Below are 230,686 nucleotides of genomic sequence, written 5' to 3' on the forward strand. Positions count from 1 at the left end.
GCAATTGCTTGGCCGGCTGATGGATCACGTTCTGCGCGAACGCGGGCAGCGCGCCACCATTGTCGGCGCCACCTCGGGCGATACAGGCGGGGCGGCCATCGATGCCTTTGCCGGTCTTGATAATATCGACATGTTCATTCTGTTTCCCAAGGGCAAGGTCTCACCCGTGCAGCAGCGGCAGATGACCACATCCAAGGCCGGGAATGTCCGGGCGGTGGCCATCGAGGGCAATTTCGACGATTGCCAGGATCTGGTCAAAGCCATGTTCAACCATGTCGCTTTTCGCGACAAGGTGCAGCTATCCGGCGTCAATTCTATCAACTGGGCGCGAATCATGGCCCAGGTGGTCTATTATTTTACCGCCGCCCTTTCGCTGGGGGGACCGGACCGGAAGATTTCCTTCACCGTGCCGACCGGCAATTTCGGCGATATTTTCGCGGGCTATGTGGCGCGCGAAATGGGCCTACCCATCGACAAGCTGGTGATTGCCACCAATGATAACGACATTCTGGCCCGCACGCTGAAAACCGGACGCTACGAGATGCGCGGCGTCATGGCCACCACCTCACCATCGATGGATATCCAGATCTCCTCGAATTTCGAGCGCCTGCTGTTTGAAGCCAGCGGCCGCAATGCCGGTGAGATCCGTTCGCAGATGGCGTCCCTCAAGCAATCCGGCGCTTTCGAGATCAAGCCGGATGCGCTCAAAACCATCCGCAAACTCTTCCGGGCCGGGCGCGCCACCCAACAGGACGTGGCCAAAACCATCGCCACCACTTTGGCTGAAACCGGCTATCTGCTTGATCCCCATACGGCTTGCGGCGTGGTGGTCGCATCGAAATTCGAAAAGCCGCAAAGCCCGATGGTGACGCTGGCCACAGCCCATCCCGCCAAATTTCCGGCGGCGGTAAAATCGGCATCGGGTATTGACCCCGCGCTTCCGACGTGGCTTGCTGATCTCATGGATAGGGAGGAGCGTTTCGACGTCCTTGCCGGCGAGCTCGACGTGGTGGAGGCATTCATCTCCGCTCACTCGCGCGCCGGTGCTTAAGAAACGCGGAAAGATAGACCATGAATGTTGAGTGCACCCGCCTGCCTTCGGGGCTGACGGTCGTTACCGAAAAAATGCCGCATCTGGAAAGCGTCGCGCTGGGCGTCTGGGTTAAATCCGGTTCGCGCGATGAAACCGCCGAGGAACATGGCATTGCCCATCTTCTCGAACACATGGCTTTCAAAGGCACGAAACGGCGCAGCGCTCGCCAGATTGCCGAGGAAATCGAGAATGTCGGCGGCGAGCTGAATGCCGCGACATCGACCGAGACCACCTCTTATTACGCCCGGGTTCTGAAGGACGATGTGCCGCTGGCCGTCGATATTCTTGCTGACATCCTCACTGATTCGGCCTTCGATGACGAAGAATTGATCCGTGAAAAGCATGTGATCCTGCAGGAAATCGGCGCTGCCTTCGATACACCTGATGACGTTGTCTTCGACCGTTTCGCCGAAACCGCCTTTCGCGACCAGACGGTCGGACGCGGCATTCTTGGCACGCCACAAACGGTGGATGGTTTCACCAGCGACCAGATTCGCGCCTATCTTGCCCGCAACTATACCACCGACCGGATGTTCGTGGTGGCGGCTGGCGCCGTCGACCACGAAAGCTTCGTGCGCCAGGTTGAAGACCGCTTCAGCACGCTGCGCACCAAGCCCGCCGTCTCGCCGATTATCACCCCTGCCCGCTATACCGGCGGCGAGGTGCGTGAAAGCCGTGACCTGATGGACACCCAGCTTTTGCTCGGTTTCGAAGGCCGCGCCTATCATGCGCGCGATTTCTATGCCTCGCAGATTCTGGCCAATATCCTCGGCGGCGGCATGTCCTCCCGTCTGTTTCAGGAAGTACGCGAGTTTCGCGGTCTCTGTTATTCGGTCTATGCCTTTCATTGGGGCTTTTCCGATACCGGCATTTTCGGCATTCATGCCGCGACCGGCGGCGAAAACCTGCCGGAACTGGTGCCTGTGATCATCGACGAACTGCGCAAATCGGCTGAACAGATCGAGCAGCAGGAAATCGACCGGTCCCGCACCCAGATCCGGGCGCAATTGCTGATGGGGCAGGAAAGCCCTGCGGCGCGCGCCGGACAGATCGCCCGGCAGATGATGCTGTATGGTCGGCCGATTTCCAATCCGGAACTGATGGAGCGGCTGGAAAGCATTACCGTTGACCGGCTGAAGGACCTTGCTGGGCGGCTGTTCTTCGATGGTAGCCCACCAACATTGTCGGCCATCGGCCCGCTCGAACAACTCGCGCCCATGGAAGACATTCTTTCTGCCCTGTCGGGATCGCGCGACACGGTACTGAAGGCGGCGCGCGGCTGAGGGGATTGCTCAATCTGCTGCATAAGTCTTTAAACCGGAATCGGTTTAATGAGAAAATTATGCAGCAGATATAATAAGCGACAGCGACCCTTCGTGCGCCCTATAGGGTGAGAGGCGCTGTAGCTGATGGCTGGCAGATGGGCTGGCCTTAGGGATTGAGCGATATCTTTCAGCAGGGTAGCGTAATCCCTCCTGCATTCGATGCAATGGGGCCGGAACTGTTTGGGTGGGGGTATGACAAATGACGCGGTCTGTGTTCGGGTTTCTGTCCCGCCAACCGGAACGGCCTGAACTGCGTGACGGGACACGTCTGCTGCGGCTGCCGCGCAATGGCGATTATAACCAATGGTACAGGCTGCGGTCTGAAAGCCGGGGCTTTCTCCAGCCCTGGGAACCGCTTTGGCGCCCGGACGAGCTGACCGAAAGCGCCTTTCGGTCCCGCGTCATACGCAATACCCAGGAACATGCCAGTGGACTGGCCGTGCCGTTTTTTCTGTTTCGCGAAAGCGACACTGTGCTGATGGGCGGGCTGACCATCGGCCTGATCCGGCGCGGCGTATCACAGGCCTGCATGATCGGATATTGGATGGGCGAACGTTTCGCTGGCCAAGGCCATATGTTTGCCGCACTTCAATTGGCAAAACCGTATATCTTCAAGGAACTTGAGTTGCATCGTATCGAAGCCGCCTGTATTCCTGACAATGATAAAAGCATACGGCTGCTGGAGCGGGCCGGTTTTGAACGGGAAGGTCTGTTGCGCGGATATTTGAACATCAACGGACAGTGGAGAGATCATGCGATCTACTCGCTTCTGGCGGAACCCGGCGCCGCTTCCGGCAAAAAATTCTATTCATGAATATAGTCAGAAACTCATCCGAGGCCAATTCCCTGCGGTTTTTTGAGCCGAAAAAGGGCTTATCCAATTCGGGCCTGTTGCGGTTTGCCGCTGGCCTTCTGGTGCTGGTCATGGCGCTAACCGGGTTTGGCGCGGGCATGGGCCATGCCGCCGAACCGGTGAAGATCTCGCGTGATGACACCGCGCTCGACCTGACCGCGACCACGGAAATCCATCTCAATCAGGGCGAGGCGTTTCAGGTCTCCACCGCCGCTGGTTCGGATGGCATCCGCCGCCGTATCGAAGTGCGCGCCTCGTCAGCGCAGCACCAGGGCGATTGGGCGGTGTTTGCGCTCGCCAATGTGTCCGACGAGCAGCTGGAGCGGGTGATCGTCGCGCCACATTATCGTCTCGTCAATTCCAAGGTGTTCTGGCCGGATCTCGGCTCGCAGCGGATCATTTCCATCACCCCCAGCGAGGGATTTTCGCTGGACCGGGTGCCGAGCGACGATGCCGACGTGTTTCGCATCACCCTCAATCCGGGCGCGGTGGTGACGTTCGTGGCCGAACTGGCAACGCCGAACCTGCCGCAGATTTACCTGTGGGAGCCGGATGCCTATAAGGATACGATCAACTCGTTCACGCTCTATCGCGGCATCGTGCTGGGCATTTCCGGCCTGCTGGCGGTGTTCCTAACCATTCTGTTCGTGGTGCGCGGCACCTCCATGCTGCCCGCCGCCGCCTCGCTGGCCTGGGCAGTGCTCGCCTATATCTGCGTCGATTTCGGTTTCCTCGGCAAGCTGATCAGCATCACCACCCATAGCGAGCAGATCTGGCGAGCCGGGGCCGAAGTGGGTCTGGCCTCCGGCTTCGTGATCTTTCTCTTTACCTATCTCAACCTCAATCGTTGGCATGTGAACCTCGGCTACGCAACCTTTGCCTGGATCTTGGGCCTGGTGCTGCTGTTTGGCGTGGCAATCTACGATCCGTCGATTGCCGCAGGTATTGCCCGACTGTCCTTTGCGCTGACAGCCACGGCGGGGATCGCGCTGATCGTCTATCTCGGCTTGAACCGTTATGACCGCGCCATCCTGCTGGTGCCGACCTGGACGCTGATCATCGTCTGGCTGATTGCCGGCTGGATGACGGTGACGGGACGGTTGTCGAACGACATCATCCAGCCTGCTCATGGCGGCGCGCTGGTGCTGATCGTGCTGCTGATCGGCTTCACCGTCATGCAGCACGCCTTTGCTGGCGGTGGCTATAACCAGGGCCTGTTTTCCGATCTGGAGCGGCAATCCCTGGCGCTGACCGGGGCTGGCGATATCGTCTGGGACTGGGATGTGGCCCGCGACCGGGTGGTGACCATTCCCGACATTTCCACCCGGCTCGGCCTGAGCCACGGCGCGCTGCACGGGGCTGCCCGCAACTGGATTCCCAGCCTGCATCCCGATGACCGCGACCGGTTTCGCGCCACACTGGACGTGCTGCTGGAACACAAGCGCGGGCGGCTGAACCACGAATTCCGCATCCGCGCCGATGACGGGCATTTCCACTGGCTGCATATCCGTGCCCGGCCCGTATTGGGAGCCAACGGCGAAATCATCCGCTGCATCGGTACGATTGCCGATGTCACCGAACAGAAAAACACCGTCGACCGGCTGTTGCAGGATGCGATCAACGACAATCTCACCGGCTTGCCGAACCGAGAAGTGTTTCTGGACCGTTTGCAGACGCTTTTGACCGTGACCGCCACCGCCGATACGGTGCGCCCGACGGTCATGATTGTCGATATCGACAATTTCGGTCGGGTCAACGACATGCTCGGGATTTCCGCCGGAGACAATATCCTGATCGCGCTGACCCGGCGGTTGCGGCGGCTATTGAAGCCGCAGGATACGCTGGCCCGGCTTTCGGGAGACCAATTCGGCCTGATCCTGATTTCGGAGCGCGATCCGGCCAAGGTCGCCGATTTTGCCGATGCGATGAGCAAGGCGATCATGGTGCCGATCAATTTCGCCAATCGGGAGATCAATCTGACCGCCTCCATCGGCCTGGTCTCCTGGGTGGACCAGCAGGAAAGCGCTGCCGGACTGTTGTCGGATGCCGAGCTTGCCATGTACCGCGCCAAGCGCGGTGGCGGCAACAAGGTGGAGCCGTTCCGCCCGGCCTTCCGGGGCACCGTCTCGGAAAAGCTTCAGCTGGAAACCGAACTTGCCCGCGCCGTCGAGCGCGGCGAATTGACCATGGTCTATCAGCCGATCGTCCGGCTGGATGACGAGGAGCTGGCCGGTTTCGAAGCGCTGATGCGCTGGGAACACCCCAAGCGCGGCACCATCTCCCCCTCCGAATTCATACCCCTGGCGGAAAGCTGCGACCTGATCATGCCGCTCGGCATGTTCGCGCTGGAGCGGGCGGCAACGGATCTGGTGGAATGGGAAAAACAGACGGGCGAAATGCCGATTTTCGTCTCCGTCAACCTGTCCAGCGCCCAGCTGATCAACAACACGCTCTATACCGACATCCGCAGTCTGCTCAGCCGAGTCAATTGCAATCCGGCCCGGCTGAAACTGGAGCTGACCGAATCCGTCGTCGTCGAAAATCCGGAACAGGCAAGGCTGGTGCTGGAGAAGCTGAAGGATATCGGGCTCAGTCTCGCTTTGGATGATTTCGGCACCGGCTATTCCTCGCTGTCCTATCTGACCCGCTTTCCCTTCGATACGCTGAAACTCGACCGGGAACTGGTGACCGACACCAGCGAGCGGCGCAATATCCTGCTGCGCTCAGTCATCGGCATGGCCAAGGACATGGGCATGGATGTCGTGGCGGAAGGCGTTGCCAGCGAGGACGATGGGGACGAACTGGCCCAGATGGGCTGCCACTATGGCCAGAGCTTCCTCTACGGCGCTCCGGTCGGCCCGGAAGCGGTCATGCGTCTTTTGAAAGACCAGCAACAGCGAGCAAAGCGGGCTTGATCATACCGGAGGGTGGGGCTGCTCAGGCCCTGGTTTTCTTCACGCCATCCAGTCTTCCGTAACCCCGAATTGCGCCCGAAAGCCCTGCTGTCCGGCCTGCGTGATCCGCAGCGCCCTGCCCTGCGGCTGGCGCGCCACCCAGCCCAGTTCCAGCATTCTGTCCAGCAAGGCCGCGCCCAGCCGTCCGGCCAGATGCGGACGACGCTCGCTCCAGTCGAGACAGGTGCGGCAGAACGGTCGTCCGCGGGGTGTGGTCGGGGAAAGGTTGATGCCGAAATCGCAGAAAAACTGCTGCCCGGGTGGTGTCAGCGTAACCGCCTCCTCCCCCAGCTCGATATAGGCCTTGGTCTGCAAGCCGTCAGCCAGCGCCACGCCAAGACGACCGGCGATGTGATCGTAACAGCTGCGCGCCGAGCGTAGCGCCAAGTCCTTCGGGCCGACCGGATGCAGGCGCCGTGGCCCATCGGCAGCAAGCGACATCAGCGTCTCCATGGTCGCAGCGACAGCGCGTCCCGCCAAACGGTAATAGCGGTGACGGCCCTGTTTTTCGACCGATAGCAGACGGCCCTCCACCATTCTGGCCAGATGGCCACTGGCGGTCGGGGCGCTGACGCCACCATGCAGCGCCAACTCGCCCGCAGTCAACGCCTGCCCGCCCATCAAGGCGATCAGCATATTGGCGCGGGCCGGGTCCCCCATCAGGGAGGCAATTTCAGCCAGCATGTTTCCAGACGCGATGTTCGACATGGCCTCACTATAGGCCGCTGAAGACGGACTGTCATCATGCAACACTTCGGTTATGGCCGAAGCATTGTCGCCAGCGACTGGGCTACCAAGGCGCATCAAACCATCCCGACAGAAAGTGATAATCCATGGAAAAACCGGTCCTTTTGAAAGAACTTGCCCTGCTTTTGGCTTTGGCAACAGTTTGGGGCGCTGCCTATAGTTTCATCCGCATCGGGGTGGAGACCATTCCACCGATCACGCTGATTGCCGCCCGCACCCTGCTGGCCGGCGGGTTGTTGCTTGCCATTCTGTGGATGCGCGGCATGACACTGCCCCGCGACAGCGCCACCTGGCGGCGGTTCTTCATCCAGTCCTGCCTCAACAGCGCCCTGCCCTTCACCCTGATTGCCTGGGCGGAACTGCATGTCGAGGCAGGGCTAGCGGTGATCCTCAATGCCCTGACGCCAATCTTCACCTTCCTGATCACTGTCGCCTTCACCCGGCATGAACACGTCGGCCTGCGCAAACTGCTTGGCGTCTTGCTGGGGATTTCCGGCACCTGCCTGATCGTCGGCTTCAACGCCTTTCATTCCGCCGGAACCGATCTCCTCGCGCAATGCGCCGTCATCCTGGCATCGGTCTGCTATGCGATGGCCGCGATTTTCGGACGGAATTTTAAGGGACTAGATCCAATGATGCCTGCCACCGGCTCGCTTTTGTGTGGGGCGGCCATGCTCATTCCGCTCAGCCTGATCGTGGACAAGCCCTGGACGCTGGCGGTCTCCGCCTCTTCACTGGCAGCATTGCTGGCACTCGCGGTGTTTTCCACCGCGCTGGCTTTTGTGATCTATTTCCGGCTTGTCCACACGCTGGGCTCGGTCGCCACCACATCCCAGGCCTATCTGCGGGTGCCGATCGGGGTCGGCATCGGCGCGATTTTTCTTGGGGAGCGCTATAGCCCGACCGTGCTCGCCGGTCTCGTCCTTGTCGTGGCCGGTGTCATCGTCATGACCTTGCCCGCTTCGCTCAAGCTACCCCGCATCCTTCGTCCGTTGCGCCGAAAACCTCAACAGCCCTGATCAGGCGTGGCCAGCCTCTGCCGACAGGGTCGCGGGGCTGATGCCGATCAGAGCCAGCGCCCGGTCATATTTGTTGTCGAGGACCGGATCGAAGATCAGGTCTTCGGAGGCCGGGCAGTTCAGCCAGCCATTGTTGGCGATTTCCGCCTCCAACTGGCCCGGCCCCCAGCCTGCATAGCCAAGCAGCATCGTGGCGCGCGCCGGGCCGCGTCCGTCGGAAATGGCGCGGACGATGTCGAGCGTCGCGGTCAGGGAAATATCGTCGCTGACCGGAATGCTGCTGTCGCTCAGGTAATCGTCGGAATGCAGCACAAAGCCACGGCCAGTTTCCACCGGGCCGCCGCATTGAATGGGGAAGTTGCGGGCATGGTCAGGCAGCATGATCGCATCGTTCTGGTCGATCAGGTCGAGATGCAGCAGGATATCGGCGAATTTGACCGGCTGGGTGCGGTTGATGATGAAGCCCATGGCGCCAGCCGTCGTATGGGCGCAGACATAGACGACACTGCGGGTAAAATTACCGTCCACCATGCCGGGCATGGCGATCAGGAAATGGCCGTCGAGAAACCCACGTTCACGATCGGACTTCAAAGTGGAAAAAGCCATGCTGCCTCCGGTTTGTTCGGAACGCCGATCTATCGGAAAAGAACATCATACGCCGTCGTGCCGGGCATTCCCCTCGCATCTGCCAAGCGCCGCCCGGCATTTCATATCTGCTTCTGGCGCAAGTCATATCCTTAAGCCATGGTCTTCAAGATGGGGCATAGTTGCGCATCAATCAACCGAAAATGATAAAACCGTAAAAAGCGTGATTGGCAGCGGTGATCGGGCTGGTCTAAATAGCCGCATGATCCTTCCTTTGTTTTCCAACGGTCCGGTTTTTCCTGCGCTAGCCGGCCTGCTCTTTGCGGGTCTCCTGGCGCTGACACCTCTTGGCGATGCCTGCGCCGCCACCTCCGACTGGGCAACCAGCGATGGGGGCCGGATGCGGGTGATCGTGCTGCCACCGGCTCCGGATGGAACCCGGCAGGCAGGCCTGCAGATCGAGCCGAATGACGGCTGGTTTACCTATTGGCGCGAGCCCGGCGACAGCGGAATCCCTCCGCAGCTGACCGCCGCGCCGGAGGCGAAGGTCACGCCCTCGCCGCTGAGCTTTCCGGTGCCCAAGCGCATGGATATCGGCAGCGTGCGCGATGTCGGCTATGACCACGCTGTGGTGTTTCCCTTCACCTTGAAAAGCAGTGGCGAGGATTGGCAGAGCCCCCTCAAGCTAACGGCCTTCATCGGCATGTGCCGCAATATCTGCATTCCGTTTCAGGCGGAGTTGAGCATCGATCTCAGCCACGAGGAAACCACCGATGTCGGCGAGGTTAAGCTGATCGACAAGGCCAAATCCAAACTGCCTGCGGCGGCTGCGGAGGATTTTTACGTCTCGGACTTCGAGATGGCCCACGATCTCTCCAGCCTTGACGTGTCGCTGGTCCTGCCCGATGGCTCCAAGGAAGAGCCGCGCATTCTGGTGACCGGACCGGAAGGCTATCTGTTTACCGAATACAAGGCAGTGCAAAGCAAAGGCAATAGCCGCACCCTGCGCATCGCCCTGCCGAAGCTTCCGCGCAATTATTCGGTGAGCGGCAAGACCTGGCACATTCTGGTGGCAGCCGGCAACAAACGGACCATGGAAGCCCCGCTTGCCTTCGCAACAGCCCGCCCTATAGTGCAGCCCTGACAGTCAATGGCCGCTGGCGGGCTGCGCTTTTGGAACAGACTGAGACATCAAGCACAATGAGGAGAGATTTCATGACGATTGCAATTGGCGATACGGTTCCAGCGGCAACATTCAAGGAAAAAACCGCCGACGGCCCGGTCGAGATCAGCACCGAAGACCTGTTCAAGGACAAGAAGGTCGTGCTGTTTGCCGTGCCTGGCGCCTTTACCCCGACCTGCACGCTGAACCATCTGCCCGGCTATCTGGAGCACCGCGATGCGCTTCTGGCCAAGGGCGTCGATGAGATCGCCGTCCTCTCCGTCAATGACTGGCATGTCATGGGCGCCTGGGCGCAGCATAGCGGCGGCATGGGCAAGATCCATTTCCTCGCCGATTGGGATGCAAGCTTCTCCAAGGCGCTCGGTCTCGACATGGACCTTTCGGCGGGCGCACTCGGGGTGCGTTCCAAGCGCTACTCCATGCTGGTGGAAAATGGCGTGGTGAAAAGCCTCGATATCGAGGAAAATCCCGGCCAGGCCACGGTTTCCTCGGCTGAAGCCATGCTGGAACGGCTGTAAGCTTTCTCTTATTCCCCGGTTTTCTGGAAAGCTGTCTTTTAGCGTTCCACCAAGACAAAGACCCCGGAGGCTCATGCTTCCGGGGTTTTTTATGAAGCTTAGAGTCTGTCAGGTTCAGATTGATACAGTAAACGACGCAACGGTTTTGCTCCTGGTCTACCCCCCTCTGTCCTGCCGGACATCTCCCCCTCAAGGGTGGAGATCGATACGCGGAAGCTACTTAACCTAAAGAAACCTCTTTATTTCCAGCATATTAAATCGCTAAAAAAGTATGCGGTCTGTGCTCATTGCCGATCTCCCCCCTTGAGGGGGAGATGCCTGGCAAGGCAGAGGGGGGTAAGCGGCACATAAAAACGTTTGCGTCGTGTACTATGTCAGATTGACCAGACGGACTCTAGATGGCCTGGGATAAGGCTTCCACATCCGCGAAGAACACTTGCCATCGATTTGCCATTATTGTTATATCGTTACACGTAACGTTATTACATATAATCCACGATCGGAGTGCAGGCCTTGCAGGACGAAGATCCCATCTTTCCCAGTTTGCTGGCACGGTCCGCCGTTATGCGGCTGGGTTTTGCTTTGGCACTGATTGGCCTGACCTGGCTTGCCATCCAATGGGCGGTGGCCCTGCCATGAGCAATCCTGTGATCCGGCTCACCAATCTGACCGTCGCCTATGACCGGCATCCGGCTGTACATCACGTCAACGGCGTGATCGAGACCGGCAGCCTGACGGCGATTGCCGGGCCGAATGGGGCAGGAAAATCCACCCTGCTGAAGGCGATCATCGGCGAATTGCGCCCCGCCGAAGGCACGGTGGAGCATAAACTGAAACGCACAGATTTCGGCTATCTGCCGCAGGCCGCCGATATCAATCGCCGGTTTCCGATCAGCGTATTGGACACCGTGTTGCTCGGTGCCTGGAGCAATAGCGGCGCTTTTGGCCGCATCGCCCGATCCGACATGGACAAAGCAGGCCAGGCCCTGGCGATGGTCGGGCTGGAAGGATTTGAGAAGCGCCATATCGGCGCGCTCTCCGCCGGCCAGTTCCAGCGGGTGCTGTTTGCCCGGCTGTTATTGCAGGATGCCAAGGTGATCCTGCTGGACGAGCCTTTCACCGCTATCGATGCCCGCACCACCCGCGACCTGATTGACATTATCCACGGCTGGCACGGCGATGGCCGCACGGTGGTTGCGGTCCTGCATGATTTCGACCAGGTGCGCAGCCATTTCCCCGAGACTTTGCTTCTCGCCCGCGAACTGGTCAGCTGGGGTCCGACCCAGGACGCCCTGTCGTCTGCCAATCTGCTCAAGGCCCGCGCCATGGCTGAGCGCTGGGACGAGGATGCCGAGGTTTGCCGCCCGGCAGATCAGAAAACATCAAGGCCTGCCGCATGACCGCTTACGATCTGCTGATCGCGCCATTTGCCGATTACGGCTTCATGCGCCGGGCGCTGGTGGCCTCGCTTTGCCTCGGTCTCGGCTCCGGCCCGATCGGCGTGTTTCTGATGCTGCGGCGCATGAGCCTGGTTGGTGATGCCATGAGCCATGCGGTGCTGCCGGGGGCTGCGATCGGCTACCTGATCGCCGGATCCCTGTCGCTAACCGCCATGGGGCTGGGCGGGCTGGTGGCCGGTCTCTCCGTGGCGCTACTATCAGGCTTTGTCACCCGGTCGACCGTGTTGCAGGAGGATGCCAGCTTTGCCAGTTTTTACCTGACATCCCTGGCACTGGGCGTGCTGATCGTGTCGCTGCGCGGTTCCAACATCGATCTTTTGCATGTGCTGTTCGGGACGATCCTGGCCATCGACAATGATGCGCTGGTGCAGATCGGCGCCATTGCCTCTTTCTCCCTACTGGCACTGGCCGTCATCTACCGGCCACTGGTGACCGAATGCCTCGACCCCGGCTTCCTGCGGGCCGTCGGCGGTCGTGGACCGGTCTATCATTTCCTGTTCCTGTTTCTCGTCGTGCTCAATCTGGTCGCCAGTTTCCAGGCGCTCGGCACGTTGATGGCCGTGGGGTTGATGATGCTGCCCGCCGCCATCGCCCAGCTCTGGTGCCGCAGCCTGCCCGGCATGATGGTGGTGGCAGCGGCAAGCGGCATCGTCGCCAGCTATCTCGGCCTGATTGCCTCCTACCATCTGGAACTCGCCTCCGGGCCGACGATCATCCTGGTCGCGGCGCTGTTTTACGGCCTGTCCATTCTGTTTGCTCCCTCCGGTGTTTTCCGGCGGTTTCTTCCAAGTTCCCATCTGAAAGCCTGATCACAGGAGATCATTATGAACCGTAAACTGTTATTGTCCGCAGCCCTGCCACTGTTGATGGCGCTGTCTACCGCACCAGCCTTTGCCGACACACTGAAGGTTGTCGCGTCCTTCACTGTGTTGGCCGATGTCGTCAAACAGGTTGGCGGCGATCATGTCACCGTCTCCAGCCTAGTTGGCCCCGATGGCGACCCCCATGAATTCGAGCCGTCGCCAGCCAATGCCAAGGCTCTGAAGGCCGCCGATGTGACATTCGTGTCCGGTGAAGGCCTGGAAGGCTGGATGGACCGGCTGATCACCGCCTCCGGCTACAAGGGCAAGCCAGTCGTCGCCTCCGAGGGCATCAACACCCGCACCATGGAAGAGGATGGCAAGACCGTGACCGATCCGCATGTGTGGAACAGCCCGGTCAATGTGAAGGTCTGGGTCGCCAATATCGAAAAGGCGCTGACCGCCGCCGATCCGGCCGATGCCGAAGCCTTCAAGACCAATGCCAGCGCCTATACGAAAAAGCTTGAAGACATGAACGCCTATGCTCATGCCAAGTTTAACACTATCCCTGAATCCGAACGCAAGATCCTGACCAGCCACGACGCCTTCGGGTATCTCGGCCGCGAATACAAGATCAGCTTCCTGTCGCCGCTCGGTCTTTCCACCGAAAGCGAGGCCTCAGCCGCCGATGTCGCCAAGTTGATCGAGCAGATCAAGACCGAGCATGTGAAGAGCTATTTCTTCGAAAACTCCAACGATCCCCGTCTCGTCAAGCAGATCGCCAAGGCAACCGGCGCCACATCCGGCGGCGAGCTTTACGTAGAAGCCCTGTCCAAGCCCAAGGGCCCGGCTTCGACCTATGAGAAAATGTTCCGCTACAATGTCGACAAGCTGGCCGATGCCATGCGCAAATCAAGCTGATCCCTCACAATCAGCCTGATAGGGCCGCCCCGATCAAACCCTACACCTGCCGGGACGGCCACTTTTTATGCCTCGAGGTCGAAGACCAGGATGCCAGACAACCCGCCATCCGTCGCGGCGACGATACGGTCGCCAACCGCGATATGATCCGGGTGCTTCAGGTAATAATCGCGCACCGTGGCATCTTCGAAACTCACGATAAACCCATCGACGAATCCGCCATTCAACCCTTCAGGCGACACATTCGGGCCGCAGCGCACTTCCAGCATACCCGGCACAACCTCCTTCAACGCACTGATGGCATCATAGATCGACTGTTTCTCAGCGTCAGAGACCGCCGACTTGAACCGCAGAAAAACGCAGTGATAGATCATCGGTAACTCCTTGTGGGATTGTGCGATTATAAGATTGGCTTCGAGCCTGCACCGCCCTTTTTGAAGGGTTCCATGCCCTTGCGGGCCAGTTCATCGGCCCGTTCGTTTTCGGGATGACCGGCATGGCCCTTGACCCAGTGCCAGGTCACCTTGTGGCGCTGGTTGGCAGCATCGAGCTGCTGCCAAAGCTCGCCGTTTTTCACCGGCTTCTTGTCAGCGGTCTTCCAGCCGTTCTTCTTCCAGCCGAAGATCCACTTGGAAATACCGTCCATCACATATTTGCTGTCGGTGTGCAGATCGACCTCGCATGGGGTCTTCAGCGTGTTCAGCGCGGTGATCGCCGCCAGCAGTTCCATACGGTTATTGGTGGTATCCGCCTCACCGCCGCAGAGGTCTTTTTCTACCTCGCCGTAGCGCAGCACCGCGCCCCAGCCACCGGGTCCAGGATTACCGGAGCAGGCGCCATCGGTGAAGATGTCGACATGTTTCATTGCGGCCACCCGTATTCGGCAGCGGTCTCGACCGCTTGGTGGAAGCGCAGCTTGCGCAGATATTCCAGCGGCTCCTTCTTCACCACCATGGCGCCTTCCGGCGTCGTCAGCCAGTCGTAAAGCCGAGTTAGCAGAAAGCGCAGCGCCGAGCCGCGACACAGAACCGGTATGGCCGCAACCTCCGCTGGCGACAGGGAACGAACCGACAGATAACCGTCAATCATCGCCTTGCCCTTGGTGATATTATAGCTGCCGTCCTTTTCGAAGCACCAGGCATTCAGGCAGATCGACAGGTCATAGGCCAGAAAGTCGTTGCAGGCGAAATAGAAGTCGATCAGCCCCGACAATTGGTCGCCAAGGAAAAACACATTATCGGGAAATAGATCGGCATGGATAACGCCTGAGGGAAGATCCTTCGGCCATCGCCCGGCCAGATGCGCCAGCTCGGCATCGATTTCCGCCTTAAGGCCGGGAGAGACCTCATCGGCGCGGGCGCGCGCCTTTGGCCACAGCGCCTGCCAGCCAGCAAGATCGAGCGCATTGTCGCGTTTCAGCGCAAATCCCTCTGCCGCAAGATGCATGGTCGCCAAGGCCTCTCCCACAGCCCGGCAATGCTGGGTTTCCGGCTTGCGAAGCCACATGCCTTCCAGAAAGGAAATCAGCGCCGCAGGGCGTCCGGACAATTCGCCCAGCAAAGCGCCATCCTTGCGCGGCAGTGGCAGCGGGCAGTTGAGGCCCTTGGCCGAGAGGTGATGCATCAACCCCAGGAAAAACGGCAGGTCATCTTTCTCAACGCGCTTTTCATAGAGCGTAAGGATCAACGCACCTTTGGTCGTATGCAGCAGGAAATTGGAATTTTCCACGCCCTCGGCGATGCCCTTGAAGGAAAGGAGTTCGCCGGTTTCATAGTGTGCGATGAAGGCCTTCAGATCGACCTCGTTGATATCGGTATAAACTGCCACAGGGATGATCCGCAATTCGGGTTTTGTGTTCGGCAGGGATACTGCATAATTGCCAAAATCCAAACCAAATTCAGGGGGCGATCATGCCGCGCCAAATAGGTGCTACAGCGCGATGGCATGGCATGCCAGCCCCTGACCGAATAGGCCACAAGAAATTGGAACCCAGCGAACAATGTCCGTTTCCCTCCCACAATAAAGGCAGAATTTTAGCGTTGCCTGACCGTCCACCGCCCCTGGTGGATAATCGGGCTACCGCAAACCTTTATGCACAGTAGTCGAGAAAGAGCAGGCCCATGAAAACATCGCATGCCGCATTCAAGATGATTTCAGCCGTGATGATGACCGTCGGGTTTCTGGCATCGACGGCGCAGGCTGGAACGATTTGCACGGTCATTGCCGATAGCAACACCGGGAAGACCCTGGTCCAGGACGGCAATTGTGCGGAGCGGGTAACGCCGGCTTCCACCTTCAAGGTCGCCCTCAGCGTCATGGGCTATGATGCCGATGTCCTGAAAGACGAGCATAATCCGACCCTGCCGTTTAAACAGGGGTATGTGGATTGGGGCGGCGACAATTGGAAACAGCCGACCGATCCGGTGCGCTGGATGAAATACTCCGTCGTCTGGTATTCCCAGCAGATCACCAGGACGCTTGGGCAAGAAAAGCTTCATGATTACGCGACGAAATTTGCCTATGGCAATGCCGATTTTTCCGGCGATCCTGGCAAAAACAATGGTCTGGAGCGGGCATGGATTGCCTCCTCCTTGAAGATTTCACCGCTGGAGCAGGTCGCTTTCCTAAGAAAGCTGGTCCAGCATCAACTGCCCGTTCGCCCCGAAGCCATGGACAAGACAATGGCCATCGTTGAGCAACGCCAGATCGCCGATGGCTGGACCGTGCACGGCAAAACTGGCGCGGCCTTCCCTCGTCTTTCGGACACCGCGTTCGATTATAGCCGTGGATGGGGTTGGTATGTCGGCTGGGCCAGCAAAGGCAAACAGACCTATGTGTTTGCCCGTCTCATTCAGGATGAGAAAAAAGACCAGATCACCCCTGGGATTCGGGCGCGCGACGCTTTGCTGGAAGAACTGCCAGAGTTGCTGGCCAGCAAGTGAACAGGGCCTTTCCGACTTGGCCTTGCGTCACCCGTTGACGAAGGCCATGTCGTCCTGGGTCAGTTCGATGGAGCGCAATTCGCGGTTTACCAGGAAGTTTTCGTTCTCAATCGAAAATTCAGCCAGCTCGATTGTCGCGTCGAAGCGGGCCTTGAAGGCCTCGATGATTTCGTTGACCACCACTTCCGGTGCCGATGCGCCCGCCGACAGGCCAAGGCTGCGGATCTCACCGATGGCGTCCCAGTCCAACTCGCTGGCGCGCTGCACCAGGATGGAGCGCTTGGCACCAGCCTTCAGCGCCACTTCCACCAGCCGCTTGGAATTGGAGGAATTGGGAGCGCCGACGGTGACGAACAGGTCGCAGCCGGGCGCTGCCTGTTTCACCGCTTCCTGCCTGTTGGTGGTGGCATAGCAAATACTGTCGGCAGCAGGCGCCTTCAGCTCTGGAAAGCGCTCCTGCAATTTGGCAATCACGCCTGCGGTATCATCCACCGACAGCGTGGTCTGGGTGACGAAGCCGAGGTTTTCGGGATCGATTGGCTGATAGACGGCGGCATCCTCAACGGTTTCCACCAGGGAAACGGTGCCTTCGGGCAATTGCCCCATGGTGCCGATTACTTCCGGGTGGCCTGCGTGACCAATCAGGATGACATGGCGGCCAAGCCGTTGATGGCGCATGGCCTGTTTATGGACTTTCGAGACCAGCGGACAGGTGGCATCGAGGTAGAAGAGATTGCGCTTCTGCGCATCTTCCGGCACGGATTTCGGCACGCCATGGGCGGAAAACACCACAGGCTGCTGGCGATGCTCGACCGGGATTTCATCCAGTTCCTCGACGAAGACAGCCCCCTTGGCCTCCAGCCCCTCAACCACATAGCGGTTGTGGACGATTTCATGACGGACATAGACCGGCGCGCCATAGCCCTTCAGCGCCAGCACGACGATCTGGATCGCCCGGTCGACACCAGCGCAAAAACCGCGCGGACCGCACAGCCGGATCGTCAATGGCGACCGGGTTACCGAGCCGGTTTCCAAAAGCGTTTTGTCCATCGCAGTCGTCATTGTTATCCAGCCAGTAAAACCAAAAACAGGGCAATCGCTGCCGGCGCGGCCTGGACGAAGAAGATCCGCCGCGACACGGTCCTCCCCCCATATAGGCCAGCAACCACCACAGCGCCAAGAAAAAATACCTTGAGCTGGAGCCCCATGGCCGGCAGCGGATGCAGAAGCGCCCAGAACAGGCCCGCAGCCAGAAATCCATTGTAAAGACCTTGATTGGCCGCCATCACCCGAGTGGTTTCAGCGCCCTGCAGGCTTTTACGGAAGATCTTCCGGGCGCGCGGTGTCGTCCAGAGAAACATTTCCAGCACCATGATGTAGATGTGTTCCAGCATGACAAGAACGACCAAAACTGTCGCAATTAAGAATATCGTCATATCTCTCACCCCCGTTCGAGATTGTTGAAAGCAGTAAAATTCCAGCAATCCATATCGAAGAAAACAAAGTAAAAATGCAGATGGATTGCGCATCTATGCTTGAACCGATTGGGTTCAAGCATTTTGACAATATCCACATTATTGTTGATTCTGGAAATGACGTCAGGTTTTCTTTCTGAAAACCGAAATAACTGCGATCACCGCCAGAGCAAGCGCCAGACCGTACCAGGTCAAGGCATATTGCAGGTGACTATTGGGCAGGTCGATCATCGTGACACCGCCGATCGGCAGGCCGCCGGGCACCGGTGACGGCCCTGCATCCAGAAAGAACGGCAGAACCTTAGCCGCATCGATCCCGGTGCTGTCGGCCATGGCATCAAGATCTTTCCAATAAAACACATTCTTGGCGATATCGTTGTCAGGCACCAACCGGGAGGGCTTTTCCGCCAGTTTCGCCCGCGCCAGGCCGGTGACGCGCTGGAGGCCCAGCAATTGTCCACCCATGCGTGTCGAAGGCTCCTTCTTCTGCTCCGGCACAAAACCGCGATTGACGAAGAGAATACGTCCATCGGCAAGCTGAAGCGGCGTGTAGATGTAAAACCCGGCATCGCCATCATAGGTCGCCAGGAAACGGCGTTCCTTGTCGTTGAGATAGGTGCCGGAGGCGGTCATGGCCCGGTAATCGACATCCCCGCCACCCCGCGCCAGCGTATCCATCTCCTCGACGCTGGCAGGGGGCTGGTGGCGGCGCGACTCGATATCGGCAATCAGGCCTTCCTTCCAGGCCAGACGATGCATTTGCCATGTGCCAAGCGAGACCAGCAGCGCCAGGGCGACCAGCACCAGAAAGCCGCTTGCGGCAAGCCTTACACGCGTCATCGCGGCCATCCTACTCCCGGTCGATCTGCCCCGGATGGGCATTGTGCTTGTATTGCAGGGCAATCAGCAGCGCCTTGATGGTGCGCAACAGCCAGAGCGACAATCCGATCGCCAAAGGTCCAAACACCAGAAAATGCACCCACAATCCCGGCGAATACGTGACCTCCGTATAAAGCGCCAGGCCAACCACCAGAAAATCGGCGATCAGAATAACGAAAATCGACGCCCCGTCGCCGGGATCGATACTGCTGTAATCGAAGCCGCATGCGCTACAGGCGGGCTTCAGCTTGGTCAGTCCCTGAAAAAGCTTGCCACGTCCGCAACGCGGGCAGGAAACCGAAAGGGCGGCCTGGACCGGTTCGACCGGCGGGAAATCGCTATTGCTGGCCATGGCGTCGAGATCCTCTTTTCACTCCTGAGTTTATGAGGTTCAGATTAAACCACACAAACTCTCGCGTTTCGTGTTTCGTCTGTCTTTTCGGGAACACCCGATTCCGCGTTCGGTACAATCCTTAAGCCCAACTGCAAAGAAGAGGGCGGCGCTCTTGACGCCGCCCTCGTTAAATCCAACTCGCTGGCGGTTAGAGCATTTCCAGACGCAAAACCGCACCGCACGTTTGCTGGAATGCTCTAGCCATGCGCCAGCGGCGCACCCCATCCGCCCCAGATATAGATAGAGAAGAACAGGAACAGCCAGACCACGTCGACGAAGTGCCAGTACCAGGCCGCCGCCTCAAAGCCAAAATGCTGTTTCGGGGTGAAATCGCCTTTCAGCGCCCGAAACAGGCAGACCAACAGGAAGATCGTACCGACCAAAACGTGGAAACCGTGGAAGCCAGTGGCCATGAAGAAGGTCGCACCGTAAATCGAGCTTTTGAACGCGAAGGGCGCATGCATATATTCATAGAACTGCACAAAGGAGAACAGCGCACCGAGCACCACCGTCAGCGTCAGGCCGCTGATCATGCCCTTACGGTCATTGTGCAGCATGGCATGATGCGCCCAGGTAACGCAGGTACCCGATAGCAGCAGGATGACGGTGTTATAAAGCGGCAGGTGCCAGGGATCGAGCACTTCGACACCCTTTGGCGGCCATTGCCCGCCGGTAAACTCGACCCGCGAGGCCTGGATGGCTTCATGGGGAAACAGGCTGGCATCGAAAAACGCCCAGAACCACGCGACGAAGAACATCACTTCAGACGCGATGAACATGATCATGCCATAGCGCAAATGCAGCGACACGACCCGCGTATGGTGGCCCTCATGGGCTTCCTTGATCGTATCCGCCCACCAGCCGAACATGGTGAACAGGATGATGGCAAGACCAATGTAGAACAGCCATGGATGCGCCAGTTCCATGCCGAACAGCTTGAACGAGCCACCATGCAGGTAGCGCATATAGCCGACCCCGCCGAAGGTCAGGATGAAGGCCCCGAGCGAGGCCAGGATCGGCCATGGGCTCGGATCGATGATGTGATAGTCATGATGTTTCTGATGGGCGTCGGCCATGTCAGCAATCCCCGCTTGAAAACTCTCCTCAAATGATCAGCCGCCTCTCGCCGCCGATCACTCCATCCCTTACAGTTTATCCCATAATCGCCGCTGGCCGTCTGCAAATGGCAATTCTTGAACAGACTGTTAATTTCCTACCCTTGCTCCTGGTCCGCGCCCGCCGCTTTGATACAGCGGGACCCGCCCGTTAAAGCTTAGGTTGAACGGTGGCCTTGTCCTGCGCAATCCCCGCCACCGGCTTTTCGCCGCCATGCGGATAGAATGTATAGGACAAGGTTACCGTTCCGATATTCTTGGTTTCCGGCTGCGCCATGATGTCAGGGTCGATGTAGAAGACCACCGGCATGTCCAGCGTCTGGCCGGGCTGTAGCACCGTCTCGGTAAAGCAGAAGCACTCGATCTTGTTGAAATAGACCGCCGCTTCCATTGGTGTCACGTTGAACACCGCCTGCCCTTTGGTCGGATAGGGCGAGCGATTGGTGACAGAATAATTGGCCTGAATGGTCTCGCCGATCCTTGGGGCAACAGAGGCCTGCATCGGCTTGAAATCCCAGTTCAGACCGGGCGAGACATTGGCATCGAAAGTCACCGTCATCTTGCGGTCGAGAATGACCGATGACGGTTGCTCGGCCCGCTGAGTGGTGCCGTTATAGCCGGTCAGCTGGCAATACATCCGGTAAAAAGGGGCCGCGGCAAAGCTCATGGCGGTGACGCCGCCGACAAACGCCAGGCAAGCGAAAAACACGGTCAGGTCCTTGCCCTTGCCGCGCCGTTCTCCCGCTTGCGTGCCTCCCGGTTCTGCCATGGCTCGTTCCTCCCGTGCCGCTGCTTCAATGGTATGCGTATGTCAACAGTCTGTGCTTCAAAAACCCTGCTAAACGCTTCTCTCACATCGAGCATTTCCAATCTGCGCGTCGTCAAATGACGAGCCATGCGCAATCAGATCCTGCTCATTGTCCCATGCCGCTGATCTTCACCAGCGTCACGAGGTAAAACAACACGACAAGCCCGGCCAAGACCAGGCCCAGCGCTATATTGCGGCCGCGTCTCGATTTTCTCTGGGCTTCCGTCAGCTTGACCGTTTCCATCACAGCGCTCCCGAAGCATGAGCGATAAGGTTCGCCGCGTAGTGATCGACCAGCAGGGCTGAAAACACCGCAAACAGGTAGAAGATCGAATAGGCGAACATTTTGCGGGCCGGTGCCATGCGTTCATCGCCCTCTGGCATCCGCCAAACGGCAACGGAGCAGGCAACAAAGACGGCACTCAGCACACCAGCCACCAGCCCGTACCAGAGCGAAGCAAGCCCGGTAAAAGCCGGTGCCACGGCAAAGACCCCGGTCAGCACGGCATATACGAACATCTGCCGCTTGGTGGAGGTTTCGCCTGCCACATTCGGCATCATCGGCACGCCGACCGAGCCGTAATCGCGCATCTTGTAGAGCGCCAGGGCCCAGAAATGTGCTGGCGTCCACAGGAAGATCACCATGAACAGAATGACGCTATCCAGCGACACGCCACCAGTCACGCAGGCCCAGCCGATCATCGGCGGAAAGGCACCCGATGCGCCGCCAATGACTATATTCTGCGGGGTCGAGCGCTTCAGCCACATCGTATAGACGACAGCGTAAAACAGGATGGTGAAGGCCAGAAAGGCGGCGGCGAACCAATTGACCGCGAGGCCAAGAATCGAGACCGAAAAGACCGACAGCGTGATGCCGAAGGCCAGCGCCTCCTGCGGACGGATACGGCCTGCCGGGATGGGGCGGCGCGCCGTGCGGGTCATCACCGCATCGATATCGGCATCATACCACATATTGAGAGCGCCGGAGGCGCCAGCCCCAACCGCAATGCACAGGATGGCAATGACACCCAGAATGGGGTTGATCGTGCCTGGTGCCAGCACCAGACCTGCGAAGGCCGTGAACACCACAAGCGACATCACCCGCGGCTTTAAAAGCGCGAAGAAATCCTTCGCGCCCGCTTCGGACAGACAGATCTCACTGTCCAGACCGATGATGTTGCTGTTGTCTATGGCTGCCATTATGCTGTCCTGACCTGTCATGTTCTCAACGCCGCAGCGGCTTCATCCACGGCGTTGATGGCTTTTTTTATGTCTATTTTATGCGGGGCAACTGTTCCCACTGGTGGTATGGCGGCGGCGAAGACAGCTGCCATTCCAGTGTGGTCGCACCTTCACCCCATGGATTGTCGCCTGCGACCCGCTTCCTGGCAAAAGCCTCGAACACGCCGAACAGGAAGATCAGCACCGCGACGCCAGAAAGATAGGAGCCATAGGATGAAATCCGGTTCCAGTCGGCAAAGGCATCCGGGTAATCGATATAGCGGCGCGGCATGCCAGCCAACCCGAGGAAGTGCTGCGGGAAGAACACCATGTTGACGCCGATGAACATCACCCAGAAATGCAGCTTGCCGATGAACTCGCTATACATATAGCCCGACATTTTCGGGAACCAATAATACCAGCCAGCGAAAATTGCAAATACGGCACCCAGCGACAGAACATAGTGGAAATGGGCCACCACGTAATAGGTGTCATGCAGCGAACGGTCGAGACCGGCATTGGCCAGCTGCACGCCCGTTACACCGCCAACGGTGAACAGGAAGATGAAGCCGATAGCCCAGACCATAGGAGTGCGGAAGGACAGCGAGCCGCCCCACATGGTGGCGATCCACGAGAAGATCTTGATACCGGTCGGCACTGCGATCACCATGGTTGCGAAGACGAAGTAGCGTTGGGCGGCCAGGGACAGGCCGACCGTATACATGTGATGCGCCCAGACCACGAACCCGACGGCGCCGATGGCGACCATGGCATAGGCCATGCCGAGATAGCCGAAAACCGGCTTTTTCGAGAAGGTCGAGATGATGTGGCTGACGATGCCGAAACCGGGCAGGATCAGGATATAGACTTCCGGATGGCCGAAGAACCAGAACAGGTGCTGGTAGAGGATCGGGTCACCACCGCCTTCGGGGGCAAAGAATGTCGTGCCGAAATTGCGGTCGGTCAGCAGCATGGTGATGCCACCGGCCAGAACCGGCAGGGACAGAAGCAGCAGGAAAGCCGTGACCAGAACCGACCAGGCAAACAGCGGCATCTTGTGCAGGGTCATGCCCGGCGCGCGCATGTTGAGGATGGTGGTGATGAAGTTGATGGCACCAAGGATAGACGAGGCACCCGACACATGCAGTGCGAAGATCGCCAGATCCACCGCCGGGCCAGGCTGGCCGGAGGTCGACAAGGGCGGATACATCGTCCAGCCGCCACCGACACCGTAAGCGCCAGCCGGGCCTTCGACAAACATCGACAGCAGGAGCAGCACGAAGGCCGGAACGATCAGCCAGAAGGAGATGTTGTTGAGACGTGGAAACGCCATATCCGGCGCGCCGATCATGATCGGGATCATCCAATTGGCAAAACCGCCGATCAACGCTGGCATGACCATGAAGAAGATCATGATCAGCGCATGTGCGGTGGTGAACACGTTATACATGTGCTTGCCGCCATCGATGGCGGCATCGCCTTCAAAGCCGTAAACCATGGCAGCCAATCCGTGGAAGATCTGGATGCCAGGCTCCTGCAATTCCATGCGCATGGCAACCGACAGCGCCCCGCCGATCACGCCCGCGATAATGGCGAAGATCAGGTAGAGCGTGCCGATGTCCTTATGATTGGTCGAAAACAGCCAGCGGGCGGCAAAGCCCGGTTTGTGATCATGTGAATGTTCGGGTGCATGAGCGCCCTCGCCGGTATGTCCAGCCATTGTCCTCACTCCCCTCAGTTCGAAACGGTCATTGTGGAAACGTTCTGCGCCAGCTGATTGACGGCCTTCGGGCCATCCGTCGCTGCCATCAGAGCCTTGTTAGCCGCACCAATGTCGCTTGCGGCCGCCGTCATCCACGCATTGTATTTGTCAGCCGAAACGACGCGGATGGCGATCGGCATGTAAGCATGATCCTTGCCGCAGAGTTCCGAGCACTGGCCGTAGAACAGGCCTTCGCGGTCGACGCGGAACCAGGTCTCATTCAACCGGCCCGGCACGGCGTCGATCTTGACGCCGAAAGACGGCATGGCGAAAGAATGGATCACGTCGGAAGGCGCTGCCGTCACCAGCATGCGAACCGTCTTGCCAACCGGCAAGACCATTTCATTGTCAACAGCCAGAAGACGCGGATAGATCTTGTGATCTTCCTTGCCAGCGCTGGCGCGGTCCTGATCCTTCAGCAGGTAGCTGTCGAAAGCCAATTGCTTTTCACCCTGATATTCATAGTTCCACTGCCACTGGGTGGCCGTCGCCTTGATGGTCAGGTCGGGCTTTTCCGGAATCGTCAATTCATAGGTGAGCAAATTGAAGGACGGGATGGCGAGAAAGAAAAGAATAAGAACCGGCCCGAGCGTCCAGACGATCTCGATCACGGTATTGTGGCTGGTGCGGGACGGCACCGGATTGGCGCTGGCCCTGAACCGCACGACCACGATGATCAACAGAGCGAGAACCAGCAGCGTCACCGGAACGATGAACCACAAGGTGTAATGGTTGAACCAGCGGATCTGCTCCATCACCGGGCTGGCATGGGGTTGCAGGTCGAGCTGCCAATCAACCGGCTGGTCCGCCATCGCACCGACGGCACTCATCAGACAGAGAACCATGGCCCCCGCCAGACCTGCCATCAGCCTTGCCGTCCCCGTGACCAGACCCGTGACCAAACTGGCCATCACTTTTAAAAGAGTTTTTATCACGGTTGCCTCTCCCTCCCGCGTTTGACCCAAATCAATGGCAAACGCACAATCCCTGATATGATACTAATTTAAAATCACAATTTTGCCAATTTCGCAACAACCGTACGTCCATGCCGCTGCGGCATTTTTGCTCATCCCACAGAGATCGCCATCAAGATCCAGGCCGAACTGGCGCAATTCTCGGGCCTGCGCTGCAAATGTCAGTACGCGCTTTGCGGGAAATGCCAGAGAAGATTCTCCTGAAACCTCGCCATCGCATGGACCTGAACTGGATCTGTCCCTGATCGCAACACAGGCAAACACCCCAATTATGCCGCACTCGGCTGGAAAGGAGACTGTCAATAGTCAGCCCATCTCCGGTTTTCGTCTTGTCCAGTCTTGGGCCAGGCCTTTTATCGGTCGGGCCAATAATCGCAGATTGGATTTGTTTCGACGATCATCGCAGGTTACAGGAAGATACAGCGCGCAAAGCGCAAGGATGTCGAAGGCCTTGGCCCTTGATCCTTTGTGCGGCGCAGGCGAGAATGACAAGATTGAACAGAATTCCAGAGGTATCCATGGGTTTCCAGAGAATGTTGCGGGCTAGACTTGTCGCGGCGGGGCTCGTTGCGGCAGGGTTTGCAACAGCAATGCAAGCGGGCGCGGCGCTGGCACAGCAGCCGCAGGCAGGCACAGTGCGCTCCAATCACGGTGCCTGGTCGATCATTTGCGATACGCCCGCCGGTACCTCGCAGGAGCAATGCGCCCTGATGCAGAATGTGATCGCCGAGGACCGCCCCGAAGTGGGACTGTCCGTGGTGGTGCTGAAGACCGCCGACCGCAAGGCCCGCATCCTGCGCATTCTGGCGCCGCTTGGCGTGCTGTTGAAGGACGGCATGGAGCTTTACGTCGACAATAACAATGTCGGTCGCGCCTTCTTCACCCGCTGTTTTGCCGAGGGCTGCTACGTGGAAGTGGAAATCGACGATCAACTGATGAAAGTGCTGCGCTCTGGCAAAAGCGCCGTGTTTGCCGTGCGCGAATCCTCTGATCAGGACCGGGTCGGCATTCCCGTCGAGCTGAACGGCTTTGGCGAAGGCTACGACGCCCTACCCTGAGCACGGAGCGGTCTGGCATCGGCCCTTGCCCCATCGGTCAGGTGCAATTACATGGGGCCGATGAAATGGGAACCACAAGCCAAGGAGATCCCGATGACCACCGACCTCATCAGCCTGTTCGATTGTGACGAGCGCAGCCTGTCAAAAGCCGTCGCCTCGGCGCTGGAGGGATCGGATGACGGCGAATTGTATATTGAACATGCCCAGGCCGAATCACTTTCCTTCGACAATGGCCGCCTGAAGGGCGGCAGTTTCAACACCGACCAGGGATTTGGCCTGCGCTCGGTGGCAGGCGAAGCGGTGGGCTACGCCCATTCCGGTGAATTGTCGCTATCGGCACTCAATCGCGCCGCCGATGCGGTCAAGGCCGTTACCCATGGCTATAGCGGCTCCTATGCCAGCGCTCCGCAGCGCACCAATGTCCGGCTTTACGGTGACGAAAACCCGATCGGTAGCCCGACATTCGAGGAAAAAGTAGCGCTTCTCTCCGAAATCGACGCCTATCTGCGCGCCAAGGACCCGAAAGTGCGCCAGGTCTCCGCCTCGATTGCCGCCAGCTGGCAGGTGGTGGAAATCCTGCGCGCCGATGGCCACCGGGTCCGCGACGTGCGTCCGATGACCCGCATGAATATTTCCGTGGTGACCGGCCAGGGCGAGCGGCAGGAATCCGGCTCCTTCGGCACGGGCGGGCGAATGTCCTTTGCCGATTTCCTGAATGATGAAAGCTGGAAGGCAGGCGCTGATGATGCGCTGCGCCAGGCGCTGGTCAATCTGGAGGCCATCGAGGCTCCGGCTGGCAGCATGGACGTCGTGCTCGGCAATGGCTGGCCGGGCGTGATGCTGCATGAAGCCGTCGGCCATGGGCTGGAAGGCGATTTCAACCGCAAGAAAACCTCGGCCTTCGCCGGACTGCTGGGCGAAATGGTTGCCGCGCCCGGCGTCACCGTGGTCGATGATGGCACAATCAACAACCGGCGCGGCTCGATCACTGTCGATGACGAAGGCACGCCGTCTGCCTATAACGTGTTGATCGAAAACGGTCGGCTGGTCGGCTATATGCAAGACCGCCAGAATGCCCGGCTGATGGGCATGACACCAACCGGCAATGGCCGCCGCCAGGGCTATGCCCACCAGCCGATGCCGCGCATGACCAATACCTACATGCTGTCAGGCGACAAGAGCCCGGAAGAAATCATCGCATCGGTCAAGAAGGGCATCTATGCCGTATCCTTCGGCGGCGGTCAGGTGGATATCACCTCGGGCAAATTCGTGTTCGGCTGCACAGAGGCCTATATGATCGAGGATGGCAAGATTGGCGCGCCGGTCAAGGGCGCCATGCTGATCGGCAACGGACCGGAAGCGATGAAACGGGTGTCGATGATCGGCAACGACATGAAACTCGACACCGGCATCGGCAATTGCGGCAAGGCTGGCCAATGGGTTCCGGTCGGCGTCGGCCAGCCGCATCTGCGGATGGACCAGATCACGGTCGGCGGCACGCGGGCGTAATGGGGAATGCCCTGGTTCCGGAATTTGCAGTAACGGACTGGCATAGGAGCCGGGATTTTTACACTCGGCTGCTTGGCTTTTCCGTGCGTTACGAGCGGCCGGAAGAAGGGTTCAGCTTCCTTGAACTCGGTGACGCGCAGTTGATGATCGATCAGATCGGGCTTGGCAGGACCTTCGAGATTGATGACGCGCCGTTGGAGCGACCGTTCGGACGCGGCCTGAACGTGCAGATCTGCGTCGAGGATGTGCACGCCATCCTCGACCGGCTTGAAGCCGCAGCCATTGCCCTTTATCTGCCACTGGAAGACAAATGGTATCGCAAAGACACCATCGAGGTCGGCAACCGGCAATTCGTAGTCGCTGATCCAGACGGTTATCTGCGGCGCTTTTGCCAGGATCTCGGCGAGCGCGAACTCTCATTGGACCTATAGCGACACATGCTGCCCCGCACTCCCAAAGCCGTTATCTTCGACATGGATGGCCTCATCCTCGACAGCGAAATCCTCTACCGGAAATCGGTGATTTCGGCAGGTGAGCAAGAGGGGCTGCTTGTCGGGCCATCGGTCTATGAAGGCATGCTGGGCCGACCCTGGGACGGGATCGTGCATTTGCTTAAGGACCATTATGGGCCGGATTTCGACGCCGAAGCCTTTCGGGCAGTCTGGGTGGACCATTTTGATCGGTTGACCGCCCTGGAACTGAAGCTAAAGGCCGGTGTGGTGGCCCTGCTCGATACGTTGGATACCAAGGCCATTCCACGGGCCATTTGCACATCTTCCGCCCATTCCCAAGTGCAGCATCATCTGGCCGGCTTTGGCATTCGAGAGCGGTTCGATCACGTCATTGCTTTAGGCGACTACGCCAGAGGCAAGCCCGCGCCGGACCCTTATCTCACTGCTGCCGAGCGGCTTGGCATTGCACCCGGCGATTGTCTGGCATTGGAAGATTCCCATAACGGCATCCGCTCGGCAGCCTCGGCGGGCATGATGGCGGTGATGGTACCCGATCTCCTGGCACCGACCGATGAAATTCGGGCGCTGGCAACATTGGTCATCGATGATCTGCACCAATGCTGCGGCTTTTTTGCATAACGCGCTTTTGGAACGCCAAATACTATAACTTTGGTAGCACTCCGCACTTCAGATACTCCTTATAGCAAGTCTCTGACATGCTTACGCATCCTCGACTTGAAAAATTGGAATACGAAGGGCCATTTTCAATGAATCTTGGTATTATAATCTTCAAGCCACAGACAAGCTTCTGGCCTTAGACCTACGGCATGCCATCGGGTTATCGCGCGGTACAAACTGCGTCCGTATCTTGCCAGGAGTTCACAGGTGCACACACTCGTCATTGCCCGTTACGCGGAAGAGTTGGAATGGATCGCGCAGGTCCCCAGCAATTTCGAGATTTTCATCTATAACAAGGGCGAGGAGATCACATCGCCGCAGGTTCTTGAGCGTGCCAATCATATCATTGCACGTCCCAATGTTGGGCGGGAATCTGAGACCTACCTCCATCACATGATGGGTCAGCGCCAGCGCAATCACGATTTTACGGTCTTTGCTCAGGGTGACCCCTTCACGCACAGCCCTGACTTCCTGCAATTGCTGAACAATTGGACCGACTGGGAGAAAATCCAGACGCTCTCCTGGGCATGGGTTGAGGAAAAAAATGTACCTCCGCAGAAATTTCTGGATGCTTATCGCCCGAAGCTGCGGGGCGGTCCGCGGGTCCGAGAGGAATATTTCTCGCTTTACACCTGGGGTCCGGTCGACTTTATCGACAATGGCGCGTTGGGCATGGGTACGGTCTATCGCCTGCTGAACGGCGGGATGGAAGCTTACATCAATATCGCCGCGCATATGTTGCGTCGCTGCCGCATGGACCACATTGCCGACGAAGCCGAAAAGCATCTGCTGGGGACATTTTCCTATGGTGCAATTTTCGCGGTTCGCAACGATCTGGTCACAGCCGTTTCACCCGACAGCTATGCAAGGCTCTATGATTTCGCCACGGCGCCCGTGGTGGCGCATGGTTATATCCTGGAGCGCATGTGGCTACATTTCTTCGGTGCGCCCTTTACGCTGCGCAGGCTCTGATACCAAGGCTAAGGTCTCAAATACATTGAACCTTTGAGATCTTCGCAACTGGCAAGGTCAGGCGCGGGGCGGATTTTCATTCCGCTGCCGCAACCTTGGGATCAAACCGCCACTTCCGCCGGATCGCGCTTTCCAGATCGAGCCGGTGATGACGGGCAAAAAGCAGAACATGCCCGAAAAGATCAGCAGTTTCATCGGCAAGCAGTTGGCGCAATTCGTCTTCGCTCATGCCCTTCTGGCGACCGCGACCGCTGACGCGGTTTGCCGCTTGAACCAGTTCCCCCGCTTCCTCCAGTAATTTCAGCAGGAACCAGGTCTCGTCCCGCTCGACACCATTGGCCGCTGCATAGGTAGCCGACGCCTTTTCAAAACGCTCCATCAGATCAGCCAGCATATTGTTCTCCATTTGTTCTTGACTTTATCGCGCGATTCCGCAAGATTGTCGAGACTGAAAACCAACGCGGCAAGAAAGATTGAACAGCCCAGGATGTGCACCGAAATCCGACGGAAACCTGAGCGCCCTTCATCTTATGGCGAGGCATAGAAAATGCTGATGGAAGACGAAACGAAAACTATCCATTGGCTGCAAAATGAGAATGCCGCCTATCGATAAGATAGACGGCACGAAGGAGACGGCTAGGAGTTCAAGGTAGGGTCGCCGGAAAGGCTTAGCCCCGGGCTGGCATCAGCACGCAATCATAGCTGCTTTTCACCAGCCGCTCACAGGCGCTTTGAGCATCGTCCTTGTTGGGAAAGCCGGTGAAGCGGGCGCGGTACACGGTGGCGCCATTGCGGGTGACGGCTTCGGTATAGATATCGCGGTCGGCCAGCGGCCCACCGATCTTGTCGCGGACCATTTGCAGCAGGCTCATGGCTTCCTCGGCGCTGGCGGCAGCCGCGATCTGGATCTGCCAGGTTCCGTCGCGATGCAGCGGAATGGGCTTCAGGGGACGCGGATGGGCGCCCGCAATCAGGGCTTCCGTGGCTGCAGCGGCATTGTTGGCGCCACCACCGGCATAAGCATTGCCAAAGCGGGAGCCGAGAATCGGCGCATCGGCCTGCGCGCTGACGGAGGCGACCTGAGAAGCAACCTCTCTGCGGTCGATTGGGGTGCTGCGGTCGAGCGGCAGTGGAATGCTGCCAGTGGTCTGGGCAATGACAATCGGAGCGGTGGGAGCAGCGCTGGCGATCAGCGAATTGCCGTCAGACGCCTTGCCGATATTCTTGGTGATCAGCTGGGCCATCAGATTGTCACGGCTGGCGCCGCTACGGCCGCCCATGATCACGCCGATCACCCGGCGCTTGCCATCGGCCACGGCGCTGACCAGGTTATAGCCGGATGCGTTGGTGTAACCGGTCTTGATGCCGTCCATGCCCTTGTAGCGGTACATGAGATTGTTATGGCCATTGATGGTGCGGCCACGAAAGGCAAAGCTGCGGGTGGAAAACAGCGCGTAATCGCGGGGAAAGTCGCGCAGCAGTGCTACGCCGAGGGTGGACATGTCGCGGGCGGTGGTGATCTGCTGATCGTCTGGAAGGCCGGAGGCATTGACGAATGTGGTATTGGGCATACCGAGCTGGCGGGCCTTGGCGGTCATCATCGCCGCGAAATTCTCTTCCGTTCCGCCAAGCTTTTCGGCCATTGCGGCGGCGGCATCATTAGCCGACAGGGTCACCATGCCCATCACCGCCTCGCGTACGGTAATTTCTTCACCCGGCTTGAGGCGAAGCTTGGTGGGCGGACGTGATGAGGCGTATTTGGAAAACGGCACGGGGCTATCCCAGCTCAACGTGCCACGGCGAATCGCATCGAAAACCATATAGATGGTCATCATTTTGGTCAGCGATGCCGGATGGTTGGGCATATCCGCATTTTCCGAGGCGATCACCCGACCGGTGCGCGCATCCAGCAGAAGCTGGGCGCTGCCTGCAAGAACCGGGCTGGCCATCATGCTGATCGACACAAACAACGATAGCGCGATCAGGGTCCTGCTCATTCGGCCTCCAGACTGGTTACACTGCAAATACTTGGGCAAATTCATCGGCAAATTCACGAAAACGACCTCGAACACTTCACGGAACCGGCACGAGGACGTGCTGGCATTAGACCCAAAATGGGGCAGGAAATTGTGCAACGCCTTCATCTTGCCCAATATTGTTAATGAAGAGTTGCCCAATTATGGCAACTCTGTGGAATCTGCAGGGTTTCCCCCTTCGTTCCTATCAGAATCGAGAAGAAATACAGCCCCCTCGCCGCGCTCGCCCGCCATATCCTGGGGATTGAAGATATTGCAATGCGTCATCGACAGGCAACCGCAGCCGATACAGCCGTCGAGATCGTTGCGCAATTTGCCGAGCATGGCGATGCGCCGGTCCAAACTGTCCGCCCAACGTGTCGCAATCCGGCGCCAGTCCTCCCGGCCCGGCGTCTGGCCTTGCGGCAGATCCGCCATGATCGCCGCGACCTCCTTCAAGGGAATGCCTAGCGCTAGCGCCGCCCGGATAATCGCCACGCGGCGCAGCACGTCCCGGTCGTAGCGCCGCTGGTTGCCGCTGGTGCGCCGGGCGCGGATCAGGCCCTTGCGCTCGTAAAAATGCAAAGCCGAAACCGCAACGCCACTGCGCTCCGCCAATTCACCGACGCTCAAACCCTGCATCCGCATTTTTCCTCTTTACCTCAACTTAGGTTGAGGTTGTAGCGTGGCGATCATCAATTGACCAGAGCAGATGGCAAGGACTGAAAAAATATGGGAATTCAGGAGATTAACCCCGAATCCGCAGAGGCTGATGCGACGATGCCGGAGAATGGGCATTGGCGCGATCTGTTCGCCCCGGGCCTCGGAGCAGCAACCGTCATGGTCAGCCTTGGTGTTGGACTGCATGCTTTCAACGCCTTCCTTGTTTCAACCGCCCTGCCCTCGGCCATTGCCGAGCTTGGTGGCGCGCAGTGGTTGCCCTGGACCAGCACGCTTTATCTGGCCGCATCGATTGTGGCAGGCGCAAGTTGCGCCAGCCTCAAGGCCCGGGTCGGCACCCGAGGCGCGCTCGCTATCGTCACGTTGGTATTCCTCGTGGGAACACTAACCGCCGGTCTGGCGGGATCGATGGCGGGCATCATCATCGGGCGTGTCTTGCAGGGGCTTGGGGAAGGCGCTGTCCTGGCTCTGTGCTATATGCTGATCTCGACGCTGTTCCCGCGCAGGTTGATTGCCCGCATTTTCGGTATCGAAGCCGCCGTCTGGGCGGTGTCGGCCTTTGGGGGGCCAGTACTGGCCGGGCTGTTGACTGAGGCGATTTCGTGGCGCGCAGCCTTCCTCGTCAACGTTCCCGCCGGCATCGTCTTTCTGATTTTGGCCAGGATCGCCGTTCCAAAAGGGGAGAAAAATGGCAAAAAACCGGCCAATCCGGGTGGCTTGCCGATAGGCCGACTGAGCCTGCTGCTGGTCGGGCTGGTGCTGCTGCTGGCGGCAAATCTGACGGCGCTGGACATCTCCCGTAACACCATGATCGGCATGGCGCTTGCCGCTTGTCTGCTGTTTGTCGCGCTCGACAGAAACAGTCTTCAGCCGATCCTGCCCGCCGGCGCCTTTGTGGCGTCAACACCCGTCGGGCTGGGCCTGTGGATCGTGTTGCTCATGCCACTTTCCGAAGCGGCTCTCGGTGTCTATCTCGTCTATACGCTGCAACATCTCTGGTCGATGGGACCAATGGCAGCGGGTGCGTTGAGCGCGCTGATGGCGGTCAGCTGGAGCCTAACGGCTGTGATCACCGCCAATATCTCCACCCAAAAAGCCAGAGAAAGACTGATCCTGCTGGGGATCTTCACCGAGGCTGGCGGCCTTGCCGGCACCACGCTTGCCATTGCAACCGGTCACCTACCGGGACTGATCCTGTCGCTTATCGCCGTGGGCATGGCCTTTGGCATGGCGTGGGCGGCGCTCAGCCAGACAATGATGGAGGCGAGCCCAGCTGGCGACCGCGACCGGACCTCAGCACTTTTGCCCACATTGCAAACCGCCGGTTATGCCATAGGGGCCGCACTGGCCGGTCTCATTGCCAATCGCTCCGGCTTTTCCGGCACGGCATCGCCGGAGGTGCTGCGCCATGCGGTCGGCAATAGCGTCCTGTTTGGCCTGGCCTGCCTTGCTCCGGCAATCCTGCTGGCGCCCTGGATGGTGAGAAGCCTGAGGAAAACCGGGTGATGTCCAGGCTCTTCTGATAGATTTTATCCCCAGAACAACAGTTTCATCGCCGGAGTCGGGCTTAAAACCGGAGCCGATGCACAATTCCTTAAATCCGTACCATTAATCTGGCAGGTATTGAGACGATAACCCTTTGGGCCGGATGGGATCGCCCATTCGATTAAACCTATCCGGTGCATTCCGGACACCTGTTAAAGAGCATCTTTTTTCAAAGACAGTGCAGCTGCGGCTGCCGGAACATCACGTATGAATGCTACTCTCTTCAAGCATGGGCTGATCGCGGGTGGACTGGTCGCGGCTGGGATGGTGCGCAGGTTCGGTGCATGGAAGGAAGCGCGCGGGCTCGGCGCGATCTTTACCCTGCATCAGGTGCGCCCCTATCTTCCTCTGGTGCCCGATCCCAACCGGCACCTGGAAATCACCCCGCAATTCCTGGATACCGCCCTTCGCGCCCTGTGGCGGGAAAATTACGAATTCATCCGCTTGGAGGAGGTCCCCGCACGGCTTGCTAGAGGGCCAGGTCAAAGGCCGTTTGCAGTCTTTACCCTTGATGATGCCTATTACAGCAGTCGTGACTTCGCCCTGCCGATCTTCGAGCGGTTCGATGCGCCCTTCACGGTTTTTTGTCTGCCAGGGCCTCAGCGAGCGCAGCCATGGCCTCTGGTGGGAAACCCTTGCTGCCCTGACCCGCAAGGCTGAGCAGCTGAAATGGGACTTCGACGGCAGGAGGCGCATCCTGTCCACCGACACGCCATTGCGCAAAGCCGCCGCGTTCCGGCAGATCGCCAGCCAGATTACGGCGATGAACGAGGCAGACATGATCGGCAGGCTAAACGGGATGGCGGCAGAGGTCGGGATAGACAGCCGCGACATCGTTGCCAAAGCCATCCTGCCCTCGGAGGCGCTGGCCGATTTTGCCGCCCATCCGCTGGTCAGCCTGGGCGCTCATACGGTCAGCCATCGCGGCTTGACCGGGCTTGATGATGAAACGGTGCAGCAGGAGTTGAAACTCTGCGCCGATTATCTCGAAACCCTGACCGGAACGCGACCGGTCAGTTTCGCCTATCCCTATGGCGATGGCCGTAGTGTCGATCGCCGTACCATCGATTTGGTGCGCGAGGCCGGTTTCCGTCTGGCAGTCACCACCCGGCCCGCGACACTGTTTGCAAACGACGGACAGCGCCTGCACGCCCTGCCGCGCATTTCACTCAATGGTCATTTCCAAACGCCAGCCACGGTCCGGACGCTGGCATCGGGCATTCCCTTTCGCCTGATGTCACGCAAACCGGCTGCGTGACACAGGAAAAAGTACAGCCCTTAGGAGATCACGGATACATCCGCACCTTGCTCCAGGGGCGGTCCAGCGCCTCGCGGCGAAACTCGATCCGGTCATGCAGGCGGAATTTACCGTCACGCCAGAATTCGATGGTTAACGGCTTGATCCGGAAACCCGACCAGTGGGCTGGACGCGGAATAGACCCCAGGGCGTAACGCGCCGTATATTCGGCAACCGCTTTTTCCAACGCAAACCGGCTTTCCAGCGGCCGCGACTGTTTCGAGGCCCAGGCGCCGATCCGGCTGCCGATCGGTCTTGTCTGGTAATAGGCATCGGCCTCGGCGTCGGACACGACCTCCACTTCGCCGCGCAACCGCACCTGACGTCGCAGGGATTTCCAGTGAAAGCACATCGCGGCTTTCTTTTGGGAGAGAATCTCCGTACCCTTCTGGCTCTCGAAATTAGTATAGAAGACGAATCCGTTTTGATCGAAATCTTTCAGCAGCACCATGCGCACATTTGGCAGGCCGCTTTCATCGACTGTCGCCAATGCGACAGCGTTGGGATCGTTTATCTCGGAGGCCTTTGCCTCCGTGAGCCACGTTTCGAACAAGCCAAAAGGTTCATGCTCCTCGGTAAAGTCACCGGTTGTTAACTCATTTTGCGACATATTATGTTAAATGCTCCGCATATGCCCGCGCCGCCAACGACGCATGAAGGACAGGACAGGTCTTGAGAGACATAGCAAAGCCGGATCGATGCAGAAAGGGACGCTGGGCCACCAGCGGTCGTTTTATGGCCATGGCGGCGCTTTGCCTCATGTTGGGCGGCTGTGTCGGTGGCGTCATGGACTTCGGAGGCGATACGCCTAAGGTTGATCGGTCGATTTCGACCGGCACCATTCCAAACGAACCGGAAAAGCGGTCCGACCAGGATACGGTTCGCAATGCGGTTTCTTCCGCCGATCTTGAAAAACTGGGTCTGAGCCCGGTTCCCTGGGCCAATACCACAACGGGAAGCGCCGGTGTGATCGACTCGATTTCCGAGGACCGCAGCAATGGCGTGATCTGCCGGGTGTTCGTCACCAGCCGCCATGCCTATGACGGCATTGCCAAATTCTATGGCCGCACCTGCCTGGCCGGCGATGGCCAGTGGCAATTGGTGAATTTCGACAAGCAGTCCTGAGATCGGCAATTCCGTGCTGTAAAAACGCCGATTGCACCGACTTTCCATGACTTACTAACGGTCATAGCCGCTGACGGCAGCACCCATTGCGTAAATTCCATTGGCATCAAAGCCTGATTCAAGGAATTATTCCCCAAGCGTAACCACTGGTTAGCATCTGCTTCCTAATATAATCATGTCCCGTGGCGAGACATATAAAGACAATGCTTGCCGCGTATGAGCGTGAATGATTCACCTTTCTGCGAAATTGCTGGGCAAAAATCTTTTGTTCTGAAATTTCCGCAACAGATTGAAAGTGTTACGGTACATCATATTTCCCCTTACGGGTGCGATGTCGTGACCCGGACAGATCTCAATTGAACCGCTCTTGTATTTGGTTGGTGGTAAAATGCGTGATCCCTACTCCATTCTCGGCGTGCAGCGCGATGCTGGTACTGACGAGATCAAGGCTGCCTGGCGCTCGAAAGCCAAGACCTCTCATCCCGATCAGAACCGGGAGGACCCAACAGCAACCCAACGGTTTGCGGAAATCGGGCAGGCCTATGATGTGCTCAAGGACCCCGCAAAACGAAGCCGCTACGACCAGCAACGCTCGAAAATGGACGCCATGAAACGCGAACAGACGATCATGCAACAACGCGAGGAAGCCCGTGCGGCCGCCGAGCGCGCCCGTCAGGCCAAGGCCAATGCGGAGCGCGTCATGGCCGATCTGGCGCGCATCGAGGCGGAAAAGGCCAAGGCTGAAAAAGCCGCCGAAATGCTGAATGTCAAGGTTGAGGCCGCCCGCGCCCGCGCGCAATCGGCCGAAGCCCAGGCCGCCAATGCGTCGGCCGACGCAACGGCAAGCGCCAACGCCTCGGCCAAAGCCCAGGCTCAAACGCAGGCTCAAGCCCAGCCCCAGGCCGCAGCAAAGCCGGAAACCGCGAAAGCGGCTCCCGACACCGCCGAAACGGCAGCCCCCAGCCGCCCCGCCAGCCCGGATGCGGCAGACGATGCCGTCTCGAAGATTTTCGGCGCTGCCCAGACCGATCAGCGGCGAGGTGAAGACGAGGCGAGCGAAGACGGTAACCGGTCACGCGGCTTTGCACTTCCGGTTCTTGGCCTGATTTCATCGCTGGTGCGACGCATTCGCAAACCGGCGCCGCCGGTTCTCGAAAAGGCCCCCGACATCATGGTCGAGGCCACCATCGCCATTGACGACCTGTTGCAACACAACACCATTTCCGTCCAGCTCAGCGATGGACGCGAGGTGAGGCTGCCGCTGGAAGCAGGGTATACCGATGGCAGCATTGCCCGGCTGTCCGGCAAGGGGCTGAAAGTGCCGAGCATGTTAACCGGCGATGTGCTGGTCACGCTGCGGGTGTTGAAAAGCCCTGCCTTCAGCGTCGATGGCTATGACATTCACTGCGTCGTGCCGATCAAGCTTGAGGATGCCGTGCTGGGATGCGACACGGTGATCGAAGGGCCGCAAGGACCGCTCGACATTACCGTACCGGCCTGGACCGGCTCGGACCAGAGCATTCGCATCGAAGGCGAAGGCCTGCCCAGCGGCCCGGACGAACGGGGCGCACTGGTGGTGGAAATCAGGGTCGTGCTCTGGGAAAAACCGGACGAAAAAGTCACGGATCTGATGAAAGTGATGAAGCACGGGCTTTTCCTATAGTTTCCGCCCCCCGGAAAAATGACGGGTTAAACCGAATTTCGCTGTAATCACACAGTGATAGCCACACCCTTTGTTACGGCTCCTTACAGTATTTGTTGCCTCTCTCCCATGAAGACAGGTGTAGCACAGCTTGAACCAAGGATCGGCCTATGCGATAGGCAGGTTCGATAGAAGTCTTAGGGAGCAACGAATGGCTCAAATTTCGGGCCTCATGGCAGGCAAACGTGGCATCATCATGGGTGTTGCCAATAATCGTTCCATCGCATGGGGCATAGCGAAGGCCTGCCGGGATGCCGGCGCGGAGATTGCGCTGACATGGCAGGGCGATGCGTTGAAAAAGCGTGTCGAGCCGCTGGCCCAGGAGCTTGAGGGCTTCATGGCAGGCGATTGCGACGTGACCGATCTGGAAAGCGTCGATGCCGTGTTCAAGAATGTCGAGGACAAGTGGGGCAAGATCGACTTCGTCGTGCATGCCATCGCCTTTTCCGACAAGGACGAGTTAACCGGCCGCTATCTGGATACCAGCCGCGAAAACTTCGCCCGCACCATGGATATTTCTGTTTATTCCTTTACCGCTGTCGCCAAGCGGGCAGAAGCCATTCTCAAGGATGGCGGCGCATTGCTGACGCTGACCTATTACGGTGCGGAAAAAGTCATGCCGCATTATAATGTGATGGGCGTGGCCAAGGCAGCGCTGGAAGCCAGTGTCCGCTATCTCGCCGTCGACATGGGCAAGCGCGGCATTCGGGTCAATGCCATTTCGGCTGGTCCGATCAAGACTTTGGCAGCCTCCGGCATCGGCGATTTCCGCTATATCCTGAAGTGGAACGAATATAATTCGCCGCTGAAGCGCAATGTCACGACCGACGAAGTCGGCACATCCGGCCTCTATCTGTTGTCGGACCTGTCCAGCGGTGTGACCGGCGAAGTCCATCACGTCGACTGCGGTTACCACACCGTCGGCATGAAGGCCGTGGACGCGCCGGATATGTCGGTCGTCAAGGATTAAGACCCGGACACAAGGCCGGGAACAAGACCAAGAACAGGGCTTGAAAGGTTCGTCTGCCGTGCTGCTTTACGTCATTCGCCACGGACAGACGGACTGGAACGCCGAAGGTCGGTTTCAGGGCCAGACGGATATTCCGCTGAACGCCACGGGCCGTGGCCAGGCGATGCGCAATGGCGAAACCCTGCGCCATGTGCTGGGCGATACAGTCGATACATTCGACTTCGTCGCCTCCCCTCTTGGCCGCACCCGCGAGACCATGCAGCGGGTCCGCACCGAAATGGGTCTTGAACCCGAGCGTTACCGGCTCGACGACCGGTTGAAGGAAATCTGTTTTGGCGACTGGGAAGGTCATACAACCCGCGAATTGAAAGAGCTGTACCCAGAGCGGGTCAAACAGCGATCCCAGGGCAAATGGGACTTCATTGCTCCTGGCCAACGGGCTGAAAGCTATGAGATCCTGTCCTGGCGCACCGGTGCCTGGCTTGCCTCAGTCCGCCAGCCAACCGTGGCCGTGACCCATGGCGGCGTTATCCGCAGCCTGTTCCGGCTGATTGGCAATGTCGATGCCAACGAGGCCTGCGCCATGCCAATCCCCCAGGACAAAATTCTTCTGATCGACCTTGAAAACAATAGCCTGAATTGGCTTTGACAGATCGGCGTCAGTTCACGACCTGCAAATCGTCCACAACGCGCTTGCCATCGACCATGGTGTAATAAACCACAACCTTGACGCCGGTCGTCAGGCCGTCGAAATTGAATTCCGCTGGCACCGAATAGGTTTTGCCATCCTCCAGCGTCAGGGTCAGCTTTTCGGTGCTGATCGACTTGATGGTCGATTCCACGTCATCGCTTTGCGCAAGCGCACCCATTGGCGAAAACAGGCTGCCGGCCAGCAACAGCATAGCTATAAGGAAGCGCATGGTTTTTGCCCCTGCTTTCGGTCTAGAATCGTCACGTACTTGCAAATAAGCCTCCGAATGTGGCAGAATTTTCCCCTCGCCAGCACTTATCCCCTGCACTCATCAGGAGAGTCATTGAGGTGGCAGCTCGGATTCCGTTTTCGAATATCTCAAGACGTTGCCGCATTTGAGATATTCGAAAATCTTGTCAAGTGAGGACGCACGAGCATCTTCGATAACTTGGTATTAAAGCGTGGTGCGATATTCCAGGATAGCATCTCACGCCCAGATTTTTTATTTTACCGCAAAGCTCTACAGCATCGCGCAGAAAACTGGAATCCACTTTTCTTAAGGAAAATTCTACTGCATATTTTTTCCGAAAAGACAAACGGCAAACAACAGATCAAAAGCCATCCACAAAGGCGGATGCAAGCATTCCCACCACTGAACACAGCAGACTGTCCTGCACCAATGTTTCAGTCATGAACAGCACCATCCCCTCCCTCACGTTTTATTGACGATACCTTTTAAATCCCACTGATTTCAACTAATATAAATGCTAAATTAACAACCGTTACAATATCATATTACCTAAGATCAAAGCATAGCATCAGATGTTTCAGGCAGAATAAATGGCCGAGCACAACGTCTCTGCTGCATGTGAGATATCAGAAATTCTTATCAGCCGAAGATGTGTGAGCATCTTCGATGACTCGGTATAATGTGTATGGCAGGATAATGACAGAATTCGCAAATCCCGCCGATCTCCAAACACGCCGTTCCAGCAATGTGGCGATGGCGTTATTGGCCCTGGCGTTTGTCCTGCTGACAAGCCTGCTTGCCTATATCGGTTATCTCAATATCACCGACTACCGCAGCCAATTGCGCAGGCAAGTCCAAGCGGACCTGCAGCGGGTCAGCGGGATGATGACCCAAAGAACCGAGGAGAATTTCTTCGCGCTTCGGCATCTTGTCCATGCATTGTCACCGCTTGAAGGCGCATTGGCCTCGCCGCAAACGGAGGGGCTTGTTCGCGGTATTCTAAGGGAACGTCCGGAATTTCGAGCTTTGGTGCTGGCCCGCGGCACTGTCATAGAACAGGTGTGGACGCAGCAAGGGCTCTCCCCCAACAGCAATATGACGATCGGCCTGGATCCGGGCACGGATATGCAATTGCTGGATGACGGGCAATTGCAACTGGATCTCACCGCCGCCGATGTGACGCCCTCCCCTATCCATGTCCGTGCCATTCTGGATACCGCCAAATTCATCCAGTCCGCCATCGCCGATGGCGCCACCGCTCCGGTCGGCAACGGACCGGCCGTCGAGATTGCCGTCATGGTGCAGACCGCATCCGGTCCGCGCACTGTTTTTGGTAGCCCGTCGCTCGCGGCACAGGATTTGACCAGGCCGGATTTGGCCAAGCAGAACATGACCGGGGAAAACCCGGAAATACTGACCATGGCGCTTCAAGGCGGGACGCTGCAAGTGTATGGCCGCCCCCGGGCAGGCTGGCAGCAGAAACCGCAGGATCACAGTAATTTCGTCATGACGCTGGTTGCCGTGGATCTGGCTTTTGCAGCACCGCTCTGCGGCATAGCAATACTTTTCATCTCCCGCGCCAAACGCCGGCGCGCGCTCCAGCAGATGGAAGACAAGTACCGGGCCTTGACCCGGCGTTTCGAACTGGCAATGGACAGTTCCAATATCGGTATGTGGGAACTTGCAACCGGCAATCCGACCCTCCATCAAGACAGCCGTGCCGCACAATTGCATGGAGCAGGCAGCGGCGGCGATCTCGATCAGGACATGACCCGCTGGTTGGAAACCGTGCATCCGGAAGACCGCGCCAAGGCGCAAGCCCATGTTATGGCCTGCCAGCAAGGCGAAAACAGCCAGGATTACCGGGTCGTGCTGGAGAGCGGCGCGATCCGCACCTTGCGCTCCGTCGGCAGCCATGCGGATGCCTCCGGGCATAACCGTGTGACGGGTCTCGTCTGGGACATTACTGCCGATGTCGCCATGCAAAACGATCTACGGGCTGCCAAGGAGAGTTCCGACATCAAGAATGCGGAACTGGAACTGGCCCTGGACGAATTGTCCATCCGAGAGCAGCAGTTGGAAAGCCTGTCCTATCGGTTTGAACTGGCTCTGGATTCCTATGGCTGCGGCGTCTGGGAACATGATTTTTCCACAGGCCACACCGTCTGGGACGAACGCATGTGCCATCTCTACAATATTCCGGTCACCACCGGCCACATCTCCGACGCCCTGTGGTTGAGCAAGGTTCACAAAGACGATCATGAGATGTTGATGGAAGCCGCGCGCAACGCAGTAGAGCAACATACGCGCCTCAACACCAGCCAAAGGGTGCCGCTGGAAAAGGGCGGGACGCGCTGGGTGCGTTCCGTTGGCCAGGTGCATATTGACCGCAACGGACGCAAAAAGCTGATCGGCATCAGCTTCGATGTGACAGCTGATGTGCTGCTGACGGAAGAATTGCGCACGGCGAAGGCCGAGGCGGAAGCGCGCAATATCGAGCTTGAACTGACCAAGAACCGGATCGAATTCAATGCCTTGCATGATCCGCTGACCGGCCTTGCCAATCGTCGCAAGCTGGATATCGCCCTGGATAGCCTGACGCGGCAGTCCCAGGCAAACAGAAGCCGCTTCACCATTCTGCATCTCGATCTGGATCGGTTCAAGGAAATCAACGACACGCTGGGCCACGCCGCAGGCGATGCCATGCTGGTCAATGCGGCACGGGTTCTATCGCGCCACATGAACAGCGGCGATCTGGTGGCGCGGATTGGCGGGGACGAATTCGTGGTTTTGCTGCATGGACCAATCGATGCCAAGGCCGCCGCCGAGCTTGCCGAACGCATCATCCAGGACATCAACATACCCGTGGATTTCGAGGGCTTCATCTGTCGCTGCGGCGTTTCCATCGGCATTGCCGAGGCCAAGGGACTGCGAACCGATGCCCGAAAGATCCTGATCAATGCCGACCTGGCGCTCTATGAAGCCAAGCGGCAGGGTCGCAACTGTTTCCAATTCTTCACCGAAAATCTCCAGGCCAATATTGTCAGCTCGAAGCGTATCGCCGATGAATTGCTGCACGCTCTGGAAAATGACGAGATCACCGCCTGGTATCAGCCGCAATTCTGCGCCAACAGCATGGAACTGGTCGGCGCCGAGGCGCTGGTCCGCTGGCAGCATCCGACCCGCGGCATCCTGCCCAGCAATAGCTTCCTGAAAGTAGCGGAAGACCTGAATGTCATGGCACGTATCGACCAGATCGTGCTGGAACTGGCGCTGAAGGACAAGATGCGCTGGGCCGCCATGGGTGTGAAACTCCCCAAGATTTCCGTTAATGTCTCGTCCCGTCGGCTGCATGATGCCGGGCTGATCGAGACGCTGGAAGGCCTCAGCATTTCGCCCGGTGAAATTTCCTTCGAACTGGTCGAATCGATCTTTCTCGATGAAAGCGAGGATATTGCCACCACCAATATCGAGCGGATCAAAGCGCTGGGCATCGACATCGAAATCGACGATTTCGGCACTGGCCACACGTCGATCATCAGCCTTTTGAAACTGCAACCCAAGCGGCTGAAAATCGACCGGCAACTGGTGATGCCCCTGCTCAATTCCAGCCGGGAACGGGCCATGGTACGCTCGATCATCGACATTGCCCGTTCTCTGGGGGTGGCAACCGTGGCCGAAGGCGTCGAAAGCACCGCCCACGCACAGATCCTGCGCGAACTGGGTTGCGACCTTCTGCAAGGCTACGCTTTTGCAAAACCGCTGCCCTTCGAGGAGTTCGGCCGTTTCGCCTTGCAGACAGACCGTCAGATGGCATCATAAGCTCCAACTCACGCAAAGCTTTTCCGGTTTTTGCACCATTGCCGCAAAGAAAGCCTTTTCACGCTTGCGGCTTTTCTACTAAGAGTGGGGCCTTGTAAAAGGCAGGGCTTATCCCCTGGCAAAGCGGACCCGGTTTCAGCATATGTCGCATAATAGTTTCGGTCACCTTTTCCGTGTCACCACCTGGGGCGAAAGCCATGGTCCAGCCCTTGGCGCGGTGGTGGATGGTTGTCCCCCCGGCCTGAGGTTCACGCTCGAAGACCTGCAGGTCTGGCTCGACAAGCGCAAACCCGGCCAGTCGCGGTTCGTCACCCAGCGGCGCGAAGACGATCTGGTCAAAGTGCTCTCCGGCGTCATGCCGCAGGACGACGGCTCGATGATCACCACCGGCACACCGATTTCGTTGATGATCGACAATACTGACCAGCGATCCAAGGATTACGGCGAAATCGCTCAGCAATATCGCCCCGGCCATGCCGATTATACCTACGACCTGAAATATGGCATTCGAGATTATCGCGGTGGCGGACGCTCCTCGGCGCGCGAAACGGCAGCGCGGGTGGCAGCGGGCGGCATTGCCCGCCTGGTTCTGCCCGGCGTCACCATTCGCGGCGCGCTGGTACAGATCGGCACCCACAAGATCGATCGTGCCAATTGGGATTGGGCCGAGGTCGGCAATAATCCGTTCTTTGCACCGGACCCGAAGATCGTCCCCGTCTGGGAAGACTATCTCGATCAGATCCGCAAGCAGGGTTCCTCAGTGGGAGCCGTGGTGGAGGTGGTGGCCGAAGGCGTGCCGGCCGGGCTGGGCGCCCCGATCTATGCCAAGCTGGACCAGGATATTACCGCGCTGCTGATGTCGATCAATGCCGTCAAGGGTGTTGAAATCGGCAATGGCTTTGGTGCCGCCGAAATCACCGGCGAGGGAAATGCCGATCAGATGCGGATGGGCAATGACGGGCAGCCTATTTTCCTGTCCAACCATGCTGGCGGCATTCTCGGCGGAATTTCCACTGGCGAACCCATTGTGGCGCGGTTTGCCATCAAGCCGACCTCGTCCATCCTCACCGAGCGCCAGTCCATCGATTCGCAGGGCCGGAATGTCGATATTCGCACCAAGGGCCGCCACGACCCCTGCGTCGGCATCCGGGCCGTGCCGGTTGGCGAGGCGATGGTGGCGTGTGCGCTGGCGGATCATTATCTGCGCGACCGTGGCCAAACCGGTCGTTTGAAGTAAGGAAATCATCATGACCTATGAGCAGACCCGTGTCGTTGACGCTATCCGGGCTTTTGAAGCCGGTGAAATCGTCATTGTCACCGATGACGACGACCGCGAGAACGAAGGTGACCTGATCGTTGCCGCCGTACATTGCACGTCGGAGAAAATGGCCTTCATCATCCGCCATACGTCAGGCATCGTCTGCACCCCAATGCCGAAGGAGGAAGCCAAGCGGCTGAACCTGTCGGCCATGGTCGCCGAAAACGACAGCGCCCATACGACAGCCTTTACGGTCAGCGTCGATTTCAAGCATGGCACCACGACCGGCATATCCTCTGATGACCGGACGCTCACAGTTCGCAATCTCGCCAATCCCAATGTCGGTCCCGCCGATTTCGTCCGCCCCGGCCATATTTTCCCGCTGGTGGCGCGCGAAGGTGGCGTGTTGATGCGGTCAGGCCATACGGAAGCAGCTGTCGATCTCTGCCGGCTGGCCAACCTGCCGCCGATCGGCGTGATCTCGGAAATGGTCAATGACGACGGCACGGTGATGCGCGGCCCGCAGGTCTCGGCCTTTGCCGAAAAGCACAAGCTGAAACAGATCTCGGTCGCCGACCTGATTGCCTATCGCCAGCGCAAGGAAACCCTGATCCAGCTGATGTCGACCTTCGAGATCCAGACGGCTTATGGCCCGGCCAAGGCCCATGCCTATTCCCTACCCTGGGATCCGATGCAGCATCTGGCGGTGGTGTTCGGTGACATCCGCGACGGCGTCGATATTCCGGTACGCCTGCATCTGGAAAATGTCGGTGCCGATGTGTTCGGCGGTGCCCGCCAGATCGATAGCATGCTGAAACGGATCGCAGAAAAAGGCCGCGGCATTATCGTTTATCTGCGCGAAGGCTCCGTCGGCGTCGGCGCCTCCACGACGGCCAGGGGAGGCATGCATGACCGCGAGGCCCATCAGGAAGCCCAGACGCGCGAAAGCGAATGGCTGGAAATCGGCCTCGGCGCCCAGATCCTGAAAGATCTCGGCGTCACCTCGATCCGGCTGATGGCCTCGCGTGAACGCCATTACGTCGGCCTGGAGGGCTTTGGCATCAAGATTTCGGAAACCGAGATCGCCTGAAGCCTGGCCATACCCATGATTATACGCGCATCATAAGGTCTCGCAGGGCAAGGTTGCGCGGAGAAATGAGTTTTTCAGGAACCCAATCCATGTCACTGAAGCTTTATCTCGCCGGTCCCGAAGTGTTTCTCGCTGATGCCCGCGAGGTGCTCGATGCCAAGGCGACGATGACACGGGTCTATGGGTTCGAGCCGATCTGCCCCGGTGATATTTCCATTGAGCCGGCCCCGACCTTGCATGCGTTCGGGTTGAAAATCAGTGCCGTCGATGAGGATATGATGAACCGGGCCGATGGGGTGATCGCCAATCTCACTCCGTTTCGTGGCATTGCCGCCGATCCCGGCACGGCTTTCGAGCTGGGCTATATGTGCGCGCAGGGCAAGCTCGTCGCTGCCTATACCAATATCATCGACAATCACTATGCCCGCACCGCCGGATTTTATCAGGGCAAGGTGACGCTCGGTCCTGATCAGCGCAAGCGCGGGCCGGATGGTCTGTCATTGGAGGATTTCGATATGATCGAAAATCTTATGCTGCATGGCGGGATCGAACGTCGTGGCGGGCCGATTTTTACCCATCAGGCGCAAGCCGATCAGCTCTATAGCGACCTGACGGCTTTCGAGCTTTGCCTGAAGGCATTGTCGGCGAAGCTTCCCACCGTAGTATAGTTCAAGTCTTGCAGGTCTCGAGCGCCTAATAGTTGTATAATTCGAATTGATCTTTACAAATTCTAACAAAACTGTCGGGAAATTCGTATTTTCTTCAGTAGAAAATGTTGATAAAACTAGATCTAGTGCAAATGCCTACCGGCTCCACAATTTCTCGAAAAAACCGGATCTGACGCAAGCCTCGCGCAAGCTTCGTTCGTTAATAAAGGGTTAACGAAGCGAACAGAAAGGGCCTGCGATGAGGATCGACAGCAGCCTTGGCAATTCACAGTATCAGAGCCGCTACATTCATGGCGCGTCCAGCGTCGAAGATGTTGCCGTAGAGTCTGCGACCACGCCCCGCTCGCGCTCTGCCGGTGGAAATTCCACCAGCACGCTATTGTCTGCCTCCCTGGCCAACGCGCTCTGGAGCCTGGATTCGACCAAGAAAACAGCTGGTGTGAAAACCGGCGCCTCGGCGGCCATCGACGAGGCAAAAGCAGCATCTCCGATCCAGCAGATCGAAGCGCATTATCTGGAATATATGGATACGGACGAGGAGTAGCCACGGCTTTGCCATGGCTATGCGAAAGAAGGGTGTGTGGCGGCACACCCTTTTTTGCGTTATCTCTCGGTATGGAACAACTGATAAACGGTTGAGGAAACCATGCCTGTTATCAAAGCTGAAAACGCCGCCTTGGATATTGGCACCGCCGAGGGCATCAACGCTGAACTTGGCCCCTACAGTGCACGGCGCTTAAGCGATGCGGGCGGCCTGACACAATTCGGCGCGCTCCTTGAAACATTGCCGCCCGGCTCCCGTTCGTCTCACAAACACTGGCATGAGCAGGAAGATGAGTTCATCTATATGCTCACGGGGACTGCCACCTTGCTGGAAGGTGACACAATTACAGAGATGACGCCGGGCGATGCCGCAACCTTCAAGGCGGGCGTTCCCCTCAGCCACTGCCTGGAAAACCGCTCCAATACGGATTGCGTCTATCTGGTGGTCGGCACCCGCTCTCCCGATGAGATTGTCCATTATGCCGATAAGGACATGATGATGACCAAGGTGAATTTTGTGAAGATCCTCACGGATCGCGCCGGCAAGCCGCTCAAGGACTGAGCCAACCCTCCCCGTAGCTCACCGTCTCCACCCCGGTAAAGCGGGCAAGCCGGGTCAATTCCTGGTCAAGCTTTTCCAACCGTCCGGTCGAGGGCCTGATGCCCGGCTCCAGCCATAACCGCTTCACGTCCAGTGTACCGGCCTTGCGGTTGGCTTTCATATCGATCCGGCCAATCAGCCGGTCACTTTCCAGCAGCGGAAAGACATAATAGCCATATTGCCGTTTCGGCTCCGGCACGAACACCTCGATCCGGTAGAAGAAGCCGAACAGGCGCTCGGTACGGGCGCGGTCGCGGATCAGCGGATCGAAGGGACTGAGCACCCGGATGCGGGCGCGCGGCTCTGGCGGAGTGGTCAGTGTTTCCAGCCGATCCGCCAGCGCGAAGGAAGGGCGCGGCTTTCCACCATCGGCAGGGGCAATCTCGATCTCCTCAAGCTCAGCGCGATGGGTTTCCAGCCAGAGTTTTGCCTCCTGCGGGCTGACCAGATTCCAGAAGGCGGCGATTTCACCTGACGTGGCAAAGCCCAGCCGGATCAGCGCTTCGCGGCAGGCCCAATCAATGAACGCGTCATGCGTCACCTCGGCCTGCAAATGGTCGGGAAGAATGCAGCGCTCCGTCAGATCGTAGATCTTCTGAAAATTGTCCCGGCCGGAAATCGATAGCTTGCCGGTGCGCCACAGAAATTCCAGCGCGGTTTTCGACGGATGCCAGTTCCACCAGCCGCCGGATTTATGGTCGCCTTCCTTCATGTCCCGCGACAAGGCCGGGCCGCCCTCGGTAATCCGCCGGTGGGTTTCCTCGAAAGCCGCCTCGAAGCCCGGCTCGCGCCAACTGCGCCAACGCTCCAGAATCCGGCTTTCCTCGCGCCGGAACCGGTGTTTCCAATAGGGGAAAAAAGCGGAAGGCAGGATTGAGGCATCATGGGTCCAATGCTCGAACAGCAGCCGGTCCTGCTCCAGCAATGCCGTCAGATCTTCGCGCCGGTAGGTCTGATTGCGCGAAAACAGGATCTGGTGATGCGCCCGCTCCACCGTGCCGATACTATCCACCTGCACGAAACCGAGATCGGTAATCAGTGCCAGCAGGCCCTGGCGGTTCAACGCTCGCCCCGGTGGCCGGGAAAGCCCCTGCCGCTCCAAAAAAATCCGCCGTGCTGTCCTGTTGTCTATCCCTATCGCCATGGGGTGACGATAGGGCATGTTCTCTTTTTGTTCAAGATGGTTTTCTCTTGAAAAGTGCTTTCAACGCCGATCCGCCACCACTTTCGCCATGATGCAGAGCAGTTCAAACATCATGGTAGCACCGGCCAGCGCCGTCATACCGCCGACATCGAAGGGTGGCGCGACTTCCACCACATCGGCACCGACAATATTGACGCCCTCCAGCAGCCGCACCATGGCCTGCACTTCGCGGGTCAGGAAGCCGCCGATTTCCGGCGTGCCGGTTCCAGGCGCCATCGATGGGTCAATGCAGTCGATATCGAAGCTGACATAGGTCGGGCCATCACCGGCAATGGCGCGGGCTTCCGCCATCACGTCTGCCACGCTGCGGGCGACGAATTCCTCCATATAAATAATACGGATGCCCTGGTCCTTGGCCCATTGATGCTCGTCAACTTCGTAATTGGAGCTGCGAATGCCGATCTGCACCATGCGTTTCGGATCGAGCAGGCCCTCCTCAATGGCACGGCGAAAGGGCGTGCCGTGGGTAAAGCGCTGGCCGCCGAAATAGCTGTCATTGGTATCGGAATGGGCATCGAAATGAATGAGCCCGACTGGCTGAGATTTCGCCACCGCCCGTAGCACCGGCAGTGTCGTCAAATGATCGCCCCCGGCGCAGAGCGGCAGCGCACCGGCAGCGACAACTGCCGCCACGCCGTCTTCTATCTGTTGAAGCGCCAGCATCAGGTCTATGGGGTTGACGGTCACATCCCCCACATCGGCAATATTGGCAAGGCTGAACGGCTCGATTTTTGAGACATGATGCACCCGGCGCATCAGGCTGGATTGGTTGCGCACCTCGCGCGGCCCATGGCGGGCACCGGCCCGGTTGGTGGTGCCGCCATCCCAGGGAATGCCGATCAGCGCGATATCAAGCCCTTCAGCCGAGGTCACGGCAGGCAGCCGCATGAAGGTGGCATGTCCGGCAAAACGCGGCACTTCAGCGGCATCGACAGGCTGATGAAAGGATGAGGTCACGGGCGGGTCCTTCGGGAATGGGTCGGATAACCCATCCGATCAAATCGCAAGGCGGCTGTAAATGGGAAAAACCCGGATTTGCCTTTGCCGTTCTGCGGGCTATAGAACAGGGCAGCAATGATAGGGTATCGACATCGTGCAGATCCATTTCGATCAGGCCAGCGCCAGTTTCGACGGCCATGTGGCGCTCGAACCGCTGACCATCACCGTCGGCGAACAGCGGATCGGGGTCATCGGCCTGAATGGATCAGGCAAATCCACCTTTGCCCGGCTGATCAATGGGTTGGTCAAGCCGAGTGCTGGCCATGTGACACTGGATGGGCTGGACACGGTAAAAGACGCCAAGGCCGTGCAGGCACGCACCGGCTTCATCTTCCAGAACCCGGCCAATCAGATCATCCTGCCGCTGATCGGTGAGGATATTGCCATGGGGCCAAAGGCACGTGGGCTGAAAGGCAAGGCACTGGACGAGGCCGTGGACAGCGTTGCGGCAAGGCTCGGCATAACCCATCTGCTGCGCCGCCGCCCGCATGAACTCTCCGGCGGTGAGCTGCAATTGGCAGCGCTGGCCGCCGTTCTGGTCACCCGGCCCGGTCTGGTGATTTTCGATGAACCGACCAACCAGCTCGATTTGAAAAACCGGGCGCTGGTGGCTGGCACCATCGAGGCGCTGGAGGAACAGGCGCTGGTGATCAGCCACGACCTCGACCTGATCGCCGGGTTTTCGCGGGTGCTGGTGTTTCACCGCGCCAAGCTTGCCTTTGATGGTCCGGCCAGCGACGCCATTGCCCGCTACCGCGAGATCGCCGCATGTTGAACAGCCTGCATGTCGAGGGCGATAGCTGGCTGCACCGGATGCCGGTCGGGGCGAAACTGGCCATCCTGCTGGTGTTCGGCCTTGGCCTTGCCTTCAGCCTGTCCATGCCGCTCCAGGCCACAGCAGCCTGTGCCACCGGCGCGCTTTATTTCAGCCTGGGGCTTGACGTGCGGGCGGCCTTGCGGCGCATCCGCCCGATGCTGATCAGCATTGCCGCGCTTGGCCTGTTCAACATCTATGCGCTGGATCTTATCACCTCGGCAACGCTGACGCTGCGGCTGCTCGCCATCCTGTTTCTCGCCTCAGCTATTACAGCAACAACCTCGCTTGGTGCCTTCATGGAGACGCTTGACCGGCTGCTGGCCCCGCTCGACCGGCTGGGATTGGTCCGGGCCGCCGATATCAGCCTGGCGCTGGGGCTGACCCTGCGCTTCGTGCCTGACATCGCAGATCGATATGAGGCGCTGAAGGCCGCGCATCAGGCCCGCGGCATTCCCGTGCGGCTGCACCGGATGCTGGGGCCGCTGTTTATTCTGGCACTGAAAGAGGCCGATTCTATCGCCGAGGCCATTGACGCCCGCGGCATTCGCCGTCACGAAAAGAGAACTGACTGATGAGGAGATCACCATGACCACGCGAGACCTGGTTCTGATTGCGCTGTTTGCCGCCATCGTTGTTGTCCTCGGGCTTATTCCGCCCGTGCCGCTCGGCTTCATTCCGGTGCCGATCACCGCCCAGTCGATGGGCGTGATGCTGGCCGGCTGCATTCTCGGCGCCAAGCGCGGGGCCTTGGCCTATGCGCTGGTCGTGCTGCTGGTCGCCATGGGCCTGCCGGTGCTGTCGGGCGGTCACGGCGGCCTGAACGCGCTGTTTGGTGCCACCGGCGGCTATATTTTCGGTTGGGTTCTCGGCGCTTTCGTCACCGGCCTTGCCGCTGAACGCTTTGCCCGCGCCTCCTCCACCGCCAGCGGCCAGACAATCGGCTTCTTTGCCGCCAGCATCCTCGGCGGCATCGGCGTGGTCTATGCCTGCGGCATGCCCTGGTGGAGCTTTGTGGCCGGCACCCCGATCGACAAGGTGTTGATCGGCTCGCTGGCCTTCCTGCCCGGCGACCTGATCAAGGCCGCCATCGCAGCACTCGCCGCCCGCGCCGTGATGGTCGGCTATCCGCTATTGCCGAAGCGGGTGTAAACGTCTGTCATCATTCCCGCGTATCGCATTCGCAAAGCAAAACAGCGGCCCGGGTTATGGATGACAGACTGATGATTATGGCAGCCACTGATACAGCCAATCCCGCAGCGCTTCCGATAGCGCCACCGGTTCGGCACTGTCTTTGTTCACAGCCGTCCAGGTGATCTCGACGTCGGCAGCGCGGGTTTTGCCGCTTTCGACCGCAATGGCGAAGCCGACGGATTTGCCGCCGATCTTGTCCACCTGCACGGTGAAGCGCAGCGCGTCGCCCGGTCCCAGGGCTTCATAAAGACGCGCCTCGAATTTGGTGGCGCGAAAGTCCGGCTCCTGCTCTTCTGCGGGCCGGGCCTGCCAGAAGCGGTGGAGCGCTTCTTCGCACAGCGCCAGCAGCGCGCTATTGTTCAGCCGTCCGCTGATCCCGACATCGCGCAGGCCGATCAGCGTTTCGGTTACATCAAGCCGTTCTCTTTTCGCCATTGCCCTTGCCCTCCATGCCGTGATCGCTCATGTAAAGGAAAAGAGATTGGTCGCGCAAGTTTGGCGCGGCAGGAGGATGCGTCATGACAACCCGGCTCTATGAAAACCCGATCTTTCTGGAACACAACACGCCGGAAGGCCATCCTGAACGGGCCGACCGGCTGCGCTCGCTGAATATCGCCCTGGAGCATCCGAATTTTTCAGCGCTGGAAAGGCATCAGGCGCAGCAGGCCAATGAGGATGCTGTCATGCTGGCCCATCCCGAAGAGCATTTCATCGCTGTCATGCGGCAGGTGCCGGAGGAGGACGACCGGATCAACCAGCTGGAGGCCGATACCTATGCCTCGCAGAAAAGCCTGCAATGCGCCCTGACCGCCATCGGCGGGGCGATGGCCGCCGTGGACGACGTGATGACCGGTGCTGCCGACAATGTGTTCGTGGCGGGCCGTCCGCCCGGCCATCATGCGGAAAAAACCAAGGCGATGGGCTTCTGTCTGTTCAATACCATCGCCATCGCTGCCCGCCATGCCCAGCAGGTCTATGGCGTCGAGCGGGTCGCCATCGTCGATTGGGATGTGCATCACGGCAACGGCACCCAGGATATTTTCTGGGACGATCCATCCGTGCTGTTCTGTTCCACCCACCAGATGCCGCTTTATCCCTGGACGGGCAAGAAGGATGAGGTTGGGCCACACAATACCATCGTCAACGCACCGCTGTCTGCCAATAGTGGCTCGGACCATTTCCGCGAGGCGTTCAAATCGCGGGTGCTGACGGCGCTCAATGATTTTTCCCCGGATCTCATCCTGATTTCCGCCGGGTTTGATGCCCATCACCGCGACCCGCTGGCACAGATCAATCTGGTCGGTGAGGATTTTGACTGGGCAACCGGGCGGCTGATGGAAGTGGCCGACCGCTTTGCCAAAAACCGGGTCGTCAGCCTGCTGGAAGGCGGCTATGATCTGGAAGGTCTGGCCGAGTCGGCTGGCATGCATATTTCGAGATTGATGAAGGGTTGAGTATGACCGACGTTGCCGCCGCCGATATTGCCGCTTATTCCTTTGAAAAGGCCGTGGCCGAGCTGGAAAGCATTGTGGCCCGGCTGGAGCGCGGTGATGTGGCGCTCGACGAATCCATCTCGATCTACGAGCGCGGTGAGTTGCTGAAGAAACATTGCGAGGCGCTGCTGTCGGCAGCCGAAAACCGCATCGAGAAAATCAGGCTGGACCGGGCCGGCAAGCCTGTTGGTGCCGAGCCGCTGGACAAGGACTAGGCCTGATCCTGGCACGCCCACAGCAAGGAAGATGCGTTTGTCCCTTTGCCGAGGGGCATTTAAGTCCTATATGCATCAACAGGGCAGTTTTACTGGATCTGCCCTATCATTGACCTGAACGTCCTGATTGACAGCGGCGCACTGCGCCTGGGAAACAAACAGGGGTCGCGGGCAAATGACATTGAATACTGTATGATTTTCCCCATTCATGGACCATTCAGGCCGTGCAATGCATTCGGGAGGAAACTTGTGCAGCCGATAGACCGAGTGATGAGAAAAAGAGGCTGGAGCCTGTGACATCGAAGCCAAACACGCCGTTGCTGGATCAGGTCGTGTTTCCGTCCGACCTTCGCAAGATCGAAGATAAGGACATGCCCCAAGTGGCGCGTGAACTGCGCGACGAGATGATCGATGCCGTGTCGGTGACGGGCGGACATCTGGGCGCCGGGCTTGGCGTGGTGGAACTGACGCTCGCCATCCACAAGGTTTTCAACACCCCGGAAGACCGGCTGATCTATGATGTCGGACACCAATGCTATCCGCACAAGATCCTGACCGGGCGGCGAGAGCGCATCCGCACGCTGCGCCAGGAACATGGGCTTTCGGGCTTCACCAAACGGGCTGAGAGCGAATACGATCCGTTCGGCGCAGCCCATTCCTCCACGTCCATTTCGGCAGGCCTTGGCATGGCCGTGGCAGCCGAGCTTGGCCAGACCGACCGCAAGGTCATCGCTGTGATCGGCGACGGGGCGATGTCGGCGGGCATGGCCTTTGAGGCGCTGAACAATGCTGGCGCGCTGGATGCGCGGCTGATCGTCATTCTCAACGACAATGACATGTCGATTGCCCCACCAACTGGCGCGATGAGCGCCTATCTGGCGCGGCTTGCCTCCGGGCGCACCTATATGGGCATGCGCGAGATCGGCAAAAAACTGACCGCCTATCTCGGCAAGAATATCGACCGAGCCATTACCCGCGCCGTCGAGCATGCGCGCGGCTATGTAACCGGCGGCACGATGTTCGAGGAAATGGGCTTTTACCATATCGGCCCGATTGACGGCCATTCCTTTGATCATCTCCTGCCGGTGTTGCGCAATGTGCGCGACAATGCCAAGGGGCCGGTGCTGATCCATGTGGTGACCCAGAAGGGCAAGGGCTATGCGCCTGCCGAGGCAGCCGCCGACAAATATCACGGCGTCAACACTTTCGATGTCATCACCGGTACCCAGGCCAAGGCCAAGCCGAATGCGCCGAGCTATACCGCCGTGTTTGCCGACGCGCTGGTGGAAGAAGCCCGCCTTGACGACAAGATCGTCGGCATTACCGCCGCCATGCCATCAGGCACCGGGCTTGATAAGCTACAAAACCTGTTCCCGGAACGGACCTTCGATGTCGGCATTGCCGAACAACATGCCGTGACCTTTGCCGCAGGCCTTGCCGCCGAGGGCTACAAGCCGTTCTGCGCGCTCTACTCGACTTTCCTGCAACGCGGCTATGATCAGGTCGTGCATGACGTCGCCATCCAAGGCTTGCCAGTGCGTTTTCCCATCGACCGCGCCGGTTTCGTCGGTGCCGATGGGCCAACCCATGCCGGATCGTTCGATACCGGCTTTCTCGCCAGCCTGCCCGGTTTCGTGGTGATGGCGGCAGCGGATGAGGCGGAGCTGAAGCATATGGTGCGCACCGCCGCCGCCTATGATGAGGGTCCGATTTCCTTCCGCTATCCACGCGGCGAAGGCGTTGGCGTGCAGATGCCGGAGCGCGGCGAGATTTTGCCAATTGGCAAGGGCCGGATCATCAAGGAAGGCTCGAAAGTGGCGCTGCTGTCCTTCGGCACGCGGCTGGCCGAATGTCTTGTCGCGGCAGAAGATCTCGATGCCGCCGGCCTGCCGACCACGGTTGCCGATGCCCGGTTTGCCAAGCCGCTCGATCTCGACCTGATCCGCCAGCTTGCCCGCCACCATGCCGTTCTGATCACGGTCGAGGAAGGTGCAGTTGGCGGGTTCGGATCTCAGGTCCTGCATATGCTGGCCAATGAGGGTCTGCTTGACCACGGCCTCAAAGTCCGCAGCCTGGTTCTGCCGGATCTGTGGATGGATCAGGCCAAGCCTGACGTCATGTATGAAAAGGCCGGACTAGACGCCAAGGGCATTGTTTCAACGGTGTTCACAGCGCTGTCGCGCGATGCCTTGGCCCAGGATAGTTTGGCATAGCCGAAGGTCGCCTTTCAGCAGGCGATAATCCACACCGCCTTAAACACCAAAACCCCGCTGGCTATGAAGCAAGCGGAGTTTTGTTGACGTACAGTCACCGATGATGGTGGATAGTTCGATCAGAATTCCGCCCATTCCTGTTTCACGGCGGCGGACGATGCGCCTCCGCCGAAAGCCTTGCCGATCTTGGAGGCAAGAGCACGGGCGGGTGAGGCAATTGGACGCTGCGATGCGCTGGCAACTGCCGGATGTCCGGCAAATGATGACCTCCGACCCGCAAGTTGGAACTGACTGACAAGCGTCTTCAGACGGTTGGCTTCGGTGGCAAGAGCTGCAGCAGCGGCGGTCGATTGCTCGACCATGGCCGCATTCTGCTGCGTCGTCTGGTCCATCTGGTTGACCGCCGAATTGACTTCGGCAAGACCGGTGGACTGTTCCCGTGCCGATGTGGCGATTGCCTCCATCAACTGGTTGATCTGGACCACGTGATCGCCGATCGACTTCAGGGCAACACCGGTTTCCCGCACCAGCTTGACGCCGCTATCGACTTCCGAAGAGGAGTTCTGGATCAGACCCTTGATTTCCTTGGCAGCCTGGGCAGACCGTTGCGCCAGTTCACGCACTTCCTGGGCGACAACCGCAAAGCCCTTACCGGCTTCACCGGCGCGCGCTGCTTCGACACCGGCATTCAGTGCCAGAAGATTGGTCTGGAAGGCGATTTCATCGATCACGCCGATGATGTTGGAAATCTGCTGCGAGCTTTCCTCGATCCGCTTCATGGCGTTTTCGGCCTGATTGACGACTTCCGACGACCGCACGGCGTTCTGGCTGGCGGTAATCGCCACAGAGCGGGCTTCTTCCGTGCGCTGCGAGGAATTGGTCACATTGACGGTGATCTGGTCGAGCGCCGCCGCTGTTTCTTCCAAGGCTGCTGCCTGCTGCTCGGTCCGCTTGGACAAATCATTCGTGCCATCGGCAATTTCACGGGTGCCGTTTTCCATGCCTTCGACGGTCTGGAGGACGGAGCCGAGCGTTGTTCCAAGCTGTTCCAGCGAGGCGTTGAAATCCTGGCGCAGCGATTCATATTCAGCGGCGAAAGCATCGTTGAGCTGGAAGGACACATCGCCCTGCGCCAGGCGCTTCAAGCCCTCGCCAAGGGTCTGCGTTGCAAATCGCAAATTGGCCGCTTCCTGCTCCGCGCGCTGTTGATGGGCAGCCTGGGTCTGTGCCGTTTGCTGGCGGTTGACCGTTGCCTGCTCTTCCAACTCGCGATTGGCAATGGCATTCTTGCGGAACACTTCAACCGCATCGGCCATATGACCGACTTCGTCGCGGCGGCCAATGCCGGGGATGTCGATTGCCGTTTCACCAGTTGCAAGGCTGCGCATTGACGCCGTGATCCGGGTCAGCGGCGCAATCATGCCCTTGTTGAGGAGAAGAAGCGACAAACCGATCAGCAAGACAAGCGTACCGCTGCCCAGCAGAATATTGCGGCGGGCATCATAGGCGGCGGCGTCAGCAGCTTTCTGGCGCACGCTGAGAAGCGCGCTTTCCTCATCGGCAATTTCCTTGGCCTTGGCGCGAATGCCATCCATATAGGTCTTGCCCGCACCGGAAATCTCCAACTGGCGGCCCTGATCGCGGGTCGCCGGGTCTTTCGCCAGGGCAAGCTCCTTGGCAACGACTTTCGTCTGCCAATCCTGAACCATGGCATCGAGATCGGCGAGACGCTTCTGCTGGACCTGATTGTCAGATGTCAGGCTGCGAACAGCTGCATAGGCATCAGTATAATTCTTTAAGCCAGCCTTTTGCGGATCGAGAAATTTCTCATCAGCTTCCGACAGAAGATAAGCGCGAATGCCGGTTTCCTGATTGACCATGGCGGCAACGATGGCATCCATCTTTTGCAGCACTTGATAGGTATGTACAGTCCAATCAGACGATTGCTCCTGGTTGGAGAGCGAACGCCAGCTGACCGCATTCACAACAAGACTAACAGCAAGCAAGATTGCAAATGTCAGTCCAATTTTTGCTACGATCCGTATATTATCCAGAATTTTCATCGTCCAGTTCCCTCATTCGCGAACTTGAAGAGATGAATTCTTTCAAGAGGCGAGCCGTTGCTATCTCAAAACATGATTAATTCGGCGACAGTCCAGCATCATGCCGGGATAAACACAATCTTGGGAATCCCTCTCCCCTGATTGCAACTCGTCACTCGGTTTTTTGTTTTATTGTATATGCATTAAAAAATCTATAATAATATAAATACATTCGCCTCCTCACGAAGCACAACCTTTAAACATTGAAGAAAATACATGTGAAAAGACCTAGTATAAAATCTACCTAGGCGCGAATAATGGTTTTTGTTTTAATTTTTAGATATGTCGTATTTCTTATACATGAAACATATTTTCAACATCTCCAAGTTGAAACATAGAATATTATTCCTGCCTGAATATTTCTTTATGCTCATTTAGTTGCTTTCGCTTTATGCTGAATTTTTGACAAAAATCAATTTTATGATGTGCGTGTCGATGTATATTAAGCCACTTATAATTTGCATTTTTGACCAGTAAATTATTGGAATCATTTTAAAAACACTCTGGCAAATAAGAGAGTGATCCTATCTCTGCGAAATTGACGCCTCTCAAAAGATGCGTGTTACAAGTATCGATGTGAAAAATGCTTACACTCCTGGACGACAGGCAAAGGCTTTTCATCGTCGAAGCCAAGGAAAAGCGCTTTCCCCTTCGCCCTCAACTCCCGACTGTAAAATGATAGCGAAGATTTCAAACCTTTAATTCTGGTGATTTTCTCGGTGGCAATTGCGGTGGCTCGACCGCATTGGCTGCGCCGCTCAACGCTGCGTTGAACCGAGCTGAAAGGAGAAAGACCCGCAGCGTTTCGGACTTCCCCTCCACCTTCTCATATCAAGGCGCTGACATGCTGACGCATCCTCGCCTTGAAGGCATTGCAAACATCTCAAATGCTTGCACCGCTTGAGATATTTGCAAAAGGAATACGAAGAGTCATCTTCAATGACTCTTCGTATAAGAGTAGCGAGGAGGTTGAACTCGTCATCCTCTATCTTTTGGGTTCAGTTTGTCTCTTCGGGAAACGTAGGCCCCATTTTTCCTAACAGTCTGTTCAAGAATTGCTGTTGGCGTGGCGAAAATGGTGATTTCGAGAACCGGAGCGGAGCGTACTTAACGTACGTGAGTACAAGCATTCCAGGAAAAGTGCGAAGCGGTTTTCCGTTTGGAAATGCGAATCAAGCAGGCAAGCGCAGAAATTGCCTTTTGCAGCCCGTCAGCGGCGATTGTTGGATAGACTGTAAGACAAATTCTAGAATTCCGACCATTCCTGTTTGACGGCGGCTGCCGCTGTGCCGCCCCCAAAGGCCTTGCCGAGCTTGGAAACAAGCGAGCGAGCCGGAGAGGAAACCGGACGCTGCGATGCAGCGCTGGAGACAGGATGAGCCGGACCCGCCGAGGCGGTATATTGGGCCATGCCCGGGCCATCCTCCAGCTTGAACTGGCGCAACAGATCCATCAGCGCATCGGCCTCCGTGGCGAGCGTATGGCTGGCTGCGGTCTGTTCTTCCACCATGGCGGCGTTTTGCTGTGTGCCCTTGTCCATGTCGGTGACAGCCACGTTGATCTCCGAGAGACCCGTCGATTGCTCCCGCGAGGCGGTGACGATGGCCGCGACATTTTCGCTGATGTGCTGAACAGCCGTAACGATCTGCTCCAGTTCGCGGCCGGTCTCTCCGACCAGCGACACGCCTGCCCCAACCTGGGCGGAGGATGCGCCAATCAAAACCTTGATTTCCTTGGCGGCCTTGGCAGAGCGCTCGGCCAAGGCCCGCACTTCCTGTGCTACCACGGCAAATCCCTTGCCTGCCTCGCCAGCACGGGCCGCTTCCACGCCAGCATTGAGTGCCAGCAGATTGGTCTGGAAGGCAATATCCTCGATGACGCCGATGATATTGCCGATTTCGCCGGAGGATTTCTCGATCTCGGTCATCGCGGCCACGGCGTTTCTCACCACTTGGCCGGAGCGTTCAGCACCGGTGCGGGTGGTGGCCACCAGCTGGCCGACATCTTCGGCGCGCCGTGCGCTGTCTTTCACCGTGCGCGTAACCTGTTCAAGGGCGGCTGCGGTCTCTTCCACCGAGGCCGCCTGCTGCTCGGTCCGCTTGGCCAGATCGTCCGCCGAGGCGCGAATTTCCGCCGCCCCGGCATTGATCGCCTGGGCATTGGCACCCACCGTCTTCAACGCCGCCTGGAGCTTGGAAAGGGATTCGTTGAAATTCACCCGCAACCCATCCAGTCGCTCGACAAAGGGCGTTGTAAGGCGATGGGCGACATTACCATTGGCGAGCGCCGCAAGCCCTTCCGCCAATTGCACGACAACGAACGAGATCTCGTCGGACTCCTGCTGTTTCTGCGCCTGGGCCGCCTGCTGCTCCTCCTCGGAGCGGCGGCGCAAGGTATCGGTTTCCTGGGTCAGGCGCAGTTTTTCAATCGCCGCATCCTTGAAGACCAGCACGGCCTTTGCCATCCGGCCCACTTCATCGCCCCTGTTGATAGCGGGGACATCGACGCCGTGGTCGCCGGACGCCAGTTTGCTCATCGCCACGGTCATACCTGTGATCGGGTTGACGATAGAACGCGCCAGAAGCCAGATCAGCAAGACAGCCAAGCCACCGGCCAGCGCGCAACCGGCCAGCAGCGCCAATTCAAGACGCGACTGCGCATCGCGCTGGATTCCCCTTTGCTCGTTGCCCATTGCCACCACCACGGTCTTTGCCTTGGCGGCAGCATCGCGGAACGCATCCAGTTCGCCCTTCGACGCATAGACACGCGTAATCTCTTCCACCGTCTTCCCACTCTTGCGGGCTTCCAGCTGCGGCAAGACCAATTGCGTGTGAAATCTGTCGGCCGCCGTCTTGATATCGTCCAGCATGGACTGAACGGCCTGATGACCGGCAGCGGCAGTGCGGGCATCGTCCAGGGATTTCAACATTTTGTCGCGGCTGTCGAAGACGGCCTTATAGGTGCTATCGGACCCCAATAGCAGATAGCCCCGTTGATTGACCGCCTCTTCCAGCATCGCCTGGAGCGTCAAATCCAAGGCATAGCCGACCTGTTCGATCTGAGCATGTTCCTCAAGCGCCGCCTTGACCTGCCGACCCTGGAGAAAAACGACAGCAGAAGCAATGAAGCACCCCGCCATGATCGCGACGAAGGTCAGGTAGAGTTTTTTGCTGAGGGACAAATCCTGAAAAGACATGGGGCCTGCTTCCTATTCTCACTGCATTTGGGCGGCAGCGATTGCCACGCGCCATATGAAAGCCCGATACTCAGGTAGGAAACGTCACGAAGCCGCGAAAAAGCGATCCAAACCCATCGGGCGTGGATGTCACGATCCGGCTATTCGACGTCATCCTTGCCAAGACCTTTTCAGGCCCGGAGACCATCCCTGGCTTTCATTCGAGGCGAGTATTGCCGCAGTGGGTCTAAAAAAGTGTTACATCTGTACCGTGAATAAGCACATGTACACATTTGACCGCCAATTCCGAACCGAGGGCCTGTGTAGATTTGACGAGTGTCAAAACCACCTGTCCGAAAGTATGAGAGCAAGCCTCCTGCCCCTGTCCGAGCCTTGTCCAATTGCCGCAGTTTTCCTCTTATGGGACGCGGAAAGCGATGGCGGCGATCCTACGACCTAGCCTGACAAGGGCAAGAGACTTGCAAGTCGCAGCGGAAACCGTCATTGACGGGGGTATGACCCAATCGCCAAGCCCCCAATCGTTGGAACCCCAACGTCTCGACCAGTTGCTGGTTGCTCTCAATCTGTTCGCCAGCCGCTCGCGCGCCCGCGACGCCGTGCAACGCGGCGGCGTCAAGGTGAACGGCCGCACTGTGACCAAGCCGAGCCTGACCTTCTCCCCTGATGTGACGATCGAAATCGACGATCCGGCCCAGGATTACGTGTCGCGCGCCGCGCTGAAGCTAGTGGCTGGTCTCGATCACTTCAAGCTCGACCCTTCCGGCCATATCTGTCTCGATGTCGGTGCGTCCACCGGCGGCTTTACCGAAGTGCTTCTGCATCGCGGCGCAGCGCATGTGATTGCCATTGATGTCGGCCACGAACAGTTTCATCCCCGGCTGGAAAACGATCCCCGCACCACCAATATCGAAGGGCTGAATGCCCGCTATCTGGAGCCGGAGGATATCGGCAATCAGGAGTTTACCTTCCTGGTCTCCGACGTGTCGTTCATTTCGTTGAAACTGGCCCTGGTGCCTGCTCTCGAAATGGCCGAGCCCGGCAGCCATTGCCTGCTGCTGGTCAAGCCGCAATTTGAGGCGGGCCGCGAGGCCATCAGCAAGGCGGGCCTCCTCAAGGAGCCGGAAACCGCGCCGCTGGTGGCCGCCGAGCTGGAACGCTGGTTAAGCGAAGACATGGGCTGGACAAGCCTTGGCCTGATGCCCTCGCCGATTGCCGGTGGCGATGGCAATGTGGAATTCCTGCTGGCAGGGCGAAAGCCGGAAGAACAGCCTGAGGATGCAGAATGAGCACCGAGACACTGACGATCAACAGCCTCGGCGCCCAGGGCGATGGCATCGCCAATGGCGCGGACGGCCCGGTCTATGTGCCGTTTTCCCTGCCCGGCGAGCGGGTGGCGGTCGCCCGCGTCAAGGACCAGGGCACGATCATGTCGATTGCCTCGGCCTCGCCGGAGCGGATTGAACCGGTCTGTCGGCATTTCGGCCCTGACGGGGTCGGTGGCACCTGCGGCGGCTGTTCGCTTCAGCATATGGAAAAATCCGCTTATAATGAATTCAAGCGCTCGACGCTGATTGCGGCGCTGAAATCCAAGGGCATCGAGACCGAAGTAAACCCTTTGGTCGAGGCCTTTCCCGGCGAACGGCGGCGGCTGGTGTTCACGGCCCGCAAGCGCGAAAAGGGCCTGTTGATCGGCTTTAACCAAGCCGCGTCCCGCCATATCGTCGAGTTGGAGGAATGTCCCGTCACATCCGCGGGCATTCTCGCCCGGCTGGATGACCTGCGTGCCATCGGAGCGGCGATTGCCACCGGATCGGATCATTTCCGCATGACGGTGACGGAAACCACCACCGGGCTGGACGTGTCGCTTGACGGCGTGCGGGGCGGCCTGCCGGACCGCGAGCGCCGGGCGATTACCGAAGTTGTGCTGAAAATGCGCGGCGTGGCCCGCGTTTCCGTCAATGGCGAAATCGTCATCGAGCCGCATAAGCCGATGCTGGATTTCGGCGGAGCGCTGGTCGCCATGCCGCCCGGCACCTTTACCCAGGCGACCCGCCAAGCCGAAGACGCCATGACCGCCTTGGTCCTTGACCATGTCGGCAAGGCCAAGCGGGTGGCGGATCTGTTTTGCGGGATCGGCACGTTTGCCCTGAGACTGGCCCGCCAGGCCCAGGTTCTTGCGGTCGAATCCGACGAAAAAGCGGTGAAGGCGCTGGATCTGGCCGCCCGTAACACCAAGGGCTTAAAACCGATCAAGGCCGAAAAGCGCGACCTGTTCCGCCGCCCGCTGATGGTTTCCGAACTGAAGGGACTGGACGCCGTGGTCTTCGACCCGCCACGGGCCGGAGCTGAGGAACAATGCGCGGAACTCGCCCGCTCGCAGGTGAAAACCATCGTTGCCGTCAGCTGCAATGCTTTGACGCTGGCCCGCGACCTATCGATCCTGATTGCCGGCGGCTACCGCATAACCGCCGTCACACCCATCGACCAATTCCTCTGGTCGCCGCATGTCGAGGTGGTGGTGGCCCTGACGAAGGCCTGAGGCGAAGGGATGAGATCAATACTGCCGCAGCTTGCCGCTACCAACCGCGTTGGCGCAGCGGCAGCTCTCCCCGACCCGGCCCGCACTGGCCGGGCAGGAATACCGCCCGGCACCCGCGTCGCTGGCCGGTGGCTTGATAATGCAGACATAGCGCGGCGGACGGACATTGCTACCCTGCTGCGGAATATTGCGGTTGATCGTATCCGGCTGCGCCTGGGCAAGCTGGAGGAGAGGTGCCGTGGTGGAAGGCGCCGGGCCGGGCCAATCTGCGGCATGAGCCGCTGGCGCCGCCGCGATCATCGCCATGGCAATCAATAAGCTTCGCATCTTTCCCTCCCGAGCAGATAGCCGCAAAACAGTGAAATTCTCTAGAGTCTGTCAGGGAAAAGTGGTTACCGGTTTTCCCGAAAAGACAAACGAAAACAAGAAAACTTAGAGTCTGTCTGGTTCAATCTGAACCTGACAGACTCAAGAGAACTGCTGCATCAGCCATTAACAGAAACCTATGAATATCCACTGAACGACCCGCAAGCCTGCGGCCACACTGGCACAAATAAGGTCAATCGTTCTTAAAAATATGGAAATAACGCTATATTAAAAAATTTCAGTAATACTTAAAATTACTTAACATAGAATTTTATGAATATTTCACAGCCATCGAAGATGGACAGCAAATAGACATCTTCAAAGTGCCGTCGCCTAAATCTTCATTGGACTGTCATGTTGTATTAAGAGAATTTTAGATCCTTCGAGACAGTTTCGAGACCAGTTGTACCTCGTGTCATTACCAATCTATTCAGGGCTTATGATGATGTGGGGTTATGTCGTGCCGGACCGCATAGTGGAAACCGGTTTTTGAACAAACGATGCAGAAACAAACGCGATAGCAACGTGCCGATCCGGCTTTGTGCACATTGCTATAAACTCAATTTAAACTGCCGACCGCGTGGGGCTATGGGGTGTCTTCACATGCGCAATTTCGGTGTCAGGATATATTTCGGATGGCTAGAAATTTGAATCTGATGTCCAAGATTCTGATCGCCGCATGTGCGGCTGTTGTCTTGGTGCTGTGTGGATTTTCGTTCTATATTGATAATCTTCAGCGCTCGACCATTGGTAAGACTGTGGTGGACGAAATCAATTCTTCCGGCCTGCAAGCCTCTGAAAGCATTGCCAATTGGCTGAACGCCCGCGTGATGCTGACGGAATTCGCAGGTCAGGCTGCCGGCAAGATCGGCACGCCAGAGGGAATTTTGACCGAGTTTGACAATCCGGTGCTGCTGCGCGAATTCATGTCCACCTATGTCGGCCATCAGGCGGATGGCAAGTTTACCTCGGTTCCGTTCCAGCCTCTGCCGGAAGGCTATGATCCCCGCATTCGTCCCTGGTATCAAGGCGCGGTCAAGGCAAATAAGGTCGTGCTGACAGAGCCATATACCGACGCATCAACAGGGCAGTTGATCCTAAGTGCGGCGGTGCCGGTGAAAAGAGAGGGCCAATTATATGGCGTCGCTGCCAGCGATTTCTCCTTGAAAACGCTGGTGGGTCTGATCAAGGCCGTTGATATTGGCGGCAAGGGTTCGGCTTTTCTGGTCAACGGCAATGGCACGATTCTGGTTCATCCAGATCAGGCATTGGTGACAAAGACGCTTTCGGATGTCTTTCCGGCTGAAACACCGAAAATCGGTGGTGGCTTGGTGGAAAGCCAGTTCGCCGGTAAGCCGGTGCTGGTCAACTTCATGCCGATTAAGGGCCTGCCGGTCGATGGCTGGTATCTGGCGCTGGTGGTGGATGAGGCAAAGGCCTATGCCGCAATAGGCGAGTTCCGTCTTGCTGCCGTGATTGCCACGATGATTGGCGTGATCGCCATGATCGGTATTCTCGCTCTGGTGCTCTCGACCCTGGTGGTGCGTCCTGTGGTGCAGATGACCACGGCGATGAGCAAGCTGGCCGGTGGCGATGTGTCCGCCGCCATTCCCGGCGTGCAGCGCGGCGATGAGATCGGCCAGATGGGTGCGGCGGTCGCTGTATTCCGTGATAACGCTATCGAGCGGGTTCGTCTCGAACGCGAGGCTGACTCGACCCGCACGATGAGTGAACAGGAACGCCGCGAGCGAGAAGCCGCAAAAGCACGTGAAGCAGAACAGGTGTCCTTTGCGGTACATGCGCTGGCTGATGGACTTGGCAGGCTTGCCGATGGTGATCTGGCCCATAGTATCGAGACACCTTTTGCCGGTGATCTTGAGCGGCTGCGCTTCGACTTCAATGCAGCAGTGGCAAAGCTGCACGATGCCATGGCTGCCGTAGGCCAAAACGCCAGACAGATTGATGGCGGCGCCATGGAAATCCGCGCCTCGGCTGATAATCTTGCACGCCGCACAGAACAGCAGGCCGCCTCGGTTGAGCAGACCGCAGCGGCGCTGGAAGAAGTAACAACCACCGTCAGAGATAGTGCCCACCGCGCCGAAGAAGTGGGCCAGATCGTGACCCGTGCACGCGGCGGGGCGGAAAAATCCGGCAAGATTGTCCAGAATGCTGTTAATGCCATGGAAGCCATCGAGACATCCGCCAACCAGATTTCCAACATTATCGGGGTGATTGACGAAATCGCCTTCCAGACCAATCTTCTCGCTCTCAACGCGGGCGTGGAAGCAGCCCGCGCCGGTGAGGCGGGCAAGGGATTTGCCGTTGTCGCCCAGGAAGTGCGCGAACTAGCCCAACGTTCGGCAACGGCCGCCAAGGAAATCAAGCAATTGATCCAGGTCTCGGGAGAGCAGGTGGCAAATGGCGTATCGCTGGTAAGCCAGACCGGTGAAGCACTGGACGGCATTATCAATGAGGTTCAGGAAATCAACAAGCATATCAATGCTATCGTTGTCGCCTCCCGTGAACAGTCACAGGGATTGCAGGAAATCAACGCCGCTGTGAATGTGATGGATCAGGGCACGCAACAAAATGCCGCCATGGTCGAAGAGCAAACAGCGGCAAGCCATGGACTGGCGCAAGAAGCGGCTGCCCTGACCGAATTGCTGGCGCAATTCAGACTGGCCCGGGAGCCTGCAAACCTTACGCAACGGCGCGCCGCCTGACGGGACTTGTTACCAAGGCGAGGATGCATAAGCATCTTCGACCCCTTTGTATAAGGTGTTATGCGATAGGCTAAACCGGGTGCCGTTTCCGCAATCAATATCAGGCAATCACTTTCTGGCCAGAAATGCCTCGAACGCCGCCCGTGCCTCGGCACTTTTCAGCCGGGCGGCAAAATGCGCCAGCTCTTCGTCCAGGCGGGCCAGAACCAGGCTGCGGTCGCCGCGCAGAAGGTCGCGGGAGATTTTCAGGGCCTGGGGCGGCTTTTTGGCAAGGTTTGCGGCGAGCGCCAGGGTTTCGCGCTCGACTGCATCCGGCTCGACCACTTTCCAGATCAACCCGGCGTCGCGCGCTTGCTCGGCTGAAAACCCTTCCCCCAGCGCCAGAAGCGCGAAAGCGCGCTGGTGGCCCATGGCAAGTGGCGCAAGCAGGCTGGAAGCCGCTTCCGGCACCAGCGCCAGATCGACGAACGGCGTCTTGAACAGGCTGCGGCTGGAGGCAATCGTCAGGTCGCAATGCATGTTGAGGGTCGTGCCGATGCCGATGGCGAGACCATCAACGCCTGATACCAACGGCTTTTCCGCCGCCACCAAAGCCCGCAGCACCAGGGCCGCCGCCGGAAGTTTGCTGCCGTCAGACAGGGCATAGGCGAGAAAATCCCCCATATCATTGCCTGCGGTAAAACAGCCTTCGGTGCCAAGGAACGCCACGGCACGCACCGTGTCATCGCCCTGCGCCTCATTCAGGGCGGCGGTGATGCGGTGGTACATCGCCTCGGTAATCGCATTCTTCTTATCCGGCCGGTTGAAGCGGATGACCAACACGCCGGGATGGGTTTCGGGCCGCTCGACAAGGATATGCTCGCTCATGATTTAGGCCTCCAGCACCGCGCGGGCAGCAGCAAGACTAGCCCCACCGCCGACCACCGCCTGTTTCAGGCCGGAACTTTCGCCCAAGAGGTTTTCGGCCACGAACCGGCAAAGCGCCACGCGCTTGTCGTCTTCCCCCTGCGCCAAAGCCCCCTTGGCCAGATAGGCGCCGGTCAGGGTCAGGCCAAACAGCCGCTGATAGGGCGTTGCACCAGCCAAGGCGTCAACCTGCGCACCCTCGCCTAGCCGGACCAACAGATATTCCGTCGCATCTTCGAGATCGCGGATCGCGGCAAGCAGCCGGGTCGCCGTTTCGCCGAAGCCGGGCCGATTACTGGCATCGACAGCCACGGCAAGGGCTTTCAACTCGCTGAGGAAGCCACGCACATGCGCGCCCTCGGCCAGCGACAGCTTGCGCACCACGAGATCGATGGCCTGGATACCGTTCGTGCCTTCATAGATCGGCGCGATGCGGGCGTCGCGCAACAGACGGGCAGCGCCCGTCTCCTCGATAAAGCCCATGCCGCCATGCACCTGAATGCCCATGGAGGCGACATCGAAGCCGATATCGGTGGCAAAGCTCTTGGCAATCGGCGTCAAAAACGCGGCGCGCGCCTGCCAATGGCGGGCCTCCTCGCCTTCGCTATGGTGGCTCATGTCGATGGCATGGGCGCAGGAATAGCAGATGGCCCGCGCCCCTTGGGTCAGCGCCTTCATGGTCAAAAGCGTGCGGGCCACATCCGGGTGCTCAATGATCGGGCTCATGCCCGCACCGGTCCAGCCCGGTGCCTTGCCCTGGGTGCGCTCTCGTGCATAGGCGGTGGCAAGCTGGGTGGCGGCTTCAGCAATCGCCACACCCTGCATGCCGACGGCCAGCCGCGCATTGTTCATCATCGTGAACATGCAGGCCAGACCCTTGTTTTCCTCACCGATCACATAGCCAATCGCCCCCGGATCATCGCCAAACCGGCCATCGCCAAAAATCATCGTGCAGGTGGGAGAGCCGTGAATACCCAGCTTATGCTCCAGCGAATGGCAAAACAGGTCATTGCGCGCGCCAAGCGAGCCATCGTCATTCACCAGAAATTTCGGCACCAGAAACAGTGAGATGCCGCGTGTACCCGCAGGCGCATCGGGAAGCCGCGCCAGAACCAGATGGATGATATTGTCTGTGGCGTCGTGTTCGCCCCAGGTGATGTAAATCTTCTGGCCGAAAATCCGATAGGTGCCATCGTTTTGGCGCTCGGCGCGGGTTTTCATCACACCCAGATCAGAGCCTGCATGGGGTTCGGTGAGATTCATGCTGGCCATCCATTCACCGGAGACCATTCTGTGCAGGAATTTTTCCTTCAAGGCCTCGCTGCCATGGGCCGTTAATGCCTCTGAAGCGCCCATGGTCAAGACTGGCCCCAGTGCAAAGCCCATGGAGCCGGAATTCCACATTTCCAGTGCAGCGACATTGAGCAGATGTGGCAGGCCCTGGCCGCCATAGCGCTCCTCGGCAACCAGCCCGTTCCAGCCGCCTTCAGCCCAGCGACGATAGAGATCCGCCCAGCCATCCGGCAATTGCACCTTGCCATCCACAAGTTTCGCGCCCTGCCGGTCGCCATTTGCGGCCAGCGGTGCGATCTCATTGGCAGCAAACCGACCAGCCTCCTCCAGAATGGCATCGGTCAAATCCTCGGAAAGGTCGCCGAACCGGCCCTCTTCCAAAGCCTGCGCCATGCCGGCAACCTGTTTCAGGGTAAAGGCAATCTCCTCCACGGGGGCCTTGTACATCGCGTTCTCCTCCGTCAAATCCCGGCTTGCAGCGGGCCACTCCCGACCCGGATAGTTCCTGATACTTCAGCTAATTGATTTTTACGTAAACGTCAATAAATCGCAAGCTCATTCGGGCCATGCGCGCTGTTGATCCGGGCGTCACAATCGGCGCATATAGCGTAGGCACAGCCGGTGGCCAAAAGTGTATGAGACGCGATGCGAGGAAGTTCGGTACCATGCTGACAGCGACGACCCCTATTCCCGGTCTGGTTTGGGCCTATCATATCGACGCCCGCCACCAGAGCGCCACCCGCCTGCCGATGGATGCGACACTGACGGGTCTGATGCCGGAACAAGGGTTTCTCTGGCTGCACCTCAATCTTGCCGACGTGCGGGTGCCGGGCTTTATCGAGCAGTTTCCGGGCCTGAGCGAAGCGGCCCGCGCCGCCCTGATCAATCACGAACATCACGCAGCGCTCTCGGTGGACGAGCAGCTGATCTATGGGACGCTGGTGGATTTTCAGCGCGAATTTGCCGCCGCCACCCGGGACATCGGCTGGCTACATTTTGCCCTTTCGGACCGGTTCATCATCACCACACGGCTGCAACCGATCCGCTCGGTGGATATTCTGCGCGGTGCCATTGAGAAAAACCCGGCGAAATTCGCCTCCCCCATGCAGGTCTATGAAGTGCTGGTGGCGGAGTTTCAGCGCGGCATCATGGCGCTGGTGCTGGAACTGATGGAAGAGATCAACCGCATCGAAGACGTCGTCTATGATGAAGACATGCGCGACGAGCGCACCCAGCTTGCGCCGCTGCGCAGGGTGATCGTGCGGCTGCATCGGCATTTGCGGGGCATGCTGAGCATGATGCGGCGCGCCAATGCCGTAGACGAGGATGAAATGCCCGCCGGTTTCGAAGATGTGGCGAGCCGCCTGACCAACCGGCTGGAAGCCGCTGACCACGATGTCTACGCCCTGCATGAGCGCGCCCGGCTATTGCATGAAGAAATCGACAGCAAGCTCTCCTCCGAGACCAACCGTCATCTCTATATCCTGTCGCTGATGACGGCCTTTCTGCTGCCGCCCTCGCTGGTCACAGGCTTTTTCGGGATGAACACCTCGCATTTGCCTTTTACCAGCGGGCCGGAAGGATCGGCCTATGCGATTGCCTTTATCCTCGGGTCGATTTTTCTCGCCTGGTTTATCCTGAAGCGCGCCAGAATTCTCTGAAAACGCAAGAGGCCCGGCGCAATCAGCACCGGGCGCTTCATCAATGAACAATAACGCTTAATAGTAAGGCGAATAGCACTGCTGACGCGCACCGCTATAAGTCACGAACGTATTGCTATAGGAATCATAGCTGCGGTAGCGACCAGCGCACCAATCATAATGGCGCGGATTGATGCCATTGCTATAGGCGGGCGCAGCGGGTGCCGGGCGTGGCTGCGAGGCGATGGCCCCACCGATCAGCGCACCGGCGGCAAAGGCTGCCAGCGGATACCAATGACCGTCATGATGACGGCGATAGCCGGGGCGCGGGCCATCATAACCCCGGTAGCCACGGTAATAGCCACCGCCTCGTCCGTAACCATCGTCATAGCCGCGCCACTGAACCTGTTCCACCGGAACAGCAGATTGCGCAACTGGCTGCAAAGTGTTCAGAGGCATGGCATCAGCGGATATAAAAGAGGTTGCCAGAACTGCCAATGCCGTACCGGCCACTGCAATGCGCTTGGTAAGGGTCATGATCGTCGTCTCCATATGATCAATAGAGATAGGGAGGGGAAGCTCGCCTGTCCAGATCACGTCTCATCACACTTGTTGGACACATGATACGGAACGGCAATACTTGCCCTTATTGCCCTCACCCTAGCCAGGTGCGGATGAACCGGCGATTAATACATCTGCCACTCGCCTGTCCGCTGCCAGACAAGCCTCGCGAAACGCAGCCGGCCTAAAGCTTGGGAAAGTTTCTTTTAACAAGCATCCGGTAATTTACTTGTATCCGGTCATTCACTTGGGCGACAGCCAATGCGGCAGCTCGTCATCCTTTGTGTGGAGAGTGCGTTCGATGTCCAAACTGAGATATTATGCCGCCCCCAAAACGACGGCTCTCGAAAACAAGCCTCCCAAGGCCGTCCACAGCGAATTCCTGCGGACCGGCAAGATCATCCGCGACGAGGATGACTGGCTGGCCGACGAAAAGCGCTATCTGACCCACGAGGAAGTGGCAGTGCGCACCGCACGGCGGCTGGAAGTGGCGGCAGAGACCACCCATCAGCGCATCAACGGCTTTCACAAGTCCATCCGCTTTCCCAAACTGCTGTTTCATCAGACACTTCAGGATATTCCGCATCTGGGTTACTGTCATGTCACGGCATCGCGGTCGAATTTCGCCCAATATGCCGATGTGAAATGGGCTTTCTACTTCGCCAATTTCAATGCCGAGGTCGGCGGCGAGGATAGTTTCTTCCGCAAAATCACCCCGCAATATGGCCGGATGTATTTTGCCGTAGCGCTGAAGCCCGACAGGGCCAAACGCGCAATGACCGTGGATCGCTCGATCCGCGAAGACGGCCTGCTGTTTCGCACCAGCGATCCGAAAGTGGCGCTGAAAAACGTGCTGCTCTTGGGCGCTCGCACCTCGGCACTGCGCAAGATCATCGCCAGTATGTGACAGTCTATCCAATAATCGCCGCTGGCCGTCTGCAAATGGCAATTTCTCCGCTTGCCTGCTTCATTCGCATTTCCAAACGGAAAACCGCTTCGCACTTTTCCTGGAATGCTTGTACTCACGTACCTTAAGTAAGCTGCGTTCGGGTTCTCGAAATCACCATTTTCGCCAGGCCAGCAGCAATTCTTGAACAGACTGTAAGACAAGCGAGGACTGATCCTTCGGATCAGACCTCGATTTCGACGTCGCCTGTCGGGCGTGAACAGCAGGCAAGGATGTAACCTTCCTCTATTTCGTCATCGAGAATGCCGCCATTGTGGTTCATTTCCACGTCGCCCGACAGCTTCATCACCCGGCAGGTGCCGCAGAGGCCGGATTCGCAGGCGGCACCGATGCGCACGCCGATGGAGCGGGCAGCTTGCAGCACGGTAAAGCCCGGCTCGCACAGCGCTTCCTTGCCCGCCAGCGTGAAGGCGACCTTATGCGGCTTCACCTCGCCTGTGGGATCGGCCACCACCACCATCGGCTCGGGCGCCACCGGCTGGAAGGTTTCCTCGTGGTAGCGGCTCATGTCGAATCCGGCACCGGCCAGCGATTCCCGGACTGTTGCCATGAACGGTTCCGGCCCACAGCAGAACACCGTGCGATCGAGAAAATCCGGTGCCAACAGGCCGATTTTCGCCTTGTCGATAAAGCCACGCAGACCCGACCAGAGCTGCGAGCGCTGCAATTGCTCGACGATGAAGCCAAGCTGGAAGAAAGGTAGATAACGGGCCTTATATTCCAGTTCCCAGCGGAAAATGATATCATCCGGCGAGCGGGCGCAGTGGATGAAGGCGATGTCGCTATCGGGCTGGCGGTCGGCCATGTCGCGGGTCATCGACATCATCGGGGTAATGCCGGAGCCTGCCGAGATGAACAGATATTTCTCGCCCGGATGCTTCACATAGGAAAAATCACCGAGCGGCCCGAAGGCCTTGATCTTCATGCCCGGCTTGAGGTTTTCAAACATCCAGCGGGTGCCGATACTGTCCTTCTGCGCCTTGACCGTCACCGCCACCGTATAGGGCCGCGACGGGCTGGAGGACAGCGTATAGGTGCGCATCACAGGCTCCGGTCCAACCGGCAGTTCCAGCGTCACGAACTGGCCGGGCAGATAGCGGAACCAATGGCCCGGCCTGTCCGACTTGAAGGTGAAGGTCATCACGTCAGGCGCTTCCGGCGTCCAGGCCACGCATTCCAGCAGATGTTCCCGGTCCGACCAGGGCCGCATCTCATCGACATGCCGATAGATCTTGTCCACCGCCATGATCAGGCCACGACCGACAAGGGGGATTTCTGCGCGGATTTATCGCCTCCCAGACGGTCCACCATGAAATTGGCATACCATTCGACGAACTGCATCACGCCGCCTTCATGATCGGGCGAATAGGGGCCGGGCTCATAAGCGGGCGAACGAATGCCAAAGGCATTTTCCTCGACAATCGACCGGTCCTGGTCGTTGGTCATGTTCCAGACATGGGTGAGGTCGTGGAGATTGTAATCCACCCCTTCCACCGCATCCTTATGCACCAGCCAGGTGGTGGTGACGGCGGTTTCCTCGGCACTCAAGGGCAGGACGCGGAAGGTGATAGCGTGGTCGCCAAGCAGATGATTCCAGGTGGTCGGATAGTGGAACATCAGCATCGTGCCGATATGGGAAATGGTGACATCATCGGACAGCGGGCGCTTGACGGCCCGCTTGCCATCCATCGTATAGCTTTCAGCATCCTGCACCAGCGGCATGCGGGCGACACGGAACTGGCCGCTCTGATGCATGGTGAAGGCGCTGGGCAGGTTTGCCGCCTCGCAGCGCTGCCAATGCTCGGTAATCACAGGATCGTCACCCGCGCCCTGCACGCCGGTGGCGCTTGGCGCTTCCGGATAGGTGCGGCACAATTCCGGGTGATTGCCAGCGCAATGGTAGCATTCCCGGTTGTTTTCCCAGACCAGCTTCCAATTGCCCTTTTCGACAATGGTGTTGCGATGGGCAATCTTGGCTTCGCTGAGCCGGTGCGGCTGAAGATAAGGCAAGGCTGTAGCGCGGTAGCTGGCGAAATCCTCCGGCACCTCTGCCAGACAGATGAAGATATAGCCGCCAAAGCTTTCGCAAGCGACCGGCTTCATTCCATGCTGGCTCTTGTCGAAATCCTCGCCCATCTGACGGGCAAACACCAGCGATCCATCCAGATCATAGGTCCACTGGTGATAGGGACAGACCAGCTTTGCCGACGCGCCGCGTTCCTGTGTGCAGACCCGGTGGCCGCGATGGCGACAGGTATTATGGAACGCACGGATCACCCCATCGCGCCCGCGCACAACGACGACAGGATAATCGCCAATCTGCACGGTAAAATAATTGCCAGCTCTCGGAATTTCGCAATCATGCCCCATGAACAGCCAGTCGCGGTACCAGATCAGCTCCATATCGAGCTTGAAGTAATCCCTGTCGATATAGAAGGGCTGTTCCAGACTATAGCCTTCGCGGCGATTTTTCAGCTGGCGCAGAACGGTGCTGTGAATATCCATGATACCCTCGTTTTCCAACCGGCGCGGGAGCATCGAAAGAAAGGGGACATACCCGCCTACCTGCGACAGCACAGCGCGACCTATGCCTCATAACCCGCCCATACCTTCAAACCTCGATTCTAACCCATCAATCAGATCAGAACCATTGTTTTTCAGAGGATTTGAGCTTTTTCCCATCTAGCCACAAGCGCGCCACCCACGCCGCCTTGGCCTACGACATCGCAGATATGGATTGCGACATGGGGTGATTTGGGTGGGGAGTGTATTGGGGGGATAGGATTGCGGCCGCCGTAACATCCGCAGGATAGACATCACGAGACCGGCAAATATCGGCAGGCTACCCGCAACGACAAGACCCGCCAATCCGATAGCATCGGATAGCGAGTCAATTGTTGCCATTTTTGGGAACGTCATCAGCGCGTTATAGCCGCATCAAAAAACGCCCCGACGTTTCCGCCCTTCACACGACCTTCACGCCGCATAGGACATACCGGAATTCCCCGCACTGCGGCCAATCTGGAACTGCCCCAGCAATTGGCGAAGCTTATTCACCTCGCCTGCCAGCGAGGCGCTGGCGGCGGTGGTTTCTTCGACCATGGCGGCGTTTTGTTGGGTCATCTGGTCCATGTGGTTGACGGCGCTGTTGACCTGGGTAAGGCCCACGGATTGCTCCTGCGCCGAGGTGGCGATGGCATCCATATGGCCGTTTGCGGTGGAGACGTAATCTTCGATGGTTTTGAGCACGCTGCCGGTGTCGCGCACGAGGTTGACGCCATTGCCCACTTCCTCGGAAGAATTGCGGATCAGTTCCTTGATTTCCTTGGCGGCCTGCGCCGAGCGTTGGGCCAGTTCGCGCACTTCCTGTGCCACCACCGCAAAGCCCTTGCCCGCTTCGCCTGCACGGGCGGCTTCAACGCCGGCGTTCAGGGCCAGAAGGTTGGTCTGGAAGGCAATTTCGTCGATCACCCCGATGATGTTGGAGATCTGGCTGGAGGATGCCTCGATGCGCTGCATGGCATCGACGGCACTGGCCACCACCTGGCCGGATTGGCGGGCTGCCTTGTTGGCCTCAATCACCACGGCGCGGGCTTCCTGGGTGCGCTTGGCCGAGTTGGAGACATTCACGGTGATTTCATCCAGCGCGGCAGAGGTTTCTTCAAGGGCTGCCGCCTGCTGTTCCGTGCGTTTAGAGAGATCACCTGCGCCAGACGCAATCTCAGTAGAACCGTTATTGATGTTGCTGACAGAGTCGAGGATAGCGCCCATGGTTTCACCCAGCGTGCGCACCGATTGATTAAAGTCCTGCCGCAGGCTTTCAAACTCTTCTGAAAAGGCTTCGCGCAGCTCAACCGTCAGATCGCCGCTGGCCAAGCGCCGCAGACCTGCGGCCAGACCGGAGGTTGCAATTATCAAGCGTTCGCGGGCATCTTCCTCGGCCTTCAGCTGCGTCTGGATACGCTCCTGTTCGGCACGGCGGCGGTTGGTTTCCGCCTCTGCCTCCAGCTGGCGCTTGGCAACGGCATCTTCGCGGAAAACCTCAACGGCATCGCACATCAGGCCAATTTCATCGCCCCGTGGGCCAAAATCAGCCCTACGGCTTGTATCGCCCGAGGAGAGCCTGTTCATGGCTTCAACCAGCAATTTGATCGGTATCACCACGGTGCTGCGTAACACAAAGGCCGTTGCAATCAGCACCAGCACAATCAGGATCTGGATCGTGCCATTGATGGTCTCGGAGCGTGCTTCCGTCGCCTGAAGAGAGCTGCGGGCATCCGTCGTTACCTTGCGGGACGCCGCAACCGCGCTTTGAATGGACTCGTTGAGTTTCGAGGTGATTGGTCTGGTATATTGGTCACGGCGGGCGGTCAGCGCGACAAGGTCCTGACTTTGCTGCGCCCGCTGCTCTTTGACGAAATCCTTGATCTTGATGGAAGCCGTTGCGTAGTCGCCGAGACCTGTCGAAATGGCCTGCAACGCGCTCGGATTTTCAGCAACGCGCATCGCCTCTTTCAGACTGTTTTGACCGTTGAGGGCTGATTTATTGACCGCGGCCAGCTCGTCATCCACCTCCTTGACGGTGGGTGCGAGCATGATGTTGCGTACACCGCTCTTCATCTCCACAAATGCTTTCTCGCTGGCACTAATACCATCGAGAACCGTCTGTTCACGCGCGACAATGTCCTGCGCTGCCTTGATCGTGCTGTTCGTCCACTGCTGGTTGGCAACCATGCCCACAACCATGGCCACGCCAAGCCCCGAGGCAATGTAGATCTTCTTTGCGATGGTGATATTTGATAAAAACGACATTGTCTTTCCCCGTATAGGGCTTTCCGCCCCCACCCATGATGACAAAAGCTAGCCCCGCGACTGCGACCACAGACGAACGGTGCGATGTGTGAAAGACCCGCAAAATCAGAAAATCACAGCATAGAGATATCCGCTGGGCCCCAGCCAAACGGATCATCAAACGCACATGATGGTTCAAGGCCGATAGAGCCTCTTTGCCGATTTGCCGTTGCGGGCTGGCTATCATTCCATCCGGACAACAGGGTGCCTGCATTGTCATAAAGCAGGCCACTCAATTTCATGAAACGCTCAAAACGTGCAGATGCATCTGCAACAACCCAATATTGGAAACATTAACTTAAGCATCTCTTAATTTAATGCACTCAAAACAGGAGATGCTAAATTATTTTGCACTTATAACGTTATTTGCTGCGGGAGCGGTGCGCAGCAAATTGAATGCCCCCTGAAAGGGACGTATCGCGATACAGAAGAAGCGAGCCGCGAATAGGCGGGAGAAAAGAGTTTGTCAGGACAAATTGGAAACCGGCCTTCTCAAGAATACAACCGAAAACAAAGAAACCTACAGCGCGCTGCGCCTTATATGGCGCAGGGCGCTGTCGATCATGTCCTGGGTCGCGCGTTCACCTGTCGCACCGCGAAACTGGACAGCGAGGAGCGCCACGGCCTTGATGTGAGTTCACGCTGAAGCGCGAATTTCGGCGCTCGACTGAAATGCCCCCTCTGGAATGGCGCCGCAACCGAACAAATGCGAGCGCCCTCCGCGAGTAGGTCCTATTTCAGGATTGAGTACGTTCTGGATCGTGTTTTGGGTCGCGCCGTTTAACAGCTCCCCCATACTAGCGTTATGAACATGATACCAGAAAATGATCGAAAACTCCTTGAGACGCTTAAGTCGCTTTCACTTGAGCCCTCGCTTCAAACGCAAGAGTCGCCGGACAAAAGGTCGCGGCGCCTTTTATATGGTGCTGGTTTTATCGCACTGCTGATCAGCGCCGTAGGCGCTGGAACCTTCATTTGGCCCGATGACATCAATCGCGTCAAAGAAGGATTGTCGCAACGATGGCTGAGCCAAAAGGCAGAGCCAATTTTAGCCGTGGAAACGGCTGGGGAAAATGATGCTTCCTCATCCATACCGCGAAAGCCTGGTCCGGTTGCGGCCAGAGAAATAACCGGTTCCGGATATGTCGTGGCTTCAAACGCTGTCTCGGTCTATTCAAAATACGAAGGCCAGATCCGCTCTGTCAGCGTAGAAATAGGCCAGCGTGTAGAGGCTGGTCAGACGCTTATCGTTCTTGATGACTCGACCAGCCACCTCGAACTCGAGCAGGCACAATCAGACAAAATTTCTGCTCGCCTGACACTCGAAGCCAAGAGAATTGAACTCGACCAAGCAGAGGCCAATTTTCTTCGTTCTGAGACACTTGCCGATAAACAGGCTGTTTCCAAGGAGGACCTGTTACAGGCCAGAACCACTTATAACAGCGCAAATAATGCACTTGCTCAAGCGCAGCAAAGTCTGGCCAAGGCCGATCTTGACGTTAAAATTGCGCAAGATAAAGTTGACGATTTCGTGTTGAGAGCGCCAATTTCCGGGACGGTTACGGAACTGAATGCTCATACAGGCGATATGGTTCTCTCCCGCTCGGATAGTGTGCGTGAAAATCAAAAGCTTCTGGCGATTACCGACACCACGACGCTGGTGATCGATGCGGATGTGGCAGAAACCAATATAGGGGCGATTGCCATTGGTCTCGCTGGTGAAGCTGTGCTTGACGGACTTCCCGATCGGCCATTCGCTGTGCAAATACAGCGGATAGCGCCTGTTGCCTCCCTTGAAAAAGGCACTGTTACCTTGCGCCTCAAACTCCAGGATCCGCCAGGCGGCATCCGACCAAACATGGCGGCGCGCATTCGCTTAGCTCAGAGCGCTGGAGAAAAATCCCAATGAGTCATCAAGAAGCCTACATTTCGCTCAGTGACGTCAAAAAAGGGTATAAAATCAGTGGAGAGATCATCCCGATATTCTCCAACCTCAACCTTGATATTCCCGGCGGAGATTTTGTTGCGATCATGGGGCCGTCAGGCTCTGGTAAATCCACCCTCCTCAACATGTTGGCGGGCATAGAACGACCTGACTTCGGCTCTTTGCGAATAGGCACAAGCCGCCTCGATCAAATGGGGGAGGCAGCGCGCGCGTCTTGGCGCGCCAATGGTATGGGTATCGTATTTCAATTTTACAATTTGTTACCCATGCTGAATGTTGCAGAAAACATCGAACTGCCGTTGCTACTCAAGCCTTTGTCGGCAAAAGACCGGCGGAGCCGAGTGCAAAAAGTGCTCGAACTCCTCGGCCTTGGAGACCGTGCTAAGCAATATCCCACGCTGATGTCAGGTGGTCAGCAACAACGGGTCGGCATCGCTCGAGCTATTGTTGCCGATCCAGCGTTACTGCTGTGCGACGAACCGACCGGCGATCTGGACCGAAAGTCTGCCGATGAGGTTCTCGAAATATTGCGTTTTCTGAACCGCGAGTTCGGGAAAACGATTGTCATGGTAACCCACGATCCTCAAGCGGCACTCTACGCTAAACGGACTCTCCATCTGGACAAGGGTTCGTTCATGGAAGAGCAGAGGGCTACTCAATGACCTTCTTTGATCTGACCCGGAAAAATGCCTTACGCAAGCCTTTTCGAACGATATTGCTCATTATCTGTGTCACGGTCGCTTTCCTTATTTACGGCCTTACGGCAAGTTTCGTAAACGGCAGCCAAGGCGCATCGGGAGCAAGCGACGACATCCTGGGGGTTATGAGTGCCGCTGGCCGTACCCAGCCGCTTCCGATGTCTTACATGAACCGCCTCATCGCAGATCCGGACGTCTCAGCGTTAAACTTTATGATCCGCCTGCGAGGATTTGTTGTCACCGAAAAAAACGTGACGAGCGTTAGTGCGGTCGATCCACAGCGTCTCATGGAGACAAGTGGTAAAGAGCTCGCGCTGACGAAGGAACTCGTTAACGGGTTCAGCCAGCAGCGCAACAGAGTTCTTGTTGGCCGGGCGCTTGCCGAAGCTCAGGGATGGCAGATCGGGCAGACCATTACGGTCACAAGTTTCGACACCGCCAAACAAGATGGGAGCCGCGACTGGTCCTTCACGATTGCAGGCATTTTCGATGGCGAGACCGCCGCCACAGATACATATTTTATACTTGCTCAATATGACTATTTAAACGCATTGCGTGCGCATAATAAAGATACGATCGATGTTTTCGTTGTTCGTCCCAAAGCAAATGCTTCGGCCAGTGAACTTGCGGTGCGTATAGACGAGATGTTTTCGAACTCCGCCGCACCCACCCGCACACAATCGGAGAAGCAGTTTCTCGAGGCGTTCCTGCGCCAATATGCCGATGTCGGTCTCATCGTCAACCTTGTCGTTAGCGCTGCTTTTGTCACCCTGTTGATGATCACCGTTAATACGATGGTGTTTTCAGTACGTGAGCGAACGTTTGAAATCGGTGTGTTGAAAACGTTGGGCTTCTCCGGCATGCAGGTCATGCTGCTGATCCTCGGGGAAACATTGTTCATTTTCGCGGTCGGCGGAAGTATCGGCCTTTTATTTGCGAAGCTGGCCGTGACTATGAGCGATCCGGCACTCGGCCTGGTATTTTCCACGGCAATCCTTGCAAAGTCTGTGGTGATGATCGCAGCCCTCGGACTCGCAACCGGCGCACTTCCGGGCTTTAACGCACTCAGAATCCCCGTTATCGCAGCCTTCAGAGAAAGATAAGTTATGACTTTCAACCTTAGGCAGTCACTGGTGATGGTGCGGGCGAATCTCTATAGTTTGCCGCGACGCCTGCCGATTTCCTTATCGATGATCCTTTCTGTCGCACTGGTCGTTTGCGTCCTCGCTGGCTTTCTATCCATGGCAAGGGGTTTCGAAAAAACTCTGCGGAGTACAGGATCGCCTTCTGTTGCGGTTGTCCTCGGCGGTGGTACCAATCAGGAGACAGGTTCCGATATCCCACCATCCGTTATCCGCACGCTGGAAGCTAAAATAAGCGATATAGGTGTCGCACGCAGCAGCGACGGTGCGCTCATGCTCTCTCGTGAGATTGTGGTGACCGTGGATGTCAAGCCTGGCAAAGCTGCGGCCGGACGAACAATCGCATTGCGTGGCATGGACGCGGCTGGAATGTCGATCCGCGATAATATTTCGCTGTCTACAGGGCGGCCTTTCAAATCCGGCGCGCGCGAGATTGTCGTTGGTGATCGCTTTGCCCGTGAGTTGGGATTACATACGGGTGATACGGTTCGGCTCGGGACGGTCAACTGGACCGTTGTCGGGCAATTCTCCGCGCAAGGCAGTGCCTTCGAATCCGAAATATGGGCCGACCTCGATGCAATTCGTTCAGCGTTTGATCGTCAGGGACAGGTCCAAAGCCTACGACTACGCTTGTTTAACCCAACCTCTCTTCCCGCGCTTCAAAACGAACTCGCAACGATAACCACAACGCCGCTGATCGCTGTTTCGGAAGCTGATCTTTATGCAGCGCAATCGGGCCGAACAGCCAGCCTGATACGGCTGTTCGGCTGGCCTCTTGCAATATTGATGGCAATCGGCGCCACAGCAGGTGCGTTAAATACCATGATGAATTCTGTCTCTGATCGTAAAGTGGAAATCGCAACCTTTAGAGCTTTGGGTTTTACGCGTTTCTCGACATTCATCGGAACTTGGACTGAGGCCGTCCTACTTGCTGCAATCGGTGCGATAAGCGGACTGGCAATTTCATGGCTGGTCTTCAATGGATGGCAAGCCAGCACAATCGGCGCGAATGACGCTGGGATGGCATTTCAGTTAGCGGTTACTAGCGACGTCATGCTCGTCGCGGGAGCACTAGGGCTTACAATCGGCGTCATAGGTGGGGCATTACCAGCGATCACTGCCACAAGGCTTCCTATAGCAACGGCTCTAAGGTCGAACAGATAGTTTTTTACTGGTGGCTCGAACGCTGGGTCTACTGCATAATTCTTTAAACCGAAATCGGTTTAAAGAGAAAAATATGCAGTAGATATAAAGCGCTACAACGAACCTTTGTGCGCGATATAGGGCGCACAGCGCTGTAGGCGAAGAGCACGTTTGGCATCTTTCTGCCGACTGCTCTTCAACATTCAGAACCGCGAGGCTTTCTATGGAAGAGCACCGACGCGCAAATTCGCCTGGTTGATCAGCAACACCGCGCTGTTTATGCTCTTGTCCACGGCTCTTTGCGGCCAATCTTAGAGCACAGGACCGAAAAGTTGGAACCGGTTTTCGGATAAATCCGATGCGTAAACAAAACCTTAGAGCATAGTTCCGATTCCTATTTTCGGTCCGATGCTCTAGCCGCCTATCTTGGCTGTGACGACGTCAAGACTACACTTCAACCTAAGCCATTCAGGGGAACGTGCCGTTATTGTCGCCACGGACGCGGACCAAATTGGAGTTGATATCGAGCGGCTGCGGGCAAACCGGTTCCCACTTTTCAGTCCGAAATCGATACCGTTCACGTTCAGGCGTCAGCGACCTTCCTCACACCACATGCGGCTTGTAGATCAGCCAATCCTTCGGCACGTAGCTGTTTTCCGTCACGCCGTAGAGGGTCACGGTATCGCCGCCCGCTGATTTTGAGGCCGTGAGGGCGCGTTCGGAATAGCTCATCAGATCGAAGGCGTTGGGAGCCTGTTCGGAAAGGCAGATGCCAAAGGACATGGTGAGTGCGGCGAGCGAACCATTGGAGCCAGCATTGACCACGGCAGTGGCCTTCAGCTTGACGCGCACGGCGTTGACGATGCGGCTGATTTCGTCCTGGTCTGACGTGTAGAACAGCAGGCCGAAGCGGCTGCCGTCGAAGCGGCAGGCGAGGTCGTCCTTGCCAGCCACAGCCTTCACCACCTTGGCGATCTGCTTGATAAAGCGTTCGGTGACGGTCGGGCCAAGATGATCGGCGAGCTTGGCGAAATCGTCGATTTCACCGACCGCCAGGCCGCAGAGCGTCGGCAGGGCCGGATTGGCATAGACTTTTGCGAGCGCCTTGTTAAACGCGCGGCGGCTGCCCATGCCGGTCAGCGGATCGACGAATTTCGCCTGTTCCACCTGATCGGCCTCGCGCTGCACATCGGCGAGCTGCTCGGTCTTTTCCACCACGGTTTTGACGACATTGCTGTTTTCGGCAACGCGCTGGTCGGTGGCAGCCTTCAGCGCCTGAATGGAGCGGCTCAGTTCCGGGTTGCCGAGGTCGGTGTCGGTCAGGATGCCCTTGGTGGCATCGCCGATCAGGCGACCATAATCGGTCAGCGACAGTTTTTCCTGGTTGAGCAGGCTGATAAAGCTGCTCATTTCGGCGCGCACCTTGTTGTTGTGGCGGGCCAAAAGACCGTCTTCATGGTGATGGGGCAGATATTTGCGGCCCAATGCGTCCAGTGCATCCTGGGTCTTGACCTTGCCGAGCGCAATGAATTCGCGCACCAGATCCGGGTTGCTGCCGGAATAGGCTTCATAGACCAGTTCATAATTGCGCGGCAGGCCCTCGATCCCCATCTGATGCATGGCTGTCGCTACACGCAGCGCAATGCTGGAGGCCGGATTTTTCATAGGCTGCATCGGATGCTTCCCCACATCGAATCATTGATTGCACGCAGAGTAGCGCGACACTTCTTTCTTTCGGTTACAGCTGTATTTAAAATTTTACGGATTGGTGAAGAGACCGTAAAAAGCCATGGATGAAGACGGTGGCGCATTGGTAAAAGTCATTTGCGCCAAGGGCAGCGTCAGGCTATTTCACCGGGGAAACAGCGGTAATCAGGCAGGCATGGCACAGCGTCTCTCAGTCATCACATCCCCGGAACCGGCCATCCGCGCCGCGCTGCCTTTGCTTGAGGCTGGCGAGGTGATCGCCATGCCGACAGAAACCGTCTATGGCCTGGCGGCGGATGCCACCAATCCGCAGGCCATCACCCGGATTTACGAGACCAAGGGCCGCCCGCAGTTCAACCCGCTGATTTGCCATGTCGCCGATCTCGCCATGGCCGAGCGCTACGGCCTCTTCGATCCCTTGTCGCGGCAATTGGCGGATCGGTTCTGGCCGGGGCCGCTAACGCTGATCGTGCCGCTCGCCCCAGGCTGCGCCATTCATCCGCTTGCAACGGCCGGGCTGGACACGGTTGGTCTGCGCATGCCCCTGGGCTTTGCCGCCACGCTGATTGCCGCCTTCGGCAAGCCGCTGGCTGCCCCCAGCGCCAATACCTCGGGCAAGATCAGCCCGACCACGGCTGCCCATGTCGAGGAAGATCTGGGGGCAAAAATCCCGCTGATCCTCGATGCCGAAGCGGCGGGCGTCGGGGTTGAATCCACCATCCTGAAGGTGGAAGACGGCCAGATCCGGCTGCTGCGGCCCGGCGGGCTTTCGGTGGAGGCCGTGGAAGAGGCGACAGGATTGCGGGTAATCCGTCCACAAAAGGCGGGTGCGATCATCGAGGCGCCGGGCATGTTGGCCTCTCATTATGCCCCGGAGGCGGCGGTGCGGCTGAATGCGACCTCGGTTTTTGCCGATGAGGCCGTGATCACTTTTGGCTCTACCATCCCGCAAGGGCTTGAAAAGGCTGCCCTCGTGCTCAATTTGAGTGCGGATGGCGACCTCACTGAAGCCGCCGCCAATCTGTTTAGCTTCATGAAGCGGGCCGATGCCAGCGGTGCTGCCCGCATCGCCTTCACCGCCATTCCCACCCATGGGCTGGGAGATGCAATCAATGACCGGCTGGAGCGGGCCGCTGCACCAAGATGATGGTGTGCGACGATAGAATAACAAGGACGAGACGCCATGACTGATATGCCCCTTTCCGCCGCCCTGCTCGACCGTTTCATCGCCATTGTCGGCCCCACTAACGCCTTGACCGATCAGGCTGATATCACCCCCTATCTCACCGAGAACCGTGGCCTTTACCACGGTGCCTCGCCGCTGGTGCTGAAGCCCGGTTCGACGGAAGAGGTCTCGAAAATCCTGGCGCTGGCCAGCGAGACGAAAAGCCCGATCGTGCCAGTCAGCGGCGGCACCGGTCTGGTCGGCGGACAGGTGCCGCGCGATAATTCCAGTGATATCCTTCTGTCGCTGGAGCGGATGAACAAGGTGCGCGAGGTCGATCCGGTTGGCAATGTGATCGTCGCCGATGCGGGTTGCATTCTTGCCGACATCCAGAAGGCGGCGGCTGATGTCCACCGGCTGTTTCCGCTGTCGCTCGGTTCGGAAGGCTCCTGCCGGATCGGCGGCAATCTCGCCACCAATGCCGGCGGCACCGCCGTGCTGGTCTATGGCAATATGCGCCAACTGTGCCTGGGCCTCGAAGTGGTGCTGCCGACCGGCGAGATCTGGAACGGCTTGCGGCGGTTGAAAAAGGACAATAGCGGCTACGACCTGCGCGACCTGTTCATCGGCGCGGAAGGCACGCTCGGGGTCATTACCGGCGCCGTGCTGAAGCTTTATCCGCAGCCGCTTGGCCATGAAGTCGCCTTTGTCGGGCTGAAATCACCGGTGGAAGCCTTGGCGCTGTTTGAAAAGGCCAGCGCGCTCTGCGGCCCGGCCCTGACCGGCTTCGAGCTGATGCCGCGCATCGGCGTCGATTTCACCAGCCGCCATATTCCAAATGTGCGTGATCCGCTGGCCTCCGTTCATGACTGGTATGTGCTGGTCGATATTGCCACATCCGATGCCGTTGAAACGGCAAGAACCATGATGCATGACGTGCTGGAACAGGGCGTGGAGGCCGGGCTGATCGAGGATGCCGTGGTCGCCGGTTCGGTGGCTCAGCAAAAGGCGCTCTGGCACATGCGCGAAAGCATGTCGGATGCGCAAAAGCCGGAAGGCGGCTCGATCAAGCATGATGTTTCGGTACCAATTGCTCAGGTTCCGGCCTTCATGCGGGAAGCGGAAGAGGCGGTGCTCGCCGCCATGCCTGGCGCGCGGGTCTGCGCGTTCGGCCATCTGGGCGATGGCAATATCCATTACAACATCAGCCAGCCCGTCGGCGCCGACAAGGCGCAGTTCATCGGTCGCTGGCGTGAAATCAATAAGGTCGTACATGATATCGTCCGCGCCCATGGCGGCTCGATTTCGGCTGAACATGGCGTCGGCCAGCTGAAACGTACGGAACTGGCGCAGACAAGGCCGGACATCGAAACCGTGCTGATGACCCGCATCAAACGGGCCTTCGACCCCTCCGGCATCATGAACCCCGGCAAGGTGGTGCCCGGCTGATGGCAGACACAGTGCCTTCCCACGACAATTCGCATCCCGCACCGGACAAGGTGCTGTTCCGGATCGACCTGGAGAATGGCGCGCGGTTAGGACCGGGCAAGGTACAATTGCTGCGGCTGATCGGCCAGCATGGCTCGATCCGCGCGGCGGGTGCGCCATGGGCATGTCCTACCGACGCGCCTGGCTGCTGGCTGACGAAATCAACCGGATGTTCAGGGAGCCATCGATTACCACCCGCCATGGCGGCAAAAGCGGCGGCGGCGCTATCCTGACACCCTTCGGGGCGGCTCTGCTGGCGCGGGCGCAAACGATGGACGTAAAGATCCGTTCAACGCTGGCCGAGGATCTTGCCTGGCTGGAGGCCATGGCGTCCGACGGGATCATGCCACCTGAGTGATACAGCAGGCCCGCATACGAAGCCCGTAGTTCACCGCAAAGGCTCCGCACGCAACCGATAAACACCTGCCGCGGCTACCGAGACCGCCTTGAACAGCACCGAAACCGGCTTGCCGGGTGCCAGATCCAGGGCGCTCAGTGAGCGACGAGTAATTTCGGCGTCAATGACCTGGCCGGAGCAGTCGACCCTGACGACGATGCCGGGGCCTGACTCGAAAATAGCCGTCACCTTGCCTGACAAGCGATTGAGGGTGGAAAGCTGACCTGTCTCGCCGGTCGCCAACACCAGATCGCTTGCAGCGATGAACAGGCGGATCGGGGTACCGACCGGTAGATCGGCATATTTCAGGAAGAGCGGACCCGCAGGGCTTGTTGCCAGCGTCAGGCCTTCCTCGCGGGCGTGGCCGTTAACATTGGCATGCAGGAAGCTACCGGGGCGGCTATCGCCGAGCCTAGGGAGATGAAGCAAAGCTCCCTCGCCCGCGTCCACCCTTACGGCGTTGCCTTTGCTCATCGTGACCACCCGGCTGGCCAGCCGGGTGACTTCCTCGACCGCATGGCTGACATAGAGGATCGGCACGCCCGCTTCATCGCGAATCCGCTCGATATAAGGTAGGATCTGCGCCTTCAGCGCAGCGTCCAGCGCCGAGAGTGGTTCGTCCATCAGCAGAAGTTTCGGGCTGGCCATCAGGGCGCGGGCAATGGCCACCCGCTGCTTTTCGCCACCCGACAGCCCATTAGGCGCACGGTCCAGCAAATCGGTGATCCCGAGCAGATCGCAGATCCGGGACAAGTCTTCGCGCCGTTCGGCTTTCGGGGTAAAATACCGGCCATAGGTAAGATTGGCCCGCACGGTCAGATGCGGAAAAAGCCGCGCCTCCTGGAAGACATAGCCGATCCGGCGCCGATGCGGCGGCAGGAAAGTGCCGTTCTGCGCATCGCTCCAGACCCGACCCTCGAAGGTGATCCTTCCCTGGTCGGGGCGGATCAACCCGGCGACGGCATTGATCATCGTGGTCTTGCCCGATCCGGATGGGCCAAACAGTGCCGTCAATCCTGGCCCCAGTTGAAGATCAGCTTCAAGGTCAAACGTTCCCTGGCGGTGGCGGATATCGATGTCCAGCATCAGCCCGCCATCCGCACGGTCAGGCGCCGGGTTAGCAGCTCGGAGGCAAGCAGCGCCAGCAGTGACAGGACGACAGAGACCAGCGTCAGCCGCAAAGCCCCGGCATCGCCGCCCGGCACCTGGGTATAGGTATAGATGGCGGCGGACAGGGTCTGGGTTTCGCCGGGAATATTCGACACGAAGGTAATCGTCGCGCCAAACTCACCCATTGCCTTGGCAAAGGCCAACACGGCACCGGCAGCGATACCAGGCAGGATCAACGGAAGGGTGACAGTGAAGAACACCATGATCGGCGATGCGCCGAGCGTGGCTGCTGCCGTTTCCAGCTTGCGGTCCACCCCGTCCAATGACAGGCGGATGGCGCGCACCATCAAGGGAAAACCCATAATGCCGGAGGCGAGCGCCGCCCCTGTCCAGCGAAAGGAAAACACCAGGCCGAACCATTGATCCAGAAAGGCGCCGACCGCGCCGCGCCGCCCGAAGGTGATCAGCAGCAGATAGCCGGTGACAACAGGCGGCAGGATCAACGGTAGATGCACCAGCCCGTCCAGCAGGCTGCGGCCTAGGAAAGAGGTGCGCGACAACAACCAGGCCATGACGATACCAAGCGGCAGCGAGACGGCAACAGCCGTCAGCGCCACTTTCAGGCTGAGCAGGATCGCGGTGATTTCATCAGCGGAGAGCGCGTCAATCATGGCTCAACGGGCCACAGGTCGACAGGATTTGTCAATTGATCTTCGCCAACACCGTAAACCCAGCAGTCCGGAACACATTCGAAGCTGTGACCGATTGCAGATAGGCGAGAAACGCCTTGGCATCGGGATTGGTGGAGGCCTTCAGCACCGCGGCTGGATAGACAATGGCCGGATGGGAATTTTCCGGGAAACGGTCGAGGATCTTCACGCCTGGATCAACCCTGGCATCTGTTTCATAGACAATGCCGAGCGGCGCTTCCTGACGCGACACCAGCAGCAATGCGGCGCGTACATTATCGGCCTGTGCAACCTTGTCCTTGACGCTTTCCCAAACGCCGAGATTTTCCAGCGCCGCTTTGCCGTAGACCCCGGCTGGCACGGAGGAAACATTGCCCATGGCCAGCCGCTCATCCCCCAAAAGCCCGGCCAGATCGAAACCAGGGGCAATTTTTGTCGTGACCGTGGAAGAAGACGCCCCCACCAGCACGATCCGGTTGCCCAGCAGGTTGACACGACTGCCCGGCACAAGTTCACCGCCCTTGTCGAGATGGTCCATCCAGTTGAGGTCGGCGGAGATGAACAGGTCGGCGGGGGCGCCTTCATCAATCTGTTTTGCCAGCGCCGAGGAGGCGGCGAAGGACAGCTTGACCTCCCGGCCGGTCTCAGCCTTCCAGTCATCGGCAATCTTGCTCATCGTTTCTTTCAGGCTGGCGGCGGCGAATACCGTCAGGCTACGGTCGGCGGCAAACGCCTGGGGAGCGACAAAGAGCATCAAAGCCGTCAAGATTGCTGGCAGCCGATCCATGATTGTTGTTCTGGCTTTGGCCATCATTTCCCAACCCACTTTCATCTCATGCTCCCTTTTGCTCGATATATCTGATGGGATATATCGAGTGCGACAGACGAGAGCAAGCGGGAACCACTGTATAAATCCCCTAAATCGGAAGGATCTAGGGGATTTACATAACAGATAGCGTAGTCTTTACAGGCTGTTGACAGATTCCAGCAGGCTGGCGCTGATACCGCTGGTCGAAGAGCTGCCGCCGAGAATGGTCAGCGCGGCATTGGCCGAGGAGCCGGTATTGTTCTCCAGATCGTACATGGCCGTAAAGCGTTGCAGGAATTTCTTCTGCTTTTCAGGATCACTCAGATCCTTCAGGTCCATTTTCTTCTCGATGACCTTTTTCTGCTGCTCGATATCCATATTGCTCATATCGCTGGGCAGACTATAGGCGGTGCGGAACACTTCCAGCAGCGCTGTATCGCCGAGAATGTCATAGGCCGAGGTAATGGTCGACGACATGCGATCCCAGTAAAGGGCAAGGCGCACACCCTGGTCGCTTTCGCCCTGTTCGTTTTCAAGGGTCTGGTGCAGATAGAGATTTTCGGTGTTAAAGGTCTCACTGCGGTTCTGCACACCATCGGCATTTTCCTGGGAAATCTTGCCGCTACTGTCAAAATTATAGGAGGCGACGAATTTCGCATAGCCCTCGTCGGCCTGGGTGTTGGCAAAGCTCTTCGGATCGGTGAGATCAGATGAAAACAACTGCTTGAGCATGTCGTCACTGACATCTTCCGGGTCGAGCCCCTGCGCTGTCAGGGCAAAATCCACCAGTTTGCGATCCTTGAGCAAATCCGTGACGGATGACACCTTGACGATGTTTTCCTGGTAATATTTGGAATCCTCCTCCGCCGCGGTCTTGGCGTCGGTCTGCTCCTTGCCTTCGAGAAAGCGGGTCTTCTGGACGATATAATCCTTGGCCACTTCGGTAATGGTGCGCTCCGATTGGGCCAGAAGCGGCACGTCAGCGGTCCCATCCTCCTTGAAATTGAAGGCGGACGCCAGGCTGATCAGCCGCTCATCCCGGGTCTTGTTGGCATAGCTCTTGGGATCATTCATATCGCTGGTCAGAACCTTTTTCAGGTCCGCCTTGGAAAACTCGTCCGTTTCGATACCATAGGCCTTCATCACCATATCGTAGATTTTCTCATTGCCGAGCAGGTCATCAACCTTGGTAATGGATTTCATCTGCGTGGAATAATAGGTGGTTAGGCTGCTGAGATCCGCTTGGTCCTGATCATCGTAATTGGTCATATAGCCGCTGGCGGTCTGGGCCAGCTGGGTCTCGCTCTGGGCATTTCCAGCCGTGGCATTGCCGCTGGTGTCGAAGTTGAACATGGCAGCGATCTTCGCATACTCTCCCTTCACCTTGCCCTGGGTATTGGCATAGCTGTTGGCGTCGTTGAGATCGCTGGTGACGATATTCTCAAAGGTGGATTTCAGCGTGTTCTTGTCCATGCCCAGCGCTGTCTTCACATAGCTGAACAGCCGCGAATCCCCTGTTATATCCGAGGCCTTGGTGACAGTGGCGATCTTTTCCTTGTAGTAAGCGGCTTCGCGCTCGGCCCGGTAGGCGGTCTCGGTGCTGGGAACCTCCTCCAGATAGAGATCTTCCATCTCCGTTTTCTGCTCGGAGGTCTGGGCCGTCGCGTTTTTCAGCGAACCGTCGGTATTGAAGGAAAAGGCTTTGGCGATATTCAGGTAATCCGACTTGTTGGTGGTCAGCGTATTGACGTAACTTGTACTGTCGTTGACATCGCTGGTCAGGACCTTTTTCAAATGGTCGGTGGAATAATATTTGGTGTCGAGCCCATAGGATTCGAGCACGAATTTGGTCAGACGACTGTTTTTCAAGAGGTCATCGACATTGGTGACCTTGTCGATAGCGGAATCGTAATATTGAACCTCTTCCTTGGCATCGTCGCCTTCGGTGACAAGCGATTGCTTGTAAAGGCCAATCACATCCTCTTCCTGCTTGTCGGTCTGGATGTCAGCGGTCTCGGCAGAAAAATTGAAGGACCTGGCAAAATCGCGATAACGGTCGTCGGCCAGTTTGTTGGCATAGCTGTTTTCGTCGGACAGATCGCTTTCCAGCACCTTTTTCATGAAGGCCTTGGCATAGGTCATGTCTTCAAGGCCGTTGGCCTTCATCGTATATTGGTAGAGCCGGTCGTCGTTCATGAAGTCGTCGACGGTTTTGACCTTGCCGATATTCTCCTGGTAATATTTCTGCTCGCGGGCCACCTCAGGCTCCTGAGACACGCGCTTCAGGCTCGCTTTCATATCGCGATTGACAAGATCATAACCGACATAAGTAGACACCATGGCACTGCGTTCCTCGATAAGCTCCAAAAGCGCCGCCCGCCACGTCCCTGGCTGCAACGCCCTCAATCACCGCATGACCCTGCCCCTGACCACCCCTGGCCGGTTGCGTCATGCGGATGTCGGGTAACCCATCATGGCCTACCTGCCTTGCTCCTGGCTTTTGCCGCAAGGCAGAATGGCGTCAAGCCAGAGATACTCACATGCCTGGCGCCCGCCGTATTCCATTTGCGGCATTCACACTACAACCTGCCAAACACAACCCGAAAGCAATTTTACGGCAGTTCTACACGTATTGTGAAATTCACCGATCATACCAATAAAGGTTGGTGACCGACGCAGGTTGTCGTAGCATTATCATTCAAACATAGTAGAATACTCTTAACTAATCCTTCACAATTTTACAAAAGCCGTTCACCAAATCGAAACCGTTAGCGCTGGCAATTCGATAACCATCTGGAACGGCAAAGTTTTCTTAACCGCGATTTTTAAGCGGTCCGGAACCCGGCAAGGCTATCTTTGGCCTCAGAGGACGAAAAGTCCCAGTGAAAAGAGCAGATGCAATAACGGCTCTCAGGTAAAACAAGGGTAGTAAGATGACGAACACGGTTATGAAGCCCGTCTGGGCCGGAGCAACGTTTCGACTGGAACCATCACGGTTTCCGCAACATGTGACTTATACGTTGCGCGATGCTTCCGGCCCTGGTGCTTCCGGAAATGTCTCCGTTACACTCGACGAGCGCGGTGCCGTGCTGCGCAAGATCCTGCCGGCCAGCGGCTTGCCGATGTCCTTTGCCCTTCCAGCCCGGGCTTTCAAAGGGATTGCCGCCCGCGCCATCGACCATGGCAATGGCGAAGTGACCGTGACGCTGGAACTGCATCATGCTGATCCGGACCTGTGCATTCCGCTGCTGGTTGCCCATGATCTCTGTGACATTGCCGCCGACTGGCGCAGCTGGGCCGAAACCTTCCGCATTCCGATGCTGATGGTCGAGGCGGACGGCGTTGCCCGGCCGCTGGAAGAGCATCTGGGCGAATTGCGCGCCGAACCGCCGCGCAGCCGCCGCCGCCATTCCTATTTCGCAGAGCGCCGTCCGCGCTTCCTGGTCCGCCGCACAACCGGTTCGCTGGGTGTTGCGATGAAAATTTCCGGCAAGGAAATCATCGCCCGCCGTTAACAGAGCGGTTGTCGATACGCGAATATTTTAACATGGCTCACCGGAAAAGGCGGGCCATGTTTCGTTTTGAGGCGACGCACCCCGGAAAATGTCCTCCGCCATGTCTGAACGTTGGCGGCAATTATGCCGCCTCGGCGCGCTCAACCTCGACAGTCACATGGGATAGAGCGGCAATCTGGGACAGTTTTTCGCGGTACCAAGCAGGAGATTGCGGCTCGCGTGCCACCAGCGAAACGATGGCACCGTGATGACCGGGGCCTAATTGCCAGACGTGGAGGTCGGCAATATCGACCCCTTCCGCCTCGATCACCCGGCGGATAGTGCCGGAGAGGTCTTCGCCATCCGAGACATGATCAAGCAAAACCATGCCGCTATCGCGCATCAGGCCGAAGGCCCAACTGCCGATGACCAGCGCACCGACCACACCGATCAGCGGATCGAGCCAGAGCCAGCCGAAAAGACTGCCAAGCAGCAATGCCGCTATCGCCATCACCGATGTCAACGCATCCGCCAGCACATGAATATAGGCCGCGCGCAAGTTGCGGTCGCCGCCAGCATGGCTGCCGATGGCTTCGGAATGAGCGTGATGGCCGTGCTCGTGATGCCCATGGTCATGTTTATGCCCATGTCCATGCCCGTGATGATGGTCTTCCTGAAGCAGCAGCGCGCAGACCAGATTAACGGCCAGACCGATAATCGCGATGACGATGGCTTCGCTAAAGTCGATGGCGACCGGCTGAAACACCCGCCAGAGGCTTTCCCAGGCAATGATAACAGCCACGAGGCCGAGAAAGATCGCGCTGGAAAAGGCGGCCAGATCACCAAATTTGCCGGTCCCAAAGGTAAAGTCACTGTTATCAGCATGGCGCCGCGCCAGGCTATAGGCGAGCGCCGAAACAAAAATCGCCCCGGCATGGGTAGCCATATGCCAGCCATCCGCCGTCAGCGCCATGGAGCCGAACAGATTGCCCGCGACGATTTCCACCACCATCATCACCGTGGTGACGCCAATCACCGCCCAGGTACGACGCTCGTTGCGCCGATGGTTCCGGCCAAGGAAGACATGGCTGTGGCGATTGCCCGGCTGGTGCTGGTGCGGATGATCATGATCGCCTTGCCCGGGAGGATGGTGGTCATGCGTATGATGATCGTGAGACGTCGGGTCCGGGGTCATTTCAGGTAGCTCCTGATCACGTCAATGAGTTCGTCGGCACCGTGATGGCGCTCGGATGCATTGAGATTTTCGGCAACGATATGCTCGCGGATATGCTCCTCAACCAGTTCGGTCATCAGCCCGGTCAGGGCTCCCCGCACCGAGGCCGTCAGGTTCATGATATCGCCGCACGGCTTTTCCGCCAGAAGCGCGGTTTCGATGGCCTCCATCTGTCCCTTCATCCGGCGGATGCGGGCGAGAAGCTTGACCTGGTGTTTGATTGTGTGGCTCATAGTATAGGGGGGTACCCTATTTTGAAGCGAAATACAAGAACGTTCTTATATTCCGCAGCCGTCGGGCCGAGTGATCAGGCGAAGGGAATAGCAGCAACCAGACCGATGAACAGGATCAGCCCGACCTTGCCATTCAGCTTGAACAGCGCCAGACACTGAACCGGATTATGGATATCCAGCACCTTGATCTGGTAGCCGAGCAGAACCAGCGCCACCAGCAGTCCGAGATAGGCGGGGAAACCGGCACCGGCCAGCACGAAGGACAAGGCCAGCAACAGACCCATCGCACCGTAAAATCCGGTCAGCCAGATCTTGGTGTCCTCGGCAAACAGCCTTGCGGTGGAGCGCACGCCGATCAGGGCGTCGTCCTCCTTGTCCTGATGGGCATAGATCGTGTCATAGCCAATGGTCCAGACCACGGCAGCGACATAGAGCAGCATGGCGGCGATAGACATTGACCCCGTCAACCCGGCCCAACCCATCAACCCACCCCAGGAAAAGGCCAGGCCAAGGAAAAACTGCGGCCAATCGGTAAACCGCTTGGCGAAGGGATAGATCACCACGATGGCCAGCGACGCCAGGCCAAGCAGGATGGAAAAGCCGTTGAAGCAGAATAGCACGGCAGCGCCCACCACCAACTGCGCGACGATGAACAGCTTAGCTTGGCCCCGCGTCACCCGCCCCGAAGGCAAGGGGCGCGAGCGGGTGCGGGCAACCTCCATATCGATCTTCTCATCGACCAGATCATTATAGGTGCAACCGGCACCGCGCATGGCGACGGAGCCGACAAAAAACAGAAGAAGATGGGCGATGAAGGTAAGGACCGGCAAGGCTCCGCTGGATGCCAGAAAATTGGCCGCCAGCGCCGATGACCAGAAGCACGGCCACATCAGCAATTCCCAGCCGATCGGCCGGTCCCAGCGGGCCAGCTGCGCATAGGGCCAGACCGCCCGTGGCAACAGGCGGTAGACCCAATTATCAGAAAGCGCGTCCTGGACGCGGGCGGTGGTGTCGCTGGCGGTGCTCATGCTGACGTGATAGCCCAAATCCGCGCCTAAGAAAACTGTCCTTAAGCCTTGGCCAACAGGCACCGGCTCATTCAGAACAACACCTTTTCCAAGGGTGTGCGCAACGCTTCCGCCGCCTTCAGCGCCTCTTCACGCCCAGCGATATAGTCGCGATTGTCGGGCACGCTCATCCGCTTCTTGGTGACTTGCAGTTGGAAAATGAAGAAATCCTCGTGGGTGAAGGCCATTTCTGAGCCTGCGAGATAAAACTCCCACATCCGCACGAAGCGTTCGTCATAAAGCCGCGCCGCCTCTTCGCGCCGCGCCAGGAATCGCTCTCGCCAATGGCGCAGCGTATGAGCGTAATGCATCGGCAGAATTTCGCAATCGGCCACCAGCAGGCCGGATTTTTCGATGGCCGGCAGGACTTCGGCGAGCGAAGGAATATAGCCGCCGGGGAAGATATACTTCTCGAAAAACGGATTGTTGTAGAGCGCCGGATAAGGCTGGCCGATGGAATGCAGGATCATCACCCCATCATCCTGCATCAGTTCGTGGACCTTGCGGAAATAATGCCGGTAATGGGTTGGGCCGACATGCTCGAACATGCCGACCGACACCAGCCGATCAAAAGGCTGGGACTTCAGGGTCCGGTAATCCTGCAAGTCGAAACGCAATTTGTCGCCAAGACCGCGCTTGCGCGCCCGTTCGCGCGACACCTTCAGCTGTTCTTCGCTGAGCGTGATACCGCTGACATCGACCCCGCAGGTTTCCGCCAGATAGATCGCCATGCCACCCCAGCCGGAGCCGATTTCCAGCACCCGCTGGCCCGGCTCGGCCATCAGCTTTGCGGCAATATGGCGCTTCTTCACCAATTGCGCCTCTTCCAGCGAAATGCCGGGCGGATTGAAATAGGCGCAGGAATATTGCCAGTCTTCATCGAGAAACAGGTCGAACAGCTTGGCGCTGAGATCGTAATGATGGGCAACATTGCGCTGGTTGCGGTTAACAGGCAAAGCCCCCCGCACTTTCGCCGCCACCACCCGCAGCAGCCCGCGCCAGACCATCGGAAAGGTCAGGTCGGACACCAGCGTATTGGTTTTCACCAGTGCCAGCAGGTCGTAAATATCGCCTTTTTCGAAGGCCATCCGGCCCTGCATGTAGATCTCACCCAGCTTCAGCTGCGCATCGCGATAGATCTCGTCTTCTGCCTGGTCATCGAAGAAATGGATCGCAATCGGCGGTCCTGAACCATCTCCGAAACGCTGCATCTGGCCATCGGCCCCGATGACCTCCAGCGTGCCTTTTCGGATGATCCGCATCAACATACCACGAAGAGACGATGCCATTGACACCTCCTGAAAGGAAAGAGATTGCCTGTCCGCTAACGGCAACCCTATCCTCTCCAATGGCGCTGACAAGTATGCTTTTGTCACATAATCTTCAAAAACCCAGGGAATGGTCGTAAAAACAAAGCATCCGCTCACCTCAAGGTGAGCGGATGCTTTTCTTTCCCGGAAATGTTATAATTGCGCTATTTCTTGCGCATCGCCTCAGCCAGCGCCGCCCCAAGGCCACCCATCACGGGCTTTTCATCACGGGCCGGTTTCGGGTTGGCATTGCGCATCACCGCCGGGCCGCGATTGTCGCGGGCGGATGGCGGCGGGGCTTCGCCACCATCCTTGCGCATGGTGAGCGCAATGCGCTTGCGCTTCACATCCACTTCCACCACGCGGACCTTGACCACATCACCGGCTTTTACCACCTCATGCGGGTCCTTGACGAACTTGTCGGCCAGTTGCGAGACATGCACCAAGCCATCCTGATGCACGCCGATATCGACAAAGGCCCCGAAGGCCGCGACATTGGTGACTGTGCCTTCCAGCAACATGCCGGGTTTCAGGTCGGTGATTTCCTCCACCCCATCGGCAAAGGTGGCAGTCTTGAAGCTCGGGCGTGGGTCACGGCCCGGCTTTTCCAACTCGGCCAGAATGTCCTTGACGGTCGGCAGACCGAATTGCTCATCGACGAACTGGCGCGGGTCCAACCCTTTCAACAGGCTGCTGTCGCCCATCAGGGTGCGCAGATCCCGCCCGCAGGCCGCAACGATTTTCTTGGCAACGCCATAGGCTTCCGGGTGAACAGACGAAGCATCCAGCGGTTCCTTGCCATCGGGAATGCGCAGAAATCCGGCGCATTGCTCAAACGTGCGCGCACCCAGCCGGGCCACTTTCAGCAATTCCTTGCGACTGGAAAACGGACCAGTCTGGTCACGATGCGCGACGATTGCCTCAGCAATCGACCCGCCCAGCCCCGATACTCGCGCCAGGAGCGGAGCCGATGCCGTATTGAGATCAACGCCAACAGCATTCACCGCATCTTCCACCACGGCATCCAGCGAACGGCCTAAACGGCCCTGATCGACATCATGCTGATACTGGCCAACGCCGATGGATTTTGGGTCGATCTTCACCAGTTCCGCCAGCGGGTCTTGCAGACGCCGCGCAATCGACACCGCACCGCGCAAGGATACATCGAGATTGGGAAATTCCTTGGCGGCCAGTTCCGACGCCGAATAAACCGAGGCGCCAGCTTCCGAGACGATCACCTTGGTGGGCTTCTTGCCGGTCGCAGGCAATTGCGCCAGCATATCGGCCACCAGCTTTTCCGTCTCGCGGCTGCCGGTGCCATTGCCGATCGAAATCAGATCAACGCCATGTTTGCGGATCAGGCTGGCCAGCTCGGCCTGCGTGCCGCGAATGTCGTTTTTCGGCGGAAAAGGATAGACCGTCGTGGTTTCCAGCACCTTGCCGGTGCCATCCACCACCGCCACTTTCACGCCGGTGCGGATACCCGGATCAAGCCCCATGGTGGGGCGCGAACCGGCAGGGGCCGCCAGCAGCAAATCCTTGAGATTGCGGGCAAAAACGTGAATGGCCTCTTCCTCGGCCCGCTCACGCAAGTCGCGCATCAAATCCAGCGACAGCGACATGGAGAGCTTCACCCGCCAGGTCCAGCCCGCCACCTCCATCAGCCATTGGTCGGCGGGGCCTTTTTGGCCGATCTGATAGGCTGACGCAATCATCCGATGGGTTGGCTTGATCAGTGAAGTATCGTCCTTGTCCGCCTCGATGGTCAGCGTCAAAATCTCTTCGTTCCAGCCACGCAGCATGGCCAAGGCCCGGTGGCCCGGCACCGTCGCCCAACGCTCGAAATGGTCGAAATAATCGGCGAATTTCTCGCCAGACGCCTGTTTGCCATCGACCACCTTGGCATAGAGAATGGCCTTGTCTTTCAAATAATTGCGCAGGCTCTTCAACAGGTCGGCATTTTCCGCCATGGCTTCGGCCACGATATCGCGGGCGCCTTCCAGTGCCGCTTTGACGTCGGCCACGTCGCCCTTCACATAGGCCTCTGCCAGCTTGGCCGGATCGCCGGTGCGGTCTTCCCAAATCGCATTGGCCAGCGGCTCCAAACCCTTTTCACGGGCAATTTCGGCACGGGTGCGGCGCTTGGGCTTATAGGGCAGATAGATGTCTTCCAGCTCGGCCTTGGTGGTGGTGCGGGCAATCTTGATGGCCAATTCATCGGTCATCTTGTCTTGTGATGTGATGCTATCGACAATCGCCTTGCGGCGCGCGCCAAGCTCACGCAGATAGGTCAGGCGCTCGGCCAGATTGCGCAATTGCGTATCATCCAGCCCGCCGGTCACTTCCTTGCGGTAGCGGGCGATGAAGGGAACCGTCGCGCCACCATCCAGCAAATCCACCGCAGAGATCACCTGATCGGCTCGGGCATTGATCTCGCTCGCAATCAGTGCGGCAATGGATTTGATATCGTCGGCCATGAAACTTCCTTCTTGATCGTGCGGCGCGCACTGTAGCCAGCCAATCGGGCAACACAACAGCCAAGCAGCGCGCCTCCACAAGAAAGCCGCCAGAAGATCAACCGGCAGGTTAACCATTCCGTCAGGAAATCGCCAACCGAACAAGGTTAACCATTTATGACCGTTCACTTTTTCTCCGCTGCCCCTATAGTTCAAAATGGAGCAGGCAAACCCTGCCAGGAACAGGTCAGCGATGAATAAAAGCCAATATATCCAGAGTCTTGACGGGTTGCGCGGCCTTGCCGCCTTTGCCGTGGTGCTCTCGCATATGCCCTTGCTGCTTGGCATCAGCCTTCCGGCCCTGCTGGTCGGCGATCCCTCGGTGGCACTGTTCTTCTCGCTCAGCGGCTTTCTGATGGCCCATCTTTACGGCACAAAGCCCTTCACCCGCGCCAGTGTGGCCGATTATCTCGTGCATCGCTTCGTGCGGATCTATCCGGTCTATCTGGTCGCGGTGCTGCTGGTCATCCTGTTGTCGGCCATTCCGCCGCTGCACTATATCCAGCCGGTCACCGGTCTGGTGGAGATCTTCCGCCATATCGCCATGCTCGGCTCCAGCGGCGTCTTCTGGTCGGTGCCTCCGGAAATCCAGTTCTATCTGTTTTTCCTGCTGCTGTGGCTGTGTTTCGAAAATCCGGCCGAGCGCCCCGGCCTTTGCGCGGCCATCACTGGCGGATTCGCCATCGCCATGTATCTCGGCTTTCCCGGTCCTGGCATCGTGCTGCTGTCGAAAATTCCCTATTTCCTGTTCGGCGCTCTGGCAGGCCGGGTGTTTTCCGCTGGCTATTGCCGACCCGCAACGGCGCTGTCCGGTCTCCTGGTCCTTGCCTTGATCGCCCTGTTCTTTCTCGGCCAAAGCTTTTATGCCGCCGCCAATGCCTTCTGGGGCACGTCAACGGCGCTGATTGCCACCATCATCGTCTATCTGGCCGCCTGCGAAGCGCCGATCTCCAAGGTGGTGCTGGCCTCGGCTCCGCTACGCTTTGCGGGACGGATCAGCTTTTCACTCTATCTCTTCCACATGCCGGTCAGCTTCCTGACACTCACGGTGCTGCGCAATGCATTTGGCGCTGCCCTTCCCGGCTGGCTTGCCGCCCTTATCATGATTGTCGCCAGCCTCGGGATGGCAACGCTCAGCTATAGCGTGATTGAAAAACCGTCCCGCCGCTTCTTTCTCGGCCTGTGGAAGGCACGTTTCCCGGCCTTGTCTTCCGCAACGGGTAAACCGGACATTCCCGCTGCCGCGCACCTTTCCTCTTGACCTTTTCGGCTGCCCGCCTTAACCGCCGGGCAGGTTTTTCAGAGGGCTATGCCATGAATATTCTGCTGATTGGTTCGGGTGGACGTGAACATGCGCTGGCCTGGAAGCTTGCCCAATCGCCGCTGATCGGTACGTTTTACGCTGCGCCCGGCAATCCGGGCATTGCCGAACATGCCGAACTGGTCGACATCAATATCGACGACCACAGCGCCGTCATCACCTTCTGCAAGGCAAAAGCGGTGGATTTCGTCGTGGTCGGGCCGGAAGCGCCGCTGGTTGCCGGGCTTGCCGATGCGCTGCATGCCGCAGGCCTCACCGTTTTCGGTCCATCGGCGGCAGCCGCGCAACTGGAAGGCTCCAAGGGCTTTACCAAGGATGTCTGCGCCCGCTTCAACATCCCGACCGGCGCTTACCAGCGCTTCAACAATGCGCCCAAAGCCAAGGCCTATGTGCGCCAGCAAGGTGCGCCGATCGTCATCAAGGCCGATGGTCTGGCGGCCGGCAAGGGCGTGACCGTAGCAATGACCCTGGACGAGGCGCTGTCGGCCATTGATGATTGTTTCGAAGGCGCGTTTGGGGCCGCAGGCGCCGAGGTGGTGGTAGAAACGTTTCTGGATGGCGAGGAAGCCAGCTTCTTCTGCCTTTGCGATGGCAAGACGCTGCTGCCGCTGGCCACCGCCCAGGACCATAAGCGGGTCGGCGATGGCGATACCGGCCCCAATACCGGCGGCATGGGCGCCTATTCGCCTGCCCCCGTCATGACGCCTGATATGGTGGAGCGCACCTTGCGCGAGATCATCGAGCCGACCATGCGCGGCATGGCGGAACTGGGTATGCCGTTTTCCGGCGTGTTTTTCGCAGGGCTGATGATCACCGAAAAAGGCCCCGAATTGATCGAATACAATGTTCGCTTTGGCGATCCGGAATGCCAGGTGCTGATGATGCGGCTGAAAAGCGATCTCCTGCCGCTGCTGCATGCCTGCGCGTCAGGCACGCTGGATAAGGTTTCAGCCGAGTGGCACGACGACCCGGCGCTGACTGTGGTTCTGGCCTCGAAAGGCTATCCGGGCAGTTTCACCAAGAACACCCCGATTGCCGCCGTCCCTGCCGCAAGCGACAAGGCCAAGGTTTTTCATGCCGGCACCGCCGTGAAGGATGGCCAATTGATTGCCACTGGCGGACGGGTTCTGAACGCCACGGCCCGCGGCAAGACGGTGGCTGAAGCCCAGGCCAAGGCCTATGCGCTGGCCCATCAGGTAGAATGGGACAATGGTTTCAGCCGCAGCGATATCGGCTGGCAGGCGATTGCCCGCGAAAAGCAATCGGAATCCTGATCCAAAACGAGCAATCGATAAAATTTGAACATTCCAGATTACGGCGCGACAACATCCTTTGGCTAATCTCTCCCCATAAATTTGAGGAGCCAGCCGTTGAGGAGCCTGTCAATGCGTGCCGTAATCGCCACTCTTGCCACCCTGTTGCTGTCACAGACGGCGCACGCCTCGTCCATCGAAATAATCGGTGGTGGCGACGTGGCGACACCCAGTATTTCGGCTATGGCCTGCACAACCTGCCCGCCCAGCGTCCCGATAAAAGCGCCGGAACAGGCCCAGGAAATCCTAGCGGAAGGCACCCAGCGGATCGAGCTTCGCGATAGCAACGGCCATAAACAGCTTGTACGCACCGAAGCCTGGCTGGGCGGCTCGCCCGTCACTTACGTCCAGAAGGCGGATGGCTGGCTGGACCATGACAATCAATTGGTGGGGCTGGCCGGAGACGGGCTCGACACGGCAACGACCACCGCCGCCGTCGGCGATGATCATCACCCTCTCGATGCAGATAGAATGCAACTGCGCCTGAAATAATCCCTCCGCTACCGGCCCCTTGGTGTTGATGAGGCGACAATCTGAGACTGTGACGTTGCGTTTGCCATTTGCGACATAACGCAGACCCACAACCCAATCGTCAGCCATTGATAAAATACAACCAAAAAACTGCCAAGGGACTGTCTTTAGGCTTTTTTTAGCAAATGCCACTATACTCCTTGAAAATTGATCGGGGCTGGAAGACACCTATGAAAAATCTCAGGATTTCGCTGCAACTGTTCCTGTTGGTTGGCGGATTGATGGCGGCTTTCGCAATCGCGACATTCTTCCAGATCCGCTCCTCAGAGCAAACCATCTATACCCAACGCTATGAAATGCTGCGCACCGAGGTGGAAACCGCTATTTCGGTGATGAAGCTTTACAATGCCAAGGAAGTGGCGGGAACCCTGTCGCGGGCCGATGCGCAAAAGCAGGCCTATGAGACGATCAATGCGCTGAAATTCGACCCGGACGGCTATTTCTTCGGCTACGACTATGATGTGAACATGCTGTTTCATCCCGATCCGAAGCGGGTCGGGCAAAATTTCAAGGGCAAGGCTGACAGCAAGGGTTTTGCCTATCGTGACGAACTGGTCAAGCTTGGCAAGGCTGGCGGTGGCCGCACCGATTTCTATGGTCCGAAGCCGGGCCAGGAAGGCAATGATTTCCGCAAGAGCTCCTACGCCAAAGCCTTTGAGCCCTGGGGTGTTGTCGTCGTGACAGGCCTTTACATGGATGATCTCGATGCGGAAGTGAATGCGGCAATTTTCAAAGCCATTTCCATGGGCCTGATCGTCTTCGTCATCGGCCTTGCCGCCGCTTATGTGGTGATCCGTGGCATTTCGCGGCCGCTGACGGCCATTCACGATGCGCTGCGGGCCGTGGCCGATGAAAATGTCACGCTGGCCATTCCCCATACCAATATGAGCAATGAAGTCGGCATGATGGCCAAGGCCACCAAGTCCTTGCAGGAAAAGGTGCGCGAACGCCATGCCATGGTGGCTCGCCAGGAGGAACAGCAGCGCGAACTGGACAGCGAGCGCCAGCAGAATGCCGACCGGCAGGCTGAAGAGGCCCGCGCCCAGGCGCATGTGGTTACCACCATCGGCGCCTCGCTGGAAAAACTGGCAACCGGCGATCTGACCGTGCGCTGCGCCGATCTCGGCGCCAAATATGAAGATTTACGCCATAATTTCAACGATGCCTTGACCCGGTTGGAGCAGGCCATGGCCCGCGTCAACTTGAAGGGCAACGATATCAGCATCAGCAAGGAAGAAATCCGCCGCGCCTCCGGCGAGCTTGCGACCCGCACCGAGCGCCAGGCCGCCAATCTGGAGGAAACCTCGGCAGCGCTGGACGAACTGACCGTGGCGATCCGCCAGACCGCCGATGGTGCACGCGAAGCGGCAAGCCGGGTGAAATCGGTTAGCCAGGAAGCCCAGCAGAGCGACGGCATCGTCGGCCACGCCATCGAAGCGATGAGCGGCATCGAAAAATCCTCCGAGGAAATCACCAAGATCATCGGGGTGATCGACGAGATTGCCTTCCAGACCAACCTTCTGGCGCTGAACGCCGGTGTGGAAGCGGCGCGTGCTGGCGAAAGCGGCAAGGGATTTGCGGTCGTTGCCCAGGAAGTGCGCGAACTGGCGCAACGCTCGGCGGCAGCCGCCAAGGAAATCAAGGCGCAGATCGCCCGCTCCTCGGCCCAGGTCACAGAAGGTGTGCAGCTGGTGGGCCGCACCGGTGAAGCCCTGAAGCGGATCTCCAACCAGATCACCGAGGCCAACGACGTGGTGGCGCGGATTGCCGCCAGCGCCCAGGAACAGGATACGACCCTGCGCTCGATCTCGTCCGCGCTCAACGTGCTCGACACCACCACTCAGCAGAATGCCGCCATGGCCGAGGAAACCACGGCCTCAGCCGAGGTTCTCGCCAATGACACCGGCGACCTTCTCAACCTGATCCAGGGTTTTCGCGTCAACCAGCAGGCTGATGGTGCGGCTCTTGGTGGCATGGCCCAACAGATGCGCCGGGCAGGCTGAAACAGATAATTCCCAAGACGAAAGCCGTCGGAGCAATCCGGCGGCTTTGTCTATTAAGAGCCGCTTGAAAGCACTCCCTCAAGCGCTTCGATAGTCCTATCTGAAAACACTGCAACACCCGCTTGTGTCAACAGTGCCGCTGTCACGCCGAAGCCCGGATGGCGTTTTCCCGAAAACGAGCCGTCATAGATAAAGCCGGAGCCGCAGGACGGGCTGCCATCAATCAACAACGCATAGCGGCAGCCCTGTTCCAGCGCCACATCCACCGCCTTACGGCCACCGGCGATGAACTCTGCGGTGACGTCGCCGCCGGTCACTTCCAGCACCCGGGCGCGGCCATGCAGCACATCTGCGCCGGTGCCACCCCGCTCGATTTCCGCTGGTGGACGCGGGGTTGGAAGACCACCGGCCTGTTCCGGGCAAAACACCACCAGCCGCCCCTCGTCTTCCCAACGGGCAATAGCGGGATGATGCAGGGGCTTGCCCTTACCATCATAGCGGACTGGACGGCCCATGAGGCAGGCGCTGATCAGGATTTTATCGATCATGAGAGCATCGGACCGAAAAGTGGGAACCGGTTTTCGGATAAATCCGATGCGTAAACAAAAACTGAGAGCATCGTGCTGATTCCGGTTTTCTGCACGATGCTTTAATCAAGCTGGCGTTCCACATCCATGCGTTCATGAAGAACACGGATGATATCGATAATGGCAAGGTCCAGTTTTCGATAGAAAATCATATGAACACCCACTCTACGCCGACGATAATCCCTTTTGATCCATGATACATCCTCACCGGAATCGGGGAATGCCGCGATTTCCTCAAACTTGTCGAAGAGGAGGTTGAGATAGCGCTCAGCCTGTTCATGTGACCAGCGTTGAGTTCCATAGGCCCAAATTTCACGAAGATCCTGCTCTGCGGCAGGGCGAAGCCGGTACTCACCCACGGGTTTAAAGGCCGCTGCGCAAATCGTTGATGAAGGATTGCCTGTCGATTTTGCGGGCAGGTCCGCTGTTTTCCCCATCCGTCAACGCCTGACGGAGGGTGTTCAGCTTGCGCTGCTCTTGCTCCAATAAACGCAGACCGGCTTCAACCACTTCACGTGGCGAACCGTAACGACCGCTTTCAACCTGCCGGTCGATGAAGGGAGCGAATTGGTCGCTGATGGCAATGTCTACCGGTTTCGTCATCCATCTGCCTCAGAACGCATGCGCCTAACACCAACGCGACCAGATAAATATAAGCTCATCGCGCATTTTGCGCAATGACAGGCGGGGCAGGCCAATATGCCCGACCCGACCATCGGATCATCCGGCGACCTTACCCGGCGATTTTGGAGAAATCCGCCACCGTGCCGGTTGCCTCGCGGATGGCCTTCAGCAGAGCCAGGCGATTGGCGCGGATGGCGGCGTCCTCGTCATTGACCAGCACATCCTCGAAGAACCGATCCACTGGCGCACGCAGGCTGGACAGTGCCTGCATGGCGGAGCGGAAATCTTCCTTGGCCACGGCCTCGGCTGCGGATTGGGTCGCCTGGGTGATGGCGGCATAAAGCGCCTTTTCGGCGTCGAGTGTCAGCAGCGCCTCGGACACGCCATCGGCCACCACCGTCCCCTTCTTTTCTTCCGCTGCCAGCAATTGCGTGGCCCGCTTGGTACCCGCCAACAGGTTCTTGCCGTCTTCGGAGGTGATGAAAGCCGTGAGCGCTTCGGCGCGGCGGGCGACCATCAGCAGGTCGTCGGCGGCAGAGAAAGCCCCCTCACCCTGTGCTGCATGACCTTGCCGGACAGCCGCACTCCCCTCTCCCCGCTGGGGAGAGGAGGCCGACACCGCATCGCCAAGCTCCCTCTTCTCCCCGGCGGGGAGAAGGTGGCCCGCAGGGCCGGATGAGGGGGCGGCGAGCACAGCGTCAATGATGTCGTGACGAGCGCCTTGGTCGCGGAGGTAGACTTTCAGGCGGTCGTGGAAGAACTCGATAATCGAGACACATACGTCAGATAAAGCTGCAATATTCCACCCACCCTGGGCCGTTGTCATGATGACAGTCGCTTTTTCTGCCCGCGCTCTAAAACGCTCATGTAGAACAGCTTCGGCGTACTCTTCCCACTCGGTTTCGTAAGACGTTATGTCATGCGGAACAACACTGGAATTGAAATAGACGAAACCCTCTTCTCGTCCGACGACCCACGTTGATTTCTGGGCTTGGTGAAGCGCAACATATGCTGTTGTTATAACATCCAACAACGGCAACCGCACATTCTTCTCCAATAAAATCCGCACCACACCCAACGCCGCCCTTCGCAGCGCAAACGGGTCCTTCGATCCTGTCGGCTTCTCGTCAATCGCCCAGAACCCAACCAGCGTATCCAGCTTATCGGCCAGCGCCACCGTAATCGCCACCTTGTCTTCCGGCAGGCGATCCGATGGTCCTTGCGGCTTGTAATGATCCTCGATGGCAGCCGCCACGCTTTCGTGTTCACCCTGAAGCGCTGCATATTTACGACCCATCAAACCTTGCAGTTCCGGGAATTCGCCGACCGCTTCGGTGCGCAAATCGGCCTTGGCCAGCACCACGGCGCGATCAACTAGTGCTTCGTCAGCACCGACGACAGGAGCCAGAACCTTGGCCAAGGCGCGGATGCGGGCGACCCGCTCGCCTTGCGTGCCGAGCTTGGCGTGGAACGTGACGTTCAGCGCGTCCAGCTTGGCCATCCGCTGGTCGAGCGGCTTTTTCAGGTCGAGGTCGAATTTTGCGGCAGAGGCTTCAAGCGTTTCCAGATCCGGCAGATTGCCCTGGTCGCGCTTCCAGAAATGCAGGGCGTCGGACAGGCGGGCGCGCACCACCTTGCCATTGCCGTGGATGATTTCCGCGCCGCCATCATGGGCGGAGATGTTGGAGATCAGGATGAAGTGGTTGGAGAGCTTTTCACTCTCGCCAATTGGCCGGGTGACGAAGCATTTCTGGTTGGTCTTGATGGTCAGCCGGATGATTTCCGAGGGGATCGACAGGTAATCGGCCTCAAACGTGCCGAGCAGCACCTGCGGATATTCCACCAGGCCGGACACTTCTTCCAGCAGGCCCTCATCTTCCACCAGGTCCAGCCCGTTGGCAAAGGCGATGTCGCGGGCGTCGTGCAGGATAATGTCCTTGCGCCGTTCGGCATCGAGGATCACCTTGGCCTTTTCGAGGCTCGACACATAGTCGTCGAAGCGCCGCACGGAAATGGCCTCCGGCGCGTGGAACCGATGGCCATAGGTGATGTTGGAGGCGGTGATTCCGTCGATTTCGAAGGGAATGATCGCCACTTCGTCATGCTCGGAGCCGAAAGTACAGAGAATGGATTGCAACGGCCGCACCCAGCGCAGGCTTTCCGACCCCTTGCCCTCGATGCCGCCATAGCTTGAACCCTTTGGCATGGATGCAGCACCGGAGCGCATATCAACCGGCCAAGGGAAATTGCGGATGATGCGCGGCATCACCTCGGTGATGATCTCTTCGGCTGACCGGCCCGGCTTGTCGATCATCGCGACGTAGAAATCGCCCTTCTTGGGATCGGTCTTGACCACGGCCTGATCGATGGAGGCAAGCCCCGCGCCGCGCAAAAAGCCCTCAATGGCCTTTTCCGGCGCCGAGACGCTTGGTCCCTTACGCTCTTCCTTCACATCGGCGGACCGGGCCGTCAGTCCGCGCATGTCCAGCACCAGCCGGCGCGGCGTCCAATATTCCCGCGCACCTTCATAGGTCAGGCCCGCATCGACAAGTGCATCGGTGACCAGCTTTTTCAGATCACCCGCCGCCTTGCGCTGCATACGTGCGGGGATTTCCTCGGAGCGAAGTTCAAGCAGAAGATCGGGCATATTGACTTTCCTTGCCTCAGCAGGATGAGGCGAGCGTTTTTACAGGTAGACACCTGCTAGCAAAATTTTCCGGGGACTTACAATGGCAAACTGCCATTGTAAGCGGATCAGTCGCGTTGATACTCCACCCCAAGCGTCGCCAGCGCGTCCCAATAGCCGGGATAGGTTTTGGCCACACAGCCGGGATCGAGAATGGTGATGCCGCCCACTTTCAGGCCCGCCAGTGCAAAGCTCATGGCGATGCGGTGATCGGCGAAGGTGTCGATCTTCGCGGGCAGGGTTTGTCCCGCCAATGCCGGATCGGCGACGATGATCAGGTCGTCGCCCTCTTCGGTGGCAAGGCCGGGGCGGATGGCGTTGAGGCCGGTCGAGAGCGCCAGGATACGGTCGCATTCCTTGACACGCAGATTGGCGATGCCGACGAAACGCACCGGTGTTTGGTTGAAGGCCGCCAGCACGGCAATGGTCGGGATGGCGTCCTGCATCTGGCTGCCGTCGATCACAGCGGGCATGGTCGGGAAGGCAGAAATCACCGCATGGGCCTTGGCATCCGGCTGGGTAAACTGCCCGGCTGGCGTGCCGATATCGACCTTGCCACCGGTCAGCACTTCGGCAGCCCAGAGATAGGTGGCGGCGGAGGCATCCGGCTCGATGTGGAAATCGCTTGCCTTGTAGCCGGTCGGCTCGACCCGCCAAATCGTCTCGGACGGTTGCTCGATCCGGGCGCCGAAAGCGCGCATGGCCGCAAGTGTCAGGTCGATATAGCCGCGCGCGCCGATCTCGCTACCGGCCAGTTCCACCTCGAACGCCTGACCTGCCATCGGGGCGGCCATCAGCAGCGCCGAAACATATTGGCTGGAGAGACCGGCATCGATCACCACCCGGTTTTTGGCAAATGCGCCCTTGGCATCGATGGCAACCGGCGGGCAGCCGCTTGGGGCGGCAATCGCCACGCCCAGCGATTGCAGCGCATCGACCAGCGGCTGGATCGGCCGTTTGCGCATATGCTCGTCGCCGTCGATGGTGAATCGGCCATTGGCCAGCGCCACCGCCGCCGTCAGGAAGCGGGTCGCCGTCCCGGCATTGCCCAGAAACAATGCCTCCTCAGGGGCGCGCCACAGGCCTGTGCCGGTCACGACAAAACTGGTCTCATCCGGCTCCTCAACGGTGACGCCCATGGCCCTCAGCGCATCCGCCATATAGCGGGTGTCATCGCTTTTCAGCGCGCCGGTCAACCGGCTGGTGCCATTGGCCAGACCCGCCAATAGCAGCACACGGTTGGTGATCGACTTCGAGCCGGGCGGGCTGACATGGCCGGTTAGCGGCTTTGCGGGCGGCAGGATGGTGAGGGCGTCGGCGGTCTGGGCGGTAAGGGTCATGAGCATGTCCGTGGGTTTAACCGGGCTTTTGCCTGCTGCATAATTCCTTAAATCGTTTCCGGCTTAAGGGCTTATGCAAGTAGCGCGCCGCCGTTTCCATTGCAATCTTCAATGTGCCAACCTTCAAGCTTCAGGCAGATCGCGATCCAGGAACAACCGTGCCAGCCTGGTTTCCTGGGCTTTCGCCATCGTACGGGCATAGGCATCCATGGCCAAAAGCGACAGCAGGGTCGCAACACCACCGGCAGCGGCAAGATGCAGGATGTGTTGACTATGGGCCGAGAACTGCAACCGGTCGGCCACAGCCTGTGATACGACGTTCATCACCGTCAGGCTCACCAGATTGCAGACCAGAATGGATGGGACGAGCCAGTACAAGTCCCGAACATTCAGAGCTGGCAGATCATGATCCGGCGCTTGTCCTTCCGGCGGAGCGTGGTCATCGCGCATGGTGATGCGGGCAATTTCCATCATCACCACCTGGGGAAATATATATTTGATGATCGGCACGAACCAGCAGATCACCGAGACCCAGGGGCCAAGTCGTGGCGGCGCATCAGGTGAAAGACGGATGGCGAAGTGAACGGCAAACCAGAGCCAGGCCAACCAGAAACAGGCGCTGGCAACCCGAAAGACGAAAGCGCCAATCTCGATGAAAGCCGCCCAGCGACCAACACCCTGCGCCAGCCAGCTGGTTACGCCGGTATAGGTCGCAAAGCCGGTGGCAGCCACCACATATTGAACCCAGGCGGTGTAGAGAAAAAACGGCACCAGAATGAAATAAAACACCCCGCAGAGAGCTGCGAGAATCAGCCAGCCGCGCCGCATCCATGTCATTCGCCGGAGAAGGGTGTCCAGCGTCATGCCCTTGCCCTCTCCCCAGCCGTTTCCAAGCTCTTACGCGGCCTTGCCGAAATTCGCGCCACCGGCATCGGTCTGCAAAAACGCCTCGCCGCAGGCCTTGGCCAGCGTGCGCACCCGCAGGATATAGCTCTGGCGCTCGGTGACGGAAATCACCCCGCGCGCATCAAGCAGGTTGAAGACGTGGCTTGCCTTGATGCACTGATCGTAAGCCGGAAACACGCACTTGTGCAAAACCTGATTGGCGCTTTCGCCCGGCGCACCGGCATCCAGCAGCGCCTGGCATTCCTTCTCTGCATCGGTAAAATGCCGCAGCAGCATTTCGGTATTGGCATATTCGAAATTATGGCGGGAATATTCCTGCTCGGCTTGCAGGAAAACATCGCCATAGGAGATCTTTTCCTCGCCGTCGCGGCCATTGAAGTTCAGGTCATAGACATTATCGACGCCCTGCACATACATGGCCAGACGCTCCAGACCATAGGTCAGCTCACCCGCCACCGGCGAGCATTCGATGCCGCAGACCTGCTGGAAATAGGTGAATTGCGAGACTTCCATACCGTCGCACCAGCATTCCCAGCCAAGACCCCAGGCGCCCAGCGTCGGGCTTTCCCAATCGTCTTCCACAAAGCGCACGTCATGCAGCAGCGGATCGAGGCCGATAGCCTTCAACGAGCCGAGATAAAGCTCCTGCAGGTTGGACGGGTTCGGCTTCAGGATCACCTGATATTGGTAGTAATGCTGCAAGCGATTGGGATTTTCGCCATAGCGGCCATCGGAAGGACGGCGCGAGGGCTGCACGTAAGCAGCCTTCCAGGGTTTGGGGCCAAGCGCGCGCAACGTCGTTGCCGGATGAAACGTCCCAGCACCGACTTCCATATCATAGGGTTGCAGCACGGCGCAGCCCTTGTCGGCCCAGTAATTGTGCAGCGTCAGGATCAGCGCCTGAAAGGAGCGCTTCGGGTCCATATGCGGGGCGGAAGCCGAAGGAGCGAGAGGAAGCGTCATGGGAACCTGCATTTATCATCGAAATCAAAGGGTCAGTCTGACCTGCCATGCGCGGCCTTTGCGGTCAAGAGTGGCGTTGTTTGCGAGCGCGCTACTCGGCAGACCTTGATCGCTCAGTGGCTGCGACCTGATCCAATTGCCCGCGCAGTACAAACACCACGCCATCAGCCGCAAAGTCAATTTTTGCCTCGCCGCGAAACAGATCCGCCACGACGCGCTCAGTCAGCTTGGAACCGAAACCGCGACGCTCCGGTTCAGACACGGGTGGCCCGCCATGTTCGCTCCAGCGCAGAAAGAACCGGCCATCCTGCTGATTGCCCCATTCCACCTGCACCTGACCGCCCGTTACCGATAGCGAGCCATATTTCGTGGCATTGGTGGCAAGCTCATGCAGGGCAAGCGACAGGCCAAGCGCCTGGCGCGACGAGGCCTGCATGGATAAAGATCCCGTGATCAGGAAGCGTTCTGGACTGTCCCTATGCGGGTCGATGGCGTTTTCGACCACTTCGGCAATATCCGCCGAGGCCACGCTCTTGCCGGTCAACAGGTCCTGCGCCTTGGACAAGGCCTGAATGCGGGCCGAAACCAGACTTGCCGCCTGCGGCAACGAATCCGCACCGCGAATGGTCTGGCCGACAATGGATTGCACCATGGCCAGCATGTTTTTCACCCGATGCGCGAGTTCGCCGTTCAGCAGGCGCAACTCCTGCTCGAATGCTTCTTTTTGGCGAAGATGCTGGCGGGTTTCTTCATGGCTCGTCTCCAGCGCCTGGCGGTCAAGCACGGCCTGCGTCGTCTCCGTGACGATGTTCAGCAGCCCATGCACAGCACCATCGTCGCCATAAAGCGGGCTATAGGAAAAGGTCCAGTAGGTCTGCTCCGCAAAACCGTTGCGGGTCATCACCAGGGGTAAATTTTCTTCCCATGTCGCCTTGCCGGCCAGGGCGCTGCGCACATAGGGCAGGACCCCGTCCCAGACATCCGCCCAGATTTCGGTAAAGTGAAGGCCCAGCGCCTTGTCTCTGCGCAGGCCCAGTATCGGCTCATAGGCATCGTTATAGAATTGCAGCAGGTCCGGTCCCCACCAGAAGCACATCGGCTGGCGAGAGGCTAACACCATTCGCATGGTGATTTTAAGCGATAGCGGCCATGTGTTGATCGGACCGAGCGAGGTCGCTGCCCAGTCGAAATGACGGATCATCTCGCCAATTTTGCCGCCGCCAGCCAGAAAATCATCGGTGCTGATAGAGACATGAGAGGATGGCCAGGCGTGTTTCGCCTCCGGAAAAGACAATGCCAAGATCCCCCAGGTTCATAGTATTACATCATAGGATTACAGTGGCGAGCGCTCTTCGGGCGCATTCCGGCTCACTGTAACAGTTTATAGGCTTTGTATAATCCTTGTCCTGACCCATGGGGGATCAGGCAGACGCACCGCCAAGGCAGTGAAACAGGTTTCACCAACAGGTTGTTCCCGATTATAAAATCATAATTCCAGCATGATGCAAGCGGAGCTGCACAACCGACCTGTTTTTGGCACACTTTATCTTGGTCGATAAGTGTCCCTGCACCAAGGTCGCCGTCAACGCACCATGTATACAGGCTGGCATTTCATACCGATGCCCGAATAGGAGGGGTCACCTTCGCCCCTTCTTGTCAGTCGTCCTGCTTCACCCGGTATTCGCCGGTCTTCGGATCCTTGACCAGAGTGGTGACCGCATCGCTGTCGCGCCCACTCCGGCGATGGGCATTAACCGCCTTGCGTTGCGCCACCGACGCCGTCCAGCGCCGGTAATACCATACGGCAAGGCCGATCAGGATGATAAAAAAGAGAATGCGCGTCATGCTGCCTGCTCGCCCACGGATTACCACGTCCGTTGGAAAACCGACAGGACATCACTCTCCTTTATCAGGTCACCCGCATGTCCGAAAGCCCCGGGTTTCCCAAAAGACAAAGGACATCAAGGATATCTAAAGCCCATAGCGCGCCCAGAGCGCCCGATCTTCCAGCGTCTCCACAAGGCCGGCGGCGGCGGCGCTGCCGATATCACTGGGAGCAGAGAGCGCCGTATCAACCCCCGACAGACGCCTGCCGAACAGGCCGCGGGCACCCGAAATCAATTCCAGCCGGGCTGTCTTGCCGTAACGCGCCTTAATCTCCTCGCGCATACTACCAAGGCCGTCGACCAGACCGAGCTCGAAACCCTTGCGCCCCGTCCAGAACAGGCCGGAAAACAGCTCCGGATTGTCGCCAAGCCTGATGCCGCGCCGCGACTTGACCATGTCGATGAAAACATCGTGAATATCCAGCTGAAGGGTCTTGAGATAGTCGATATCGCTCTGCTTTTCCGGCTGGAACGGATCGAGCATCACCTTGTTTTCGCCCGCCGTGTAGACGCGCCGCTCGACGCCGATCTTCTTCAGCAACTCGGGGAAGCCGAAACCGCCGGACACGACGCCGATCGAGCCGACAATCGAGGTCGGGTCGGCAATGATTTCGTCGCCTGCAAGGGCGATCATATAGCCCCCGGAGGCTGCCACATCTTCCACGAACACCAGCACGGTCTTGCTGTGTTCATCGGCCAGCGTGCGAATGCGCTGAAAGATCATCCGCGATTGCACCGGCGAGCCGCCCGGCGAATTAAGCGACAGCACCACAGCCGGACTGTCCTTCAACTTGAAGGCTTTTTCCAGAAGCGGGGCGACAGCGGCGAGGTTCAGCGCCGGGCGAAACCGGCTGCCACCGCTCATGATCGCGCCATGCAGCCGCACGACCGGAATGACGATTTCCTGCTTGCGAAACCGCTTCGGCACCCACCGCTTCCATAGACCCGCCATGCGTCACATCCTTTGCTGTTCCAAACCGAACAGTCATGTAAGTCTTGAAGGCGTAAACGCAATGGCAGGGCTCATTTTTGCCTGATGACCCAGCCGCAGCAACCTATCAGATCGTCTTGATGTCCAGCCTCGGATAGCCCCCCCGACCGTTGTTGAGCGCATCGACCTGCGGCAGGAAGGCATGGCCTTCAAGCCCATGCATGATCAGCGGGCTGCGGAAGGTGAGCCGGGCGCGCGAGCCTTTAATCGCCGTCAGCAGCAGGCGGATCGCACTTTCTCCCTCCCTTGGATGGATGAGGGTGATCTCGATACCGCCAAAGCGTTTGCCGCAGGCAGCGATGATCTCGGCCACCGATTGCGGCCGGGCGATCAGCGACAATTGCCCGCCGGGTTTCATGATCGCACCCGCCGTGCGCAGCCAGCGCTCAAACAAATCTCCGTCCATGGCATGCGCCTCGGCCTTCAGGCTGTCGGGCGTCGTCCGGTCACGCCCGTCATTGAAGGGTGGGTTCATGATCACATGATCGAAAGCATCGTCCGGCAATCCCGCCGCCCGGCGCGCCCGCCCCGTCAGCGTCACATCCGCCGCGACCAGGTTTACCCGGTCGGCCAGATGGGCATTTTCGGCCAGACCGAGGGTCTTTTGCGCAAAGGACAACATGTCAGGGGAACGCTCAACCAGCGTCACCATGGCCATCGGAAGACGCGAGGCAACAGCCAAACCCGCTCCACCGGCGCCAGCGCCCAGATCTGCAACCGTGCCACCCTCCCCCACCAACGCTGCCAAGAGCATGGCATCCATGCCAGCGCGATGACCACGGCCTTTTGGTTGCACGAGGAAAAAGCCGCCGCGATGAAAGGCATCGACGGTTTCGTTGATGATATCGGAGGCAGTCCCCTCAAACGCCATGGGCTTCTGTCCCGATCTCGCTTATGCCGTGCCGTCGCGCAATTCTGCGCCAAGACCGGCATCGATCAGGATGCGCCGCGCTTCCTCTGCCCGGCCCGGCTCGACCAGGAAACGGCGCGGCAAAAGCCCGAGCGATCCTTCCAGAATGCTCATCGACTGGTCGGCAATCAGGCTCTCGATACCGGCATCCTTCATCAGGCTCTGGGCAAAGGACAGTAAAACGGCGTCATTGGTGCGAATGAGTTCATGCATGCGATGATGAGTCCTATCAAATCTGCGGGATAGAGAAATTCCGCTCTTGCCGGGTCGCCAACGGCTTTTTATGTTTGTTTCAGCATTATGTCTCGAATTTTCGCGCAAACACCGCTTGATGACGCGACAGTCAGGCAAAAAAACCGTAAGTTGGGTCGAAGCGACGACAATTGCCCGATCCGGTTAGGCCAAATCCGGTTGGGCTAGGCCCGGTTGGGATTGAGATGACATTGAGCCTTGGATATAAGGGGCCAACGCGGTCTTGTGGTGTGTTAATCCACACGCTATCGCAGTCCTGATACAGGAATAAACAGGAGTCCGGACAGTTGGGCGCAGTGATACCGCTTGGTGACAAGAAAAACAAACAGGCCTCGGTGCAACCTCTGGTGGACCTGACCCGCAACGGCATGGAGCGGGTCAATCAACTGATCCTGTCCAAGGCAGGCTCCGATGTCCAGATGATCCCGGAAGTGGCCAATCACCTGATTTCCTCTGGTGGCAAGCGCCTGCGCCCAATGCTGACGCTGGCCTCCGCCGCGATGTTTGGCTATGAGGGCGAAGGCCATATCAAGCTCGCCACCAGCGTCGAATTCATGCACACTGCCACGCTGCTGCACGACGACGTGGTCGATGAGAGCGACCTCAGGCGCGGCAAATCCACCGCCCGGATGATCTGGGGCAACCAGGCCAGTGTGTTGGTCGGCGATTTCCTGCTTGGTCAGGCGTTCCGGATGATGGTCGAGGTCGGCTCGCTGGAAGCGCTGGATGTCTTGTCAACGGCGGCCTCGGTGATTGCCGAGGGCGAAGTGCTTCAGCTTTCGGTCGCCAAGAACATGGAAACCACCGAGGACGATTATCAGGCTGTCATTCGCGCCAAGACAGCCGCGCTGTTTGCCGCCGCCGCCGAAGTCGGTCCTATCGTCGCCGGAACGGACAAAGGTGCGCGCAACGCGCTCAAATCCTACGGCATGAATTTAGGCCTGGCCTTCCAGCTGGTCGATGACGCCCTGGATTACGGCGGCAAGGTCGCCGATCTCGGCAAGAATACCGGAGACGATTTCCGCGAGGGCAAGATCACCCTGCCAGTCATTCTCGCCTACCGGCGCGGCAACGAGACCGAACGGGGCTTCTGGCGCGAAGCGCTGGAAGGCGGCAGGCATGACGATGCCAATCTGGAAAAGGCCATGGGGCTGATTACCAAATATAACGGTCTTTCCGATACAGTGGCGCGGGCCATTCACTATGGCGACGTCGCCCGCGATGCCTTGGCGCCGGTGCCTGACGGCGTCTGGAAAGATGCCTTGATGGACGTCATCGATTTCTGCATCGAACGGGTCAGTTAAAACATTTCCAGCCAGACCATGTTGCGGTTTGGCATCTGGAAATACATCCACCAAAGACACCCGGTTTTCTTGAAACGCTGAAATGCTCCGACGTTCCTCCGGAAAACCGGGAGCCATTGCCGCTAACACGTTCCGGGAGGTTTTTATGTCACTTACGCAAAAAAGCCATTCTGTTGCCATCACATTGACTGGTCACGTGGGGGCAAGGCTCTTACATATCATGTTCCGGTCTCAGCGAACTGGCTGGCAGCGAGCCTCGCAGCCTTCTGATTCGCTGGCCTGATGTTGAATTTTCCGATCCGGCCAGAATGGCCGGTGACCCTGGTTGCCCGATCCGGTCGAATGACCGGTGATCTTGGTTGAAAGGCTTCTTCATGCGGCAGATCTTTGCCAAACGCTTCCTCTCGGGCACAGCGCTCCTGCTTCTGGTGTCCTTCAGCGGGGGCGTCCTCCCGTCCTTCCTGGCTCCGCCGGTAGCGATGGCGGCAGAAACGGCAAAACAGCCGGTCGATGGCTTCGATCTCGATGAGGTCGATACTCTGTCCGGCGCGTATCTGGCGGCCCGCACGGCCAATACCGACCGCGATTTCACGACCGCCGTGACCCTTTACGAGAAGGCGCTGCGTTTCGAACCGCAGGATCTGGAAATCCGCGAAAGCCTGATGCTGTCGCTGCTGATGGCTGGCCGCTTCGAGGAAGGCGCGAAATACGCCAACGAGCTGCGCAAGGATCAGGCCGTTGAGCGCATTACCGCCATTGTCCGCGGTCTGGAGGCTATCAAAGGCAAGAAATACCGCACGGCGGAAAAAGTCCTTGCCTATAAGGGGCCGAACGATCTCGACCGGTTGACCAATGCGCTGCTGACCGCTTGGGCGAAAATGGGCGCCGGGCGTGGCAAGGAAGCCCTTGCCGATCTCGACAAGATGAAAGGCCCGGACTGGTACGGCATTTTCAAAAACTACAATGCGGGCGTGATGGCTGCCGCCATTGGCGACGAGACCAAGGCCCGCAGCTATCTGAGCGGCGTTATCACCGACCGCGAGGGCGGCGCGACCGCACCCGACACGTTCCTGCGGGCTGTCATGGCCCTGGCGACGCTGGAAGCCAAGACCGGCAACAAGCAGAAAGCACTCGATGCGCTGGCGGCTGGCGACGAAGTGTTGAACAATTATCCGCCCTTCAAGGCGATGCGCGAGCGGATCGAAAAGGGCGAGGTTCCCAAGCCGCAGGTGGCCACCGCCGATGAAGGAGCAGCCTCAGTGCTGTTTTCGATCGGTGGCGCCCTGAACCGCCAGGGAACCCAGGACACCGTTGCGCTCTATCTGCAATTGTCGCGGGCGCTCGATCCCGACAGTGCCGATACGCTGATCATGCTGGGTGGCATTGCCGAGGGCAACAAACAGACTGATCTGGCCATTTCCTTCTACAAGCAGGTGCCGGCCGAATCGCCGATGCGGCGGATTTCCGAAATGCAGCTGGGTCTGGCGCTTGCCGAAACCGGCAAGGTCGAGGAATCCAAGGCCCATCTGAAATCGCTGATCGCCTCCGATCCGCAGGATATCCGCTCCTATCTGGCCTATGGCAGCGTGCTGTCGGATGCCAAGGACTACACTGAGATGGCCGCCAATTACGACAAGGCAGCGGAGATTCTTGGTTCGGCCCCCGGGAAGAACCAGTGGCCGGTGTTTTTCCAGCGCGGCATTGCCTATGAACGCCTGAAGAAATGGGACCAGGCCGAGCCGAACTTTCGAAAGGCGCTGGAGCTCAACCCCCAGCAGCCGCAGGTTCTCAACTATCTCGGCTATTCCTGGGTGGATATGAACCGCAATCTCCAGGAGGGCCTGGAGATGATCAAGAAAGCCGTCGAGCTGAAGCCTGATGATGGCTATATCGTCGACTCGCTTGGCTGGGCCTATTATCGGCTGGGCCGGTATGACGAGGCAGTCGAGGAATTGGAGCGCGCAGTGCAGTTGAAGGCCGGTGACGCGACGATCAACGACCATCTGGGCGACGCCTATTGGCGGGTTGGTCGCAAGCTGGAGGCCACCTTCCAGTGGCGTCAGGTCCTGGCGTTCAAGCCGGAACCGGAACTGATCGCCACGGTGCAGGAAAAGCTGGAAAAGGGACTGCCGGACCTGCCTGCTGGGCCGGGGGCAGCCGAAGTCACGCCGCCGGTCGCCCCGGCGCCCGCACCCACGCCGCAGACCCCGGACCAACCTGAAAAGAAATCCTAGGCATCGTCGATGCCTTGGTTTTCAAGCAGGGCGAGGCAGGAACCCCAATGACCGTATTTCGTGAAATTGCAGCGGCAAAGATCAATCTTGCCCTGCATGTTACGGGAAGGCGGGATGATGGCTATCACCTTCTCGACACACTCGTGACATTTGCCGAACATGGCGACGTGATTACGGTGGAAACGGCCCGACAGGATGAATTAACCCTGTCGGGGCGCTTCGCAGGTCCGCTTCAGTCGGAGGATCCGGCTGGAAACCTGGTTATTCGGGCGCGGGATCTGTTGCGAACAGCCACTCTGGCCAAGGGCCTGCCTGCCCCGCCCGTTGCCATCTCCTTACAAAAAGATCTGCCAATTGCGTCCGGCATTGGTGGCGGTTCAGCCGATGCCGCAGCCACGCTGCGGGCTTTACAGCGCCTATGGGTCAGCCATCTTGAGCCAGCCGCCCTCGAGGATCTGGCCCTAAAGCTGGGCGCAGATGTGCCGATGTGCCTTGCAAGCACATCCTTGCGCGCCACAGGCATTGGCGAAGCCCTGACACCCCTGCCGGCCTTGCCACGCTTTGGCCTCCTGCTCGGCAATCCGTTGCAGGCGGTCTCGACACCAGCGATCTTCAAGGCGATGACCAGGCGCGATAATCCACCGATTGGCACGCTGCCACCTGTAGCTGAGCAAGCCCTATGGACAGAGACGCTCCGCCGATTGCGCAATGATCTGCAACCCGCCGCCGAAACCTTGTGTCCGCACATTGCCGAGCTTTCCCGGATGATCGAAGCAACCGGCGCGCTTGTCACCCGGATGTCCGGCTCCGGCGCCACCTGTTTCGGCCTTTATCCCACCTATGAAGCCGCTGTCGCCGCTGAAAAACTGCTTCTCACGGAGAGGCCTGATTGGTATTTTCAGGCGAGCCAGACTCTATAAACTATCGCGTGGTTCGGAATTGACCGGACATGCTATAGACTAGTCTTTTCGCATGTCTTTTCCCGAAGCCTCTGCACGCTTTCGGAAAACATGCTGTATCGGAGACCCGACATGCCCGGAATGGACGAAACACGCGCTTTTATTCCCCTCGGCTTCGCCGTTCTGACGGTGTCGGACAGCAGGACATTGACCGACGACCGCTCCGGCGACGTGCTGGTGGAACGAATCGAGACGGCCGGGCATCAGCTCATCGACCGCGCCATCGTCCCCGACGATGCCGATCGGATCGCCAACCAAGTGCGCGCCTGGAGCCAATCACAGGATGTCGACGTGATCATCACCACCGGTGGCACCGGCTTTACCGGTCGGGATGTGACGCCGGAGGCGGTGGAGCCGCTGTTCGACAAGCACATGGACGGATTTTCCGCGGTGTTTCACCGGATTTCCTATGACAAGATCGGCACCTCGACCATCCAGTCGCGCGCCACAGCCGGACTTGCCAATGGCACCTTCGTTTTCGTCCTGCCCGGCTCTCCCGGTGCCTGCAAGGATGGCTGGGACGGCATTCTCGCGCAACAGCTGGACTATCGCTATCGGCCCTGCAATTTCGTGGAAATCATGCCACGGCTGGCCGAGCATCTGAAACGCGACAAGGCGTAAAACAAAAACACTGGCTGGGCCAATATGGCAGTAGGCCCATCAACACTATCTAAGCCATAGTGAATTAAGCTGGCAATGTTAAGCCCGTGCCTGACGGACAGCCCAAGCTGGCACCATTTCACTGGACAGCGCCCTGCCCCTCAGCCCAGCGACCAGATCAGCGAGCTTCATGCCCGCCCGGACCAGGGATTGAGCTTGGCTCTTTCGCAGCAGAAATCCATGTTCCAACGGCGGACCGCGCCGGGTGAAGCGCCGAAAAAACGGACGCTTATGATGCCGTGAAGGTGAAAACCGGGCCGGCGCGCTGTTCAGCGCCACATATTCCGCCACTTCCTCGATCCATCCAGAGGATGGCCGAGCGCCTGGCTCGACCAGGAGCAACCACTCGCCCCTGGCTGCCGCAACCACATCTCGCAAATCCCAGATCATGTGAAATCGGCAGCCCGCTGCATCGGCCAACCGCGACGTCCCATCGCTGGACCCATGATCCAGAACAACAACATCACAAATAATACCCTGCACCGCCCCGGCAACAAGGGTGGTCAAGGTTTGCGCCAATTCGCTTTCCTGATCGCGGCATTCGATAATAACAGTCAACATGCGTTACTCATACCGCAATGCATCATGCTTTACCACGGGTGAACCGTGCTTGACTGGAATTTGATCGAGGACAGATCGGCAAGTGGATGGAGCAGGACATGCTGTTTTTTACTTCTCATTGCGGCTACTGAATATATTTTTTGGTGTATTTTTGATTTTACACAATCCATGATTACGTTTTCAAGATCAGTATTTTGTTCTTGCATTGTTCTCTTTTTAGCGTTAGATCTGAGCTCATGAAAGGGCCGGTTGGCCCGTCAGGAGTTCCAAATGACCGTACTGTCTGATGTCAGGCAGGCTGCCTTTCAGCCTGCCAATACGGCGGATATTGCCGACGCGCTACTGGTCGCCTCAGGGCTTCGGGTGGATGGCGCACGCAGGCGTGGACGCGGCGCGGGTCTCAATCCCTCCGGGCGTTTTGAAACGCTGGAGCGGCAGTTGGAAGACGATGGCTGGGCAAGCCTCGAAGACATGCCGCCTTTCCGCACCGAAGTCCAGGTGGAACGACCAAAGACGGTGATTACCCGTAATGATTCGCCGGACATTCCCTTTGATCGTTCGGTCAATCCGTATCGCGGCTGTGAGCATGGTTGCATCTATTGTTTTGCCAGGCCGAGCCACAGTTATATGGGCCTGTCTCCAGGGCTTGATTTTGAAGCCCGGTTGTTTGCCAAGCCGGATGCGCCGAAGCTTTTGGAGCGCGAACTGTCCAAGCCCGGCTACAAGCCCCGCACCATCGCCATCGGTACTAATACCGATCCTTACCAGCCCATCGAGCGGGAATGGCGGATCATGCGGCAATTGCTTGAGGTGCTGAAAGAGGCCAATCATCCGGTTGCCATCGTGACCAAGTCGGCAATGGTGCTACGGGACATCGATATTCTGGCCGATATGGCCGAAAAGGGCCTCGCCAAGGTCGGTATTTCAGTCACCACGCTGGACCGCAAACTGGCCCGGACCATGGAGCCCCGCGCCTCGACCCCAAGCCGTCGGCTGGAGGCGATCAAGGCCCTGAGCGAGGCTGGCATCTCGACAAGCGTCTTGGTGTCGCCGATCATTCCCGCCCTGAATGATCATGAAATTGAGCGTATCCTCGATGCTGCCAAGGTAGCCGGGGCCTCGGAGGCGAGCTATGTCCTGTTGCGCCTGCCGCTGGAGGTCAGCCCGCTGTTTCGTGACTGGCTGCTGCAACATTATCCTGACCGCTATCGCCATGTCATGTCGTTGGTGCGCTCAATGCGCGACGGCAAGGATTACGATGCGGAATTCGGCAAGCGGATGAAAGGCACCGGCCCCTATGCCTGGCAGATCAGCCGCCGTTTCGAGATAGCCACCAAACGCCTCGGAATGGGCCGTCGGAGCATGCAATTGCGCGACGATCTGTTCATCCCGCCTATGGGCAATGGTGTGCAGCTATCGCTGCTGTAACGAACCATTGTTCGGCTTGGCAGCGCGGGCGCAAGAGATTGATCACTCTGGCACCTGTGCCCCTGGCCTCGGACTATCCATCCAACCCGGCACCACGCACATAAATTTCAACCTTCTCTTTCCGAGGCCACACCGCCTACCGCAAGGGCGGCCCTCGGAAATGCCGGAAGCGGTTTCCTTGACCGCTTGTCCGGCGCGGCGTCGCGTCTTGGGTAGAGGGATCGACCCCTTTCGATCCTTCTACATCAAGGCGACGCCGAAGCCTTTTACCAACAGCATGACAGCGCCGTGGGTTTTATAAAACGCCACAGGACACGACGCAAACGTCTCTCGGCTTTTCCGCCCCCTCTTGCCTCTGCCGCCACCTTCTCCCCGATGGGGAGAAGAGACCTGCGGCACCCTCTTGTGCCTTATACGCGCGGCAAAAGCCGATAAACCCCTTAGCCCGCAGCCTCAGGATGAGGCTCAGTCCTCTCGTGTTGACCTCTTCTCCCCAGCGGGGAGAAGTCCCCGGCAGGGGGATGAGGGGGGCGAAGCCAATTCATCAAGGTGCGTCGTGTACTCTACAGCGCCGTGCGCCATATATGGCGTACAAAGGACGCGCTAACACTATAAATCTACTGCATAATTCTCTCCTTAAATCGATTCCGGTTTAAAGAATTATGCAACGGGCTTGCAAGCCAGGCGGATGATGTGCGACGTCTACCGCATGCCAAAACGTTCTCCATCCGACATGCGCGATCTTTTCACCCTGCCCCTGACCGGACCGGATTTCTCCCTAGAGGAAAGCTTCCGAGCCAAGGGTTGCTGGCCAGTGGCCGGCACAGATGAAGCCGGGCGGGGACCGCTGGCGGGGCCGGTGGTGGCCGCAGCGGTCATTCTTGACCCCGACGCCATTCCTGATGGTCTCAACGATTCAAAAAAGCTTACCGCCGCCAAACGCGAGGCGCTTTTTATTCAGATCCTGGCAACGGCAACGGTCTCCATCGCCTCTTCAGGCTCCGATCATATCGACCGGCGAGATATCCGAAAAGCCAGTCTCGACGCCATGCGCCGCGCCGCAGCCGGACTTTCACTCACCCCCGCCCATCTGCTTTGCGATGGCAAGGACGTTCCTCCTGGGCTGATCTGTAGCGGCACTGCCGTGATCAAAGGCGACGCAAGATCGCTCTCCATTGCCGCCGCATCGATTGTCGCCAAGGTCATGCGAGACCGGATGATGACACGCGCCGCCCTGGTCTTCCCCCAATACGGATTTGATGCCCATGCGGGCTACGGCACCAAGGTCCATCAGCAGGCCATTGCCGACCATGGTCCCTGCCCCCTTCACCGGATGAGTTTTAGTCCTCTGCGCCTATCGGATGAACGGTGAAGAAATGAGAGTGTGTCCGGTACTGATTGCAACAGAGATATTTTCATTTTTCTTTTCGAAAATGGGTTCGATTGTCGTCTGAGTAACACTGCAAACACCCAGACATGAAAAAGCCGGGCTGAACCCGGCTTTCAATTCATCGTTGATGAACAATCTCAGTTTAGACGGCTTTTCACTTCGCTTACAGACGAATTAAACAGGCCTGACTGCAACTGGGCGTCGACTTTCTGCTTCAACAGGGTCTCTGCAGCCGAGATTGCAAGATCGACAGCAGCTGAGCGAACCGCATTGATGGCGTCGGTTTCGGCCTGCTTGATCTTCTGTTCCGACAGCGCATTGCGGCGCTGAACGAATTCCTCGGTCTTCTGACGGGCTTCTTCCGTCAGCGCAGCAGCTTCGCGCTCAGCGGCGGCAACGATGGCCTGAGCTTCCGCTTCAGCCTGTTTGCGCTTGGCACGATATTCAGCCAGCAATTGCTGGGCTTCTTCCCGCAGGCGCTTGGCTTCCGCCAATTCGTCGCGGATATTGTCTGCCCGTGCATCCAGCGACTTCGCCATCATGCCCGGGACTTTGAGATAGGCAATCAGTGCCAGAAACAGCACCAGGCCGACAAAAGCGAAGAAAGTTGCATCATATTGCATCGGCTCAGCCCCTCTTGCCAGCGGCAACAGCCGATTGCGCATCTGCTGCGGTGACATTTGCACCGGTCAGCTGCTCAACGATAGCGGCAACGGTTTCCGTGGCAATCGTATCGACCTCGGCAAAAGCCTTGGTCTTGATTGCTGCAATGCTGGCTTCCGCCGCAGCAACCTTGCTCGACAGCTCGGCCTCGACAGCAGCGCGGTCGGCGGCAGCCTTGGTCTTGGCGGCTTCCCGGGCGGCAGAGGCGATCTGGTTGCCCCTCGCCTTGGCGGCGGTCAATTCTTTTTCATAGGTCTCGACTTCGGCATCCGCTTCCGCCTTCAGGCGGCTGGCCTCATCGATATCCTTGGCGATACGGTCGTGACGATTTTCGAGGATACCGCCGACGCGTGGCACGATGACCCGCTGCATCAGAATGTAGAACAGGCCAAAGGTGATGACCAGCCACAACAGCTGCGATGGGAACGTAGAATGGTCGAAGGGCGGAAAAACGCCTCGTCCATGTCCGGCTTCCGCGGGAACGCCGGTTTCCGTGTGGGTCTCAGCCGCTGCCGGGACTTCCTCGGCATAGGCGGGGGTAACGAACATACTCGCCTCCAGTATCCTGCTAATACAAAAGATCACGGCCGACGTCGAAGGCCGGCCGTGATCCTGAATTCCGCTGAAATCAGACAGCGAACAGGAGCAGGAGGGCTACGAGCAGCGAGAAGATGCCCAGAGCTTCCGTAACGGCGAAGCCGAATACCAGACGGCCGAACTGGCTGTCAGCGGCAGACGGGTTGCGCAGTGCGCCCGACAGGTAGCTGCCGAAAATGTTGCCAAGGCCGAGAGCCGTGCCGGCCATGCCAAAGCAAGCCAGACCTGCGCCGATGAACTTTGCTGCTTCCGCTTCCATGAGAGTACTCCTTTGAAATGGTTATTGCGGCGAATGACTGACGCTTGTTACGCCAATGTCGATATCCTTAGTGCCCACCGGGATGGATTGCGTCGTTCAGGTACATGCAAGTCAGTACCGCGAAGACGTAAGCCTGAAGGAAGGCAACCAGGAACTCCAGACCGGTCAGTGCGACGGTCATAGCAAGAGGAAGGAGCGCGCCACCGACGCCAAGGGCGCCAAGGCTGCCAAGCGAGGCAACGAAGCCCGCAAACACCTTCAATGTGATGTGGCCTGCCAGCATATTGGCAAACAACCGGATCGACAGAGAAATCGGGCGCGACAGAAACGAGATCACCTCGATCGGCACCACGAGTAACAAGAGAGCGCCAGGGACGCCAGAGGGCACGAACAAATTGAGGAAGCCAAGGCCGTGCTTATAGAAACCGTAGACCAACACCGTGCCGATCACAAAAATCGCCAACGCAAAGGTGACGACGATCTGGCTGGTGATGGTGAAGAAATAGGGCATCATGCCGAGAAGGTTCGCGGTCAACACGAACATGAACAGCGAGAACACCATGGGGAAGAATTTCATCCCGTGGCTGCCCGCCCCTTCCCGCAGCATGGACGCCACGAATTCATAGGACATTTCCGCGACCGACTGCGCCCGACCGGGAATCAGACCGCGATTGGATGTGGCGAAGTAGAGGAAGCCAGCTGCGCAGGCCACCGTCGCCACCATGAACAGCGAGGCGTTGGTGAACGAAAAATCAATGCCGCCAATCTCGATCGGAACAATCTTGTGGATCTGGAACTGATGGGTCGGATCGTTTGACACCTGGTGATCTCTCTCGCTTTTGCCACCCTCAGGCAGCGTTCCTTACCTCGTCCGCCGGATGCCAGGCATCCGCCGTGTTATTTCCCTTTGCCGTCCGAGCTGCGATCCGCGGGATGAGGCGAAGCCACCTTTCCCGCCGCACGCAGCACGTTCAGCACCCCGGCGCAAAACCCCAGCAATAGGAGGACGATAAGCCCCCAAGGCGAGGTTCCGGCAAAATGATCGATCAGGAAGCCCAGAATGATACCGACGATGATGGCGGAAAGGAATTCGCTGGAGAGCTTCATGGCCTGGGCGTAGCCTTTTCGGCTTGCCTGCGCCCGCTCGTCCTGTGCGGCCTCTTCCCCCGTCCGCAGATCCTTCGCAGCCAGCTTGGCTCCGAGATGGCTGCGACGCCGTTCCAATTCTCTTTCCTGATCGTCCATGCGCCCTCCCCGTCCGATCCCAGTCCGGCTGCTAAAGCCTTATCCGAGTATGCAAACAGCTCGGATTTACACATGGTCCGACCGGTTCTGAATTTGGCCGCACCATAATTTTGCGAGCTTTGATAGTCAAGGCATTGCCAAGGGTTGTTTCACGACAAATTAACCGAATAAAATCAGTTTGTTAGTCGAAATTTTGGAATTCCCCACAGAAAGTGGCATGAAAAAGCCGCGTTCCGGGCGGTGAATTCACGGAATCGGTCCGGCTTTGTGGCGATGCCCGTCGCGCGAAACACCGCCACAAATAACCCTCAGATGATCACATGCGAGCCAAGTTCGACGACGCGATTGGCCGGAAGCCGGAAGTAATCCGAGGGGTCGGTTGCCGAATTGGCAAGCGCGATGAACAGCCTATCCTGCCAGTTCGGCATGCCTGCCTTGGCATCCGGCACGAGTTTGCGGCGGCCGAGATAGAAGGAGGTGGACATGATGTCGAATTTCAGCCCACCCTTGCGCAGCTTGGCCAGTGCCTGCGACACATTCTGCTGTTCCATATAGCCGAAGCGGATCTCCACCCGGCTAAACCGCTCCGAGAGGCTCTCGGCCACGAAGCGTTCCGCTTCGCTGGCGCGGGGCCGGTTGACGGTCTTGATGGTCAGGATGATGTTTTTCTCATGCAGAACGTGGTTGTGCTTGAGATTATGCAGCAGGGCCGCGGGCGCCGTTTCCGGGTCGCTGGTCAGGAAAATTGCCGTCCCCGGCACACAGACCGGCGCATGCTCGCTCTTGCGCTCCACCGATGAAATAAACGAGGACAGCGGAATATCGGCATGGCGGGTCTTGGCAAACAGGATGGCCGTGCCGCGCCGCCAGGTCCACATGACGATGGTGAAGCCAGCCGCAAACAGCACCGGAATATAGCCGCCATCGTGGATCTTCAGCAGGTTGGCGCCAAGGAAAACCGTTTCCAGAGCCAGAAGCGGCACAATCACCAACAGCGCCACGAAAACCGACCATTTCCACTTCTTGCGCACGAATTCAAACGCCATGATTGTCGTGACGACCATGGCGCCGGTGACGGAAATACCATAGGCGGTCGCGAGTGCATCGGAGCTTTCAAACAGTAGCACCAGGCTGAGAACGCCAAGCAGCAGCAGCGTGTTGACGGCAGGAAGATAGATCTGTCCGGTATTGGTTTCCGAGGTGAACAGGATCTCCATGCGCGGCAGGAAGCCGAGATGGATGGCCTGACGCACCATGGAAAACGCCCCTGTTATCACCGCCTGGCTGGCAATAACGGTGGCCGCCGTCGCCAGGATGATGACCGGCAGGATGGCCCAGCTTGGAAACATCAAGTAGAAAGGGTCCGATGCCATGGCCGGGTCCTTCAGCACCAGCGCGCCCTGGCCGAGATAGTTCAGCACCAAGGCCGGAAACACCAGCACGAACCACGCCCACTGGATCGGACGACGGCCAAAGTGGCCGAGGTCGGCATAGAGGGCTTCGGCGCCGGTGACGGTCAAGAAAACTGCGCCCAGCACGACGAAACCGAGAAATTTCTCCTGAAACAGGAAGGTCACGGCATGAATCGGATTGAAGGCCCGGAAAATCGCCGGATCGTCGAAAATATGGCCGATACCGCCTGCCGCCATCACCAGGAACCAGACCACGGTGATCGGCCCGAAGAAATTGGCAACCGCGCCCGTACCGCGCGACTGCACGGCAAACAGCACGATCAGGATCACCACCGAGATCGGCACGATAAAGCCGGAGGATTGCGGCGCCACCAGTTTCAAGCCTTCCACCGCCGACAGAACCGACAGCGCAGGCGTGATCATCGCATCGCCCAGAAACAGCGCTGCGCCGACCAGGCCCAACACCATCAGCACAACGGTATGACGCCCGGCCGATTTGCTGAGCAGGGCCAGCAGCGAAAGGGTGCCGCCTTCACCGTCATTGTCGGCGCGCAGCAGAAACAGCACATATTTCAGCGTGACGATGATCGTCAGCGTCCAGACGATCAGCGAAGTCAGCCCGATCACCTCGAAACGGGTAATGCCGTCATGGGCAATCGGCTTCAGCGCCTCGCGAAACGCATAGAGCGGGCTTGTGCCGATATCGCCGTAGACGACGCCGACAGAACCGAGCGCCAGCAGCATCAGGCTGCGCAGGTCTTTCTTTTCGGCCGGTGCTGCGTGGGTGTTTTCCTGGGACATCAATCTTACAGGCTCTCAGAGCCAGCCTTTCGAGCGGAAGAACAGGAAGGGAATGATCGCGGACAGAACCATGACGATCAGAGCAAATGGGTAGCCAAGCAGCCACGTCAACTCCGGCATGACCTGAAAGTTCATTCCATAGATGGAAGCGACCAGCGTCGGCGGCAAAAACACCACCGATGCAATCGAGAAAATCTTGATGATCGAATTCTGTTCGACATTGATCAGACCAAGCGAGGCATCGAGCATGAAACTGATATTGCTGGCGATGAAACCGGCATGTTCGGACAGGGATTGAATATCATGGGCGACGACCTGACAGAGGTCGCGGGCTTGCGCATTGGACTTGACCGGTTCCACCGACAGCAGGAAGGACGACAGCCGCGACAGGGATGCCAGGCTGTCGCGCGTCTTGCTGACCAGCCGATGATGGCTGGCGATATCGAACAGCCGGTCTTCCAGAAAGCGCGCCGCCCGGCGCTTGGTGCGGCTGCGATCGACGAACACATCGCCGGACAGCGCATCGACCCGCATACCGGCAATTTCCAGAATTTCGGCGGTGCGGTCGACCACCGTTTCCAAAAGACGCGCCAGCATGACAGCGTTGGAGGTGCAATGGGCCTGATTGCGGCTGAGGGCTGCGGTAAACAAGCCAAAAGCGCGGGGCTCGGCATAGCGCACGGTGACCAGACGCCCTCCGCCCAGAATGAAGGCGACATCGGCCAGATGCGGCAGGTCCGATTCGGCCTTACAGAGCAGCGATGCGGTCATGTAAACGCCATGATCGTCCATATACAATCGGCTGGAGGGCTCGATATCCTTTAGGTCGTCACGGGTGGGAAGCGGCAGGCCCAGCAAGCGTTCGGCCAAAGCCTCCTCTGTCCTGTCAGGATTGAGAAGATCGAGCCATAGAACATCTTTGTCCAGCACCGCTGGCGCATCGCTGGGCAGGATCATATCTGCCGTCCCGTCACACCTGTAAGCTTTGATCAAACGTTCGACACCTTTGCCCGATGACGGACAGTGCCGCCAGCCGCAGCATTTTCATGGACACCCATGAAAACCTGCGATGATTTACCCTTGCCCATGCGCGTGACTATCATTTCCCATAGCGGGAAGACATGTTCCTGCCCATGATCCATGCTCAGCGGGCAAGCAATAGCACCTGCCGTGAGGATGGCAAGGGCAATTGCGCGCAGGCATTTGATCCTGATCAATGCAACCTGAAGAAATTTCCCCGACAAAGCCTCCGCCAGGGTAGCGAGATCCTGTTGCATTTCCGCCGGAACCCTACAACCGTGCGGTTCGCCGTTGCAGTATCAATCTGCAACGGCGGCTCTATTCTGTGCTGACCTCATTCAAAGGTAATGGTCGGCGCCTGTCTTGTTGAATGTCGCTGGACCTCGCGCCAGACGCGGGTGGCGATCTCACGATACACCAGCGCCTGGGGGCTCTCCGGCTCGGAAACCACGACCGGGGTGCCTGCATCGGAATGTTCGCGGATGGAAATGGTCAACGGCACTTCACCCAGGAATGGCGCACCAATGGCTTCAGCTTCGGCTTTGGCGCCGCCATGACCGAAAATATCGTAACGGGCGCCGGTATCGGGAGCGATGAAATAGCTCATGTTCTCGATGACGCCGAGTACTGGCACTTCGACCTTCTTGAACATGTTGATACCCTTGCGGGCATCGATCAGCGCCAGATCCTGCGGGGTCGAGACGATCACCGCACCGCTCAACGGGACCTGCTGGGCCATGGTCAATTGCGCATCGCCCGTGCCCGGCGGCATGTCCACCACCAGCACGTCCAGCTCGCCCCAGGCCACTTCGCGCAACATCTGCATCAGGGCCGATTGTACCATCGGGCCGCGCCAGATCATCGCGGTGCCCTCATCCACCAAAAAGCCGATGGACATCGCCTTCAGGCCATAATTTTCCATAGGCACGATAATGCGCCCGTCGATCTGCTGAGGTCGCCCGGAAATGCCAAGCAGGCGCGGCATCGACGGACCATAGACATCGGCATCGAGAATGCCGACCTTCAGGCCATTGGCAAGCAAGGCCAGCGCCAGATTGACGGCCGTGGTGGATTTGCCGACGCCACCCTTGCCGGAAGCCACCGCGATGATGGCGCCGATACCGGGAATGCCAGCCTTGGCCGGGCGGGCCGGCTGGCTTTGGGCCGGCGCATGAGAATGCCCGTGTGAATGGGAATGCGAGTGGGAAGAATTGGGTGCCGAGGGAGCAGGCGGCGTCGATGGCGATCCGGCCTTGCGCTCGGCTGTCAGGCTGACAAGCGCTCCCTTGACGCCGGCAAGCGCCTTGACACTGCGCTCCGCCGCCTGGCGCAAAGGCTCCAACTCCCGGGCGCGCTCAGCCGGAACATTAATGGAGAGATAGACCTTGGCGTCGGAAATGAACACGTCCGATACCATGCCCAGATCGACAATATTGCCCTCGAGATCGGGTCCGCGCACGGTCTTCAAGGCTTCAAGAACAGTGTTTTTATCGAGCGTCATGGATCCGCTTCCTTGGTGAAGGCCGGGACACTCGACTGGAAATTGTCCGCGCCCGACGAAACGTGTGAGTGACGCTCAAATAAGGTTTTATCGCCTGCAACGGAAGAGCCAAAAACAAACGCCGCCAAAACCATTGCCCTGAAGCACGGTTAAGGCGGCGTTTTGTGAGGGCGATTTCCAGACCGCCCTTCTCCAAGTCCCCTCTGGACCCTGTTGCTGTATTGAAAGCACAAACCGTGCCAACTCGAAAGATTGGGCTTTTCACCCGGTAAATCCTGTCAAATCACCGGAGACGCCGCCAATTGGCTGAAGAAATCACCACAATCCAGCCGCGCCATTCCGGCAATTGCTTAAAAAACAGCCGCACCAACGCTTTGAACATTCACGTCATAGGGTTTCTGTGCTGCAATATTAATTTCTCGGAACCGCTGGTGAAGCGGCAAGATAATCATCAAGCCGGTCAGGGTCGAAGACCCGTCCATCGAAAAATCCGTCCGGCCCAAGCAACAAACGGCCATTGCTGGCGCCGACATAATCGGCTGCTGCCATCGCCCCCTCCACCTTGATATTGGCGCCTGGCATGGCGGCGAAGACCGGCCTGAGGGCGCGGCGATAAAGATCCGGGCGATAGGTTTCGAGCACCGTGGCAATCCGCTCGCGGTCATGGACAACGTGACCGCCAAGCACCATCTGGCTATAAAACCACAGGGCATGGCTGACCCAGGGGAAATTGGCGGCCTTGCGCTCCAGCACCAGAAAATCCTCAAGCGGCTGAACCTCTCCCGGCGCGGTTACCAGATCGCCGGTCAGGCCGGGTAACAAAAGCCGGCCTTCGACACCGAGATAGCGGGGGGCCGCCATGATACCGGCCAGCTCCTCGGTATTGCCGGGATTACCGCACCATTGCGCGGCGCGGTAAAGCGCACGGATCAGCGCATCGAGCGCGGCGGGATTGTTCTCGCCCCACTGCCTGCCAATGCCGAGAACCTTGTCCGGACCGCCGCGCCAGATAGCTGCGGTCGCAGCAACAATGCATCCGACCTGCCGGTCCACCGCAACACTATTCCACGGTTCCGCCGCGCAAAATCCGTCAAGCACGCCCGCGCCAAGCCCATCCGCCATCAGCGGCGATGGCAATGAGACGATTTCGATCTCACTGCCACGGTCCAGATTGCAGGCAGCAAGCCAGTAGCGCAGATAATAGGCCTGGCTGGAATGGGTATCGCCGACGGCAATCCGCAAAGGCGGCAGGGACTTAGCGCGACGTTTCTCCACCACTCGTTTCAGTGCGGCGCCCGCCGCTATTGGCTCCAGAAGGTGGCTTTCCCAGCCTGCCTGTTGCATGGCTGTTGCAAGCGCATTCGACACAGTGAGCGCGCCGCCACCCAAATTGAGGGCCATAGGGACCAGCAGAGCGGGGGCCAGCGGCGAAAAACCGAGATTGGCGGCCAGCGCAAAGGGGCCAGGCAGATGCGCGCCATCGAAATGACCGACCGTCAGGCGGTCGCGGATCTGGGTCCAGCAGGTTTCGCGCACTAGGCGCAGGGTCAGGCCTTCGTCGGAGGCAAAGCCTTTTTCCATCGCCGCAACCAGTGGGGCGCTATCGAGACATGGCATGTAGCCAAGAGTGACATGCAAAGAAATGTGCTGACCCATTGCAGCATACATGCCGCAAACCGCTGCCTCAGGCAAGTTGCACCTGCCGGAGAAGGCCGTCCTTCGGATGCATTATTCAAGACATCGAAGATGTCTCACGCATTCCTATTTGATCAGACTCAACCGTAGCGCCTTCGCGACCGCCTGGGTGCGGTTCACGGTATCCAGCTTGCGGGTGGCGCGGTTGAGATAATGATTGATCGTATGTTCTGACAGGCCCATGATCTCAGCGATTTCAACGGAGGTCTTGCCCGCCGCCGTCCAGGTCAGACATTCGATCTCGCGCTCCGTCAGCGTTTCGGTGACCCGTGCATCCAGTTCGCGAATTTCGGCAAGTCGGTTGAACACATGCCCGGCCAGATATTGCAGCAGCACCATGTCAACGAAGGAAAATGCTGGCATTTCACCGCAAATATTGACAGCGCCCCGGTTACCATGGGCATCATGAACCGGAAAACAGGCGCCGCGCGGCATGCCAAACCGCAAAAACAGGTCCGTCGCCAGCTCGACAGTCTTGGGATCGCGTTCACGGGCGACCACATGCACATCGAAAACAACGGGTATAGAGGTGTTGCGCAACCGGTTGAACATCGGGCTGGACGACAGCAGGGACGCCATGTCGTATTCGCTGAGAAAATCAGCAGGCCAGTTGGTGATGACCGAGCTGCCGGTCAAAGTTTTTGCACCAGCCGAAGGCACATTCATGACCATGAAGCCCTTGGCGCCGAAAAAGTCAGTCAACCGCTTCATCAGCCTGAAAACGTCAAACTGGGTCTTATAGCCACTTAATTCGCGCACATAGCGTTCTGCCGTCGCAAATTTCGAGGCCGCATCTTCGGCAACCATTGCCATATGGACCAGATCGTCACCCATCGATAAAAAGCCTTGTTCTCTTTACATATCGCGACCGCGTCGCAACCCGTTGCAGACCTGCTATAGCCGGACATTGCGAAAATTGAATGCCGACTGCATTCCGGCAGTTACAGCCAAAAACATTGATAACTAAAAAAGCCAGTCCTGAATAATTTAACGAAGCCCTCTATCCATTCACCTATCTTCCGGCCATTCATTTATTTTCCGGTCATTTATTTAGGTCCTGCCGCAACAGAAAAAGGCTTCCGGTCTTATCGTTTGGCGATAACGATGCCCACCCGAACGCAATTGCCCATCCTATAGATCGACCATCCTGCCAATACCAAGGGCTGAAACCACGTTTTTAGAAAATTCTATCGTCTAAGCCGCGAAATAGGCCAACGCCACAAAACAGGTTCGCACATCAAGTATTCCCTGTTTTGCTTGCGCGACGTTGACCAATACGACGGCCATGTCGGCCTGGATGTGAAACCGCCGTCATCGCACGCAGTTTATTTTGCCTGGCATTGTCATTCGTACCAAATCGGCTGTCGTGGAACCATCCGAGCGGCTTGAATCGCGTTCTCTGCGGTCTAGATGAAACGCGATTGGCAAAACCGGTTTCCACTTTTTCTGGACATGCTCTACAGCGCCGTGCGCCCTATATGGCGACAAAGGTTCGCTGTAGTGCTTTATATCCGCTGCATAATTTCTCCTTAAATCGATTCCGATTTCAAAAATTATGCAGTAGACAAGAGAGCCACAGCGATTGGATGAAGGAGACCATCTTGCAAACAGCGTATTCCGGCACCGTCCTGGTCGATACCCGCCTGCATCTGGGTGAAGGCCCGACCTATGACGTCGCGCGTGACACCGCCTGGTGGTTCGACATTCTCGGCAAGGGGCTGATCGAGCATCGGTTTGCCACGGGCGAAACGATCCGCCACGATCTGCCGATGATGGCCAGCGCGTTGGCGACAATCGATGCTGAACGCCAGATGCTGGCGACAGAACAGGGTATTTTCATCCGCGCCATTGCCAGCGGCGAACTGACTTTGCTGACCGCGCTGGAACCGGAACTGATCGGCAATCGCTCCAACGACGGGCGGGTCCATCCTTGCGGTGCACTGTGGATCGGCACGATGGGCAAGACGGCAGCCGATGGGGCTGGTGCGATCTATCATGTGGCGGGCGACAAGGTGACTCGTCTTTATGATAGCATCAGCATTCCCAACGCCATCTGTTTTTCGCCGGATGGAAGCCTCGGTTACTATGTCGACACGCGGGTCAATACGCTGATGAAGGTCAGTCTCGATCCGGCAACCGGCCTTCCGACCGGGACGCCATCCGTCCATATCGACGGACGCGGCAAGGATGGTGGCATCGACGGTGCGGTCTGCGATGCGGAAGGCGGCTTGTGGAATGCCCGTTGGGGCGTTGGCGCCGTCGATCACTACGATAGAACAGGACAGCACCTGGCGCGCTACCGGCTTCCCGCTGCCCAAACCACCTGCCCGGCCTTTATCGGTGCCAAGGCCGACCGCCTGTTGGTCACCTCCGCCACCGAAGGGCTCGACGCCGATGGCCTGGCCGCAGATCCCCATGGTGGCAAGACCTTCGTCCTCGATATCGCGGTCAAGGGCAGACACGAGCCAAGCTTCCGCTTGTAAAGCCCAGCCTCACACTCCTCAACCCTTGGTCTTTGAACGAGGCGCGCCCCAACTCATTTTTATGCCTAAAGTTCCGTCAATTTGCAGAAATAAAATGCACAATATTATCGGAACTCCTGCCTCTCTCGGGCATTTCACTACCGAGCCGAGCAGAGAGCCAGTCACTCACGCTCATGAAAACACACTTTTCATGAGCGACTAGCTCTCCCTCAGTCCGACACGAAACAAAGACCGAAAGGCAGGTTTAAGATGAACAAGACCCTTAATTTTGTAGCAGCAACCGTACTCATGGGTTCCACTGTTGTCGCGCCAATGGCCTTTGCGCAGAGTGCAACGACACCAGCAACGCCCGGCACCACCACAACTGCTCCAAGCACCGGCACCGCCCCTGCAATGACCACGCCTGGCGCATCGGCTGCCATGGATACCTATCTGACCCAGCAGGGCAGCGACCAGTTGGCCGCATCCAACTATGTCGGCCAGAACGTCTATGCTGGTGACAAGAGCATCGGTGAGATCAAGGACCTGATCATGCAGCAGAATGGCGGCCTTGTCGCAGCTGTGATCGGCGTTGGTGGCTTCTTGGGCATCGGCGAAAAGAATGTCGCCGTTCCCGTTAGCAAGATTACAGTGACCCGTGATGCGCAGAATGCAGACAAGCTGCGTCTGACAACGACGGAAACGGCTGAGACGCTGAAGTCCGCTCCGGAATTCAAGACGCTGGAAGAGCAGAAGGCCGATTCAGGCACCACTGCCTCCACGCCGGCAACTGTTACCAAGTAAGCATTTAACAGTGGCCCCACAGGCCAGCGTCAATAGAGAGAAGGCGGGACCGAAAGGCTCCCGCCTTTTTTATTGCCCACACTTTATTTGGCGCTAAGGTTTTCCGCAGTGGCGGCCCCACCTGCCAAGGGCTGCCGATGGCCGGACACATCGGCACCGGCATTCTTGTCCATAAAGATATAGGGAATGACGGCGGCCAGCGACAAAAAGGCCACGACGGCAAAGGCCACATGAAAATCGGCAAGATCCAGATGACCACCGGTCAGCATGGTGCTGATCTCCAGAACGAAGGCCGCGCAAGCAACGCCGAGCGCCAGACTGATCTGTTGCAACACCGAGGCAATTGAGGTTGCCTGACTGGCCTCGTTATTGTCGATATTGGCATAGCCCAGCGCATTGGTGCCGGTGAAGAAAAACGAGCGGCAGAAACCAGCCATCAGCAGGAAGAACATCAGCAGCGCATGCGGGGTCTGCGGCGTGAAAAACGCGTTGAGAAAGGTGGTCGCGGCGCCGCAGACGCCCGCCACAATCAACACACTGCGAAAACCGGCAGCGGCAAACACCCGGCGCGCCAGGAATTTGGTGCTGATCGCCCCAATGGCGCCGACAAAGGTGGTCAGCCCGGATTCAAACGGTGTCATGCCGAAGCCGAGTTGCAGCATCAGCGGCATCAGAAAGGGAATGGCACCCGCCGAAATCCGAAACAGCGTCCCACCGATCTGGGCGGCGCGAAAGGCCGGTTTGCGAAACAGGGTGAGATCCAGAAGCGGTGCAGGATGGCGCCTGGCATGCACTATATAAAGAACGCCGCACAACAGGCCGATAACAGTGGCGGCAATACCGACAATCGGCGGCAAGGCTGGCAGGCTCATGACCGACAGGCCGAAAACGACGCCCGCCGCCGACAGCGAGGTCAGGGCAAATCCGGTCCAGTCGATCGGTGCGGTCTTGATGCGCTCGATTTCCGGCAGGAAAATTGTCGATAGGACAACGCCCAGCACGCTGATCGGCACATTGATCAGGAAAATCCAGTGCCAGCTAAAATAGGTGGTGATGAAGCCGCCAACCGGCGGACCGGCCAGCGGACCGACAAGGGCCGGCATGGTCAGCAGCGCCATGGCCGAGACCAGATCCTCGCGCTTGGTGGTGCGCAGCAGAACCAAACGGCCGACCGGCGTCATCATCGCGCCACCCATGCCTTGCAAAAACCGGGCGGCGACGAATTCCACCAGCGAGCTGGACATGGCGCAGCAGAGGGAGCCAACGATGAAAACCCCCATCGCCGCCCGAAAGATCTGCTTGGCCCCGAATTTATCCGCCATCCAGCCGCTGACCGGAATGAAAATGGCGAGCGCCACCATATAAGACGTCAGAGCCAGTTTCAGCGTGATCGGCCCGACGCCGAGATCGTTGGCAATGGCGGGCAGCGCGGTCGCAATCACCGTGGAGTCCATGTTTTCCATGAACAGGGCCACGGCCAGGATGAGCGGAACGATGCGATTCATGAAGAACACTCTTTAAAGATGGCGGCCATTGGAAATGAAGTTGATATCCCCTTGCGGCATCATCGAAGATCAAATGTCACAAACAGACCACCAGGCGTACATATCAAGGCCCGACGAAAAGCCCCACCCGGCGCGTCCTTCTAGTCCTCTCATCCCATACCTGACAATCGTTATCGTCCCGATAAGCCTGCCGATCACGTACACGTTACGCATTTCCACTCATCGCTTACAAGCCGTCAACTTCGTCGCAATTCATTCTGTTTGCTGGATAATTTTTCCCCGAAAATCTGGCGAGCCGGAGAAAACATCCCCCACGCCATTGAAACGGCACAGACCCGCCGCTACCTGTTGGAGCTGTAAGCTCTGAAAATGGGGACGAGGAGGTTGTAATGGTTTCAATGAACAGGCGAACAATGATCGCGGGGGCTGCCTTGGGCGCCTTGTCGGCCCCGGCGCTGATGGCGCGGGCAGCTTTCGCGCAAGCGGAGACATCGATGGATATTAATCATGCCATGCCCCCGGAGACCCACAGGTTCCAGCTCGGCGGGTTTGAAGTGGTGGTCATCAAGGACGGCACGCGGGTTTCCGAAAAGCCGGGCGAGACCTTTGGCACCAACCAGAGCCCGGAAACGGTTTCGGCGCTGCTGGAAAAGAATTTCCTGCCGACCGACAAATTCGTCAACGGTTTTTCGCCGGTGCTCATCAATACCGGCTCTGATGTCATCCTGTTCGATACCGGCATGGGCGAACAGGGCCGCGCCAATGGTATGGGCAGGCTCAGTGAAGGCATGATGGCCGCAGGCTATTCGCCCGAAGATGTCACCATCGTCGTCCTCACCCATATGCATGGCGACCATATCGGTGGGTTAATGGAAAAGGGCAAACCGGCCTTTGCCAAGGCGCGCTATATCGCCGGGCAGCGCGAATATGATTTCTGGACCAATGCCGCCCGGGCAGGAACACCAGCCGAAGGTGGACAAAAAGCGGTTCTGGCCAATGTGAAGCCGCTGGCTGAAAAAATTACCTTCCTCGGCGATCAAGGTGGCGATGTGGTCTCCGGCATTCGCGGCGAGGCCGCTTTCGGCCACTCTCCCGGCCATATGATTTTCCATGTCGAATCCAAGGGCAAGCGCCTGCTGCTGACCGCCGACACCGCCAACCATTTCGTGCTGTCGCTGCAACGTCCCGATTGGGAAGTGAAATTCGACATGGACAAGGCTCAGGCCGCCGCCACTCGCAAACGGGTGTTCGACATGGCAGCAACCGACAAGGTCGCCTTCCTGGGCTATCACATGCCCTTCCCCTCGGTCGGCTATGTCGAAACGCTCGATACCGGCTACCGATTCGTGCCGAAGAGCTACCAGTTCGATCTTTGATCGCTTGCGCCGCGCCGCCCGCCGCGCGCCCATTCGGGGCGCGGCGATATTTCCGTCACCGTTTGGCGGTGAAAAAGTCCTTTAGCAGAGCGGCAGCCTCAGTCTCGCCGATCCCGGCATAGACATCCGGCGCATGATGGCAGGTGGGCTGGCTGTAAAAACGCGCACCATGGTCAACACCCCCGCCCTTTTCATCGGGCGCGCCATAATAAAGGCGGCGGATACGGGCAAAGGATATCGCTGCCGCGCACATTGTACAGGGTTCCAGCGTCACATAGAGATCGGCGCCTGCCAGCCGCTCATCCTCCAGAATGGCGCAGGCACGGCGGATCGCCAGGATTTCCGCATGGGCCGTCACGTCCTGCAAGGCACGGGTTTCATTGCCAGCTTGGGCAAGAATGACGCCGTCCTTGACCAGCACAGCACCAATTGGCACCTCGCCGCGCGCGCCAGCCAGCCGGGCTTCTTCCAGGGCAACATCCATGAAACGGGTTGTCAGCGTCATGATGCATGAACTTTCCACTTAACCAAGCCTTCGCGAACTGATAGGACACAGCAAACGACAGGCAAGCAAAAAATGACCGATAAAGAAAAGTTCAAGCGGCCGGGCAGCAAGCCCGCTGGCCGCCCCTTCAAGACATCTGCCGAAAAACCCGGCAAATCCGGCCCAAAAAGCTTTGGTGCCCAGAAAAAATTTGGCGAAAAGGCCGATGCGGCACCGCGTGACAAATCGGATGCGGCACCGCGCCCTAGACCTGATGCGGCACCGCGAAAGAGCGCAACACCTGCTGCCAAGACCGGCAGCGAGGATACGTTGAAGCCGGAACGGATTTCCAAGCTGCTGGCGCGCGCTGGTATCGCTTCGCGCCGCGACGTGGAACGCATGATCATGGAAGGCCGCGTGGCCGTCAATGGCAAGGTGCTGGACAGCCCGGTGCTGAACGCCACGCTGGCCGACCGGATCGAAGTGGATGGCGAGCCCATTCGCGGCATCGAGCGCACACGGCTCTGGCTCTATCATAAGCCGTCCGGCCTGGTGACGACCAATTCGGACCCGGAAGGACGCCCGACCGTATTCGACAACCTGCCGGAGGAATTGCCGCGGGTGATGTCGATTGGCCGGCTCGATATCAATACCGAAGGCCTGCTGCTGCTGACCAATGATGGCGGCTTGGCGCGGGTGCTGGAACTGCCGACCACCGGCTGGCTTCGCCGCTACCGCGTGCGCGCCTATGGCGAGATCGATCAGGCCAAGCTGGACACGCTGAAGGACGGCATCGCCGTTGACGGCGTGCTCTACGGCGCCATCGACGCAGTTCTGGACCGCAGCCAGGGCCATAACGTCTGGATCACCATGGGCCTGCGCGAAGGCAAGAACCGGGAAATCAAGAATGTGCTCGGCGCGCTTGGCCTTGAGGTCAACCGGCTGATTCGCATTTCCTACGGCCCGTTCCAGCTGGGCGACCTGCCGGAATCCCAGGTGCAGGAAGTGCGTGGCCGCATGTTGCGCGACCAGCTCGGTCCGCGCCTGATCGAGGAATCCAAGGCCAATTTCGACGCGCCGCTCTATTCCAACGCCCCCGCCGAGGAAGAGGATGCGCCTGCGCCGAAAGCCAAGGCGAAAGCCGAGGAAGGCAATTGGAAGAAGGACACACGGCCAGCCAAACCACGCGGCTTCGACAACCGGGAGGACGCCCGCGAAAAGGCACTCAGCCGGCTCGACACCCGCCGCGACGGTGCAAAGCCTGCCTTTGGCAGCAAACCCGGATTTGGCAGCAAGCCCGGCTTCAAGGGAAAACCTGCTGCCGGTCGTGACGGCGACGATGCAGCCCGTGATGGCAAGCCGAAGCGAATGCCGCTTGGCCAGAGCCGTACCGCCAATGTCTGGATGGCACCGGGCGCACGTCCAGTGTCTGAAAAAAAGGCCGCAACAGACGAAGCTCGCAAAAGCGGACCCCGCGCCCGCCCCGATGGCGCACCGCAGACCAAACGTTACGGCCGCACCAAGGACGGCGCGCCGACCAAGAGCCTTTCGCGTCACGACCCGGATCGTGGACAGTATGCTGGCAGCGACGATAAGGATTTGCGCGTCAAGGTCAGCCGCGCCCGCGATGCCGAGGGCGAGTGGATTCGCGCCGAAGGCCCCGACAGCAAACCAGCCGGACGTGGCGGACGCGCTGGCGAAGGCTTTGGCGGCAAGCGGGATGGCGCAGATCGTGGTCCCCGTCCCGCATATGGTGACAAACCTGCATATGGTGATCGGCCAGCGCGTGGCGAGCGTCCAGCGCCCAGTGATCGTCCGTCGCGCGGCCAATGGCCCGCACGTGGAGATCGCCCGGACCGGGGCGAAAGACCTGCTCGCAGCGATGCTCCGGCCCGCAGTGATCGCCCCTATTCCGGTCGCCCCACCGGAGAAAGAGCCGAGCGGCCAACCGGCGACCGGCCTTATGACGGACGGCCAAAATCCCGTTCCGCTTCCGGCGACAAGCCGTCCTTTGGTGGGAAGCCATCCTTTGGCGGAAAACCGGCGGGCAAATCCTCGTTTGGTGGCAAACCGTCTTCCGGTGGAAAGCCTGGCTTTGGTGGCAAGCCGGGCGGGAAGCCCGGTTCTGCCAGACCCGGCTCTACCAGATCAGATGCAGGGCGTGGCCCTTCCTCTGGCTCCAAAGGCAAGAGGTAAGCCGACATGCGGATCGTTGGTGGAGAATTTCGGGGGCGTAGCCTTGCCGCGCCCAAGACCGACGCCATCCGGCCGACCATCGACCGGACACGCGAAAGCCTGTTCAACATCCTGATGCATGCCCATCCCGAATGTCTTGATGGCACGCGGGTTCTCGACCTGTTTGCGGGAACCGGCGCCATCGGGCTGGAAGCCTTGTCGCGGGGTTGCCGTTCGGCGCTGTTTGTCGAAAACAGCGTCGAGGGCCGTGGCCTGCTGTGGGAAAATATCGACAATCTTGGCCTGCATGGCCGCGCCAAGATTTTGCGACGCGATGCCACCGACCTCGGTTCGGTCAGCACGATGGAACCGTTCCACCTGCTGTTTGCCGACCCGCCCTATGGCAAGGGCCTCGGCGAAAAGGCCTTTGCCGCTGCCCACCAAGGCGGCTGGCTGGTGCCTGGAGCTTTGGCTCTCCTGGAAGAGCGCGCCGATGTCCTGGTCCAGGCGCCCGAAGCCTTCGCTCTGCTGGAAGAGCGGATCTTTGGCGATACAAGAATTTCATTCTTTACCTATAGACCGGGTTGAAACGGCAGCGCGATTTCTTAAATCCGCTGCGATATAGAGTTTGTCAGAGAAAAGCAGTCTCCGATTTCACAAGACGCTTCGGGCTGCTTTCTCGCATTTTTCTTGCATATCCGACAGAAAGCCAATCGATGCTTGTGTTGGAAATGCTCCAAAAGGTCCGTTTGAAATCATGCCGCAGGATGTCCAATCCCATAAATCCCTCGTTGAGGTAGGACCCAGCACGCCGACGGTTGCCGTGGCACTGGGGGCTGGCGGCGCGCGGGGCCTTGCCCATATTCATGTGCTGGAAGCCCTTGAGGAAATGGGGATCGAGCCGGTGGCGATTGCCGGTTCCTCCATCGGTGCGATTATCGGGGCTGGCAAGGCTGCAGGCATGTCGGCAGCCGAAATGCGCGACCATGCGCTGGAAACCGTCGGCAAGCGCAATGAAGTGTTCAAGCGGATCTGGGGCCTGCGCCCGCCGACCATGCGCCATGCCATTGGCGGGTTCCGGCTCGGACAGTTCAATCTGGAGCGTATTCTGCGCGCCTTCTTGCCATCCCGCATTCCCGATGATTTTTCGGGCCTTGGCATTCCTCTGAAAGTGATCTCCACCGATTATTACGGCCATTGCGAACAGGTCAGCGAAGACGGCGATCTCTATCAGGCGCTGGCCGCCTCCGCCGCTATTCCCGCCCTGTTCATGCCTGTCATGCTGAACGGGCGGCTGATGATCGATGGCGGCATCTTCAATCCCGTGCCTTATGAACATCTGATGGGCCTTGCCGATATCGTCATCGGCATCGACATCGTCGGCGGCCCGGTCGGAGTGGACGACATACCGAACCGCATCGACAGCCTGTTCGGCGCCTCTCAGCTGATGATGCAATCGCATCTGGCACTCAAACTCAAGCTTGGCCCACCGGCAATTTTCCTGCGCCCACCGGTCAATGGTTTTGGCGTGATGGATTTCATGAAGGCCAAGCAGATCTTCGAGGTATCAGCCCCTGTCAAAGACGAGGTCAAGCGGGCCTTGGAGGCGCAATTTGCGCTTCTCGCCCAGCGCTAGAGCATGTCGCGTTCAACTGGGATCAGTTGAACGATAACGTACATGCGCAAAAAAAGATAAAGCGCGACTCTGCCGAATCCAATAAAACGCGCCGCGCTTTAGAGTCCGCCTTTTCGGGAAAACCGGGTTCCACTTTTCCGAAGGCAAACTCTAAGCAGCCGTATCCCGGTCTTTTTCCCTCTCTTTGTCCTGATCTTTCTCCGTCTCATGTCCCCGCTTGGGTTTGATCAGCGGTTCCGGCTGGACAGGCCTGTTATACAGCATGTGGGCGCCGCCCTTGATGCCTTCCACCGCCTGAATGCGCAGACGCTCATCGTCGCGGCGGCGGATATCGGCCTCGATGGCCTCGGCCATGTCCTCATCCACACCCAACGCCTCGATGGTCTTGCGGCCGAATTTCAAGCCTGATTCCACCGTTTCGCGCAGTTCATATTCGACATTGCGCGCCCGCAGCCACAGGCTGTGAACACGATCATAGGAGCGCACGAACAGCCGCGCCTGGGGAAATTCGGAGGCGACCAGCTCGACGATCCGGTCGGTGATCTCCCGCTTCTGGGTGCAGACCGCCACCACCTTGGCCTTTTCGATACCAGCGGCCCTTAACATGTCCAACCGTGTGCCATCGCCGAAATAAATACGGAATCCGAAGGAGGCGGCCTGGCGAATACGGTCGGCGGAATCATCGATAATCGTCACATCCCGGCCGCTGGCCAGCAGCACCTGGGCGGCAATCTGGCCGAAACGCGAAAAGCCGATCATCAACACATCCGAACCGGCACCGTCAAAATCCTCGTCCAGCTCCTCATGCTGATCGCGTGACAGAAGCCGGGAGGAGAGCGCCGCGACCACCGGCGTTAGCGCCATCGTGAGCGTGACGATGGAAATCAGCAGCGACGAGGTGGCGCCGGAAAATACGCCCGCCGAGACGGCGGTGGTAAACAGCACGAAACCGAATTCACCACCCTGCGGCAGGATGGCGGCAATACGAATGGCGTCATCATGGCGGGAGCCTGCCAACCGGCACAGGCCATAGATGCTCAACGCCTTGATCAGCATCACCACCGGCACGGCCACGGCCAACAGCCAGAGATTGGCAAAGATCACGTCAAATTGCACGGACAGGCCCACCGCCATAAAAAACAAAGCTTGGAGAATGCCGCGAAATGGCTCGATATCGGCTTCCAACTCATGACGATAGGAGGATTCGGCCAGCATAACGCCAGCCAGAAAGGCCCCCATGGCCATGGACAGGCCGACCGCCTGCATCAGCATCGCCGATCCGAGCACGATAAACAGAGCCGCGGCAATCATCACCTCACGGGCGCCAGTGCGGGCCATCACCTGAAACAGCGGATTGAGCAGGTAGCGCCCTGCCAGGATCATCGCCAGCGTCGCCGTGACGGCCACACCGATATCGATCCACAGTGAGCCGGGCGCAGGTGCCGCCTGAGCGCCGAGAATGGAAATCAACGCCAGCAGCGGCACAATGGCAAGGTCCTGGAACAGCAGGACGGAAAAGGTACGCTGGCCGTATTGGCTATTCAAATCGCTGCGATCATTGAGAATCTGCAAGGCAAAAGCGGTGGAAGAGAGCGACAGGCCAAAACCGGCAATCACCGCGCCGCGCCAGTCAAGAAGGTCAAAGGCCAGCGCCACCCCTGTCAACAATGCACCGCCCAACACTACCTGAGCTGTGCCCAGGCCGAAAATATCGGCGCGCATTTTCCACAAGGTCGAGGGTTTCAGCTCCAACCCAATGACGAACAGCAGAAAAACGATGCCAAGCTCGGCCACCGAAAGAATTTCCTCCGCCCCGGTGATGACATGGGCGACAGGACCGATAACGGCACCTGCTGCCAGATAGCCGAGCACCGTGCCGAGGCCGAGCTTGCGGAAAATCGGTGCGGCGACCACGGCACCGCCCAAAAGTACGAGAGCCTCGGTAAACAACAGGGTGGGTGCGGTGCTCATCTTAGCCTTTCCGGTGCAAGCCTTCTATCGCAGGGTTCGACTGGTCTGCCCTTGATGCGGAAGGGAATGCAAACTATAGCGACGTCATCGCACCCTATCGAGTGCAATCAGGTCGCTATAGCACTTTATCCCTGCTGCATAATTTTCTCCTCAAACCGATTCCGGTTTACGGAATTATGCAGTAAAGGAAGGTGACGAGAAAGGCCAAGCCATGTCATCTGAAAATTCCCCCGAACATCTTTTGTCGCGCGCCCATCAACTGGTCGATCTGGCCCGCAAAGCCGGGGCCGAACGGGCCGATGCCGTCGTGGTGCGCTCCCGCGCCCATTCGGTCAGCGTGCGCCTCGGCAAGGTCGAGCAGACCGAATCCTCGGAAAGCGACGATTTTTCACTGCGGGTGTTTATCGGCAACCGCGTCGCCTCCGTCTCGGCCAATCCTGGCTTCGACCTGACGGCGCTGGCCGAACGCGCCGTTGCCATGGCGAGGGTTTCGCCGGAAGATCCCTATACCGGCCTTGCCGATGAAGAGGATCTGGCCCGGACCTATCCGGATCTGCAACTTTACGACCCAACCGACGTGTCGAGTGATGCGCTGCGCGACGCAGCTCTTGCCATGGAAGAGGCGGCCCTTGCCGTCAATGGCGTCAGCAATTCGCTGGGGGCCAGCGCATCAGCGGGCATGGGCGGTTTGGTCCTCGTCACCTCGCACGGCTTTTCCGGCCACTACCAGGCCTCGCGGTTTTCCCGCTCGACCGGGGTAATCGCTGGCGAAGGCACGTCAATGGAGCGCGACCACGATTATGACAGCCGCCTCTATTTCGCCGAACTGGACAGTCCTGAAGAGATCGGCAGACGCGCAGGCGAGCGCACGGTGCGCCGGATCAATCCGCGCAAGGCCGACACCGCCAAAAACCTGACGGTTGTGCTCGATCCGCGCGTCGCACGTGGCTTTGTCGGCCATATCGCCGGTGCCATCAATGGCGCAGCGGTGGCCCGTAAAACCTCCTTCCTGCGCGACCGCATGGGCCAGCAGGTGTTGAAATCCGGCCTCAGCATCACAGACGATCCGACCCGGGTGCGTGGCTCGTCCTCGCGTCCCTTCGATGGCGAAGGGGTGATGGGCAAGCCTCTGACGATGATTGAGGACGGCGTTTTGCGCCATTGGTTCCTGTCGACGTCGGCGGCGCGCGAACTGGGCTTGAAAACCAATGGACGCGGCGCGCGCGGCGGCACGTCCGTCTCGCCCTCCTCCTCCAATCTGGCGCTGGAGCCGGGCGACATCACGTCGGAGGCGCTGATATCAGGTATTTCCAGTGGATTTTACATTACCGACATGATCGGCCATGGGGTTGACATGATCACCGGCGATTACAGCCGAGGGGCCTCCGGTTTCTGGATCGAGAATGGCGAACTGACCTATCCGGTATCGGAAGTGACGATTGCTTCCAACCTGAAGCACATGTTCATGGCGATGACGCCAGCCAATGACATCGACCGCAAATTCGGCGTCGCGGCTCCGACCCTTGCCATCGAAGGCCTGACGATTGCAGGGAAATAACCACATCGACAAGGACCGTAAAGGGTGAGCAGCACAAGCCAAATGCCAGATCTTCAAGCCGATCTCGACCTCATTGCCGAGGCAGCGCGACAGGCTGGCGAGGTGGCGCTGACCTATTTCGGGGCCGATCCTGATGTCTGGTGGAAAAACGAGGGCCAATCACCGGTCAGCGCAGCAGACTATGCCGCCAACAGCCTGCTGGAAAAACTCCTGCGCGGCGAACGCCCCTCCTATGGCTGGCTTTCGGAGGAAAATGACGACGATGAAAGCCGGCTGAGCCGCGACAGCGTCTTCGTCATCGACCCGATCGATGGCACACGCGCCTTTCTGGCCAAGGAAAAAACCTGGTGTGTGTCCGTCGCGGTCGTGCATCGTGGCCGACCAGTGGCCGCCGCCTTGGTCGCCCCTGCGCTTGGCGAAACCTTTCTGGCGACCGCCGAGGGCGAGGCAAGTTTGAATGGCAAAGCGATCACGGTCGCTGACCGCCTGCCCCACCAAAGTCTGCGGGTGGCGACGCCTGCCGAATTGCTCAAGGCCTTTCGGGACGGCGTGCGTGAGCGGCTGGAACGGGTCGCCCATATTCCTTCGCTCGCCTATCGGCTGGCGCTGGTGGCGGACGGGCGGATCGATGCGACACTGGTGATGAAAAACTCCCATGACTGGGACCTGGCTGCGGCCGATCTGGTTCTTGAACGGGCCGGCGGGGCGCTGACCGACATCCACGGCAAGCCGCTGCTCTACAACCGGCCGCAGGTGCGCCATGGCCACCTTCTGGCTGGCTCGAACGCCGTCCTGCCGGAACTGCTGGCCGCCTTTTCGGCAGGGCCGGAGACTACACCGGACAAGGGCCGATAAAATGCAGGATGAACAACCCAGTGTCGGCATGGCAGGTCGGGCGGCGGCGGTTGACCTTGCTGTAAAAATCAAGCAGATGACATCTGCGGGACAATGATGATGGAAAAGATGAGATGACCGAGACAAGCGATAAGAAACAGCTTCTACATCTGGTGTTCGGTGGTGAGTTGAGCAATCTGGCTGAGGTTCAATTCCGGGATCTGAAAGAATTGGATATCGTCGGGATCTTTCCTGACTATGCAACAGCGCTTTCCGCATGGAAAAGCAAAGCGCAGCAGACAGTCGACAATGCCCATATGCGGTATTTCATTGTGCATATGCATCGCCTGCTGACCCCTGGCGAACAATAATACCAAGGCTCGAAGCGTCATCTTCCATGGCGCTTCGGATGAAGCGTAGACTTGACTGACATTTGGTGCCGCCACGGACCATGACGGTTTGTGGATGAAAACACGCCTGATGACGGATCGCGGCCTCACAGCCATGACCCTCTGGCGTATTGAGGGTTGGAGAAGGATGAGCGCATTGGCACGCATCGCACTGACCGCCTATCGCTGGGCAGGGATCGTCGCCTTTCCGTGTGCAGGGCTTTTCCTGTCCATTCGCGCCGCCAAAGGCAAGGAAGATCGCACCCGGCGGCTGGAACGGGTCGGCTATGCTGCCGCAAACCGTCCGCGCGGACCGCTGGTCTGGGTTCATGCCGCCAGCGTCGGCGAGATGATGGCGGTAACGGCCCTGATGCGGGAACTGCGCCGCTGCGAGATTAATGTTCTCCTGACCACGGGTACGACAACCTCGGCCAAGATTGCCAGCGACCGTCTTCAAGACGGCGTCATCCATCAATATGTGCCAATCGATGCCCTGCCCGCCGTGCGACGGTTTCTCGATTATTGGCAGCCGGACATGATGATCGGCGTGGAATCGGAGATCTGGCCGACCATGCTCCAAGACCTGCATGACCGGCAGATCCCGCAGATCCTGGTCAATGCCCGAATTTCCGACCGCTCCTTTGCCCGCTGGCAGCGCCACCCCGCTGTGGCGGCCTCGCTGTTTTCCAAGCTTGCCATGGTCGTGGCACAATCGGACGTCGATGCAGAACGGTTCCGCGATCTCGGCGCCTGGCCGGTCAGCGTCTCCGGCAATATCAAAGTGGACACGGACGCCCCACCCTGCGACAGCGGCCTTCTATCGAGCTATGAGCGGCAGATTGGCCATCGCAAGACCTGGGCGGCTATTTCCACCGCCGAGGGCGAGGAAAAGATCGCCGCCATGGTCCACCGCGCTTTGAAAGCCCATATGGGCCAGCTCAGCATCGTTGTGCCGCGCCATCCCGAACGGGCCGATGCCATCGAGGCGATGATGATCGAGCAGGGGCTGACGGTTGCCCGCCGCAGCCGCAACGATCCGATCACGCCGCAGACCGATGTGTTTCTGGGTGATACGATCGGCGAAATGGGGCTTTATCTGCGGCTGACGGATATCGCCTTCGTCGGTCGCTCGATGATGAAGGAAGGCGGCGGCGGTAACCCGATGGAGCCTGCCGTGCTGGGCTGCGCAGTGCTGAGTGGCCCGCATGTGGAAAATTTCCGCGAAAGCTACCAGCGCCTGGTGCGCCACGGCGCCGCCCGCGTTGTGCGCGACGCCGAAACCCTGGCGAAAGCCGTACATTTCCTGATGAATAACCACCTGGCGCGTCACAAAATGTCCGATTCCGGCATGGAAGCCGTGCAGGACATGCGCGGCGCGCTGACGGCGACCATCAAGGCGATGGAACCCTATATCAATCCCTTGACCGTCAAGGCACGCCTCGAACCGAAGACGGCAGCGGGCGAATGACAGGGAGCGGTATTGTGACTGATGACCTTGCCCGATCAGCCCCTAAAATTGGCGGAATTCTGTTCGACAAGGATGGCACGCTGTTGGATTACGACGCCAGTTGGGCGCCGGTGAACCGGCAACTGGCACTGATGGCCGCCGATGGCGACCAGACGCTGGCCGATCAATTGCTCGGCGCCTGCGGCATGGACCCCGAAAGCGGTTATGTCGTCCCCGACAGTCTGCTGGCGGCGGGCAATGCCCGTGAGATCGCCGAGGGACTGGCCAAGGCGGGGTCGCCCTTCGATGCCGATTATCTCACCGAAGCGCTGGATGCGATTTTCGCCAATGCCGCCGAGCTTTCCGTGCCGGTGACCGATCTTCATGCGCTGTTTGCAAAGCTGCGACAGCGCGGCCTGAAGCTCGGCATCGCCTCCTCAGACAACGAACGCTCGATCCGCGCCATCGTCCAGCGGTTCGGGCTTGAGCCGCATGTGGATTTCATTGCCGGTTACGATAGCGGGTTTGGCTGCAAGCCGGAGCCGGGCATGGTGCATGGCTTTTGCCAGGCGACCGGCCTTGCCCCCGCAAACGTAGCCGTGGTCGGCGACAATAATCACGACCTGTTGATGGGCCGCAATGCAGGCGCCGGGCTTTCCATCGCCGTGCTGACTGGCACCGGATCGCGCCTGACGCTGGAAGCCGGCAGCGATTTCTGCCTGAACGACATTACCGAACTTGAACAGGTCCTGGGTTGAGGGGCAGCCGATGAAGCTGCATGCACCCTCATTTTGGTGGCAAAAAGCCGGATTTTCAGCCCTGGCGCTATGGCCGCTGTCTTTCCTCTATGGCCGAATTGCCGCCCGGCGCATGCGCGGGTCTTCAGCCTATGCTCCCGCGTTACCGGTGATCTGTATCGGCAATGTCACGCTTGGCGGCGCTGGCAAGACGCCGACGGCCCTGGCTCTGGCCAAGGCCGCCCTTGCCATGGGCCTGAAGCCCGGCTTTCTCAGCCGTGGCTATGGTGGAACGGTCCGCCGCCCGACCTTGGTCGATCCGGGCCACCACACCGCCAAGGATGTCGGTGACGAACCGCTACTCCTCGCCTCAGTGGCGCCAACAGTGGTGGCATCGCGTCGCCGCGACGGAGCCAGGGAACTGGAACGCCAAGGCATAGACCTGATCATCATGGATGACGGATTTCAAAGCGCGCAGATCCGCATCGATTGTGCCGTGGTGGTGACCGACAGTTACAAAGGCGACGGCAATGGTTTCGTCTTTCCCGCCGGGCCATTGCGGGCACCGCTGGCAATCCAGTTTCAAAAGCTGGACATGCTGCTGGTGGTCGGCAAGGGCGATGCCGCCATTCCGATGGTGCGGCGGGCGGCACGGATGGGCAAGCCGGTATTGACCGCGCAGCTTCATCCCCTGCCCGGCCCAAACCTTAGGGGCCAGCGGGTGCTGGCTTATGCTGGCATTGCCGATCCGGAAAAATTCTACCGCACCCTGCGCGAAATGGGTGCAGACATCGTCGTTGCCAGAGGATTTGGCGATCACCAGGCCTTGTCCGCTTCGGCAATTGCCGAACTGATCGAAGAGGCTGAGGCCAACGCCCTGCTGCTGGTGACGACCGCCAAGGACCAGGCCCGGCTACGGGGTTCAAGTCGGGGTGGCGCAGGAAAAGACCGGGCAGAGGAACTGCTGGCCAAATCCACCGTGATCGAGATCGAGATGAACTTCGATGATCCGGCTGTACCATCACGGATAGTAGACCGGGCGCGGGATCGTTTTCAAAAGTCTCGGTAGCGCAAGCCGCGTTGCCCACGCACCGGGTCGGGCCGCTTACCGCTTCTGGTTGGGCAGGTTGCCGGCACGCTTTTCCGCTTCGAGCGAGGCCGCCGCATCGACATAGGCTTCCTGGCGATCGACGCTCCAGTATTTCAGCTCATCGATGGTGATCGGCCGACCGGTGATGGCGCAGACCACGTAGGAGCCGGGAAAGGTAATCTGGAAATCCGCATCCAGGTATTTCACCGTGGCCTCGCGATTTCCACGGCTTTCGAAGCGATTCATGGAGTGGTCCTAACTCTCTTCTTGTTCTTGTCTTTTGGTAATTCCCGCACGTTCCGTGCCAAACTGGCAGTCGCATGCCGTCTATAAATGCACACAAACTGCCCTTGCAATCAACCGTCAACTGCGACCGAACAGCCGCTCGATATCCGACAGTTTCAGTTCAATATAGGTTGGGCGCCCGTGATTGCATTGGCCGGAACCGGGCGTTTCCTCCATTTTTCGCAGCAGCGCATTCATTTCCTCGACCCGCAGCAGCCGACCGGAGCGCACCGACCCGTGGCAGGCCATGGTGGCGGCCACATGTTCCAGCCGGGCAAACAGGCTGCCCGCCGTTTCCCATTCGGCAATTTCATCGGCCAATTGCCGCACAAGACCCGGCACATCCACTTCGCCCAGCATGGCAGGTGTTTCACGCACGGCAATCGCTCCCGGCCCGAACCGCTCGATAGCAAGGCCAAGCTTATCGAGGTTTTCGGCATGTTCCATCAGCCGGTCGCAGTCTTCTTCCGGCAGGCTGATGATCTCGGGAATGAGCAGGCCCTGGCTGGGCAATCTGCGCCCCGATAGCGCCTTGCGCATATCCTCAAACACCAGCCGCTCGTGGGCGGCATGTTGATCGACGATCACCAGTCCGTCCTGCGTCTGGGCAACGATATAATTGGCGTGAACCTGCGCCCGCGCCGCGCCGAGGCGAAACGAGCCACTTTCCATCGCCATCGCCACAGGCTCGGAGATCTGTGAGGGCGAGACATGCGCCTCCGCCCGGGCCGCGGGCATCGCCAGACCATCAAACCGGCTCTGCCCCCCATCAAGCGGCCTGTGCGGAGACGTATCGACGCTCCATGCTGAAGGCTGCGGCGGGCGCGCATGATAGGTTGGCGCATAAGAATTGTTCGCAGCCGCCTGCGCGCCTTCGGCAAAACCGCCATTTGCACCAGGGCGAAAGGCCCGCAGCATGGCCCCGGCCCCCGCCGTCGACGACCGGTCGCCTTCGCGCGTCAAGGCCTGGCGGATCGCACCGACGATCAGGCCGCGCACCAGGCCGGGATCGCGAAACCGCACATCCGATTTGGCCGGATGGACATTGACATCGACCAGAGCCGGATCGACCGTCAACGCCAGCACCGCGACCGGATAGCGGCCATGCGGCACGGTTTCGGCATAGGCACCGCGAATGGCCGACAGGATCAGCTTGTCCTGCACCGGACGGCCGTTGACGAAGGCATATTGATGGGCGGAATTGCCACGGTTAAAGGTCGGCACACCGGCATAACCGCCCAGATACACGTCCTCGCGCTCGGCGTCGAGCGCAATGGCATTGTCCCGGAAATCGGGGCCGAGCACCTGGGCAATTCGGGCGAGATGATCGTCGCCGGTGGCGGGCAGTTCAAGGGTCGAGCGGTCGGAGCCGGACAGGACAAAGCGGATCTTCGGAAAGGCGATGGCCATGCGCTTGACCATTTCGGTAATCGCGGCGGCCTCGGCCCTTTCGGTTTTCAGAAATTTCAGCCGGGCTGGCGTGGCGAAAAACAGATCGCGCACCTCGACCACGGTGCCGGGATTGCCGGGTGCCGGGCGCACCTCTCCAACCTTGCCGCCTTCCACCACGATCTGGAAAGCACTGGCACTGTCTGCTCTGCGGCTGGCAATGGTCAGGCGCGCCACCGAGCCGATGGAGGGCAGCGCCTCACCGCGAAAGCCGAGGCTCTTGATGTCCATCAACGACTCATTGAGCTTGGAGGTGCAATGACGGCGAACCGCCAGCGCCAGATCCTGCCCATCCATGCCGCACCCATTGTCGGTGATGCGCAGCAGCGCCTTGCCGCCACCCGCCGTGGCGATCTCGATGCGGCTTGCCCCGGCATCGATGGCGTTTTCAATCAATTCCTTGGCGGCACTGGCCGGGCGCTCGATCACTTCGCCAGCGGCGATCTGGTTGATCAAGGTTTCCGAAAGCTGTTTGATGCTCATACGCTTATTGTCGCCAATTGTCGGCCAAGAAGAAAGCCCGGCAAGGGCGCAATTCACCGCGATCTTTCCCGACCTCTTGCCCCCGTCATTAAGGGGGCATTAATCGAATACCAATAGGCTTAATTCAACTTTAATCGTTTTTGATCGTGGTCGCCGAAGAAAACCCGCTGCTCCGGTTGGCGTGACCCACTCCTGCACTGTTTGGTATCATCGAGGCACGACGAAAACGCAAGAAAGTTCTATAGGCTGCATGTTTCTACCGGGAGTCGATTCCGATCCGGCTGGCCATGCAGTAAACATAGGTTGGTAGGATAATGCGGCCGATGCTTATCTTGAACGAGATGCAACGCCTTGGAGGCGAAGATGCATAAGCAACCGGGCGACAGGCAGGCAACGGACCGGACCTGGGCAAGCGCCCTGGTTCTGGAGCATAGCCTTCTCGATGCCGTCTGCGATGCGCAGGGCAGCGCGATTCTGGTTGTCGATAGCGACGATATTATCGTCTATGCAAGCCCGCAATTGCTGAACTTCTTCGAAATTCCGGAATTCTACCTGCAAGCGGGCACCAGGCTGCGTGACTGCCTGGGCGCAATTTACGATCACTGCATCCGCGCCATCCTGTCCCCCAACCCTCCGTCAAGAGAAGAGTGGCTGGCCGAGCGGGTTGCGTCCCATTGGCGCGAGCGTTTCGAAACACTCGACAGAACCGTGAAGAAGCGCACAGTGCGCCAGCTCAATCGACGGCTCGCCAATGGCTTTGGCATTTGCGCGATTTCCGATATTACCGAACAGAAAAAGCGCGAAGAACAATGGCGCATCGATCTGGAACGGGTCGAAGTCACGGAAAATATTCTCGACAGCCTGCCGCAACCGGTCATGGTCTGGGATCGCCAGCACATCGTGGTTGGCATCAACAAGGCGTTCGTCGCCATGATGGGGACAAGTGAAGACGCCATTCTGGGCCGCCCTGCCGCAGATCTGCTTGAAAGCCGCTTCCTCGCCAGCTTGCAGCAGGCTGAGCAGCAGGTCGGTGTTCGCGAGCGCTTCATCCGGATTGCCGATCCCGGCTCGCAGCAAGCTTCACCCGCCGCTTATATCAACCGGATCGGCAAGACCGACCGCAGCTTTTGCGTGGTGACCTTTGCAAGCGTCGACGGCGCCGCCCATCTGCTTCGCCCGACGATCCGGGCGGAAAGCAGAAACGCACCAGGCCCGGCAGCTCACATCACCTCACCGCTATCTCCGCCGCAACAACAACCGCACCCGGCAACCGAGCCTCCACGAGAAGACAGCCTGAGGCAACGTGTGTTGATTGCCAGCAGCGATCCGATTTTCCTCGCAAATGCCGTGGGCGTACTGCCGCAACAGGCAAGCGATCGCTGCATCGTTCATAGCCCTTACGAATTGCGCGCCGTCATTGAACTTGCCAGATCGATGGCCATGTCCATTGACCTGATCATTACAGACAGAGCCATGTCTGTCAGCCGGGAGCAGCTTGCACTCGATGATACGACGCGAACCCTCGTCGCTGATCGCAACAGCGTCGCAGAGCGCCTGACCCAGCATCTTCAGCCACGGGCCGCGACGTCTGCGCGGACAGGGTCTCACCCGGCAGGCATCGTCCGCGCGCCAAAGAAGACGGTGGACATCCTTGTTGTCGAGGACAATGAAGTCAACCAGATCGTGTTTTCGCAAATCCTCGAAGGACTTGGCCGCAGCTACAAGCTGGCGGTCAACGGTGCGGATGCCTTGGCGATCTGGCAGGCCGAACGTCCCGCCATCGTGCTCATGGATATTTCGCTGCCTGACATCAATGGTATGGATCTCTGCCGCCTGATGCGGCAAAGGCAGCGGGCCGGAGATCCCCGCTCGGCCATTATCGGCGTGCTGGTGCCAGCCTTCGACCATGACCGTGGCCGGTGCCTCGATGCGGGCATGGACGATGTCATCGTCAAGCCGCTCAGCCCCGACATGATAGAACAGCTTCTGGACCGCCATCTCGAAACAAGCCGTCATGCAACGGCGTGATGGCCTCGTCGAAAGCTGAAGCGGCTGGGGAAGAGACAGGCAGTCCGCTGTGTTCGACACCAATGCTGATTATGACGAAAAGACAAACCGCATTGAGGATAGCAACCGTCTGACGGGTTTAATGTGAACCTAACGGATTCGAGCTGTATGCAGTAAATCACGGGTAAAAATCCACAGTCCTCCTCGGCTAAACGCTAGAATTTTATTAATTTTTTATGCGCATGGTAATTCCGTGATCTATGACTTTTTTTGGGATAATGAATGGGTGCGGCCAACACCATAGTGCCAGACATCGATCAGGGAGAGGCCAAGGCTTTCACCGATCCGCTGACGGGGCTTGGCAATCACCATAGGCTGCAGGAGCGAATCCGCAGCCTATCGGCGGAGCGCGCCGCCGATCCCGCACCATTTACCGTGGCTTTGGTCAATCTGGACGGTTTCAAGCCAATCAACGACCTATTCGGATCGTTGGCGGGGGATGAAATTCTGTGTCAGGTCGCCCATCGTCTCAAAGCCTGTATTCCCGATGGTGCCATTGTTACCCGTCACGATGGCGACGAGTTTGCCGTGGTCCTGCCGCTGATTTTCGAACAGATCAGCGCCGAGCGAATCGGCAATCTGATCAAGGACGTGCTATCGGCGCCCTACGACCTCGGCGACCGCAATGTCCGGCTTTCGGCTTCGCTGGGCTTTGCAATCTTTCCCTTTGCCGGCGACGATTTCGAGACGCTGATGAAGAGTGCGGAGACGGCTCTTTATCGCTCAAAACGGCGTGGACGCGGCCAGATAACCGTCTATTCGCGAGAAATTGCCCAGGAAATGCGCCGCTCCACCCAATTGGAGCAGGCCCTGCGCAATGCGATCATCAACGATGCCGTCGATACGCATTTCCAGCCGATCGTTTCGCTTGTCGATGGCAAGGTTCTGGGTTTCGAAGCGCTCGCCCGCTGGATCGATCCAGATCTCGGCTTTGTTTCGCCAGCGATCTTCGTGCCGCTGGCCGAGGATAGGGGCTTTATCGACACGCTGTCGGAAACCCTGTTGCGCAAGGCTGCTGAAGCGGCGCTGACCTGGCCGCGAGAACTGTTTTTGTCCTTCAACCTTTCCTCGGTGCAATTGACCGATTCCGGCACGGCCTCACGCACGCTGTCCATCATCAACAGTGTCGGCCTCGACCCGTCGCGGCTGGAACTGGAAATTACCGAAACCGCTGTGATGAGTTCCGCCGACATGGCCGGGCGGATCATCGCCGAACTGCGCGCGGCAGGCGTGCGTATCTCACTCGACGATTTTGGCACCGGCCAATCCAGCCTTGGACGCTTGAGGGAATTTACCTTTGACAAGGTCAAGATCGATCGAGCCTTCGTCTCGGCGATCACCACCGACACCACCTCCGAACATATCGTCCGGGCGATCATCACCATGTGCGAAGGCCTGAAGCTGGAAGTAGTGGCCGAAGGCATAGAAACCCTAAGCGAAGCAACAAGGCTCCTGGCCCTCGGCTGCACCATGGGCCAGGGCTATTATTTCGGCAGGCCCGCCGATGCGATGGCCACGCTGCGCTATCTATCGCGCCAATATTCCGACTTCGCCGCTCGCAGGCAGACGGGGCCGTTTTCAGGCTATTGAGTCGATTGAATGATAATCAGCGGCCAATTATTCAGGCCGCTCGCAGACGGCCGATAATTTATTGCCATCGGGATCACGGACATAACAGGCATAGAAATGCGCGTGAAAAGGCCGCAGGCCCGGCGCACCTTCATCTGAACCTCCATTTGCCAGTGCTGCCGCATAGAAAGCCTCGACATCCGACCGGCTTCCAGCATCCAGCGCCACCATGGAGCCATTGCCGAAGCTGGCGGCCCTACCATCGTAAGGGCTGACGAGCCAGAACCGGCACCGCACATCCGAGGACGCGCCATAGCCGATTTCATCTTTTTCCGTCACCCGGCGGATAAAGCCAAGCGTGCTCAGGCAGGCATCGTAAAAGCGCCCCGATCGCACCAGGTCGTTGGAGCCAAGCGTGATATAGAGCAACATTGACTATCCCCGCTCAATCCAGGAACCGAGTTTCCGGTTCTCAATCCTGATCCTCGTCAGCCGTTGCATCCTCACGCGGATCATGCGGCATAGGACCATCGTCCTCCACTTCATGACCCAGCGCATTGCCGGACCGCCTGCCCTTGAAGCCCTTGGCAAGCAAGAACATTTCAACCGATTCCTGACGTGAAGACGCGGGCTTGATATGGATGACCTGCTTGAAATTCTGCTTGAGCATGTTGAGCAGGTCTTTTTCCGTGCCACCCTGGAAGGTTTTCGCCAGAAAATGCCCGCCTTCAGCGAGAACTTCCACGGCGAAATAAGCGGCCACTTCGCACAGATGCATGGTGCGAATGTGGTCAGTCTTCTGGTGGCCGGTAGTGGGCGCCGCCATGTCGGAAATCACCACATCCGGCACGCCGCCAACCGCTTCCATCAGCAGGGCGGGCGCCTGGGGGTCGAGAAAGTCGAGTTGCAGGATCTTCACGCCCGGCAATTGGGTCATTTCCAGAAAGTCGATGGCCGCAACCCGGATGTCACTATCGGTGGACCCGGTAACATTCGCGGCAATCTGCGACCAGCTGCCGGGTGCAGCACCCAGATCGATAATGCGTCGGGCGCCTTTGAGAATATTGTGCTTTTCATCGATCTCCAGCAGCTTGAAAGCCGCGCGCGCGCGATAGCCCTCCAGTTTGGCCCGCTGCACATAGGGATCGTTGATATGCCGCTCCAGCCAGCGCCGCGACGACGCTTTCAACTTGCCCTTCTTGACCTTCTGGCCCAGTTTTCGTCCAGTGCGGTTGCCGCCAATAGGTGGTTTGGTCATGCTTACTGCTCAACTCCTGACAGCGCCCTGTGCATCCGCACTTCGATCCGCTGTAACACTTTTATGCCTCAATATTACGTCCGGTCACAAATGCGGGACACGATCCCGGCTGCCCGGCGGGCGTCGCGTGCGATTGCGTCGCCAGACACCGTCATCGGCCATCATGTCGGTCAACAGCCCTTCTCTCAAGCCCCGGTCCGCCACCCGCATGCGGCTGGAGGGCCAACGCCTGCGGATCGCTTCCAGAATGGCGCAGCCAGCGAGAACCAGATCCGCCCGGTCCGGGCCGATACAGGGATTGGCGGCGCGGCTCTGGTAATCCCAGGACAGCAACTTGGCCTGCATGGCCGAGACCTCGTCATCGCTCAACCATAGCCCATCGACCCGGCGGCGATCATAGCGCGGCAAATCGAGATGCACGCCCGCCAGTGTCGTCACCGTGCCGGATGTGCCGATCAGGTGAAAATCGACATCGGCGGCAGAATGGCCAAGCGCCTCAACCGAGGGGCAATCGAACTGATCGAGCATGCCCGACACTTCGGTAATCATCGCTTCAAAGACCGTGGGCGAGACATCGCGACCGCCATGGCGCTCTGACAGGGTGACCACGCCGACCGGCAGCGAGGTCCAATGGGTGATGTGATTGGCCAGACGGCTGGAGCGATTATCACCGATGCGGATCACCGCAATTTCCGAGGACCCACCGCCGATATCAAACAGCACGACCGAACGGGTTTCGCGTCCAACCAGCGAGGAGCAACCGGACACCGCCAGCCGCGCTTCCGTCTCGCGGTTGATGATTTCCAGCTCAAGCCCGGTCTCCGCCCGCACCCGCTCCAGAAATGCCTCGCCATTCTCCGCGGCCCGGCAGGCCTCCGTGGCAATCAGCCGCTTGCCGCGCAGCTCCACTCCATGCAGTTTGGAGGCGCAGACCTTCAAGGCCTCAATGGCGCGGTCCATCGCCTCCTGCGAGAGGCGCCCCGTCGCAGCCAGCCCCTCGCCCAGACGCACGATGCGCGAAAAGGCATCCACCACCCGGAATTGGCCGGGCCGGGTCGGCTGAGCAATCAACAACCGGCAATTATTGGTGCCGAGATCAAGCGCCGCGTAGAAATCGGCGGGATGGTCGTCGGAAGGCCCATGGCTGGAATGATGCCCCTTATGCTGTCCGTGATGTGGGTGATGGCTCTGTCCACCATGAGCATGTCCGCCATGGCCATGGCGGCTGCGGCCATGTGGTGCCTCACCAGAGCCAGCAACCGACTTCTGGCCCTCCACGGCAGGCGGGCAATAGCTGGCAGAGGCAGGCTTGGCTTCCACGCTGCGGCCAGGCTGCAAGGGACGCACCTGGGCGTTCTGCCGGCCCCGGTTCTTACGCCGCTTCCTGGGGGATTTTTTGGCAGCACCGCCGGTTTCGCCAGCAAGGGCATTTCCCTGAATATGGGACTCTTTGGTATGAGATCCCTGCGTATTAGACCGTTGAGTATTGGATAAGCTCGCCTCGCGGGGCGGATTCCCGGCAGAACCTTGATCACGATGATGGTGCTCTGCCTGCCGTTCAGCCTGGGCCACTGTCCCTTGCGTTTCCACGCCCTGATGCGGCACCGCCTGACCCTGTCCCGGCAATGTGTTGCCACGGCCTTTCCTGCGACGCTTACGCTTTCGGCCCGGCGCCTGCGGGGCCACCTGCTGATCTTGTTGTATGGGACGTCGATCCGGCTCGGCCAAGGCCGTCCGGTCTTGCGTCACGGGGTTAGCTGGCGGCCCGGATTTCCGGCCTTTCCGCTTGCCCCTACCGCGCCTCGAGGGCTTGCCCTCGGTACGGTTTGACGTTGACGCCCCGTTTTCTGGCGGAAATCCGCCATTGCCAGGGTCTACCACTGATGTCTTCCATAGCGCCGCGCAAAGTCTGATCGGGAAAATCCAAGAGGAAAGTCCGTTTCAGATATGCCGCTGGCGATCCTTAGATTTTCGTTGGTAAAATTGTAGCAGGCCCGACAAGCTTCTCCAAACGCTTTTTGAGCCTCACCTTCTCCCGCCAGCGAAGGCCGAAACCAGCTTCACTCAAAGGGCGCAACAGCTGCAAAACCGATTTGTCTGAACCAGTTCACTTTTTTGCAAAAAGACAGTTGCAATCAACCAGCTTTTGTTTATAAGCCGCATCCATCAGACGGCAACGCCGCCCCTGCTGGGGAATAGTTCAACGGTAGAACGACGGACTCTGACTCCGTTAATCTTGGTTCGAATCCAGGTTCCCCAGCCAATTATGCTTAAAACCCAGTATTTGGCTTATAATATAGTTGCGCCAGATATCCTTTTGGCATCATAGGCGACCTGATGCCCACGCAGATCAAGCGCGATGGCCAAACTTCCCGGAGAAGATAGGTAATCGTCATGGCCGTGCGACACGAGGTCGAGATTCTGATCAGCAACATTTTCCATTGGTCTGACCCCATTGGGTGATCAGGCTTTAATGTTAATGGATGCTTGGCCTGACGGCCGCTGCTGGCGTTGAGGATAGTTCGTTTTGGCGAGGCCACACGGTCGCCTCAGGTGCCGGAAGCCTGTCGTTCAGTGACGAGTGCGGGCGCATGGAGTTGTTGTGTCGTTGCCAAATTTTGATGATGTAGGGCGTTTTGGCACCCACCATTACAATCCATTCCCTCAAGGCCTTAGCAAAAAATTCGGGGCCATTGCCCGAGTAAGCCATACGTTATGAAGGACCATTTTTCAGCGGTCAGACCAAAGGAAAGCATTGAGGTTTGAGCTCTTTCCGCAACCTCAATCTTGGATCGGCATCTGCATTGCTTACATAATTCTACCTTCTCGCCTGCCCTTCATCCCTCATGGTCTCTTTTTGAGTAATCAAGCGGGCGCTATGCTGGCCGCTCAGATAAATCCACAGCCAGCTCCAGGCGACAGCAAGTCTTGAGCGTGTGCCGATGAGAAAATAGATATGTGCAAGACCCCATATCCACCATGCGAGACTACCCGTTAGCTTTACCTTACCAAAGTCAACGATGGCCGCGCTCTGGCCGATGGTGGCAAGGCTACCTTGATGCCGGTAATGGAATGGTGCGGGAGCGGGTTTGCCTTTCAGTCTTGCCTTGATCACTTTGGCGACATAGGCGCCCTGTTGTTTGGCCGCAGGCGCAATACCCGGTACAGGCGTGTTATTGCCTTGGATGACCGACGCCGTGTCTCCGATCACGAAGACATCGGACATTTCCGGAGAGGTCAGATCTTTTTCAACAACGACGCGACCCGCCCTGTCGGCGGGAACACTGAGCCAACGCGCCGCAGCCGATGCCTGAACACCAGCCGCCCAGACAATCGTCCGGCTTGGAGTGAACTGTTCTCCAATCTGTACGCCCTCGCTTGAGCACTGTGTAACAGGCTGCCCGAGACGAACCTCAACGCCGAGTTTTTCCAACACGCCTTGCGCATAGGCAGACAGTTCCGGCGCAAAACTTGGCAGCACACGTTGGCCCGCCTCGACCAGGATCACCTTTGTCCTGCGGGTATCAATGGCGCGAAATTCCTTGGGGAGAGTCTTGTGTGCCAACTCGGCGATAATACCGGCAAGCTCGACGCCTGTTGGACCGGCTCCAACGATGGTGAAGGTCAGAAGCGCCTCACGTATCGCCGGGTCAGGGGTGGTTTCTGCCTGCTCGAAGGCAAGAAGAAGGCGGCGGCGAATTGTCGTGGCATCCTCCAGCGTCTTCAGGCCGGGGGCCACAGGTTCCCATTCATCGCGTCCGAAATAGGCATGGGTCGCTCCGGTGGCCAGAACAAGCGTGTCGTAGGATATGGATGCACCACTGCGCAACATGACCTGCTTTGCAGCGACATCGACGCCACCGACTTCACCCAGCAAGGTCGAAACCTCCTGCCGGTCGCTATAGAGATGGCGAATGGGCCAAGCGATTTCCGAGGTGGACAGAATGGTTGTTGCAACCTGATAAAGAAGGGGTTGGAAAAGGTGATGGTTTCGCCGATCGATCAGCGTTATCCGCGCTCCGCTGCCTTTGAGATCATGCACCAGCTGAAGCCCGCCAAAGCCACCGCCAACAACCACGACGTGGTGATCACTCATGATCGATCTTTCTCTTTTTATACCGCGTGAAATTCAGCTCAATGTAAACGCAGACCATGTGCACAAAATTACAGTTGAAATTCTGGCCTATGGTCTGGCATGCAACTCATCGCCTTTGCGTTGATGCTACAGTATTGTGTGCATCATAAAACACACAATACTGCATTCAACGGTATATATTTCCACCAAGGTCCGCCGAATGCACGCCACGGCGCGCATTCTTTCTCGCATAAGGCCAGAACTTACAGAGCCATGTCCGGCACACGTTTGATGTCTGCCGCCGGTGCGCTGACACCTGGCTTTGTGATTGCGGACATGTCGATTGCCGGTGGTGCGAGCGTCAGTTGAAGGCGCTCTGCCGTCGCTGCCCATTCCTTGGCCAGCATCTCTGGGTTCTCATTGAGATTGACGCCATAGCTTGGCACCATGGTGCGCACTTTCTCCTGCCATTCCGGTGTCGCCAATTTCTCGGCAAACACTTTCTGGAGCAGATCCAGCATGATCGGTGCCGCCGTTGACGCGCCCGGCGAAGCGCCGAGCAGGGCGGCAATGCTGCCATCCTTGGCCGCCACAATTTCTGTTCCGAGCTTGAGAATGCCGCCCTTTTTGGCGTCTCTTTTGATGATCTGAACGCGCTGGCCTGCCTGCCAAAGGCGCCAATCCTCGGCCTTGGCATTGGGAAAATAGGCACGCAGAGCCTCTAGCCGATCTGCGTCTGACAGCAAAAGCTGCCCGGCCAGATATTCGACCAGATCAAACTCATCATAGCCAACTTTCAGCATCGGCCAGATGTTTTCGAGCGTGATTGTCGCAGGCAGATCGAACAGCGATCCTTCCTTCAGGAACTTTGTCGAGAAGGTTGCGAAGGGGCCAAACAACAGGTGGCGCTTGCCATCAAACACGCGGGTGTCGAGATGCGGAACCGACATCGGAGGCGCACCGGTGGAAGCCTGGCCGTAGGCCTTGGCAAAATGCTGGTTTGCAATCTCCGGCTTGTCGCAGACCAGGAAAGAACCGCCGACGGGGAAGCCCGCGTAATCATCGCCTTCAGGAATGCCGGCCATCTGCAGAAGGTGCAACGCACCACCGCCCGCACCGATGAACACGAACTTCGCCTTGACGGTGGTCGAAGATCCATCCTTGCGATTGGAGGTGCTGACGTTCCACGATCCGTCGCTGTTCTTTTCGATAGCCTCCACTTCGCTGGAGGTGCGCAGCGTAAAGTTTGGATGGCTTTTCAGATGCGTGACGTACTGGCGGGTCACTTCGCCCCAATCGGCGTCGGTGCCAAGCGGGCTCCAGGTGGCGGCGAGTTTCTGGGCGCGGTCACGCCCGTCCATCATCAGCGGCACCCATTCGGCAATCTTGTCATGATCGGTCGAAAACTGCATGCCGGAAAACAGCGGGCTTGCTTTCAACGCGTCAAACCGCTTGGCAAGAAACGCCGTGTTCTCATCGCCCCAGACGAAACTCATGTGCGGTGTCGAGTTGAGGAACGAGCGCGGATTTTTCAACACGCCAACATCAACCTGATGGGCAAGAAACTGGCGGGTGATCTGGAAGGCCGAATTGATCTCAATCGCCTTTTCGATATGCACATTGCCTTTCGCATCCATCGGCGAATAATTCAGCTCGGCCAGGGCCGAATGCCCCGTGCCGGCATTGTTCCAGCCGTTGGAGCTTTCCATGGCCACGGCGTCGAGCCGCTCGAGCATTTCAATCGTCCAATTCGGCTCAAGCTCGCTGAGCAAAACACCCAGCGTCGCACTCATGATGCCGCCACCGATCAACAGGACATCCACGGTTTTTTCCGGCGCTTGCGCCCAGCTTGGCACAGAGGTCGCACCGAGAACGACCGCCCCTGTGGCTGCCGATCCCAAAAGCTGACGGCGGCTCAAAACCGGGCCTTGGATGCCTGCGGCAATGGATGGGTTGTCTTTACGATGAACGGGCATCTGGCACCTAATTGAGGTTAAGGGCGACTGCCATGACCTTTGACGATCGCACCCTACAGCGCCGTGCGTGTTATAAAACGCACAAAGGACGCTGTAACGTTTTAAATGTGCTGCATAATCCCTGAACCGATTCCGGTTTGAGGGAGGATTATGCAGCATTGTGACAAGTCAGCACGCGACTTTCTGTCGCGCAGTTGCTGGGGTTTGACGCAGTGACATGACAAAAGCCATTAAATAGAAATTTAAGAACGGTCGTCCCGGTCCCTGACGGCCAGCCTGGCTATGGCAGGCGTGCGTTGAATCACACACCGCACAATTGCGCTATTTTTTGAAAAACCGTAGGATTGAAACAATAAATCGGCATTTGAAACGCGTGTACTCTGGCAATAATGGATGACCTGCAACATCTATGGAGGGACCGACGCACCAAGGAATAGGCCATGGCGAAAGTTATCCTTATTGAGGATGATGAAGATACGGCACAAGATATCTGCGCTGAGCTGAAAGATTACGGATACGCCGTTGACTGGGAATCCGATGGTGCCAGGGGCCTTGAACGCGCAAGGAATGGCGGGGCAGATATCCTGATCGTTGACCGTATGCTGCCTGGTATGGATGGCCTTGCTGTGATTGATACACTGCGGCGCGAACAGGTTCGCACGCCTGTGCTTGTCATCAGTGCCCTCAGCGCCGTCAACGACCGTGTGCGCGGCCTGCGGGCCGGTGGCGACGACTATCTCACCAAGCCCTTTGCGATCCTCGAACTTGTCGCCCGCGTGGAAGCCCTTCTTCGCCGCCCTGCTGACATGTCGGCGAAAGTGCTACGGGTTGGACCGCTTGAGCTTGACCTTCTGGAGCGAAGCGCTTGCCGCGGCGAAAGAGAGATTGAGCTTCTCCCCCGTGAATTCAAGCTGCTCGAATATATGATGCGCCATTGCGAACAGCTTCTGACGCGAGGAATGCTGTTTGAGGAAGTCTGGAAATATAAATTCGTTCCCGATTCAAACCTCATCGATGTGCATATGGGTCGGCTCAGGCGAAAAATTGATCATCCGGGAGATCACCCCATGATCTCCAATGTTCGTGGAGAAGGTTTTGTACTTCGCGCGCCCGATTGAATGGGTCCGGCAATCCCGTTTCCGCTATGTGGTGGTGTTGGTGACGGCGATAACCGTTCCCATGGTGCTGAGCTTTAGCTTTGCCTATGTCCAGACCACTGGCCGCGAGTTGATCAATCAACTGGATGAGCTGGTTTTGCAAGAAGCAAGCGTCATCACGCAAGGTGCTCTTCTGGGGCGGATGGATGCCTATGAGGAACGCGTAAGACAAGACCCGCGACGGGTGAAGCCAACGGGTATTTTCACAGCCGATGGCCACCGTGTGTCGGGAAATGTCCAGGAATTTCCGTCGGGTCTGGCACTGGATATGCCGCCCAGACAGGTGTCGATTGTGCGCACCGACCAAACACCACCGCGACAACAGCGGGCGCGTGCGGTTGCGCGACGCCTGCCAGATGGCAATATTCTGTTCGTTGGCTGGAGTACGGCCGATAATGAGCAGGCCGCATCCATGGTGGAAAGAGGGCTGCTGTTTGGCCTGGTTCCGGTGCTGACGTTTGGCCTGGCGGCGGCGGTGTTTTTTGGCTTGAACGCCCACAGGCGTGTCAACGAAATGCAAATCCGGATCGCACAGATTGTTGCGGGCGATTTGAAACAGCGCCTGCCCTACCGCAATGTGCAGGACCCCCTAGACAACCTTGCCCAAATCGTCAACGGCATGCTCGACGAGATGCAGGCCTTCATCGAGGACCTCGCCGCCGTCGGTGACGATATAGCCCACGATTTGAGAACACCTCTGGCCAGAGTGCGCCTCGGCCTGGAAAGGGCTCGGCGCAATGCGACCTCCGTTGAGGACATGCAGATCGCCATGGATCGGGCGATTTCAGGAATTGACCACGCGATCTCCATCGTCACAGCCATTTTGCGTGTTCGAGAGATTGAACAAGCGCGCAGACTTCAGGCATTTGACAAAGTGGAACTCGCGGAGCTCGTGCTGGAAGTCGGGGACCTCTATGAGCCCATTGCTGAAGAGAAGCAGCTGACACTGACAGTGAGGGCAAATGCCGACATTGTCGTTCATGGAGATCGGGATCTAATTTTCGAGGCCGTCGCCAATCTCGTTGATAACGCTATAAAATTCACGCCCGAGGGCGGCAGGATCGATGTTTGCCTTATCGTGGAAGACGAGCGAAAAGCGCTCCGCGTGAGCGACACCGGTCCAGGTGTGCCAGAGAGCGAGAGAAATCTCCTTATTCAGCGCTTTTACCGCTCAGACCGAAGCCGCCACACAAGAGGGTTGGGTTTGGGATTGACCTTGGTGGCCGCGATTACCAAACTGCATGGTTTCCGGTTCGACGTGCTGCCAACCAAGGGCTTCACGACAGAGATCACGTTTCCACAAAATGCGACCGACTAGGACCAATGACGTCGCCGTCACAGGTGGGCGACCTGGCGCAGGTATGCGCCCGGGAATCTCGAATGCGGCCCATTGTTGTGGCGGAGCGTAAATCCAATCACACGGATCGATACTGCTCGTCCGTCACCTGCTCCAGCCAGTCGACCACCTTTCCATCCAGCTGCTCCTGAATGGCGATATGGGTCATGGCTGTGGTCGCGGAGGCACCGTGCCAGTGCTTTTCGCCGGGCTCGAACCAGACGACGTCACCCGGATTGATGGTTTCGATCGGGCCGCCCTCGCGCTGCACGAGGCCGAGGCCAGCGGTGACGATCAGCGTCTGGCCGAGGGGATGCGTATGCCAGGCGGTGCGTGCGCCGGGCTCGAATGTCACGCAGGCTGCGGCGGCGCGGCGGGCATTGTTGGGCGAAAACAACGGATCGATGCGGACCGTGCCGGAAAACCAGTCCGATGGACCTTTGGTGGAAGGCTGGGTGCCGTTTCTCTTGATGTCCATGGGCTTAACCCCTTTTATTTTGAGAGATTCTGCCAAATAGATGGTGCCCATATGCTGTATGGCAATGATCATCTTTCGTCAGACCATCCCACCCAAAAGATAAAGTCAATGTCGAAAGCGTGTTCGCCTCACCCGCCGAACTCCAGCTGACGCGCCTCCTGCTTGCAATCCCCTCCTGTCTATGCTCCCTTCACGCCGACGCTGTGGAGGGCGTCACAGGAGGAGTGACCATGACCATGCATCCCTTGCTGGCGCAGCCGGAGCGGTTCGTAACGCGCAATGAGGTTATCGGGCTGATTGGCCGGTTGACGGACAATCTGATCAACATCACGGACACCACAGGGGAATTCCTGCTGCGGCTGGACGATGGGCGGGTGATCGACACCAAGGGCTGGGCCGGATGGGAATGGACCCATGGTATCGGGCTTTACGGCCTGTTCAAATACTGGCAGCAGACCGGCGATGCCAAGGCGATGGCTGTTATCACCGACTGGTTTTCGGCGCGGCTGGCCGAGGGCACGCCGACCAAGAATATCAACACGGTCTGCCCGTTCCTGACGCTCGCCTGCCTATATGAACACGCGCCCAACCCGGCCTTTATCCCCTATCTGGAAACCTGGGCCGAGTGGGTGATGCATGAGATGCCGCGCACGCGCGAAGGCGGTTTGCAGCATATCGTCTATAACAGCGTCAACGACCAGCAGATGTGGGACGATACGCTGATGATGAGCGTCATGCCGCTCGCCAAGATCGGCCTGCTGTTGAACCGCCCGGACTATGTGGAAGAGGCGAAGTATCAGTTTCTGATCCACAGCCAATACCTCGCCGACCGCGCCTCCGGCCTGTGGTTCCATGGCTGGACTTTCAACGGCAATCATAATTTTGCCCGTGCACTCTGGGCCCGTGGCAATTCCTGGGTGACTATCGCCATTCCGGAATTCATCGATCTCTTGCAATTGCCGGAAGGCGACGCGGTGCGGCGTCATCTGCTCTCGACGCTCGACCGACAGGCCGCAGCCCTAGCCAAATATCAGGACCCTTCCGGCCTCTGGCACACGCTGGTCGATGACGAGGGCAGCTATCTGGAAGCCTCGGCCACCGCCGGTTTTGCCTATGGACTGATGAAGGCGGTGCGCAAACGATATATCAGCGCGGACTATCGGCCCGTGGCGGAACGGGCGGTGCGCGGTGTCATTGCCAATATCGACGCCAAGGGCGAATTGAACCAGGTGTCCTTCGGCACCGCCATGGGTTCGGATCTCGATTTCTACCGCACTATCAAGCTGACCTCGATGCCCTACGGGCAGGCGATGGCCATTCTCTGCCTCTCTGAATATCTGAGATCCTTTATTTGAAGCCGGGAGTAGAGAAAGCCCGAAGCACCGCAATGACAGGATAAAAATCCTGCCATTTCAGAAAGTTTTCATTTGCGCATTTCCCAGCGCTTTTGCATGGTCACGGCAGTAATCCTTGACCGTGGGTCTTTTCATGTCTGTCGATGCAATTGTTCTTGGCGCCGGTATTATCGGCGTGTCCACCGCTGTTCAGCTGGCACGGCGCGGCAAATCTGTGGTGCTGGTGGACAGGCGGGACGCGGGTGAGGAAACCTCCTACGGCAATGCCGGGCTGATCCAGCGCGAGGGCGTCGTGCCCTACGGCTTTCCGCAGGATCTTGGCTTGATCCTGCGCTACGGTCTCAACAACCGGATCGATGCGCATTATCATCTGAAGGCCCTGCCGAAGCTTGCCGCTTTCCTCTCCTCCTATTGGTGGCATTCCAACAAGCCGCGCCATGAGGTGATCGCCAGAGCCTATGCGCCACTGATCGAGCATTCGATCACCGAACATAAAGAGCTGATCGAGGCATCGGGGGCCGAAGCGCTGATCCGCAAGGACGGTTGGGTCGAGGCGTTTCGCACCCAGGCCGTGCGCGACAAGGAAGTGGCTGAGGCCGAACGGCTGGGGCGTGAATACGGTATTCAATTTCAAACCCTGACGGCAGCGGATCTGGCCCGCGAAGAGCCGCATCTGAGCCAGGATTTCATCGGCGGGCTGAAATGGAACGATCCCTGGTCGGTGCTTGATCCGCTCGGGCTGACCAAGGCCTACCTCACCACGTTCGAAAAGCTTGGCGGACGCTTCGTGCATGGTGATGCCTTGAGCCTGAAACAGGCAGGCAGCGGCTGGCAGGTCACCACCGACGATGGCGTGATCGATGGCAAACAGGTCGTGGTCGCCCTCGGTCCCTGGTCGGATGAGGTGACGGCCAAGCTCGGCTACCGCTTCCTGCTCGGCGTCAAGCGCGGCTACCACATGCACTATGCCAGCAACGGCAATGCAGTGCTGAACAACTGGATGATGGACAAGGAGCGCGGCTATTTTCTCGCCCCGATGACCCAGGGCATCCGGCTGACGACCGGGGCGGAATTTGCCTTGCGTGATGCGCCGAAAACCCCGGTACAATTGGCGCGGGCCGAAAAAGTCGCCCGCACCATCTTTCCGCTGGCCGAGCGGCTGGACGCGGAACCCTGGATGGGCGCGCGGCCCTGCACGCCGGACATGATGCCGGTGATTGGCCAGGCGCCGCGCCACAAGGGCCTGTGGCTGGCGTTTGGCCATGCCCATCATGGCTTGACGCTGGGTCCGGTGACGGGCCGGTTGCTGGCGGAGGCGATGAGCGGCGAGACGCCGTTTCTGGATATCTCGGCCTTTCGCCCGGAGCGGTTCAGGGCCTGATACAGATCCCGAAAATGTGATCTGCGGACGAACCGGGCGTCACAGGAAATCGGCAGACGGACCTTACAGTCGGGTGCTTGAAGTCAATGATTTGCTCAAGGGATCACTATGACCAGCCGCCCGCGTTCCTCCATCGCCCTTGGTCTCATCGGCCTGCTTGCCGCCGCCGCAATTGCCCATGCCGATCCCGACGCGCTGTGGAAAATCGTCCATGACAAATGTGTTGTCGCGACAGCGCCTTGCGTCAGCGTCAATGCCGGCGAACATTACGCGCTGCTGAAGGACCAACGTGGCGTGGCGCAGCATCTGCTGATCCCGACCGACAAGATCACCGGCATAGAAAGCCCTGCTCTGCTGGATGACAAGACGCCGAATTTCTTTGCCGATGCCTGGAATGAACGGGCCGCCTTCGATGCCAAGCTGCCGCATCCCTTGTCACGCGATGCGCTCAGCCTGGCGGTCAACGCACAAAACGCCCGCTCGCAAAACCAGTTGCATATCCATATCGATTGCCTCAGCCCGGATGCCCATGCGCTTTTGACCAAGATGGCCAATGACATCGGCACCGACTGGGCGCCCCTGCCGGACACAGTGGCTGGACACCATTTTATCGCCATGAAGGTCGAGGGCGATACGCTGGCGGGTTACAATCCGTTTCTGGCGCTGGCCAAGACCCTGAAAGACCCGTCAACGGAGATGGCAAGCCACAATCTGGTGGTGGTTGGCGCGAGCTTTGCCAGCGGCCCAGGCTTCATCATTCTCACCGATGTTGCCCCTGCCGCGACAATCGGTTTTTCCGGCGGTGAAGATGTGCAGGATCACAGCTGCCGGATCGATCCGGTCTGATCACCGCAAATCGTTGTTATTCCAGCTCCGACAGCCCGCCTGCTGCGGCATCAACAATGGCGTCGATGCTGCGATCAATATCAACTGTCACCACACAAGGCTCATCTTTCGGGCTTTCCAGTGTCGCAAGCTGGCTTTCCAGCAGGCTGACCGGCATGAAATGTCCGGTGCGTTCACCCATGCGGCGGGTCAGCAGCTCTTTCGAGCCTTCCAGATAAATGAAGGCGGTGCGATTGCCAGTCGCCTCGCGCAACAGGTCGCGATAGCTTTTCTTCAACGACGAGCAGGAGACGATGATGGTCTGGCCCTCCTGCAAGGCGGCGGCCATTTTATCGCCGATCGCTTGCAACCAGGGCCAACGGTCTTCATCGGTCAGCGGCGTGCCCTTGGCCATTTTCTCGACATTGGCGGCGGGATGCAGGCTGTCTCCTTCCAGGAAGGGGACGTCAAGCTTTTTCGCCAGGCCCTCGCCAATCGAGCTTTTGCCGCAGCCGCTAACCCCCATGACGATGATCGCCCAAGGTCTGGTAGGAACGGTGTTGGCTGTCTGATGGGCGGTCATGCTGATCTCTCCGGGCGGATACGTCACTTACCTTCAAGTAGCGTATTGCCGTCCCTGGTCAACCGCCTCATCCCAGCCTCACCACAAACGAAAAACGCCCGGACCGGAGGTCAGGGCGCTCTACATCATCACTTTTAAAACAAACAGGCTCAGGCAGCCGGTGCAGCTGCCAGACGAGGCAGATCCTCGATACCCAGCAAAAAGTTGATCTGCGGGCGGGCCTTGACCAGGTCGTCGATGGAATATTCCGCCAGCACCGCGAAGAAAGCATTGAGCGCCTTGCGCAGCGCCGAATTCAGGCCGCAGCTGTCGATCAACGGGCAATCGACATCGCCATCGTCCTCGAAGCATTCGGCCATCGCAAAGCTGTCTTCAGTGACTTTCACCACGTCGAACAGGCTGATCTTTTCAGGCGCACGGCCCAGGCGCACGCCGCCATTGCGGCCACGCACGGTTTCCACCAGGCCTGCCTTGTTGAGCGGCTGAAGGATCTTGAACAAGAACAGTTCAGAGACACCATAGGCCTTGGCAATTTCCGGAATACGGCTCAGGTGGTCCTTGTTCGCCGCGCAATACATCAGAATGCGTACCGCGTAATTGGTCTGCTTCGTCAAGCGCATGCGCCACTCCTTAAGCTGGTCCAGCGAACCTTAGCCGCTTGGCGGTCCTTGGCAAAGCGCCAATTTTGTCCGTCCATATCGGCATATATAATGGCTTTTGTACTTTTGAACAATTCCAAATTAACATTTTTTGAGCGTGTTTCTCCAGAAAAGATTTTCATGCTTGGAGTGTTGATTTTGGCTTTTTATCACGAAAAAAGGCGGGCCGCTGGAGACCCGCCTGTGTTGATGGTTTTCTGGATAAAGCCTTATTTCATTGTCGGCATAACGAATTCAGCGCCGTCCTTGATGCCGGAGGGCCAGCGGCTGGTGACGGTCTTGGTGCGGGTCCAGAATTTGATCGAGTCCGTACCATGCTGGTTGAGGTCGCCGAAGGAAGACGCCTTCCAGCCACCGAAGGAGTGATAGGCCAGCGGCACCGGAATCGGCACATTGATGCCGACCATGCCGATATTGATGCGGCTGGCAAAATCACGCGCCGCATCGCCGTCGCGGGTATAGATCGCAACGCCATTGCCATATTCATGCTTCATCGGCAGATCGAGCGCTTCTTCATAGTTTTTCGCGCGCACCACCGAGAGAACCGGTCCGAAGATTTCGGTCTTGTAGATGTCCATATCAGGGGTCACATTGTCGAACAGGCAGCCGCCGACGAAATTGCCGTTTTCATAGCCCTGAAGCTTGAAGTCACGGCCATCGACGACCAGCTTGGCACCGGCATCCACGCCGCTATCAATCAGGCCGAGAATGCGGTCACGCGCTTCCTTGGTGATGACAGGACCCATATCCGCCTTGTCATCGGTATAAGGGCCGATGCGCAGGCTTTCGATCATCGGGGTCAGCTTGGCGATCAACCGGTCGGCGGTTTCATCACCAACAGGAACGGCAACCGAAATCGCCATGCAGCGTTCCCCGGCTGAACCGTAGCCCGCGCCCATCAGCGCATTGGCAGCCTGATCCAGATCGGCATCGGGCATGATGATCATATGGTTCTTGGCGCCGCCGAAGCACTGGGCGCGCTTGCCGTTGGCCGCTGCCGTACCATAGACGTAACGGGCAATCGGGGTGGAGCCGACGAAGGAGATTGCGCCGATATCGGGATGGGTCAGCAGGCCATCAACAGCTGATTTGTCGCCATTAACGACGTTGAGAATGCCAGCAGGCAGACCAGCCTCGATCATCAATTCGGCAAGGCGCATCGGCACGGACGGATCGCGCTCGGAAGGCTTGAGGATAAAGGCATTGCCGCAGGCAATCGCCGGGGCAAACATCCACATCGGGATCATCGCCGGAAAGTTGAACGGCGTAATGCCAGCGCCAATGCCGACAGCCTGACGGATGGAATACATATCAATGTTCGGGCCGGCGCCTTCGGTAAACTCGCTCTTCGACAGATGCGGAATGCCGATGACGAATTCGCAGACTTCCAGACCTCGGACGATATCGCCCTTGGCGTCTTCAATGGTCTTGCCATGCTCGCGCGACAGCATTTCGGCCAGCTCGTCCATATGGGTGTTGAGCAATTCCACGAATTTCATGAACACGCGAGCGCGACGCTGCGGATTGGTGGCAGCCCATTTCGGCTGGGCAGCCTTGGCGTTTTCCACCGCCGCATTCAACTCGTCTGCGCTGGCCAGCGAGATTTCGCCCTGCACTTCACCCGTGGCAGGGTTGAAAATCGGCTGCTTGCGGCCAGAGGTGCCAGCCACAGTCTTGCCGCCGATGAAATGCCCGATCTGATACATGGGTGATCCTCCTGAGTGTTTTTTGATAGGCCACTATCGCGCTTTAATTTGCACAACGCAACGCGATGATTTACGCATCCGTTGTGCATAAATGGATGTTACTATGAATTGGGATGACGTTCGCATTTTTCTGGCCATTGCCCGCACCGGACAAATTCTGGCCGCCTCAAAACGGTTGGGGCTGAACCACGCCACGCTCTCACGCCGCTTGACGGCGCTGGAAGATGCGCTGAAAACACGGCTGTTCATTCGCCGCACCAATGGCTGCGAACTGACCGCTGAAGGCGAGACGTTCCTCACCTCCGCCGAGCGGATGGAAACCGAAATGCTGGAAGCCCAAGCCCGCCTTGGCCGCACCGATGCCAAGGTGGCAGGCACGGTGCGCATTGGCGCGCCCGATGGGTTTGGCGTGTTTTTTCTGGCCTCCAAGCTGGGGGATTTGATTGAGCGGCACCCGGAATTGAAAATCCAGCTGGTGCCGGTGCCACGCTCGTTTTCGCTGTCACAACGCGAGGCCGATATTGCCGTGACGCTGGAGCGGCCCGATCAGGGCCGCCTCGTCTCGGCGCATCTGACCGATTACAGCTTGGCGCTTTACGCCTCCCGCCAGTATATTGAGCGCCACGGGTTGCCGGAGACGGTGGAGGCCCTCAAGGATCATCACCGCATTGGCTATGTGGAAGATCTGATCTTCACGCCATCGCTGAATTTTACCGGCGAAATCATGCGCAACTGGAACGCCAGCTTTGAGATTTCCTCCGCCATCGGCCAGACGGAAGCGGTGCTGGCAGGGGCTGGCGTTGGTATTTTGCACAGCTACATCGCGCGACAGCATCACGATCTGGTCCGCATTCTGCCCGACATCACCTTGCACCGCGCCTATTGGACCACCTATCATGAAAGCCTGCGCGATCTGGCCCGCATTCGCACCGTGGTGGATTACTTACGCGAGCGGGTCGATCAGGATCGCGGTATCTTTTTATAACCAGGATAAGCATCATGGCCGAGATCAAGATGAAAGCCCGCCCGGTGGGCGCCACCGCCGTAATCGGCCGCACCGGTTTTCCGCAAATCACCTCGGCCACCGGCGGTGAGCTGGCCATCGTCACCGGCCCGTCGCAGCCGGGCTTCAACCCGCTGGACCTGCTCTACGCCTCGCTGGCTGGATGCCTCACCATCAGCGCCCGCCTTGCCGCCAGCGAGATGGGGGTGATGGACAGGATCAGCGAAATTACGGCCAGCGTCACGGGTGAAAAGGCCAAGGCAGGCCTGTCTCGGGTTGAGCGTTTCGACATCACCCTGACCATCAAGGGCGAGATTGATGACGAGACCCGCAAGGCCATTGCCGACAGGGCCGAGCATGAGATCTGCACCGTCAGCAATACAATTTCCGGCAAACCGCAGTTTGTGACCACCCTGCTTCAATCATAGAGACGGACCGCAGGTCAGGGTTATCCGCTCCGGCACGACCAGACCGGCGAAATAGGCATGGGCCGGGTTTGGTGCGCGGCTGGTCCGGCACTGGCCACCATCGCCGCGAATCTGAAGCCCACCGGTCTCGGCCAAGCGAAACGCGGCGACATAGTCCTTGTCCTTGACCTCCAGATCAAGGCTTTTACCGCGCAGATCCACCGGTCCGGCCAGGCTGAAAGCAAAGGTGACAGTCACGACATTCCCATGGATCTCAGCGGTAAAGCCCACCGGCTGCAACCGCGCCGCCTGCCTGCCATCCACCGACAATTCCGTGAAAAACCTCTTGCGGCCAAGATCGGCAATCAGCTTGTCGCGCAGGGCCGAGGCCTCCTCGGCGGTAAACTGGCTGTTGCGGTCCCGGTCATAGCGATCCAGCAGAACACGGCTATAGGCCGCATCGAAGGACCAGCTTTCCCCGCCCCCCGTCAACACCCCATGATGCATGTCGAAAAGCACCCTCAGCGTGATGGCGATGTCGGGATGCGCCAGCACGGGAGAAGCAGGCAGCAGACAGAGCGCCAGCGTGGCTGCAAGCGCGGTCTTCCGGCGAAAGGCAAGTGGCAAACGGCTCATGGCAACCTCCCCTCACCCGCATCCGGCCCCAGCACCGGTCTCTGGGGACCATAGCGGTCCAGGGATTTGAACAGAGGCTCAAAACCTGAAAAATCATCGCTGGCAGCAGGAGGGTCCGCGAAGGGCGGCGGGGTGAGTGTGGTCTGTTTCGAGGCCATGTAAGCACCGCCGTACAGCATGCCGATGGCAAGCAACCAACTGCCATAAACCCGCGAGGCAATCCTGGTCCAGGCAGCGGTGACGATACCAGCGACAAGACCGGACACCAGCAACAGCCAAAGCGCGGCAGACAGCGCCAAGGGCAGATAGAGCCGGTCATGCAGGCTTGGATCGGAAAAAGAGATCGCCAGCGAAAGGGCGATCCCAAGCACCGGCAACAGCGCCAGACCGGACCAGAGCCGCAGCGGCAATGGTAAGACCAGAATTGCGCCCGCCAACAGACAGGCCAAGGGGCCAACCAGAAAGAAATGGCTGGGCGCTGCGGGCAAAGGCGCCAGAAGCTGCATCCACATATCGCGCCAGACAAAACCGGCGACAAAGCCTGCCGCCAGCACCAGTAGAGCCAGCGGCAATCGCCGTCTCGGCAATTGCCCCAGAATGAAGCCTGTGCCGATCAAGGGCAGCAGGCGTTCAATGGTAAACGTGGTCGATAGCAGCCAATGGTCCAGCGTCTCCTGGTCAAGCCAGGTCCACACTGCCGACGCGCCTATCCCAATTGCTCCGAGCAGCGCCACAAGGGCTAGACCCGTCGTCAGATGACCAGCAAGGGGCGTGCCCGGCTTTGCCATCAGGTCACAAGGAAATAAAGGCCGCCGATGGCGATTAGCCCGCCGGGAATACGAACCATGCGCTCGCCCAAGGCCCGCGACACACCAAGCCCGACGGCAATACCGGCCAGATGGATGAGGCCGGTGGCAATCACGAAGCCGATGGCAAAATCGGCGGGATCGGCGGCAATTGGCAATTCAGCGCCGTGGGCATAACCATGGCAGATGGCAAACAGGCCGATGACCGTCAGCGCCAGCCATTCCGGCGGCCGCCAGACCAGCGCAATCGCGGCACCCAGCACGACGATGGAGAGCGCAATGCCGGTTTCAATCGCTGGCAACGGCACACCGGCAATGCCGAGAATGCCACCCAGGACCATGATCAGCGGAAAGGTGATTGGCAGCGCCCAGACATTGCGGCCGCCCAGTTGCGCGCCCCAGAGACCGACGGAAAACATCGCCAGAAGATGATCGGCACCCGACAGGGGATGCTCGAAGCCTTGCAGGAACCCACCGGCACCGCCCTGGACGATATGCGCCTCGGCCATGCCCGGCATCAAGGCGACAAGGGCTGCGACAGCAGCAAGCCGCCCCGCCCCGACGATCTGACGTTTAAAGTTTTCCTGCATATCCGATCTCCCGAATTGAATGGCTGTGCTGCTGCTCTGCCCTGCTCTGCCTTGGCTGCCACCTTATGCAGACTGTTTCTGCGACCAAATTGTGGTCGCGAAATGCATGGAACCTGTTTGCACCTGATCAAGCCAGAAAGAAAGCTTCGACGATAACAGCAGCACGTTGTCAGCGCCCAGGGCGTCACTTATACCCCATATTTTACAGCTATAGGCCAATCTTCCGAAAAACGGGCTTCCAAAAAACGGGCTTCCCCAAAAGTCCTCGAGAAAAGCGGCAAGGGCAAAGCGACAATGACCCCAGTTCCTCCAAAGAAAATCCCGGACCATTTCCAAGGGCATTTTCTGAACCGTTCCAGCACGATCAACGGATTCCCCCTGCGCCTGGCCGTCACGTTCCTGGGGTTTGCAGGCAGCGCCGCACCGGCCTTTGCCCATGTTCTGGGTGGCCCCATGGGCGGCTTCGGCAGCGGGTTCGAGCATCCACTGCTGGGCGCCGATCACTTCCTGGCCATGCTGGCGGTCGGTCTCTGGGGCGCGCAGATGGGGGGCCGCTCCGTCTGGACCCTGCCCGCCACCTTCCCGCTGATCATGTGCATCGGCGGCGTGATTGGCATGTTGGCCGACATTCCCGACCCGGTGATTTCCGGCGGCATAGCGCTCTCGCTACTGGCGCTGGGCGCTGCCATCGCCGCCAACTGGAAAGCCCCCGAATTCGCCTCCCTGGCGATCATCGCACTGTTTGCGCTGTTCCATGGCTATCCCCATGGCAAAATGGCCCCTAACGCCACCGACCCCGCCGCCTACACCGTCGGCTTCGTCGTCGCCACCGGCATGATCCACATCCTCGGCATCGCCATCGGCTACGGGCTGGGCCGGCTCTATAACGGCATGGTGGTCCGCGTGCTGGGCGGGCTGATCGTGGTCGCGGGGGTGTATTATCTGGTGACGGGACAGATGTAGAATCAGGTGAGATCCTGCTGAACCGTTCGCAGACAGATAATCTGGAATATTGTGGAAGAAATGGTACGGTTGGGGGGTCTCGAACCTCCGACCTCAGGTGCCACAAACCTGCGCTCTAACCAACTGAGCTACAACCGCACATCAAGCGCTAGCGCTTTCGAGGGGTCACATACGGGGCGTGGGAGAATTTTTCAAGCCCCTTTTTGCGCTTCCCCATTTATTTACAGATCACTGGCCGCGACGGCAATAAAAAGGGCCGGACGAACCGACCCTCTCATCTTCATCAATATGTGACCGGAAAGATCAGGAGACCTTGAAGCTGGACATTGCCTTTTCAGCGGCTTCCTTGCCGGGCTTTGCCACGGTTTCGGCAACCTTCTTGACGGTTTCCTGCATGGCCTTGGCCTGCTCGACGGTGACTTCAGCCTGCTTGCGGATGAAGGCGGTCTGCAATTCGACCAGCTCAGCAACAGACTTGACGCCCATCAGGGCTTCCATGTGCGACAGGGACAGCTCGGCATTGGTGCGCAGGGCGTCGATTGCCTTGAGGCCAAGTTCCATGCTGCCGCTCTGGGCGCTCTGCAAGGTGGCTTCAACCGTCTTGGTGGCGTCTTCGGCAGCGGTCTTCATCTTGGCATAGGCTTCCTTGGACTGAGCAGCGCCCTTCTCGGTGAAGTCGCGCAGGCTGTCGGAAATCTTTGCAGGGTCGAAGGCAGCAGCAGAGAAAGGGGTGGATTTCGAATTGGTAGCCATGATGGAACTCCTTGGAAGGGGCCGATCATTGCAGCCCGGTGTTTTTCGATAAAGGCCATATAACAGCGTTTATTGTGCATTGCAATATTATGTTGCGATGCACAATAAAATAATTGTCGAGATTAACCCTGTTTAGCGATAGAGGCGCTCTTCGCTGGACCCGGAGGGGGTGCGAAGTTATTAAAAATCTGTTAATTCAGAACAGTGCCGGCGAAAAAGCTCGACAGGTTGACCATGCCCGCTATCCAATACCCTTTCATTGATATCGCCGTGCACAGCGCGGTCAGGGCCAGGTTTGCGCGTGGAGATGCACTTGCGCTGTTTTCACTGGATCTGGAGCGGGTGCTTTGGGCCAATGGCGCCGGAGCAGGTTTCTTCGGAACGGCTTCTGTTTACGATTTCCTCGACCAGGGGCCACCGCGCCAGGATGTCACCTTCCGGCAGATCGCCGCCATGGCCCGGCAGTTGAAGACGACGGGCGAAGCGCGCCGGCTGGTGGTGAGGGCCGGTTCGGGCTTTCGCCTTGTGCCTGTTGAAGCGCAGCTGGAACGGCTGGAGATCCGCCCCGGCGAAGTGGTTATCCTGTTTTCCATGCCGGTCAGCTACCGGGACGCCTCGGCCCGCAGCGAAGCGCTGCTGCGCGGCTTTGACGACCCCGATACCCACATGGCTCTTCTGGACAGCAAGGGCGCGGTGATCCGTGCATCCGGCAATTTCGACCGTCTCGGCATTACCCCACGCACCATTGAAACCATCGTGCAGATGGCGCAAGTCCAGCCCGGCGGCCTGATGAAGCGGCCGATCCCGACCGCGCGCGGCAACCTGCCAGCAGCGCTGGGCAAGATTGCCGACGACCCTGCAATGTTCCTGCTGTTTGCAGTGGAAACCCTGTTGGGAACGCTGGATACTTCGGATGGATTTACTGAGGAGCAGCCCACCCCGGCTTCCGTAACGGCTCCACAGGTCCACGAACCGCAGGTTTCGATAGAACCAGCCGTGGCCGCTGCTGAGTCTCCCCCGTCTGAGACTTTTCCAGCCGCGGATACAATCGCTGTTGAGGTTGAAGAGGCCGAGCACGAGGAAGCCAAGTCCGAGGAAACAACGCCCACAGAGACTTTCGAGGATGTGGTCGAAGCCCTGGGCAGCATCCACGAGTTGGAACCTGAGCCGGAAGACCTGTCCCAAGCGGATGCGCTGAGCCCGCAGCCGGACGATCATGCCATTGGCGAGCCCGTGTCTGAAGAGGAGCCCTTCCCTGAAGACGAGGACTTGCCTGAAGAACTGTCCGTTCCCGAGGAAAGCCCCGCTGACACGGAACAGCCTGACACGTCCGACGCGACATTGACCGAGGATCATCAAGCCAGCGCGGATCTGCCAGATTCGGATCTACATGCCGATGTCGAACAGGATGAGATCGAAGCCGAGGACGATACCCGCCTAGAGGAGCCCGCAGAACCGGAGGCCATCGCCGCCGCAGCTGACCCCGCTGATCAGTCTGAGGAGAGCGAAGCCGAGACCAGCACATCCTCCTCGGACGCTTTTGAGCAGGACGAAGAGGGCGAGACGGACTCCGCGCCGCATTCCGAGGAAGAAACGCCCGAATTGCCGGAAACCGCTAGCGGACAGGATAACACCCAGGAGGATTTCGCCTTCTCACCGACCATGCGGGCGGCACGGTTCGTCTGGAAGGTCGATGCACTCGGCTGTTTCAGCGATGTCTCGCCGGAATTTGCCAAGGCGGTCGGCCCGCGGTCGGCGGCCATCGAAGGCCAGACCTTTGCCGATCTTGCTGCCCTGTTCAATCTCGATCCCGATGGCAAGATCGTCGAATTGCTGAAAAAGCGCGATACCTGGTCCGGCAAAACGATCTACTGGCCGATTGAAGGCACCAGCTTGAAAGTGCCGGTCGATCTGGCAGCCTTGCCGACCTATACCCGCAATCGCGATTTTGATGGCTTCCGGGGCTTTGGCGTCGTTCGGCTGGCCGATTGCATCGAAGATACCGACAAGGTGGGACTGACCTTAAGCGCCCCACACGATCAGACCGGCACGACCGAGCAAGCGGCGCAAGCCGATCCTCAGGAAAACATGCGTGACGATGCCTCGGCCGCTCCGGCAGAGGTCGAAAAGGCTGATACCATCCCTGCGCCAGAACGGGTGGAAGAACAGGTGCCGGAACGGGAAGAGGTGCCGGCCTTGGTCATCAGCGCTCCAGCCCCCCTTCCTCAGGCGGAAAACATCGTTCAACTCAAGCCTCGCCATTTCGGCCGCGAAGGCTTGAGCCCCGCCGAACATGCGACCTTTCAGGAAATTGCCCGCAGATTGGACGCACTCGGCGCAAAATCCGCTGACGGCAGCCGCGATCTATCGTCCAAGAAGGGGCATACCGACACGGGGCGTGACGACAAAGCCACTGTCGAAGACCAAAACCCATCGCCTGTTGCCGCAGCAGATGCCGAAACGCAGACGCCGGATGCCAACGCCGACCATGCGACACCCGAAGCAACGGATACAACAGTGCCTTCGCCACGTGCCGAGCGCGACAGCCTGCCTGAGAATGACAATACAAAACCAGATCCAGACACCGATCTATCGGCATCGCAGGCCAGTGAAGAGGTCAATGCAGAGGCCAATGCGGAGGTAAGCGACGAGTCAACAAGCGCCGAAGATGGCGACCAGCCGGCTGACGTCGTTTCTGAACAGGAAGGAGACGAGCTGGATGAGACCGTCGTCGATTTCCCTGCTCCCTCTGCTGGTGATGAGGTTTTCGCCAATACAAACGATGACGCAGAGGATGGAAAAAACGCTGCGGACGAGATGATCCTGCCGGTCGCATCCGTGCCTGGCGCTCTCCTGCCACGTCCGCCACGCGATGTGGTGTTTTCGCCTGATGTGCTGGACATGCTGCCCGTGGCATTGCTTGCTCATCGCGGTGATACCCTGATCCATGCCAATCCGGAATTTCTGGCGCTGACCGGTTACGCCGATCTCGACGCATTGGCTCAGTCCGGTGGGCTGGACGCGCTTTTACAGCGCGACGACAGGGTGCAAGGCGACAATCCGCAAGACGATCAGCCTGGGCCGGACGACGCGCGCCGGGATGGCAGGCTCGTCGTGGTCAGGGCCGATAATGCGTTGGTGCCGGTCTCGGCACGGCTGCAATCGATCCGCTGGGAAGAGGCAAGCGCCTTGCTGCTGGCGCTGGTGCCGCAGGCTCCGGCAAAGCCTGTCGAGGGGGCTATTGCGGACCATACGCCTCGTCCGGTAGCCGATGCGGGTGACAGCTCACAGCCTGGATTGGACCATCCGACCCGGCTTGACGCGGTGGAGCATACCGGTCTGCGCATCGAGGTGGAGGAACTGCGCTCCATCCTGGAAACGGCAACCGACGGCGTGGTGACCATTAGCACCGACGGCGAAATCCGCTCGGTAAACGGTGCAGCCAGCGCACTGTTCAACTATGACGAAGACGATATTCGCGGTAAGCCGTTCGTGACGCTGTTTGCCCATGAGAGCCAGCGGGCGATCCTCGATTATCTCGGCGGGCTGACCGGCCATGGCGTTGCCAGCGTGCTCAACGACGGACGCGAAGTGATCGGCCGGGAATCCTCCGGCGGCTTCATTCCGCTGTTCATGACTATTGGTCGCCTCTCCTCCTCCAACGGCTTTTGCGCTGTTATCCGCGACATCACCCAATGGAAGCGCACCGAAGAGGAATTGCGCAGCGCCAAACGCGCCGCAGAAACCGCCAATGCCCATAAGACAGACTTCCTGGCACGGGTCAGCCATGAAATCCGCACGCCGCTGAATGCCATTATCGGCTTTGCCGATATCATGGCGGATGAGCGCTTCGGGCCGATTGGCCATGGGCGCTACGCCGAATATGCCGCCGATATCGGCCGTTCCGGCCGGCATGTGCTGGATATCGTCAACGATCTCCTGGATATTTCCAAGATCGAGGCGGGCGAAATGGATCTCGACTTCATCGCGGTTGGCTTGAACGAGACGGTGTCGGAAGCCGTCGCCATCGTCCAGCCGCAGGCAAACGGCCAGCGGGTGATCATCCGCACGGCGCTGTCTCAATCGGTGCCGAATGTCGTGGCTGACATGCGGTCGATCAAGCAGATCGTCCTCAACATCCTGTCGAACGCCATCCGGTTCACGCCTTCAGGTGGGCAGATCATCGTTTCCACCAATTACGAGCCGAATGGCAGCGTAACCCTACGCATCCGCGATACCGGGATCGGCATGACGCGGGCGGAACTGGAACAGGCGATGAAGCCGTTCCGGCAAGTGTCCCCCGGCGGCGCCCGGTTGCGCGGCGACGGCACCGGTCTTGGATTGCCGCTGACCAAGGCCATGGTGGATGCCAATCGCGCCAGCTTTGCCATTCAATCGACACCGAACGAGGGAACGCTGGTGGAAATCACCTTCCCATCGCCAAGAGTTCTGGCGGGATGATCGGCAAGGCATTCCCAGTCCGGACATTTCCTATCCTGCGTAGCCTCCCCATGATTGCCACTCGATGATTGGCCAAGGAAATTGCCAGGCAAAGACCTTTGCTGTATCGGAACGGCGGCAGTGGACTTATTCTTCGCACCGGATGTGAAAGGCCTGATGTGACGCTCGGTTCAAAACGGAAATGGTCAGGGCCTGGGCGTTGGCGCGGTCCCCGGCTGGCCCGCACAGCGATTGCCGTCATCGCGGTTGCACTTTGCGTTTTTGTCGCATCCCGGCTGGCGGCACCCTATATCGTGTCCAGCAGCCTGGTGCGGGGCAGCATCGAAAAAGCCATCAGCCGCTGGAGCGGCCATGACGTAGAGATCGCAGGAACGCCCAGCCTGCAATTCTGGCCAGAGCCGCGCATTACCCTGCCCGATGTTACCATTACCGACCGAGATCCCGCTCAATCTGGTGGGACGGCTGGCAAGGCCAAGCGCGTTCTTGCCCATATCGACGTGCTGTCGGCTTCGTTCGGACTGGTCCATGCAGCCATGGGCAATCCGGTCTTTGACGATTTCCATCTCAGCCGGCCCCACATCTACATGCGGCGCAACACGCAAGGTCATCTCGATTGGGCGGGGCAAGGCCTGCTCTCCGATGCCATTTCTCATGTCCAGGAGAGCATCAAGGGCGGACAAAGCTTGGACAAGGCCTATGATGCCCGGATCGGATCGATCACCATTGAAAACGGCCGGATCGACATCGAGGATCAACCGTTACAGCGCCGGGTGGTGATCGACAGCATCTTTTCCCATCTGTTCTGGCCAGTGATGTCGGCACCCGCGATCGGCAATGCCAATATGATCATCGGCGGTGTTGCCACCCAGCTGGATTTTGCCTCCACCCAGCCCTTGATCCTGCTGGGCGGCGGGGTTGGCCAGGCGGAGTTTTCCCTGACCGCGCCCACCCTCAAGGGACATTTCAGTGGCACGACCGGGCTTGCGCCCGCCCGTTTTGCCTCCGGCCAGCTCAGCTTAACGATTTCCAACGTGCCGGGGCTTCTGGCTTGGACAGGCGCGACGCTACCGGGCACGGAAGCGCTGCACACAGTCTCTGTCAACGCCACGGTGACGGCGGAGACCGACAAGGTGAGGCTGGACAGCTTGTCCTTTACGGCCAACGATACCAGTGCAACCGGACTGATGGAAATGGCCCAGGCGAAAAGCGGCAAGCCGAAGTTGAGTGGCACACTGGCCTTTGAGCAGATGGATATTCCGACCTTTCTTGGTGCCTTCTCGCTCTCGGCGCCCGACACCAGTCATAATAACGGGAAAAGTGGACTGCTGGACTGGCTGGAATTCGACCTTACGCTTTCGGCCCGCAAGGCGACCTATGCGCCCTTCACACTCACCGATATGGGTGCCAGCATTCTGGCGACCGATGGCACCGTCGTGTTCGACATTGCCGATAGCACGCTGGCCGATGGAACATTGATTGCCCATCTCGAAGGTCGCAATGGCGGCTTTGACGAAGGCGGCCATCTCGATTTGTCGCTGACCAATGCAGATCTTTCCGATATCGAGGGCAAACTGGCGCTGAATGGCCCCCTGCCGCTGGGCCCCGGCTCCCTGACAGTATCAGCCGCGACCAGTCGGGCGCTGTGGGAAACCCGCGCGGCAGATATTACCGGCACATTGGACCTCAGCGCCGGACCGGGCCGAATCACCGGCGTCAACCCGGAGGGCATTCGGCGCAAGGCGGCGGAACAGAAGTTTTTCCGATTGCAGGATGCTGGCACGGGTGAATTGCCATTTGACAGTCTGACTGTCTCAGCAACGCTTGATGATGGCAGTATCAATATTGGCAAGGGTGATCTGCTGGGCAGTGTGCAGTCCTCCTCTTTCTCCGGTGTCATTCCCTATAATTTCAAGGGATTGGCCCTCTCGACGGAAGTCCGCCCCGGCACTGCTTATGCCAGCAGCGCCAATGATGCCGCAGGCAATTTTGCACCGCTGCGGATGTTTATCGGCGGTTCCTGGCCGGATCTGATCCTGTCGCCAGCCCGACCTTGATCGTTCGCATTCACCGTCCGGCAGCGGCAATATGCTCATCGCGCTGACGCTGCAATTCACGCCGCTTGGTGCCGATGGAGGCAATGATGACGCCGAGTGTGACGACGGCAATCAATATGGTGCAGACCGCGTTGATTTCCGGGGTCACACCCAAACGCACCTGCGAATAGATCTTGATCGGCAGGGTGGTCGCGCCGGGCCCGGTGGTGAAGCTGGCAATCACCAGATCGTCGAGCGACAGGGTAAAGGCCAACATCCAACCGGAAACCACCGCCGGCAGGATCAGCGGCAAGGTGATGCGGAAAAAGGTTTTGACCGGCGGGCAGCCCAGATCGAGCGCCGCCTCTTCCAGGCTGCGATCAAACGTCACCAGCCGCGATTGCACGACGATGGCCACATAGCACATGGTGAAGCTGGTATGGGCCAGCGTAATGGTCATCAAGCCGCGATCGACATTCAGCGCAACGAACAGCAAAAGCAGCGACAGGCCGGTGATGACATCGGGCATGACCAGCGGCGCATAGACCATGCCGGAAAACAGCATACGGCCACGAAACCGCCCGAACCGCACCAGCGCCAGCGCCGCCATGGTGCCGAGCACCGTGCCGAGGCTGGCTGAGATGAGGCCGACCCTGAGCGTGACCCAGGCAGCATCCATCAGGCTGTCGTTCTGCCAGATCTCCTGGTACCAGCGCAGGGAGAACCCGCCCCAGACCGTCACCAGCTTCGACGCATTGAACGAGAAGATCACCAGGATCAGGATCGGCACATAGAGAAAAGCGAAACCGAAAGTGAGAAAAACAGGATCGAAACGGCCAGATTTCATCACGGTCCCTCACACTTTGCTTTGCTGGTTCTGGAAAATCATGATCGGCACCACAAGCAGAAGCAGAAGCACGATGGCGACGGCGGAAGCCACTGGCCAGTCCCGATTGCCGAAAAACTCCGTCCACATGGTCTTGCCGATCATCAACGTATCGGCACCCCCCAGCAGGTCGGGAATGACGAATTCCCCTGTGATCGGAATGAAGCAGATCATTGAACCGGCAATCACCCCCGGCAGGGACAGCGGAAAGGTAATCCGCCAGAAGGCCGTGATCGGCGGGCAACCGAGATCGCTTGCCGCTTCCAGCAGGCTGCCATCCATCTTCTCCAGAGCCGAATAGAGCGGCAGGACCATGAAGGGCAGGTAGGAATAGACGATGCCGATGAATACGGCGATATCGGTCTGGTAAATATGCACCTGCTGGTCTGGACCGTAGATATGCAAGCTTTGCAGCAGCAGCGTCAAAAGCCCTTCCGGCTTGAGGATGCCAATCCAGGCATAGACACGGATCAGGAAGGAGGTCCAAAACGGCAGGATGACCATCATCACAAGGGTTGGGCGCAGTTCCGCCTTTGCCCGTGCCATGGCCAGCGCCATCGGGTAGCCGATCAACAGCAGCAGCAGGGTGGAGATCGCCGCAATCCTCAGCGACGACAGATAGGATTCGATATAGAGCGGATCTTCACCGAGGATCTGGAAATTTTCGAAATCCAGCTGCGACAGGAAATCGCCCAACTGTGCAAAGCCCTGGAAGACCGGCGTATAGGGCGGCATCGCGATGGCCGTATCCGACAGCGAGATCTTCACGATGATGAAGAACGGCGCCAGGAAGAATAAACCCAGCCATAGATAAGGGAGAACGACAATCAACCAGCGGGCGCGGCTTGCCTGGCGAAAGACCGGAGGAACGGCTTGTGGAAGGGTTGCGGGCTCGGCCATGGCGCTACCTCGTCAACAACAGGCCGGCATCCGGCGTCCAGGAAAACCAGACCTGATCGCCGAATGTAATCGGCCGGTCCACCAGGCGCGAGACATTGGCCTGCGCCGCCCGAAACGTGAAACCATCCTCGCGCCGGATGATAAATACCGAAAAATCGCCGAGATAGCCGATATCCCAGACCTCACCGGAAAGCGCATTGACGCTGGTATCGGCGGGCGGGTCGATGGAGATACGAACCTTTTCCGGGCGGATGGCAAAGGCAACCTCGGCACCGTCAGCGAGATCGCAGGGCTGATCCACCAGGCAGGTGAAGCCGTCACAGGCAATGGCCACAGGGCCGCCCGCACTATCACTTCGCAGCAACCGTCCCTCAACAATATTGATATCGCCAATGAAATCCGCCACGTAACGGCAATTCGGCGCCTCATAGATTTCGGCGGGCGTCGCCACCTGGACGATTTCGCCCTTGTCCATGACAGCAATCCGGTCAGACACCGTCATCGCCTCTTCCTGGTCATGGGTAACGATCAGGAAGGTCAGGCCAAGCTCGGTCTGGATATCCATCAGCTCGAACTGGGTTTCCTCACGCAGCTTGCGGTCCAGCGCGCCGAGCGGCTCGTCCAGCAGCAGCACTTTCGGGCGTTTGGCCAGTGAGCGGGCCAAGGCGACACGCTGGCGCTGGCCGCCGGAAAGCTGGCCTGGCTTTCGCCTGGCAAACTCCTCCAGCTTGACCAGTTTCAACATTTCCTCGACCCGCGCCTTTATTTCACCCTTGGGCAGATTGTCCTGCTCCAGGCCAAAGGCGATGTTCTTTTCCACCGACATATGCGGAAACAGCGCGTAGGACTGGAACATCATATTGGTCGGGCGGCGATAGGGCGGCACGCCGGCCAGATCGCGGCCCTGCAACAGGATGCGACCCTCGGTCGGCTCCTCGAAACCGGCCAGCATCCGCATCAGCGTGGTCTTGCCGCAGCCAGATGGCCCTAGAAGCGAGAAAAATTCCCGCTCGTAAATGTTCAGGGTAAGGTTATCGACTGCCGTGAACGGCCCAAAGCGTTTAGTGACATTTTCAAACCGGATGAAGGGCATTTGCCCCCGCTCCGTCCAAGGTGCGAATTTGCGTTTTACCGGCCCCAGAGTCTTCGCCATCGGTCCCCTTCCCCGCCTGCCTTGTTTGCCAAGGCCTGTACGGTCTTTTCTGCGCGTCTCAAATAGAAAACGGGGCATTTCTGCCCCGCTTCATCTCGTTTACTTGCCGGTCTTGACCTGGGTCCAGAGCCGGTTCAGGACGCGCTGCGATTTGGGATCGTAAGGCGAGATGGTGAACAGCCGCTTCATAGTCGCCTCGTCGGGATAGACGGAGGGATTGTTGAGCACATCGGCGCTGACCATTTTTTGCGAGGCCAGATTGCCATTGGCATAGGAGACGAAATCAGATGCCTTGGCGATTACCTCAGGCTTCATAAGGTAATTGATGAAGGCATGGGCTTCCTCGACATTCTTGGCATCAGCCGGGATCGCCAGGTTGTCGAACCACATATAGGTTCCTTCCTTGGGGATCACATAGGCAATTTCCACGCCGTTCTTGGCCTCTTCCGCCCGCTTCTTGGCCTGGATCACATCGCCGGACCAGCCGATGGTGGCGCAGATGTCGCCATTGGCGAGATCATTCAGGTAGGAGGAGGAGTTGAAGGTCTTGGCACTGGGCCGGATCGCCTGGTAGACCTTCGCGCCTGCTTCCAGATCGGCTGTTTTCTTGCTGTCAGCTGGTTTGCCAATGTAGTTCATGGCAATGGCAAAGGTTTCATCCGAGGCGTCAAGGATGTTCAGGCCGCATTGCTTCAACTTCTTGGCGTTTTCCGGCTTGAAGATGAAGTCCCAGCTATCGACCTTGACGTCATCGCCAAAGATCGCCTTGATCTTCTTGACATTGTAGCCGATGCCGGTCGTACCCCACATATAGTTGACGGCATATTGGTTGCCGGGGTCGTAATTGGCGAGCCGCTCCATGACCATCGGCCACATATTGGTAAGGTTCGGCAGTTTCGACTTGTCGAGCTTCTGGAACACGCCCGCCTGGATCTGGCGCGCCAGGAACGGACCGGTCGGCACCACCACATCATAGCCGGAGCCACCGGCCAAAAGCTTGGTTTCCAACAGGTCATTGTTGTCGAAGACGTCATAGACGACCTTGATGCCGGTTTCCTTGGTAAAATCCTCGAGAATCTGCGGATCGATATAATCCGACCAATTGTAGACATGCACTTCCCGGTCGGCAGCACCGGCAGGCAGCACGCCCGCCGAAGCGGTGATGGACATGGCCGCAAAGGCGGCGGCGGCAAAGCGAATCCCGGTGGATGTCATCACGTCTCCTGTTTCCAGGCCGTTGGGGGACACGGCCCGACGTTCCCATTATTTTTCACCAGACTAGAAAGGAAACATGCGCTCGACAAGCGTAATTTTCCGCACCACAGCAAAGCAGCGCACAATGTACCGGCGGGGCACCGGCAGGTTGAAGCGGCAGGACCATCTTCCTGATGGCATGCGGTCCGGCAAGCTCCTTCTCAATAACCAACTGTCAATCTTTTTAAAACATCTTATAGTTATATTATTTTAAACTTCAATCAAAGGTAGATAAAATGAGCGACGCCAATGTGACATACCAGACCATTCTTTCCGCAGGCCAATTCGTGACCGGTGTACGCCAGGATTCCGGCACCGACCAGCCGGTCGTGCTGACCGGAAATTACCAGCCGACCCAAGGTGCGCAATCGCAGGCGCTTCTCTATCGCGGGCCGCTGTTTCCCACCGACAGCTCGGGCTATGCCTATCTGACCCCCGTTTTCAAAGGCCAGACGGTGACGACATCGACCTTTTACGGTCCGAATACACCTTTGTTCAATCCTGGCATCGGCAAGGGAAATGTGCGCGCCGTCGGCAGCTATAAATATGCTGAGGCCACCGATCCGACTGCCGACCATGGCATGATGTATGAAGGCGCCTTCGACGGTTCGGGCAAATGGACAGCGCTCGACATACCCAAGGATGTTGCCGGTGGGATAGTGTTTTATACCATTGCCCATTCCACCATGGGCGACCTGGTGGTCGGCAATTTCGATATTACCGGGCAGGCTGCCTCGGCTGCCGCCTTCATTTACGATATCCGCACGCAAAGCTTCTCCAAGCTCAGCCTCGGGCCGCTCACCACTGCCTATGGCATCTGGCAAAATGGCGGCGACGGCAGCAATGCCTATACGATCGTCGGCGGCTACAAGGGCGCAACCGGAATCAATGTCGGCTTCGTGCTGGATTATGATGCCGCAACGAAAAAGATCAGCAATGTCAAGAATTACAGCTATCAGGGCAAGCCAGAGCTGGTGACCCATTTCGAAGGCATCAGCGCCATAGAGAGTGGCTATTGCCTGGCTGCGATGTCGGACCAGGACACCGCTTTCGTTACCATCGGTCGCAATAGCGACGGAACCTTTACCGACGCCAAATGGGTTCCTGTCGCCTATCCGACCAGCGATGGACCATCAACCGGCAATACGGTGATCGACAATAATCTGATGGGCATCATGACCACGGACAGCCACGTGCAATCCTATCTGGCAGTGATTAAAGCCTAGAATTTGTTCTCCCCTCACTGGGAGCCGTCACTGGAAATCGAAGGCGCTTAATCCCGCCGTCATTTCGTCCAATCCGAGTGGCCGTGTCATTGGCGGCTCGGCCCTGGAAAGACAGGCCTGCCGCTCGCAGATCCGGCAGGCCTGGCCGATCTCCACTGGCGCCATCCGCGCCTCGCCATAAACGGTGTCCTGCGCCTGAGCGAGATCGCAGCCGATCAGCAAGGCGGTGCGGCGGACCCGCTGCTGAAAGCCCGCCTGTGGCCCTTCCAACGTGCGCGACACCGTGAGAAAACCGGCGCCATCCGGGGCAATAACCGGCTCAACCAGAACCTGTCCGGGCTCTGAAAAGGCCGCATGAATGTTCAGCTTCGGACATTGGCCGCCGAACGTGGCGCGCGGAAAACCCTGCCCGCCAGCCCGGCGGATGATATTGCCGGCATGATCGATCTCCATCATGAAAAAGCCGATGCCCGCAGCGCCCGTCCGTTGCAATGTGACCAGCCGCGAGGCTGCCTGCTCGAACGACACCCGAAACCGGGCGCGCAGCACGTCCACGTCATAACGCGCCCGCTGCGCCGCTGCCAGAAAAGCGCCGTAGGGCATGATCAGCGCCAGCGCTGCGTAGCGCGCCAGTTCAAACCGGGCAATGCGGCGTGCTTCGTTTGAGGTCAGAGCCAGGGTTTCCAGCTCGGCGCGGATCTCCTCGCCCATGACAAGAAGACAGGCTTCCATGGCCATTTCCCGCAACTGGTCAAAGGGCGACAGCCGTTCCGACAGGAACAGCCGCATGGAATGGCGGTCGTAGCGCCGCCCGAGATGCGGCATGACATGCACAGGCAGCGCCCGCACGACGATGCCGTGTTGGGTGCGCAGCCAGGTTTTCAGCGCCGCCTCCAGCCCGTCTCCCGGATCGAGCGACGCATGAAAGGCTTCCGCTGCCGCCTCGATCAGGGGAAAATGCAGGCTGCGGCGCTCCAGCACGTCGCGCACTTCATCCATCGGTAGACGCGCCCCGGCCAGTGCCGTTTCATGCCCCTCGCGGGCCAGCAATTCGGCAAGGTCGGACAGGCGCTTGGCCTGTTCCCGGTAGGCCCGGTAAAGCTTGACCACGCCGCTGGCGGCATTGGGGGCCGCCTCGGCAAATTCAATCAATTCCTGATCGCCGGGAATTTCGCCCGCCAGCAGCGGATCGGCAAACACTTCGCGCAGCGGCACCGAGCCGCCGCCCGCATCGCCCTGCAATTCCTCCAGATCAACCTTGTAGACCGAGGCCAGTTTCAGCAGCAATTGCACGGTCAGCGGTCGCTGGTTGCGCTCGATCAAATTGAGGTAGGACGGCGAAATGCCCAGCGCCTCGGCCATCGCCGTCTGGGTCAGGCCCAGGCCGTTGCGCACCCTCCGCACCCGCGGTCCGGCAAAGATCTTGTGGTCGGTCATGTCAGCCCCTCCGACAGGAATTTACAAAATTTACGCCTCGACGCATCAAGTCGATAATTTACAATTTTTACAATATTACATCGCTCTTTTGTAAACAACAAGACATCCTAACCTCTTTCAAGCCGTTGTTTTATCGTTTTTTCTTGGGATTTTTTGCGGCGCATTGTAAAACAAGTCACATCAGATCAGCAGGAAAGCAGCAAGAGGAGCGCGATATTCCTGCATGAAAACGACAAGAGGAGACTGCCATGACTGATTTTTACAAACTCGTTCCCTCCGCACCGCAGGGCCGTTTCGATGGCGTTGAGCGGACCTATTCGGCAGAGGATGTCAAGCGGCTGCGTGGCTCCGTCGAGATCCGCTATTCGCTGGCAGAAATGGGGGCGAACCGGTTGTGGCAGCTGATCGGCCAGGAGGATTTCGTCAATGCGCTGGGGGCGCTATCGGGCAATCAGGCCATGCAGATGGTCCGCGCCGGGTTGAAGGCGATCTACCTTTCCGGCTGGCAGGTGGCGGCGGACGCCAATACCGCGTCCTCCATGTATCCCGATCAGTCGCTCTACCCCGCCAATGCGGCCCCGGAACTGGCCAAGCGGATCAACAAGACCCTGCAACGGGCCGACCAGATCGAAACCCAGGAAGGCAAGGGCCTGTCCGTCGAAACCTGGTTTGCACCGATTGTTGCCGATGCGGAAGCTGGTTTTGGCGGGCCGCTCAACGCTTTCGAGATCATGAAAGCCTTCATTGAGGCGGGTGCGGCGGGCGTGCATTACGAAGACCAGTTGGCGTCGGAGAAGAAATGCGGCCATCTGGGCGGCAAGGTGCTGATCCCGACCGCTGCCCATATCCGCAACCTGACCGCCGCCCGGCTTGCCGCTGACGTGATGGGCACACCAACGCTGATCATTGCCCGCACCGATGCCGAGGCCGCCAAGCTGTTGACCTCTGATATCGATGAGCGCGACCAGCCTTTTGTGGACTATGATGCGGGTCGCACTGCCGAAGGCTTTTACCAGGTACGAAACGGCATCGAGCCCTGCATTGCCCGCGCCATTTCCTATGCGCCCTATTGCGACCTGATCTGGATGGAGACCTCCAAGCCGGATCTGGAACAGGCCCGCAAATTCGCGGAGGCCGTGCATAAAGTGCATCCGGGCAAGAAGCTGGCCTATAATTGCTCGCCATCGTTCAACTGGAAGAAGAACCTCGATGACGCAACGATTGCCAAGTACCAGAAGGAACTGGGCTCCATGGGCTACAAGTTCCAGTTCATCACCCTGGCGGGCTTCCATCAGCTGAACTACGGCATGTTTGAACTGGCGCGCGGCTACAAGGACCGGCAGATGGCCGCCTATTCAGAGCTGCAACAGGCCGAATTTGCCGCAGAAGCCAACGGCTACACCGCCACCAAGCATCAACGCGAAGTCGGCACCGGCTATTTCGATGCGGTTTCCATGGCGATTTCCGGCGGCACGTCTTCAACCACGGCCATGAAGGAGTCGACCGAACATGACCAGTTCCGCCCTGCTGCTGAATGAGTTCTGGGCCGTTGTCCTGCTGATATCCACCGCCCTGGCCAGTCGAAAACTGACGGCTGCCTTTATCGCAATTCCCTCCCGGTCTCGGGCGGGGCAAACTCATAAAAACCTCCAGGCCTTTCAAAAACCCCAGACATAAGAGGAGCAATGCCATGACACCCCAGACCCGCGTTAAAGAACGTGCCGAAGAACAGGCAACCGCCATGAATGCCGACCAGCAGGCGCTGATTCGGATGCTGGCCAATGATCTGCACCGGCTGAACCATTCCGTCATGAAAGCCGTGGAGGCCGGGGTTTCCGTCGAGCTGGTCCGCTCTGCCCGCCACCATGGTGGCGATGGAAACTGGGGCGACCTGCTGATCCCGGTCGTGGTTACGCAAGGCATTGCGGCTCAGGGCATCAAGGCCGCCTGATAGGAAGTGACAAGCAGTTTAGCCCGGCTGGGAGGTCGGGCTAAACTGCTTTTCCGCTGGTTTTAGTCTTGAGGCGCAGGCCCAGAACCAGGGGGACGCTGATGGCGTAAACGGCGATGACCGACATCCAGATGCCCCCCGGCCAATAATCCCGGATGAGGAAGTAAACACTTGAAAACGCCAGGGGACCGATAATGGCGGCGAGGCTGAGGGCAGAGGCGAGCACGCCCTGAAATTGGCCTTGCTTGTCCGCATCGACCTGGGCGGTTGCGAGCGATTGCAGCGCCGGAACCCCAATGCCGCTGAGAGAAAAAACCGGCATGATCGCAAACACCATCCAGCTTTCCGTTGCAAAGGCAATGACGGCCAGCGAAAAGCAGGCACTGGAAACGCCGATCAAAATGGCGACCCGCTCGCCAAACAGCTTGACCGCCGGACCGGGAAGAAAGGTCTGGGCAAGCGCCTGACAGATGCCGAACGCGCCGAGTGACAGGCCGATCCACAGCCCGCTCCACTGAAACGCATCGCCGCCCCACAGCGCCCAGCAGGTGGCATAGGCCTCGCCGGTCAGGCTGAAGAGGAAAAACAGGATGACCATCGGCAGCAGGTTTTTCAGCGAAAACGCCCAGCGCAAAGGCCGCAGCGGGTTGATGGCCGCCAGATCGAGTTTCTCCCGCGTCGGGATGCGGGACTCCGGCAGGACGAAAAACGCCAGCAGCAGATTGCCGCCATTCAGCACGGCAGCGGCAATGAAGGGCAGCCGCAGCCAATAATCCCCCAGCGCCCCGCCGATAATCGGGCCGAAGATAAAGCCCAGGCCAAACATCGCATTAAACAGACCAAAGCGCCGCGCCCGCTGATCCTCCCGCGAAATATCCGTTACATAGGCCGTCGCCACCGACATATTGGCGCTGGTCAACCCGGTAATTGCGCGACCTAGCAGCAGCAGCCAGAGATTGTCGGCAAAGGCGAGAAACAGATAATTGACCGCCGCCCCCGCCAGCGAAATCAACAGGATCGGTCGGCGACCGAGCCGATCACTGAGCGATCCCAGGATCGGTGCAAAGATAAACTGAATGACCGCATGAAGCGCCACCAACATGCCGATATAGGGCGCCACATTCTGAATATGCGTCACCTCCCGCAACAAAGCCGGCAGAATGGGAAAGATAAGGCCAAACCCAACCGCATCGAGGGCGACGGTGGCGAAGATGACGACGAGAGCTTTGTTCATAGCGCATTCCGGTTACACGGATTTTCGACGAAGTGCGATTCGGTTTTGTGATCGGAAATGCGTGCAAACGGAGAGTGGGTGGGTCAATGGTCAGAGAAGACGTCGGCGGCTGGCGGCTTGCCTTATAAAATTCATGTATGTCTCTTGTTGAGAAAGGCTGATTTCCCCTTTCCTTTAAAGCAGATTATCGACCGGTACTTGACCGCTCAGAAAACTTATTTTCTTGGGATTTTTCGTTATCCGGCGGATAATGAAAGGCGATCGCTTTGCGCTATAGTGCGCTATTTATACTGGAGGGACTTTGCAAGGGGAGATAAGCTTCGAGCATGTGTCAGGTCTCGTCCGCTTTTGGCACATTGCGGTCATAGGACTTCAACCCGAGAGAGCATGTCCAAGACTATTTCGTCGATATTTGCGTCAGGCCAGTGCTCAGCATGGAGCAGTTCATGTGGCGGGGCTTTACCAACAAAATAGCTTCGAGAGGCGAAGTTAAGCATTGGAATATCACCATGCGAATCGCCAACCGCTGCCAAAGCCCCCGGCTCTAATTTAAGTTCGGCGAGTAGAGAGTTCAGATAAACGGCCTTATCTTCCGGCCAGAAATGGCTGAGCGTATTATCCTCCCGCCAGCCCGTACCGATTGCATAGTCGGCACCCAGCTCAGCGGCGAGCCATTCTACCGCGAATTGCCAAGTTATAGAGACAAGGGCAATCTTTACCCCTGCGGCCTTCAGCCGGTCGAAACCTTGTTTGACGCCTGGAGCAAGACGAAGGTCTACCAGATGTTCGATCAATTGAGCCTTACTGAAAGGAAGGTACCATTCGACCATAGCCTCCCGTCCCGTCGTCATGTCCTCGCGAGATCGAAGCAGCTCGAAGGCATCCATCTCCGTTGAGCGCCCGATATGCCTGCCAATACAACCGCAGATGTTTTCGCCTCGCAGCAGTGTTCCGTCCACATCAAATGCAGCCAATCGTATACTACTAATATTACGCCTCCCGGCATTACTCACGCCACACGCTAATTTTCAGACAAAGATTTTGTCATGAACGCATGCTTCAATCAACCGGAAGCGAAACTCGGCCGACCTCTCCCCGCTGGGGCGCGGAAACAACAGGCGCTGCGGCTCCTTCCCTCTTCTCCCCATCGGGGAGAAGGTCCCGGCAGGAGGATGAGGGGGCGAAGCCATAAACAAACGGCGATCGTAAATGTTGGCGGCTCTTGCTCTCAGATATGCCGCTTATCATTTTATATCAAACGCTTAAAAAAACGCCCGGTCTCTCAACCGGGCGTCCGTCACCTTATACCATATCCATCAAGCAGCCCGGTCCCACCGACCAGCCTGAACACCGCTTTCCAGCTTGAACTGTTGCAGCAGCCCCACCAGCTGATCCGCCTCGTCGGCCAGTTGGCGGCTGGCGGCGGAGGTTTCTTCGACCATGGCGGCGTTTTGCTGGGTCAGGCTGTCCATCTGGCCGACGGCGCCATTCACTTCGCCAAGGGCTGCGGATTGGTCGCGGCTGGCGGCGGCTATGCCTTCGACATGGGTGCTGATCGTGGCGATCTGCTGGCTGATGACGGTGAGAGCAGCACCGGTTTCCTGCACCAGTCTTGCTCCGGCATTGACCTCTTCGGTGGAGGTGTTGATCAGCGTCTTGATATCTTTTGCGGCGCGGCCAGAGCGTTGGGCGAGTTCGCGCACTTCCTGGGCGACGACGGCAAAGCCCTTGCCCGCCTCACCCGCACGGGCCGCCTCGACACCGGCATTCAGCGCCAACAGATTGGTCTGGAAGGCGATTTCCTCGATGACGCTGATGATCTGCTCGATCTTCTTTGAGGCATCCTCGATCCGGCCCATGGCAGAGACGGCATTGCCGACCACGACAGCCGATTTCTCGGCATTCCCTCGGGTTTCGCCAACGATATCATTGACCTCACGCGCCCTGTGGGCGGCCTGGCGGACATTGGAGGTGACTTCGTTGACCGCGGCGGCGGTTTCTTCCAGCGAGGCAGCCTGGGTTTCCGTGCGGCGCGACAGGTCGTCGGTGGAATGGGCCATTTGCTGCACATTGCCCTGAATGGCCGTGACATTGCCCTGGATCAGGCCGATGGTTTCCTTCAGCCGGGTCAGCGAGCGGTTGAAGTCGCTGCGCAACTGTTCCATGCGCCCGGCAAAGGGATGGTCCAGCGTGGCGGAGACATCGCCATTGGCGAGGCGTTCCAGCCCGGCGGCCAGTTCCGTCACCGCAAATTGCACGTCCTGGTCAGCCTGCTGCTTTTCAGCATCATTGCGGGCGCGCTCGGCCTCGCTTTCAGCGCGAACCCGCGCACCCTCGGTCTCGGCGCGGATCTTTGCTTCGGCATTGTCCTTGAACACGCCAAGCGCGCGGGCCATATCGCCGATCTCATCAGGGCGCGTGCCGCCAGTAATATCGATCTCGAGATCACCGGATGCCAGACGCCGCATGGCAGCGGTGATCTGATTGATCGGCCCCTTGAAGGTGGCGATCAGGCCGATACCAGCGACAATGGCGATAACGACGCCAGCCAGCAGAGCCAGCGCCGACATGGTATCGGCAGAGGCACTCTGTTCATCGGCCACTTGACGCTGGGAGGCGGCAAAATCGCTGAGCTGCGACCAGATGGTGTCGATATCGCGGGCAGCGGCCAGGAAGGCGGCGGTTTTCTGGCCATCCATGGCCACCAGCCGAGTCGCCTTATCGGCCATGGCGTCGGTCAATGGGGCGATCTGCGACAGCTTTGCTTTGATGTCGGCGCTAACATTGGGGTCCTTGGCCATGGCTGCGGCACGGCGTTTCAGGGTGCCGAGCGACGCCTGCAATTTTTGCAGGCCATCCGCCGATGCTGCCGCCATGAAGCGTGAACTGCGCAGTTCAACCCCATTGCTGATATCCACCAGCTGACGTGTGGCAGTGAGCAAAGCGGTCGCTTCGGCAATCGGCTGATCAAGGGTACCAAACACTGCCGTCGCCTGCCGGGATTTGAGAGTAGACGCGCCCTGCAAGCGGATGGAAACCGGACGCATCAGGTTGATCGCCTGTTCAGTCGCACTGACTGTCGTGTCATTGATCACACCGATCTCGATCTGGGCGGCCAACTGCTGAATATTGTCGGTCAGCGATGTGCCAAGCACGGCCTGTTCCGCTGGCAGCGCGGCGGCAATATCGGCAACGGCCTTTTTCAGCTCCGGCATCCGCGTCTTGACCAGCTCCATCTTCGCCTCCGGGGCGGTGGCGCTGTTGAAATCGGTGACGAGATCGGCAATCAGGTTGGCGCCGCGCGTCAACCGGTCGGAATCGCGCAGCATGGTCTTGGCCTGGCCTTCATCCTTGGCCAGCGCCTCGCGGACATGGGTGGAATAGGTGAGCAGATCGCTCTGCTGGCTGGACAATTGCTGGGTATCGGCCTCCAGGGCTGCACGCAGATCCGCCGCGCCATGATCCAGATCCCACAGGCGCTTGACCTGGCCGGCAATCGATTCCGTTCCGGCAATCGCCGCATCGACCTGGGCTGCTCCGCCCAGACCGTCAAGCGAGGTGCGCATGGCCTTCAAACTGGTCAACTGTGCATCCAGCTCCTGATCCAGCGCCGTTTTCGATGCATCCGTGGTCTTTTGCAGGAAAGCCGTCATCGCCGCATAGACATTCTTGAAACCACTCAGCGTGTTGACCACACTATTGGTGACTTCCATCTGCCCTTGCAGGATACGCGATGCGTAGTAGCCGGTCAGACCAACGGCCGAAATACTGAGAACAAACGGAACGATGAAGACCAGAACTTTGGTCTGAATCTTGCACCGAGAAAGTAGACGATCAAATAGCATAGCCAAACCCCCGAAAACAAAGGGCGAAATTAATTAATTCGAATAAACGAATATAATTGCCGCCTTTCTTTTCTTGCATGGGGGTCTGAAGAAATTCTGAATATTCTATTTCGACTTATAGTTATGCACGATCACTTCGTTCTAAAAAGCAACGGACTCCGTGTAATATTCTATTTTCGGCACAAAAAAATAAACCTTAAGTTGCTTTTTTGCCCCGAAATCCCTATGCGTTTATTCGAAGCATGTGGTTTGCCCTCTATCGCCGACCGGCGAAAGCATCAGAGAAGTCTCTCATCAGGGTCACCAAACGCCCGGCGCAATCGCGGATCTCGCTTCTGTGCCGGTCGTCATTATTGGTGACCAGCCATTGCCGATGCCGCAATTCGGTAATCTCATCACCGACCCGCTGAAGCTGCGGATGGCTATCACCGACAAAACACGGCAGGACCGCAAGGCCCATGCCAGAGACTGCCATATCCTTGAGGGAGCGCGGACGGTTGACGGTGATCAGGATCTGTTCGGCCTTATGCTGATGCGGCCACTTCAAATAGGCCGAGATTGCCGCCTCCTGCGCAACCGCGATCCAGGGCTGCCCTTCCAGTTCGTCGGCAAGGCGATGGCGATAGGCCGCGTAGGCAACCTCGCCGAGCGGGACCCTGGCAAGATTGCTCTCCTGTGGCTCGAAAGCCCGGATACCGATATCGGTTTCGCGATGCGCAAGGGCAGCGCGCTCTTCGGTAATATGCAAATCGAGCCGAAAGCGATCATTGCTCCGGCACAGCTTCGGCAGGTTCTGGGCGATCAGCCAGGAAATCCATGTTCCCGCTGTCACCCGCACCAGTGCTGGCTGCGACGTCTGCTGGCGCCAGAGATCAATGCCGCGCTCCGCCGCCTCAAAGGATTTCAGGTGATCGAGCAGGGCACGGCCATCCACCGTCAGCGTATACCCCGTCTGGGCGCGATGAAACAGAATCCGGCCCAGCTTTTGCTCCAGCTCCACCATCCGCCGGCCAAGGGTGGCAGCACTGAGGCCGGTGGACTGGACAGCCCCGGTCAGCCCGCCGTTTCGCGCCACATCAATGAAGAGCTGGTAGGTATCCCAGGGCAGATTTTTCATGGGTGAATGATATAGCGCAAACTCGGCGATATATCCATCATCCATGAAACGCTAGCCTTCTCCAGAACACTGGAGATGACGGTCATGGACTTTATCGGATTGCTTGCCTTTCAGGAGACCATACGACGGGAGGCGATCAACCGCCATGCATTGACGCCAGCCCAGCAAGAGGATGCGTTTTACACGTTTTACAGTGAGCCATCCTGGCCGCGCCTAAGAAGGATCGTTTCCAGAGTTTTCGACATGCGAAAGCGCCGCAGGTGTGCGAAGGAAGACATGGATGCGCAGGCGGAAGCGACAGTCGCCGCTTTGCCGCAGGCGCCAAGGTCTGATCAGCCGATAACGCCGATCAGCATCAGGCCATAGACCATGAAGCAGGCCATCAGGCCGAGACCCGCGCTGCGAAGGATAAGCTTGTTCTGATCGTCACGCGCCTTGGTAATAGCGATGGCGCGGGCCTTCCGGATGGGTCTGTTCATTGGCAGCACTTTCCAAAAGTTAAGCGGGGAATCACCCCGACCTTGATCGTAACCCTAACCCGTCCCGAAAAACAGCAAAACAACGAGGCGGAAGATCACGATGACTGAGGTATATTAACAACTATTGAAAGATGGTGGCGGGAATGCGGCATGAAGCAAGACTTGCCCATGCCGGACACAATTGCGGTAAACAAATCGTATCGTCGCGCTTGGAAGGAAATGACTATGCAGCAAGGCCTGCCGCATGGCCAGACGCCCAGGCCCACTGGAAATTATAGCCGCCCAGCCATCCCGTGACGTCCACGGCCTCGCCAATAAAATAGAGACCCGGCACCGCCTTGACCTGCATGGTCTTGGAGTCCAGCGCCTGGGTGTCGACCCCACCCAGGGTTACTTCGGCGGTGCGATAGCCTTCCGATCCCGCCGGTTTGATCTGCCAGTTGCGCAAGGCATCAGCAATGCCCGCCAACACCTTGTCGGACAGGTCGGCCAGCGGTTTTTCCAGACCGTGGCGCTCGGTCCAGTATTGCGCCAGCCGCTTCGGCAGATATTGGCCCAAAACCGTCTGCACCGCCTGACGGCCATTGTCGCGCCGGGCGGTTTTGAGCAGATCCAGAAAGTCCAGTTCCGGTTGCAGAGAGAGGGTGATTGCGTCGCCCTCGCGCCAATAGGAGGAGATTTGCAGGATGGCCGGGCCGCTTAGGCCGCGATGGGTAAACAGCAGCGCTTCACGAAATTCGGTCTTGCCATGACGAACCAGGGCATCGACGGCCATGCCGGACAGTGGCGCCAGTTCCTCCAGCAGTCCCGGTTCCAGCGTCAGCGGCACCAGCGCCGGGCGGGTCTCGACCAGGCCAACGCCGAACTGTTCGGCAAGGCGATAGGCAAAGCCGGTCGCGCCCATTTTCGGGATGGATTTACCGCCGGTGGCGATGATCAGCGACTGACAGGTCATAGTGCCTTCAGAAGTTTCGACGCGGAAACCGTCCAGCGTCTTCTCGACAGCCCGGATGTCGGTCTGCATATGCAGCCTTGCACCGGCGGCGCGCATCTCTTCCAGCAGCATGCGGATAATATCCTTGGCGCTGTCATCGCAGAACAATTGCCCAAGCGTCTTTTCATGCCAGGCGATCCGGTGGCCCTCGACCATGGCGATGAAATCGGCGGGCGTGAACCGGGCCAGCGCCGATTTGGCAAAATGCGGATTGGCGCTGATATAGTTCTTTGGTCCGGCATGAATATTGGTGAAATTGCAGCGCCCGCCGCCGGAAATGCGGATCTTTTCGCCCGGCGCCTTGGCGTGATCAAGCACGGCCACAGACCGGCCCCGCTGGCCAGCCCGGATCGCCGCCATCATGCCGGCGGCCCCTGCCCCGATCACCACCACATCCACCCGTTTTTCCAATGTCATGTCCTCGTCATCATCGCCATGTCTGTTGTGTTTTCGATCGGCAAAGCGATGTCAATTGCATATTCACCCTCGCCAATTCCAGCGAGGCGGATATGATGGCATTCATTATCAACACAGATCCGGTGAGACATGCCTGCAAAAAAGACAATGCTCAGACCCAAGGGCGCAGCGTCCAAAAAAGCAGGCATCCCCCCAGATATCAGCCCGACGCGCGGGGTCAAGACCTGGAAAGAAGCGGCCTCCTGGCTGCGCTCCCGCGGTATCGAGGATATCGAATGCATCACGCCGGATCTGGCCGGTGTGCCGCGCGGCAAGATGATGCCGAGCTCGAAATTCACCAGCAATACCTCGCTCGCCCTGCCGTCAGCGCTGTATCGCCACACGATTTCAGGCGAATATCCCGATGAAACCGGCAATTTCCGCTATGATAGCCGCGATAGCGACATCAAGCTATTGCCGGATCTCTCAACGCTGTCGGTCGTGCCCTGGGAGACCGATCCGACCGCGCAGGTGATCTGCGATATCGTCGGCACCGAAGGCGAGGATGTCAGCTATACGCCGCGCAACGTGCTTAAAAACGTCCTCAGCCTCTACGAGAAAAAGGGCTGGAAGGCGGTCGTCGCCCCGGAAATCGAATTCTATCTGGTCGCCAAGAACGAGGACCCGGATTACCCGCTGCATCCGCCGAAAGGCCGGTCGGGCCGGTCGATCATCGGCGGCCAGGGCTATTCCATCGCCGGGATCAACGAATTCGACGAGTTGATCGACGATATCTATCACTTCTCGGCCAAGCAGGGCCTGGAAATCGACACGCTGATTCATGAGGAAGGCCCGGCGCAGCTGGAAATCAACCTGCGGCACGGCGATCCGATTGAGCTGGCCGACCAGGTCTTCCTGTTCAAGCGCACCATTCGTGAAGCGGCGCTGAAACACGGGATCTTCGCGACCTTCATGGCAAAACCGATGCAGGGCCAGCCAGGCTCGGCCATGCATATCCACCAGTCGGTGGTCGATATCGAAACTGGCCGCAATATCTTTTCCAAGGCCGATGGTTCGCCATCATCAGAATTCTTCCACTTCATCGGCGGCATGCAGAAATATGTGCCGAATTCGCTCGTCATGATGGCGCCCTATGTCAATTCCTATCGCCGCCTGACACCCGACATGGCCTGCCCGGTCAACAACGCCTGGGGTTATGACAATCGCACCACGGCCTTCCGGGTGCCGATTTCCGATGCGGCGGCGCGACGGGTGGAAAACCGGCTGCCAAGCTCGGACTCCAATCCTTATCTGGCGCTGGCCGCCTCGCTCGGCTGCGGCTATCTCGGCATCTGCAAGGCGATCGAGCCGACCGCGCCGACGGCAGATACCGCCAATGAAGGCTCGATTGAGCTGCCACGCGGCCTGCTGGAAGCCGTCGCCCTCTTGGAAAGCGAGCCGGATTTCGAAACCGTGTTCGGCCGCGCCTTCATCGATATCTATGCGGGCGTCAAGCGCGGCGAATTCGAGACCTTCATGCAGGTGATCAGCCCCTGGGAGCGTGAATTCCTGCTGCTGAACGTCTGATCCATACAGCTGTCATGGCGCCCGCTTGTCCCAGGCGGGTCGCCTTGCAGCACTCAAAAAGGAGCTTCGCATGTGGCAAAGCCCGATTGCACCCGGCCTTTCCTGGTATCAAGCCACCGTGGGCGAACGCCCTGAATACGAACCGCTGGATGGCTCGACCACGACAGATGTCGCCATTGTCGGCGGCGGCTATACCGGCTTGCAGGCGGCTTATACGCTGGCACGCGCCGGGGTCAGCGTGGTGCTGATTGAAGGCGGGCGGTTCGGTGATGGCGGGTCGGGGCGCAATGGCGGCCAGTTCGGCACCGGCCAGCGGGCCTGGCCGGAGGAGCTTGAAGCCGAATTTGGTTTTGAGCGCGCCAAGGCGCTGTTCGATATGGCGGAGCACGCCAAGGCCTATATTCTCGACTTTGCTCGCGAACACCAGATCGACATGGAATTCATGCCCGGCCAGCTGAATGTCGAGCACAAGCGCGGCAAGGACAAGGAGTATCGCAAAAGCGTCGAGATTGCCGCGACCCGGTTCGATTATCCGCATATGCATTTTATGGACCGTGAGGAAACGGCGGCGCGGCTGGGCTCTTCCGCCTATTACTGCGGTATCCGCGATATCGGCACCGGCCATATTCACCCGCTGAAATTGCTGGTGGGGCTGGCGAACGTGGCAAAGAACGCCGGAGCGCGCCTGCACGAAATGACCAAGGCCACATCGATTGCCCAAAGCGGCGCCAAAACGATGATCGAAACGCCGAAGGGTACGATTACCGCTCGCCATGTGCTGATCGCCACCAATGCTTATATCGGCAATCTGGAACCGGTCACGGCGTCCCATGTCATGCCGATCCGCTCCTTCATCGGCGCAACCGTGCCGCTCAAGGATTTCCCGGACATCCTGCCGGGATCGGAAGCGGTCGCCGACAGCCGGTTCGTGGTGCGCTATTTCCGCAAGACCCGCGACGGACAATTGCTGTTTGGCGGACGCGAAGCCTATACCGCCGACAGCCCGCGCGACATTTCCGACCATATCCGCCGCCAGATCACCGAGATCTATCCGGCCCTTGATGGCATCGAAATGACCCATGCCTGGGGCGGCTCGGTCGGCATCACCATGAACCGCCAGCCCTTTGCCCGCGAGGTCATGCCCGGGGTGATGTCCGTCGCTGGTTATTCCGGCCATGGCGTGATGTTGTCAAACTATTGCGGTACGCTGTTTGCAAAATCGGTTCTGGGAGAAACCAGCGAGTTGGACCTGTTGAAGGAGTTGAAGGTTCCCGCGTTTCCGGGCGGCTCCCGGCTGCGCTCGCCGCTTCTGTTCCTGGCGCTCAGCTGGTATGCCCTACGCGACCGTTTTTGAGGCCAAGGAAGAGAAGTATGAAAGAGGGTCTCGATCGCCCTGTCTGCGTTGCGACAGTCTATAGCGAAGACGAATTTCTGGTGACGCGCTCTTACCTGGAGGCCTATGGCATTATCGTCGGCGAGCGCGGCAATCCAGGCAACTATCGGGGTGTTCACTTGTCCAGGGGGTTGGGTGGATTGGCTATTCTCGTGCCACAATCACAAGCAGAAATGGCGTTCGATTTGCTGGCCGAAACGGAAGGGGCACCTGACGACCCAGAACCGGAGCCCGCACCGCCACCTGATGAAAGCCCGGTGACCCGCACCAGTATCCTGGCACGGGCTCTGGGATCGGTCTCGAAGCTGTTTTTCGGCCAAAGCGAAGGCAAAGCGCATGATCACGACCAACACAGCGATCCAAAAAGGATCCTTCACGATCCTCGGCAATCCTAAGCGCCAGACCCGCTATCAGGAAATTAACCACACAGGGTGTGGCTTTTTTAAATCGATTGAATTATAACCTGAGCCATCAGCCTAGCCGATGGCCATGAATGAGAGATGCCCTTATGAGCAGCCAGATTATTCCTGTCGAACCCTTTGACTACGTCGTCTTTGGCGGCACCGGGGATCTTGCCGAGCGCAAGCTTCTGCCGGCCCTTTATCACCGCCAGTTGGCGGGCCAGCTCACCGAGCCGACCCGGATCATCGGGGCGTCCCGCTCACCGATGACGGATGCGGAATACCGCGAATTCGCTCATAAGGCCCTGAAGGAATTTCTGAAGCCGGATGAATTGGAAGAGAGCCAGGTCAAGCGCTTTCTCGACCGGCTGCATTATGTCTCGGTCGATGCCAAGGATGACAAGGGCTGGGATACGCTGAAAAAACTGCTGGATAGCGGCAAGGATATCGTGCGCGCCTTCTATCTGGCCGTTTCCCCATCGATTTTCGGCGATATCGCCGACAAGATCCGCGATCACAAGCTGATCACCAAATCCACCCGCATCGTGGTGGAAAAGCCGATTGGCCGCGATCTCGCCTCGGCGCAGGCGCTGAACGACACAATCGGCAAGGTTTTCAAGGAAGAGCAGATCTTCCGCATCGACCATTATCTCGGCAAGGAAACCGTGCAGAACCTGATGGCGCTGCGCTTTGCCAATGCGCTCTATGAGCCACTGTGGAATTCCGCCCATATCGACCATGTGCAGATCACCGTGGCCGAATCCGTCGGGCTTGAAGGTCGCGTCACCTATTACGACAAGGCAGGTGCGTTGCGCGACATGGTGCAGAACCATATCCTGCAATTGCTGTGCTTGGTGGCCATGGAAGCCCCGTCCTCGATGAACTCAGAGGCGCTGCGCGACGAAAAGCTGAAAGTGCTGCGAGCGCTGAAGCCAATCGACGCCTCCAATGTCGAAAAAATGACCGTTCGCGGCCAGTACAAGGCCGGGGCTTCGGCAGGCGGTGCGGTCAAGGGTTACACGGAAGAGCTGGGCGACACATCCGACACGGAAACCTTCGTCGCCATCAAGGCCGAGATCAACAATTGGCGCTGGGCGGGCGTGCCGTTCTATCTGCGCACCGGCAAACGGCTGGCAGGCCGGGTTTCGGAAATCGTCATCCAGTTCAAGCCGATCCCCCATTCGATCTTTGGCGATGTGGGTCGCATCGAGGCCAACCAGCTGGTCATCCGCCTGCAACCGGACGAAGGCGTCAAGCAATGGTTGATGATCAAGGACCCAGGCCCGGGCGGCATGCGCCTGCGCCATGTGCCGCTGGATATGAGCTTTGCCGAATCCTTCGGCGTGCGCAATCCGGACGCCTATGAACGGCTGCTGATGGACGTGATCCGCTCCAACCAGACGCTGTTCATGCGCCGCGACGAAGTGGAAGCGGCCTGGAACTGGGTCGATCCGATCCTGAAGAGCTGGGAAGAAATCGGCCAACGGGCGCAGGGCTATACGTCCGGCACCTGGGGACCAAGCCAGGCGATCGCGCTGATCGAGCGTGACGGTCGCACCTGGCACGAGAATGACTGAGGGCATTGGCATCATGGCGCATACACTGCATAGCTTTGACACTGGCGCGGCGCTGGCAACAGCGCTGGCCGACCGGGTGGCCGCAGCGCTGACGGAGGCGATTACCGCCTCCGGTGCAGCGTCGCTGGCCGTCTCCGGCGGCTCCACGCCCAAGGCCTTCTTCGAGGCATTATCGCAAAAGGCCTTGGACTGGGATAAGGTCTCGGTGACGCTGGTCGATGAGCGTTTCGTGCCTGAGGACAATCCCCGTTCCAACCATTTGCTGGTCGCCACGCATTTGTTGAAGAACCAGGCCGCCGAGGCCGAATTCGTGCCGCTCTATGCGCCGGAAGAGACCATCGAGGCTGCTGCCGCAGTGGCGAGCGATGCGGTGTCCGACCTTGGCACGCCGCTCGATGTGGTTATCCTCGGCATGGGAACCGATGGCCACACCGCCTCGTTCTTTCCCGGTGGCGACAATCTTGAAGACGCGCTTGACCTGACCCTCCCGCCCCGAGTGATCACCATGCAAGCGCCGGGTGCTGGCGAGCCGCGCCTGACCCTGTCTTTCTCCAGCCTCGCCGATGCCGGTCTGCTGATTGTCCATATCGAGGGCGCGGAAAAGCAGGCGGTGCTGGACAAGGCGCTGGCAGGGACGGACGAGACGGAAATGCCTGTTCGCGCCGTACTCGCCCGGGCTGAAACACCTGTCGATATTTACTGGGCGCCCTGATCTCGATCAGAACGCCCTGATAGCTAGGCTGGTATCAAAAGCGATGCGGCCTTGATGAACGAGGCCCAATAGCGCGGGCGACCCGCAGCGCTTTAACAAGCGCCAAGGTCGCCGCCCCTGCCCTTTTCAGGAAGGATGCTTTCCATGAGTGCCGATCACCGTATCGAAGCCATCACCAAGCGCATTGTCGAGCGCTCCAAGCCAACCCGCGAGGCCTATCTGGATCGCGTTCGCCGGGCCGCTGGCAAGGGCGTGAACCGTGGCTCTTTGGCCTGCGGCAATCTCGCCCATGGCTTTGCGGTCTGTTCCCCCGGGGACAAGGCCGCACTTGCTGGCGACACCGTCCCCAATCTCGGCATCATCACCGCCTATAACGATATGCTCTCGGCGCACCAGCCGTTTGAAACCTATCCGGCGCTGATCCGCCAGGCAGCCAGCGAAGTGGGCGGCGTCGCACAGGTGGCAGGCGGCGTGCCTGCCATGTGCGATGGCGTAACCCAGGGCCAGCCCGGCATGGAACTGTCGCTGTTTTCCCGCGATGTGATCGCCATGGCGGCTGGCATCGGCCTGTCGCATAACATGTTCGACGCGGCGGTGTTTCTCGGCGTCTGCGACAAGATCGTCCCCGGCCTGATGATTGCTGCGTTGACATTCGGTCATCTCCCTTCCGTGTTTATTCCGGCCGGGCCGATGACCACGGGCCTGCCGAATGACGAAAAGACCCGGATTCGCCAGCTCTATGCCGAGGGCAAGGTGGGCCGGGCCGAACTGCTGGAAGCCGAGTCCAAATCCTATCACGGACCCGGCACCTGTACCTTCTACGGCACCGCCAATTCCAACCAGATGCTGATGGAAATCATGGGCTTTCACATGCCCGGTGCCTCCTTCATCAATCCCGGCACGCCGCTGCGCGATGCGTTGACCCGTGAAGCCACCAAGCGGGCGCTGGCGATTACCGCGCTTGGCAATGACTATACGCCGTCAGGCGAGATGATCGACGAGCGCTCCATCGTCAATGGCGTGGTCGGCCTGCATGCCACGGGCGGCTCCACCAATCACACCATGCACCTGATCGCCATGGCCCGTGCGGCGGGCATTCTGCTCAGCTGGCAGGATATTTCCGACCTCTCCGACATCATTCCGCTTCTCGCCCGCGTCTATCCGAACGGATCTGCGGATGTGAACCATTTTCACGCCGCCGGTGGCATGGGCTTTCTGATCAAGCAATTGCTGCGCGCCGGATTCGTCCATGATGATGTGCGCACCGTCTATGGCCAGGGGCTTGCCGCCTATACGATCGAGCCGCATCTGAACGCCGACGGCACCGTAGACCGCCAGCCCTCGCCCGAAGAGAGCGCCGATCCGAAAGTGTTGTCGCGGATCGAAGCACCGTTCCAGGCGAATGGCGGCTTGAAAATGCTGACCGGCAATATGGGCAAGGCCGTCATCAAGATTTCCGCCGTCAAGCCGGAACGCCACATCGTCGAGGCCCCTGCCATGGTGTTCCACAGCCAGCAGGACATGCAGGATGCCTTCAAGGCCGGCAAGATGAACCGCGACTTCATTGCCGTGGTGCGCTTTCAAGGCCCAAAAGCCAATGGCATGCCGGAACTGCACAAATTGACCCCGTCACTTGGCGTGCTTCAGGACCGTGGCCTCAAGGTGGCGCTGGTGACGGACGGACGCATGTCCGGTGCCTCTGGCAAGGTGCCTGCTGCCATCCACGTCACACCGGAAGCCGTCGACGGCGGACCAATTGCCAAGATCCGCGATGGCGACATGATCCGTCTCGATGCCGTGGCTGGAACGCTGGAAGTGCTTGTCAATGCCGCGGAATTTGCCAGCCGCAGCCCTGAAGTCATCGACTTGGCGGATAACGACTTCGGCATGGGACGTGAACTGTTTGCCCCGCTGCGCCGCATTGCAGGCCCGGCAGACCAGGGCGCCAGCGTGCTGTTCTAGAATTTATCTTAAGTCCGTCCAATAATCACCGCTGGCCGTCTGCAAATGGCAATTTCTGCGCTTGAATGATGCAATCGCATTTCCAAACGGAAAACCGCTTCGCACTTTTCCTGGAATGCTTGTACTCACGTACGTTAAGTACGCTCCGTTCCGGTTCTCGAAATCACCATTTTCGCCAGGCCAGCAGCAATTCTTGAACAAACTGTTGAAACCTAGTTTTCCGAAAACAAGAGATGTTAGAGTCTGTCTGGTTCAACCTGAACCTGACAGATTCGACAGCACCGTGCACTTTATGCGCAGCAGCCATCATCGCGAATAGCATTCAGAAGCAATGACCCTGTGGGCGAACATCACGGGAGCATGATCGGCGAACTCATAGCATCATGTTCTATAAGCCGAACGACTTCACAACCCTAGGTGATTTTCACAGGCAACCAATTCAACCAATAATGATATATGCCATGCTGCTCTTGGCAAAGAGCCATGGCAATTGCGATGCAGTCGCGTCGATTAGAATGCGAGAGCGTTACTGCCACCTACATTATACGAAAGCTCGAAGATGTGCTGCATCCTCTCGTTGAAAACACTGGCTATCTCAGATTCAAAATACACTAGATTTTTTTGCAAATGAAATACAACGCCCGGCTTTTAATAATTTTTGCATTACGAAAATCATTTTAATTTCATCTTCAATTTTCAATCGAAAATTGAATATAAAAATTGCAATTTTTCATTAAGCTTCATATTTTGCTTTCCTTTTTTTATTATTCATAAATTTTTAGTTTTTTTATTAGATTATTAGAAAGAAATACAAATATTCGCCATTCGAACGGCCAGAATTGATTTCATCCCATATTCCAAGCCGGAACGGCAATGACAGTATTTCTATTTATCGGCCGGTTTTACTTGCCGATAAATCTCGATGCCTGATTGCTTCACAATTATTTAATTCATTTTTCTCTACATTAGTTTTTATTAATTTACAGCCCAAAATGATGGGAAATGATCTTGAAACGAAACGAGGACACTGAGCCATGCTCGACAATATGAAACTTAACCACAAGATTTATGGTGGTTTTGGCATCATCATTGCCATACTCATTACAATTGCAGGGATGTCGGTGTACTCGAACACCGGCAATCAATCCGATTTCTCGGATTATCGCAGCATTGCCCGGCTGACCAACGAAGCGGGCCGCGTGCAGGCGAATATGCTGGAGGCCCGGCTGGCCTACCTGAAGTATCAAGACAATCATTCTGCCGATAATCTTGCCAGTTTTGAAAAGCGAATAGCAACGACCAAGGAGAGTGCTGCCAATCTTTCGTCCATGGCCCGCACCGATGCCGAAAAATCCGCGTCCGCAGGGTTCACGACAGCCGTTGCAGACTATGAAAATGGCTTCAAGGCCGTCGTTGCGGCACAGACGGAACGCGACAAACTCGTCAGTGAAAGCCTCGACCGGCTTGGACCCGGAATTCAAAAATCCACCTCACAATTGCTCGCCGATTTCGACAGCAGTGGCAATAATGTCGCAGCGTACAAAGCCACCCTGTTCCAAATCTCGACCTTCGTGATGCGCTTGTCGGCCACCAAATATCTGCTGAACAACGAGAGTAAGGATTTCGAAGCCGCGATGGCAGCGGCACAGGATGCGCTGGCCCGCAGCACAGAGGTTAGCGCCGCCATCGTCATTCCCGAGCGCGCTCAACGGTTCAACGCCACTCTGGATGATCTCAACGCCTATATCAGAGATCTCACCAAGACGCAGGCGATCATCGCCAAGCGCGATTCCATCGTCAACAATGTCATGAATGCCGTTGGCCCCAAACTGGGCAAGGAAGCCGAGGATTTGAAGCTGGTCTGAAAAAAGAGCAGGACACGCTCGGCCCTCGCATCGATGAGACAATGCGCGATGCGATCACCACCGCCATTATTGTCGCCGCACTCGCCCTTGTCGTCGCCACCGTGCTGGCTTTCATAATCGCCCGCAGCATCAGCCGCCCGATCTTTGCGATCACCTCGGCCATGGGCAAGCTGGCCGACAACCAGCTGGAAACGGATATTCCAGGCCTCGCATACGATAACGAGGTCGGGCTGATGGCCAAGGCCGTCAATGTCTTCAAGCAGAATGCCCTGAAAATTCGCCAGTTGGCGGCCCAGGAAGCCGCTTTGCAACAGAAGAACGCCGATCTGCAATCCGATATTGCCACAGTCGTTTCGGCAGCAGTGGCCGGTGACTTCACCAGCCGCATCACCAAGCATTACGACAACCCGGATCTGGACGCCTTTGCCCATAACGTCAACACGCTGGTCGACTCCGTGGACAAGGGCATAGCGGAAACCAGGCGCGTTGTGTCCGCCCTTTCCAATGGCGACCTGACGGAAGCCATGAGCGGCAAGTATCAAGGTGTGTTTGCCGAGCTGCAAACCAATGTCAATGACACCATGACCAAGCTGCGGCTGCTGATGGAACAGGTGCGCCAATCCGCAGATGTCATCAATGGCGGTGCCGATGAAATCCGCCAGGCCTCCAACGATCTGTCTCGCCGGACAGAGACCCAGGCGGCCTCGCTCGAAGAAACCTCGTCAGCCCTGGAAGAAATCACCGTGGCGGTCAAAACCTCGACCGAAAGGGCGCAGGAATCCAGCAAAATGGTTTCCGAAGCCCGTCAATTTGCCGAGCAATCCGCCAATGTCGTCCAGGACGCGACAGCCGCCATGAGCCGCATCGAGCAAGCCTCCAACGAAATCACCCAGATCATCAATGTGATTGACGAGATTGCTTTCCAGACCAACCTTCTGGCCCTCAATGCCGGGGTCGAGGCGGCTCGTGCTGGCGAGGCCGGCAAGGGATTTGCGGTCGTGGCCCAGGAAGTGCGCGAACTGGCCCAACGCTCGGCAACCGCTGCAAAGGATATCAAGGCCCTGATCACCAAGTCCTCAAATGAAGTGGAGACGGGCGTGAGACTTGTAACCGGCACCGGGGAAGCCCTGAAGGAAATCCAGCAAAAAGTCATCGGCATTTCCAGTCAGGTCACATCCATTGCGACAGCGGCCAACGAGCAATCGACCGGTCTCAGCGAGGTCAACACCGCCGTCAACCAGATGGACCAGATGACCCAGCAAAATGCCGCCATGGTCGAGGAGGCTGCTGCCAGCACATCGAAACTGGCCGAGGAAACCGTCAACCTGCTCAATCTGATCTCGCAGTTCAAGGTCCACAAGGCCGACCACGGCATGCGTCGCGCCGCCTGATCAGGAGATAAGTTTCAAAGGATATGCCGGGGGGACAAGCGCTCCCCGGTTATTCCGATGAAATAACCGCCCTTCACACCTCCGGTTTTTTTTAATTTACCTTTGTGCCAGCTCCTATAAAACGAACCCCAGACGTTACAGGGTCGTGCATTTTATCAACCACACGATGCTGTAACACATTAAATTTTCTGCATAATTTTCTCCTTAAATCGATTTCGACTGAAGGAATTATGCAGTAGACAGGAGTTCATAGTGTCATCAATTTCAGATAGCGATCATCATTCAGGGTCTTCACAGACCGGTCAAAAAAACGAAAGATTGCAAGATAACACGCCTCTTCAACCAGGCTCGGCCAATGGCTGGCGTGAACAATGGTGGCGGATCGTCGACATGAAGATCGGCGTCGTTCCCGTTCCAATCTATATTCTGCTCTTCGTGCTGATTGCCGCTTTCGCCGCCACCGGCAAAGTCCCCTCAGACCTGACCATGTCGATTGCCATTCTGTCCTTTGGTGGCTTCTTCTTCATGCAGCTGGGTCGCTGGCTACCATGGCTTGGCATGATGGGGGGAGCGGCGATCCTGTGTTTCGTCGTACCGTCCGCCATGGTGTTTTATGGCCTCATCCCGCCGCCGGTTGCCGAGGCGATCGACAGTTTCGTCAAGAGCTCCAATTTCCTCTATATGTATATTGCCGCCATTATTGTCGGCAGCATCCTCAGCATGGATCGTAGCGTGCTGATTGCCGGGTTTTTCAAGATTTTCGTGCCTTTGGCAATCAGCTCGATAACCGCCATGCTGGTTGGCACCCTGGTTGGTGTCGTCATGGGGATGACCTTTGAGCATAGCCTGTTTTTCGTCGTGCTACCCATCATGGCCGGAGGCCTGGGCGAAGGCGCAATCCCGCTGTCCATGGGCTATTCCGGCGTTCTGTCTCAGCCGCAGAACGAGATTTTCGCGCAGATTATTCCCGTCGTCATGCTGGGCAGCTTCACAGCCGTGGTGATTTGCGGCCTGCTGAATGTGCTCGGCAAACGCTACCCTCACCTCACCGGTGAAGGCCGGTTGCAGGCGGGCCTGCTGAATATCGACATCAACGGCAAAAAGCCGGGTGAACAGCCGGTGGACCGCGCGATGATTGCCACGGCAGGCGTCACCATCGTCACCTTCTATCTGGTGGGTGTTCTCGCCCAGCGGCTTCTGGATTTTCCAGCCCCGATCACCATGCTGTTTCTGGTGGTGATTGCCAAGCTGGGTCAATTGGTCTCGCCAAGCCTTGAAGACGGCGGACGGGAAGTTTACGCGTTTTTCTCGCGCATCGTGACCTGGCCCCTGCTGTTTGCCATGGGGATTTCCTACACGCCGTGGCAATCCTTTATCAGCGCCTTTACCCTGCAAACGGTGGTCACGGTGGTCAGCACCGTGCTGACATTGATCGGCACCGGATTTCTGTCCGCCCGCCTCGTCAAGATGTTTCCCATCGATGTCGCCGTTGTGGTCGGCTGTCACAGCGGCCAGGGCGGCACCGGCGATATCGCCATTCTGACCGCCGCCAACCGGATGAGCCTGATGCCATTTTCGCAGATCGCCACCCGCATCGGCGGTGCCATCACGGTCACCTGCGCCATCCTGGCATTCCAGCATCTGGTTTAAACACGAAAACGCCGCGCTGTTGCCAGCGCGGCGTGGTCATATCGAGATTTCTTCGTGTTACAGCTTTGCCATGTATTTCGGCAGTTCAGCCACTGTCGGCACAACGATCAGCGTCTTGATGTCGCCGCGCTTGTAGGCGGCCAGGAAGCGCGGATATTCCTGGAACACCACGCAGCCACTGGAATCGCCGCGCACCCGTAGCAGGAATGTGTGGGTGAGGAAGCCATCGCGGCCATACATATTGTTGCCGCCAACCGGCGTCATGCGCAAGGCCTCGACACCATGGAACAAGCTTTCGCGCAGGGTCAGCCGATAGATATTCGGCGGAGTCGCACCACGGTTCTTGATGTGGACGGAGCGTGGATTATCGCGATTTTCGCCGCGGCCTGAATGCGCCACCAGCTTTTCACCATTGGGCATATAGACCGTGGCGCTGGAAATATCATAGACGGCGACACCGCTGCCGCGACCGGGCAATGAGGCGCGCTTGCGGAAGATCGACGGGCTTTCATCGTCGTCCATCACCTCCTGTGAGCGAGCATAGGCCATCACTGTCTTCGGCGCGGTTTTTTCCGGTGCAGATTTCAGCGGAATGGTCTTCGGTTGCGGCCGGGCAGAGGTGTCTGTGTCGGCTTCTGTCTCAGGCTTAGGTGCAACCAGGACTTCACGGAAAGGATCGCTCTTGGGCCGGTTGATCGGCGCTGGCACCACACCCGGCAGCATGGCCACCTGCATTGGCTTGGCGGCGGCTGGCGGTTCAGCCGAAGCAATCGTCACGGGGCCAGCTTGTGGCGGAGCGACGGGATCGCGACCGCGGTCTGCGACCAGGGCGGTAGCGACCGGCTGCAATTGTGCAGACAACGGCTGGTTTATCTGTCCAAGTGGCGGCGCCGTCTTCAGGATCGCCTCAGCAATCTGCTGCGGCGGCATCGCGGTTGGTTGAACTGGCTGCGGCTTTGCCGCCACGGCCTCGGCGACCTGGCTGCCGGTATCGTTGCTCCAGCGCTGTGCCAATGCCCGCTCGGCAATGGAGACGGCCAGCGCCTGTTCGAGGATAGCGCGTCCTGCGAGGTCAAGTGGCCTGGAAACCGGAGTGGAAAGGGCCGCGATCTCGTGGCGGACCTGCGCCATCTTTTCCTTCACCACCTGGGCAGATCGGACTTCGTCCCGCCTTACAGCCGCGACAGGCGGCTTTGGCAAGACCAGGCTGTTGCGGAATTCCGCGGCCATATCCCTCGAAAAGGGAGAGGAGACAGAGGCTTGTGAAAATCCGACACCGTGCAGCGTGCTGAATGTCACGGCAATCCAAAGACCGGCGGCAAGGCTACCGCCGACGAGCGCCGCGCCGGACATCAGCCTGGGAACCAGGACGGATTTTGCGCGCCCGGGCCTACCAGTAACGGTTCTGCCAGTGCTGGGAAAGAAATCGACCGCGAACGCCATACTCACAACTCGTACCCAAACAGCCGGTCAGCGGCTGGCGGCTCAACGCCGCAACTTTTTACCAAGGCTGGAGGATATCCAAGCATCCCCGCCTTCAAGAGAGTGCAACTGTCCCAAATGCATGCCGCGCCTGAGACCATTGCCCTGAAGATCCGGTCCAGAAGACCCAGTCCATCGGCAACAAGCGCCGACTGTCTTTAAAGGATGAAGAAACTTGGTAACCAAAGGGTTTACAAAACCCGGTTTTTATCATCGCAATGTCTCATATTCACGCGAATAGAGGAAACGCCACGGATTTACGGCATTTTTAACGCTGCGCGCAGGCGCAAGCCTTTAAGACGGAACTGCCCGAAACTACCGGATAAGGCGTAGGACCAAAACGTCAGGACGCCCAGCGCATCGACATGGACCTGCGCCTGATCTTCAATATTATCAAATACTTGAAAGACAAGAAAAGAAAGGGATACACCATCCAGCGGCCCAAAGCAGCTCCCCGGCGAACAGCAAAACGGGGAGCTTGATGCTCCCCGCCAATGCGTCTGGTATTTAATGTTTGGTACGCTACCGTACAAAGCGCTGGCTGGCCGAAATTGCTACGCCTGCTGTCATTACCAGGTGCGGACATCCAGAACGCGGTCACGATGGGCCGGATGGGTGCTGAACACGAAGATCCGATCCAGTTCCTTCTGGGTCAACAACCGCAAGAAACGAATCTCGGCAGTATTGTTGGGGAAGGTCTTCATCAACAACCCGCCCACCTTGTTGATGCGGGCATCGGGAATGTCCAGATAGAATTGCTTGGGAAGATTGAACTGCGTCAGCAGCGAAATGACGGCGCCACTCTGAGAAATACGGATAATGTCACATCGGCGCGACGCCATATGGCTCATGCCTTTTTCGGTATATTCCAGGCGCCCGGAATTCATGGTGTCTTCCATGCGAAACCGGCCTTCCCGGTCATACATGAAGGACTCTTCCCTGCGCAGGTAATTTGATTGACCAGCTGCCGTATTCATAACGCCTACCCCATTCACGCCCTCACTGGACACAGGCTAGGGGAACGAACTTAACAGAAAATGGATAAACCGGCCTGCCCGCCCCCTTGGCGAGCCTGCCTTTTTTACCATAGTTAATGCATGGGAAATCAAACCCGATCAACGCTTGTAGCTTTGCCCCTGCGCATCAAAAAGATGTAGCTTTTCACCCTCTGCGGCAAAGCGCAGCCGTTCGCCCCTGGCAACCTTGGCAATGCCCGGCAGTTTCACCACCACCGGCTGCCCCTCGACCGGGCCGTCGACATAGAGCATTGTCACCTCGCCCAAGGCCTCGACCAGGGAGACGGTGCCTTCAAACAGCGCCGGACCTTCGGCGGCAATGGTCAAATCCTCCGGCCTTACCCCGAAACTGGCCGCCTTGCCTGCATCTTCTGTAGGCACAGCAATCGGCACCGACAGGGTTGAGCGATCCTTGAGCGCGATGCGCGTTTCAGACCCGGCCTCGACGATAGTGGCCGGCAGGATGTTCATGGCGGGCGAACCGATGAACTGGGCAACGAACAGATTGGCGGGGCGCTCGTAAAGCTCCAGCGGCGCGCCGACCTGTTCGATCCGGCCCGCCGACAACACGACAATCCGGTCGGCCAGCGTCATCGCCTCGACCTGATCATGGGTGACATAGATCATCGTGGTATCGGACATCTGTTCGTGCAGACGGGCGATTTCAATCCGGGTGGCGACGCGAAGGGCTGCATCGAGATTGGAGAGCGGTTCGTCGAACAGAAAGACTTTCGGATCGCGGCAGATCGCCCGGCCAATGGCCACACGCTGGCGCTGGCCGCCCGACAGTGCCTTGGGCAGTCGGTCGAGATAGGGCTCCAATTGCAGGATAGCGGCGGCGGCGCGCACCCGCCGTTCGATTTCCTGTTTGTTTTCACCGGCGATCCGCATGCCGAAAGCCATGTTGTCATAGACGGTCATATGCGGGTAGAGCGCATAGGACTGGAAGACCATGGCAATGCCGCGCTTGGAGGGCGGCACGTCATTGACGATCTGGTCGTCAATGCGCATCTCGCCGCTGGTAATATCTTCCAGTCCGGCAATCATCCGCAAAAGCGTGGATTTGCCGCAGCCGGACGGACCGACAAACACCACGAACTCGCCCTTGGCGATGTCTAGGTCGATGCCGTGCAGCACCTTGACCTGTCCATAGGCCTTGCGAATGTCTTTCAGGACCAAGCTTGCCATTGTCCTCCCCCTCCTCGTTTTTGGATCTGTCCGGCTCGCCATGAGCCGGACAGGTGACCGTTTGTTAGTTTTACCGTTTAACCGCGACCGAACCAGGCGCCCCAGGCCGGAAGGCTGATCTTGCCACCTGCGACACTCCCGGCAAAACCATGGCCCTCCAGAGCCTGCCAATTTCCATCCGGCAAAGACAGTTCAGCCGGTTCGGCGGACATGTTGAAGCCACACAATACCGTCTCTCCATCAAGGCTGCGGGAATAGACGAGGTCAGTCTCCGTCACCGTATGGAAGGCGATCTCGCCCTTGATCAGCGCTGGCTGCGTTCTGCGGAAATGCAGGAAACGCCGATAGTGTTCCAGCACGCTGTCATCATGCCCCTCCTGGACATGAACAGCGTTGAGGCTGTGCTCGACCGGGATCGGCAACCAGGTCTTGTCGGCGGCGCTGAAACCGGACTGCTTGGCCAGCGTATCCCAGACCATCGGCGTGCGGCAACCGTCGCGCCCCTTGAATTCCGGCCAGAACTGGATGCCGTAAGGGTCCTGCAGATCCTCGAAGGAGATATCGGCTTCGGTCAACCCCAATTCCTCGCCCTGATAGATGCAGACCGAACCACGCTGGGTCATCAGCAGTGCGGCCATCTGCTTGGCGAAAGCAGCACGGTCGGCAACGTTGGCGCCCCAGCGGCTGACATGGCGCACAACATCATGGTTGGAAAACGCCCAGCAAGCCCAGCCCTCAGGGGCGGCATCCTGGAAGGCCTTCTGGGTATTGGCCACCAGCGCCGGCGTCACAGGGTCAGGCGCGAGGAATTCGAAGGCATAGCACATCTGCATCTTGTCGCCGCCGGACGTATACTGCCCGGCGATTTCCAGCCCGTATTGGCTGTCCCCGACTTCGCCAACGGCGGCAATCGCTGGAAACTCATCCAGCACGGAGCGAAAGCGCTTGAGGAATTCCAGGTTCTCCGCCTGGTTCTTGTCGTAGATATGCTCTTGGAAATTATAGGGATTGACCGCCGGTGCCGTCGCCGCATTGCGCCGTTCAGGGTCGAGCGCCGGATTGTCGCGCAGACCCAAGTCATGAAAGTAAAAATTGATGGTGTCCAGGCGGAACCCGTCAACGCCACGCTTCAACCAGAACCGCACGGCATCCAGCACCGCCTCCTGCACATGCGGATTATGCATGTTGAGATCGGGCTGCGAGGTCAGGAAGTTGTGCAGGTAATATTGCATCCGGCTCGGGTCCCATTGCCAGGCGGACCCACCGAAAATCGACAGCCAATTGTTCGGCGGTGTGCCATCGGGCTTCGGATCGGACCAGACATACCAGTCGGACCTGGCATTGATGCGGCTGGAACGGCTTTCGACAAACCATGCATGCTGGTCGGAGGTGTGGGAGATCACCAGGTCGATCATCACCTTGATGCCGAGGCGATGGGCTTCGGCAATCAGTGCGTCGAAATCGTTGAGCGTGCCGAACATTGGATCGACATCGACGTAATTGGACACGTCATAACCAAAGTCCTTCATCGGCGAGGTGAAGAACGGTGAGATCCAAATCGCATCGGCACCGAGGCCTGCCACATGCGGCAGGCGGGCGGTGATGCCTTTCAGGTCGCCAATACCATCGCCGTTGGAATCCTGGAAAGAGCGGGGATAAATCTGATAGATGACCGCGCCGCGCCACCAGTCCTTGTCCGGCATTGCGACACTATCGGAAGCAGCAGTCATGAGTATCTGTCCTCTTGGAAATTTAGGCCTGTTGGGGATTTAGGGAGGAAGGAAAAACAAGCCGTCGAAAACGCGATCAGCCACCCTTGACGGACCCGGCCAGCAGACCGCGCACCAGATAGCGTTGCAGCACGAAAAACACCAAAAGCGGCACGATAATGGTGATGAAGGCGGAGGCCGTGAGAATTTCCCAATTAGCGCCGCGCGAGCCGAGCAGGTTGACGAGGCGGCCGGTCAGCACCAGTTCATCATTGCCGGTCCCCAGAAACACCATGGCGACCAGCAGGTCGTTCCAGGTCCACAGAAACTGGAAGATCGCGAAGGACGCCAGCGCCGGATAGGACAGCGGCAGCACGATCTTGATGAAGATCTCGAAATCGCTGGCACCGTCGACCCGCGCCGATTCCATGATTTCGCGCGGCAGACCAGCGATGTAGTTGCGCAGCAGATAGATGGCGAGTGGCAAACCAAACCCCATATGTGCCAGCCAGATGCCAAGATAGGTCTTGGACGGCACCCCGAAGAACGCCCCGACGTCATTATAGATCCGCAAAAGCGGGATCAGCGACATTTGCAGCGGCACGACCAGCAGGCCGACAATACCGGCAAGCAGCAGTGAGCGCCCCGGAAACGGCATCCAGGCCAGCGCATAGGCGGCAAAGGCGGCCACAAGAATGGGAATAATAGTGGCGGGAACGGCAACCGTCAGCGAATTGATGAAGGATTTGCCAATGCCCTCGGCATTCAACACCGTTCGGTAATTATCGAGACTGAAACGTGGCGGCTGCTGAGAGGTGAAGAAAATCCGCTGGCCGCGTGATCCCTCGAAGGACGCATTCGAGCTCAGCTTGAAGGTGCCATCTGCGGCCACCGTCAACGTTTGGCCGTCCTTGAGCTGGGCTGTCGCACCGGCTTCGAATTCCTCCGGCTTCAGGCTGGATGTTCCGAATGCACTGACCGTGCCGGACCCGCCCTCCAGCACATTGCCGGATATTACGTAAGCTGCGCCCTCCTGGCGCTGCGCTTCGCCACCGGGGGCGCGAAAAATGCCTTTCTGGCTGGAACTGGTCAGCGCCGTCCACCAGCCGGAGGCGACGATCTGGTTCTTGTCGCGCAGGGACGTCACCAGCAGGCCGATGGTTGGGATGGTCCAGACCAGCACCAGCAGCAAGACAGTCGTATGAACCGCAATATTCAGCGGAGAGAGAACCCGTGTGCGCATCTCAATGGCCTCCCATTTCCCGGCGTGCATTGCGGATATTCCAGATCATGATCGGCACCACCATCAGCATGATGACAACGGCAATCGCAGCACCCCGGCCGAAATCCCCGCCACCTCGGAACATCCAGTCAAACATCAGGTTGGCAAGAACCTGGGTCTGCCATTGGCCATTGGTCATCGCCAGCACGATATCGAAAACCTTCAACACCAGGATGGTGATCGTCGTCCAGACCACGGCAATCGTACCCCAGATCTGCGGCACCTTGATCTTCATGAAAATCTGCCAGGGATTGGCGCCATCGATCACCGCAGCCTCGATGGTTTCCTCAGGAATACCGCGCAAGGCCGCCGACAGCAGCACCATGGCAAAACCGGTCTGAATCCAGATCAGGATGACCATCAGGAAGAAATTGTTCCAGAACGGCAGGGAAATCCAAACCTGCGGTGTGCCGCCGAACCAGACGACAATGGCGTTGAGAAGGCCGATCTGCTCGGCATTGGCGTCGCGGTAATCATAGACGAATTTCCAGATGACCGAGGCGCCGACAAAGGAAATCGCCATCGGCATGAAGATCAGCGACTTGGCGATGTTGCCCCACCAGCTCCGGTCCGTCAGCGCCGCGATGACAAGGCCGAACAGGGTGGCGCCGGTCGGCACCACGATCAGCCAGAGGATATTGTTGAAGATCGATTCCCGGAATTCACGGTCGAAAATCATCCAGCGGTAATTGTCGAGACCGACAAACTGGGTCCCGGAACGGTCATAGACCGAATAGGCAATCGACGAAAACAGCGGATAGACCAGATAGATGCCGAGCGACAGCAGCGCGGGGCCGAGAAACAGCCAGGGCCGGATCTGGCCAGCAATCCGCAGATTGCGGGAGGCGCGGGAAAGATCCGGGATATTGGCGGGAAACAGCCGGTCGAGAATAAGGTTCGACCCGAAGAAATAGGCAAGCGCCGCACCCACGCCGATAACGATGGTGATCAATGCGTATAAAAGCTGTTCCACGGACCCGGCCTCCCAACCCGTCTGATCGATATGGACGCCAGGTACCGCAGCAGTTTCAGGCTGCGATACCCCGCGCTATTGCGCTGTTATTTCAGGCCGTCCCAGGATTTCTGGATGCCCTTGGCAACTTCGTCGGCGGATTTGCCGCCGGCATAATCGACCATGGCGGTCCAGAAGGCACCTGCACCGATCTTGCCCGGCATCAGGTCGGAACCATCAAACCGGAACGTCGTGGCGTCGAGCAGGATCTTGCCCTGTTTCTTCAAGGGGTCGTTGGCATAGGTTTCCTGGTTGGCCGCCTTAAAGGCGGTCAGGAAGCCGGATTGCGCCATCCAGACCTCATGGGCGATCGGGGTTTTGATGAAGTCGATAAAGGCACGCGCACCGGGCGAATCCTTAGTGATCATCGCCAGGGTGCCAGCACCCTCTACCGGATTGCCGAGTTCCGGCTTGCTGGCATAATTCGGGGTCGGGAAGAAATCGACATCCTGGCCAACGACCGTACCTTGCGGGAAGAAGGACGGAATGAAGGATGCCTGATGATGCAGGTAGCATTTCGGCGGAGAGGTAAACAGGCCCTTCGGACTATCGCGGAAATCGGTGGAGGCCACGCCCGCCGCGCCGCCATCGACGAATTTCGGATTGCGCGAGAACCAGCCATAATCCTCGATGGCCTTGACCACTTGCGGATCGTCGAACTTGATTTCGTTCTTCACCCACTTATCGTAGACATCAGCCGGATAGAGCCGCAGCATCATGTCTTCGACCCAGTCGGTCGCGGGCCAGCCGGTCGCACCGCCGGACCCAAGCCCGATGCACCAGGGGGTGCCGCCATCGGCCGCGATCTTTTCGGTCAGCGCCTTCAACTCTTCCATCGACTTGGGCACATCATAACCCGCATCCTCGAAATTCTCAGGCACATACCAGATCAGCGATTTGATATCGATCTTGTAGGGGAAGCCATAGATCTGCGGCTTGCCGTCCTTGCCCTTGAAGGTGGAAAGATCAACCCAGGACTGACCGGCGGAGAAATTATCCTTCAGCCACGGCCCATTCTCTTCACCCAACGGCGTCAAAGCACCCTTGGAGGCGAGATCGGCGACCAGACCGGGCTGGGCGAGAATGGCGACATTGGGCGGGCTGCCCGCCTGGGTATCGATGACGATCTGCTGCTCGTAGTTTTCCGAGGAGGAATATTTCACGTCGGCGCCAGTGGCCTGACGGAAATAGTCGAGCACGCTTTCAAACAGCGCCTGATCTTCGCCACGCCAGGGGCCGAAAATCGTAATGGTCTGGCCCTTTAACTGGTGAGACTTGGAGAATTCCTCATAGCTCTTCCAGTTGAACCTTGCATCTTCTCCCGGCTTGAACTTCAGCTCGGCGCTGTTTGCGCCGCCTGCAACCAGGCATAAAGCGGCAATCCCCATAAGCAGATGTTTTTTCACGAAAGTCCTCCCTTTATTCAATATCCCAACGTCTGTTTCCATGGCCTGTTTCCCGAGCTGGGACGATCCTGCCATCGCCATCATCCAGCTTCCAAAGCGCTTTGGTGGGCAAACATCTCTATTGCACGTGGCAGAGTCAAGCCTTTTCAAAAAGACGAAACCATTCTGTCTCCTTAAAAATGGAGCAGCGACCGGTTTGGGAAAGGGATTGGGTTTAAAAATAGATTTTCGATTTGCAGCCCGCGCCTCTGCTGATAATTTGCAAGCGCTTTGGGCGCGGGAGACCCGAGCGAAGGGAGAAATAAGCCTCGTGAATTTGAAGCAATTGTCGCAGCTGCTCGGTCTGTCGCAGACGACGATCAGCCGGGCGTTGAACGGCTATCCGGAGGTCAACGAAGAGACCCGCCAGCGCGTTGCCAAGGCAGCTGCCGAGACCGGCTATCGGCCAAACCGCGCAGCCCTGCGGCTGGCAACCGGCAAGGCCGGCTCGCTCGGACTGGTCATGCCGATTTCCCCGGAACGTAGCTCCGACATCCACTTCGCGGAATTCCAGAGCGGGCTTGCCGAGACCTGTCTTCAGCATGAATTTCACTTCGTCATCATTCCGGCCCATCCACAGGCGGAAGAGCAGGCCATTCGCGGTCTAGTCGGCAGCGGCGCCGTGGATGCCTTTTACCTCGCCTATCTGCGGGCCAATGATCCGCGCATTGCCATGGCGAAATCGCTTTCGGTACCCTTCATCATCCACGGCCGCTCGCAGGGCATACCGGAAGACTATCCCTATCTCGATATCGACAATGAAGGCGCCTTCCGGCAGGCGACTGATCTGATGATCGGGCTTGGCCACCGCCGATTTGCGCTTTTGAACGGTCCGGCAGACCTCGATTTCGCCCTGCGCCGATTGCAAGGTGCGCAAAAGGCGCTTGCAGCCGCAGGCCTTGGCCTGCCGCCGGAGGCAATCAGCCACACGTTGATGACTGATGAGTGGGGCTACCGGAAAATGAGCGCCCTCCTTCAAGGGCCGGATCGTCCAACGGCAGTGCTTTGCGCCAGTACGGTGCTGGCGCTTGGGGCTGTGCGGGCCATCAACGATGCCGGGCTGACGGTGGGCCACGATATTTCGCTGATCGCCCATGACGACGATCTGCCGCTGCTAAAGCCGGAACATTTCCGCGTGCCGCTGACCACGACGCGCTCGTCGCTCCGAGACGCGGGCCGGCGCGTGGCGCAGCGGCTGATCGCCGACATCGCCCAGCCCCCGGTGGGGCCTCCCCTCCAGGAAATCTGGCAGGCTGAACTGGTCATCCGGGCCTCGACCGGCCCGGCGCCTGGAAAATGACTCAGAATTTCGGCGGCTGCTTGCCTGCGCCACGATAGGCCGCGATCGCCGTATTGGCCATCAGCATGGCGATGGTCATTGGTCCAACCCCGCCCGGAACGGGGGTGATGGCACCCGCCCTTTGTGCACAGTCTGTAAAGGCGACATCGCCGACCAGCTTGGTTTTGCCCTCGCCTTTTTCAGGGGCTGCGACGCGGTTGATGCCGACGTCGATCACCGTCGCCCCCTCTTTCACCCACTCGGCCTTGACCATTTCAGCCCGACCGACCGCTGCCACCAGAATATCCGCCTGGCGGGCCAGGGACGCCAAATCGCGGCTGCGGGAATGGGCCATGGTCACGGTGGCATTGGCGTTGAGCAACAATTGGCCCATCGGCTTGCCAAACAGGTTGGAACGGCCAATCACCAGCGCGTTCAGGCCGGAAAGATCAACTCCATGGATCTGGCGCACCAGCAGCATGGCACCTGCCGGTGTGCAGGAAATCAGCCCGGTCTCGAGATCGCCGGTCGCCAGCTTGCCGGCATTGACCACATGCAGACCATCCACGTCCTTTTCCGGCAGGATGGACTGGATGACCGCCTCGCTGTCGAAATGCTTGGGCAGCGGCAATTGGACGAGGATGCCATGAATGGCGGGATCGGCATTGAGGCTCGCCACCAGATCCAGCAATTGCTGCTGGCTGGTCTCTTCCGGTAAGGTATGCTGAACCGAATTAAAACCGCATTGTTTGGCCATGCGGCCCTTGGAACCGACATAGGCGTGACTGGCCGGATCATCGCCGACGATGATCACGGCAAGACCGACCTTCTGGCCGCTGTCTCTTTCAAATGTCTCGGAACTGATCTTGACGGCCTCAATTACCGATGCCGCAACCTGTTTTCCGTCAATCACCGTTGCCACGCTGGATTTCCTCTCGCTGAAAGGCTTACGAGCCATCTCAAATCTGGCTCATGGGACAACGGTAGCTACCACTGCCATCAGCGCTTTCAAACGCAAAAACACGGGCTGGCGTTAAAAAATCATCGTGATCCGTGAAGGCGGGTTGAAGTGCAGTTATTGTTGCGCGGCCGCCTTGTCGCGGCGGGCCGAGAGCTTGAAGCGTAGCACATGCAAGAGGAAGACCGGAATGCCGATCAGATAGCGGCGCCACAACCGGCTCGGCTCCCGTGTCAAACGGTAGAGCCACTCACAGCGGATCTTGCGCATCCATTGCGGTGCGCGTGGCATGGTGCCGGAGACAAAATCGAACAGAGCGCCGACGCCGAACACCACACGCGCATGCTGCGGCTTGATATGCTGGGCAATCCATTTTTCCTGCAAGGGGGTGCCCATGCCGACCAGCAGCACGTCGATCTTGGCGTCCTCAAGCCGTTCGAGAATGATCGGCAGCTCCTCGCTATCAAAAAAGCCGTCGGCCACCGGTACGAATTCGTGCCATGGCGCATGTTTGCGGAAGCGGGCGACAGCACCTGCCAGCACACCGGGCTTTGCGCCGATCAAGCCGATGCGGCGCGGCTCTTCCATATAGGTAAAGAGCGCTGGCACGAAATCCGTGCCGTTCAGATTGGCCGCAAAGGGCTCGCCATCGATGATGCTCGCCGCCAGATCCATGCCGATCCCATCCGGCAGGACGATATGTCCTTTAAGGACATCGCGATAGGCGGAGTCCTTGAGCATGATATTGATATTATTGGCATTGAGGAAGGAGACCTGCGCATGCGCACCAGGCGTTGCCGCATATTGGGCGATCAGGCTGAGGCCCGAAACCCAGGAGAGATCAAAGATCGGCATGCCGAACAGGATCTTTTTTGGGGCAATCTGCTCTGCTGTTGAAATCAGGTTCATCGGGTGGAACTCATCATCATGATGGAGGCGACCCCAGTCTCCAGCCAGATCCTGGCGAACCCTATGAATAAGGCGCGCCGTGCTGATCTGCTCATCAGCATCTGCGACGGGGGCTTTGCGCTTGGTAACGGTGTTCATAAATATGACGAGCCAGATTGAAACCAAGCCCAGACTAGCAGGCAGGCATAAAATCCGACTTAAGTAGCCCGCTAGAAATACAGGCTTTTCGTTTATACTTCGTTTACCGTGATCGTTCCAGCCATGCCTCTCATAAGAAGGCGCAAAGATGTGAACCGCATCCTCGCCCTTCAAAGGATTTCGAATATTTCAAATGCATCAAACGCTTGAAATATTCGAAATCGGAGTACCAACCGCCATCTTCAATGGCCGTTCGCATCAATGCGCAGGCGCCGCACCGTCCGGGGCCTTCTCTCCTTCAACGATCTTGACCGCTGGCAGCAGCTTCGGCTTGCCGCCGCCACCTTCGCGGATATCGTCCTTGCCGAGGAAGTCCAACTGCTCGATCAGCACGTCATTGATGACATCGCTGCCGAGGCGTTTGTTGATGCCGGTCTTGATGGCCTGCTTGAAACCGTCGACATCGAGCTTGGTCGATTTCGACAGATCAACCATCGAGTTGCCGACCAGCAGGGTAAACAATTGGTCCGTCATCAGCGCCGTCATCGGCATTTGCATGGCGCCAGCTTTTTCCTTGTCGACCATGAAGGAGAACCGGCCAATGAAATAGCCTTTCACCTTGCCGTTCTCGAGAAATGGCACAGTGATGGCTTCCCCGCGCACCACTTCAGTCGGCGGCGCCTTGGCCTCTTCGACCGGCGGTGGCGCGGTGGCCACCTGGATCGAAAAGTAGACGGCGACGAGAGCGACGATGCAGGCCCATACGCCGGCAATGACAATCTTGACCATTAATTTTCTCTGTAGAGAAACTGTTCCTGGGAATAGGTACCATCATTATCGGCATCCTGAACGGCGCTGCGCAGAATATCGGCCACCGCACGCACAGCATCCAGATGCGCCTCGACCCGTCTTGCGTTCAAGGCCAGCTTTTTCTTCAGCCCATGCATCTGCTCGACATAATTGATGGCAATTTCCTTGGGATCGGTATCGCGAAACAACATTGTCAGTTCGTAAAGGCAGCGACTTTTGTGGGCGTTCGAGACCTTGAAATCAAACTGCGGATCATTGCCGATTCGATGATTTTCGTTGTCGACAATCATTTCGAGACGACCGAGAACGGTCTTGATCCGGTAGTCGTTGGACACATGTTCCATGAAAAATCTGTTCCTTGAATTCCGACCGCCAAGCGCCCGCGCTGTGGCGCTAGGGCTGATGTCACTTTTTAATCTGCGCATATTTTTATGTTGAGCCCAGTCGGTAGGCAGGCACCCCAAGGGATGTGGGATAATCGTGCACTGCTACAAACTGTGTGCCTCACGGCGATAAGATCAGACTGTGGCTGCGCCAGAGAAGGGCGCCTTTACCGTGTCAGTTGCCTCTTCGGGACCCGAAAGGCCGAGTGACTTGCGCTCGATCTCGTCAAGCCGCATCTGCGCCATGTTCTGCTGAGCGGGGTCTGTCGTGGCGTTCTGGGCGCCCTTGTTGCGCAGTTTTGCCATTTCATCGGCATACATCTGCTTGGCAATGCCAACACCACCACGCTCGGAAATGGTATTGCCGATCTGCTCGGCCATCATGCTTTTCCAGATTTCACCAGCATTGCCCTTGCCAAAAACAGCTTCACTATCCTTGGGCAGCATGTTGGAAATGAAATTCTGCAACACGATACCTTCATATTGCCGGTAAGGCTTGGGAATATCGCTCGCCTTGATCGTATTGGTGGCGCGATTGGCCAGCCCCGCCTTGGTGGAAGCGCCGTCGTTCAAAGTGTTCATCGCCACTTCGAAACCGGCGCTTTTTTCGTTCAGGCTGGCAGCCTGGACACTGGCGCGTGCCGATTGCAGCCTTTGCTGGGCCTCTGCCATGGCAGACGGTTCGGCCGCCCGCACAACATCCATAACAAGATCGCTTGGAGGAGAAATAGCCACGGTGTTCGTTCCCTGAAAATCAACTGGAACCACTATCTCTCGTGAAGCTTGCTGGAGGCTGGTGTGGCAAATGTCAGGTCGATCAGATCCTGAAGCGTTTCGTCTTCGGCCTCGCGATCCTCGTGTCCGCGCGCCTCGAGCATCTTTTCTTGCAGCCGTTCCGCCTTGGTGCGCTGGCGCAAAACCTTGTTTTCCTGCACCCGCTGCACATCGGCCATGCGCCGGTCATCGCCGGAAAGCCGATCGAAGCGGTCTGCATAGGATTGGGCAAACAGCCTATGCACCGGGTCCATCGACCCCAGTGCCTCGATCACCCGTTCGAGGCCAGCGGCAATTTCCTGGCGCTGGCGCGCGGTCTCGACGAGATCGTATTCGGCGATCTTTTCCAAATGCCGCTGCACGGCCACCAGCCGCTTCAATTTCTTGGATTTCTTATCGGGTCCCATGACACGGCCTCATCGAGAGCATCGCACTCATCCCTGGCTCTGTCATGTCAGTTGCCCCTCATGTCAATGCCCCAGGAAGATCGGTATGAAAGCATCGGCGAACTGGCGCATCATCACCCCGATCGACCAATAAACCAGCAGCATTCCCCCGGTGATAAGATAGGGGGTGGAGATGTAGTAGACCGGGATCTGCGGTGCCAGCTTGTTGACCAGGCCGACGCCGAGATTGAACATCAGGCCATAGATGATGAAGGGGCTGGAAAGCCGCAGCATCAGCATATAGGTCCGCGAGGCGGTATCCGT

The 230,686-nt window shown here is 58.4% G+C and carries 205 protein-coding genes, 2 tRNA genes and 2 pseudogenes (2 of these 209 only partly in view); 99 read left to right on the forward strand and 110 right to left on the reverse strand.

Annotation, left to right across the window (positions count from 1 at the left end; genetic code table 11):
- The 4 genes from thrC to IEI95_RS22300 all read left to right on the forward strand — a co-directional run.
- A protein-coding gene (thrC, locus tag IEI95_RS22285; RefSeq protein WP_156531568.1) for a threonine synthase crosses the window boundary here: on the forward strand, window positions 1-1,051 show its 3' portion. The gene continues 347 nt to the left of window position 1, outside the view; only the last 1,051 of its 1,398 coding nucleotides appear in the window; its start codon lies beyond the left edge, outside the window; it ends in the stop codon at window positions 1,049-1,051.
- A gap of 20 nt (window positions 1,052-1,071) precedes the next feature.
- A complete protein-coding gene (locus IEI95_RS22290; protein ID WP_156531567.1) occupies window positions 1,072-2,376 on the forward strand; it encodes a M16 family metallopeptidase in 1,305 nt (434 codons plus the stop codon).
- 241 nt (window positions 2,377-2,617) lie between these two features.
- Window positions 2,618-3,232 (forward strand): GNAT family N-acetyltransferase, encoded by a 615-nt coding sequence (locus IEI95_RS22295; RefSeq protein WP_156531566.1) that lies wholly within the window; start codon window positions 2,618-2,620, stop codon window positions 3,230-3,232.
- Between the two features lie 110 nt (window positions 3,233-3,342).
- Window positions 3,343-6,186 carry a sensor domain-containing phosphodiesterase gene (locus tag IEI95_RS22300; RefSeq protein WP_194417347.1) on the forward strand — a complete coding sequence of 948 codons (2,844 nt, stop codon included), beginning with the start codon at window positions 3,343-3,345 and terminating at the stop codon, window positions 6,184-6,186.
- A 39-nt stretch (window positions 6,187-6,225) separates the two neighbouring features.
- On the opposite strand, the gene IEI95_RS22305 is transcribed toward IEI95_RS22300, so the two are convergent.
- Window positions 6,226-6,909 carry an ArsR/SmtB family transcription factor gene (locus tag IEI95_RS22305; RefSeq protein ID WP_194417348.1) on the reverse strand — a complete coding sequence of 228 codons (684 nt, stop codon included), beginning with the start codon at window positions 6,907-6,909 and terminating at the stop codon, window positions 6,226-6,228.
- A gap of 149 nt (window positions 6,910-7,058) precedes the next feature.
- On the opposite strand from IEI95_RS22305, the gene IEI95_RS22310 reads away from it, so the two are divergent.
- Window positions 7,059-7,991, forward strand: a complete 933-nt coding sequence (locus IEI95_RS22310) for a DMT family transporter (RefSeq protein WP_156531565.1) — start codon at window positions 7,059-7,061, stop codon at window positions 7,989-7,991.
- Here IEI95_RS22310 and IEI95_RS22315 read toward each other — a convergent pair whose 3' ends face one another.
- Window positions 7,992-8,597, reverse strand: coding sequence for a YqgE/AlgH family protein (locus IEI95_RS22315; RefSeq protein WP_156531564.1), 606 nt, complete (start codon window positions 8,595-8,597; stop codon window positions 7,992-7,994). It abuts the gene before it with no gap.
- A 241-nt stretch (window positions 8,598-8,838) separates the two neighbouring features.
- Here IEI95_RS22315 and IEI95_RS22320 point away from each other — a divergent pair, with 241 nt between their 5' ends.
- The 6 genes from IEI95_RS22320 (at window position 8,839) to IEI95_RS22340 (ending at window position 13,458) form a co-directional block, all read left to right on the forward strand.
- Window positions 8,839-9,720 (forward strand): protein-disulfide reductase DsbD domain-containing protein, encoded by an 882-nt coding sequence (locus IEI95_RS22320; RefSeq protein ID WP_194417049.1) that lies wholly within the window; start codon window positions 8,839-8,841, stop codon window positions 9,718-9,720.
- 71 nt (window positions 9,721-9,791) lie between these two features.
- The gene (locus IEI95_RS22325) at window positions 9,792-10,277 is read left to right on the forward strand and encodes a peroxiredoxin (protein ID WP_015915182.1); all 486 of its coding nucleotides are present in this window, start codon (window positions 9,792-9,794) and stop codon (window positions 10,275-10,277) included.
- 513 nt (window positions 10,278-10,790) lie between these two features.
- Window positions 10,791-10,916: a hypothetical protein gene (locus IEI95_RS29655; protein ID WP_267889551.1), complete on the forward strand. Its 126-nt coding sequence runs from the start codon at window positions 10,791-10,793 to the stop codon at window positions 10,914-10,916.
- Window positions 10,913-11,677 (forward strand): ABC transporter ATP-binding protein, encoded by a 765-nt coding sequence (locus IEI95_RS22330; RefSeq protein WP_156531562.1) that lies wholly within the window; start codon window positions 10,913-10,915, stop codon window positions 11,675-11,677. Before IEI95_RS29655 ends, IEI95_RS22330 begins: the two co-directional genes overlap by 4 nt.
- The gene (locus IEI95_RS22335) at window positions 11,674-12,546 is read left to right on the forward strand and encodes a metal ABC transporter permease (protein WP_015915180.1); all 873 of its coding nucleotides are present in this window, start codon (window positions 11,674-11,676) and stop codon (window positions 12,544-12,546) included. The genes IEI95_RS22330 and IEI95_RS22335 overlap by 4 nt, the downstream gene beginning before the upstream one ends.
- Window positions 12,547-12,561: 15 nt before the next feature.
- Window positions 12,562-13,458 (forward strand): metal ABC transporter substrate-binding protein, encoded by an 897-nt coding sequence (locus tag IEI95_RS22340; protein ID WP_156531561.1) that lies wholly within the window; start codon window positions 12,562-12,564, stop codon window positions 13,456-13,458.
- A gap of 65 nt (window positions 13,459-13,523) precedes the next feature.
- On the opposite strand, the gene IEI95_RS22345 is transcribed toward IEI95_RS22340, so the two are convergent.
- The 3 genes from IEI95_RS22345 to IEI95_RS22355 are packed head-to-tail and all read right to left on the reverse strand — an operon-like array spanning window position 13,524 to window position 15,285.
- On the reverse strand, window positions 13,524-13,832 hold the full coding sequence (locus IEI95_RS22345; RefSeq protein ID WP_156531560.1) for a Dabb family protein: 309 nt from the start codon (window positions 13,830-13,832) through the stop codon (window positions 13,524-13,526).
- Between the two features lie 26 nt (window positions 13,833-13,858).
- Window positions 13,859-14,323, reverse strand: a complete 465-nt coding sequence (rnhA, locus tag IEI95_RS22350; RefSeq protein WP_015915177.1) for a ribonuclease HI — start codon at window positions 14,321-14,323, stop codon at window positions 13,859-13,861.
- The gene (locus IEI95_RS22355; protein WP_194417050.1) at window positions 14,320-15,285 is read right to left on the reverse strand and encodes a homoserine kinase; all 966 of its coding nucleotides are present in this window, start codon (window positions 15,283-15,285) and stop codon (window positions 14,320-14,322) included. The genes rnhA and IEI95_RS22355 overlap by 4 nt, the downstream gene beginning before the upstream one ends.
- Window positions 15,286-15,578: 293 nt before the next feature.
- On the opposite strand from IEI95_RS22355, the gene blaOXA reads away from it, so the two are divergent.
- A complete protein-coding gene (gene blaOXA / locus IEI95_RS22360; protein WP_156537685.1) occupies window positions 15,579-16,400 on the forward strand; it encodes a class D beta-lactamase in 822 nt (273 codons plus the stop codon).
- A gap of 27 nt (window positions 16,401-16,427) precedes the next feature.
- On the opposite strand, the gene ispH is transcribed toward blaOXA, so the two are convergent.
- The 10 genes from ispH to coxB form a co-directional block, all read right to left on the reverse strand.
- The gene (ispH, locus tag IEI95_RS22365; RefSeq protein WP_049777272.1) at window positions 16,428-17,450 is read right to left on the reverse strand and encodes a 4-hydroxy-3-methylbut-2-enyl diphosphate reductase; all 1,023 of its coding nucleotides are present in this window, start codon (window positions 17,448-17,450) and stop codon (window positions 16,428-16,430) included.
- Between the two features lie 14 nt (window positions 17,451-17,464).
- The gene (locus tag IEI95_RS22370; protein ID WP_015915169.1) at window positions 17,465-17,836 is read right to left on the reverse strand and encodes a DUF1304 domain-containing protein; all 372 of its coding nucleotides are present in this window, start codon (window positions 17,834-17,836) and stop codon (window positions 17,465-17,467) included.
- Between the two features lie 162 nt (window positions 17,837-17,998).
- Entirely contained in the window at window positions 17,999-18,724 is a 726-nt protein-coding gene (locus tag IEI95_RS22375; RefSeq protein WP_156531558.1) for an SURF1 family protein, read from the reverse strand.
- Between the two features lies 1 nt (window position 18,725).
- Complete coding sequence (locus IEI95_RS22380; RefSeq protein ID WP_071202614.1) at window positions 18,726-19,106, reverse strand: DUF983 domain-containing protein; 381 nt, start codon at window positions 19,104-19,106, stop codon at window positions 18,726-18,728.
- Window positions 19,107-19,345: 239 nt separating this feature from the next.
- Window positions 19,346-20,224, reverse strand: coding sequence for a cytochrome c oxidase subunit 3 (locus IEI95_RS22385; protein ID WP_015915166.1), 879 nt, complete (start codon window positions 20,222-20,224; stop codon window positions 19,346-19,348).
- Between the two features lie 190 nt (window positions 20,225-20,414).
- Window positions 20,415-21,032, reverse strand: coding sequence for a cytochrome c oxidase assembly protein (locus IEI95_RS22390; RefSeq protein ID WP_070151922.1), 618 nt, complete (start codon window positions 21,030-21,032; stop codon window positions 20,415-20,417).
- A gap of 145 nt (window positions 21,033-21,177) precedes the next feature.
- Window positions 21,178-21,315 carry a cytochrome c oxidase system small membrane protein gene (locus tag IEI95_RS22395; RefSeq protein ID WP_060719083.1) on the reverse strand — a complete coding sequence of 46 codons (138 nt, stop codon included), beginning with the start codon at window positions 21,313-21,315 and terminating at the stop codon, window positions 21,178-21,180.
- On the reverse strand, window positions 21,315-22,271 hold the full coding sequence (gene cyoE, locus IEI95_RS22400; protein WP_071202610.1) for a heme o synthase: 957 nt from the start codon (window positions 22,269-22,271) through the stop codon (window positions 21,315-21,317). Before cyoE ends, IEI95_RS22395 begins: the two co-directional genes overlap by 1 nt.
- A gap of 73 nt (window positions 22,272-22,344) precedes the next feature.
- Window positions 22,345-24,012, reverse strand: coding sequence for a cytochrome c oxidase subunit I (gene ctaD, locus IEI95_RS22405; RefSeq protein WP_071584994.1), 1,668 nt, complete (start codon window positions 24,010-24,012; stop codon window positions 22,345-22,347).
- Window positions 24,013-24,026: 14 nt separating this feature from the next.
- Window positions 24,027-24,920, reverse strand: a complete 894-nt coding sequence (coxB, locus tag IEI95_RS22410) for a cytochrome c oxidase subunit II (RefSeq protein ID WP_156531632.1) — start codon at window positions 24,918-24,920, stop codon at window positions 24,027-24,029.
- Window positions 24,921-25,546: 626 nt separating this feature from the next.
- Here coxB and IEI95_RS22415 point away from each other — a divergent pair.
- The 5 genes from IEI95_RS22415 to IEI95_RS22435 all read left to right on the forward strand — a co-directional run bounded on the left by IEI95_RS22415 (window position 25,547) and on the right by IEI95_RS22435 (window position 29,697).
- Window positions 25,547-26,086: an invasion associated locus B family protein gene (locus IEI95_RS22415; protein WP_156531557.1), complete on the forward strand. Its 540-nt coding sequence runs from the start codon at window positions 25,547-25,549 to the stop codon at window positions 26,084-26,086.
- A 93-nt stretch (window positions 26,087-26,179) separates the two neighbouring features.
- Window positions 26,180-27,595 carry a metalloprotease TldD gene (gene tldD / locus IEI95_RS22420; protein WP_156531556.1) on the forward strand — a complete coding sequence of 472 codons (1,416 nt, stop codon included), beginning with the start codon at window positions 26,180-26,182 and terminating at the stop codon, window positions 27,593-27,595.
- Entirely contained in the window at window positions 27,595-28,026 is a 432-nt protein-coding gene (locus tag IEI95_RS22425) for a bleomycin resistance protein (RefSeq protein ID WP_156531555.1), read from the forward strand. The genes tldD and IEI95_RS22425 overlap by 1 nt, the downstream gene beginning before the upstream one ends.
- Before the next feature lie 6 nt (window positions 28,027-28,032).
- Window positions 28,033-28,686, forward strand: a complete 654-nt coding sequence (locus IEI95_RS22430) for an HAD family hydrolase (protein WP_156531554.1) — start codon at window positions 28,033-28,035, stop codon at window positions 28,684-28,686.
- A gap of 246 nt (window positions 28,687-28,932) precedes the next feature.
- A complete protein-coding gene (locus IEI95_RS22435) occupies window positions 28,933-29,697 on the forward strand; it encodes an HAD family hydrolase (protein ID WP_015915156.1) in 765 nt (254 codons plus the stop codon).
- A gap of 76 nt (window positions 29,698-29,773) precedes the next feature.
- Here the strand turns inward: IEI95_RS22435 and IEI95_RS22440 are convergent, their stop codons facing one another.
- The 3 genes from IEI95_RS22440 to soxR all read right to left on the reverse strand — a co-directional run bounded on the left by IEI95_RS22440 (window position 29,774) and on the right by soxR (window position 32,360).
- The gene (locus IEI95_RS22440) at window positions 29,774-30,091 is read right to left on the reverse strand and encodes a MazG nucleotide pyrophosphohydrolase domain-containing protein (RefSeq protein WP_156531553.1); all 318 of its coding nucleotides are present in this window, start codon (window positions 30,089-30,091) and stop codon (window positions 29,774-29,776) included.
- Window positions 30,092-30,365: 274 nt separating this feature from the next.
- A complete protein-coding gene (locus IEI95_RS22445) occupies window positions 30,366-31,694 on the reverse strand; it encodes a D-alanyl-D-alanine carboxypeptidase (RefSeq protein ID WP_194417051.1) in 1,329 nt (442 codons plus the stop codon).
- Window positions 31,695-31,874: 180 nt separating this feature from the next.
- Window positions 31,875-32,360 carry a redox-sensitive transcriptional activator SoxR gene (gene soxR / locus IEI95_RS22450; protein ID WP_015915153.1) on the reverse strand — a complete coding sequence of 162 codons (486 nt, stop codon included), beginning with the start codon at window positions 32,358-32,360 and terminating at the stop codon, window positions 31,875-31,877.
- Between the two features lie 84 nt (window positions 32,361-32,444).
- Between soxR and IEI95_RS22455 the strand changes: the two genes are divergently transcribed.
- The 3 genes from IEI95_RS22455 to IEI95_RS22465 all read left to right on the forward strand — a co-directional run bounded on the left by IEI95_RS22455 (window position 32,445) and on the right by IEI95_RS22465 (window position 35,196).
- A complete protein-coding gene (locus IEI95_RS22455) occupies window positions 32,445-33,899 on the forward strand; it encodes an MFS transporter (protein ID WP_156531550.1) in 1,455 nt (484 codons plus the stop codon).
- Between the two features lie 246 nt (window positions 33,900-34,145).
- Window positions 34,146-34,598 carry a polysaccharide deacetylase family protein gene (locus IEI95_RS22460; RefSeq protein ID WP_194417052.1) on the forward strand — a complete coding sequence of 151 codons (453 nt, stop codon included), beginning with the start codon at window positions 34,146-34,148 and terminating at the stop codon, window positions 34,596-34,598.
- Window positions 34,504-35,196 carry a polysaccharide deacetylase family protein gene (locus IEI95_RS22465; protein ID WP_194417053.1) on the forward strand — a complete coding sequence of 231 codons (693 nt, stop codon included), beginning with the start codon at window positions 34,504-34,506 and terminating at the stop codon, window positions 35,194-35,196. The genes IEI95_RS22460 and IEI95_RS22465 overlap by 95 nt, the downstream gene beginning before the upstream one ends.
- Window positions 35,197-35,224: 28 nt before the next feature.
- Here IEI95_RS22465 and pdxH read toward each other — a convergent pair whose 3' ends face one another.
- Window positions 35,225-35,845, reverse strand: a complete 621-nt coding sequence (gene pdxH, locus IEI95_RS22470) for a pyridoxamine 5'-phosphate oxidase (RefSeq protein ID WP_156531548.1) — start codon at window positions 35,843-35,845, stop codon at window positions 35,225-35,227.
- Between the two features lie 62 nt (window positions 35,846-35,907).
- On the opposite strand from pdxH, the gene IEI95_RS22475 reads away from it, so the two are divergent.
- From IEI95_RS22475 to IEI95_RS22490, 4 genes are all read left to right on the forward strand, one after another.
- The gene (locus IEI95_RS22475; protein ID WP_273545184.1) at window positions 35,908-36,360 is read left to right on the forward strand and encodes an RT0821/Lpp0805 family surface protein; all 453 of its coding nucleotides are present in this window, start codon (window positions 35,908-35,910) and stop codon (window positions 36,358-36,360) included.
- A gap of 388 nt (window positions 36,361-36,748) precedes the next feature.
- Window positions 36,749-38,023, forward strand: a complete 1,275-nt coding sequence (locus tag IEI95_RS22480) for a DnaJ C-terminal domain-containing protein (RefSeq protein WP_156531547.1) — start codon at window positions 36,749-36,751, stop codon at window positions 38,021-38,023.
- A gap of 190 nt (window positions 38,024-38,213) precedes the next feature.
- The gene (fabI, locus tag IEI95_RS22485; protein WP_041696286.1) at window positions 38,214-39,032 is read left to right on the forward strand and encodes an enoyl-ACP reductase FabI; all 819 of its coding nucleotides are present in this window, start codon (window positions 38,214-38,216) and stop codon (window positions 39,030-39,032) included.
- Between the two features lie 58 nt (window positions 39,033-39,090).
- Complete coding sequence (locus IEI95_RS22490) at window positions 39,091-39,681, forward strand: histidine phosphatase family protein (protein WP_174110352.1); 591 nt, start codon at window positions 39,091-39,093, stop codon at window positions 39,679-39,681.
- A 10-nt stretch (window positions 39,682-39,691) separates the two neighbouring features.
- Here IEI95_RS22490 and IEI95_RS22495 read toward each other — a convergent pair whose 3' ends face one another.
- Complete coding sequence (locus IEI95_RS22495; RefSeq protein ID WP_060719096.1) at window positions 39,692-39,952, reverse strand: DUF1344 domain-containing protein; 261 nt, start codon at window positions 39,950-39,952, stop codon at window positions 39,692-39,694.
- 717 nt (window positions 39,953-40,669) lie between these two features.
- Here IEI95_RS22495 and IEI95_RS22500 point away from each other — a divergent pair.
- From IEI95_RS22500 to IEI95_RS22525, 6 genes are all read left to right on the forward strand, one after another.
- Entirely contained in the window at window positions 40,670-43,795 is a 3,126-nt protein-coding gene (locus tag IEI95_RS22500; RefSeq protein WP_234934254.1) for a bifunctional diguanylate cyclase/phosphodiesterase, read from the forward strand.
- 142 nt (window positions 43,796-43,937) lie between these two features.
- On the forward strand, window positions 43,938-45,032 hold the full coding sequence (gene aroC, locus IEI95_RS22505; RefSeq protein WP_156531543.1) for a chorismate synthase: 1,095 nt from the start codon (window positions 43,938-43,940) through the stop codon (window positions 45,030-45,032).
- A 10-nt stretch (window positions 45,033-45,042) separates the two neighbouring features.
- Window positions 45,043-46,143 (forward strand): 3,4-dihydroxy-2-butanone-4-phosphate synthase, encoded by a 1,101-nt coding sequence (gene ribB, locus IEI95_RS22510; RefSeq protein ID WP_015915142.1) that lies wholly within the window; start codon window positions 45,043-45,045, stop codon window positions 46,141-46,143.
- An 89-nt stretch (window positions 46,144-46,232) separates the two neighbouring features.
- Complete coding sequence (locus tag IEI95_RS22515) at window positions 46,233-46,811, forward strand: nucleoside 2-deoxyribosyltransferase (protein WP_156531542.1); 579 nt, start codon at window positions 46,233-46,235, stop codon at window positions 46,809-46,811.
- A gap of 238 nt (window positions 46,812-47,049) precedes the next feature.
- Window positions 47,050-47,355: a hypothetical protein gene (locus IEI95_RS22520; RefSeq protein ID WP_087727425.1), complete on the forward strand. Its 306-nt coding sequence runs from the start codon at window positions 47,050-47,052 to the stop codon at window positions 47,353-47,355.
- 102 nt (window positions 47,356-47,457) lie between these two features.
- Window positions 47,458-47,916 carry a cupin domain-containing protein gene (locus tag IEI95_RS22525; protein ID WP_156531541.1) on the forward strand — a complete coding sequence of 153 codons (459 nt, stop codon included), beginning with the start codon at window positions 47,458-47,460 and terminating at the stop codon, window positions 47,914-47,916.
- Here the strand turns inward: IEI95_RS22525 and IEI95_RS22530 are convergent.
- Both IEI95_RS22530 and speB read right to left on the reverse strand, forming a co-directional pair.
- Window positions 47,906-49,099, reverse strand: coding sequence for a winged helix-turn-helix domain-containing protein (locus IEI95_RS22530; protein WP_156531630.1), 1,194 nt, complete (start codon window positions 49,097-49,099; stop codon window positions 47,906-47,908). The two genes, IEI95_RS22525 and IEI95_RS22530, sit on opposite strands and share 11 nt — an antisense overlap.
- A 60-nt stretch (window positions 49,100-49,159) precedes the next feature.
- The gene (gene speB, locus IEI95_RS22535) at window positions 49,160-50,116 is read right to left on the reverse strand and encodes an agmatinase (protein ID WP_194417055.1); all 957 of its coding nucleotides are present in this window, start codon (window positions 50,114-50,116) and stop codon (window positions 49,160-49,162) included.
- A 136-nt stretch (window positions 50,117-50,252) separates the two neighbouring features.
- Here speB and IEI95_RS22540 point away from each other — a divergent pair, with 136 nt between their 5' ends.
- The 3 genes from IEI95_RS22540 to IEI95_RS22550 are packed head-to-tail and all read left to right on the forward strand — an operon-like array spanning window position 50,253 to window position 52,124.
- The gene (locus IEI95_RS22540) at window positions 50,253-50,933 is read left to right on the forward strand and encodes an energy-coupling factor ABC transporter ATP-binding protein (RefSeq protein WP_194417056.1); all 681 of its coding nucleotides are present in this window, start codon (window positions 50,253-50,255) and stop codon (window positions 50,931-50,933) included.
- Window positions 50,927-51,547 carry an energy-coupling factor transporter transmembrane component T family protein gene (locus tag IEI95_RS22545; protein ID WP_156531540.1) on the forward strand — a complete coding sequence of 207 codons (621 nt, stop codon included), beginning with the start codon at window positions 50,927-50,929 and terminating at the stop codon, window positions 51,545-51,547. The genes IEI95_RS22540 and IEI95_RS22545 overlap by 7 nt, the downstream gene beginning before the upstream one ends.
- Window positions 51,548-51,560: 13 nt before the next feature.
- Window positions 51,561-52,124 (forward strand): biotin transporter BioY, encoded by a 564-nt coding sequence (locus tag IEI95_RS22550; protein ID WP_156531539.1) that lies wholly within the window; start codon window positions 51,561-51,563, stop codon window positions 52,122-52,124.
- A gap of 75 nt (window positions 52,125-52,199) precedes the next feature.
- On the opposite strand, the gene IEI95_RS22555 is transcribed toward IEI95_RS22550, so the two are convergent.
- Window positions 52,200-52,601: an acyl-CoA thioesterase gene (locus IEI95_RS22555; protein ID WP_015915132.1), complete on the reverse strand. Its 402-nt coding sequence runs from the start codon at window positions 52,599-52,601 to the stop codon at window positions 52,200-52,202.
- A gap of 83 nt (window positions 52,602-52,684) precedes the next feature.
- On the opposite strand from IEI95_RS22555, the gene IEI95_RS22560 reads away from it, so the two are divergent.
- The 3 genes from IEI95_RS22560 (at window position 52,685) to dxs (ending at window position 56,087) form a co-directional block, all read left to right on the forward strand.
- Window positions 52,685-53,620 (forward strand): histone deacetylase family protein, encoded by a 936-nt coding sequence (locus IEI95_RS22560; protein ID WP_015915131.1) that lies wholly within the window; start codon window positions 52,685-52,687, stop codon window positions 53,618-53,620.
- A 2-nt stretch (window positions 53,621-53,622) separates the two neighbouring features.
- Window positions 53,623-53,874 (forward strand): exodeoxyribonuclease VII small subunit, encoded by a 252-nt coding sequence (locus tag IEI95_RS22565; protein WP_156531538.1) that lies wholly within the window; start codon window positions 53,623-53,625, stop codon window positions 53,872-53,874.
- Between the two features lie 293 nt (window positions 53,875-54,167).
- Entirely contained in the window at window positions 54,168-56,087 is a 1,920-nt protein-coding gene (gene dxs, locus IEI95_RS22570) for a 1-deoxy-D-xylulose-5-phosphate synthase (RefSeq protein WP_194417057.1), read from the forward strand.
- Window positions 56,088-56,206: 119 nt separating this feature from the next.
- Here the strand turns inward: dxs and IEI95_RS22575 are convergent, their stop codons facing one another.
- Complete coding sequence (locus tag IEI95_RS22575; RefSeq protein WP_194417058.1) at window positions 56,207-58,150, reverse strand: methyl-accepting chemotaxis protein; 1,944 nt, start codon at window positions 58,148-58,150, stop codon at window positions 56,207-56,209.
- A gap of 1,285 nt (window positions 58,151-59,435) precedes the next feature.
- A complete protein-coding gene (locus IEI95_RS22580) occupies window positions 59,436-61,385 on the reverse strand; it encodes a methyl-accepting chemotaxis protein (RefSeq protein ID WP_156537675.1) in 1,950 nt (649 codons plus the stop codon).
- Window positions 61,386-61,879: 494 nt separating this feature from the next.
- Here IEI95_RS22580 and IEI95_RS22585 point away from each other — a divergent pair, with 494 nt between their 5' ends.
- Both IEI95_RS22585 and IEI95_RS22590 read left to right on the forward strand, forming a co-directional pair.
- The gene (locus tag IEI95_RS22585; RefSeq protein ID WP_194417059.1) at window positions 61,880-62,671 is read left to right on the forward strand and encodes a TlyA family RNA methyltransferase; all 792 of its coding nucleotides are present in this window, start codon (window positions 61,880-61,882) and stop codon (window positions 62,669-62,671) included.
- Complete coding sequence (locus IEI95_RS22590; protein ID WP_194417060.1) at window positions 62,668-63,924, forward strand: class I SAM-dependent RNA methyltransferase; 1,257 nt, start codon at window positions 62,668-62,670, stop codon at window positions 63,922-63,924. The genes IEI95_RS22585 and IEI95_RS22590 overlap by 4 nt, the downstream gene beginning before the upstream one ends.
- A 15-nt stretch (window positions 63,925-63,939) precedes the next feature.
- On the opposite strand, the gene IEI95_RS22595 is transcribed toward IEI95_RS22590, so the two are convergent.
- Window positions 63,940-64,251 carry a hypothetical protein gene (locus IEI95_RS22595; protein WP_156531534.1) on the reverse strand — a complete coding sequence of 104 codons (312 nt, stop codon included), beginning with the start codon at window positions 64,249-64,251 and terminating at the stop codon, window positions 63,940-63,942.
- Between the two features lie 674 nt (window positions 64,252-64,925).
- Here IEI95_RS22595 and IEI95_RS22600 point away from each other — a divergent pair.
- Window positions 64,926-67,013, forward strand: coding sequence for a methyl-accepting chemotaxis protein (locus IEI95_RS22600; protein WP_156531533.1), 2,088 nt, complete (start codon window positions 64,926-64,928; stop codon window positions 67,011-67,013).
- 108 nt (window positions 67,014-67,121) lie between these two features.
- Here IEI95_RS22600 and IEI95_RS22605 read toward each other — a convergent pair whose 3' ends face one another.
- Window positions 67,122-67,880: a crotonase/enoyl-CoA hydratase family protein gene (locus tag IEI95_RS22605; protein ID WP_156531532.1), complete on the reverse strand. Its 759-nt coding sequence runs from the start codon at window positions 67,878-67,880 to the stop codon at window positions 67,122-67,124.
- A 3-nt stretch (window positions 67,881-67,883) separates the two neighbouring features.
- Window positions 67,884-69,659, reverse strand: a complete 1,776-nt coding sequence (locus IEI95_RS22610) for an acyl-CoA dehydrogenase (RefSeq protein ID WP_194417061.1) — start codon at window positions 69,657-69,659, stop codon at window positions 67,884-67,886.
- A gap of 218 nt (window positions 69,660-69,877) precedes the next feature.
- On the opposite strand from IEI95_RS22610, the gene IEI95_RS22615 reads away from it, so the two are divergent.
- Complete coding sequence (locus IEI95_RS22615) at window positions 69,878-70,873, forward strand: transporter (protein WP_070151857.1); 996 nt, start codon at window positions 69,878-69,880, stop codon at window positions 70,871-70,873.
- A 57-nt stretch (window positions 70,874-70,930) separates the two neighbouring features.
- Here IEI95_RS22615 and IEI95_RS22620 read toward each other — a convergent pair whose 3' ends face one another.
- The gene (locus IEI95_RS22620; protein WP_156531530.1) at window positions 70,931-71,389 is read right to left on the reverse strand and encodes a BA14K family protein; all 459 of its coding nucleotides are present in this window, start codon (window positions 71,387-71,389) and stop codon (window positions 70,931-70,933) included.
- A 325-nt stretch (window positions 71,390-71,714) separates the two neighbouring features.
- Here IEI95_RS22620 and IEI95_RS22625 point away from each other — a divergent pair, with 325 nt between their 5' ends.
- On the forward strand, window positions 71,715-72,320 hold the full coding sequence (locus IEI95_RS22625; RefSeq protein WP_071202547.1) for a DUF6656 family protein: 606 nt from the start codon (window positions 71,715-71,717) through the stop codon (window positions 72,318-72,320).
- 223 nt (window positions 72,321-72,543) lie between these two features.
- Here the strand turns inward: IEI95_RS22625 and IEI95_RS22630 are convergent, their stop codons facing one another.
- The 3 genes from IEI95_RS22630 to IEI95_RS22640 form a co-directional block, all read right to left on the reverse strand.
- Window positions 72,544-73,626 (reverse strand): FAD-binding oxidoreductase, encoded by a 1,083-nt coding sequence (locus tag IEI95_RS22630; protein ID WP_041696280.1) that lies wholly within the window; start codon window positions 73,624-73,626, stop codon window positions 72,544-72,546.
- Between the two features lie 2 nt (window positions 73,627-73,628).
- Window positions 73,629-74,885, reverse strand: a complete 1,257-nt coding sequence (locus IEI95_RS22635) for an aromatic ring-hydroxylating oxygenase subunit alpha (RefSeq protein ID WP_156531529.1) — start codon at window positions 74,883-74,885, stop codon at window positions 73,629-73,631.
- 471 nt (window positions 74,886-75,356) lie between these two features.
- A complete protein-coding gene (locus IEI95_RS22640) occupies window positions 75,357-77,192 on the reverse strand; it encodes a methyl-accepting chemotaxis protein (RefSeq protein ID WP_156531528.1) in 1,836 nt (611 codons plus the stop codon).
- Window positions 77,193-78,042: 850 nt separating this feature from the next.
- Here IEI95_RS22640 and IEI95_RS22645 point away from each other — a divergent pair.
- The 4 genes from IEI95_RS22645 to IEI95_RS22660 are packed head-to-tail and all read left to right on the forward strand — an operon-like array spanning window position 78,043 to window position 82,180.
- Complete coding sequence (locus tag IEI95_RS22645; RefSeq protein WP_234934255.1) at window positions 78,043-79,140, forward strand: efflux RND transporter periplasmic adaptor subunit; 1,098 nt, start codon at window positions 78,043-78,045, stop codon at window positions 79,138-79,140.
- Window positions 79,137-79,838: an ABC transporter ATP-binding protein gene (locus tag IEI95_RS22650; protein ID WP_156531526.1), complete on the forward strand. Its 702-nt coding sequence runs from the start codon at window positions 79,137-79,139 to the stop codon at window positions 79,836-79,838. Before IEI95_RS22645 ends, IEI95_RS22650 begins: the two co-directional genes overlap by 4 nt.
- Window positions 79,835-80,977 (forward strand): ABC transporter permease, encoded by a 1,143-nt coding sequence (locus tag IEI95_RS22655; protein ID WP_156531525.1) that lies wholly within the window; start codon window positions 79,835-79,837, stop codon window positions 80,975-80,977. Before IEI95_RS22650 ends, IEI95_RS22655 begins: the two co-directional genes overlap by 4 nt.
- A 3-nt stretch (window positions 80,978-80,980) precedes the next feature.
- Window positions 80,981-82,180, forward strand: coding sequence for an ABC transporter permease (locus IEI95_RS22660; RefSeq protein ID WP_156531524.1), 1,200 nt, complete (start codon window positions 80,981-80,983; stop codon window positions 82,178-82,180).
- A 582-nt stretch (window positions 82,181-82,762) separates the two neighbouring features.
- On the opposite strand, the gene IEI95_RS22665 is transcribed toward IEI95_RS22660, so the two are convergent.
- Window positions 82,763-83,833 carry a GGDEF domain-containing protein gene (locus tag IEI95_RS22665; protein ID WP_156531523.1) on the reverse strand — a complete coding sequence of 357 codons (1,071 nt, stop codon included), beginning with the start codon at window positions 83,831-83,833 and terminating at the stop codon, window positions 82,763-82,765.
- A gap of 208 nt (window positions 83,834-84,041) precedes the next feature.
- Here IEI95_RS22665 and IEI95_RS22670 point away from each other — a divergent pair, with 208 nt between their 5' ends.
- The 3 genes and pseudogenes from IEI95_RS22670 (at window position 84,042) to IEI95_RS22680 (ending at window position 86,877) form a co-directional block, all read left to right on the forward strand.
- Entirely contained in the window at window positions 84,042-85,013 is a 972-nt protein-coding gene (locus IEI95_RS22670; protein ID WP_156531626.1) for an L-threonylcarbamoyladenylate synthase, read from the forward strand.
- Between the two features lie 36 nt (window positions 85,014-85,049).
- Window positions 85,050-86,480 carry an FAD-binding oxidoreductase gene (locus IEI95_RS22675; protein ID WP_156531522.1) on the forward strand — a complete coding sequence of 477 codons (1,431 nt, stop codon included), beginning with the start codon at window positions 85,050-85,052 and terminating at the stop codon, window positions 86,478-86,480.
- Window positions 86,480-86,877 (forward strand): annotated as a pseudogene (locus IEI95_RS22680) (winged helix-turn-helix domain-containing protein). Before IEI95_RS22675 ends, IEI95_RS22680 begins: the two are co-directional and overlap by 1 nt.
- A gap of 30 nt (window positions 86,878-86,907) precedes the next feature.
- Here IEI95_RS22680 and modC read toward each other — a convergent pair.
- The 4 genes from modC to IEI95_RS22700 form a co-directional block, all read right to left on the reverse strand.
- Entirely contained in the window at window positions 86,908-88,002 is a 1,095-nt protein-coding gene (gene modC / locus IEI95_RS22685) for a molybdenum ABC transporter ATP-binding protein (protein WP_337738412.1), read from the reverse strand.
- Window positions 88,002-88,697, reverse strand: coding sequence for a molybdate ABC transporter permease subunit (modB, locus tag IEI95_RS22690; RefSeq protein ID WP_156531519.1), 696 nt, complete (start codon window positions 88,695-88,697; stop codon window positions 88,002-88,004). The genes modC and modB overlap by 1 nt, the downstream gene beginning before the upstream one ends.
- Window positions 88,698-88,728: 31 nt before the next feature.
- Window positions 88,729-89,547, reverse strand: coding sequence for a molybdate ABC transporter substrate-binding protein (gene modA, locus IEI95_RS22695; RefSeq protein WP_015915107.1), 819 nt, complete (start codon window positions 89,545-89,547; stop codon window positions 88,729-88,731).
- Between the two features lie 132 nt (window positions 89,548-89,679).
- Window positions 89,680-91,863 (reverse strand): DUF1217 domain-containing protein, encoded by a 2,184-nt coding sequence (locus IEI95_RS22700; RefSeq protein WP_194417063.1) that lies wholly within the window; start codon window positions 91,861-91,863, stop codon window positions 89,680-89,682.
- On the opposite strand from IEI95_RS22700, the gene IEI95_RS29660 reads away from it, so the two are divergent.
- Together IEI95_RS29660 and IEI95_RS22705 are read left to right on the forward strand one after the other, a co-directional pair.
- Window positions 91,862-91,990 (forward strand): hypothetical protein, encoded by a 129-nt coding sequence (locus tag IEI95_RS29660; protein ID WP_267966903.1) that lies wholly within the window; start codon window positions 91,862-91,864, stop codon window positions 91,988-91,990. The two genes, IEI95_RS22700 and IEI95_RS29660, sit on opposite strands and share 2 nt — an antisense overlap.
- 466 nt (window positions 91,991-92,456) lie before the next feature.
- Complete coding sequence (locus IEI95_RS22705; RefSeq protein WP_015915105.1) at window positions 92,457-93,038, forward strand: DUF6101 family protein; 582 nt, start codon at window positions 92,457-92,459, stop codon at window positions 93,036-93,038.
- 121 nt (window positions 93,039-93,159) lie between these two features.
- Here IEI95_RS22705 and dmeF read toward each other — a convergent pair whose 3' ends face one another.
- From dmeF to IEI95_RS22730, 5 genes are all read right to left on the reverse strand, one after another.
- Window positions 93,160-94,212 (reverse strand): CDF family Co(II)/Ni(II) efflux transporter DmeF, encoded by a 1,053-nt coding sequence (dmeF, locus tag IEI95_RS22710; protein WP_194417064.1) that lies wholly within the window; start codon window positions 94,210-94,212, stop codon window positions 93,160-93,162.
- Window positions 94,209-94,484: a metal/formaldehyde-sensitive transcriptional repressor gene (locus IEI95_RS22715; RefSeq protein WP_194417065.1), complete on the reverse strand. Its 276-nt coding sequence runs from the start codon at window positions 94,482-94,484 to the stop codon at window positions 94,209-94,211. Before IEI95_RS22715 ends, dmeF begins: the two co-directional genes overlap by 4 nt.
- 74 nt (window positions 94,485-94,558) lie before the next feature.
- A complete protein-coding gene (gene ubiA / locus IEI95_RS22720) occupies window positions 94,559-95,512 on the reverse strand; it encodes a 4-hydroxybenzoate octaprenyltransferase (protein WP_194417066.1) in 954 nt (317 codons plus the stop codon).
- Window positions 95,513-95,583: 71 nt separating this feature from the next.
- Window positions 95,584-96,840, reverse strand: coding sequence for a cyclopropane fatty acid synthase (locus IEI95_RS22725; protein WP_194417067.1), 1,257 nt, complete (start codon window positions 96,838-96,840; stop codon window positions 95,584-95,586).
- Between the two features lie 185 nt (window positions 96,841-97,025).
- On the reverse strand, window positions 97,026-99,338 hold the full coding sequence (locus IEI95_RS22730; protein WP_156531512.1) for a Tex family protein: 2,313 nt from the start codon (window positions 99,336-99,338) through the stop codon (window positions 97,026-97,028).
- 232 nt (window positions 99,339-99,570) lie between these two features.
- Here IEI95_RS22730 and IEI95_RS22735 point away from each other — a divergent pair, with 232 nt between their 5' ends.
- The 4 genes from IEI95_RS22735 to IEI95_RS22750 all read left to right on the forward strand — a co-directional run bounded on the left by IEI95_RS22735 (window position 99,571) and on the right by IEI95_RS22750 (window position 104,545).
- Entirely contained in the window at window positions 99,571-100,638 is a 1,068-nt protein-coding gene (locus IEI95_RS22735) for an acyltransferase family protein (protein WP_194417068.1), read from the forward strand.
- A 53-nt stretch (window positions 100,639-100,691) separates the two neighbouring features.
- A complete protein-coding gene (gene purD / locus IEI95_RS22740; protein WP_156531510.1) occupies window positions 100,692-101,972 on the forward strand; it encodes a phosphoribosylamine--glycine ligase in 1,281 nt (426 codons plus the stop codon).
- Between the two features lie 111 nt (window positions 101,973-102,083).
- Window positions 102,084-102,503, forward strand: coding sequence for a plant virulence effector HPE1-like domain-containing protein (locus tag IEI95_RS22745; RefSeq protein WP_156531509.1), 420 nt, complete (start codon window positions 102,084-102,086; stop codon window positions 102,501-102,503).
- A gap of 209 nt (window positions 102,504-102,712) precedes the next feature.
- Window positions 102,713-104,545, forward strand: a complete 1,833-nt coding sequence (locus IEI95_RS22750; protein ID WP_156537664.1) for a methyl-accepting chemotaxis protein — start codon at window positions 102,713-102,715, stop codon at window positions 104,543-104,545.
- A gap of 53 nt (window positions 104,546-104,598) precedes the next feature.
- Here the strand turns inward: IEI95_RS22750 and IEI95_RS22755 are convergent, their stop codons facing one another.
- From IEI95_RS22755 to IEI95_RS22810, 12 genes are all read right to left on the reverse strand, one after another.
- Window positions 104,599-105,093 carry a 2-thiouracil desulfurase family protein gene (locus tag IEI95_RS22755; RefSeq protein ID WP_156537663.1) on the reverse strand — a complete coding sequence of 165 codons (495 nt, stop codon included), beginning with the start codon at window positions 105,091-105,093 and terminating at the stop codon, window positions 104,599-104,601.
- A 101-nt stretch (window positions 105,094-105,194) separates the two neighbouring features.
- Window positions 105,195-105,569, reverse strand: coding sequence for a type II toxin-antitoxin system RelE/ParE family toxin (locus tag IEI95_RS22760; RefSeq protein ID WP_156531506.1), 375 nt, complete (start codon window positions 105,567-105,569; stop codon window positions 105,195-105,197).
- The gene (locus tag IEI95_RS22765; protein ID WP_156531505.1) at window positions 105,496-105,735 is read right to left on the reverse strand and encodes a type II toxin-antitoxin system ParD family antitoxin; all 240 of its coding nucleotides are present in this window, start codon (window positions 105,733-105,735) and stop codon (window positions 105,496-105,498) included. The genes IEI95_RS22760 and IEI95_RS22765 overlap by 74 nt, the downstream gene beginning before the upstream one ends.
- A 130-nt stretch (window positions 105,736-105,865) precedes the next feature.
- Window positions 105,866-108,403 (reverse strand): glycine--tRNA ligase subunit beta, encoded by a 2,538-nt coding sequence (gene glyS / locus IEI95_RS22770; RefSeq protein WP_194417069.1) that lies wholly within the window; start codon window positions 108,401-108,403, stop codon window positions 105,866-105,868.
- Window positions 108,404-108,510: 107 nt separating this feature from the next.
- Window positions 108,511-109,782: a 3-phosphoshikimate 1-carboxyvinyltransferase gene (locus tag IEI95_RS22775; protein WP_194417070.1), complete on the reverse strand. Its 1,272-nt coding sequence runs from the start codon at window positions 109,780-109,782 to the stop codon at window positions 108,511-108,513.
- Window positions 109,783-109,905: 123 nt separating this feature from the next.
- The gene (locus tag IEI95_RS22780; RefSeq protein WP_194417071.1) at window positions 109,906-110,646 is read right to left on the reverse strand and encodes a DUF4328 domain-containing protein; all 741 of its coding nucleotides are present in this window, start codon (window positions 110,644-110,646) and stop codon (window positions 109,906-109,908) included.
- A 33-nt stretch (window positions 110,647-110,679) separates the two neighbouring features.
- The gene (locus tag IEI95_RS22785; RefSeq protein WP_156537764.1) at window positions 110,680-111,612 is read right to left on the reverse strand and encodes a glycine--tRNA ligase subunit alpha; all 933 of its coding nucleotides are present in this window, start codon (window positions 111,610-111,612) and stop codon (window positions 110,680-110,682) included.
- A gap of 130 nt (window positions 111,613-111,742) precedes the next feature.
- A complete protein-coding gene (locus tag IEI95_RS22790; protein ID WP_234934256.1) occupies window positions 111,743-112,951 on the reverse strand; it encodes a PAS domain-containing HWE histidine kinase family protein in 1,209 nt (402 codons plus the stop codon).
- 356 nt (window positions 112,952-113,307) lie between these two features.
- Window positions 113,308-113,496, reverse strand: a complete 189-nt coding sequence (locus IEI95_RS22795) for a hypothetical protein (RefSeq protein ID WP_041696273.1) — start codon at window positions 113,494-113,496, stop codon at window positions 113,308-113,310.
- Between the two features lie 126 nt (window positions 113,497-113,622).
- Window positions 113,623-114,489 carry a S49 family peptidase gene (locus IEI95_RS22800; RefSeq protein WP_156537658.1) on the reverse strand — a complete coding sequence of 289 codons (867 nt, stop codon included), beginning with the start codon at window positions 114,487-114,489 and terminating at the stop codon, window positions 113,623-113,625.
- A gap of 106 nt (window positions 114,490-114,595) precedes the next feature.
- Entirely contained in the window at window positions 114,596-115,399 is an 804-nt protein-coding gene (locus IEI95_RS22805) for a tRNA1(Val) (adenine(37)-N6)-methyltransferase (RefSeq protein WP_156537657.1), read from the reverse strand.
- A gap of 21 nt (window positions 115,400-115,420) precedes the next feature.
- Window positions 115,421-115,651 (reverse strand): putative signal transducing protein, encoded by a 231-nt coding sequence (locus tag IEI95_RS22810; protein ID WP_071202502.1) that lies wholly within the window; start codon window positions 115,649-115,651, stop codon window positions 115,421-115,423.
- Between the two features lie 326 nt (window positions 115,652-115,977).
- Between IEI95_RS22810 and IEI95_RS22815 the strand changes: the two genes are divergently transcribed.
- The 4 genes from IEI95_RS22815 to moaB all read left to right on the forward strand — a co-directional run bounded on the left by IEI95_RS22815 (window position 115,978) and on the right by moaB (window position 120,808).
- Window positions 115,978-116,994: a polyprenyl synthetase family protein gene (locus IEI95_RS22815; RefSeq protein WP_070167587.1), complete on the forward strand. Its 1,017-nt coding sequence runs from the start codon at window positions 115,978-115,980 to the stop codon at window positions 116,992-116,994.
- A 374-nt stretch (window positions 116,995-117,368) separates the two neighbouring features.
- Window positions 117,369-119,228 (forward strand): tetratricopeptide repeat protein, encoded by a 1,860-nt coding sequence (locus IEI95_RS22820; protein WP_156531498.1) that lies wholly within the window; start codon window positions 117,369-117,371, stop codon window positions 119,226-119,228.
- A 47-nt stretch (window positions 119,229-119,275) separates the two neighbouring features.
- Window positions 119,276-120,148: a 4-(cytidine 5'-diphospho)-2-C-methyl-D-erythritol kinase gene (locus IEI95_RS22825; RefSeq protein ID WP_156531497.1), complete on the forward strand. Its 873-nt coding sequence runs from the start codon at window positions 119,276-119,278 to the stop codon at window positions 120,146-120,148.
- Between the two features lie 111 nt (window positions 120,149-120,259).
- Entirely contained in the window at window positions 120,260-120,808 is a 549-nt protein-coding gene (moaB, locus tag IEI95_RS22830) for a molybdenum cofactor biosynthesis protein B (protein ID WP_194417072.1), read from the forward strand.
- Window positions 120,809-120,886: 78 nt separating this feature from the next.
- On the opposite strand, the gene IEI95_RS22835 is transcribed toward moaB, so the two are convergent.
- Window positions 120,887-121,408 carry a glycosyltransferase family 2 protein gene (locus IEI95_RS22835; RefSeq protein ID WP_156531495.1) on the reverse strand — a complete coding sequence of 174 codons (522 nt, stop codon included), beginning with the start codon at window positions 121,406-121,408 and terminating at the stop codon, window positions 120,887-120,889.
- Window positions 121,409-121,678: 270 nt separating this feature from the next.
- On the opposite strand from IEI95_RS22835, the gene IEI95_RS22840 reads away from it, so the two are divergent.
- Together IEI95_RS22840 and rnhB are read left to right on the forward strand one after the other, a co-directional pair.
- A complete protein-coding gene (locus IEI95_RS22840; protein ID WP_156531494.1) occupies window positions 121,679-122,836 on the forward strand; it encodes a PA0069 family radical SAM protein in 1,158 nt (385 codons plus the stop codon).
- 709 nt (window positions 122,837-123,545) lie between these two features.
- Complete coding sequence (gene rnhB / locus IEI95_RS22845) at window positions 123,546-124,208, forward strand: ribonuclease HII (protein ID WP_488656268.1); 663 nt, start codon at window positions 123,546-123,548, stop codon at window positions 124,206-124,208.
- 155 nt (window positions 124,209-124,363) lie between these two features.
- Here rnhB and IEI95_RS22850 read toward each other — a convergent pair whose 3' ends face one another.
- From IEI95_RS22850 to IEI95_RS22900, 11 genes are all read right to left on the reverse strand, one after another.
- Window positions 124,364-124,849 carry a F0F1 ATP synthase subunit B gene (locus tag IEI95_RS22850; protein ID WP_156531493.1) on the reverse strand — a complete coding sequence of 162 codons (486 nt, stop codon included), beginning with the start codon at window positions 124,847-124,849 and terminating at the stop codon, window positions 124,364-124,366.
- A 4-nt stretch (window positions 124,850-124,853) separates the two neighbouring features.
- Entirely contained in the window at window positions 124,854-125,438 is a 585-nt protein-coding gene (locus IEI95_RS22855) for a F0F1 ATP synthase subunit B (RefSeq protein WP_156531492.1), read from the reverse strand.
- Window positions 125,439-125,517: 79 nt separating this feature from the next.
- Window positions 125,518-125,745: a F0F1 ATP synthase subunit C gene (locus IEI95_RS22860; RefSeq protein WP_003588243.1), complete on the reverse strand. Its 228-nt coding sequence runs from the start codon at window positions 125,743-125,745 to the stop codon at window positions 125,518-125,520.
- Window positions 125,746-125,812: 67 nt separating this feature from the next.
- Window positions 125,813-126,565 carry a F0F1 ATP synthase subunit A gene (locus IEI95_RS22865; protein WP_015915077.1) on the reverse strand — a complete coding sequence of 251 codons (753 nt, stop codon included), beginning with the start codon at window positions 126,563-126,565 and terminating at the stop codon, window positions 125,813-125,815.
- A gap of 77 nt (window positions 126,566-126,642) precedes the next feature.
- Window positions 126,643-126,990, reverse strand: a complete 348-nt coding sequence (locus tag IEI95_RS22870; protein ID WP_015915076.1) for an AtpZ/AtpI family protein — start codon at window positions 126,988-126,990, stop codon at window positions 126,643-126,645.
- Between the two features lie 308 nt (window positions 126,991-127,298).
- The gene (locus tag IEI95_RS22875; RefSeq protein WP_015915075.1) at window positions 127,299-129,203 is read right to left on the reverse strand and encodes a potassium transporter Kup; all 1,905 of its coding nucleotides are present in this window, start codon (window positions 129,201-129,203) and stop codon (window positions 127,299-127,301) included.
- Window positions 129,204-129,218: 15 nt separating this feature from the next.
- Window positions 129,219-130,196 (reverse strand): magnesium transporter CorA family protein, encoded by a 978-nt coding sequence (locus tag IEI95_RS22880; protein WP_041696265.1) that lies wholly within the window; start codon window positions 130,194-130,196, stop codon window positions 129,219-129,221.
- Window positions 130,193-130,480: a hypothetical protein gene (locus tag IEI95_RS22885; RefSeq protein ID WP_041696262.1), complete on the reverse strand. Its 288-nt coding sequence runs from the start codon at window positions 130,478-130,480 to the stop codon at window positions 130,193-130,195. Before IEI95_RS22885 ends, IEI95_RS22880 begins: the two co-directional genes overlap by 4 nt.
- 77 nt (window positions 130,481-130,557) lie before the next feature.
- The gene (apbC, locus tag IEI95_RS22890) at window positions 130,558-131,724 is read right to left on the reverse strand and encodes an iron-sulfur cluster carrier protein ApbC (protein ID WP_156531490.1); all 1,167 of its coding nucleotides are present in this window, start codon (window positions 131,722-131,724) and stop codon (window positions 130,558-130,560) included.
- Between the two features lie 411 nt (window positions 131,725-132,135).
- Entirely contained in the window at window positions 132,136-133,362 is a 1,227-nt protein-coding gene (locus tag IEI95_RS22895; protein WP_337926572.1) for a CmpA/NrtA family ABC transporter substrate-binding protein, read from the reverse strand.
- Window positions 133,363-133,485: 123 nt separating this feature from the next.
- Entirely contained in the window at window positions 133,486-134,226 is a 741-nt protein-coding gene (locus IEI95_RS22900) for a LuxR family transcriptional regulator (protein ID WP_409050064.1), read from the reverse strand.
- 779 nt (window positions 134,227-135,005) lie between these two features.
- Here IEI95_RS22900 and IEI95_RS22905 point away from each other — a divergent pair.
- Both IEI95_RS22905 and IEI95_RS22910 read left to right on the forward strand, forming a co-directional pair.
- Window positions 135,006-135,902 carry an SMP-30/gluconolactonase/LRE family protein gene (locus IEI95_RS22905; protein WP_174082681.1) on the forward strand — a complete coding sequence of 299 codons (897 nt, stop codon included), beginning with the start codon at window positions 135,006-135,008 and terminating at the stop codon, window positions 135,900-135,902.
- 249 nt (window positions 135,903-136,151) lie between these two features.
- On the forward strand, window positions 136,152-136,685 hold the full coding sequence (locus IEI95_RS22910) for a PRC-barrel domain-containing protein (protein WP_071202477.1): 534 nt from the start codon (window positions 136,152-136,154) through the stop codon (window positions 136,683-136,685).
- Window positions 136,686-136,768: 83 nt separating this feature from the next.
- On the opposite strand, the gene IEI95_RS22915 is transcribed toward IEI95_RS22910, so the two are convergent.
- On the reverse strand, window positions 136,769-138,190 hold the full coding sequence (locus IEI95_RS22915) for a DHA2 family efflux MFS transporter permease subunit (protein WP_156531488.1): 1,422 nt from the start codon (window positions 138,188-138,190) through the stop codon (window positions 136,769-136,771).
- A 398-nt stretch (window positions 138,191-138,588) separates the two neighbouring features.
- Between IEI95_RS22915 and IEI95_RS22920 the strand changes: the two genes are divergently transcribed.
- Window positions 138,589-139,566, forward strand: a complete 978-nt coding sequence (locus IEI95_RS22920; protein WP_156537654.1) for an MBL fold metallo-hydrolase — start codon at window positions 138,589-138,591, stop codon at window positions 139,564-139,566.
- Between the two features lie 55 nt (window positions 139,567-139,621).
- Here IEI95_RS22920 and IEI95_RS22925 read toward each other — a convergent pair whose 3' ends face one another.
- Window positions 139,622-140,071 (reverse strand): nucleoside deaminase, encoded by a 450-nt coding sequence (locus IEI95_RS22925; protein WP_156531487.1) that lies wholly within the window; start codon window positions 140,069-140,071, stop codon window positions 139,622-139,624.
- A gap of 72 nt (window positions 140,072-140,143) precedes the next feature.
- On the opposite strand from IEI95_RS22925, the gene IEI95_RS22930 reads away from it, so the two are divergent.
- The 3 genes from IEI95_RS22930 to IEI95_RS22940 all read left to right on the forward strand — a co-directional run bounded on the left by IEI95_RS22930 (window position 140,144) and on the right by IEI95_RS22940 (window position 143,861).
- Window positions 140,144-142,246: a pseudouridine synthase gene (locus IEI95_RS22930; protein WP_194417073.1), complete on the forward strand. Its 2,103-nt coding sequence runs from the start codon at window positions 140,144-140,146 to the stop codon at window positions 142,244-142,246.
- 6 nt (window positions 142,247-142,252) lie between these two features.
- A complete protein-coding gene (gene rsmD, locus IEI95_RS22935) occupies window positions 142,253-142,813 on the forward strand; it encodes a 16S rRNA (guanine(966)-N(2))-methyltransferase RsmD (protein ID WP_156531485.1) in 561 nt (186 codons plus the stop codon).
- A gap of 169 nt (window positions 142,814-142,982) precedes the next feature.
- Window positions 142,983-143,861 carry a patatin-like phospholipase family protein gene (locus IEI95_RS22940; RefSeq protein ID WP_071202464.1) on the forward strand — a complete coding sequence of 293 codons (879 nt, stop codon included), beginning with the start codon at window positions 142,983-142,985 and terminating at the stop codon, window positions 143,859-143,861.
- Between the two features lie 150 nt (window positions 143,862-144,011).
- Here the strand turns inward: IEI95_RS22940 and IEI95_RS22945 are convergent, their stop codons facing one another.
- Window positions 144,012-145,832 carry a monovalent cation:proton antiporter-2 (CPA2) family protein gene (locus IEI95_RS22945; protein ID WP_156531484.1) on the reverse strand — a complete coding sequence of 607 codons (1,821 nt, stop codon included), beginning with the start codon at window positions 145,830-145,832 and terminating at the stop codon, window positions 144,012-144,014.
- Window positions 145,833-146,043: 211 nt separating this feature from the next.
- On the opposite strand from IEI95_RS22945, the gene IEI95_RS22950 reads away from it, so the two are divergent.
- The 6 genes from IEI95_RS22950 to lpxK all read left to right on the forward strand — a co-directional run bounded on the left by IEI95_RS22950 (window position 146,044) and on the right by lpxK (window position 151,866).
- Entirely contained in the window at window positions 146,044-147,390 is a 1,347-nt protein-coding gene (locus IEI95_RS22950) for a TldD/PmbA family protein (RefSeq protein ID WP_156531483.1), read from the forward strand.
- Between the two features lie 42 nt (window positions 147,391-147,432).
- Window positions 147,433-148,245, forward strand: a complete 813-nt coding sequence (locus IEI95_RS22955; protein WP_156531482.1) for a 3'(2'),5'-bisphosphate nucleotidase CysQ — start codon at window positions 147,433-147,435, stop codon at window positions 148,243-148,245.
- 113 nt (window positions 148,246-148,358) lie between these two features.
- Window positions 148,359-148,595, forward strand: coding sequence for a DUF4170 domain-containing protein (locus tag IEI95_RS22960; protein WP_015915059.1), 237 nt, complete (start codon window positions 148,359-148,361; stop codon window positions 148,593-148,595).
- A 166-nt stretch (window positions 148,596-148,761) separates the two neighbouring features.
- Entirely contained in the window at window positions 148,762-150,081 is a 1,320-nt protein-coding gene (gene waaA, locus IEI95_RS22965) for a lipid IV(A) 3-deoxy-D-manno-octulosonic acid transferase (protein ID WP_156531481.1), read from the forward strand.
- Window positions 150,078-150,818, forward strand: a complete 741-nt coding sequence (locus IEI95_RS22970; protein ID WP_156531480.1) for an HAD family hydrolase — start codon at window positions 150,078-150,080, stop codon at window positions 150,816-150,818. Before waaA ends, IEI95_RS22970 begins: the two co-directional genes overlap by 4 nt.
- 10 nt (window positions 150,819-150,828) lie before the next feature.
- The gene (gene lpxK, locus IEI95_RS22975) at window positions 150,829-151,866 is read left to right on the forward strand and encodes a tetraacyldisaccharide 4'-kinase (protein ID WP_156531479.1); all 1,038 of its coding nucleotides are present in this window, start codon (window positions 150,829-150,831) and stop codon (window positions 151,864-151,866) included.
- A 36-nt stretch (window positions 151,867-151,902) separates the two neighbouring features.
- Here the strand turns inward: lpxK and IEI95_RS22980 are convergent, their stop codons facing one another.
- Both IEI95_RS22980 and mutL read right to left on the reverse strand, forming a co-directional pair.
- Complete coding sequence (locus IEI95_RS22980) at window positions 151,903-152,133, reverse strand: DUF2093 domain-containing protein (RefSeq protein WP_015915055.1); 231 nt, start codon at window positions 152,131-152,133, stop codon at window positions 151,903-151,905.
- Between the two features lie 117 nt (window positions 152,134-152,250).
- Window positions 152,251-154,104: a DNA mismatch repair endonuclease MutL gene (gene mutL, locus IEI95_RS22985; RefSeq protein ID WP_156531478.1), complete on the reverse strand. Its 1,854-nt coding sequence runs from the start codon at window positions 154,102-154,104 to the stop codon at window positions 152,251-152,253.
- Window positions 154,105-154,467: 363 nt separating this feature from the next.
- On the opposite strand from mutL, the gene IEI95_RS22990 reads away from it, so the two are divergent.
- Complete coding sequence (locus IEI95_RS22990; protein ID WP_194417074.1) at window positions 154,468-156,132, forward strand: response regulator; 1,665 nt, start codon at window positions 154,468-154,470, stop codon at window positions 156,130-156,132.
- A gap of 261 nt (window positions 156,133-156,393) precedes the next feature.
- Window positions 156,394-157,761 (forward strand): putative bifunctional diguanylate cyclase/phosphodiesterase, encoded by a 1,368-nt coding sequence (locus IEI95_RS22995; RefSeq protein ID WP_041696256.1) that lies wholly within the window; start codon window positions 156,394-156,396, stop codon window positions 157,759-157,761.
- A gap of 27 nt (window positions 157,762-157,788) precedes the next feature.
- Here IEI95_RS22995 and IEI95_RS23000 read toward each other — a convergent pair whose 3' ends face one another.
- The 3 genes from IEI95_RS23000 to IEI95_RS23010 form a co-directional block, all read right to left on the reverse strand.
- Window positions 157,789-158,172: a VOC family protein gene (locus tag IEI95_RS23000; protein ID WP_156531476.1), complete on the reverse strand. Its 384-nt coding sequence runs from the start codon at window positions 158,170-158,172 to the stop codon at window positions 157,789-157,791.
- Window positions 158,173-158,212: 40 nt separating this feature from the next.
- Entirely contained in the window at window positions 158,213-158,998 is a 786-nt protein-coding gene (locus IEI95_RS23005) for an RlmE family RNA methyltransferase (protein ID WP_015915050.1), read from the reverse strand.
- A gap of 84 nt (window positions 158,999-159,082) precedes the next feature.
- A complete protein-coding gene (locus tag IEI95_RS23010) occupies window positions 159,083-160,879 on the reverse strand; it encodes a Ppx/GppA phosphatase family protein (protein ID WP_194417075.1) in 1,797 nt (598 codons plus the stop codon).
- Between the two features lie 308 nt (window positions 160,880-161,187).
- Between IEI95_RS23010 and IEI95_RS23015 the strand changes: the two genes are divergently transcribed.
- Window positions 161,188-161,261, forward strand: a tRNA-Gln gene (locus IEI95_RS23015).
- Window positions 161,262-161,816: 555 nt separating this feature from the next.
- On the opposite strand, the gene IEI95_RS23020 is transcribed toward IEI95_RS23015, so the two are convergent.
- The gene (locus IEI95_RS23020) at window positions 161,817-163,094 is read right to left on the reverse strand and encodes an NAD(P)/FAD-dependent oxidoreductase (RefSeq protein ID WP_194417076.1); all 1,278 of its coding nucleotides are present in this window, start codon (window positions 163,092-163,094) and stop codon (window positions 161,817-161,819) included.
- On the opposite strand from IEI95_RS23020, the gene IEI95_RS29665 reads away from it, so the two are divergent.
- Window positions 163,093-163,218, forward strand: coding sequence for a hypothetical protein (locus IEI95_RS29665; RefSeq protein WP_272951019.1), 126 nt, complete (start codon window positions 163,093-163,095; stop codon window positions 163,216-163,218). The genes IEI95_RS23020 and IEI95_RS29665 overlap by 2 nt on opposite strands.
- Window positions 163,219-163,336: 118 nt before the next feature.
- Here the strand turns inward: IEI95_RS29665 and mqo are convergent, their stop codons facing one another.
- Window positions 163,337-165,049, reverse strand: coding sequence for a malate dehydrogenase (quinone) (mqo, locus tag IEI95_RS23025; protein WP_194417077.1), 1,713 nt, complete (start codon window positions 165,047-165,049; stop codon window positions 163,337-163,339).
- A 440-nt stretch (window positions 165,050-165,489) separates the two neighbouring features.
- On the opposite strand from mqo, the gene IEI95_RS23030 reads away from it, so the two are divergent.
- Together IEI95_RS23030 and IEI95_RS23035 are read left to right on the forward strand one after the other, a co-directional pair.
- The gene (locus tag IEI95_RS23030) at window positions 165,490-166,167 is read left to right on the forward strand and encodes a response regulator transcription factor (protein ID WP_015915024.1); all 678 of its coding nucleotides are present in this window, start codon (window positions 165,490-165,492) and stop codon (window positions 166,165-166,167) included.
- On the forward strand, window positions 166,145-167,524 hold the full coding sequence (locus IEI95_RS23035; protein ID WP_234934257.1) for a sensor histidine kinase: 1,380 nt from the start codon (window positions 166,145-166,147) through the stop codon (window positions 167,522-167,524). The genes IEI95_RS23030 and IEI95_RS23035 overlap by 23 nt, the downstream gene beginning before the upstream one ends.
- 97 nt (window positions 167,525-167,621) lie before the next feature.
- On the opposite strand, the gene IEI95_RS23040 is transcribed toward IEI95_RS23035, so the two are convergent.
- Window positions 167,622-168,020 (reverse strand): (R)-mandelonitrile lyase, encoded by a 399-nt coding sequence (locus IEI95_RS23040; RefSeq protein ID WP_070166397.1) that lies wholly within the window; start codon window positions 168,018-168,020, stop codon window positions 167,622-167,624.
- Window positions 168,021-168,250: 230 nt separating this feature from the next.
- Here IEI95_RS23040 and bglB point away from each other — a divergent pair, with 230 nt between their 5' ends.
- The 3 genes from bglB to IEI95_RS23055 all read left to right on the forward strand — a co-directional run bounded on the left by bglB (window position 168,251) and on the right by IEI95_RS23055 (window position 171,602).
- Window positions 168,251-169,375 carry a beta-galactosidase BglB gene (gene bglB / locus IEI95_RS23045; RefSeq protein ID WP_234890865.1) on the forward strand — a complete coding sequence of 375 codons (1,125 nt, stop codon included), beginning with the start codon at window positions 168,251-168,253 and terminating at the stop codon, window positions 169,373-169,375.
- Between the two features lie 133 nt (window positions 169,376-169,508).
- Window positions 169,509-170,756 carry an NAD(P)/FAD-dependent oxidoreductase gene (locus tag IEI95_RS23050; RefSeq protein WP_156531467.1) on the forward strand — a complete coding sequence of 416 codons (1,248 nt, stop codon included), beginning with the start codon at window positions 169,509-169,511 and terminating at the stop codon, window positions 170,754-170,756.
- A 108-nt stretch (window positions 170,757-170,864) separates the two neighbouring features.
- The gene (locus IEI95_RS23055) at window positions 170,865-171,602 is read left to right on the forward strand and encodes a CDP-diacylglycerol diphosphatase (RefSeq protein ID WP_194417078.1); all 738 of its coding nucleotides are present in this window, start codon (window positions 170,865-170,867) and stop codon (window positions 171,600-171,602) included.
- Between the two features lie 16 nt (window positions 171,603-171,618).
- On the opposite strand, the gene IEI95_RS23060 is transcribed toward IEI95_RS23055, so the two are convergent.
- From IEI95_RS23060 to IEI95_RS23070, 3 genes are all read right to left on the reverse strand, one after another.
- Window positions 171,619-172,164, reverse strand: a complete 546-nt coding sequence (locus IEI95_RS23060) for a gluconokinase (protein WP_194417079.1) — start codon at window positions 172,162-172,164, stop codon at window positions 171,619-171,621.
- A 149-nt stretch (window positions 172,165-172,313) separates the two neighbouring features.
- The gene (gene rirA / locus IEI95_RS23065) at window positions 172,314-172,784 is read right to left on the reverse strand and encodes an iron-responsive transcriptional regulator RirA (protein ID WP_156531464.1); all 471 of its coding nucleotides are present in this window, start codon (window positions 172,782-172,784) and stop codon (window positions 172,314-172,316) included.
- Window positions 172,785-173,032: 248 nt separating this feature from the next.
- Window positions 173,033-174,529, reverse strand: coding sequence for a CoA-acylating methylmalonate-semialdehyde dehydrogenase (locus tag IEI95_RS23070; protein WP_156531463.1), 1,497 nt, complete (start codon window positions 174,527-174,529; stop codon window positions 173,033-173,035).
- A gap of 103 nt (window positions 174,530-174,632) precedes the next feature.
- Between IEI95_RS23070 and IEI95_RS23075 the strand changes: the two genes are divergently transcribed.
- Window positions 174,633-175,514, forward strand: coding sequence for a LysR family transcriptional regulator (locus IEI95_RS23075; protein WP_156531462.1), 882 nt, complete (start codon window positions 174,633-174,635; stop codon window positions 175,512-175,514).
- 14 nt (window positions 175,515-175,528) lie between these two features.
- Window positions 175,529-175,960 carry an OsmC family protein gene (locus IEI95_RS23080; RefSeq protein ID WP_156531461.1) on the forward strand — a complete coding sequence of 144 codons (432 nt, stop codon included), beginning with the start codon at window positions 175,529-175,531 and terminating at the stop codon, window positions 175,958-175,960.
- On the opposite strand, the gene IEI95_RS23085 is transcribed toward IEI95_RS23080, so the two are convergent.
- The 3 genes from IEI95_RS23085 to IEI95_RS23095 are packed head-to-tail and all read right to left on the reverse strand — an operon-like array spanning window position 175,955 to window position 177,971.
- A complete protein-coding gene (locus IEI95_RS23085) occupies window positions 175,955-176,575 on the reverse strand; it encodes a DUF1007 family protein (protein WP_156531460.1) in 621 nt (206 codons plus the stop codon). The genes IEI95_RS23080 and IEI95_RS23085 overlap by 6 nt on opposite strands.
- A complete protein-coding gene (locus tag IEI95_RS23090) occupies window positions 176,572-177,363 on the reverse strand; it encodes a hypothetical protein (protein WP_156531459.1) in 792 nt (263 codons plus the stop codon). Before IEI95_RS23090 ends, IEI95_RS23085 begins: the two co-directional genes overlap by 4 nt.
- Window positions 177,363-177,971, reverse strand: a complete 609-nt coding sequence (locus IEI95_RS23095) for a HupE/UreJ family protein (RefSeq protein WP_015915012.1) — start codon at window positions 177,969-177,971, stop codon at window positions 177,363-177,365. The genes IEI95_RS23090 and IEI95_RS23095 overlap by 1 nt, the downstream gene beginning before the upstream one ends.
- A 294-nt stretch (window positions 177,972-178,265) precedes the next feature.
- On the opposite strand from IEI95_RS23095, the gene IEI95_RS23100 reads away from it, so the two are divergent.
- Entirely contained in the window at window positions 178,266-178,934 is a 669-nt protein-coding gene (locus IEI95_RS23100) for a HupE/UreJ family protein (protein ID WP_156531458.1), read from the forward strand.
- Window positions 178,935-178,995: 61 nt separating this feature from the next.
- Here IEI95_RS23100 and IEI95_RS23105 read toward each other — a convergent pair.
- Both IEI95_RS23105 and IEI95_RS23110 read right to left on the reverse strand, forming a co-directional pair.
- Window positions 178,996-179,072 (reverse strand) — tRNA-His (locus IEI95_RS23105).
- A gap of 165 nt (window positions 179,073-179,237) precedes the next feature.
- On the reverse strand, window positions 179,238-179,687 hold the full coding sequence (locus tag IEI95_RS23110) for a phasin (RefSeq protein ID WP_015915010.1): 450 nt from the start codon (window positions 179,685-179,687) through the stop codon (window positions 179,238-179,240).
- A 234-nt stretch (window positions 179,688-179,921) separates the two neighbouring features.
- Between IEI95_RS23110 and IEI95_RS23115 the strand changes: the two genes are divergently transcribed.
- A complete protein-coding gene (locus tag IEI95_RS23115; protein ID WP_156531457.1) occupies window positions 179,922-184,148 on the forward strand; it encodes an ATP-binding protein in 4,227 nt (1,408 codons plus the stop codon).
- 158 nt (window positions 184,149-184,306) lie between these two features.
- On the forward strand, window positions 184,307-186,202 hold the full coding sequence (locus IEI95_RS23120; RefSeq protein WP_156531456.1) for an AsmA family protein: 1,896 nt from the start codon (window positions 184,307-184,309) through the stop codon (window positions 186,200-186,202).
- A gap of 10 nt (window positions 186,203-186,212) precedes the next feature.
- Here IEI95_RS23120 and IEI95_RS23125 read toward each other — a convergent pair whose 3' ends face one another.
- The 4 genes from IEI95_RS23125 to IEI95_RS23140 form a co-directional block, all read right to left on the reverse strand.
- The gene (locus IEI95_RS23125) at window positions 186,213-187,028 is read right to left on the reverse strand and encodes an ABC transporter permease (RefSeq protein WP_015915007.1); all 816 of its coding nucleotides are present in this window, start codon (window positions 187,026-187,028) and stop codon (window positions 186,213-186,215) included.
- Between the two features lie 9 nt (window positions 187,029-187,037).
- A complete protein-coding gene (locus IEI95_RS23130; RefSeq protein ID WP_234934258.1) occupies window positions 187,038-187,967 on the reverse strand; it encodes an ABC transporter permease subunit in 930 nt (309 codons plus the stop codon).
- A 4-nt stretch (window positions 187,968-187,971) separates the two neighbouring features.
- Window positions 187,972-189,120, reverse strand: a complete 1,149-nt coding sequence (locus IEI95_RS23135) for an ABC transporter ATP-binding protein (protein ID WP_156531455.1) — start codon at window positions 189,118-189,120, stop codon at window positions 187,972-187,974.
- Between the two features lie 99 nt (window positions 189,121-189,219).
- Window positions 189,220-190,290, reverse strand: coding sequence for a polyamine ABC transporter substrate-binding protein (locus tag IEI95_RS23140; protein WP_234890887.1), 1,071 nt, complete (start codon window positions 190,288-190,290; stop codon window positions 189,220-189,222).
- Window positions 190,291-190,610: 320 nt separating this feature from the next.
- Here IEI95_RS23140 and IEI95_RS23145 point away from each other — a divergent pair, with 320 nt between their 5' ends.
- Entirely contained in the window at window positions 190,611-191,600 is a 990-nt protein-coding gene (locus IEI95_RS23145) for a hypothetical protein (protein WP_156531453.1), read from the forward strand.
- A gap of 27 nt (window positions 191,601-191,627) precedes the next feature.
- Here IEI95_RS23145 and IEI95_RS23150 read toward each other — a convergent pair whose 3' ends face one another.
- Window positions 191,628-193,037: an XRE family transcriptional regulator gene (locus tag IEI95_RS23150; protein WP_194417080.1), complete on the reverse strand. Its 1,410-nt coding sequence runs from the start codon at window positions 193,035-193,037 to the stop codon at window positions 191,628-191,630.
- Between the two features lie 248 nt (window positions 193,038-193,285).
- Here IEI95_RS23150 and aceA point away from each other — a divergent pair, with 248 nt between their 5' ends.
- Both aceA and IEI95_RS23160 read left to right on the forward strand, forming a co-directional pair.
- Window positions 193,286-194,575 carry an isocitrate lyase gene (gene aceA / locus IEI95_RS23155; RefSeq protein ID WP_194417081.1) on the forward strand — a complete coding sequence of 430 codons (1,290 nt, stop codon included), beginning with the start codon at window positions 193,286-193,288 and terminating at the stop codon, window positions 194,573-194,575.
- Between the two features lie 152 nt (window positions 194,576-194,727).
- Window positions 194,728-194,988: an SMc00767 family acetate metabolism repressor gene (locus tag IEI95_RS23160; RefSeq protein ID WP_060719226.1), complete on the forward strand. Its 261-nt coding sequence runs from the start codon at window positions 194,728-194,730 to the stop codon at window positions 194,986-194,988.
- 40 nt (window positions 194,989-195,028) lie between these two features.
- Here the strand turns inward: IEI95_RS23160 and IEI95_RS23165 are convergent, their stop codons facing one another.
- The 6 genes from IEI95_RS23165 to IEI95_RS23190 all read right to left on the reverse strand — a co-directional run bounded on the left by IEI95_RS23165 (window position 195,029) and on the right by IEI95_RS23190 (window position 203,074).
- The gene (locus tag IEI95_RS23165; RefSeq protein ID WP_070166361.1) at window positions 195,029-196,222 is read right to left on the reverse strand and encodes a TCR/Tet family MFS transporter; all 1,194 of its coding nucleotides are present in this window, start codon (window positions 196,220-196,222) and stop codon (window positions 195,029-195,031) included.
- A gap of 362 nt (window positions 196,223-196,584) precedes the next feature.
- The gene (locus IEI95_RS23170) at window positions 196,585-197,196 is read right to left on the reverse strand and encodes an HAD family hydrolase (protein ID WP_156531449.1); all 612 of its coding nucleotides are present in this window, start codon (window positions 197,194-197,196) and stop codon (window positions 196,585-196,587) included.
- Window positions 197,197-197,538: 342 nt separating this feature from the next.
- A complete protein-coding gene (locus tag IEI95_RS23175) occupies window positions 197,539-200,067 on the reverse strand; it encodes a methyl-accepting chemotaxis protein (protein WP_194417082.1) in 2,529 nt (842 codons plus the stop codon).
- A 256-nt stretch (window positions 200,068-200,323) separates the two neighbouring features.
- Window positions 200,324-201,184, reverse strand: coding sequence for a LysR family transcriptional regulator (locus tag IEI95_RS23180; protein ID WP_156537636.1), 861 nt, complete (start codon window positions 201,182-201,184; stop codon window positions 200,324-200,326).
- A 332-nt stretch (window positions 201,185-201,516) separates the two neighbouring features.
- A complete protein-coding gene (locus IEI95_RS23185) occupies window positions 201,517-201,663 on the reverse strand; it encodes a hypothetical protein (RefSeq protein ID WP_156531447.1) in 147 nt (48 codons plus the stop codon).
- 223 nt (window positions 201,664-201,886) lie between these two features.
- Complete coding sequence (locus tag IEI95_RS23190) at window positions 201,887-203,074, reverse strand: BaiN/RdsA family NAD(P)/FAD-dependent oxidoreductase (RefSeq protein ID WP_194417083.1); 1,188 nt, start codon at window positions 203,072-203,074, stop codon at window positions 201,887-201,889.
- Window positions 203,075-203,221: 147 nt separating this feature from the next.
- Here IEI95_RS23190 and IEI95_RS23195 point away from each other — a divergent pair, with 147 nt between their 5' ends.
- The 9 genes and pseudogenes from IEI95_RS23195 to IEI95_RS23230 all read left to right on the forward strand — a co-directional run bounded on the left by IEI95_RS23195 (window position 203,222) and on the right by IEI95_RS23230 (window position 215,591).
- The gene (locus IEI95_RS23195; protein WP_411909750.1) at window positions 203,222-204,640 is read left to right on the forward strand and encodes a glutamine synthetase family protein; all 1,419 of its coding nucleotides are present in this window, start codon (window positions 203,222-203,224) and stop codon (window positions 204,638-204,640) included.
- A 70-nt stretch (window positions 204,641-204,710) separates the two neighbouring features.
- The gene (locus tag IEI95_RS23200; protein WP_156537634.1) at window positions 204,711-205,994 is read left to right on the forward strand and encodes an NAD(P)/FAD-dependent oxidoreductase; all 1,284 of its coding nucleotides are present in this window, start codon (window positions 204,711-204,713) and stop codon (window positions 205,992-205,994) included.
- A gap of 17 nt (window positions 205,995-206,011) precedes the next feature.
- Window positions 206,012-206,428: a hypothetical protein gene (locus tag IEI95_RS23205; RefSeq protein WP_156531444.1), complete on the forward strand. Its 417-nt coding sequence runs from the start codon at window positions 206,012-206,014 to the stop codon at window positions 206,426-206,428.
- A 113-nt stretch (window positions 206,429-206,541) separates the two neighbouring features.
- Complete coding sequence (gene zwf / locus IEI95_RS23210) at window positions 206,542-208,011, forward strand: glucose-6-phosphate dehydrogenase (protein ID WP_156537633.1); 1,470 nt, start codon at window positions 206,542-206,544, stop codon at window positions 208,009-208,011.
- Between the two features lie 13 nt (window positions 208,012-208,024).
- Window positions 208,025-208,723, forward strand: coding sequence for a 6-phosphogluconolactonase (pgl, locus tag IEI95_RS23215; protein ID WP_156531443.1), 699 nt, complete (start codon window positions 208,025-208,027; stop codon window positions 208,721-208,723).
- Window positions 208,724-208,867: 144 nt separating this feature from the next.
- Complete coding sequence (gene edd / locus IEI95_RS23220) at window positions 208,868-210,685, forward strand: phosphogluconate dehydratase (RefSeq protein WP_156537632.1); 1,818 nt, start codon at window positions 208,868-208,870, stop codon at window positions 210,683-210,685.
- Window positions 210,686-211,719: 1,034 nt separating this feature from the next.
- Window positions 211,720-212,550: a hypothetical protein gene (locus IEI95_RS29505; RefSeq protein WP_234934259.1), complete on the forward strand. Its 831-nt coding sequence runs from the start codon at window positions 211,720-211,722 to the stop codon at window positions 212,548-212,550.
- Window positions 212,551-212,600: 50 nt separating this feature from the next.
- Window positions 212,601-213,905: pseudogene (locus IEI95_RS29510) on the forward strand (methyl-accepting chemotaxis protein); the annotation flags it as partial.
- 354 nt (window positions 213,906-214,259) lie between these two features.
- Window positions 214,260-215,591: a 2-hydroxycarboxylate transporter family protein gene (locus tag IEI95_RS23230; RefSeq protein ID WP_139191383.1), complete on the forward strand. Its 1,332-nt coding sequence runs from the start codon at window positions 214,260-214,262 to the stop codon at window positions 215,589-215,591.
- A 57-nt stretch (window positions 215,592-215,648) separates the two neighbouring features.
- On the opposite strand, the gene IEI95_RS23235 is transcribed toward IEI95_RS23230, so the two are convergent.
- The 7 genes from IEI95_RS23235 to IEI95_RS23265 form a co-directional block, all read right to left on the reverse strand.
- Complete coding sequence (locus tag IEI95_RS23235) at window positions 215,649-217,034, reverse strand: tlde1 domain-containing protein (RefSeq protein ID WP_194417084.1); 1,386 nt, start codon at window positions 217,032-217,034, stop codon at window positions 215,649-215,651.
- Window positions 217,035-217,642: 608 nt separating this feature from the next.
- Entirely contained in the window at window positions 217,643-218,050 is a 408-nt protein-coding gene (locus IEI95_RS23240; protein ID WP_015914986.1) for a hypothetical protein, read from the reverse strand.
- Between the two features lie 138 nt (window positions 218,051-218,188).
- Entirely contained in the window at window positions 218,189-219,277 is a 1,089-nt protein-coding gene (locus tag IEI95_RS23245) for an ABC transporter ATP-binding protein (protein WP_071204204.1), read from the reverse strand.
- A 77-nt stretch (window positions 219,278-219,354) separates the two neighbouring features.
- Window positions 219,355-221,007 (reverse strand): beta-galactosidase BglA, encoded by a 1,653-nt coding sequence (gene bglA / locus IEI95_RS23250; RefSeq protein ID WP_156531438.1) that lies wholly within the window; start codon window positions 221,005-221,007, stop codon window positions 219,355-219,357.
- Between the two features lie 76 nt (window positions 221,008-221,083).
- On the reverse strand, window positions 221,084-222,229 hold the full coding sequence (locus IEI95_RS23255; RefSeq protein WP_156531437.1) for a carbohydrate ABC transporter permease: 1,146 nt from the start codon (window positions 222,227-222,229) through the stop codon (window positions 221,084-221,086).
- 1 nt (window position 222,230) lies between these two features.
- On the reverse strand, window positions 222,231-223,241 hold the full coding sequence (locus tag IEI95_RS23260; protein ID WP_194417085.1) for a carbohydrate ABC transporter permease: 1,011 nt from the start codon (window positions 223,239-223,241) through the stop codon (window positions 222,231-222,233).
- An 86-nt stretch (window positions 223,242-223,327) separates the two neighbouring features.
- Window positions 223,328-224,686 carry an ABC transporter substrate-binding protein gene (locus IEI95_RS23265; RefSeq protein ID WP_194417086.1) on the reverse strand — a complete coding sequence of 453 codons (1,359 nt, stop codon included), beginning with the start codon at window positions 224,684-224,686 and terminating at the stop codon, window positions 223,328-223,330.
- A 310-nt stretch (window positions 224,687-224,996) separates the two neighbouring features.
- Here IEI95_RS23265 and IEI95_RS23270 point away from each other — a divergent pair, with 310 nt between their 5' ends.
- A complete protein-coding gene (locus IEI95_RS23270; protein WP_194417087.1) occupies window positions 224,997-226,025 on the forward strand; it encodes a LacI family DNA-binding transcriptional regulator in 1,029 nt (342 codons plus the stop codon).
- Window position 226,026: 1 nt separating this feature from the next.
- Here the strand turns inward: IEI95_RS23270 and folD are convergent, their stop codons facing one another.
- The 7 genes from folD to fliR all read right to left on the reverse strand — a co-directional run.
- Window positions 226,027-226,926: a bifunctional methylenetetrahydrofolate dehydrogenase/methenyltetrahydrofolate cyclohydrolase FolD gene (gene folD, locus IEI95_RS23275; protein WP_194417088.1), complete on the reverse strand. Its 900-nt coding sequence runs from the start codon at window positions 226,924-226,926 to the stop codon at window positions 226,027-226,029.
- 153 nt (window positions 226,927-227,079) lie between these two features.
- A complete protein-coding gene (locus IEI95_RS23280; protein WP_234665096.1) occupies window positions 227,080-228,009 on the reverse strand; it encodes a WecB/TagA/CpsF family glycosyltransferase in 930 nt (309 codons plus the stop codon).
- Window positions 228,010-228,267: 258 nt separating this feature from the next.
- Window positions 228,268-228,798, reverse strand: coding sequence for a hypothetical protein (locus IEI95_RS23285; protein ID WP_156531434.1), 531 nt, complete (start codon window positions 228,796-228,798; stop codon window positions 228,268-228,270).
- Window positions 228,798-229,163, reverse strand: a complete 366-nt coding sequence (locus IEI95_RS23290) for a hypothetical protein (RefSeq protein ID WP_015914976.1) — start codon at window positions 229,161-229,163, stop codon at window positions 228,798-228,800. The genes IEI95_RS23285 and IEI95_RS23290 overlap by 1 nt, the downstream gene beginning before the upstream one ends.
- 174 nt (window positions 229,164-229,337) lie before the next feature.
- Complete coding sequence (locus IEI95_RS23295; protein ID WP_194417089.1) at window positions 229,338-229,937, reverse strand: rod-binding protein; 600 nt, start codon at window positions 229,935-229,937, stop codon at window positions 229,338-229,340.
- 32 nt (window positions 229,938-229,969) lie between these two features.
- A complete protein-coding gene (locus IEI95_RS23300) occupies window positions 229,970-230,383 on the reverse strand; it encodes a hypothetical protein (RefSeq protein WP_015914974.1) in 414 nt (137 codons plus the stop codon).
- 63 nt (window positions 230,384-230,446) lie between these two features.
- On the reverse strand, window positions 230,447-230,686 hold the 3' end of the coding sequence (gene fliR, locus IEI95_RS23305; protein ID WP_015914973.1) for a flagellar biosynthetic protein FliR. It continues 513 nt past the right edge of the window; the window shows 240 of its 753 coding nt (coding positions 514-753); the start codon falls outside the window, past its right edge — the gene reads right to left on this strand; its stop codon occupies window positions 230,447-230,449.

The sequence above is a fragment of the Agrobacterium vitis genome (assembly GCF_014926405.1).
GTDB lineage: Bacteria > Pseudomonadota > Alphaproteobacteria > Rhizobiales > Rhizobiaceae > Allorhizobium > Allorhizobium vitis_H.

Coding starts and splice junctions, on each gene's coding strand:
- IEI95_RS22715 (WP_194417065.1), bottom strand. CDS start 94,484: ATGAGCCACACAATCAAACACCAGGTCAAGCTTCTCGCCCGCATCCGC.
- IEI95_RS22580 (WP_156537675.1), bottom strand. CDS start 61,385: ATGTCTTTTCAGGATTTGTCCCTCAGCAAAAAACTCTACCTGACCTTC.
- IEI95_RS22495 (WP_060719096.1), bottom strand. CDS start 39,952: ATGCGCTTCCTTATAGCTATGCTGTTGCTGGCCGGCAGCCTGTTTTCG.
- ctaD (WP_071584994.1), bottom strand. CDS start 24,012: ATGGCTGGACATACCGGCGAGGGCGCTCATGCACCCGAACATTCACAT.
- IEI95_RS22915 (WP_156531488.1), bottom strand. CDS start 138,190: ATGAATCGCATCGTTCCGCTCATCCTGGCCGTGGCCCTGTTCATGGAA.
- IEI95_RS22390 (WP_070151922.1), bottom strand. CDS start 21,032: ATGGCAGAACCGGGAGGCACGCAAGCGGGAGAACGGCGCGGCAAGGGC.
- IEI95_RS22660 (WP_156531524.1), top strand. CDS start 80,981: ATGACTTTCAACCTTAGGCAGTCACTGGTGATGGTGCGGGCGAATCTC.
- IEI95_RS23005 (WP_015915050.1), bottom strand. CDS start 158,998: ATGACCAAACCACCTATTGGCGGCAACCGCACTGGACGAAAACTGGGC.
- IEI95_RS22940 (WP_071202464.1), top strand. CDS start 142,983: ATGCCGCAGGATGTCCAATCCCATAAATCCCTCGTTGAGGTAGGACCC.
- IEI95_RS23040 (WP_070166397.1), bottom strand. CDS start 168,020: ATGGACATCAAGAGAAACGGCACCCAGCCTTCCACCAAAGGTCCATCG.
- IEI95_RS22855 (WP_156531492.1), bottom strand. CDS start 125,438: ATGTTCGTTACCCCCGCCTATGCCGAGGAAGTCCCGGCAGCGGCTGAG.
- IEI95_RS22800 (WP_156537658.1), bottom strand. CDS start 114,489: ATGGCGGGTCTATGGAAGCGGTGGGTGCCGAAGCGGTTTCGCAAGCAG.
- IEI95_RS22920 (WP_156537654.1), top strand. CDS start 138,589: ATGAACAGGCGAACAATGATCGCGGGGGCTGCCTTGGGCGCCTTGTCG.
- IEI95_RS22635 (WP_156531529.1), bottom strand. CDS start 74,885: ATGGATATTCACAGCACCGTTCTGCGCCAGCTGAAAAATCGCCGCGAA.
- IEI95_RS23050 (WP_156531467.1), top strand. CDS start 169,509: ATGTCTGTCGATGCAATTGTTCTTGGCGCCGGTATTATCGGCGTGTCC.
- IEI95_RS22825 (WP_156531497.1), top strand. CDS start 119,276: ATGACCGTATTTCGTGAAATTGCAGCGGCAAAGATCAATCTTGCCCTG.
- IEI95_RS22395 (WP_060719083.1), bottom strand. CDS start 21,315: ATGGAAACGGTCAAGCTGACGGAAGCCCAGAGAAAATCGAGACGCGGC.
- IEI95_RS22575 (WP_194417058.1), bottom strand. CDS start 58,150: ATGAAAATTCTGGATAATATACGGATCGTAGCAAAAATTGGACTGACA.
- blaOXA (WP_156537685.1), top strand. CDS start 15,579: ATGAAAACATCGCATGCCGCATTCAAGATGATTTCAGCCGTGATGATG.
- IEI95_RS22625 (WP_071202547.1), top strand. CDS start 71,715: ATGTCCAAACTGAGATATTATGCCGCCCCCAAAACGACGGCTCTCGAA.
- IEI95_RS22440 (WP_156531553.1), bottom strand. CDS start 30,091: ATGCTGGCTGATCTGATGGAGCGTTTTGAAAAGGCGTCGGCTACCTAT.
- IEI95_RS22375 (WP_156531558.1), bottom strand. CDS start 18,724: ATGGCCGCGATGACGCGTGTAAGGCTTGCCGCAAGCGGCTTTCTGGTG.
- bglB (WP_234890865.1), top strand. CDS start 168,251: ATGACCATGCATCCCTTGCTGGCGCAGCCGGAGCGGTTCGTAACGCGC.
- IEI95_RS22705 (WP_015915105.1), top strand. CDS start 92,457: ATGACGAACACGGTTATGAAGCCCGTCTGGGCCGGAGCAACGTTTCGA.
- IEI95_RS22640 (WP_156531528.1), bottom strand. CDS start 77,192: ATGTCGTTTTTATCAAATATCACCATCGCAAAGAAGATCTACATTGCC.
- lpxK (WP_156531479.1), top strand. CDS start 150,829: ATGAAGCTGCATGCACCCTCATTTTGGTGGCAAAAAGCCGGATTTTCA.
- IEI95_RS22515 (WP_156531542.1), top strand. CDS start 46,233: ATGTCACTGAAGCTTTATCTCGCCGGTCCCGAAGTGTTTCTCGCTGAT.
- IEI95_RS22870 (WP_015915076.1), bottom strand. CDS start 126,990: ATGGACGATCAGGAAAGAGAATTGGAACGGCGTCGCAGCCATCTCGGA.
- IEI95_RS22500 (WP_234934254.1), top strand. CDS start 40,670: ATGACAGAATTCGCAAATCCCGCCGATCTCCAAACACGCCGTTCCAGC.
- IEI95_RS22785 (WP_156537764.1), bottom strand. CDS start 111,612: ATGGACCCGAAGCGCTCCTTTCAGGCGCTGATCCTGACGCTGCACAAT.
- modA (WP_015915107.1), bottom strand. CDS start 89,547: ATGAAAGTGGGTTGGGAAATGATGGCCAAAGCCAGAACAACAATCATG.
- IEI95_RS22460 (WP_194417052.1), top strand. CDS start 34,146: ATGAATGCTACTCTCTTCAAGCATGGGCTGATCGCGGGTGGACTGGTC.
- IEI95_RS23140 (WP_234890887.1), bottom strand. CDS start 190,290: ATGTCCATCACCGCTTCGGCGGGCGTGCTGCCTGCCGGTGCTGCCGAC.
- IEI95_RS23100 (WP_156531458.1), top strand. CDS start 178,266: ATGACCCCAGTTCCTCCAAAGAAAATCCCGGACCATTTCCAAGGGCAT.
- IEI95_RS22645 (WP_234934255.1), top strand. CDS start 78,043: ATGATACCAGAAAATGATCGAAAACTCCTTGAGACGCTTAAGTCGCTT.
- IEI95_RS23280 (WP_234665096.1), bottom strand. CDS start 228,009: ATGAACACCGTTACCAAGCGCAAAGCCCCCGTCGCAGATGCTGATGAG.
- IEI95_RS23085 (WP_156531460.1), bottom strand. CDS start 176,575: ATGAGCCGTTTGCCACTTGCCTTTCGCCGGAAGACCGCGCTTGCAGCC.
- IEI95_RS23030 (WP_015915024.1), top strand. CDS start 165,490: ATGGCGAAAGTTATCCTTATTGAGGATGATGAAGATACGGCACAAGAT.
- IEI95_RS23160 (WP_060719226.1), top strand. CDS start 194,728: ATGACACCCCAGACCCGCGTTAAAGAACGTGCCGAAGAACAGGCAACC.
- ribB (WP_015915142.1), top strand. CDS start 45,043: ATGACCTATGAGCAGACCCGTGTCGTTGACGCTATCCGGGCTTTTGAA.
- ubiA (WP_194417066.1), bottom strand. CDS start 95,512: ATGAGCACCGCCAGCGACACCACCGCCCGCGTCCAGGACGCGCTTTCT.
- IEI95_RS22810 (WP_071202502.1), bottom strand. CDS start 115,651: ATGCATGAACTCATTCGCACCAATGACGCCGTTTTACTGTCCTTTGCC.
- IEI95_RS23075 (WP_156531462.1), top strand. CDS start 174,633: ATGAATTGGGATGACGTTCGCATTTTTCTGGCCATTGCCCGCACCGGA.
- IEI95_RS22430 (WP_156531554.1), top strand. CDS start 28,033: ATGCTGCCCCGCACTCCCAAAGCCGTTATCTTCGACATGGATGGCCTC.
- IEI95_RS22655 (WP_156531525.1), top strand. CDS start 79,835: ATGACCTTCTTTGATCTGACCCGGAAAAATGCCTTACGCAAGCCTTTT.
- IEI95_RS22735 (WP_194417068.1), top strand. CDS start 99,571: ATGAATAAAAGCCAATATATCCAGAGTCTTGACGGGTTGCGCGGCCTT.
- IEI95_RS23020 (WP_194417076.1), bottom strand. CDS start 163,094: ATGAGTGATCACCACGTCGTGGTTGTTGGCGGTGGCTTTGGCGGGCTT.
- IEI95_RS22320 (WP_194417049.1), top strand. CDS start 8,839: ATGATCCTTCCTTTGTTTTCCAACGGTCCGGTTTTTCCTGCGCTAGCC.
- IEI95_RS22990 (WP_194417074.1), top strand. CDS start 154,468: ATGCATAAGCAACCGGGCGACAGGCAGGCAACGGACCGGACCTGGGCA.
- IEI95_RS22615 (WP_070151857.1), top strand. CDS start 69,878: ATGCTGACAGCGACGACCCCTATTCCCGGTCTGGTTTGGGCCTATCAT.
- IEI95_RS22925 (WP_156531487.1), bottom strand. CDS start 140,071: ATGACGCTGACAACCCGTTTCATGGATGTTGCCCTGGAAGAAGCCCGG.
- IEI95_RS23245 (WP_071204204.1), bottom strand. CDS start 219,277: ATGGCAAGCTTGGTCCTGAAAGACATTCGCAAGGCCTATGGACAGGTC.
- IEI95_RS22700 (WP_194417063.1), bottom strand. CDS start 91,863: ATGGTGTCTACTTATGTCGGTTATGATCTTGTCAATCGCGATATGAAA.
- IEI95_RS22455 (WP_156531550.1), top strand. CDS start 32,445: ATGGGAATTCAGGAGATTAACCCCGAATCCGCAGAGGCTGATGCGACG.
- IEI95_RS22330 (WP_156531562.1), top strand. CDS start 10,913: ATGAGCAATCCTGTGATCCGGCTCACCAATCTGACCGTCGCCTATGAC.
- IEI95_RS22425 (WP_156531555.1), top strand. CDS start 27,595: ATGGGGAATGCCCTGGTTCCGGAATTTGCAGTAACGGACTGGCATAGG.
- IEI95_RS23165 (WP_070166361.1), bottom strand. CDS start 196,222: ATGAACAAAGCTCTCGTCGTCATCTTCGCCACCGTCGCCCTCGATGCG.
- IEI95_RS22760 (WP_156531506.1), bottom strand. CDS start 105,569: ATGGGGAAAACAGCGGACCTGCCCGCAAAATCGACAGGCAATCCTTCA.
- IEI95_RS22560 (WP_015915131.1), top strand. CDS start 52,685: ATGACAACCCGGCTCTATGAAAACCCGATCTTTCTGGAACACAACACG.
- IEI95_RS22675 (WP_156531522.1), top strand. CDS start 85,050: ATGACTGATATGCCCCTTTCCGCCGCCCTGCTCGACCGTTTCATCGCC.
- rsmD (WP_156531485.1), top strand. CDS start 142,253: ATGCGGATCGTTGGTGGAGAATTTCGGGGGCGTAGCCTTGCCGCGCCC.
- IEI95_RS22415 (WP_156531557.1), top strand. CDS start 25,547: ATGGGTTTCCAGAGAATGTTGCGGGCTAGACTTGTCGCGGCGGGGCTC.
- IEI95_RS22345 (WP_156531560.1), bottom strand. CDS start 13,832: ATGATCTATCACTGCGTTTTTCTGCGGTTCAAGTCGGCGGTCTCTGAC.
- IEI95_RS22875 (WP_015915075.1), bottom strand. CDS start 129,203: ATGTCCCAGGAAAACACCCACGCAGCACCGGCCGAAAAGAAAGACCTG.
- IEI95_RS23190 (WP_194417083.1), bottom strand. CDS start 203,074: ATGACATTGGAAAAACGGGTGGATGTGGTGGTGATCGGGGCAGGGGCC.
- IEI95_RS22300 (WP_194417347.1), top strand. CDS start 3,343: ATGGCGCTAACCGGGTTTGGCGCGGGCATGGGCCATGCCGCCGAACCG.
- IEI95_RS22960 (WP_015915059.1), top strand. CDS start 148,359: ATGACCGAGACAAGCGATAAGAAACAGCTTCTACATCTGGTGTTCGGT.
- IEI95_RS23080 (WP_156531461.1), top strand. CDS start 175,529: ATGGCCGAGATCAAGATGAAAGCCCGCCCGGTGGGCGCCACCGCCGTA.
- IEI95_RS22780 (WP_194417071.1), bottom strand. CDS start 110,646: ATGACGCTGGACACCCTTCTCCGGCGAATGACATGGATGCGGCGCGGC.
- IEI95_RS22520 (WP_087727425.1), top strand. CDS start 47,050: ATGAGGATCGACAGCAGCCTTGGCAATTCACAGTATCAGAGCCGCTAC.
- zwf (WP_156537633.1), top strand. CDS start 206,542: ATGAGCAGCCAGATTATTCCTGTCGAACCCTTTGACTACGTCGTCTTT.
- IEI95_RS22370 (WP_015915169.1), bottom strand. CDS start 17,836: ATGACGATATTCTTAATTGCGACAGTTTTGGTCGTTCTTGTCATGCTG.
- IEI95_RS29665 (WP_272951019.1), top strand. CDS start 163,093: ATGATCGATCTTTCTCTTTTTATACCGCGTGAAATTCAGCTCAATGTA.
- IEI95_RS22465 (WP_194417053.1), top strand. CDS start 34,504: ATGCGCCCTTCACGGTTTTTTGTCTGCCAGGGCCTCAGCGAGCGCAGC.
- IEI95_RS23125 (WP_015915007.1), bottom strand. CDS start 187,028: ATGAAATCTGGCCGTTTCGATCCTGTTTTTCTCACTTTCGGTTTCGCT.
- rirA (WP_156531464.1), bottom strand. CDS start 172,784: ATGCGCTTGACGAAGCAGACCAATTACGCGGTACGCATTCTGATGTAT.
- glyS (WP_194417069.1), bottom strand. CDS start 108,403: ATGCCCGATCTTCTGCTTGAACTTCGCTCCGAGGAAATCCCCGCACGT.
- IEI95_RS22980 (WP_015915055.1), bottom strand. CDS start 152,133: ATGAATCGCTTCGAAAGCCGTGGAAATCGCGAGGCCACGGTGAAATAC.
- rnhB (WP_488656268.1), top strand. CDS start 123,546: ATGCCAAAACGTTCTCCATCCGACATGCGCGATCTTTTCACCCTGCCC.
- bglA (WP_156531438.1), bottom strand. CDS start 221,007: ATGACTGCTGCTTCCGATAGTGTCGCAATGCCGGACAAGGACTGGTGG.
- IEI95_RS22765 (WP_156531505.1), bottom strand. CDS start 105,735: ATGACGAAACCGGTAGACATTGCCATCAGCGACCAATTCGCTCCCTTC.
- IEI95_RS22385 (WP_015915166.1), bottom strand. CDS start 20,224: ATGGCCGACGCCCATCAGAAACATCATGACTATCACATCATCGATCCG.
- IEI95_RS23175 (WP_194417082.1), bottom strand. CDS start 200,067: ATGCTATTTGATCGTCTACTTTCTCGGTGCAAGATTCAGACCAAAGTT.
- edd (WP_156537632.1), top strand. CDS start 208,868: ATGAGTGCCGATCACCGTATCGAAGCCATCACCAAGCGCATTGTCGAG.
- IEI95_RS22340 (WP_156531561.1), top strand. CDS start 12,562: ATGAACCGTAAACTGTTATTGTCCGCAGCCCTGCCACTGTTGATGGCG.
- IEI95_RS23300 (WP_015914974.1), bottom strand. CDS start 230,383: ATGGGACCCGATAAGAAATCCAAGAAATTGAAGCGGCTGGTGGCCGTG.
- IEI95_RS23200 (WP_156537634.1), top strand. CDS start 204,711: ATGTGGCAAAGCCCGATTGCACCCGGCCTTTCCTGGTATCAAGCCACC.
- modB (WP_156531519.1), bottom strand. CDS start 88,697: ATGATTGACGCGCTCTCCGCTGATGAAATCACCGCGATCCTGCTCAGC.
- IEI95_RS22315 (WP_156531564.1), bottom strand. CDS start 8,597: ATGGCTTTTTCCACTTTGAAGTCCGATCGTGAACGTGGGTTTCTCGAC.
- IEI95_RS29505 (WP_234934259.1), top strand. CDS start 211,720: ATGCTCGACAATATGAAACTTAACCACAAGATTTATGGTGGTTTTGGC.
- IEI95_RS22970 (WP_156531480.1), top strand. CDS start 150,078: ATGACAGGGAGCGGTATTGTGACTGATGACCTTGCCCGATCAGCCCCT.
- mqo (WP_194417077.1), bottom strand. CDS start 165,049: ATGCCCGTTCATCGTAAAGACAACCCATCCATTGCCGCAGGCATCCAA.
- IEI95_RS23000 (WP_156531476.1), bottom strand. CDS start 158,172: ATGTTGCTCTATATCACGCTTGGCTCCAACGACCTGGTGCGATCGGGG.
- IEI95_RS22840 (WP_156531494.1), top strand. CDS start 121,679: ATGACCGTACTGTCTGATGTCAGGCAGGCTGCCTTTCAGCCTGCCAAT.
- IEI95_RS23240 (WP_015914986.1), bottom strand. CDS start 218,050: ATGAATACGGCAGCTGGTCAATCAAATTACCTGCGCAGGGAAGAGTCC.
- IEI95_RS23235 (WP_194417084.1), bottom strand. CDS start 217,034: ATGGCGTTCGCGGTCGATTTCTTTCCCAGCACTGGCAGAACCGTTACT.
- IEI95_RS22795 (WP_041696273.1), bottom strand. CDS start 113,496: ATGACGCGCATTCTCTTTTTTATCATCCTGATCGGCCTTGCCGTATGG.
- IEI95_RS22900 (WP_409050064.1), bottom strand. CDS start 134,226: ATGGTTGCCGAAGATGCGGCCTCGAAATTTGCGACGGCAGAACGCTAT.
- IEI95_RS22305 (WP_194417348.1), bottom strand. CDS start 6,909: ATGCTGGCTGAAATTGCCTCCCTGATGGGGGACCCGGCCCGCGCCAAT.
- IEI95_RS22630 (WP_041696280.1), bottom strand. CDS start 73,626: ATGGCGGTGGACAAGATCTATCGGCATGTCGATGAGATGCGGCCCTGG.
- IEI95_RS22555 (WP_015915132.1), bottom strand. CDS start 52,601: ATGGCGAAAAGAGAACGGCTTGATGTAACCGAAACGCTGATCGGCCTG.
- IEI95_RS22805 (WP_156537657.1), bottom strand. CDS start 115,399: ATGGCGTTTGAGGGGACTGCCTCCGATATCATCAACGAAACCGTCGAT.
- IEI95_RS22955 (WP_156531482.1), top strand. CDS start 147,433: ATGCCAGATCTTCAAGCCGATCTCGACCTCATTGCCGAGGCAGCGCGA.
- fabI (WP_041696286.1), top strand. CDS start 38,214: ATGGCTCAAATTTCGGGCCTCATGGCAGGCAAACGTGGCATCATCATG.
- IEI95_RS23195 (WP_411909750.1), top strand. CDS start 203,222: ATGCTCAGACCCAAGGGCGCAGCGTCCAAAAAAGCAGGCATCCCCCCA.
- IEI95_RS23070 (WP_156531463.1), bottom strand. CDS start 174,529: ATGTATCAGATCGGGCATTTCATCGGCGGCAAGACTGTGGCTGGCACC.
- IEI95_RS23060 (WP_194417079.1), bottom strand. CDS start 172,164: ATGACCGCCCATCAGACAGCCAACACCGTTCCTACCAGACCTTGGGCG.
- IEI95_RS22310 (WP_156531565.1), top strand. CDS start 7,059: ATGGAAAAACCGGTCCTTTTGAAAGAACTTGCCCTGCTTTTGGCTTTG.
- IEI95_RS23290 (WP_015914976.1), bottom strand. CDS start 229,163: ATGGAACATGTGTCCAACGACTACCGGATCAAGACCGTTCTCGGTCGT.
- IEI95_RS23130 (WP_234934258.1), bottom strand. CDS start 187,967: ATGGCCGAGCCCGCAACCCTTCCACAAGCCGTTCCTCCGGTCTTTCGC.
- apbC (WP_156531490.1), bottom strand. CDS start 131,724: ATGACGCTCGATAAAAACACTGTTCTTGAAGCCTTGAAGACCGTGCGC.
- purD (WP_156531510.1), top strand. CDS start 100,692: ATGAATATTCTGCTGATTGGTTCGGGTGGACGTGAACATGCGCTGGCC.
- IEI95_RS22480 (WP_156531547.1), top strand. CDS start 36,749: ATGCGTGATCCCTACTCCATTCTCGGCGTGCAGCGCGATGCTGGTACT.
- IEI95_RS22335 (WP_015915180.1), top strand. CDS start 11,674: ATGACCGCTTACGATCTGCTGATCGCGCCATTTGCCGATTACGGCTTC.
- coxB (WP_156531632.1), bottom strand. CDS start 24,920: ATGGCAGGTCTGGCGGGGGCCATGGTTCTCTGTCTGATGAGTGCCGTC.
- IEI95_RS23185 (WP_156531447.1), bottom strand. CDS start 201,663: ATGAACAGACCCATCCGGAAGGCCCGCGCCATCGCTATTACCAAGGCG.
- IEI95_RS22325 (WP_015915182.1), top strand. CDS start 9,792: ATGACGATTGCAATTGGCGATACGGTTCCAGCGGCAACATTCAAGGAA.
- modC (WP_337738412.1), bottom strand. CDS start 88,002: ATGCTGGACATCGATATCCGCCACCGCCAGGGAACGTTTGACCTTGAA.
- IEI95_RS22995 (WP_041696256.1), top strand. CDS start 156,394: ATGGGTGCGGCCAACACCATAGTGCCAGACATCGATCAGGGAGAGGCC.
- IEI95_RS22290 (WP_156531567.1), top strand. CDS start 1,072: ATGAATGTTGAGTGCACCCGCCTGCCTTCGGGGCTGACGGTCGTTACC.
- IEI95_RS22730 (WP_156531512.1), bottom strand. CDS start 99,338: ATGGCCGACGATATCAAATCCATTGCCGCACTGATTGCGAGCGAGATC.
- IEI95_RS22885 (WP_041696262.1), bottom strand. CDS start 130,480: ATGCAACAGGATCTCGCTACCCTGGCGGAGGCTTTGTCGGGGAAATTT.
- IEI95_RS23255 (WP_156531437.1), bottom strand. CDS start 222,229: ATGCGCACACGGGTTCTCTCTCCGCTGAATATTGCGGTTCATACGACT.
- IEI95_RS22445 (WP_194417051.1), bottom strand. CDS start 31,694: ATGAGCAGGACCCTGATCGCGCTATCGTTGTTTGTGTCGATCAGCATG.
- IEI95_RS22650 (WP_156531526.1), top strand. CDS start 79,137: ATGAGTCATCAAGAAGCCTACATTTCGCTCAGTGACGTCAAAAAAGGG.
- IEI95_RS22775 (WP_194417070.1), bottom strand. CDS start 109,782: ATGACCCTTACCGCCCAGACCGCCGACGCCCTCACCATCCTGCCGCCC.
- mutL (WP_156531478.1), bottom strand. CDS start 154,104: ATGAGCATCAAACAGCTTTCGGAAACCTTGATCAACCAGATCGCCGCT.
- IEI95_RS22750 (WP_156537664.1), top strand. CDS start 102,713: ATGAAAAATCTCAGGATTTCGCTGCAACTGTTCCTGTTGGTTGGCGGA.
- IEI95_RS23205 (WP_156531444.1), top strand. CDS start 206,012: ATGAAAGAGGGTCTCGATCGCCCTGTCTGCGTTGCGACAGTCTATAGC.
- IEI95_RS22525 (WP_156531541.1), top strand. CDS start 47,458: ATGCCTGTTATCAAAGCTGAAAACGCCGCCTTGGATATTGGCACCGCC.
- IEI95_RS23115 (WP_156531457.1), top strand. CDS start 179,922: ATGCCCGCTATCCAATACCCTTTCATTGATATCGCCGTGCACAGCGCG.
- aroC (WP_156531543.1), top strand. CDS start 43,938: ATGTCGCATAATAGTTTCGGTCACCTTTTCCGTGTCACCACCTGGGGC.
- IEI95_RS23285 (WP_156531434.1), bottom strand. CDS start 228,798: ATGGTCAAGATTGTCATTGCCGGCGTATGGGCCTGCATCGTCGCTCTC.
- IEI95_RS22930 (WP_194417073.1), top strand. CDS start 140,144: ATGACCGATAAAGAAAAGTTCAAGCGGCCGGGCAGCAAGCCCGCTGGC.
- IEI95_RS22945 (WP_156531484.1), bottom strand. CDS start 145,832: ATGAGCACCGCACCCACCCTGTTGTTTACCGAGGCTCTCGTACTTTTG.
- ispH (WP_049777272.1), bottom strand. CDS start 17,450: ATGGACAAAACGCTTTTGGAAACCGGCTCGGTAACCCGGTCGCCATTG.
- moaB (WP_194417072.1), top strand. CDS start 120,260: ATGCCCGGAATGGACGAAACACGCGCTTTTATTCCCCTCGGCTTCGCC.
- IEI95_RS22820 (WP_156531498.1), top strand. CDS start 117,369: ATGCGGCAGATCTTTGCCAAACGCTTCCTCTCGGGCACAGCGCTCCTG.
- IEI95_RS22595 (WP_156531534.1), bottom strand. CDS start 64,251: ATGCGAAGCTTATTGATTGCCATGGCGATGATCGCGGCGGCGCCAGCG.
- IEI95_RS23110 (WP_015915010.1), bottom strand. CDS start 179,687: ATGGCTACCAATTCGAAATCCACCCCTTTCTCTGCTGCTGCCTTCGAC.
- dmeF (WP_194417064.1), bottom strand. CDS start 94,212: ATGACCCCGGACCCGACGTCTCACGATCATCATACGCATGACCACCAT.
- IEI95_RS22850 (WP_156531493.1), bottom strand. CDS start 124,849: ATGCAATATGATGCAACTTTCTTCGCTTTTGTCGGCCTGGTGCTGTTT.
- pgl (WP_156531443.1), top strand. CDS start 208,025: ATGGCGCATACACTGCATAGCTTTGACACTGGCGCGGCGCTGGCAACA.
- soxR (WP_015915153.1), bottom strand. CDS start 32,360: ATGCGGATGCAGGGTTTGAGCGTCGGTGAATTGGCGGAGCGCAGTGGC.
- cyoE (WP_071202610.1), bottom strand. CDS start 22,271: ATGGCAGCCATAGACAACAGCAACATCATCGGTCTGGACAGTGAGATC.
- IEI95_RS22605 (WP_156531532.1), bottom strand. CDS start 67,880: ATGAGCGAGCATATCCTTGTCGAGCGGCCCGAAACCCATCCCGGCGTG.
- IEI95_RS22585 (WP_194417059.1), top strand. CDS start 61,880: ATGACCCAATCGCCAAGCCCCCAATCGTTGGAACCCCAACGTCTCGAC.
- IEI95_RS23150 (WP_194417080.1), bottom strand. CDS start 193,037: ATGACCGACCACAAGATCTTTGCCGGACCGCGGGTGCGGAGGGTGCGC.
- IEI95_RS22545 (WP_156531540.1), top strand. CDS start 50,927: ATGTTGAACAGCCTGCATGTCGAGGGCGATAGCTGGCTGCACCGGATG.
- IEI95_RS22530 (WP_156531630.1), bottom strand. CDS start 49,099: ATGGCGATAGGGATAGACAACAGGACAGCACGGCGGATTTTTTTGGAG.
- pdxH (WP_156531548.1), bottom strand. CDS start 35,845: ATGTCGCAAAATGAGTTAACAACCGGTGACTTTACCGAGGAGCATGAA.
- IEI95_RS22835 (WP_156531495.1), bottom strand. CDS start 121,408: ATGTTGACTGTTATTATCGAATGCCGCGATCAGGAAAGCGAATTGGCG.
- IEI95_RS23135 (WP_156531455.1), bottom strand. CDS start 189,120: ATGGCGAAGACTCTGGGGCCGGTAAAACGCAAATTCGCACCTTGGACG.
- IEI95_RS23180 (WP_156537636.1), bottom strand. CDS start 201,184: ATGAAAAATCTGCCCTGGGATACCTACCAGCTCTTCATTGATGTGGCG.
- IEI95_RS22550 (WP_156531539.1), top strand. CDS start 51,561: ATGACCACGCGAGACCTGGTTCTGATTGCGCTGTTTGCCGCCATCGTT.
- IEI95_RS22905 (WP_174082681.1), top strand. CDS start 135,006: ATGAAGGAGACCATCTTGCAAACAGCGTATTCCGGCACCGTCCTGGTC.
- IEI95_RS22910 (WP_071202477.1), top strand. CDS start 136,152: ATGAACAAGACCCTTAATTTTGTAGCAGCAACCGTACTCATGGGTTCC.
- IEI95_RS23055 (WP_194417078.1), top strand. CDS start 170,865: ATGACCAGCCGCCCGCGTTCCTCCATCGCCCTTGGTCTCATCGGCCTG.
- IEI95_RS22380 (WP_071202614.1), bottom strand. CDS start 19,106: ATGGCCAGCAATAGCGATTTCCCGCCGGTCGAACCGGTCCAGGCCGCC.
- IEI95_RS23090 (WP_156531459.1), bottom strand. CDS start 177,363: ATGGCAAAGCCGGGCACGCCCCTTGCTGGTCATCTGACGACGGGTCTA.
- IEI95_RS23095 (WP_015915012.1), bottom strand. CDS start 177,971: ATGCAGGAAAACTTTAAACGTCAGATCGTCGGGGCGGGGCGGCTTGCT.
- IEI95_RS29660 (WP_267966903.1), top strand. CDS start 91,862: ATGGCACTGCGTTCCTCGATAAGCTCCAAAAGCGCCGCCCGCCACGTC.
- rnhA (WP_015915177.1), bottom strand. CDS start 14,323: ATGAAACATGTCGACATCTTCACCGATGGCGCCTGCTCCGGTAATCCT.
- IEI95_RS22745 (WP_156531509.1), top strand. CDS start 102,084: ATGCGTGCCGTAATCGCCACTCTTGCCACCCTGTTGCTGTCACAGACG.
- IEI95_RS22670 (WP_156531626.1), top strand. CDS start 84,042: ATGGCACAGCGTCTCTCAGTCATCACATCCCCGGAACCGGCCATCCGC.
- IEI95_RS22620 (WP_156531530.1), bottom strand. CDS start 71,389: ATGACCCTTACCAAGCGCATTGCAGTGGCCGGTACGGCATTGGCAGTT.
- IEI95_RS22860 (WP_003588243.1), bottom strand. CDS start 125,745: ATGGAAGCGGAAGCAGCAAAGTTCATCGGCGCAGGTCTGGCTTGCTTT.
- aceA (WP_194417081.1), top strand. CDS start 193,286: ATGACTGATTTTTACAAACTCGTTCCCTCCGCACCGCAGGGCCGTTTC.
- IEI95_RS22565 (WP_156531538.1), top strand. CDS start 53,623: ATGACCGACGTTGCCGCCGCCGATATTGCCGCTTATTCCTTTGAAAAG.
- tldD (WP_156531556.1), top strand. CDS start 26,180: ATGACCACCGACCTCATCAGCCTGTTCGATTGTGACGAGCGCAGCCTG.
- IEI95_RS22725 (WP_194417067.1), bottom strand. CDS start 96,840: ATGGCATCGTCTCTTCGTGGTATGTTGATGCGGATCATCCGAAAAGGC.
- IEI95_RS23145 (WP_156531453.1), top strand. CDS start 190,611: ATGAGCGACGCCAATGTGACATACCAGACCATTCTTTCCGCAGGCCAA.
- IEI95_RS22665 (WP_156531523.1), bottom strand. CDS start 83,833: ATGCAGCCTATGAAAAATCCGGCCTCCAGCATTGCGCTGCGTGTAGCG.
- IEI95_RS22295 (WP_156531566.1), top strand. CDS start 2,618: ATGACGCGGTCTGTGTTCGGGTTTCTGTCCCGCCAACCGGAACGGCCT.
- IEI95_RS22610 (WP_194417061.1), bottom strand. CDS start 69,659: ATGTACAAGGCCCCCGTGGAGGAGATTGCCTTTACCCTGAAACAGGTT.
- waaA (WP_156531481.1), top strand. CDS start 148,762: ATGAGCGCATTGGCACGCATCGCACTGACCGCCTATCGCTGGGCAGGG.
- IEI95_RS22600 (WP_156531533.1), top strand. CDS start 64,926: ATGGCTAGAAATTTGAATCTGATGTCCAAGATTCTGATCGCCGCATGT.
- IEI95_RS22950 (WP_156531483.1), top strand. CDS start 146,044: ATGTCATCTGAAAATTCCCCCGAACATCTTTTGTCGCGCGCCCATCAA.
- IEI95_RS22755 (WP_156537663.1), bottom strand. CDS start 105,093: ATGATCGATAAAATCCTGATCAGCGCCTGCCTCATGGGCCGTCCAGTC.
- IEI95_RS22590 (WP_194417060.1), top strand. CDS start 62,668: ATGAGCACCGAGACACTGACGATCAACAGCCTCGGCGCCCAGGGCGAT.